The 221,531-nt window shown below is 69.5% G+C and carries 219 protein-coding genes, 4 tRNA genes, 3 rRNA genes and 4 pseudogenes (1 of these 230 only partly in view); 110 read left to right on the forward strand and 120 right to left on the reverse strand.

Translation table 11 applies throughout. The features are described from left to right. A protein-coding gene (locus K6T50_RS08730; protein WP_222606240.1) for a sulfurtransferase crosses the window boundary here: on the forward strand, window positions 1-78 show its end. The gene continues 705 nt to the left of window position 1, outside the view; 78 of the gene's 783 nt are visible here — the last part of the coding sequence; the start codon falls outside the window, past its left edge; it ends in the stop codon at window positions 76-78. Window positions 79-158: 80 nt separating this feature from the next. On the opposite strand, the gene K6T50_RS08735 is transcribed toward K6T50_RS08730, so the two are convergent. Continuing rightward, a complete protein-coding gene (locus tag K6T50_RS08735) occupies window positions 159-1,232 on the reverse strand; it encodes an AI-2E family transporter (RefSeq protein WP_222606241.1) in 1,074 nt (357 codons plus the stop codon). Window positions 1,233-1,350: 118 nt separating this feature from the next. Here K6T50_RS08735 and K6T50_RS08740 point away from each other — a divergent pair, with 118 nt between their 5' ends. From K6T50_RS08740 to K6T50_RS08755, 4 genes are all read left to right on the forward strand, one after another. Continuing rightward, window positions 1,351-2,529: a thiamine ABC transporter substrate-binding protein gene (locus K6T50_RS08740; RefSeq protein ID WP_222606242.1), complete on the forward strand. Its 1,179-nt coding sequence runs from the start codon at window positions 1,351-1,353 to the stop codon at window positions 2,527-2,529. Continuing rightward, window positions 2,490-4,235, forward strand: coding sequence for an ABC transporter permease (locus tag K6T50_RS08745; RefSeq protein ID WP_222606243.1), 1,746 nt, complete (start codon window positions 2,490-2,492; stop codon window positions 4,233-4,235). The genes K6T50_RS08740 and K6T50_RS08745 overlap by 40 nt, the downstream gene beginning before the upstream one ends. Then, window positions 4,228-5,508 carry an ABC transporter ATP-binding protein gene (locus K6T50_RS08750; RefSeq protein ID WP_425601378.1) on the forward strand — a complete coding sequence of 427 codons (1,281 nt, stop codon included), beginning with the start codon at window positions 4,228-4,230 and terminating at the stop codon, window positions 5,506-5,508. Before K6T50_RS08745 ends, K6T50_RS08750 begins: the two co-directional genes overlap by 8 nt. An 86-nt stretch (window positions 5,509-5,594) precedes the next feature. After that, window positions 5,595-5,873, forward strand: coding sequence for a hypothetical protein (locus K6T50_RS08755; protein ID WP_222606245.1), 279 nt, complete (start codon window positions 5,595-5,597; stop codon window positions 5,871-5,873). An 18-nt stretch (window positions 5,874-5,891) separates the two neighbouring features. Here the strand turns inward: K6T50_RS08755 and K6T50_RS08760 are convergent, their stop codons facing one another. Next, window positions 5,892-6,584 (reverse strand): class I SAM-dependent methyltransferase, encoded by a 693-nt coding sequence (locus K6T50_RS08760; protein ID WP_222606246.1) that lies wholly within the window; start codon window positions 6,582-6,584, stop codon window positions 5,892-5,894. A 156-nt stretch (window positions 6,585-6,740) separates the two neighbouring features. Here K6T50_RS08760 and K6T50_RS08765 point away from each other — a divergent pair, with 156 nt between their 5' ends. Continuing rightward, entirely contained in the window at window positions 6,741-7,169 is a 429-nt protein-coding gene (locus K6T50_RS08765; RefSeq protein WP_222606247.1) for a hypothetical protein, read from the forward strand. A gap of 135 nt (window positions 7,170-7,304) precedes the next feature. Here the strand turns inward: K6T50_RS08765 and K6T50_RS08770 are convergent, their stop codons facing one another. Beyond that, window positions 7,305-8,918 carry a DNA-directed DNA polymerase II small subunit gene (locus K6T50_RS08770; RefSeq protein WP_222606248.1) on the reverse strand — a complete coding sequence of 538 codons (1,614 nt, stop codon included), beginning with the start codon at window positions 8,916-8,918 and terminating at the stop codon, window positions 7,305-7,307. Window positions 8,919-9,045: 127 nt separating this feature from the next. Here K6T50_RS08770 and K6T50_RS08775 point away from each other — a divergent pair, with 127 nt between their 5' ends. After that, complete coding sequence (locus tag K6T50_RS08775) at window positions 9,046-9,888, forward strand: S24/S26 family peptidase (RefSeq protein ID WP_222606249.1); 843 nt, start codon at window positions 9,046-9,048, stop codon at window positions 9,886-9,888. Between the two features lie 245 nt (window positions 9,889-10,133). Here the strand turns inward: K6T50_RS08775 and K6T50_RS08780 are convergent, their stop codons facing one another. Further along, window positions 10,134-11,849, reverse strand: a complete 1,716-nt coding sequence (locus tag K6T50_RS08780; protein ID WP_425601379.1) for a Cdc6/Cdc18 family protein — start codon at window positions 11,847-11,849, stop codon at window positions 10,134-10,136. A gap of 1,658 nt (window positions 11,850-13,507) precedes the next feature. On the opposite strand from K6T50_RS08780, the gene K6T50_RS08785 reads away from it, so the two are divergent. The 6 genes from K6T50_RS08785 (at window position 13,508) to K6T50_RS08805 (ending at window position 18,218) form a co-directional block, all read left to right on the forward strand. Further along, a complete protein-coding gene (locus K6T50_RS08785) occupies window positions 13,508-14,149 on the forward strand; it encodes an Era-like GTP-binding protein (protein WP_222606251.1) in 642 nt (213 codons plus the stop codon). Then, entirely contained in the window at window positions 14,149-14,544 is a 396-nt protein-coding gene (locus K6T50_RS08790) for a DUF2073 domain-containing protein (RefSeq protein ID WP_222606252.1), read from the forward strand. Before K6T50_RS08785 ends, K6T50_RS08790 begins: the two co-directional genes overlap by 1 nt. A gap of 3 nt (window positions 14,545-14,547) precedes the next feature. Next, complete coding sequence (locus tag K6T50_RS08795) at window positions 14,548-15,204, forward strand: Zn-ribbon domain-containing protein (RefSeq protein WP_222606253.1); 657 nt, start codon at window positions 14,548-14,550, stop codon at window positions 15,202-15,204. Between the two features lie 366 nt (window positions 15,205-15,570). Then, window positions 15,571-17,082, forward strand: a complete 1,512-nt coding sequence (locus K6T50_RS08800) for an MATE family efflux transporter (RefSeq protein ID WP_222606254.1) — start codon at window positions 15,571-15,573, stop codon at window positions 17,080-17,082. Between the two features lie 181 nt (window positions 17,083-17,263). Further along, window positions 17,264-17,353: a hypothetical protein gene (locus K6T50_RS19285; RefSeq protein ID WP_425600880.1), complete on the forward strand. Its 90-nt coding sequence runs from the start codon at window positions 17,264-17,266 to the stop codon at window positions 17,351-17,353. 1 nt (window position 17,354) lies between these two features. Next, complete coding sequence (locus K6T50_RS08805; RefSeq protein WP_222606255.1) at window positions 17,355-18,218, forward strand: DUF7089 family protein; 864 nt, start codon at window positions 17,355-17,357, stop codon at window positions 18,216-18,218. A 48-nt stretch (window positions 18,219-18,266) separates the two neighbouring features. Here K6T50_RS08805 and K6T50_RS08810 read toward each other — a convergent pair whose 3' ends face one another. Then, window positions 18,267-18,854 (reverse strand): DUF7090 family protein, encoded by a 588-nt coding sequence (locus K6T50_RS08810; RefSeq protein ID WP_222606256.1) that lies wholly within the window; start codon window positions 18,852-18,854, stop codon window positions 18,267-18,269. Between the two features lie 100 nt (window positions 18,855-18,954). Continuing rightward, complete coding sequence (locus K6T50_RS08815) at window positions 18,955-20,136, reverse strand: aspartate kinase (protein WP_222606257.1); 1,182 nt, start codon at window positions 20,134-20,136, stop codon at window positions 18,955-18,957. Between the two features lie 179 nt (window positions 20,137-20,315). Here K6T50_RS08815 and K6T50_RS08820 point away from each other — a divergent pair, with 179 nt between their 5' ends. Together K6T50_RS08820 and K6T50_RS08825 are read left to right on the forward strand one after the other, a co-directional pair. Then, entirely contained in the window at window positions 20,316-20,756 is a 441-nt protein-coding gene (locus K6T50_RS08820; protein WP_222606258.1) for a DUF2391 domain-containing protein, read from the forward strand. Window positions 20,757-20,930: 174 nt separating this feature from the next. Then, entirely contained in the window at window positions 20,931-22,154 is a 1,224-nt protein-coding gene (locus K6T50_RS08825) for an MFS transporter (RefSeq protein WP_222606259.1), read from the forward strand. Between the two features lie 106 nt (window positions 22,155-22,260). Here the strand turns inward: K6T50_RS08825 and K6T50_RS08830 are convergent, their stop codons facing one another. From K6T50_RS08830 to K6T50_RS08845, 4 genes are all read right to left on the reverse strand, one after another. Beyond that, entirely contained in the window at window positions 22,261-23,649 is a 1,389-nt protein-coding gene (locus K6T50_RS08830) for an NINE protein (RefSeq protein WP_222606260.1), read from the reverse strand. Between the two features lie 111 nt (window positions 23,650-23,760). Next, complete coding sequence (locus K6T50_RS08835) at window positions 23,761-24,453, reverse strand: metallophosphoesterase family protein (protein ID WP_222606261.1); 693 nt, start codon at window positions 24,451-24,453, stop codon at window positions 23,761-23,763. A gap of 96 nt (window positions 24,454-24,549) precedes the next feature. Next, window positions 24,550-25,605 carry a DUF7504 family protein gene (locus K6T50_RS08840; protein ID WP_222606262.1) on the reverse strand — a complete coding sequence of 352 codons (1,056 nt, stop codon included), beginning with the start codon at window positions 25,603-25,605 and terminating at the stop codon, window positions 24,550-24,552. A 247-nt stretch (window positions 25,606-25,852) separates the two neighbouring features. Beyond that, window positions 25,853-26,437, reverse strand: coding sequence for an IMP cyclohydrolase (locus K6T50_RS08845; RefSeq protein WP_222606263.1), 585 nt, complete (start codon window positions 26,435-26,437; stop codon window positions 25,853-25,855). 229 nt (window positions 26,438-26,666) lie between these two features. Here K6T50_RS08845 and K6T50_RS08850 point away from each other — a divergent pair, with 229 nt between their 5' ends. The 6 genes from K6T50_RS08850 (at window position 26,667) to K6T50_RS08875 (ending at window position 31,605) form a co-directional block, all read left to right on the forward strand. After that, window positions 26,667-27,860, forward strand: coding sequence for a COG1361 family protein (locus K6T50_RS08850; RefSeq protein WP_222606264.1), 1,194 nt, complete (start codon window positions 26,667-26,669; stop codon window positions 27,858-27,860). Continuing rightward, the gene (locus tag K6T50_RS08855) at window positions 27,860-28,654 is read left to right on the forward strand and encodes an ABC transporter ATP-binding protein (RefSeq protein ID WP_222606265.1); all 795 of its coding nucleotides are present in this window, start codon (window positions 27,860-27,862) and stop codon (window positions 28,652-28,654) included. The genes K6T50_RS08850 and K6T50_RS08855 overlap by 1 nt, the downstream gene beginning before the upstream one ends. Next, a complete protein-coding gene (locus K6T50_RS08860; RefSeq protein ID WP_222606266.1) occupies window positions 28,651-29,832 on the forward strand; it encodes an ABC transporter permease in 1,182 nt (393 codons plus the stop codon). The genes K6T50_RS08855 and K6T50_RS08860 overlap by 4 nt, the downstream gene beginning before the upstream one ends. A gap of 128 nt (window positions 29,833-29,960) precedes the next feature. Beyond that, window positions 29,961-30,608: a TetR/AcrR family transcriptional regulator gene (locus K6T50_RS08865; protein WP_222606267.1), complete on the forward strand. Its 648-nt coding sequence runs from the start codon at window positions 29,961-29,963 to the stop codon at window positions 30,606-30,608. 45 nt (window positions 30,609-30,653) lie between these two features. After that, window positions 30,654-31,061 carry a DoxX family protein gene (locus K6T50_RS08870; protein WP_222606268.1) on the forward strand — a complete coding sequence of 136 codons (408 nt, stop codon included), beginning with the start codon at window positions 30,654-30,656 and terminating at the stop codon, window positions 31,059-31,061. A 127-nt stretch (window positions 31,062-31,188) separates the two neighbouring features. After that, window positions 31,189-31,605: a DUF8059 family membrane protein gene (locus tag K6T50_RS08875; RefSeq protein WP_222606269.1), complete on the forward strand. Its 417-nt coding sequence runs from the start codon at window positions 31,189-31,191 to the stop codon at window positions 31,603-31,605. Window positions 31,606-31,666: 61 nt separating this feature from the next. Here the strand turns inward: K6T50_RS08875 and K6T50_RS08880 are convergent, their stop codons facing one another. Genes K6T50_RS08880 through K6T50_RS08890 form a run of 3 tightly spaced genes read right to left on the reverse strand, consistent with a single transcriptional unit; the run spans window position 31,667 to window position 34,441 of the window. Further along, a complete protein-coding gene (locus K6T50_RS08880) occupies window positions 31,667-32,608 on the reverse strand; it encodes an ABC transporter permease (RefSeq protein ID WP_222606270.1) in 942 nt (313 codons plus the stop codon). Then, the gene (locus K6T50_RS08885; RefSeq protein WP_222606271.1) at window positions 32,605-33,390 is read right to left on the reverse strand and encodes an ABC transporter permease subunit; all 786 of its coding nucleotides are present in this window, start codon (window positions 33,388-33,390) and stop codon (window positions 32,605-32,607) included. Before K6T50_RS08885 ends, K6T50_RS08880 begins: the two co-directional genes overlap by 4 nt. Continuing rightward, on the reverse strand, window positions 33,383-34,441 hold the full coding sequence (locus K6T50_RS08890; RefSeq protein ID WP_222606272.1) for an ABC transporter ATP-binding protein: 1,059 nt from the start codon (window positions 34,439-34,441) through the stop codon (window positions 33,383-33,385). Before K6T50_RS08890 ends, K6T50_RS08885 begins: the two co-directional genes overlap by 8 nt. Window positions 34,442-34,640: 199 nt before the next feature. On the opposite strand from K6T50_RS08890, the gene K6T50_RS08895 reads away from it, so the two are divergent. Beyond that, a tRNA-Gln gene (locus K6T50_RS08895) sits at window positions 34,641-34,714 on the forward strand. Window positions 34,715-34,891: 177 nt separating this feature from the next. Further along, a complete protein-coding gene (locus tag K6T50_RS08900; RefSeq protein ID WP_222606273.1) occupies window positions 34,892-36,196 on the forward strand; it encodes a hemolysin family protein in 1,305 nt (434 codons plus the stop codon). A gap of 22 nt (window positions 36,197-36,218) precedes the next feature. Here K6T50_RS08900 and cgi121 read toward each other — a convergent pair whose 3' ends face one another. The 3 genes from cgi121 to K6T50_RS08915 form a co-directional block, all read right to left on the reverse strand. Beyond that, window positions 36,219-36,746 (reverse strand): KEOPS complex subunit Cgi121, encoded by a 528-nt coding sequence (cgi121, locus tag K6T50_RS08905; protein WP_222606274.1) that lies wholly within the window; start codon window positions 36,744-36,746, stop codon window positions 36,219-36,221. Then, window positions 36,743-39,238: an ATP-dependent DNA helicase gene (locus K6T50_RS08910; RefSeq protein WP_222606275.1), complete on the reverse strand. Its 2,496-nt coding sequence runs from the start codon at window positions 39,236-39,238 to the stop codon at window positions 36,743-36,745. Before K6T50_RS08910 ends, cgi121 begins: the two co-directional genes overlap by 4 nt. A 63-nt stretch (window positions 39,239-39,301) precedes the next feature. After that, on the reverse strand, window positions 39,302-40,084 hold the full coding sequence (locus K6T50_RS08915) for a topoisomerase DNA-binding C4 zinc finger domain-containing protein (RefSeq protein ID WP_222606276.1): 783 nt from the start codon (window positions 40,082-40,084) through the stop codon (window positions 39,302-39,304). Window positions 40,085-40,232: 148 nt separating this feature from the next. Here K6T50_RS08915 and K6T50_RS08920 point away from each other — a divergent pair, with 148 nt between their 5' ends. Next, a complete protein-coding gene (locus tag K6T50_RS08920) occupies window positions 40,233-41,084 on the forward strand; it encodes an HAD family hydrolase (protein WP_275673098.1) in 852 nt (283 codons plus the stop codon). Here K6T50_RS08920 and K6T50_RS08925 read toward each other — a convergent pair. After that, window positions 41,027-43,369 (reverse strand): DEAD/DEAH box helicase, encoded by a 2,343-nt coding sequence (locus K6T50_RS08925; RefSeq protein ID WP_222606277.1) that lies wholly within the window; start codon window positions 43,367-43,369, stop codon window positions 41,027-41,029. The two genes, K6T50_RS08920 and K6T50_RS08925, sit on opposite strands and share 58 nt — an antisense overlap. Window positions 43,370-43,854: 485 nt before the next feature. Further along, window positions 43,855-44,559: an SDR family NAD(P)-dependent oxidoreductase gene (locus K6T50_RS08930; protein ID WP_222606278.1), complete on the reverse strand. Its 705-nt coding sequence runs from the start codon at window positions 44,557-44,559 to the stop codon at window positions 43,855-43,857. A gap of 139 nt (window positions 44,560-44,698) precedes the next feature. Between K6T50_RS08930 and K6T50_RS08935 the strand changes: the two genes are divergently transcribed. From K6T50_RS08935 to K6T50_RS08945, 3 genes are read left to right on the forward strand one after another with little or no spacing between them, the layout of a single operon-like run. Then, on the forward strand, window positions 44,699-47,356 hold the full coding sequence (locus tag K6T50_RS08935; protein WP_222606279.1) for a valine--tRNA ligase: 2,658 nt from the start codon (window positions 44,699-44,701) through the stop codon (window positions 47,354-47,356). A 57-nt stretch (window positions 47,357-47,413) separates the two neighbouring features. Then, on the forward strand, window positions 47,414-47,683 hold the full coding sequence (locus K6T50_RS08940) for a hypothetical protein (protein WP_222606280.1): 270 nt from the start codon (window positions 47,414-47,416) through the stop codon (window positions 47,681-47,683). Continuing rightward, window positions 47,680-47,952 (forward strand): hypothetical protein, encoded by a 273-nt coding sequence (locus tag K6T50_RS08945; protein ID WP_222606281.1) that lies wholly within the window; start codon window positions 47,680-47,682, stop codon window positions 47,950-47,952. Before K6T50_RS08940 ends, K6T50_RS08945 begins: the two co-directional genes overlap by 4 nt. 32 nt (window positions 47,953-47,984) lie before the next feature. Here the strand turns inward: K6T50_RS08945 and K6T50_RS08950 are convergent, their stop codons facing one another. Together K6T50_RS08950 and K6T50_RS08955 are read right to left on the reverse strand one after the other, a co-directional pair. Further along, window positions 47,985-49,040: a quinone-dependent dihydroorotate dehydrogenase gene (locus K6T50_RS08950; protein ID WP_222606282.1), complete on the reverse strand. Its 1,056-nt coding sequence runs from the start codon at window positions 49,038-49,040 to the stop codon at window positions 47,985-47,987. Between the two features lie 60 nt (window positions 49,041-49,100). Next, complete coding sequence (locus K6T50_RS08955; protein ID WP_073310087.1) at window positions 49,101-49,298, reverse strand: hypothetical protein; 198 nt, start codon at window positions 49,296-49,298, stop codon at window positions 49,101-49,103. 288 nt (window positions 49,299-49,586) lie between these two features. On the opposite strand from K6T50_RS08955, the gene K6T50_RS08960 reads away from it, so the two are divergent. The 7 genes from K6T50_RS08960 to K6T50_RS08990 all read left to right on the forward strand — a co-directional run bounded on the left by K6T50_RS08960 (window position 49,587) and on the right by K6T50_RS08990 (window position 56,689). Then, a complete protein-coding gene (locus tag K6T50_RS08960; protein WP_222606283.1) occupies window positions 49,587-49,895 on the forward strand; it encodes a non-histone chromosomal MC1 family protein in 309 nt (102 codons plus the stop codon). Between the two features lie 582 nt (window positions 49,896-50,477). Then, a 16S ribosomal RNA gene (locus K6T50_RS08965) occupies window positions 50,478-51,949 on the forward strand. Between the two features lie 105 nt (window positions 51,950-52,054). Further along, window positions 52,055-52,126 (forward strand) — tRNA-Ala (locus K6T50_RS08970). A 213-nt stretch (window positions 52,127-52,339) separates the two neighbouring features. Continuing rightward, window positions 52,340-55,257: ribosomal RNA gene (locus tag K6T50_RS08975) — 23S ribosomal RNA — on the forward strand. 111 nt (window positions 55,258-55,368) lie between these two features. After that, a 5S ribosomal RNA gene (gene rrf / locus K6T50_RS08980) occupies window positions 55,369-55,490 on the forward strand. Together the 16S, 23S and 5S rRNA genes with 2 tRNA genes alongside form the textbook arrangement of a ribosomal RNA operon. A 159-nt stretch (window positions 55,491-55,649) precedes the next feature. After that, window positions 55,650-55,725: transfer RNA gene (locus tag K6T50_RS08985), tRNA-Cys, on the forward strand. 88 nt (window positions 55,726-55,813) lie between these two features. Next, window positions 55,814-56,689: a hypothetical protein gene (locus K6T50_RS08990; protein ID WP_222606284.1), complete on the forward strand. Its 876-nt coding sequence runs from the start codon at window positions 55,814-55,816 to the stop codon at window positions 56,687-56,689. 54 nt (window positions 56,690-56,743) lie between these two features. Here K6T50_RS08990 and K6T50_RS08995 read toward each other — a convergent pair whose 3' ends face one another. Both K6T50_RS08995 and K6T50_RS09000 read right to left on the reverse strand, forming a co-directional pair. Continuing rightward, entirely contained in the window at window positions 56,744-57,121 is a 378-nt protein-coding gene (locus K6T50_RS08995; RefSeq protein WP_222606285.1) for a YccF domain-containing protein, read from the reverse strand. A gap of 334 nt (window positions 57,122-57,455) precedes the next feature. Then, window positions 57,456-57,562, reverse strand: a tRNA-Arg gene (locus K6T50_RS09000). Between the two features lie 102 nt (window positions 57,563-57,664). Between K6T50_RS09000 and K6T50_RS09005 the strand changes: the two genes are divergently transcribed. Further along, window positions 57,665-58,258, forward strand: a complete 594-nt coding sequence (locus tag K6T50_RS09005; RefSeq protein ID WP_222606286.1) for an AAA family ATPase — start codon at window positions 57,665-57,667, stop codon at window positions 58,256-58,258. Next, entirely contained in the window at window positions 58,255-58,677 is a 423-nt protein-coding gene (locus K6T50_RS09010; RefSeq protein WP_222606287.1) for an RNA-binding domain-containing protein, read from the forward strand. The genes K6T50_RS09005 and K6T50_RS09010 overlap by 4 nt, the downstream gene beginning before the upstream one ends. 128 nt (window positions 58,678-58,805) lie before the next feature. Here the strand turns inward: K6T50_RS09010 and K6T50_RS09015 are convergent, their stop codons facing one another. The 3 genes from K6T50_RS09015 to K6T50_RS09025 form a co-directional block, all read right to left on the reverse strand. Beyond that, window positions 58,806-59,258 (reverse strand): DUF7347 domain-containing protein, encoded by a 453-nt coding sequence (locus K6T50_RS09015; protein WP_222606288.1) that lies wholly within the window; start codon window positions 59,256-59,258, stop codon window positions 58,806-58,808. Between the two features lie 92 nt (window positions 59,259-59,350). Further along, window positions 59,351-59,908, reverse strand: a complete 558-nt coding sequence (locus K6T50_RS09020) for a magnesium transporter (protein ID WP_222606289.1) — start codon at window positions 59,906-59,908, stop codon at window positions 59,351-59,353. Beyond that, window positions 59,909-60,502: a magnesium transporter gene (locus tag K6T50_RS09025; RefSeq protein WP_222606290.1), complete on the reverse strand. Its 594-nt coding sequence runs from the start codon at window positions 60,500-60,502 to the stop codon at window positions 59,909-59,911. Between the two features lie 184 nt (window positions 60,503-60,686). Here K6T50_RS09025 and surE point away from each other — a divergent pair, with 184 nt between their 5' ends. Further along, entirely contained in the window at window positions 60,687-61,595 is a 909-nt protein-coding gene (surE, locus tag K6T50_RS09030) for a 5'/3'-nucleotidase SurE (RefSeq protein WP_222606291.1), read from the forward strand. A 33-nt stretch (window positions 61,596-61,628) separates the two neighbouring features. On the opposite strand, the gene K6T50_RS09035 is transcribed toward surE, so the two are convergent. From K6T50_RS09035 to K6T50_RS09050, 4 genes are all read right to left on the reverse strand, one after another. Beyond that, window positions 61,629-62,462 carry an MBL fold metallo-hydrolase gene (locus K6T50_RS09035; RefSeq protein WP_222606292.1) on the reverse strand — a complete coding sequence of 278 codons (834 nt, stop codon included), beginning with the start codon at window positions 62,460-62,462 and terminating at the stop codon, window positions 61,629-61,631. Window positions 62,463-62,539: 77 nt separating this feature from the next. Next, a complete protein-coding gene (locus tag K6T50_RS09040) occupies window positions 62,540-63,850 on the reverse strand; it encodes an MFS transporter (RefSeq protein WP_222606293.1) in 1,311 nt (436 codons plus the stop codon). Between the two features lie 105 nt (window positions 63,851-63,955). Next, window positions 63,956-64,276 (reverse strand): cupin domain-containing protein, encoded by a 321-nt coding sequence (locus K6T50_RS09045; RefSeq protein ID WP_222606294.1) that lies wholly within the window; start codon window positions 64,274-64,276, stop codon window positions 63,956-63,958. A 93-nt stretch (window positions 64,277-64,369) separates the two neighbouring features. Beyond that, window positions 64,370-65,761 carry a signal recognition particle protein Srp54 gene (locus tag K6T50_RS09050; protein ID WP_222606295.1) on the reverse strand — a complete coding sequence of 464 codons (1,392 nt, stop codon included), beginning with the start codon at window positions 65,759-65,761 and terminating at the stop codon, window positions 64,370-64,372. Window positions 65,762-66,187: 426 nt separating this feature from the next. On the opposite strand from K6T50_RS09050, the gene K6T50_RS09055 reads away from it, so the two are divergent. Continuing rightward, the gene (locus tag K6T50_RS09055) at window positions 66,188-66,844 is read left to right on the forward strand and encodes a LysE family translocator (protein ID WP_225935292.1); all 657 of its coding nucleotides are present in this window, start codon (window positions 66,188-66,190) and stop codon (window positions 66,842-66,844) included. Window positions 66,845-66,872: 28 nt separating this feature from the next. Here the strand turns inward: K6T50_RS09055 and K6T50_RS09060 are convergent, their stop codons facing one another. Continuing rightward, window positions 66,873-68,051 (reverse strand): M48 family metalloprotease, encoded by a 1,179-nt coding sequence (locus K6T50_RS09060; protein ID WP_222606297.1) that lies wholly within the window; start codon window positions 68,049-68,051, stop codon window positions 66,873-66,875. 123 nt (window positions 68,052-68,174) lie between these two features. Between K6T50_RS09060 and hisG the strand changes: the two genes are divergently transcribed. Next, the gene (gene hisG, locus K6T50_RS09065) at window positions 68,175-69,026 is read left to right on the forward strand and encodes an ATP phosphoribosyltransferase (protein WP_222606298.1); all 852 of its coding nucleotides are present in this window, start codon (window positions 68,175-68,177) and stop codon (window positions 69,024-69,026) included. Between the two features lie 92 nt (window positions 69,027-69,118). Here hisG and K6T50_RS09070 read toward each other — a convergent pair whose 3' ends face one another. From K6T50_RS09070 to K6T50_RS09085, 4 genes are all read right to left on the reverse strand, one after another. Further along, window positions 69,119-69,526: a nuclear transport factor 2 family protein gene (locus tag K6T50_RS09070; RefSeq protein WP_222606299.1), complete on the reverse strand. Its 408-nt coding sequence runs from the start codon at window positions 69,524-69,526 to the stop codon at window positions 69,119-69,121. A 117-nt stretch (window positions 69,527-69,643) separates the two neighbouring features. Further along, complete coding sequence (locus K6T50_RS09075) at window positions 69,644-70,609, reverse strand: CPBP family intramembrane glutamic endopeptidase (RefSeq protein WP_222606300.1); 966 nt, start codon at window positions 70,607-70,609, stop codon at window positions 69,644-69,646. Continuing rightward, on the reverse strand, window positions 70,606-70,959 hold the full coding sequence (locus K6T50_RS09080) for a DUF7473 family protein (protein ID WP_222606301.1): 354 nt from the start codon (window positions 70,957-70,959) through the stop codon (window positions 70,606-70,608). Before K6T50_RS09080 ends, K6T50_RS09075 begins: the two co-directional genes overlap by 4 nt. Before the next feature lies 1 nt (window position 70,960). Then, a complete protein-coding gene (locus tag K6T50_RS09085) occupies window positions 70,961-71,521 on the reverse strand; it encodes a TATA-box-binding protein (RefSeq protein ID WP_222606302.1) in 561 nt (186 codons plus the stop codon). Between the two features lie 148 nt (window positions 71,522-71,669). Here K6T50_RS09085 and K6T50_RS09090 point away from each other — a divergent pair, with 148 nt between their 5' ends. Continuing rightward, window positions 71,670-72,680: a THUMP domain-containing protein gene (locus K6T50_RS09090; protein ID WP_222608871.1), complete on the forward strand. Its 1,011-nt coding sequence runs from the start codon at window positions 71,670-71,672 to the stop codon at window positions 72,678-72,680. A gap of 105 nt (window positions 72,681-72,785) precedes the next feature. Here the strand turns inward: K6T50_RS09090 and ftsY are convergent, their stop codons facing one another. The 6 genes from ftsY to K6T50_RS09120 form a co-directional block, all read right to left on the reverse strand. Then, the gene (ftsY, locus tag K6T50_RS09095; RefSeq protein ID WP_222606303.1) at window positions 72,786-73,883 is read right to left on the reverse strand and encodes a signal recognition particle-docking protein FtsY; all 1,098 of its coding nucleotides are present in this window, start codon (window positions 73,881-73,883) and stop codon (window positions 72,786-72,788) included. A 3-nt stretch (window positions 73,884-73,886) separates the two neighbouring features. Further along, window positions 73,887-74,369, reverse strand: a complete 483-nt coding sequence (gene pfdA / locus K6T50_RS09100; RefSeq protein ID WP_222606304.1) for a prefoldin subunit alpha — start codon at window positions 74,367-74,369, stop codon at window positions 73,887-73,889. Continuing rightward, window positions 74,366-74,542, reverse strand: coding sequence for a 50S ribosomal protein L18Ae (gene rpl18a, locus K6T50_RS09105; protein ID WP_222606305.1), 177 nt, complete (start codon window positions 74,540-74,542; stop codon window positions 74,366-74,368). The genes pfdA and rpl18a overlap by 4 nt, the downstream gene beginning before the upstream one ends. Window positions 74,543-74,871: 329 nt before the next feature. Beyond that, window positions 74,872-75,537 carry a translation initiation factor IF-6 gene (locus K6T50_RS09110; RefSeq protein ID WP_222606306.1) on the reverse strand — a complete coding sequence of 222 codons (666 nt, stop codon included), beginning with the start codon at window positions 75,535-75,537 and terminating at the stop codon, window positions 74,872-74,874. A gap of 4 nt (window positions 75,538-75,541) precedes the next feature. Beyond that, window positions 75,542-75,817 (reverse strand): 50S ribosomal protein L31e, encoded by a 276-nt coding sequence (locus K6T50_RS09115; RefSeq protein ID WP_222606307.1) that lies wholly within the window; start codon window positions 75,815-75,817, stop codon window positions 75,542-75,544. Next, window positions 75,818-75,970, reverse strand: coding sequence for a 50S ribosomal protein L39e (locus K6T50_RS09120; RefSeq protein WP_073308560.1), 153 nt, complete (start codon window positions 75,968-75,970; stop codon window positions 75,818-75,820). A 104-nt stretch (window positions 75,971-76,074) separates the two neighbouring features. On the opposite strand from K6T50_RS09120, the gene K6T50_RS09125 reads away from it, so the two are divergent. Then, entirely contained in the window at window positions 76,075-76,713 is a 639-nt protein-coding gene (locus K6T50_RS09125) for a hypothetical protein (RefSeq protein ID WP_222606308.1), read from the forward strand. A 59-nt stretch (window positions 76,714-76,772) separates the two neighbouring features. Here the strand turns inward: K6T50_RS09125 and K6T50_RS09130 are convergent, their stop codons facing one another. Further along, window positions 76,773-77,261, reverse strand: coding sequence for a hypothetical protein (locus K6T50_RS09130; RefSeq protein WP_222606309.1), 489 nt, complete (start codon window positions 77,259-77,261; stop codon window positions 76,773-76,775). 131 nt (window positions 77,262-77,392) lie between these two features. Here K6T50_RS09130 and K6T50_RS09135 point away from each other — a divergent pair, with 131 nt between their 5' ends. The 3 genes from K6T50_RS09135 to K6T50_RS09145 all read left to right on the forward strand — a co-directional run bounded on the left by K6T50_RS09135 (window position 77,393) and on the right by K6T50_RS09145 (window position 81,589). Next, the gene (locus K6T50_RS09135; protein ID WP_225935293.1) at window positions 77,393-78,550 is read left to right on the forward strand and encodes a nucleoside recognition protein; all 1,158 of its coding nucleotides are present in this window, start codon (window positions 77,393-77,395) and stop codon (window positions 78,548-78,550) included. Window positions 78,551-78,622: 72 nt separating this feature from the next. Beyond that, a complete protein-coding gene (locus tag K6T50_RS09140; protein WP_222606310.1) occupies window positions 78,623-79,924 on the forward strand; it encodes an amidohydrolase in 1,302 nt (433 codons plus the stop codon). 375 nt (window positions 79,925-80,299) lie between these two features. Continuing rightward, on the forward strand, window positions 80,300-81,589 hold the full coding sequence (locus tag K6T50_RS09145; protein ID WP_222606311.1) for an adenosylhomocysteinase: 1,290 nt from the start codon (window positions 80,300-80,302) through the stop codon (window positions 81,587-81,589). Between the two features lie 33 nt (window positions 81,590-81,622). On the opposite strand, the gene K6T50_RS09150 is transcribed toward K6T50_RS09145, so the two are convergent. Both K6T50_RS09150 and thpR read right to left on the reverse strand, forming a co-directional pair. Then, on the reverse strand, window positions 81,623-82,474 hold the full coding sequence (locus K6T50_RS09150; protein ID WP_321170102.1) for a formate/nitrite transporter family protein: 852 nt from the start codon (window positions 82,472-82,474) through the stop codon (window positions 81,623-81,625). 73 nt (window positions 82,475-82,547) lie between these two features. Beyond that, window positions 82,548-83,108 (reverse strand): RNA 2',3'-cyclic phosphodiesterase, encoded by a 561-nt coding sequence (gene thpR, locus K6T50_RS09155; RefSeq protein ID WP_222606312.1) that lies wholly within the window; start codon window positions 83,106-83,108, stop codon window positions 82,548-82,550. 143 nt (window positions 83,109-83,251) lie between these two features. Between thpR and K6T50_RS09160 the strand changes: the two genes are divergently transcribed. The 4 genes from K6T50_RS09160 to sufU all read left to right on the forward strand — a co-directional run bounded on the left by K6T50_RS09160 (window position 83,252) and on the right by sufU (window position 86,838). Further along, window positions 83,252-84,160: a tetratricopeptide repeat protein gene (locus tag K6T50_RS09160; protein ID WP_222606313.1), complete on the forward strand. Its 909-nt coding sequence runs from the start codon at window positions 83,252-83,254 to the stop codon at window positions 84,158-84,160. Between the two features lie 117 nt (window positions 84,161-84,277). Continuing rightward, on the forward strand, window positions 84,278-84,574 hold the full coding sequence (locus K6T50_RS09165; protein ID WP_321170123.1) for a DUF424 domain-containing protein: 297 nt from the start codon (window positions 84,278-84,280) through the stop codon (window positions 84,572-84,574). 115 nt (window positions 84,575-84,689) lie between these two features. Beyond that, window positions 84,690-85,973, forward strand: a complete 1,284-nt coding sequence (locus tag K6T50_RS09170; RefSeq protein ID WP_222606315.1) for an aminotransferase class V-fold PLP-dependent enzyme — start codon at window positions 84,690-84,692, stop codon at window positions 85,971-85,973. A 442-nt stretch (window positions 85,974-86,415) separates the two neighbouring features. Then, window positions 86,416-86,838, forward strand: a complete 423-nt coding sequence (sufU, locus tag K6T50_RS09175; RefSeq protein WP_222608874.1) for a Fe-S cluster assembly sulfur transfer protein SufU — start codon at window positions 86,416-86,418, stop codon at window positions 86,836-86,838. A gap of 57 nt (window positions 86,839-86,895) precedes the next feature. On the opposite strand, the gene K6T50_RS09180 is transcribed toward sufU, so the two are convergent. The 9 genes from K6T50_RS09180 to htpX form a co-directional block, all read right to left on the reverse strand. Then, entirely contained in the window at window positions 86,896-87,840 is a 945-nt protein-coding gene (locus K6T50_RS09180; protein WP_222606316.1) for a class I SAM-dependent methyltransferase, read from the reverse strand. Continuing rightward, window positions 87,830-88,936, reverse strand: a complete 1,107-nt coding sequence (locus tag K6T50_RS09185; RefSeq protein ID WP_222606317.1) for a glycosyltransferase family 4 protein — start codon at window positions 88,934-88,936, stop codon at window positions 87,830-87,832. The genes K6T50_RS09180 and K6T50_RS09185 overlap by 11 nt, the downstream gene beginning before the upstream one ends. Continuing rightward, entirely contained in the window at window positions 88,929-89,342 is a 414-nt protein-coding gene (locus tag K6T50_RS09190) for a 6-pyruvoyl trahydropterin synthase family protein (RefSeq protein ID WP_222606318.1), read from the reverse strand. Before K6T50_RS09190 ends, K6T50_RS09185 begins: the two co-directional genes overlap by 8 nt. 181 nt (window positions 89,343-89,523) lie before the next feature. Beyond that, window positions 89,524-90,078, reverse strand: a complete 555-nt coding sequence (locus tag K6T50_RS09195) for a metal-dependent hydrolase (RefSeq protein ID WP_225935294.1) — start codon at window positions 90,076-90,078, stop codon at window positions 89,524-89,526. A 6-nt stretch (window positions 90,079-90,084) separates the two neighbouring features. Then, entirely contained in the window at window positions 90,085-90,462 is a 378-nt protein-coding gene (locus tag K6T50_RS09200; RefSeq protein WP_222606320.1) for a DUF7475 family protein, read from the reverse strand. Window positions 90,463-90,779: 317 nt separating this feature from the next. Next, window positions 90,780-91,811, reverse strand: a complete 1,032-nt coding sequence (gene radA, locus K6T50_RS09205) for a DNA repair and recombination protein RadA (protein WP_222606321.1) — start codon at window positions 91,809-91,811, stop codon at window positions 90,780-90,782. Window positions 91,812-92,083: 272 nt separating this feature from the next. After that, a complete protein-coding gene (pspAB, locus tag K6T50_RS09210) occupies window positions 92,084-92,698 on the reverse strand; it encodes a PspA-associated protein PspAB (RefSeq protein ID WP_222606322.1) in 615 nt (204 codons plus the stop codon). A gap of 97 nt (window positions 92,699-92,795) precedes the next feature. Continuing rightward, entirely contained in the window at window positions 92,796-93,374 is a 579-nt protein-coding gene (locus K6T50_RS09215; RefSeq protein WP_222606323.1) for an LURP-one-related/scramblase family protein, read from the reverse strand. 88 nt (window positions 93,375-93,462) lie between these two features. Further along, window positions 93,463-94,338: a zinc metalloprotease HtpX gene (htpX, locus tag K6T50_RS09220; protein WP_222606324.1), complete on the reverse strand. Its 876-nt coding sequence runs from the start codon at window positions 94,336-94,338 to the stop codon at window positions 93,463-93,465. An 89-nt stretch (window positions 94,339-94,427) separates the two neighbouring features. On the opposite strand from htpX, the gene K6T50_RS09225 reads away from it, so the two are divergent. The 5 genes from K6T50_RS09225 to K6T50_RS09245 all read left to right on the forward strand — a co-directional run bounded on the left by K6T50_RS09225 (window position 94,428) and on the right by K6T50_RS09245 (window position 99,149). Beyond that, window positions 94,428-95,627, forward strand: a complete 1,200-nt coding sequence (locus K6T50_RS09225) for an inorganic phosphate transporter (protein ID WP_222606325.1) — start codon at window positions 94,428-94,430, stop codon at window positions 95,625-95,627. Between the two features lie 162 nt (window positions 95,628-95,789). Next, a complete protein-coding gene (fer, locus tag K6T50_RS09230; RefSeq protein ID WP_222606326.1) occupies window positions 95,790-96,179 on the forward strand; it encodes a ferredoxin Fer in 390 nt (129 codons plus the stop codon). Between the two features lie 143 nt (window positions 96,180-96,322). Beyond that, the gene (locus K6T50_RS09235) at window positions 96,323-97,423 is read left to right on the forward strand and encodes an A24 family peptidase (RefSeq protein ID WP_222608875.1); all 1,101 of its coding nucleotides are present in this window, start codon (window positions 96,323-96,325) and stop codon (window positions 97,421-97,423) included. Window positions 97,424-97,529: 106 nt separating this feature from the next. Further along, window positions 97,530-97,925, forward strand: coding sequence for a phosphoribosyl-AMP cyclohydrolase (hisI, locus tag K6T50_RS09240; protein WP_222606327.1), 396 nt, complete (start codon window positions 97,530-97,532; stop codon window positions 97,923-97,925). Window positions 97,926-97,928: 3 nt separating this feature from the next. Beyond that, a complete protein-coding gene (locus K6T50_RS09245; RefSeq protein WP_225935295.1) occupies window positions 97,929-99,149 on the forward strand; it encodes a DUF7118 family protein in 1,221 nt (406 codons plus the stop codon). 43 nt (window positions 99,150-99,192) lie between these two features. On the opposite strand, the gene K6T50_RS09250 is transcribed toward K6T50_RS09245, so the two are convergent. Next, complete coding sequence (locus K6T50_RS09250) at window positions 99,193-99,717, reverse strand: GNAT family N-acetyltransferase (RefSeq protein ID WP_222606328.1); 525 nt, start codon at window positions 99,715-99,717, stop codon at window positions 99,193-99,195. A gap of 151 nt (window positions 99,718-99,868) precedes the next feature. Then, window positions 99,869-101,245 carry a phosphoglucosamine mutase gene (gene glmM, locus K6T50_RS09255; protein WP_222606329.1) on the reverse strand — a complete coding sequence of 459 codons (1,377 nt, stop codon included), beginning with the start codon at window positions 101,243-101,245 and terminating at the stop codon, window positions 99,869-99,871. 154 nt (window positions 101,246-101,399) lie between these two features. On the opposite strand from glmM, the gene K6T50_RS09260 reads away from it, so the two are divergent. The 4 genes from K6T50_RS09260 (at window position 101,400) to K6T50_RS09275 (ending at window position 107,507) form a co-directional block, all read left to right on the forward strand. Continuing rightward, entirely contained in the window at window positions 101,400-103,094 is a 1,695-nt protein-coding gene (locus K6T50_RS09260; protein ID WP_222606330.1) for an aldehyde ferredoxin oxidoreductase family protein, read from the forward strand. A 6-nt stretch (window positions 103,095-103,100) separates the two neighbouring features. Further along, window positions 103,101-104,387 carry an FAD-dependent monooxygenase gene (locus tag K6T50_RS09265; protein WP_225935296.1) on the forward strand — a complete coding sequence of 429 codons (1,287 nt, stop codon included), beginning with the start codon at window positions 103,101-103,103 and terminating at the stop codon, window positions 104,385-104,387. A 299-nt stretch (window positions 104,388-104,686) separates the two neighbouring features. Then, entirely contained in the window at window positions 104,687-105,925 is a 1,239-nt protein-coding gene (locus K6T50_RS09270) for an MBL fold metallo-hydrolase (protein ID WP_222606331.1), read from the forward strand. 124 nt (window positions 105,926-106,049) lie between these two features. Continuing rightward, window positions 106,050-107,507, forward strand: a complete 1,458-nt coding sequence (locus K6T50_RS09275) for a PQQ-dependent sugar dehydrogenase (protein ID WP_222606332.1) — start codon at window positions 106,050-106,052, stop codon at window positions 107,505-107,507. Window positions 107,508-107,559: 52 nt separating this feature from the next. On the opposite strand, the gene corA is transcribed toward K6T50_RS09275, so the two are convergent. Together corA and K6T50_RS09285 are read right to left on the reverse strand one after the other, a co-directional pair. Next, a complete protein-coding gene (gene corA, locus K6T50_RS09280) occupies window positions 107,560-108,582 on the reverse strand; it encodes a magnesium/cobalt transporter CorA (protein WP_222606333.1) in 1,023 nt (340 codons plus the stop codon). Beyond that, entirely contained in the window at window positions 108,579-108,809 is a 231-nt protein-coding gene (locus K6T50_RS09285) for a hypothetical protein (RefSeq protein ID WP_222606334.1), read from the reverse strand. The genes corA and K6T50_RS09285 overlap by 4 nt, the downstream gene beginning before the upstream one ends. 77 nt (window positions 108,810-108,886) lie before the next feature. Between K6T50_RS09285 and K6T50_RS09290 the strand changes: the two genes are divergently transcribed. Then, the gene (locus K6T50_RS09290) at window positions 108,887-109,306 is read left to right on the forward strand and encodes a hypothetical protein (RefSeq protein WP_222606335.1); all 420 of its coding nucleotides are present in this window, start codon (window positions 108,887-108,889) and stop codon (window positions 109,304-109,306) included. A gap of 9 nt (window positions 109,307-109,315) precedes the next feature. On the opposite strand, the gene K6T50_RS09295 is transcribed toward K6T50_RS09290, so the two are convergent. The 8 genes from K6T50_RS09295 to K6T50_RS09330 all read right to left on the reverse strand — a co-directional run bounded on the left by K6T50_RS09295 (window position 109,316) and on the right by K6T50_RS09330 (window position 114,956). Next, window positions 109,316-109,597 (reverse strand): DUF5808 domain-containing protein, encoded by a 282-nt coding sequence (locus tag K6T50_RS09295; RefSeq protein ID WP_222606336.1) that lies wholly within the window; start codon window positions 109,595-109,597, stop codon window positions 109,316-109,318. A gap of 309 nt (window positions 109,598-109,906) precedes the next feature. Further along, complete coding sequence (locus K6T50_RS09300; RefSeq protein ID WP_222606337.1) at window positions 109,907-111,577, reverse strand: bifunctional N(6)-L-threonylcarbamoyladenine synthase/serine/threonine protein kinase; 1,671 nt, start codon at window positions 111,575-111,577, stop codon at window positions 109,907-109,909. Between the two features lie 6 nt (window positions 111,578-111,583). Then, window positions 111,584-111,892, reverse strand: a complete 309-nt coding sequence (locus tag K6T50_RS09305) for a 30S ribosomal protein S24e (RefSeq protein WP_222606338.1) — start codon at window positions 111,890-111,892, stop codon at window positions 111,584-111,586. A 100-nt stretch (window positions 111,893-111,992) separates the two neighbouring features. Further along, on the reverse strand, window positions 111,993-112,532 hold the full coding sequence (locus tag K6T50_RS09310; RefSeq protein WP_222606339.1) for a GTP-dependent dephospho-CoA kinase family protein: 540 nt from the start codon (window positions 112,530-112,532) through the stop codon (window positions 111,993-111,995). Between the two features lie 25 nt (window positions 112,533-112,557). Beyond that, a complete protein-coding gene (gene spt4, locus K6T50_RS09315) occupies window positions 112,558-112,755 on the reverse strand; it encodes a transcription elongation factor subunit Spt4 (protein ID WP_222606340.1) in 198 nt (65 codons plus the stop codon). After that, window positions 112,755-113,333 carry a DNA-directed RNA polymerase gene (locus tag K6T50_RS09320; RefSeq protein WP_222606341.1) on the reverse strand — a complete coding sequence of 193 codons (579 nt, stop codon included), beginning with the start codon at window positions 113,331-113,333 and terminating at the stop codon, window positions 112,755-112,757. Before K6T50_RS09320 ends, spt4 begins: the two co-directional genes overlap by 1 nt. Window position 113,334: 1 nt before the next feature. Further along, the gene (locus tag K6T50_RS09325) at window positions 113,335-113,712 is read right to left on the reverse strand and encodes a type II toxin-antitoxin system VapC family toxin (protein ID WP_222606342.1); all 378 of its coding nucleotides are present in this window, start codon (window positions 113,710-113,712) and stop codon (window positions 113,335-113,337) included. Between the two features lie 14 nt (window positions 113,713-113,726). Further along, the gene (locus tag K6T50_RS09330; protein WP_222606343.1) at window positions 113,727-114,956 is read right to left on the reverse strand and encodes a translation initiation factor IF-2 subunit gamma; all 1,230 of its coding nucleotides are present in this window, start codon (window positions 114,954-114,956) and stop codon (window positions 113,727-113,729) included. Window positions 114,957-115,726: 770 nt separating this feature from the next. Here K6T50_RS09330 and K6T50_RS09335 point away from each other — a divergent pair. Then, window positions 115,727-116,695 carry an NOG1 family protein gene (locus tag K6T50_RS09335; RefSeq protein WP_222606344.1) on the forward strand — a complete coding sequence of 323 codons (969 nt, stop codon included), beginning with the start codon at window positions 115,727-115,729 and terminating at the stop codon, window positions 116,693-116,695. A gap of 5 nt (window positions 116,696-116,700) precedes the next feature. Here the strand turns inward: K6T50_RS09335 and K6T50_RS09340 are convergent, their stop codons facing one another. The 6 genes from K6T50_RS09340 to K6T50_RS09365 form a co-directional block, all read right to left on the reverse strand. Continuing rightward, window positions 116,701-117,114 carry an SHOCT domain-containing protein gene (locus tag K6T50_RS09340; protein WP_225935297.1) on the reverse strand — a complete coding sequence of 138 codons (414 nt, stop codon included), beginning with the start codon at window positions 117,112-117,114 and terminating at the stop codon, window positions 116,701-116,703. Window positions 117,115-117,182: 68 nt separating this feature from the next. Next, complete coding sequence (locus tag K6T50_RS09345) at window positions 117,183-117,917, reverse strand: SIMPL domain-containing protein (RefSeq protein WP_225935298.1); 735 nt, start codon at window positions 117,915-117,917, stop codon at window positions 117,183-117,185. Window positions 117,918-118,027: 110 nt separating this feature from the next. After that, window positions 118,028-119,356, reverse strand: coding sequence for a TIGR00341 family protein (locus K6T50_RS09350; protein ID WP_222606345.1), 1,329 nt, complete (start codon window positions 119,354-119,356; stop codon window positions 118,028-118,030). A gap of 84 nt (window positions 119,357-119,440) precedes the next feature. Next, window positions 119,441-119,941 (reverse strand): hypothetical protein, encoded by a 501-nt coding sequence (locus K6T50_RS09355; RefSeq protein ID WP_222606346.1) that lies wholly within the window; start codon window positions 119,939-119,941, stop codon window positions 119,441-119,443. 4 nt (window positions 119,942-119,945) lie between these two features. Next, window positions 119,946-120,236 carry a hypothetical protein gene (locus tag K6T50_RS09360; protein ID WP_222606347.1) on the reverse strand — a complete coding sequence of 97 codons (291 nt, stop codon included), beginning with the start codon at window positions 120,234-120,236 and terminating at the stop codon, window positions 119,946-119,948. A 75-nt stretch (window positions 120,237-120,311) separates the two neighbouring features. After that, complete coding sequence (locus K6T50_RS09365) at window positions 120,312-121,037, reverse strand: 5-formyltetrahydrofolate cyclo-ligase (protein WP_222606348.1); 726 nt, start codon at window positions 121,035-121,037, stop codon at window positions 120,312-120,314. A gap of 208 nt (window positions 121,038-121,245) precedes the next feature. On the opposite strand from K6T50_RS09365, the gene K6T50_RS09370 reads away from it, so the two are divergent. From K6T50_RS09370 to recJ, 6 genes are all read left to right on the forward strand, one after another. Then, complete coding sequence (locus K6T50_RS09370) at window positions 121,246-122,472, forward strand: BMP family lipoprotein (RefSeq protein WP_225935299.1); 1,227 nt, start codon at window positions 121,246-121,248, stop codon at window positions 122,470-122,472. A 78-nt stretch (window positions 122,473-122,550) separates the two neighbouring features. Then, a complete protein-coding gene (locus K6T50_RS09375; protein ID WP_222606349.1) occupies window positions 122,551-124,227 on the forward strand; it encodes an ABC transporter ATP-binding protein in 1,677 nt (558 codons plus the stop codon). A 53-nt stretch (window positions 124,228-124,280) separates the two neighbouring features. After that, window positions 124,281-125,357: an ABC transporter permease gene (locus tag K6T50_RS09380; RefSeq protein WP_321170124.1), complete on the forward strand. Its 1,077-nt coding sequence runs from the start codon at window positions 124,281-124,283 to the stop codon at window positions 125,355-125,357. Next, entirely contained in the window at window positions 125,354-126,403 is a 1,050-nt protein-coding gene (locus tag K6T50_RS09385; protein WP_222606350.1) for an ABC transporter permease, read from the forward strand. The genes K6T50_RS09380 and K6T50_RS09385 overlap by 4 nt, the downstream gene beginning before the upstream one ends. Before the next feature lie 60 nt (window positions 126,404-126,463). Further along, window positions 126,464-127,096 (forward strand): GTP-binding protein EngB, encoded by a 633-nt coding sequence (gene engB / locus K6T50_RS09390; RefSeq protein WP_222606351.1) that lies wholly within the window; start codon window positions 126,464-126,466, stop codon window positions 127,094-127,096. Between the two features lie 480 nt (window positions 127,097-127,576). Then, complete coding sequence (recJ, locus tag K6T50_RS09395) at window positions 127,577-129,052, forward strand: RecJ family nuclease (RefSeq protein WP_222606352.1); 1,476 nt, start codon at window positions 127,577-127,579, stop codon at window positions 129,050-129,052. 39 nt (window positions 129,053-129,091) lie between these two features. Here the strand turns inward: recJ and K6T50_RS09400 are convergent, their stop codons facing one another. Next, complete coding sequence (locus K6T50_RS09400) at window positions 129,092-129,670, reverse strand: HalX domain-containing protein (RefSeq protein WP_222606353.1); 579 nt, start codon at window positions 129,668-129,670, stop codon at window positions 129,092-129,094. Between the two features lie 215 nt (window positions 129,671-129,885). On the opposite strand from K6T50_RS09400, the gene K6T50_RS09405 reads away from it, so the two are divergent. After that, on the forward strand, window positions 129,886-130,617 hold the full coding sequence (locus K6T50_RS09405; RefSeq protein ID WP_222606354.1) for an RAD55 family ATPase: 732 nt from the start codon (window positions 129,886-129,888) through the stop codon (window positions 130,615-130,617). Window positions 130,618-130,677: 60 nt separating this feature from the next. On the opposite strand, the gene K6T50_RS09410 is transcribed toward K6T50_RS09405, so the two are convergent. Continuing rightward, window positions 130,678-131,019, reverse strand: a complete 342-nt coding sequence (locus K6T50_RS09410; RefSeq protein WP_222606355.1) for a helix-turn-helix domain-containing protein — start codon at window positions 131,017-131,019, stop codon at window positions 130,678-130,680. Window positions 131,020-131,234: 215 nt separating this feature from the next. Between K6T50_RS09410 and K6T50_RS09415 the strand changes: the two genes are divergently transcribed. The 12 genes from K6T50_RS09415 (at window position 131,235) to flaJ (ending at window position 142,732) form a co-directional block, all read left to right on the forward strand. After that, on the forward strand, window positions 131,235-131,822 hold the full coding sequence (locus K6T50_RS09415; RefSeq protein WP_222606356.1) for an archaellin/type IV pilin N-terminal domain-containing protein: 588 nt from the start codon (window positions 131,235-131,237) through the stop codon (window positions 131,820-131,822). A gap of 2 nt (window positions 131,823-131,824) precedes the next feature. Beyond that, on the forward strand, window positions 131,825-132,424 hold the full coding sequence (locus K6T50_RS09420; RefSeq protein WP_222606357.1) for an archaellin/type IV pilin N-terminal domain-containing protein: 600 nt from the start codon (window positions 131,825-131,827) through the stop codon (window positions 132,422-132,424). A 56-nt stretch (window positions 132,425-132,480) separates the two neighbouring features. Continuing rightward, on the forward strand, window positions 132,481-133,428 hold the full coding sequence (locus K6T50_RS09425; RefSeq protein WP_222606358.1) for a DUF7500 family protein: 948 nt from the start codon (window positions 132,481-132,483) through the stop codon (window positions 133,426-133,428). A gap of 125 nt (window positions 133,429-133,553) precedes the next feature. After that, complete coding sequence (gene cheY / locus K6T50_RS09430) at window positions 133,554-133,916, forward strand: chemotaxis protein CheY (protein ID WP_159670067.1); 363 nt, start codon at window positions 133,554-133,556, stop codon at window positions 133,914-133,916. A 2-nt stretch (window positions 133,917-133,918) separates the two neighbouring features. Then, window positions 133,919-135,118, forward strand: a complete 1,200-nt coding sequence (locus K6T50_RS09435; protein WP_222606359.1) for a chemotaxis protein CheC — start codon at window positions 133,919-133,921, stop codon at window positions 135,116-135,118. 7 nt (window positions 135,119-135,125) lie between these two features. After that, entirely contained in the window at window positions 135,126-135,665 is a 540-nt protein-coding gene (locus tag K6T50_RS09440; RefSeq protein ID WP_222606360.1) for a chemotaxis protein CheD, read from the forward strand. A 153-nt stretch (window positions 135,666-135,818) separates the two neighbouring features. Further along, window positions 135,819-137,291: a FlaD/FlaE family flagellar protein gene (locus K6T50_RS09445; protein ID WP_222606361.1), complete on the forward strand. Its 1,473-nt coding sequence runs from the start codon at window positions 135,819-135,821 to the stop codon at window positions 137,289-137,291. Next, window positions 137,275-137,715 (forward strand): archaellum stator protein ArlF, encoded by a 441-nt coding sequence (gene arlF / locus K6T50_RS09450; RefSeq protein ID WP_222606362.1) that lies wholly within the window; start codon window positions 137,275-137,277, stop codon window positions 137,713-137,715. The genes K6T50_RS09445 and arlF overlap by 17 nt, the downstream gene beginning before the upstream one ends. A gap of 1 nt (window position 137,716) precedes the next feature. Then, entirely contained in the window at window positions 137,717-138,169 is a 453-nt protein-coding gene (gene arlG / locus K6T50_RS09455; protein ID WP_222606363.1) for an archaellum stator protein ArlG, read from the forward strand. A gap of 62 nt (window positions 138,170-138,231) precedes the next feature. Then, entirely contained in the window at window positions 138,232-138,990 is a 759-nt protein-coding gene (arlH, locus tag K6T50_RS09460; protein ID WP_222606364.1) for an archaellum protein ArlH, read from the forward strand. Between the two features lie 316 nt (window positions 138,991-139,306). After that, window positions 139,307-140,974, forward strand: coding sequence for a type II/IV secretion system ATPase subunit (locus K6T50_RS09465; protein WP_222606365.1), 1,668 nt, complete (start codon window positions 139,307-139,309; stop codon window positions 140,972-140,974). Between the two features lie 9 nt (window positions 140,975-140,983). Next, window positions 140,984-142,732 (forward strand): archaellar assembly protein FlaJ, encoded by a 1,749-nt coding sequence (gene flaJ / locus K6T50_RS09470; RefSeq protein ID WP_222606366.1) that lies wholly within the window; start codon window positions 140,984-140,986, stop codon window positions 142,730-142,732. A 462-nt stretch (window positions 142,733-143,194) separates the two neighbouring features. Here flaJ and K6T50_RS09475 read toward each other — a convergent pair whose 3' ends face one another. From K6T50_RS09475 to K6T50_RS09485, 3 genes are all read right to left on the reverse strand, one after another. Continuing rightward, window positions 143,195-145,036 carry a carbon starvation CstA family protein gene (locus tag K6T50_RS09475; RefSeq protein WP_222606367.1) on the reverse strand — a complete coding sequence of 614 codons (1,842 nt, stop codon included), beginning with the start codon at window positions 145,034-145,036 and terminating at the stop codon, window positions 143,195-143,197. A gap of 246 nt (window positions 145,037-145,282) precedes the next feature. Continuing rightward, window positions 145,283-146,266: an ArsA family ATPase gene (locus K6T50_RS09480; RefSeq protein WP_222608882.1), complete on the reverse strand. Its 984-nt coding sequence runs from the start codon at window positions 146,264-146,266 to the stop codon at window positions 145,283-145,285. 17 nt (window positions 146,267-146,283) lie between these two features. Then, window positions 146,284-146,607, reverse strand: coding sequence for a DUF7990 family protein (locus tag K6T50_RS09485; RefSeq protein ID WP_222606368.1), 324 nt, complete (start codon window positions 146,605-146,607; stop codon window positions 146,284-146,286). A 111-nt stretch (window positions 146,608-146,718) separates the two neighbouring features. On the opposite strand from K6T50_RS09485, the gene K6T50_RS09490 reads away from it, so the two are divergent. Then, complete coding sequence (locus K6T50_RS09490) at window positions 146,719-148,137, forward strand: CobW family GTP-binding protein (protein WP_222606369.1); 1,419 nt, start codon at window positions 146,719-146,721, stop codon at window positions 148,135-148,137. A 3-nt stretch (window positions 148,138-148,140) separates the two neighbouring features. Here the strand turns inward: K6T50_RS09490 and K6T50_RS09495 are convergent, their stop codons facing one another. The 3 genes from K6T50_RS09495 to K6T50_RS09505 form a co-directional block, all read right to left on the reverse strand. Continuing rightward, complete coding sequence (locus K6T50_RS09495) at window positions 148,141-148,362, reverse strand: zinc-ribbon domain-containing protein (protein ID WP_222606370.1); 222 nt, start codon at window positions 148,360-148,362, stop codon at window positions 148,141-148,143. Between the two features lie 86 nt (window positions 148,363-148,448). Beyond that, window positions 148,449-148,853 carry an SRPBCC family protein gene (locus K6T50_RS09500; protein WP_222606371.1) on the reverse strand — a complete coding sequence of 135 codons (405 nt, stop codon included), beginning with the start codon at window positions 148,851-148,853 and terminating at the stop codon, window positions 148,449-148,451. A gap of 57 nt (window positions 148,854-148,910) precedes the next feature. Continuing rightward, window positions 148,911-149,234, reverse strand: coding sequence for a hypothetical protein (locus K6T50_RS09505; protein WP_222606372.1), 324 nt, complete (start codon window positions 149,232-149,234; stop codon window positions 148,911-148,913). Window positions 149,235-149,285: 51 nt separating this feature from the next. Between K6T50_RS09505 and K6T50_RS09510 the strand changes: the two genes are divergently transcribed. Further along, entirely contained in the window at window positions 149,286-149,465 is a 180-nt protein-coding gene (locus K6T50_RS09510) for a DUF8107 family protein (RefSeq protein ID WP_222606373.1), read from the forward strand. A 56-nt stretch (window positions 149,466-149,521) separates the two neighbouring features. Here the strand turns inward: K6T50_RS09510 and K6T50_RS09515 are convergent, their stop codons facing one another. From K6T50_RS09515 to K6T50_RS09525, 3 genes are read right to left on the reverse strand one after another with little or no spacing between them, the layout of a single operon-like run. After that, window positions 149,522-150,154: a diacylglycerol/polyprenol kinase family protein gene (locus K6T50_RS09515; RefSeq protein WP_222606374.1), complete on the reverse strand. Its 633-nt coding sequence runs from the start codon at window positions 150,152-150,154 to the stop codon at window positions 149,522-149,524. 7 nt (window positions 150,155-150,161) lie between these two features. After that, window positions 150,162-152,015 carry a glycine--tRNA ligase gene (glyS, locus tag K6T50_RS09520; protein ID WP_222606375.1) on the reverse strand — a complete coding sequence of 618 codons (1,854 nt, stop codon included), beginning with the start codon at window positions 152,013-152,015 and terminating at the stop codon, window positions 150,162-150,164. After that, window positions 152,016-152,870: a CBS domain-containing protein gene (locus tag K6T50_RS09525; protein ID WP_222606376.1), complete on the reverse strand. Its 855-nt coding sequence runs from the start codon at window positions 152,868-152,870 to the stop codon at window positions 152,016-152,018. It lies immediately after the preceding gene. Window positions 152,871-153,032: 162 nt separating this feature from the next. Between K6T50_RS09525 and K6T50_RS09530 the strand changes: the two genes are divergently transcribed. Further along, window positions 153,033-153,185, forward strand: coding sequence for a DUF7556 family protein (locus K6T50_RS09530; protein ID WP_222606377.1), 153 nt, complete (start codon window positions 153,033-153,035; stop codon window positions 153,183-153,185). A gap of 114 nt (window positions 153,186-153,299) precedes the next feature. Here K6T50_RS09530 and K6T50_RS09535 read toward each other — a convergent pair whose 3' ends face one another. Further along, complete coding sequence (locus K6T50_RS09535) at window positions 153,300-153,551, reverse strand: DUF7967 family protein (RefSeq protein ID WP_222606378.1); 252 nt, start codon at window positions 153,549-153,551, stop codon at window positions 153,300-153,302. 139 nt (window positions 153,552-153,690) lie between these two features. After that, entirely contained in the window at window positions 153,691-155,493 is a 1,803-nt protein-coding gene (locus K6T50_RS09540; RefSeq protein ID WP_222606379.1) for a methyl-accepting chemotaxis protein, read from the reverse strand. Window positions 155,494-155,644: 151 nt separating this feature from the next. Between K6T50_RS09540 and K6T50_RS09545 the strand changes: the two genes are divergently transcribed. Beyond that, complete coding sequence (locus K6T50_RS09545; protein ID WP_222606380.1) at window positions 155,645-157,378, forward strand: excinuclease ABC subunit C; 1,734 nt, start codon at window positions 155,645-155,647, stop codon at window positions 157,376-157,378. A 177-nt stretch (window positions 157,379-157,555) separates the two neighbouring features. On the opposite strand, the gene upp is transcribed toward K6T50_RS09545, so the two are convergent. Then, window positions 157,556-158,233, reverse strand: a complete 678-nt coding sequence (gene upp / locus K6T50_RS09550; protein ID WP_222606381.1) for a uracil phosphoribosyltransferase — start codon at window positions 158,231-158,233, stop codon at window positions 157,556-157,558. 223 nt (window positions 158,234-158,456) lie between these two features. Between upp and mdh the strand changes: the two genes are divergently transcribed. Together mdh and K6T50_RS09560 are read left to right on the forward strand one after the other, a co-directional pair. Next, complete coding sequence (mdh, locus tag K6T50_RS09555; RefSeq protein WP_222606382.1) at window positions 158,457-159,371, forward strand: malate dehydrogenase; 915 nt, start codon at window positions 158,457-158,459, stop codon at window positions 159,369-159,371. Between the two features lie 326 nt (window positions 159,372-159,697). Then, window positions 159,698-159,901, forward strand: a complete 204-nt coding sequence (locus K6T50_RS09560) for a DUF7569 family protein (RefSeq protein WP_222606383.1) — start codon at window positions 159,698-159,700, stop codon at window positions 159,899-159,901. 9 nt (window positions 159,902-159,910) lie between these two features. Here K6T50_RS09560 and K6T50_RS09565 read toward each other — a convergent pair whose 3' ends face one another. From K6T50_RS09565 to trpY, 7 genes and pseudogenes are all read right to left on the reverse strand, one after another. Next, window positions 159,911-160,087: a hypothetical protein gene (locus K6T50_RS09565; protein ID WP_222606384.1), complete on the reverse strand. Its 177-nt coding sequence runs from the start codon at window positions 160,085-160,087 to the stop codon at window positions 159,911-159,913. A gap of 82 nt (window positions 160,088-160,169) precedes the next feature. Next, complete coding sequence (locus K6T50_RS09570) at window positions 160,170-162,221, reverse strand: S9 family peptidase (RefSeq protein WP_222606385.1); 2,052 nt, start codon at window positions 162,219-162,221, stop codon at window positions 160,170-160,172. A 137-nt stretch (window positions 162,222-162,358) separates the two neighbouring features. Next, complete coding sequence (locus K6T50_RS18925) at window positions 162,359-162,502, reverse strand: hypothetical protein (protein ID WP_225935430.1); 144 nt, start codon at window positions 162,500-162,502, stop codon at window positions 162,359-162,361. Between the two features lie 62 nt (window positions 162,503-162,564). Next, window positions 162,565-163,518, reverse strand: a pseudogene (locus tag K6T50_RS09575) (NAD(P)/FAD-dependent oxidoreductase); the annotation flags it as partial. A 63-nt stretch (window positions 163,519-163,581) separates the two neighbouring features. Continuing rightward, entirely contained in the window at window positions 163,582-164,214 is a 633-nt protein-coding gene (locus K6T50_RS09580; protein WP_222606386.1) for an IMPACT family protein, read from the reverse strand. Between the two features lie 30 nt (window positions 164,215-164,244). Further along, window positions 164,245-164,739, reverse strand: a complete 495-nt coding sequence (locus K6T50_RS09585; protein ID WP_222606387.1) for a hypothetical protein — start codon at window positions 164,737-164,739, stop codon at window positions 164,245-164,247. Between the two features lie 84 nt (window positions 164,740-164,823). After that, window positions 164,824-165,324: a TrpY family transcription regulator gene (gene trpY / locus K6T50_RS09590; RefSeq protein ID WP_222606388.1), complete on the reverse strand. Its 501-nt coding sequence runs from the start codon at window positions 165,322-165,324 to the stop codon at window positions 164,824-164,826. 169 nt (window positions 165,325-165,493) lie between these two features. Between trpY and K6T50_RS09595 the strand changes: the two genes are divergently transcribed. After that, a complete protein-coding gene (locus K6T50_RS09595) occupies window positions 165,494-166,180 on the forward strand; it encodes a hypothetical protein (protein ID WP_222606389.1) in 687 nt (228 codons plus the stop codon). Window positions 166,181-166,211: 31 nt separating this feature from the next. Here K6T50_RS09595 and hisB read toward each other — a convergent pair whose 3' ends face one another. Continuing rightward, complete coding sequence (gene hisB, locus K6T50_RS09600; RefSeq protein ID WP_222606390.1) at window positions 166,212-166,802, reverse strand: imidazoleglycerol-phosphate dehydratase HisB; 591 nt, start codon at window positions 166,800-166,802, stop codon at window positions 166,212-166,214. 246 nt (window positions 166,803-167,048) lie between these two features. Between hisB and K6T50_RS09605 the strand changes: the two genes are divergently transcribed. Beyond that, window positions 167,049-167,201, forward strand: coding sequence for a hypothetical protein (locus K6T50_RS09605; RefSeq protein WP_222606391.1), 153 nt, complete (start codon window positions 167,049-167,051; stop codon window positions 167,199-167,201). Window positions 167,202-167,216: 15 nt separating this feature from the next. On the opposite strand, the gene hisA is transcribed toward K6T50_RS09605, so the two are convergent. After that, a complete protein-coding gene (gene hisA, locus K6T50_RS09610) occupies window positions 167,217-167,939 on the reverse strand; it encodes a 1-(5-phosphoribosyl)-5-[(5-phosphoribosylamino)methylideneamino]imidazole-4-carboxamide isomerase (RefSeq protein ID WP_222606392.1) in 723 nt (240 codons plus the stop codon). 161 nt (window positions 167,940-168,100) lie between these two features. Between hisA and K6T50_RS09615 the strand changes: the two genes are divergently transcribed. The 3 genes from K6T50_RS09615 to K6T50_RS09625 all read left to right on the forward strand — a co-directional run bounded on the left by K6T50_RS09615 (window position 168,101) and on the right by K6T50_RS09625 (window position 170,820). After that, window positions 168,101-168,649, forward strand: coding sequence for a cation:proton antiporter regulatory subunit (locus K6T50_RS09615; protein WP_222606393.1), 549 nt, complete (start codon window positions 168,101-168,103; stop codon window positions 168,647-168,649). Beyond that, window positions 168,649-169,851: a cation:proton antiporter gene (locus tag K6T50_RS09620; protein ID WP_222606394.1), complete on the forward strand. Its 1,203-nt coding sequence runs from the start codon at window positions 168,649-168,651 to the stop codon at window positions 169,849-169,851. Before K6T50_RS09615 ends, K6T50_RS09620 begins: the two co-directional genes overlap by 1 nt. Window positions 169,852-169,953: 102 nt before the next feature. Further along, window positions 169,954-170,820 (forward strand): CheF family chemotaxis protein, encoded by an 867-nt coding sequence (locus K6T50_RS09625; protein WP_222606395.1) that lies wholly within the window; start codon window positions 169,954-169,956, stop codon window positions 170,818-170,820. 35 nt (window positions 170,821-170,855) lie between these two features. On the opposite strand, the gene K6T50_RS09630 is transcribed toward K6T50_RS09625, so the two are convergent. From K6T50_RS09630 to cheB, 5 genes are read right to left on the reverse strand one after another with little or no spacing between them, the layout of a single operon-like run. Then, window positions 170,856-171,767: a CheF family chemotaxis protein gene (locus tag K6T50_RS09630; protein ID WP_225935087.1), complete on the reverse strand. Its 912-nt coding sequence runs from the start codon at window positions 171,765-171,767 to the stop codon at window positions 170,856-170,858. Then, a complete protein-coding gene (locus K6T50_RS09635; RefSeq protein WP_222606396.1) occupies window positions 171,764-172,990 on the reverse strand; it encodes a HEAT repeat domain-containing protein in 1,227 nt (408 codons plus the stop codon). Before K6T50_RS09635 ends, K6T50_RS09630 begins: the two co-directional genes overlap by 4 nt. Next, window positions 172,990-173,823, reverse strand: a complete 834-nt coding sequence (locus K6T50_RS09640) for a CheR family methyltransferase (protein WP_222606397.1) — start codon at window positions 173,821-173,823, stop codon at window positions 172,990-172,992. Before K6T50_RS09640 ends, K6T50_RS09635 begins: the two co-directional genes overlap by 1 nt. Further along, window positions 173,820-176,129: a chemotaxis protein CheA gene (locus tag K6T50_RS09645; protein ID WP_222606398.1), complete on the reverse strand. Its 2,310-nt coding sequence runs from the start codon at window positions 176,127-176,129 to the stop codon at window positions 173,820-173,822. The genes K6T50_RS09640 and K6T50_RS09645 overlap by 4 nt, the downstream gene beginning before the upstream one ends. Then, a complete protein-coding gene (gene cheB / locus K6T50_RS09650) occupies window positions 176,126-177,190 on the reverse strand; it encodes a chemotaxis-specific protein-glutamate methyltransferase CheB (RefSeq protein ID WP_321170103.1) in 1,065 nt (354 codons plus the stop codon). The genes K6T50_RS09645 and cheB overlap by 4 nt, the downstream gene beginning before the upstream one ends. A 170-nt stretch (window positions 177,191-177,360) precedes the next feature. On the opposite strand from cheB, the gene K6T50_RS09655 reads away from it, so the two are divergent. The 4 genes from K6T50_RS09655 (at window position 177,361) to K6T50_RS09670 (ending at window position 179,901) form a co-directional block, all read left to right on the forward strand. Beyond that, window positions 177,361-177,813 carry a chemotaxis protein CheW gene (locus tag K6T50_RS09655; RefSeq protein WP_222606400.1) on the forward strand — a complete coding sequence of 151 codons (453 nt, stop codon included), beginning with the start codon at window positions 177,361-177,363 and terminating at the stop codon, window positions 177,811-177,813. A gap of 75 nt (window positions 177,814-177,888) precedes the next feature. Then, window positions 177,889-178,584, forward strand: coding sequence for an RAD55 family ATPase (locus tag K6T50_RS09660; RefSeq protein WP_222606401.1), 696 nt, complete (start codon window positions 177,889-177,891; stop codon window positions 178,582-178,584). Then, on the forward strand, window positions 178,584-179,048 hold the full coding sequence (locus K6T50_RS09665) for a DUF8057 family protein (protein ID WP_222606402.1): 465 nt from the start codon (window positions 178,584-178,586) through the stop codon (window positions 179,046-179,048). Before K6T50_RS09660 ends, K6T50_RS09665 begins: the two co-directional genes overlap by 1 nt. Before the next feature lie 226 nt (window positions 179,049-179,274). Continuing rightward, a complete protein-coding gene (locus K6T50_RS09670; protein WP_222606403.1) occupies window positions 179,275-179,901 on the forward strand; it encodes an RAD55 family ATPase in 627 nt (208 codons plus the stop codon). 507 nt (window positions 179,902-180,408) lie between these two features. On the opposite strand, the pseudogene K6T50_RS09675 reads toward K6T50_RS09670, so the two are convergent. Continuing rightward, window positions 180,409-180,636 (reverse strand): annotated as a pseudogene (locus K6T50_RS09675) (ISNCY family transposase); the annotation flags it as partial. A gap of 34 nt (window positions 180,637-180,670) precedes the next feature. On the opposite strand from K6T50_RS09675, the gene K6T50_RS09680 reads away from it, so the two are divergent. After that, window positions 180,671-181,303 (forward strand): IS6 family transposase, encoded by a 633-nt coding sequence (locus K6T50_RS09680; protein ID WP_222606404.1) that lies wholly within the window; start codon window positions 180,671-180,673, stop codon window positions 181,301-181,303. Between the two features lie 9 nt (window positions 181,304-181,312). On the opposite strand, the pseudogene K6T50_RS09685 reads toward K6T50_RS09680, so the two are convergent. After that, a pseudogene (locus K6T50_RS09685) lies at window positions 181,313-182,836 on the reverse strand (transposase); the annotation flags it as partial. A gap of 114 nt (window positions 182,837-182,950) precedes the next feature. Between K6T50_RS09685 and K6T50_RS09690 the strand changes: the two are divergent. Next, window positions 182,951-183,412: a hypothetical protein gene (locus K6T50_RS09690; protein WP_222606406.1), complete on the forward strand. Its 462-nt coding sequence runs from the start codon at window positions 182,951-182,953 to the stop codon at window positions 183,410-183,412. 74 nt (window positions 183,413-183,486) lie between these two features. Here the strand turns inward: K6T50_RS09690 and K6T50_RS09695 are convergent, their stop codons facing one another. After that, on the reverse strand, window positions 183,487-183,789 hold the full coding sequence (locus K6T50_RS09695) for a hypothetical protein (RefSeq protein ID WP_222606407.1): 303 nt from the start codon (window positions 183,787-183,789) through the stop codon (window positions 183,487-183,489). Window positions 183,790-184,155: 366 nt separating this feature from the next. Between K6T50_RS09695 and K6T50_RS09700 the strand changes: the two genes are divergently transcribed. Continuing rightward, entirely contained in the window at window positions 184,156-185,028 is an 873-nt protein-coding gene (locus K6T50_RS09700; RefSeq protein WP_222606408.1) for a hypothetical protein, read from the forward strand. Window positions 185,029-185,185: 157 nt separating this feature from the next. On the opposite strand, the gene K6T50_RS09705 is transcribed toward K6T50_RS09700, so the two are convergent. Beyond that, entirely contained in the window at window positions 185,186-185,689 is a 504-nt protein-coding gene (locus K6T50_RS09705) for a hypothetical protein (RefSeq protein WP_222606409.1), read from the reverse strand. A 548-nt stretch (window positions 185,690-186,237) separates the two neighbouring features. Here K6T50_RS09705 and K6T50_RS09710 point away from each other — a divergent pair. The 4 genes from K6T50_RS09710 to K6T50_RS09725 all read left to right on the forward strand — a co-directional run bounded on the left by K6T50_RS09710 (window position 186,238) and on the right by K6T50_RS09725 (window position 190,314). Further along, window positions 186,238-186,573, forward strand: coding sequence for a DUF5783 family protein (locus tag K6T50_RS09710; protein WP_222606410.1), 336 nt, complete (start codon window positions 186,238-186,240; stop codon window positions 186,571-186,573). A gap of 64 nt (window positions 186,574-186,637) precedes the next feature. Beyond that, the gene (locus K6T50_RS09715; protein ID WP_222606411.1) at window positions 186,638-187,024 is read left to right on the forward strand and encodes a NifU family protein; all 387 of its coding nucleotides are present in this window, start codon (window positions 186,638-186,640) and stop codon (window positions 187,022-187,024) included. A 353-nt stretch (window positions 187,025-187,377) separates the two neighbouring features. Continuing rightward, on the forward strand, window positions 187,378-188,625 hold the full coding sequence (locus K6T50_RS09720) for an ABC transporter substrate-binding protein (RefSeq protein WP_222606412.1): 1,248 nt from the start codon (window positions 187,378-187,380) through the stop codon (window positions 188,623-188,625). A gap of 108 nt (window positions 188,626-188,733) precedes the next feature. Further along, window positions 188,734-190,314 (forward strand): sulfatase, encoded by a 1,581-nt coding sequence (locus tag K6T50_RS09725; RefSeq protein ID WP_222606413.1) that lies wholly within the window; start codon window positions 188,734-188,736, stop codon window positions 190,312-190,314. A gap of 110 nt (window positions 190,315-190,424) precedes the next feature. Here the strand turns inward: K6T50_RS09725 and K6T50_RS09730 are convergent, their stop codons facing one another. The 8 genes from K6T50_RS09730 to K6T50_RS09765 all read right to left on the reverse strand — a co-directional run bounded on the left by K6T50_RS09730 (window position 190,425) and on the right by K6T50_RS09765 (window position 200,756). Further along, window positions 190,425-191,354 (reverse strand): ketopantoate reductase family protein, encoded by a 930-nt coding sequence (locus K6T50_RS09730; RefSeq protein WP_222606414.1) that lies wholly within the window; start codon window positions 191,352-191,354, stop codon window positions 190,425-190,427. Window positions 191,355-191,423: 69 nt separating this feature from the next. Continuing rightward, window positions 191,424-191,717 (reverse strand): DUF7130 family rubredoxin-like protein, encoded by a 294-nt coding sequence (locus K6T50_RS09735; RefSeq protein WP_222606415.1) that lies wholly within the window; start codon window positions 191,715-191,717, stop codon window positions 191,424-191,426. A gap of 133 nt (window positions 191,718-191,850) precedes the next feature. Further along, window positions 191,851-192,159: a DUF7130 family rubredoxin-like protein gene (locus K6T50_RS09740; RefSeq protein ID WP_222606416.1), complete on the reverse strand. Its 309-nt coding sequence runs from the start codon at window positions 192,157-192,159 to the stop codon at window positions 191,851-191,853. 175 nt (window positions 192,160-192,334) lie between these two features. After that, window positions 192,335-195,883: a DNA polymerase II large subunit gene (locus K6T50_RS09745; protein ID WP_222606417.1), complete on the reverse strand. Its 3,549-nt coding sequence runs from the start codon at window positions 195,881-195,883 to the stop codon at window positions 192,335-192,337. A gap of 221 nt (window positions 195,884-196,104) precedes the next feature. Continuing rightward, a complete protein-coding gene (locus K6T50_RS09750; RefSeq protein ID WP_222606418.1) occupies window positions 196,105-196,524 on the reverse strand; it encodes a PPC domain-containing DNA-binding protein in 420 nt (139 codons plus the stop codon). A gap of 247 nt (window positions 196,525-196,771) precedes the next feature. Further along, entirely contained in the window at window positions 196,772-198,070 is a 1,299-nt protein-coding gene (locus K6T50_RS09755; RefSeq protein WP_222606419.1) for an O-acetylhomoserine aminocarboxypropyltransferase/cysteine synthase family protein, read from the reverse strand. Window positions 198,071-198,165: 95 nt separating this feature from the next. Next, window positions 198,166-199,455, reverse strand: coding sequence for a homoserine O-acetyltransferase MetX (metX, locus tag K6T50_RS09760; protein ID WP_222606420.1), 1,290 nt, complete (start codon window positions 199,453-199,455; stop codon window positions 198,166-198,168). Then, window positions 199,452-200,756, reverse strand: a complete 1,305-nt coding sequence (locus K6T50_RS09765) for an O-acetylhomoserine aminocarboxypropyltransferase/cysteine synthase family protein (RefSeq protein ID WP_222606421.1) — start codon at window positions 200,754-200,756, stop codon at window positions 199,452-199,454. The genes metX and K6T50_RS09765 overlap by 4 nt, the downstream gene beginning before the upstream one ends. A 113-nt stretch (window positions 200,757-200,869) precedes the next feature. Between K6T50_RS09765 and K6T50_RS09770 the strand changes: the two genes are divergently transcribed. Together K6T50_RS09770 and K6T50_RS09775 are read left to right on the forward strand one after the other, a co-directional pair. After that, window positions 200,870-201,832, forward strand: a complete 963-nt coding sequence (locus K6T50_RS09770) for an ABC transporter ATP-binding protein (protein ID WP_222606422.1) — start codon at window positions 200,870-200,872, stop codon at window positions 201,830-201,832. Next, on the forward strand, window positions 201,829-202,680 hold the full coding sequence (locus tag K6T50_RS09775) for an ABC transporter permease (protein WP_222606423.1): 852 nt from the start codon (window positions 201,829-201,831) through the stop codon (window positions 202,678-202,680). The genes K6T50_RS09770 and K6T50_RS09775 overlap by 4 nt, the downstream gene beginning before the upstream one ends. A gap of 368 nt (window positions 202,681-203,048) precedes the next feature. On the opposite strand, the gene ligA is transcribed toward K6T50_RS09775, so the two are convergent. Then, on the reverse strand, window positions 203,049-205,193 hold the full coding sequence (gene ligA, locus K6T50_RS09780; RefSeq protein ID WP_222606424.1) for an NAD-dependent DNA ligase LigA: 2,145 nt from the start codon (window positions 205,191-205,193) through the stop codon (window positions 203,049-203,051). Between the two features lie 80 nt (window positions 205,194-205,273). After that, complete coding sequence (gene serB / locus K6T50_RS09785; RefSeq protein WP_222606425.1) at window positions 205,274-205,930, reverse strand: phosphoserine phosphatase SerB; 657 nt, start codon at window positions 205,928-205,930, stop codon at window positions 205,274-205,276. Between the two features lie 201 nt (window positions 205,931-206,131). Here serB and serA point away from each other — a divergent pair, with 201 nt between their 5' ends. After that, complete coding sequence (gene serA / locus K6T50_RS09790) at window positions 206,132-207,730, forward strand: phosphoglycerate dehydrogenase (protein WP_222606426.1); 1,599 nt, start codon at window positions 206,132-206,134, stop codon at window positions 207,728-207,730. A 51-nt stretch (window positions 207,731-207,781) separates the two neighbouring features. On the opposite strand, the gene K6T50_RS09795 is transcribed toward serA, so the two are convergent. Both K6T50_RS09795 and thrC read right to left on the reverse strand, forming a co-directional pair. Beyond that, a complete protein-coding gene (locus K6T50_RS09795) occupies window positions 207,782-208,054 on the reverse strand; it encodes a hypothetical protein (protein WP_222606427.1) in 273 nt (90 codons plus the stop codon). A gap of 78 nt (window positions 208,055-208,132) precedes the next feature. Beyond that, the gene (gene thrC / locus K6T50_RS09800; protein ID WP_222606428.1) at window positions 208,133-209,395 is read right to left on the reverse strand and encodes a threonine synthase; all 1,263 of its coding nucleotides are present in this window, start codon (window positions 209,393-209,395) and stop codon (window positions 208,133-208,135) included. Between the two features lie 164 nt (window positions 209,396-209,559). On the opposite strand from thrC, the gene K6T50_RS09805 reads away from it, so the two are divergent. Then, window positions 209,560-210,615: a mannose-1-phosphate guanylyltransferase gene (locus K6T50_RS09805; RefSeq protein ID WP_222606429.1), complete on the forward strand. Its 1,056-nt coding sequence runs from the start codon at window positions 209,560-209,562 to the stop codon at window positions 210,613-210,615. A gap of 30 nt (window positions 210,616-210,645) precedes the next feature. On the opposite strand, the gene K6T50_RS09810 is transcribed toward K6T50_RS09805, so the two are convergent. From K6T50_RS09810 to K6T50_RS09820, 3 genes are all read right to left on the reverse strand, one after another. Next, window positions 210,646-211,428, reverse strand: coding sequence for an SDR family oxidoreductase (locus tag K6T50_RS09810; RefSeq protein ID WP_222606430.1), 783 nt, complete (start codon window positions 211,426-211,428; stop codon window positions 210,646-210,648). A 56-nt stretch (window positions 211,429-211,484) separates the two neighbouring features. Continuing rightward, window positions 211,485-211,979 (reverse strand): Tfx family DNA-binding protein, encoded by a 495-nt coding sequence (locus tag K6T50_RS09815; RefSeq protein ID WP_222606431.1) that lies wholly within the window; start codon window positions 211,977-211,979, stop codon window positions 211,485-211,487. A gap of 75 nt (window positions 211,980-212,054) precedes the next feature. Further along, window positions 212,055-212,510 carry a TRAM domain-containing protein gene (locus tag K6T50_RS09820; RefSeq protein ID WP_222606432.1) on the reverse strand — a complete coding sequence of 152 codons (456 nt, stop codon included), beginning with the start codon at window positions 212,508-212,510 and terminating at the stop codon, window positions 212,055-212,057. 136 nt (window positions 212,511-212,646) lie between these two features. Between K6T50_RS09820 and K6T50_RS09825 the strand changes: the two genes are divergently transcribed. Continuing rightward, the gene (locus K6T50_RS09825) at window positions 212,647-213,333 is read left to right on the forward strand and encodes a hypothetical protein (protein ID WP_222606433.1); all 687 of its coding nucleotides are present in this window, start codon (window positions 212,647-212,649) and stop codon (window positions 213,331-213,333) included. A 304-nt stretch (window positions 213,334-213,637) separates the two neighbouring features. Here the strand turns inward: K6T50_RS09825 and K6T50_RS09830 are convergent, their stop codons facing one another. Further along, complete coding sequence (locus K6T50_RS09830; protein WP_222608884.1) at window positions 213,638-213,955, reverse strand: hypothetical protein; 318 nt, start codon at window positions 213,953-213,955, stop codon at window positions 213,638-213,640. A gap of 317 nt (window positions 213,956-214,272) precedes the next feature. Between K6T50_RS09830 and K6T50_RS09835 the strand changes: the two genes are divergently transcribed. The 4 genes and pseudogenes from K6T50_RS09835 (at window position 214,273) to K6T50_RS09850 (ending at window position 218,788) form a co-directional block, all read left to right on the forward strand. Then, window positions 214,273-215,388 carry a tRNA (guanine(26)-N(2))-dimethyltransferase gene (locus K6T50_RS09835; protein ID WP_222606434.1) on the forward strand — a complete coding sequence of 372 codons (1,116 nt, stop codon included), beginning with the start codon at window positions 214,273-214,275 and terminating at the stop codon, window positions 215,386-215,388. Window positions 215,389-215,524: 136 nt separating this feature from the next. Beyond that, entirely contained in the window at window positions 215,525-216,352 is an 828-nt protein-coding gene (locus K6T50_RS09840) for a YihY/virulence factor BrkB family protein (protein ID WP_222606435.1), read from the forward strand. Window positions 216,353-216,421: 69 nt separating this feature from the next. Beyond that, window positions 216,422-217,744, forward strand: a pseudogene (locus K6T50_RS09845) (YihY/virulence factor BrkB family protein). Between the two features lie 9 nt (window positions 217,745-217,753). Beyond that, complete coding sequence (locus K6T50_RS09850) at window positions 217,754-218,788, forward strand: phosphatase PAP2 family protein (RefSeq protein ID WP_222606436.1); 1,035 nt, start codon at window positions 217,754-217,756, stop codon at window positions 218,786-218,788. Between the two features lie 201 nt (window positions 218,789-218,989). Here the strand turns inward: K6T50_RS09850 and glnA are convergent, their stop codons facing one another. Then, window positions 218,990-220,369 (reverse strand): type I glutamate--ammonia ligase, encoded by a 1,380-nt coding sequence (gene glnA / locus K6T50_RS09855; RefSeq protein WP_222606437.1) that lies wholly within the window; start codon window positions 220,367-220,369, stop codon window positions 218,990-218,992. Between the two features lie 125 nt (window positions 220,370-220,494). Between glnA and lrp the strand changes: the two genes are divergently transcribed. Beyond that, window positions 220,495-220,953 (forward strand): HTH-type transcriptional regulator Lrp, encoded by a 459-nt coding sequence (lrp, locus tag K6T50_RS09860; protein WP_222606438.1) that lies wholly within the window; start codon window positions 220,495-220,497, stop codon window positions 220,951-220,953. A gap of 69 nt (window positions 220,954-221,022) precedes the next feature. On the opposite strand, the gene K6T50_RS09865 is transcribed toward lrp, so the two are convergent. Then, window positions 221,023-221,175 (reverse strand): hypothetical protein, encoded by a 153-nt coding sequence (locus tag K6T50_RS09865; protein WP_222606439.1) that lies wholly within the window; start codon window positions 221,173-221,175, stop codon window positions 221,023-221,025. Between the last annotated feature and the right edge of the window lie 356 nt (window positions 221,176-221,531).

Genomic DNA, 221,531 nt, shown 5'->3' on the forward strand with positions numbered 1-221,531 from the left:
GGCTACGAGGACGTGCTGTTCTACGAGGGGAGCCTCACCGAGTGGGAGGCGCGCGACGGCGAGGTCGTCACCGAGTAGGCGCGCGAGTCGGGGAGACGGCGGACGGGCAGATCAGGGGGATAGCGACCGCGACGATCTGAGAACGGCGCCCGCGACGATCAGGGGGACGGCTCGTCGTCGGTGTCCGGCGGCGGCGTCCCGTCTGCGGTCGGGTCCGGATCCGCGCCGAGCCCCGGGAGCTGCTGTTGAGTTGGGGCGCCGTTGTTCGAGAGCAGCCGCACCGTCTCCGCCAGCAGCGCGACGACGAGCGGCCCGACGACGAACCCGACCGCCCCGAGCGTGAGCAGGCCGCCGACGAAGCCGACGAAGTACACGGAGACGGGGAGGTCGGTGGCGCCGCCGGCGAGCCGCGGCCGGATCACCGCGTCGGGGACGAAGCCGACGAACACCAGCCCGACGACGAGGACGATCGCCGCGCGAAAGGCGTTGCCGGCGACGAGATCGACGACCGCCAGCGCGATGACGACGACGCTCGGTCCCAGCACCGGGACGAACTGGAGCACGGCGGCGACGACCGCGAGCGCGAACGGCGACTCGTATCCCAGCGCCGCGAACGTCACGAGCGCGACCACGAACGTCGCGATGGCCGTCGCCCCCTGCAGCACGTAGATGGCCCGCAGCGTCGACGCCGTGCGGCGGTGGAGCGCGAAGAGCACGTCGTGGTACTCGCCGGGACACAGCCGCAGCGCGGCCACGCGCGGCGCGTTCGGCTTCAGGAGGAGGCCGTACACGAGGATGACGAACACGACGAGCTTCAGCGCGATGACGGGGGCGGCCGCCGCCAGCGCGATCGCGAGCCCGCGGAGGGCCTCCTGGGCCGTCTGCAACAGCGGCGCGGTCTCCAGCACGTACACGAACGTCCCGAGGTCGACGACGATCCGCTCGGGGATCGCCCCGAGGAACGCGAGCAGGTCCAGGCGACGGCGGTACAACACGTACGCGAGCGGCAGAGCCAGCGCCACGACGCCGAGAAAGCCCGCGGCCGTGGCGGCGCCGGCGGCGACCCGGCCTGAGTAGCCGTAGCCGCTCACCGTCTCCCGGAAGGGATACAACACGTACGCGACGGTGACCGCGAACACGACCGTCGAGAGGACGCTCTCGAGCACCAACGCCGCGAGGACCAGGAGCCCGGCCAGCAGCGCCGCGAGCGCGGTCCGCCGACTGGGCTGCATACGCCTACCCCACACGGCTCGGTACAAAACGGTTGCCCGTGACCGACCGCCGTCGGTGCCTCCGGTTTCCAGCCGTGAACCGCGGGGGTTAATTATCTCCGGGTGTGACCACCGAGTAATGACAGACGAGACCGGACGCAGCAGGCGGCGGTTCCTCGGGGCGGTCGGCGCCGTCGGCGTCGCCGGGTTGGCCGGCTGTTCGGCCCAGCCCGTCGCCGACGAGGCGACGAGCGAGCCGCCGGCCACGACCGACGACCAGGTCACGACCGAGGGGACGACGACCGGCGAGCCGACCGAGTCGATGGCGGACACGCTCGTCGTGGCGACGTACCCGCCGTTCGTGGACGCGCCGTCGACGAGCCCCGGCGCGTGGCTGAAGCGGGAGTTCGAGTCCGAGTACGACGCGACGCTCGTGTTTCAGACGCCCGACTCCGAGCTCAACTACTACATCGAGCGCGCGGTGCAGGGGGTCGACTTCGAGGCGGACGTGTACGTCGGGCTCGACACCGGCCAGCTGATCGACGTGGACAGCCAGCGCGGCGAGGGGCAGTTCACGGGGTCGCTGTTCGCGGAGGCGAGCGATCTCGCCGGCGGCGACGCGATCAAGGACGGCCTCCGGTTCGACCCGCAGGGCAGGGCGGTGCCGTTCGACACCGGGTACATCTCGCTGGTGTGGAACGCGACGATGGACGGCGGCGAGTTCGTCGCCCCCGAGACGTTCGAGGAGCTGACACAGCCCGAGTTCGAGGGCGACCTCATCGCGCAGAACCCGACCACCTCCACGACCGGCGAGGCGTTCATGCTCCACACGATCGACGCCTTCGGCGAGGACGGCTACCTCGACTACTGGGACCGCCTGCAGGACAACGGCGTCACCGTGCTCGGCAACTGGTCGGACTCCTACTCCGCGTACCTCAACGAGGAGGCGCCGATGGTCGTCTCGTACTCCACCGACCAGGTGTTCGCCTCCGCCGAGGGCCAGGACCTCGACAAGCACCGGATCCGCTTCCTGAACGACCAGGGGTACGCCAACCCCGAGGGGATGGCCCGGTTCGCCGACAGCGACGCCCCCCGCCTTGCCAGACGGTTCATGGAGTTCATGCTCCGCCCCGAGATACAGGCCGGGATCGCCCAGCGCAACGTCGCGTTCCCGGCGATCACGGACGCGCCGCTGCCCGAGGACTACGCGCAGTACGCCAAGGAGCCGCCGGAGTCGGTCACCTTCACGTACGACGAACTCGAAGCCAACCTCGGGACATGGACCGACCAGTGGGCGCGGCGCTTCGCCGGCGGGTGAACGGCGTTCGGACGGCCGGTCCGACGAGCCTCGCCGAGCGGTTCGCGCTGCCCCTGTTGGCGGCCGTCACGGCCCTCCTGCTGACGCTGCTGTTCTACTACCCGGTCGCGACCGTGTTCGTCGACGCCGTCGTCGAGGACGGCCGGCTCACCTTCGCCCCCCTCGTCGAGGTGGTCACCGACGAGTTCTACCTCGGCCGCGTACTGGGGTTCACCGCCTACCAGGCGCTGCTGTCGACCCTGCTGAGCGTCCTGCTCGGGCTGCCGGGCGCGTGGGTGCTCGCGCGCTTCGAGTTCCGCGGACGCGACACGCTCCGGTCGGTGACGATGGTGCCGTTCGTCGTCCCGTCGGTGCTCGTCGCCGCGGCCTTCTACGCCACCTTCGGGGCGAGCGGAACGCTCAACGCCGCGCTGTCGGCGCTCGGCCTCCCGCCAGTGGACCTGCTCCCGTCGCTGGGGGCGATCCTCGTCGCGCACGCGTTCTACAACGCGCCGCTGGTGACGCGGGTCGTCGCCGCCGCGTGGGAGTCCGTCGACGCCGGAGCCGTCGAGACCGCCCGCTCGCTGGGTGCCTCGCGGCGGCGGGCGTTCCGCGACGTGGTGCTCCCGCAGTTGCTCCCGGCGATCTTGACGGGCGCGACGCTGACGTTCGTGTTCACGTTCGCGACGTTCGCCATCCCGCTGGCGCTCGGCGGCTCGCGGTACGCCACCATCGAGGTGTTCATCTACTCGGCCCGCCAGCAGCTGGAGTACGGCCGGGCCGCGTCGCTGGCGGCGCTCGAAACCGCCGTCTCGCTGTCGCTGATGATGCTGTACCTCCGATACGAGCGCGCGCAGGCGGCAGAGCGCCGCGGGATCCGGACGCTGGTTCGCCGGCCGCTGTGGCCCGATTCGTGGACCCGCGATCGAGCCCTCCGCCGGCTCGCGATCGGCGGCTACGCCGTCGTCGTCGCGCTCGTGTTCCTCGCGCCGCTCGCGAGCATGCTCTACGCCAGCGTCAGCGTCGACGGGCGGTTCACGCTCGACGCCTACCGGTTCCTCGTCGAGCGTCAGACCACCGGCGCCGCCTTCCAGGTGAAGCCGCTCCCGGCGATCGTCAACTCGCTCGTCTTCGGGGCGGCGACGCTCCTGGTCGCGGTCCCGCTGGGCGTCGTGATGGGGGTGCTCACGACCCGTCGGTTCCGCGGGCGCTGGCTCGTCGACGCGCTGTCGATGGCGCCGCTCGTGGTGTCGGGGATCGTCGTCGGCCTCGGGCTGCTCCGCGGGCTCGTGTTCGGGTTCGAGGCGTTCGGCTACCGGTTCACCGTCACCGGCGCCGTCGCCATCGTCGCCGCCCACGCCGTCGCCGCCTACCCGTTCGTCGTGCGGACGGTCGCGCCGCCGCTGGACTCGCTGGACCGGGCGCTCGTCGACTCGGCGCGGGCGCTGGGCGCCTCCCGGGCGCGGGCCGTCCTCGACGTGGAGCTGCCGCTCGTGTGGCCGGGCGTCGTCGCCGGCGCCGCCTTCGCGTTCGCCATCTCCATCGGCGAGTTCGACGCCACCGTCATCCTCGCGGAGGGCGGCGGCACCTACACCATGCCCGTCGCCGTCGAGCGCTTCATCGGCCGGCGGCTCGGCCCCGCGACGGCGATGGGCACCGTGTTGCTGGCGGTGACGGCCGCCTCCTTCGTCGTCATCGAGCGCGTCGGGGGTGAGTTCCGTGGGTGAAGCGCCCGAGCCGTCCGAGCGGTCCGAGCCGGCGGACCCGTCAGAGCCGCGCGAGCGGTCCGATCCGGCGGTTCGACTGGAGAACCTCCGGGTCGAATACGGGTCGACCACCGCGCTCGACGGCATCGATCTGGCGGTCGACGAGGGGGAGTTCTTCACGCTCGTCGGCCCCTCGGGATGCGGCAAAACCACCACACTGCGGTGTCTCGCGGGGTTCGAGGAGCCGACCGCCGGGTCGGTTCACATCGGCGGCGAGTCGATGGCGGGGGTTCCACCCGAAGCGAGGGGGGTCGGCGTCGTGTTCCAGAGCTACGCGCTGTTCCCCCACATGACCGTCGGCGAGAACGTCGCCTACGGCCTCCGCTTCTCGGGGGCGCCGGAGGGGACGACGACGGACGAGCGCGTGACGGAGCTGCTGGAGCTAGTCGATCTGTCGGGGTTCGCCGACCGCGACCCCGACACCCTCTCGGGGGGACAACAGCAGCGCGTGGCGCTGGCGCGGGCGCTGGCGCCCGAGCCGCGGCTGCTCCTGCTCGACGAGCCGATGTCGGCGCTGGACGCCCGCCTGCGCGAGCGGCTCCGGGTGCAGGTGCGGGCGATCCAGCGCGAACTCGACATCACGACGGTGTACGTCACCCACGACCAGGAGGAGGCGCTGTCGGTCTCCGACCGCGTCGCCGTGATCGACGACGGCGGGATCGAACAGATCGGCCCGCCCCGCGAGCTGTACGACGCGCCGGCGACGCGGTTCGTCGCGGAGTTCCTCGGCGACAACAACGTGTTCGCGGGGTCGGTCGGCGCGGCCGGCGGCGACCGCGCCCGCGACGCGGCGGCCGCCCGGGGGGACGGCGGCGACGGCTCCCTCCGCCTCCGCGTCGACGAGGGCGGGACGCTTCCGCTCCCGGCCGACGCCGTGGACGATGCCCGCGACGGCGACCGCCTCGTCGTCTGCGTACGTCCCGAACGGATCCGGGTCCGTGGCCAGCGCAACGACGACGACCGCGCCCGTGACGACGACCGCGGCCACGACAGCGACCGCAACGACCCCGAACCGGCGGCCGGCGGGGCACCGGACGGGGCGACCGATGCCGACACATGGCTGTCGGCGACCGTCGACGGGACCGAGTTCCTCGGGGACGCGACGCGGCTCCACTGCGACTGGGACGGGGGCGACGTGACCGCCCGGACCGACGGCCGGCGGTCGTTCGGGGTCGGCGAGGCGGTGACGCTGGGTGTCGACCCCGAGGACGTGCGCGTGGTCGAGCGGGAGTGACCGGACGGGCATCGGCCGATCAGTCCGCCCGTCACGACGGCAGCGACTCACGTGGTTTTTCGGGGGTCCCGGAGTCACGGGTTCCCATGAGCGAGACCCACGCGAGCGACGACGGGTGGGACAGGTCGATACGGGACCTGCTGCTCGTCTGGTTGGTCACGGTCGTCTCGGCGGGCTTCCTGTTGCTCGCCGGCGTGCTCGAACCGCTCATGGTGCTGATCGTCGGCGGGAGCCTCCTCGGCGGGGTGTCGATCCTGCTGGGCCGCGGGCCGCTCACCGTCGACGAGTCGACCCTGGTAGCCGACGAGGACGGTCCCGATACTGGGAGCGGTAACGACGAGGGGAACGGTTCGTCCGACAAGTGAGTCGGCTGCGACGGCCGGTTACGGCGCCACGCCGACGGTGAGCAGCGTCCCGAGCTCGCGGTAGCGCTCGACCATCGCCTCGCGCGTGTCCCACGAGTCGGTGGGGAACTCCTCGGCCGGCGGGATGTCGGTCTCGCGGTCGGCGACGTTGTCCTGTTCGGCGACGTGGAGGCCGGCCTCCCGGAATGCGTCGCGGTACTGGGCGGCGTCCCAGCGGGTCATGTCGACGGAGATGGTGTCCTGCCAGCCGTGGCTGTGGACGTTCTCCTCGTAGTAGTTGACCGCGCAGTAGAACGTCCCGCCGGGCTTCAGCACGCGCGCGACCTCCCGCAGCGTCTCGTCGGGGTCGTCGCTGTAGTAGAACGCCTCCATCGTGACCGCGTGATCCAGCGAGTCGTCCGCGAAGGGGAGGTGGCCGAAGTCGCCGACGACGAACCCCAGGTCGGCGGCCGGCGCCGCGTCGAGGGCGTACTCGCGGGCGTTGCGGGCCATCTCGGGGGCGCCGTCGAGCCCGTAGCCGCGGGTCATCCCCGTGGACTCGGCGAGCGCGCGCAGCGCGTAGCCGCTGCCGGTGCCCAGATCGAGCACGCGGTCGCCGTCCTCGACGGGCATCCGCGCGAGCACGTGTTTGGCGGTGTGCCAGTGACGCTCCTCCATCCCCCTGTCGCGGCCGTCCGCGGCCCAGGCGTCGAACTCGTCGCGAACGCTCATGCCCGCGGGTTCGCTCCCCGGACCTAATATCCCGCCGGTGTCGCTCGCGGCGGGACCGGGCAAGGCGGTCGAGGCAGGCGGGGCGGGTGGGGCGGGCGGGGTGAGGCTGTCGACGCGGGGTGAGGCTTTAGGGTGGACGCGGGCCAATCGGGGGGTATGCACGTCCGGGACGCGGTGGAGGCGGACGCCGAGGCGCTGGCGGCGATCGCCGACGCTCCGTCGGATGCGATGCGGGGACTCGTCCACGACCGGACGGTTCGCGTCGCCGTCGAGGAGGAGGCTGCGACCGACCCGAACGAGGACGTCGACGCCGACCCGGCCGACCTCCTGGGGTTCGTCAGCTTCGACGTCCGCGCCGACACCGTCCACGTCACGCAGTTCGGGGGGACGCGCGAGGCGGCCGAGCGGCTGCTCGCCGAGCCCCTGCGATTCGCCGCCGGCGAGGGGATGGCCGTCGAACTGCTCGTGGTCGAGGGCGAGGACGACCTCCGCACGGCCGCCGAGCGGGCCGGGTTCGAGGCGGACGGCCCGGGACCCCGCTTCGAGGGGAAGGCGACGACGCGATACCGCGTGGAGGAGGCATAGCGGGGCGACGCGTCGCCGTCCGTGCCTGAGTCGGGCGTCAGCGCGTGCACGTCACCCCGACGGCAAGTGTGACGCCCCATGGCTTCGGGTGGAACCGATGGCCCGGGAGAGACGTGAGTCGGGCGCCGGTGCGCCTCAAACGAACTTCCGGACCATCATGTCCAGCGTGTCCAGATCGAGGATCGGCGCGTGGGCCACGTCGGGGTCGATGTTGACGGACTTCTGGAAGTCGGTCTGGGCCTGCCAGCAGCCGGAGTTGACCGCGAGGACGTTGTGGTACTTGCCCCACCCGAGCTTGTGGACGTGGCCGGTGTGGAACACGTCCGGCACCTCGTCGATGACGAGGTAGTCGCGCTCCTCGGGTGCGACGCGGGTCTTCCCGCCGAACTGCGGGGCGACGTGGCGTTTCTTGAGGAGCTGGTACATCGCCTTGTGCGGCTCGTCGTAGCTGGCTTTCTCCTCGGGCAACTCGGCGATCACCTCGTCGAGGGAGACGCCGTGATACATCAGGACCGAGACGCCCTCCACGTCGACCACCGCGGGGTTGCTCACGATCTGGGGGTCGTGCGCGCTCATGATCCCGCGAAGCTCCTCGTCGAACCCCGGCTGCGGCTCGGCGAGGCGAACCGCGTCGTGGTTCCCGGGGATCATCACGATCTCCATGTCGCCGGGGACCTCCTTCAGGTGCTCCGAGAACGTCTCGTACTGGTCGTAGATGTCGACGATGTCGAGCTCCTCGTCCTGGTTCGGGTAGACGCCGACGCCCTCGACCATGTCGCCGGCGATGAGCAGGTACTCGACGGTCTCGGCCTCCTCGGTGTGGAGCCAGTCGGCGAACCGGCCCCACGCGTCCGCGAGGAACTCCTGGGAGCCGACGTGCACGTCCGAGATGAGCGCCGCCTGCACGTGACGGTCGGCGGTGCTCGGCCGGTACGTCCGGGGAACGTCTGGGAAGTGGATCGCGTCGACGAAGACGATGCCCGCGTCGTCCGCGAGCGTTCCCGAGACCGCGATACACTCGTCCATGAGCAGTTCGTCCACCAGGTCCGCGATGTCGCGGTCCTTCATCACGAGACACGGGAACGTCCCGGTGGTGTCCTCCAACTCGACGAGCCAGTGGCCCGACGCGGTCGATCTGATGTCGTTGACGAGACCGATCAGCTCCACGTCGGCGCCGCCGCCCATCGCCTCGATGGAGTCGGCGGGGCGGTGATTGACGCGGCCCCGAAGCTGTCCCGAGAGCCGCTCGTAGCGGTCGCGGAACACGCCGACGAACTCGTCGTACGCGCCCGTCCCGGTCGACGCCCCGGTCATGTCGTTCGCGACGACGGGCGGGTTCGGGGAGCGAGCGCCGGCTCCGGTCCCCTTCGTTTCGTCTGGATCCGTCTCGGCGTCCTGGTGCGGTTCTCTGGCGGGGGTTCCACTCGAAACGGAGGGGTCTTCTCGTGCGGGGTCGTCCGTCGTCGCCGAGGAGGCAGTGTCGGTCGCAGTTGAGCCGGTGTCGGTCGACGGGGGCGACCGATTCGCGCCGTCGACCTGTTTGGGATCCGGAACCGGCTCGGCTTCGAGCGCCTCCCGGACGTGGTCCGTGGTGAGGACGAGCGCGTCCTCGGGTGCGGCCTCGATGGCCGACTCGAGGGCGAGCTCGGGCGACGACGACTCGGCGATGAGGGTGACGGCCTCCCGCTCGGCGTTGTACCCGCGGCGGGCGAGCGCCTGCACGACTCGGGAGGACGTCTCCAGCGGCACGACCGACGGTCCGCCGGGCGCGGGCAAAAGGATAGCGGAGGGCGACCGCGGCCGACCGTACCGATGCGCTCCGGCGTGCGAGAACCTAACAGAAGCTTCAACACCGGTCGCCGGGTTCGGTTGAGTAATGAGCGACGAGGGGCGGTCGCCCGACGACCCGCTGTCACGGTTCCTCCACGCGGAGACGGGCGCGGCGGTGTTCGTCCGCGAGGTGCTCACGTCGGTGCTCGCAGTCGCGCTGATCGGACTCCTGTTGTTCGCCGTCTCGGGCGTCTGGCCCCCGATGGTCGCCGTCGAGTCCGGGAGCATGGAACCGCACATGGAGCGCGGCGACCTCGTGTTCATCACGGAACCCGACCGGTTCTCTCCCGAGTTCGCACACGGCGACACCGGGATCGTCACCTACGAGACCGGCGCCTCGGAGGGCTACGGTACCTTCGGCGAGCCGGGATCCGTGATCGTGTATCACCCGCCCGGGTCCGGCGGCTCGCCGATCATTCACCGGGCGCGGCTGCACGTCGAGGAGGGGGAAAACTGGGTCGACCGCGCGAACCCCGACTACCTCCCCGCGACCTCGTGTGAGGGAATTTCCGCCTGTCCGGCCCCGTACGACGGGTTCATCACGAAAGGCGACGCCAACGCCGAGTACGACCAGGTGAGCGGCATCGCCCCCGTCGTGAAATCCGAGTGGATCCACGGCGTCGCGCGCGTTCGCGTCCCGTATCTCGGGTACGTTCGGCTCGTCTTCTCCGAGGCGATACTCGTGCAGTCGAACGGGGCGGGAGACGGACTGGTGAGCGCATCCGACTCCGGTGGCGACGCTTCCGAACCCAGTGGCGAGGGTGCCGGCGCGGTCGAGCCGCCGACGGCCGAGTCGAACACGACGCCGACGGCCGAACCGACCATGACCGTGCAGGCGACTCCGGTCACCGGTTCGACCGGGGGGACGCCGACCGCCATGCCCGCATAGGGAGCGGCACCATCGCTCGCCAGCGACGGTCCGTGGATCGAAACCGGATCCTGACCGGGACCAACCCAGGAACCCGGAAGAAGAGTAGTGTTTCGTGTGGAGTCGATACTGGATCCGGAATACCGTACTGGAGACAGATATCGGAGTCGAAATGAAGGGGTGTCAACCGAGGGATCGATTCCAGGTCGGGTCGAGTCGGGTTGGGTCGACCGGCGGGCGTGCGGGGGTGGTGAGCCGGGAACCGCTCAGTTGTCGAATCGGGCCTGAACGAACGGCTGGACGTCCTCGATGTCGCCGAGGCGGGAGTCCGACAGCAGGACCGCCTCGGTCTCGTCGATGGGGACCGACAGGGAGATCTCCTTGGTCCGGCCGTAGCGACCCTTCGAGACGACGACGGCGTTGACGATCCCCAGCATGTCGAGTTCGGAGATGAGGTCGGTGACGCGACGCTGGGTGAGCACGTCGGCGTCGATCTCCTCACAGAGCCGCTTGTAGATGTTGAACACCTCGCCGGTGTTGACATTGTGGACGCCGTTCTGCTCCAGCAGGATGATCGAAAAGAGGACGATCTTGCTTTGGGTCGGGAGCGTCCGAACGACCTCGACGACGCGGTCCAACTCGATCTTGTCCTGCGCCTGCCGGACGTGCGCCTCCTCGACGAGGTCGGCCTGCGAGCGCTCGGCGAGTTCGCCCGCGGTGCGCAGCAGGTCGAGCGCCCGCCGAGCGTCGCCGTGTTCCTGCGCGGCGAAGGCGGCACACAGCGGGATCACGTCCTCGGTGAGCGCGTCGCCCTTGAACGCGATGTCGGAACGGTGCTGGAGAATGTCCCGTAGCTGGTTCGCGTCGTACGGCGGGAAGACGATCTCCTCCTCGCCGAGGCTCGACTTGACGCGGGGGTCGAGGAAGTCGGTGAACTTCAGGTCGTTCGAGATCCCCATGATGGAGATCCGGGAGTTCTCCAGTTCGGAGTTCATCCGCGAGAGGTTGTACAGCGTGTCGTCGCCGGACTTCTCGACGAGTTTGTCGATCTCGTCGAGCATGATGACGACGACGCGCTCGTGATAGTCGACGGCGTCGAAGAACGTCGAGTAGACGCGGTCGGTCGGCCATCCGGTCATCGGCACCTCCTCCATCTCCTCGCGGTCGGACTCGAGGTCGGCGATGCGGTCGTCGACATCGGAGACCGAGGCGAACTCGGTCCCGTCGAGCGCGCTGTCGTCGTCGGTAGCCGCGGAGCGAAGGTCGCGAAGGTCGTCGAGCTGGTCGTCGATGACCGTCTCGTTCTTCTCGATGAACTTGTTCGCGAGCTGCGCGAGCACGCGGTACTGGGTGTCGGTCACCTCGCAGTTGATGTACTCGACCTCGCAGGGAACGTCGTACTTCTGACTGGTCGATTCGAGTTCCTGTGAGACGAACTTCGCCGAGGCCGTCTTTCCCGTCCCCGTTTTCCCGTAGATGAGGATGTTCGACGGCGTCTCCCCGCGCAACGCGGACACGAGGATCGTCGCCATCTTGTTGATCTGGTCCTTCCGGTGAGGGAGCTCGTGGGGCGTGTAGGAGGGGCGAAGCACCTCCTTGTTCTCGAAGATCGGCTCGCCCGAGAGGAGGTCGTCGAACAGCCCGGTGCTGGCTTCGTCGTCCTCGTCCGACAGCACCTCGTCGACGTCGAGATCCACGTCCGTTCGCGACCGCGACCCGGACCCGAAGTTGAACGACGTTCCGTCCGCGCCGACATCCGCGTCGCCGTCGGTGTCCCGGCCGGTGTTGTAGTCGCCGTGGTCGGCGTCATCGCCGTCGTCGTGGTCGGCCGCGTCGCCGTCGGCCGCGTCGCGGGCGTCGTCGGTATGGTCGGTTTCGTCGCTACGGTCGTAGCCGGCGTCGTTGTCCCCGTTGTGGCCTCCCTTCCCGTTCTCGCCATCGTCCGCGACGGACGTTCCGGTCGGCGTGGAATCCGGTTCCACCCCGGATCCTCGTTCTGTCTCGCGGACAGATTCTGATTCGACTTCCGGTTCGGATTCGGATTCGGGTTCGGAACGAGGCTTCGGATCGGAGCCGGCGCTACCGCTCTCCGTGTCGGACGGCCGCCCGTCACTTCGGGTGGAGTCGTCGTTCTCGTCGGAGTGCGTCGTCGCATCCGACCGGTCGTCGGTACCGTCGTCGTTCGGGCTGTGTTCCGGCTCTTCGTCCCGTGTCATCCGTTCGTTGAACCCCTTTGTTTCGACTGGAACATTCATCGGGCACCTGCCGGATCGGGGGCTCTCACCCGGTATTTCGGGGATATTGAGCCCGGACAGGTGACCGACCGCGTCCAGATGATGCAACCGAAGAGGATGGACAGCCTGTTAAAAAACGTTACTGTTTGGTCGAAGCCCCGCCGAACGTGTGAGATCGGAACTCGTCGTTCCTCGTTGTTCCTCGTCGTTCGACGGGAAGGGAGGGTCTCTCGGGCCGGAAGATATCACGGTGGGATCCCCAATTCGGGAACTGATTCGATCTCGGTCGCCCGACGATCGGAACGGGAATCGGTTGCTGAAGTGACGGGTCGTCGGTAATCAGGGTTGTAGCATTGAGTCTATCGTCGGATCCCAGTTCGGCCCGGCCGAACGACTGACACGGGCTCGGGCGACGAGGTGGTCTAGTGACCCATCGTGAGGAGTCACCCGTATCGTGGCCCATGTCACCGAGAACCGCGGTCCGTATCGCCGGGCGACCGGATCCGTAACTGGATTCGACTAGAAACCTTCCCGCATGAGTCGAACGGGTAGCCGTTCCAGGACCCGGAGACGGTCCCCGTTCGACGGCCCCCCACCCCTTCGTTTCTGGTGGAACGACCTACCGGAGGGGTGGGGGAGGGTGTCGCTAGATGCCGGCATCTTTATTACAAATCCCATCTAACAATATCCGCACGACTAGCAGATATATTTTGTTTGGGTCGGTATGGGTTCTAGAAAACTCGCCGCGGACATCCCTACCCACCTCGTCCGACGAGTTCCACACGAAATGGAGGGGTGGGGGTGGTCGGAAATCCGTCCTCTGCTGCCCGTCACCCGAGCCGCACAAGTGACATCCGACCTCGACTCGTGTCGTTTGAACGTCTTGTAAGTGAATACTGTGACAGTGTATCGACGATTCGGCGAACGGACCTGATCTCCGCCTGCTAGCGGTTCTTCCTAGCATCCACTTCGGAAGTGATTCGTCCCGTCTCGTCCCAACCACTACTCTCTCCCCTACTTCACTTCCACTCTCATTCCGGTCTTCTCTTTATCCGGGTTCTATCCTATTCCCGGCCTTTCCTACTCCCGGTTCTATCCTACTCTCGATCTACTCCCGAACTCCGATCGTACTCCTACCCTACTGGACACGCGCACGCGACGATGCATCGCGGTCCACCGGCGAGTATCCCCTTCTGTAGCCTCCTGTTTCCACACGCGACAAGACACGCGACAAGTCCACTTCGCAGTGGTTCACTCGCGGCCAGTTACATACCGGTTGGCTGTTCGTACTACCCGTTCGTCGGCAGGAAACCCTGGCGTAACCCGTCTGACGTAGTGCTTAAGTGGCGCGGATGGTTTGGGGCGATAACGCCCTCCACGCGGGACGGAGGGAAACGGAGGCCAGGATGGGTCTGCTCACCAATCTCAGGGACAGTATTACACGGGTCACCGATCGGCTCTTCGCCGACGACGAGCCCAAACGGATCGGGATATACGGCCCGCCGAACGCGGGCAAGACGACGCTGGCGAACCGGATCGCCCGCGACTGGACCGGCGACGCCGTCGGTCCCGAGAGTCACATCCCACACGAGACGCGTCGCGCGCGAAGGAAGGAGAACGTCGAGATCGAACGGAACGGCAAGACGGTCACCATCGACATCGTGGACACACCCGGCGTGACGACGAAGGTCGACTACAAGGAGTTCCTCGACCACGACATGGAGAAGGAGGACGCCGTCAAGCGGTCGCGGGAGGCGACCGAGGGCGTCGCGGAGGCGATGCACTGGCTCCGCGAGGACGTCGACGGCGTCATATACGTGCTCGACTCCACGACCGACCCGTTCACGCAGGTCAACACGATGCTCATCGGGATCATCGAGAGCCAGGACCTCCCGGTGCTCATCTTCGCGAACAAGGTCGACCTCGACGAGGCGGACGTGAAGCGTATCGACGACGCGTTCCCGCAACACGAGACGGTGCCGCTGTCGGCGCTGGAGGGGGACAACATGGACGAAGTGTACGAGAAGATCGCGGAGTACTTCGGATAATGCCCGAGGCGACCACACCGGAAGACGGGGAGGACGGCGTCCGCATCGACCTGATCAGCGGCGCCCGGATGGAGGGGCTCACCTCGATGGAGAAGATCCGGCTCATCCTCGACTCCGTCCGCGACGGCGACATCGTCGTCCTCGAGGCCGGGCTCTCTCCGGAGGAGGAGTCGAAGCTCATCGAGGTCACGATGACCGAGATCAGCCCCGACGACTTCTCGGGCATCGAGATCGAGACGTACCCGACGAGCGGGCAGCCCAACCAGGGGCTCGTCGGTCGCCTCCTCGGCAAGGAGGAGACCGCCAACAAGCTGACCGTGATCGGGCCGGCGAACCAGATCGAGACGCTGCACAAGGACGAGGACCTCATCAGCGCGCTCGTCTCCCGGAAGTAACCGATGCCCCACCAGTGTACCAACTGCGGCCGCACGTTCGCCGACGGCTCCAAGGAGATGCTCTCCGGGTGTCCCGACTGCGGCGGCAACAAGTTCCAGTTCCGCCCTGCGGGAGCGACGGACTCGGGTCCACCCGAAACGACGGAGTCCGGAAACCGGGGCGCTTCGACGCCATCGCGTGACGACGCCGACCGTGACACCTTCGCAGGTTCCGACCCTTCGACGAGTCCCGATCCGTCCACGGGCTCCGATCCCTCGTCGAGCGCGGTCGACGCCGGCTCGGCGTCGCCGTCGACGGGAACGGACGACTCCTCTCGGACGGCGCCGGACACCGAGGACGGCGCCCAGGCGAGCGCACGGTCGGACGTGGTCTCGCCGGACGAACTCGCGGCGGCGGCCGAACCGACCGAGCCCGCGTCGGAGCCCCCCGAGTCTCGGCAGGCCGACGACGAGCCCGCTCAGGGGGAGGAACCGGCCGACCCGAACCTCGACGCGCTCCGCCAGAAGCTCAACGACCAGTTCGAGTCCATCCGGATCGTCAGCCCGGGGCAGTACGAACTGAACCTGATGGAGCTGTACGACCGCGAGGAGTACATCATCTCGCTGCGCGAGGACGGGCGATACGTCATCGAGATGCCCGAGGGCTGGGACGACCGCTGAACGCGAAGTCCGAACGCCCCGTTCCACTCGAAACGACTCCCTTTCGGAACCGGACGACGCGGTCGATTTTCCCCGAATTACGTCGCTTCATCGGATGTTTCACGTTCCACCCGAAGTATCTTCCTCCACTCGAACTACACCCCCTCCCCCCGAACCCTACCCCTTCACTCGAACTGTTCCTCTCTCGCGAACCGTTCCCCCGTACTCGAACTGCATCCTCTCTCACGAATCCCACCTCCCCACTCGAACCGCACCGCTTCACCTCGCCACCCGAACTACATCGCTCCACCCGAACCGCACGGGTCCGCCGGAGCAGGATTCTGGTTCCGATAGTGCCTTGCCACCGGCACCTCCGATCGAACACGGATGCTCTCCGCGCTTCGCGAGCGTCTCCGATCGGCGCTGTTCGCCTTCCCCTCGCTGTTGGCTACGCTCGGGCTGGTCGACCGGCGGAAGGGGGAGGAGGCGTTCGACCTCGCGGTTCCGGTGATGGTGACCGGCGGCCTGCGGACGCTCCTTCGGGTCGCGGACTTCCTGATGGTCGGGATGTACGCCGGCGGCGCGGCGATCGCGGCGCTGGAGTTCGGCTTCCAGTACTACTTCATCCCGTTCGGCCTGGCGCTGGCGCTCACCTCGGGAACCATCAGCGTCGTCTCCCGGTTTCAAGGCGCCGACCAGCCCGCGGAGGCGAATTTCGCGATCAAACAGTCGCTGTGGCTCGCGCTCCTCCTCGCGGTTCCGATCACCGTCTTCACGCACTTCTTCGCGGAGGAGCTGATCGGCGTCCTCACCAACGACTCGCGGACGATCGCCCTCGGCGGCGACTACCTCCGGGTGGTGATGTACTCCGTCGGCTTCCGCTTCTGGTCGATGATCGCAGCCCGCGCGCTCGCCGGCTCGGGCGACACCCGCACGCCCATGTACGTCCGGCTGCTCACGCTCCCGACGAACGTCGGCCTCAACGCCGCGCTCATCTTCGGGCTCGGGCCGTTCCCGGAACTGGGCGTCGTCGGCGCCGCGTGGGGCACCGTCGCCGCGACGACGCTGGCGGGGGTCGTGTTCGGGTGGGCGCTGCTGTCGGGGCGCTACACCGTCCGGCTCCCGGTCGGCGGCAAGCAGTGGGACACCGGGATCGCGCGCGAACTCGTCCGCGTGAGCCTTCCCCTGGCCGGCACCCGGCTCTCCCGGACGTTCGGTCGCTTCCCGTTCCTGTTCCTGCTGGGCGTCCTCGGCACCGAGGTCGTCGCCGGCTACGCCATCGGCCGGCGGGTGATGCTCCTCGCGCTGATGCCCGCGTGGGGCTACTCCACGGCCGCCTCGACGCTGGTCGGCCAGGCGATCGGCGCCGGCGACGACGAGGAGGCCGACGAGTACGGCTGGCAGACCCTCCGGCTCGCGCTCGTCACCCAACTGCTCATCGGCGCGCTCATCGCGCTGGCCGCCCGGCCGATCGCTGCCGCGTTCGGCTCGGAGAACCTCGAACTCACCGTCACCTTCGTCCGGGTGTTCGGGCTCGGCGTCGCCGGCTTCGCCGTCTCGCGGACGATGCGGGGCGGCCTCCGCGGCGCCGGCGACACTCGCTGGCCCTTCTACGGCGGGATCATCAGCACCTACTTCGTCCGGCTCCCGATCGCGGTGCTCGCGCTCCCGGCCGGGTACGCGGCGACGCTGTTCACCGGCCCGCTCGCGGCGACCGTCGGACTCGCCCCCCTGATCGTCCCGCTCCCGGGGATGGGACTCGGGCTCCTGGCGGTGTTCGCGGCCATCCTCGGCGACATGTACGCCCGCGCGGCCGTCAACCTCGTTCGTTACCACAGCGACGCGTGGAAAGCCGTCGCCCGCGAGTCCGGCGTCGGCGCGTCGGCGGACGCGGACTGACGGCCCGTTCGCCGATGCGGATTGACGTCCCGTTCGCCGATGGCGACCGACGACGCGATGGCGAACGCGGAGTGAACGACCTGCCGGCGGGACCGTCGCTTCGTGTCCGTCCGCGCGGCTCGCCGTCGGCTGACGGCGACGGAATGAAGCCTTTATGCACCACGCCTTGCCACGTCGAGGCATGAGCAAGGCGACGAAGATCGTGCTCGGTACCGTCGGCGTGTCGGCCGTCCTCGCGGTCGGCATCATCCTCGTTCTCGCGTTCGGGTAAGATGGCCGGCTTCGAGCGACGAACGCTCACCCCGCCCGTCGAGGCCGTCCGCGAGGCGTACGCACCCGACAGCGTCGTCCTCGACGCCGGGGCGGACTTCGAGACGCTTCCGCCGGAAGCCGCCGAGGAGCTCGGCCTGCTGGTCGACGCGCTCGATCCCGCCGCGTACCCGAGGGAATGGCTGCCCGACGACGCGCCGGCACAGCTCCGCCGATATGCGGGGTCGGACTTCACCATCGGGATGCCCGGCGACGGCACCGTCGTGTGGACGCGGCAGACGACGCCGCCGACGGTCATCGCGAAGAAGCGCGCGGAGGGAACGCCCGAGGACTTCCTCGCGTTCCTGCTGTCCGAGGCGTTCGTCGAGCTGTCGCTTGAGGTTCCCGAGCACTTCCTCCCCTTCTTCGGCGAGTCGTACCGAGACCTCGCGGCGGCGACGCCGCTGGGCCCCAACGAGACGTACCAACTGGCAGCCGCGCTGTTCGACGCCTGGGTCGGCATCCAGTCGCGCGAGGAGTTCTCCGGCTGGGCCGCGGACGCCGGCGGCAATGGCGATACGGGCACCGACGGCAACGCGGACGCCGCCGCCGACGCGGATGCCGGGGCTACCGCCCACCCCGAGATCCACGCCGCGTGGGCCGACGCCGGCGACCGCCTCGTCGACCGTCTGGAGAACCTTCCGGCGGAGGTCGCCCACGGCGACCTCTCGTTTACCGCGGCGACGGAGTACGCCTGCGCGGCGGTGAAACACGACCTCGACCTTCCGGCGCCGTTCTCGGCGCTCGACACCGCCGCCTACCGCGACCACGGCGCCGACTACGCGGTCCGATGGGCCGAGAAAACGTTCGAGAAGCTCGGCGAGTAGTCCTCCTTCCAGACGAACGTTCAGTTCGCGCCGGTACTCCGTTGGCTGCTACTCCCCCGGCAGCTCGACCGCCACGCCGCCGTCGTCGGTGAGATCGATCACCACGTCGAACAGCTCGCGGAAGCGCCGGATCTCGTCGTCGTCGTGGACCTCCCGCGAGAGGTGGAACAGCCCGACCGCGTCGTACTCGGCGAGCAGATCGAGCATTCGGCTCGTGGCGTCGTGGACGCCGTCGACGTCGGCGTAGTAGGCGAGCTCCGTGAGCGAGTCGACGCTGATCCGGCGTTTGCCGGCGTGGGCCGCGAGAAAGCCCTCGACCTGTTCGACGATCCCGTCGAGGTCGTCGGGCGCGGAGACGTACCGGAAGTGGTCGGCGGTGCGTCGCGAGTACCCGCGTTCGACCGAGATCGTGTCGAGGATCTCCGCGCGCGACTCGTCCACGTCGTAGTGTTCGAGCTTCTGTTCGACCTCCCGGGCGGTGGTTCGCGTGGAGACGACGAGGAAGTTGTCGGTGTCGGCCTTCAGGAAGTCGGTGTCGATGCGGTCCGTCTCGCCGATGCTCGGGTGGAGCAGAAGGACTCCAGTCCCGCCGGGAACGGTCGTGTCTACGTCGCCGACGGCGAGCGTGTAATCCATGCCCGAGACTCCGGCCGCGTAAACTTAAATTTCGTTGGGCGGACCGGCCCCATCCGGCCCTACCCGGTCCCGATCGGAATCGGCTCGAACGAGTAGCCGCTCAGAACTCGCCTTGAACGATCTCGAGGACCTCCTCGCGGTCGTTCCAGGAGACGAAGATCGCGACGGAGGTGGCGGAGGTGATGATGTCGTGGACGTTGATCCCCGCCTCGGCGATGGGGCCGACGATGTCCGAGACGACGCCGGATCGGTTCGGGAGCTCCCCGCCCATGACGCGGATGACGGCGTAGTCGCCCTCGGTGCTGACCGACGACAGCGAGCCGTCGCCGACGACGACTTCGTCGTGCAGGGCCGCCTCCGCGCGGTCGGAGACCTCGGTGTCGACGTAGAACGTCACGGAGTCCATCCCCGAGGCGACGGCGTCGATGTTGATCTCCTCGTCGCGCAGCGCCTCCGAGAGGTCCGCGAGGATCCCCGGACGGTTCCGGATGGCGCGTCCGGCGACCGTGATGCACGCGAGGGGATCCTCGCGCATGTCGATGAGGTTCTCGAAGCTCCCCTCGATCCGGGTGCCGCCGCCGAGGAGGTCGCCGTGCTGGTAGTGGACGACGCGGACGCCGAGGTCCTCGTCCTTGTACACGAGCGCCGAGGGGGCGATCACCTCGGCGCCGCGGAACGAGAGGTTGCGCAGCTCGTCGACGGTGATGCTCGCGACGTTGCGCGCGCCCTCGACGACGTGCGGGTCGCCGGTCATGACGCCCTCCACGTCGGTGACGATGACGACCTCGTCGGCGTCCATGTACTTGCCGAGCATGACGGCGGTCGTGTCCGAGCCGCCGCGGCCGAGGGTGGTCACGTCGCCGTCGATCGTCTGCGCGAGAAAGCCGGTGATGACCGGCACGACGCCGTCCATCTGGGCGGCCAGCGCGGCCGCGCGTTCCTTCGTCGCCTCCACGTCGACCTCGCCGACCTCGTTGGTGATGACCGGCCAGTCGTCGCGGCCGGGTTCGAGGAAGACGGCGTTGACGCCGCGGGCGCTCAGCGCGGCCTTCAGCATGCGCACGGAGGTGCGCTCGCCCATGGAGACGATCTGCGCGCGGTCCTCGTCGCCGACCTCGAAGGTGATCTCGTCGAGGAGGTCGTCGGTCGTCGACCCCATCGCGCTCGCGACGACGGCGATCTCGTGGCCGGACTCCACGGCCGCGGCGATCGAGTCGGCGGCCCGCTCGACCCGGTCGCCCGAGCCGAGGGAGGTGCCGCCGAACTTCGCGACGACCCGCATTACGACCGCACCTCGTGTCCGCCCGGTGAACGTACGTCGGATTCTCCGCGATTCATGCCGCCGGATAACACCGGTTCGCGTTTAACGCTGTCCTCTGTCGCAAGGGTCGCCGGTCGCGCGGCGTTCGCCGCCCCCACGCTCGCGGGGAGTTTTTCCCTCCCGGCCGCGACGGGGCGGACATGGTCGGACGCAGCCGGCGGTTCGCCCTCGCGGACACCGCCCAACAGATCGTCGGCGGCTTCCTGCTCGCGGGGCCGTTCGTCGTCACCGACGAGGTGTGGGGGCTCGCCGTCGGGATGTCGTGGTATCAGGCGGCCGTGACCGTCGGGATCGTCCTCGCGGTCGGCTACGGGGCGTTGTACAAGGCCGACGACGACCGCGACCCCGACCGCGAGGCGGAGGTCGGCGGGGTGCCGCTGCGGTTCGTCTCGCTCATCGCCGTCTCGTATCTCTCGGTCGGGATCCTCGCGCTGTCGTTCGACGCGCCCGCGACGCTCATCCCGAACCACGTCGAGCCACCCGTGCCGATGCGCGATCAGGTGTACATCACGCTGAAGGCGATGAGCGTCGGCTCCGTCTTCTCGGTGATCGGCGCGGCGACGGCCGACTCCGTGTTCTGAGTCGCGCCGACACTGCGTCCTCCGTCCCGACTCTGCGCCCTCCGCCCCGACTTTGCGTTCACCGACCTGACTCCGCGTCCTCCCTTCGACGGCCGCTGAAGCGGCTTTCAGTAATCCCAACTACGTAACTCAGCTTCCGAGAACGCCTTTCTCGGCGCTTCGAGTAGTTCCGATATGGTCTCGCTGGTCCGCCGCTACTACCTCTACCGCGCGTCGCTGTCGTCGGGCTTCTACATCCCCGTCTCGGTCATCTACATGGAGTCGAGGGGGCTCGGGCTCCCCGAGATCGGCCTCGTGCAGGGGACGTTCCTGTTCTCGATGGTCGTCTGGGAGCTGCCGACCGGCTACCTGGGCGACCGACTGGGCCGTCGGGCGTCGCTCGCGCTCGGGAGCGTCGTCACCGTCGCCGTGATGGCGGGGTTCGCGCTCGCGAACTCGACGCTCGGGTTCGCCGTCGTCTACGGGCTGTGGGCGGTCGCGTGGACGCTCAAGACCGGGACCGCGGACGCGTGGCTGTACGAACTGCTCGCGACCCGCGGCGGCGAGGACGAGTTCTCCCGCGTTACCGGCCGGGCCGATTCGGCGCTCCGGCTGGTCTCGGCCGCCGCGGCGCTGTCGGCCAGCCTCCTGTACACCGTCGACCCGACGTTTCCGTTCTTCGCAAACGCGGGGCTTGCCGCCCTCGGGCTCCCGGTGTTGTTCACGCTTCCGCGGACGCGAGGGGTCGACGCCGATCAGGTGGGGCGACCCGACGAGCCCGCCGATACTGGCCCGGACTCGTCGCCGATCGGGGTCCGCGAGGCAGCACGCGTCCTCCGCGAGCAGCTCTCGCGTCCGTCGATCCGCTGGGTCGTCGCGTACGCGGCGCTGTTCAACCTCGTGTTCTCGGTGACTCGCGTGTTCGAACAGCCGGCGATGCGGTCGGTCGGCGTCCCGGTCGCGGGGCTGGGGGCGCTGTACGCCGGATTCAAGCTCGTCTCGGCGGTCGCGTCGAGCCTGACCGGCGCCGTCCACGACCGGCTCGGAACCCGCGGGGTGTTGTTCCTCCTCGTCCCCGTCGTCGCGGTCGCCTACGGGGCCTTCGCCGTCGTTCCGGCGCTGCTCGTTCCGGCGCTGTTCCTCCGACGGGGCCTCCAGCGGATCACCCGCCCGGTTCGCACCGAGTACATCAACGACCGGGTGGAGGACGTGGGACGGGCGACGGTGCTGTCGGGCGTCTCGATGGTGCTCACGCTGATCTCGGGCACCGCGAACGTGCTCGGCGGACGGATCGCGGAGACGGTCGGCCCGCTGACGTTCCTCTCCGCGACCGGCGTCGTCGTCTCGCTGGCGGCCGGACTCCTCTGGATCGGCGTGCGCCCGGTCAGAACCGTGTCGCCCGACGCGGCGGCGTCGTGAGTCGGCGCGGTTCCGGGGTGGCCGCTCCGCGCGCTTCGGATCGGGTCCACGGGAGATCGATCGCTGTGGGACACTGACACCGCGCCACCTGCAGCGAACGCCGTCATCAGCCGTACTTCCGTTGGAACTCCTCCTCGGACTTCGTGAGGTAGATAACCGCCTCGATGAGGGCGATCGTTCCGGGGATGAGCGTCCACGACAGCAGCAGGTAGAGGATCCCGCGACCGGTGTTCCCGAGGTAGAAGTGGTGAGCACCGATGAACCCGAGGAAGATGGCGAGCAGCGCCGCGCTGGTCTTGTCCTTCGATCCGGACGTGGACGCCGACGTGTCCGACTGGCGAACCCCACACTCGGGGCAGAGCTCCGCCTGCTCCTTGATCACGGAGCCGCAACTGGAGCAGTACATCTCGCCGGCGCCGGCGGTCGGACTCGACCCTCCGCCGGTATCGTCGGCCCGACCGCTGGCGCCCGCTGCGGTCGCCTCGGTGGTCCGGTTCTCTCCGTCATTCCGGGCAGGTTCGGCCCCTCCGGAGTCCGCCGTCGCGTCCGCCGAACCGGACGATCCGCCGCTGTCGACCCCGCGGTCGCCGGAACCGCGTTCCGGATCGGCTTCGGACGGCTCCCCGTCTGGTTGACGATCGCCGGTTTCGGACCCTCGGGTGCCGGTACGCCGGTCGGCGGCAGTATCCGCGCCGGCGTCGGACTCCCGTCGGGAGTCCCCGCGTTCGCCGTCGGTACTCGTCGCGGCGTCGGCCGTCTCCGACGGGCCGGTATCGGTGTCCGCGTCCGCAGTCGCCGATCGCTCTGCGGTGTCGCCGCCAGTGTTCGACTCGTCGCCCTCGTCAGGTTCGTCGTCGCCGAAGCCCCAGCCGCTGTCGGTGGCGGCTCCCGAATCCGCTCCCGACCGCGATGTCGACGTGGACGTGTCGACGCCGTCGACGTCGCCGGACTCGGCGACGCTATCGTCCGCTCCGCCCGCACGTTCCCCGGTCGTCGCGTCGTCGAAGCCCCACGAGTCGCCGGCGTCGGGTCCGTCGTCGCCGAACCCCCAGCCGTCGTCGCGGTCGTCGCCGACGGTGCCGCCGTCGCCCCCGCTCCCGCCGCCGAAGTCACCGCCGCTCGTCTCGGCGGCCGCGAACGAGTCGACGCTGCCGCCGGTTCCGGCCGTACCGGTCCCCCCCGCCGCGCCCCGACCGCCGGCGGTCGAAAACGAGATCGAGCCCGCGGCGATCGTCGCCGACACGCGGCCGGACCCGCCGGCCGGATCGAACCGCTCGGTCGCCTCCGGGCCGCCCCTGACCTGGACGCCGATCTCGACGGGGCCGGCGACCGACTCCGACCACTCGCGCCGGGCTCCGGGATCGAGCGTCACCCGATCGACGAACAGGACGTCCCCGTCCGCCCGACAGCCCACGTTCGCCGTCGTCCGCGATCCCGTCTCGTTGACGACGGCGATCGCGAGGTCGTCGGGGAGGTTCTGGTCCATCCAGTCCATTCGTGGTTGCCGATCCCGTCGGACGGTCTTAATTCCCCGACACGAACGGCCCCCGCGACGAGCTGACACGGATGACCAGTCGCCGTCCCCGGCACGTCGAGGGCCGACCGCTCACCGTCCCTCGGCGAGGCGGCTCCCGATCCGCTCGGGAAGTCCGGCGTCCGCGACCGCCGACGCGACGGCGTCGACGTCGTACTCGACGCGGCACTCCTCGACCGTCCGGTCGTCGAGATCGAGGACCGCGTAGGCGGCCCGGGGATCGCCGTCGCGCGGCTGGCCGACGCTCCCGGGGTTCACGACCACCCCCTCGTGGAAGACGCCGTGGTGTTGCACGTGGGTGTGCCCGAGAACGAGCGCGTCGAGGTCGTCCCCCTCGACGCCGAGGCGGTCGGCGGCGCTGCCGATCAGGCCGCCGGCGAACTCCCCCGGTCGAGTGTAGTGATCCGGGTCGTCGGGGTGCCCGTGGGCGACGGCGACGCGGCCGTCGGCGACCGTCCGCCGCGCGGGCAGGTCGGCGAGCCACGCGAGCGCCTCGCCATCTAGTTCCTCGCGCGCGTGAGCGACCCCAGCGCGGGCCATGGCGTTGAACCCCGGCGCCGACCCGGCGGCGACCGCCCGGTCGTGGTTCCCCTGTACCGTCGGGATCGCCCGCTCGCGCACCGCCGCGACGCACTCGGCGGGCCAGGGGTTGTACCCGACCACGTCGCCCGCACAGACGAGCCCGTCGACGGGCGGCATGTCGTCGAGCACCGCCTCCAGCGCGATCCGGTTGCCGTGAACGTCCGAGAGGAGCCCGAGTCGCACGTCATGGAACACGGACTCGGGCGTAGTAGTTCCGGCGGCGGACGCGTCACCCGCCCGCGAACCGGCTCACGCGATCGCACGGATCCGGATGCGCGTTCAGCCGCGACAGGGGTCCCGTCCCAGTTCGAGCGTCTTCAAACACTCGAGGTGCGCCTCCAGCGCGGGGTTCGACCGATAGGAGACCGTCCCGGTGTGCCGATCGAACCGGACCACGTTCCGCTCCTGCAGCTTCGGAAGGTGCGTGTGCCGGAGCTGAAGCGCGAGCCGTTCGGTGCCGTCCGGCTTCCCCGCGTGGACCGAGCCCGATCGCTTGCCGACCGCGTCGACCAACTCGTCGAACGAGATCTCGTCGCCGGACCGACACTTCAGTTCGTACAGCACGATCCGCCGGATCGGGTTGTTGACCAACTCCAGCACCGTGTCGAACGAGTACGGCAGCGGAACGATGTCCTGGGGATCGGAGTCGCGAGACGAGCCTCCCGATCGGCCGTCGACGGTCCGCCGGAACGACGGGCCGGCGGACGGATCCGCGGACGAATCGGCCGTCGAGACGGTCCACCCGTCCCCGTCGCGTTCGACGACGGCGTCGTACAGCGGCCGGAGCATCGCGAGCATCGACTCCGGACAGTCGTCCGGGTTCACGTGGTGGTGCGCGGACACGTCCAGATCCGCACACAGGGTGTTCAGTCCTCGCACGAGGTCGACGACGTCCTGAGCGGCGTACCGGTCCACCAGAACGTTCAACGAGTCCAGACACAGCTGCGTCCGGTGGTCGGTGTCGCTCCACGCGCCGACCTGTGCCGCGATGGTGGCGGTGAGATCCAACAGCTCGGCGTCCTCGGGGAGCGTTTCGAGCTTGATCGACGGAACCGACGAGACGGCCGTCGCGCCCTCCCCGCTCCCCTCGCGCCGGGCGTCGAGGATCGCGGCCCGGTCCGGCAGCTCCTCCCCGACGTACCGGTGCCACACGTCGAGCCTGTCGTCCGGCCCCTTGTTCAGCGTCACGCAGATGACGTTCGGGTGCGGCGGGCTGTGGCGCGTGAGCAACTCCGTGCACGCCGTCTCGTCCGTACACGAGTCCGCCGGGGCGACGAGCAACACCGTCGACGCGTCGCCGATGGATTCGGCGACCGAGCCGTTAATTCCAGTCATAGGGACGGAGTACAACACGCTGTCGGATAAATATACGCGAAAAAACACGTCCGCCGACGAGCGGGCGTGCGTGGCGCCTCGGATCGGTCGCTCGCTGTCGCTCGCTCACGGGCGACTTCGCTCCCCGTTCTCTACGAGGCATTCACTTCGTTCGTGCCTCGCCTCACTCGTCCTCGCCCGATTCTGGGCGGAGCGGCACGGGACTGCTCCGCCGTTCTTCCGAGGAGTTCGTTTCACTTCGGTCAACTCACTCCTCTCCCGTATTCTGTACGGCGAAGGAACTCCCCCCGTCGCCGACGTGAACGCCCGCCGCACACACCGCGTGCTCGTAGTCGAGTCCGTACGCATTCCGTGCGGCCGCCACCGCCGTCCGCGGTTCGAACTCGAACGCCCGGGGCTCGTCCTCCTCGTACGTCGCCACGAGATGCGGCTCGTCGACCTCCCGAACCACCAGCGCGTCGCGGCGGACGATCCCGACGTAGCCGGCGTCCTCCTCGACGACCCCCGCGACGCGCGGGGTGTCGTAGTCGTCCTTCTCGTAGTCCAGCGCGTGCAACGCCTCGACGAGCGCGTCGCGGGCGGGGTACCCCCGGTTGTACTTCTCGGCGACTGGGTCGACGTGCGAGCCGTTGCCGATCACGGCTCCCTCGCCCGCCGCCCGCGCGCAGTTGTAGGAGACGTACGGGTTGTCCGTCTCCTCGGCGTCGGCCGTCGGCACCACCGTGAGCGTGTCCTCGCCCCGCCGCGTCACCTTCCGGTTCGGGAACGAGCGCGAGGAGACACGGTACGCGCCGACCTTCGGCCCGACGACGACGAATCGTCCGATGTACATACACGACTGTGCACCACGAGCCGATAAGTAGGTGGTGATATATACACGTGTGAGGGGGTACCCGCGGCAGCGCGAAGGGGACCCCTCGCCTTCGTCCGGGGCTTCCCGGCTCCACTCGGGAACTTCTCGTCCCCTCCTGTGAACGTCCCGCCTCCGCCCGCGACCCCTCCGCACTGAACGAACGTTCAGAACGTTTATCGGGGCGGGCGACGTGCACCGATCGAAACCCGTGCGAACCCCTTCAGTATCCGTCGTCGCCGGTTGTCTGCTTCTCGTCGTCGCCGGGGTCGCGGGTGTCTCCGCGCCCGCCGCCGCCGACGCGTTCGTCACGATGACCTCCGACGTGTCCACCGAGGACCCGGTCCCCGACGAGGCGTTCACCGTCACGACGACGCTGGCGAACGACGACGACAGCGACGACACGTACCGCATCACCGACCTCTCGGTCGCCGAGGTCCCGGACCGCAACTACGACGAGGACGACGAGGAGTTGGCCGTCCTCGACGTCTCCGACTCGCTCGGACCGGACACCGAGCGGACGTACGACTTCTCGGTCACGCTCGAGGACTCCGGCGAACAGACGGTCTACGTCCACGCCACGTTGCTCGGCCCCCGCGCCGAACGCAAGCACATCGTCCAGCCGGTGACCGTCGACGTCGACCGCCCGAACCCGCAGCTCGAACTCGACGTCAGCGACGCGGTCGTCGGCGCCGAGCGGACGATGAACGTCACCGTCGCCAACGGCCTCAACGCGTCCGTCAGTCAGATCGACGTGCGGGTCGACTCGCCCGCGGACGCGCTGACGTTCCGGACGAGCAGCCGCGTTCGCGCGACGCTGGCCGGCGGCGACACCGCCGGGTTCACCTTCCCGGTGAAGGCGACCGAGGCCGGCCAGTTCCCGGTCGAGGTGACGCTCACGTACACGCTCGACGAGGACCGCCGAACCGTCACGCGGACGTTCGACGCCGACTTCACCGAGCCGCAGAACCCCGGCGAGATCCGCCTCACCGGCGTCAGCGTGACGCGCGGCCCGGGCGGCGTGCTCCAGGTCGCCGGCACCGCGGCCAACGTCGGCAGCACCGACGTGGACAGCGTCATCGTCAGCGTCGTCGACGGCGACGGGGTCCGGGGGGCCGACCCACAGCCCGACTACTTCGTCGGCGGCGTGGAGGGGAGCGACTTCGCCTCCTTCGACCTCAACGCCGAGCTGACCGGCGATCGGACCACGGTGCCCGTCCGCGTCGAGTACGTCGTCGACGACGTCCGGCGCTCGTACACGACCGACGTGCGCGTGAGCCAGTCCATGCTCGCGACCCCGACGCCCGCTCCGCAGGGCGGCCCGCTCGGCGGGCTCCCGCTGCTCCCGGCCGCCGTCGCCGCGCTCGTGGTCGTGCTCGGGGGCGCGCTCGTGCTCCGCCGCTGATGGCGGGACGCGACGGCACACCGGGGTCCAACGGCGAACCGGGACGCGACGACGCGGCTCCCGACGGGGTGGCCCCTGACGACGTGAATCCCGACGAGGGATCGACCCGCCCGGTCATCGCGGGCCGCGACGTGGTGAAGGAGTACGTCACCGGCGGCGAGACGGTGCGCGCGCTGCGCGGCATCGACTTCCGGGTCGACCCCGGCGAGTTCGTCGCTATCGTCGGCCCGTCGGGGTCGGGGAAGTCCACCCTCCTGAACATGCTCGGCCTGCTCGACGTGCCGACGAGCGGGCTCGTCGAGCTCGACGGTGTCGACGTGGAGACGTTCGGCGACGCCGAGCGCACCCGACGGCGCAAGGAGACCATCGGCTTCGTCTTCCAGAGCTTCCACCTCATCCCGACGCTGACGGCCGTCGAGAACGTCGAGGTGCCGCGGCTGCTCGATCGCACCCCGACGCGGACGCGCGAGGCCGCCACCGACCTCCTCGAACGAGTGGGGCTCGGCGACCGCCTCGAACACTACCCCGACGAGCTGTCGGGCGGGCAGAAACAGCGCGTCGCAATCGCCCGCGCGCTCGTGAACGACCCGCGGCTCCTGCTGGCCGACGAGCCGACCGGGAACCTCGACCGCGACACGGGCGACCAGATCCTCGCGGAGTTCGACGCGATCACCGACGAGGGCGTCGCCGTGGTCACCGTCACCCACGACGATTACGTCGCGCAGTCCGCCGACCGCGTCGTCAACCTCATCGACGGCACCGTCCGCGAGGACGAGGAGGCGGTCACCGGATGAACCTCCTCGACCGGCTGTGGGGGGCGTTCCCGGCGTTCCTCATGGCCCGCCGGAACGTGGCGCGCGCGAAGACGCGCTCGGCGCTGGCGGTCGCGGTCATCCTCATCGGCGTCGTCGCCATCGGCGCCATCGGCGCCGGCGGCGTCGCCTTCCAGGAGTCGCAGTTCGAGACGCTCGGCTCCATCGGCGCCGACCTCCAGGTGTTCGCCGGCGAGGACAACGAGAACGGCTACCTCACCGCCGCCGACGTGGGGCGGATCGACCGCGTCAGCGGCCAGGCCGAGATCGTCCCCCTGAAACAGGGGAACGCCGACGTGATCGAGGGCGGCTCGACCGCCGGGAGTGCGACCGTATACGGCGTCGGCGAGCCGTCGACGCTGTATGAGGTGCGCGAGGGGTCGATCCCGCCGAACTGGCGCAACGGCGTGCTCGTCGGGTCGACGCTCGCCGACCGGTACGACCTGCGCCCCGGCTCGAAGGTGACGCTCCGCCGCACGGTCACCGAGGACGGCGAGACCGTCCGCCGGACCGAGGAGTACCGGGTGACCGCCGTGCTCGCGCAGGCCGGACAGGCGGACATCGCCAACCCCAACGAGGCGTTCGTGCTCCCGCCAGACGAGTTCGACGACGACGCCTTCGCGCAGGTGATCGTCCGCGCGGAGGACGCCACCGCGGCCAACGAGACCGCGATGCAGATCAAGCGGACGTTCAACGGCCGTCGCCAGCTGGTCTCCGTCTTCGAGCGCGGCGACGTCGCCGAGCAGATCGACGAGGCGTTCCGGCTGATCAACCTCTTTCTCGTCGGCATCGGCGCCATCTCGCTGGTCGTCGCGGGCGTCTCCATCGCCAATGTGATGCTCATGTCGGCGATCGAGCGCCGCGAGGAGATCGGCGTGTTGCGCGCGGTCGGCTACCAGAAGCTCGACATCGTCCGGATCATGCTCGCGGAGGCGACCGTGCTCGGCGTCGTCGGGTCGCTGCTGGGCGGCGCGGTCACGCTCGGGGTCGTCGCGGTGATCAACGACGCCCTGCTGGGCGACCCGTTCGCCTTCCCGCCCGGATCGCTGGGGTACGTCGCCGCGGGGATGGTGTTCGGCGTGATCGCGAGTCTCCTCGCTGGGATCTACCCCGCGTGGACGGCCGCCCGCGAGCGGCCCGTGGAGGCCCTGCGTGGGTGACCACGGTCGGCCGGCGGTGCGGTCCGGCGGCGTCGCGTCCGCGGTGCGGTCCGGCCGCGTCACGCCCCTCGCCGGCTCCGCCGGCTTCGGGGGGTTCATTACCGCGCGTCCGCGAGGGGAGGCGAGGGATGAGTGACGGTTCGAACGGGGGCGTCGACGCGCCAGACGGCGAGGGAGCGCCGGACGTGAACACCCTGATCATGGAAGCGACCTACCGCGCGCTGTGTGAGCACGGCTACGCCGAGTTGAGCGTCTCGCACATCGCCGCGGAGTTCGAGAAGAGCAAGTCGCTGTTGTACTACCACTACGACTCCAAGGACGATCTCCTCGCGGGGTTCCTTCGGTTCGCCGGCGACCACTTCCTCGCGATGCTCGACGAGGCCGAGCGCGAGGCCGACTCGCCGGTCGACCGCGTCCGCTCGTTCGTGGACATCTACCTCGGGGCGGAGCTGGACGAGGAGATGGCCGAGGCGCAGCGGGCGATGATCGACCTCCGCGCGCAGGCGGTGGCCGAGCCCCGGTTCCGCGAGGAGTTCACGCGCATCGACCGTCACCTCCGCGAGCGACTCGCGACCGCGCTCGCCGACGGCGTCGAGGCGGGCGTCGTCGACGACGCGGTCGACCCGGAGCCGACGGCGACGTGGCTGCTGTCGGCGCTCTCCGGGGCGATGCTCCAGCGCCACACCGCCGACTACGACGTTGTCACGCCCGTCAGGACGCTGCTTCACGGCTACGTCGACCACTACGCCGTCAACGCCGACAGCGACGGAGAGTAACTCGACGAGCACAGCCTTTTCACGCCGCCCGAAGTGTCACCGTGTATGGGAGACGACGAACGACCCGCCCGTACCGATCGCGACGACCGCCGCTCGCTTTCCCGGCTCGGACGCGTGCTGTTCGGGCTCGGACTCGCGCTACAGGCCTCGGAGGACTTCCGCGACATCGACGACTCGATCGAGTACGCCGAGTCCGCGGGCGTGCCGATGCCCGAACTCGCCGCGCCGTTCGCGTCGGGGATGATGCTCGTCGGCGGGCTCGGCCTCGCGTTTTGGCGGCTCCCCCGCATCGCGACCGGCGCGGTCGTCACCTTCCTCGCGGTGGTGACGCCGACGATGCACGACTTCTGGAACGAGGAGGACGACGCCAGCGGCGAGCGCCTCGCCTTCTTCGGCAACCTCGCGATGTTCGGCGCCGCCTTGGCGTTCCTGCGCGAGGCGTATCGGTCGTAACGCCGCTCGGCGAACCGACCGGCAACCACCTCGACGGTCGTCTCGACCGCCGTCCGTTGATTCCGAATCACGTATCGAATAAAAATCAATAACGACTAAGATGTTTCTCAGTCACTCACCGGTGACGATGACAAAGGCACTCAAGGCGTCCGGATTCCTCGGATTGGCGGTGATGATGGCGGTCGGACTACATCAGTTCGTTATCCTGTCGGGCGGGTCGGCGGTCCCGCCGTGGATGATCGGCGGCCACGCCCACCTCGGCGTGTTGTCGATCCTCGCGATCGTGATGGGGTTCGCGGTGCCCGCGCTGGGCGTGGTCGGGCAGCTCAGAACCGCTGTCACCGGGCTGTTCATCGCCGGGCAGTGGGGGATCCCGGGGATCGTCTGGCTCGGCGAGGGGTTCGGCCTCACGTTCCTCATGCCGACCGGGTTCCTCTGGGGCGGCGCGCTCATCGCCTCGATGCTCATCATGCTGTACAAGACGGTGACGACGGAGGAGGCGGGCGGCGGCGGGCGCGCGGGCGTCGCCCCGGCGGACGACTGAGTCGCGTTCTCCCTTTCCAGGCGGCAGTTCTCACCTGGCACCTGGTACGCCCGGGCGGTTGCTACACGTCGCGTCGGCCGAACAGCGCGACCGCCGCGAGCGCGAACAGCGCCGTCACGCCCGCCAGCACCGCGACGGAATCGAGCGCGTACTCCCCGCGGACGAGCACCCCGGTCGGGTCGAGGTACCGCGCCGGCGCGAACGCGCCCACCCACTCGTAGTCGCTGCCGGTGACGACCGCCTCGACGATCCACGTGGCGAAGACGACGCCGAGGGCGACCCGTCCCGCGGTGCGGCCGCCGTCGACGGCGACGCCGAGGAACAGGCCGACGGCGCCCCACGCGAGCAGGTACGGCACCGACAGCGCGTGCAGCGCGAACAGGTCGACCGGCGAGAGCGGCTCCCCGACGACGACCGAGACGCCGTACAGCGCCAGCGGGACGACGACGTTCACGACGAGGATCGGGACCAGCAACGCGAGGAGGACCCCGCCGAGCACGCTCGCGCACGGCGCCGGCGCAGACAGCGTCGCGTCCAGCCTGCCGGTGGCGACGCCGCCGGCGACGCGCCCGGCCGCGACGTACGCGACGTACGCCGCGAGGCCGACGATCCACCCCAGCGTGTAGAACTCGGAGGCGAGGAGGCCGGCGACGCTCCCGAGCGACTCCAACCCGAACAGCGCGCGCATCGCCGGCGGCAACGCCTCGGTCATCGCCTCGATGTCGATCCCGGCGGTGACCTGCGGTCCGATCCAGACGTACAACGAGCCGAACAGCGACAGCGCGACGGCGGCGACGACCGCCGGCACGACCAGCCGTTCGGCCTCGTAGCGGGCGACCGTGAGCGTGGCTTTCGACTGACCCGCCGGGTTCGCCGTGCCCGCGACAGCCCGCGACCCGGCCGAGTCGCGGCTGTCGCGGCCGCTGCGGCTGTCGCCACGATCGCGGCCGTCACGGCCGCCGCGACCGTCCCGGCCCGACCGCGTCGACTCCGCGTCGGTCACACGTCCACCTCCCGGAACCGGAGGGCCGCCGCCGCGAGCAGGAGGACGGTCGCGCCCAGCAGCACCGCGGCCCCGCCCAGATCGTACTCGCCGGCGGTGAGCACCGCGACCGGATCGTAGTAGCGCGCGGGCGCGACCGCCCCCAGCCAGTCGATATCGGAGCCGGTCACGGCGACGCTCACGACGTACGTCGCCGCGATCGCGCCCGCGCCAGCGCCCTCCGCCACCCGACGGCTCGGCGCGAGCACCGAACACAGCGTCCCGATCGCGGCACAACACAGGAGATACGGCACCGACAGCGCGTGGACGGCGACCACGTCCGCCAGCGGCAGCGGGTCGTCGATCAGCACCGACCCACCGTAGACGACGCCGGCGACGACGACGTTCGCGAGCGCCACCGGGAGGAGGCTCGCGGCGTACGTCTCCGCGAGCAGCCGGGATCGCGAGATCGGCGCCGCGAGCACAAGCTCGACGGTGCCGTCGTCGATCCGACCCGCGAGGCTCCCGGCCGCCAGGTACGCGACGTACGTTCCGAGGCCGAACACCCAGCCGAACACGTACAGCTCCGCCGCCATGAACCCCGCGAGCGTCCCGATCTGCTCCAGGCCGAACGACTCGACGAGCGACGGCGGCAACTGCTCGGCGTACGCCGTCAGGTCGACCTGTTCGAGCAGTCCGGGCGCGACGAGCAGCATCATCCCGCCGAAGGCCGCGAGCGACACCGAGACGACCACCGACCCGACGACCCGCCGCTCGGCCTCGTAGCGGGCGACCTCAAGCATCGGTGGACTCCGCGGGGCGTCCCCCGCGCTCGGATCCGTCGCCGTGGTCGTCGCGCTCCGGACCGTCACCGTCGGCGTCGCGCTCGCGGTCGTCGGATTCACCGGCTTCGGCCCCGGTCGGCCCGCGGACCGTCGCGCCGTCGTCCGGGCCGTCGTCGTAAAAGCGCATGAACACGGCCTCCAGCGGCGCCTCCTCGATGGTCAGGTCGCGCAGGTCGAACCCGCCGAGCCAGTCGAGCAGCGGGTCGTACGCGCCGGTGTAGGTGAACGACACCGTCGAAGCGCCGTCGTCGGCCTCCGCGGCGGCCTCGGTCACCTCGATGTCGTGGGCGTCCGCCAGCGTCACGTCCTCGGGCGCGAGCGGGCTCGCGGCGTGGACGCGGACGGTCTTCCCGCTGCGTTCGAGCAGCGCCTCGACGTCCTCCAGGGCCGCCAGGCGTCCGTCGCGGACGATCCCGACTCGGTCGCACACCTTCCGGACCTCGCTCAACACGTGCGAGGAGAAGAACAGCGTCTTCCCGCGCTCGCGCTCGTCGCGGACGAACCGGTGGAACTGCTCCTGTTTCAGCGGGTCGAGCCCGGTGGTCGGCTCGTCCATGATCACGAGCTCGGGGTCGTGCATGAACGCGATCACGATCGCGAGCATCTGCCGGTTGCCGCGCGAGTACTCCCCCACGTCGCGGTCGAGCGGCGGGTCGAACAGCTCCAGCAGCTCGTCGCTTCGAACGTCGCCGCGGAGCCCGGCGTGGTACTCGAGGATCCGCCGGCCGCTGACGCGGTCGTCGAACGACGGCTCGCTCGGGAGGAAGCCGACGTTCGCGCGTGCCCGCCGGAGCGCGCCGGCGTCGGTGACGTCGGCGCCGAGCACCCGCGCGGTGCCCGCGGTCGGCGACTGAAAGCCCATGAGCGTCCTGATGGTGGTCGTCTTCCCCGCGCCGTTGGGACCGAGGAAGCCGAACACCTCGCCGGACTCGACGGCGAAGGAGAGGTCCTCGACGCCGCGGACGTCCCCGTAGTACTTCGTCAGCCCGTCGAGTTCGAGTGGCGGCATCTCTCCGTCCAACTGGACCACGACGGGGTATCAGTATACCGCCACTAGGTACTCCGTGTGAACTGTCATCGAACGGAATGCTCGCCATCTATCGAGTCCTAACGGTAACGGGAATCCGGCTTCGCCGTTTCGCAACACTCATAACTTCCGCCGGGCTACGATCGCCCGTAGTCGGCGAAGAAGCGTCGGCGAACATGTCAGTCCATTGGGGTAGCTGGCCAATCCTGTTGCCTTCTGGGGGCAACGACCCTGGTTCGAATCCAGGATGGACTACTTCTCTTCACACGTTTCCCGTAGAACGAACAGGAACCGGTGTGTGGCGATTTCCACACGAAACAGAGGGGTCTCGTTCCGGTTGCCGTCCCCGTCCCATCCTCATCCCAGTCCCCGTCGCCATCGCGCCACCGCCGGCACCCGACTGATTTACGCACGGGGCAGTTTCCTCCGGACATGGTCACGTTCAGTACGCTTTCTCTTCCGGCGGTCGGCGGGGGGATCATCCTCGTGTTGCTCGCGTGTTCGGCGTTCTTCTCCAGCAGCGAGATCGCGATATTCAGCGTGGACCGCCACCGGGTTGGCCCGCTGGCGGAGACCAGCGGGCGTGCGGGGACCATCCTGGAGGCGTTGCGCTCGGACCCTCACCGGCTGTTGGTGACGATCCTCGTCGGCAACAACGTCGTCAACATCGCGATGTCGTCGATCGCGACGGCGATCCTGGTCGACGCGCTCCCGGCGGGGATCGCCGTGACGGTCGCGACGGTCGTGTTGACGGTGGTGGTGCTCGTGTTCGGCGAGATCGTCCCCAAGTCCTACGGCGTCGCCAACGCCGAGTCGTGGGCGCTCCGGACGGCGCCGACGCTCCGGCGGTTCCAGCGCGCCGCGGGGCCGGTCGTGACCGCCTTCGACGCCGTGACACGCCGGTTGAGCGCGGCCATCGGCGGGGAGTCGGCGATCGAGGCGCCGTACGTCACCCGGGACGAACTGGCGGCTTTGGCGCGGACGGCCGAACGCGGCGGCGGGATCGACGCCGGCGAGCGCGAGATGGTGGAGTCGGTGCTACGCCTCCACGAGATCACCGCGGAGGACGTGATGGTCCCCCGTGAGAACGTCGTCGCCGTCGACGCGAGCACGTCGATCCGCGACACGGCGACGCTGGCGGCCGACCAGCGGGTGACCCGGCTTCCGGTGTTCGACGGCACGCTGGACCGCGTCCGGGGGATCGTCGACCTCCGCGACCTGGAGCGGACGCTCGCGCTCGACGAGTCGGTGTCCGTGGAGCGGCTCGCGACGCCGACGCTGTCGGTCTCGACCGGCGAGCCGATCGACACGCTGTTGACCCGGATGCAGGACGAGCGCGTCCGGATGGCGATGGTGGTCGCCGACGACGGCGCGGTCGTGGGGCTCGTGACGGTGCAGGACGTGTTGGAGGAGGTGGTCGGCGACCTGTTCGACGTGGGCAGCGAGGCGAGCGTCCGCGCGGTCGCCGACGGCGTGATGGTCCGCGGCGACGTGTTCCTCGACCGCCTCGACGCGGTCTTCGGCACCGCGCTCGCGGCCGACGCCCCGGCGGACGCCGGAACGCTCGCCGGCTACGTGTACCACCGGCTCGGACGCGTCCCTCGCTCCGGCGAACGGGTGGAACTGGACGGGATGGCCGTGACCGTCGAGCAGATCGACGGCGAGCGCATCCGTCGGATGTTCGTCGAGCCCGGGCGCCCGTCCGACGCCGCGAGCGCGGACGATCCGGCCCGCTGAGTCGCCGCGGGCGTCCTCGGCCCTACTTTCGCACGTCCAGAAGCGCGACGCGCTCGTGGACCACGTCCGCGAGCGACCCCGCCGTCGCTCCCAACTCGGTCTCGTCGATGCCGAAGTACTCGCGAACGAGGTCCTCGTCGTAGTCGCCGAGGCTGTCGGCCGGCGCCAAGAAGTCGCCGACGGCCGCCGCGGCCGCGGCCTCGTTACCCCTCGCCTCGTCCGCGCCGTCGTCTCCGTCCTCCCCTTCGGCGGCGACGAGCACCACGACGGGTCCCTCGCCCTCGGACACGCCGAGGGTCAGCGCGCGGTCGATCTGCCGGCGGCCGGCGGCGTACAGCATGACCTCGACGCCGCGGTCGCGGGCGACGTTCTCCCCGCGCTCGATGGCCCGGTCGGCCAGTTCGAGCGCGCGTTCGAGGTGCGCGCGGTCGACGACGTATCGGGCGTCGAACGCCTGGACCGTACAGCCGGTCTCCTCGCCGATCCGGGTCAACTCGCCGAGGAACGCGTCGAGGTCGTCGATGGCCGTGACGCCGTCGACGAGCTTCACGAGAAATCACCGAACGTTGCCTGTCCGCTTCCGTCCTCGTCGGTGTCGCTCCCGGCGGTCGCCGCCGCCGACGCGCTCGCGTCCTTCCGGACGCCCTCCATCGAGGGGTCCTGTCGGCCGACCGCCTGGAGGACGTTCTCGGCGGTCTTCTCACGTCCGCGCAGCGCGCCGAGCACGACCGACTTGTCGGCCTCGCGCAGCTCCGCGCGGGTTTCGATGCCGGCCTCGAACAGCCGACGGGCGCGCTTGCGGCCGACGCCCCGAACCCCCGTCAGGTCGAGCAGCTCCTCGCGGACGCCGTCCTCGACGCGTTTCTTCGCCTCGCGGACGTCGAGCACCACGTCGAGGTCGAGCTCGTTCGCCAACTGCTCGGCCGCCCCGAGCAGCCACTCGGCGGTGTCGACCTTCCCGCGGATGTCGCCCGGGCCGACGCCGTAGCGCTCGGTGATGGTGTCCTCGTCCAGCTCGCTGGCCCAGTCCTCCAGCAGGCGGGCTGTCTTGAGCGCCGCCAGCCAGTCCTCGAACGCCACGTCCTCGAACTCCGAGGGGGCGTGCCCGAGGAACTCCTCCTCGCGCTCGTAGAACTGCTCCTCGTACGTCTCGCGGTCGCCCGATTTCAGGTACAGCTGGTACATGTCGGGCGTCCGCGCGACGAGGTGGTACAGCCCGAGCGGGGTGATCGTCGGGCCGTCGTCTCTCCCTTCCTCGCCGTCTCCCTCGCCTCCCTCGTCGCTCTCGCCCTCGCCCGCATTGGCGTCGCCCGCGCTGTCGTCCGCATCGCCGCCGTCGGCGTCGCCGGCGACGAGGTCGTTTCCGGTGACGAACCCGGCGTCCGCGGCGTCCTCGGGAACCTCGGCGTCACCGTCGGGACGGCTCCGGCGACCCGCGGCGACCGCGTCGGCGTCGGCCGACTCGACGCCCTCGCGGAGCCCGTCGACGATTTCGGCGGCCGACATCGGATCGAGGTAGAGCCGCGAGACGGTGTGGCCGATGCCCGTCGCGGTGAGGGTGCCGTCCTCGCGTTCGAGGAACTCGTTGGCCGCCAGGTACTCGAGCACGCGGTCGGTGACCTCGGCGAGCCGGGCGTCGTCGCCCGTCTGGCTCGCGTACAGGGTGCGGTCGAGGAACTCCAGCAAGCCGTCGCGCGTCGTCGCGAACCCGGAGGCGACGGTCGCGAGGACGTGGGTCCGGAGCGCGGGCTCGGCGGCCAGCTTCGAGCGGACGTCCTCCGGCTCGGCCCACACGTAGCGCTCGAACAACTCGTCCATCGTGTCGCGGTCCTTCGCCAGCAGGACCGCCTCGCCGTAGGGGTCGAGGCCGGGCCGGCCCGCGCGACCCATCATCTGGTGCACTTCGAGCGTGTCCAGCGGCTGCATCCCGCCGAACTCGCCGTCGTAGCGCTTCCAGTCGCGGACGATCACGCGGCGGGCGGGCGTGTTCACCCCCGCCGCGAGGGTGGGCGTCGCGCAGATGCACTTGACGAGGCGGTCGCGGAAGGCGTCCTCCACGAGGCTCCGGTGTTCGGCGGCGAGGCCGGCGTGGTGGAACGCCGCCCCCTTCCGGACGCAGTCGGCGAGGTCGTCGGACGTGTCCGTGTCGGACACGTCGCGGATGTCCCCCGCCAACCCCTCCAACTCGGCCTGTTCCTCGGGGTCGAGCCTGCTCGCGGTCACGTCAGCGAGGCGCTTTGCCGCGCCCTCGGCGTTGCGGCGGGAGTTGACGAACACGAGCGAGGAGCCGCCCTGGCCGTCGACCTCCTCGTCGAGCGCGTCGGCGACGAGCGCGGCCGTCTGCTTTTGCCCCTTGCCGACGGGAACCTCGCGCTGGCTCCCGTCGTCGAAGTTGACGGCGTTGCCGTAGTGGACGCCCATCTTCAACTCGATGGGTCGCCAGTCGGACTCGACGAGCGCGGCGTCGAGCCACTCGGCCACCTGGTCGGCGTTGCCGACGGTCGCCGAGAGCGCCACGACCTGGAGATCGCGGTTGATCTTGCGGAGCTTCGCGAGCGTCACCTCGAGGGTCGGGCCGCGGCCGGAGTCGTCGACGAGGTGGACCTCGTCGGCGACGACGCAGGTGAGGTCGTTCACCCACGGCGCGCCGTTGCGGACGAGCGAGTCGACCTTCTCGCTGGTGGCGACGATGACGTCGCGGCTCGCGAGCCACTCGCCGTCGGACTGGTAGTTGCCGGTGGAGACGCCCACGTCGACGCCGAACTCTTCCCAGCGTTCGAACTCCGTTTTCTTCTCGCTGGCGAGCGCCCGGAGCGGGACGATGTAGAGCGCCTTCCCGCCGCGCGCGACCGCCGAGAGCATCGCTAACTCGGCGATGAGCGTCTTCCCCGATGCGGTCGGCACCGAGGCGACGACGCTCTCGCCGTCGGCGACGCCCGCCTCGACGGCGGCCGTCTGCGGCGGGTAGAACTCCTCGATCCCCTCCGCCTCCAGCGCCTCGGGGACGCCGTCGGGCAGGGTCGAGAGCTCGGAGGGTCTCATTGCCCGTGGTAGCGGGGTTCTCGGATTTAAACTGTCGGAGCGAGCCGCGCCGGCGGTCGGGCGTCAGGGGCCGTGCTCGGCGTCGGGGTCGGCCGGCCGGTCCGACTCGCAGGCGCCGTCGAGACAGCGCACGCCGGTCGCGGTCTCGAACCGGGGGAGGCCGCAGGCGCACTCGCCCGCGAACACGCCCGCGGGCACCGAGAACGCCGTCTCGCAGTCGGGGTAGCCGTCACAGCCGAGGAACGCCCGGCCGCGGTGCTCGCGGACCCGGAGGTCGCGCCCGCAGTCGGGGCAGTCGAAGCGGCGGTCGAGGACGCCGTGGACGGCCTCGGTCAGCGAGTCGCACGCGTAGTCGACGCACAGGTCCAGGGAGTCGCCGCGCTCGACGGTCATCGTCGGGAGCCCGCAGTCGTCGCAGGTCGCGTCGTCGCGGACCGTCGCGCCCGACGGAAGGCCGTAGGAGTCGCCGCAGCCGAGACAGACCACGTCGCCGCCGGCGCGCACCATCGCCGCGCCGCAGTCGGGCTCGGGGCACTCGCCGACGGGAACGCCGGCGGCGCCGACCGGCAGCTCAACCACCTCGCCCGCGTCGTGCGATCGGACCGAGAGGGTCCGACCCGAGTCGTGGGCCGTGACGGCGAAGCCGTCGTCGTCGGCCTCGACGGTCAGCGTGTCCGGGCGGGTCAGCCACGTGACCGGCTGGTACCCCGAGCGGTCGTGAACGAGGACGGTGCGGTCGGGCTTGGCGAGGACGACCACGCGCCCGCGTTGGGTGCGCTCGTCGCCGGTCGTCGTCTCGAAACTGGTCGTGCAGTCGCCCGCGAGGACGGTTGCGGTCTCCGGCATGGGGCCGGTGGTGCCGTCTCCCTATTTGGACCCTCGCAGCGAGGTGTGGGGGCGCGGACGGGGCGGGACGGAGACGACACGAGTCGGGGGCGGGCCGGCGGCGACGCGGGCCGGAACGCCCATCCCCCAGCCCGAGCATCGTAGGGGTATGTCCGAATCGTCCGACAGCGACGCTCCGGAAGCGGCTGACGGGACCGACTCCCCCCAGGCCACCGACTCGGCGAACACGAGCGACTCCTCGACGGCCGACCGCCCCGACTCCGCGCCGGGAACCGTCCAGACGGAGGCGGGAACCGCCGCGTCCGTCGTCGTCTGCTTCGACATGGACGGCGTCCTCGTCGACTCCGAGGACTACTGGCACGACGCCGAGCGCGAGGAGATCCTCCCGCGCGTGCTCGCCGACGGCTCTCGGACTCCCGACCTCGACGAGGTGACGGGGATGTACTACGGCGAGATCTACGACTACCTCGCCGAGCACTACGAGGTGGCCGTCGACAAGGACGAGTTCATGTCGCTGTACGAGGAGACCGCGGAATCGATCTACGGCGAGCGCGTCGAACTGCTGGACGGCGCCGGGGAGTTCGTCGCCGACCTCCGGGCGGCGGGGGTGCCGGTCGCGCTCGTCTCGTCGTCGCCGCGCGACTGGATCGAGACGGTCCTCGACCGCTTCGACCTCGCGTTCGACCTGGTCGCGCCCGCCGAGGAGTTCGACGGTCCGGGCAAACCCGAGCCAGGGCTGTACGAGGCTGCGATCCGGGATCTGGGCGGAACGGTCGACCGCGCGGTCGCGATCGAGGACTCCGCGAACGGGGTGCTCGCGGCCGCCCGATCGGGCGCGTACACGATCGCCGTCCGCGACGACCACAACCGCGACAGCGACCTCTCGCCCGCGGACGAGGTCGTCGACCGCGACGACCCGGCGGCGCTGTACGAGGCCGTGCGTCAGTCGACGCGGACGATCCGCGAGTCAGTCTCGGGCAACAGCGGCAACTCGGGGTAGACGACCTCCACCTCGTAGCGCAGCTCCGTCTCGCCGCGCGCGCCGAACACGCCCACCGGGACGGTCGTCTCGTCGCTGAGGTACAGCGTCTTCTCGGTCATCTCGACCCCGTTGGCGGTGACGCGGATCCCGGCGCGGGCGGCCCCGCCGACGTTGCGCACGGTTACCTCCAGCACTTCGTTCTCGCCGACGCCGATCGAGTCGGGGATCGTCCCCCACTCGACGACGGCGTTCGGGAGGTCCTCGGCCTGCCGGAGCACGCGCTCGGCGACGCCCTCCGAGAGCCCCGCGCGGACGAGCCGGTCGGCGCCGGCGGCAACGACGTCGGCGGGCGCGGTGAGGCCCCCCGCCGACAGCGACTCCGCGCGCCCCTCGCCGACGCCCTCGATGGCGGTGAGGCCGACGGCCTCGCGCTTGACCCCGTGTTCGACCCTGGCTTCGACCCGGCGCACGAGGTTGGCGGCCCGGGGGCCGGCGACGGCGTCGGCGAACTCCCGCAGCGCCGCGAGCAGGCGCAGCGCGTTCTGCTTGATGATCCACGCGTCCGAGCGCAGGTCCGAGGGGACCGAGCCGCGGACGGCCCCGTGGAGGATCGCGAGCACCTTCCGGTTGCCGCCCTCCAGGTCCGTCTCCACGTCCGAGAGCACGCGGTCGACGGCGTCGGCCTCCGACGAGCGCGAGGAGGCGGAGTCGAACTCGGCCGCCGAGGCGACGACTCGCAGGACGGCGTCCTCGTCGATCGTCTCGCGGTCGGCCAGATCGGCGAACCGCTCGGCCGTCTCCATCCGGAGGTAGTACTTCGAGGCGAGCCGGCCGATCGTGGTCGCCTCGATCCCCAGTCGCTCGTCGGTCTCGACGAAGCCGCGGTCGACCAGCGAGTTCAGCGTGTCGCGGACGCGGTCGCGGATCCCCTCGAAGTCGTACGCGTCGGGCTTCGTCCCCGCCCGGACGTAGTAGAAGGTGGTCTCCAGCCAGTCCATCACGTCGTCGAGCCCCGAGATCGTGCCGAGGGCGATCTCGGCGTTCAGGTGCGAATCGAGATCCTCGGCGAGCCGGGACTCGATCTCCTTGCCCTCGCGCAGCAGTGTCCGGTACTTGTCGGCGTCCGAGCGGTCGCAGACGACCCAGCCGTACCCCACGTCGTCGTACCCCGGCCGGCCGGCGCGCCCGAGCATCTGGAGCACGTCGAGCGGACTGATGTCGACTTCGCCCTCCAGCGGGTCGTGATACTTCGTGTCCCGGATAACGACACAGCGGGCGGGGAGGTTCACGCCCCACGCGAGTGTCGAGGTCGAGAAGAGGAGCTGGATCTTCCCCTCCTTGAACCACCGCTCGACGCGATCCTTGTCGTTCTTCGAGAGCCCGGCGTGGTGGAACGCGACGCCGTCGACGACCGAGTGGCGCAGCGTGTCGTTGTCGAGTTCCTTCGCGGCGTTGTGGAAGTCGTAGTCGCCGCAGGCGCCCATCTCGAGGTCGCGCTCGCCGACCTCGTCGCGGGCCTTCTTCGCGGCCATGACGGTGTCCTGCCGCGAGGAGACGAACACGAGCGACTGCCCCTCCTCGCGGATGTGCGGCTCCGCGAGGTCGAGCGCCCGGTACAGGCGGCGGTACTTGTCCGCGAAGGAGTTGTCGCCGTGAGTGTACGTCTTCACGCCGGTTTCCAGGTCGACGGGGCGGTACTCGTCGCCGAACTCGAAGGTCGTCTCGGGCGGCGCGTCGAGCCACTCGGCCACGTCGCCGACGTTCGGCATCGTCGCCGACAGCGCGACGACGCGGGGGTTGCAGATGCGGCGCAGGCGCGAGACGGTCACCTCGAGGACGGCGCCGCGCTTGTCGGAGTCGAGCAGGTGGACCTCGTCGATGACACAGCAGTCCACGTCGTTGATGAAGTCGTAGCGGGCGGACTCGTGTTTGCGCGTCGCCGAGTCGGTCTTCTCGGGCGTCATCACGAGGATGTCGGCGCGCTCGGCGCGGCGGGGGTTGAGGTCGCGCTCGCCGGTGACGACGTACACGGAGTAGCCCAGCTCCTCGAAGCGATCCCACTCGGCCTCCTTCTCGTTGGTGAGCGCACGGAGTGGGGCGATGAAGAGGGCGGTGCCGTCGTTCTCGAGCGTCTCACAGATCGCGAGTTCCGCGAGCGCGGTCTTGCCGGAGGCGGTGGGCGCGGCCGCGACGACGTTCTCGTCGCGTTCGAGGATGGCCGGCAGCGCCTCCCGCTGCATGCGGTTGAACTCCTCGAACCCGAACGCGTCGGCGAACTTCGGGACGGCGTCTGCGACTTTCATCTGTTGGATCTCATGGGTTCGGTCGGGGATACGGGGTGGCGCGGTCCGCGTGATCGACTGGCCTCGTGGCCGGACCGGACCGCGCCGGCAACTACGAGTAGGTCGGGGCGCTTCGGCGGATGAACCTTTCCCTCTGCGGTTGATCGGGCGTGAGAGTGTTCGTGTGAATATCCGTCGTGTCCGAGTAGAGGCGGCGGACCGCGAAAGCCCCACCCGACTGCACCGCTGCCACACTTACGTCGGAGCAAGCTCCGACGAACTCACACTCGCTCCGCTCGCGTGAGCCTCCCAAGCCGATTCGCCTCGCTACCGCTCGGCTCATCCCTCGCGCGCGGCCGGTCGCGCGCCACAGCGGGGTCACTACGTCTTGTACCGCGAGCGAGGGCCGGAGGCCCGAGCGAGCGGCCCTTTTGGCATCGACGGGTTTTGGCGGGGTTCGACGAACGAGCGAAGCGAGTGAGGAGGACCCCGTGAAAAGAGGTCGGTTAGAAGTCCTCCACGTGCGGCCGCAGGTCCAGTTCCAGCGTCCACGCGCTGCGGTCCTGCTGGACGAGGTGCCAGTAGCTGTCGGAGATCGCGTCCGGATCGAGATACTCCTCGGGGGTGTCGGTCTCCACCTCGGGGCCGAGGATGCCGCCGTCGATCACGACGTGGGCGACGTGGACGCCCTCGGGCCCGAGTTCCCGCGCCATCGACTCCGCGAGCCCCCGGGAGCCGAACTTCGCCATCGAGAACCCGGCCGCGCCTTCGCGCCCGCGCACGGACGTGGTCGCGCCCGTGAAGATGACTGTGCCGCCGCGCTCGTCGGCCGGTCGGTCACCGTCGAGCATGTCGCGGACGGCCGCCTGCGAGCACAGGAAGTCCGCGCGGGGGCCGACCTCGTAGGCGCGGTCGAACGCGTCCAGCGAGGTGTCCCGCAGCCCGGTCCACGACGCGGCGCTGGCGTGGTTCACGAGCACGTCAACCGGCCCGAGCTCGTCGCGGACGCGGTCGAAAGCGGCCGCGATGTCGGCCGGGTCACACAGGTCGGTCGCGACGCCGACCGCGTCGGTCGGGAGCGCCGCCGCCAGATCGTCGAGGTAGTCGCCGCTGCGGGCGAGCAATCCGATCTCACACCCCTCGGCGGCGAAGCGGCGCGCGACGGACTCGCCGAGTCCCGGTCCCACGCCGGCGATGACTGCCGTGGTCATGGGTCACGCGTCGGGCGGCCGGAGTATAACCGTTGGCGGGGCCGTCGGCGTCGCCGCCGCGCTCGCGCCCCGCTGGTCGTGGCACGGGCTCTCTGACAACCGAGGCGCTTAACAGGCGTTCCGGGGAAGTACGGGTGTAATGCCCAGTGGGGACTACGACCCGGAGACCACAGAGCCCGAGTGGCAGCGGCGCTGGGTCGACCAGGAGACGTACGCGTACGACGAGGAGGCCGCGACCGATCCGAACACCGTCTTCTCCATCGACTCCCCGCCGCCGACGGTATCCGGCGACCTCCACATGGGCCACCTGTACGGGTTCACCCTGCAGGACTTCGTCGCCCGATTCGAGCGCATGAACGGGGAGACGACGTTCTTCCCGTTCGGCTACGACGACAACGGCATCGCCTCCGAGCGGCTCACCGAGGACGAACTCGACATCCGCCATCAGGACTTCGAGCGCCGGGAGTTCCAGCGCAAGTGCCGCGAGGTGTGTGCCAAATACGAGGAGCAGTTTACCGAGAACATCCAGGGACTCGGCGTCTCGGTCGACTGGAACCACACCTACCAGACGATCGAGCCGCGCACCCAGCGCATCTCCCAGCTCTCCTTCGTCGACCTGTACGAACAGGGCCGCGAGTACCGCGAGAAGGCGCCCGCGATCTGGTGTCCCGAGTGCGAGACGGCCATCTCGCAGGTCGAGACCGAGGACGACGAGCAGGACAGCCACTTCCACGACATCGCCTTCAGCGTGTCCGGGAACGACGAGGAGTTCACCATCTCGACGACGCGTCCCGAACTCCTCCCGGCGTGTGTCGCCGTCTTCGTTCACCCCGAGGACGACGAGAACCAGCACCTCGTCGGCGAGTCCGCCGAGATCCCGCTGTTCGGCCACGAGGTCCCGATCCTCGCCGACGAGAGCGTCGACATGGAGACCGGATCGGGGATCGTCATGTGCTGTACGTTCGGCGACCAGAACGACATCGAGTGGTACCAGATCCACGACCTGGATCTGCGCGTTGCCATCGACGAGTCGGGCCACATGACCGCGGTCGCCGACGAGTACGAGGGGATGCACTCCGCGGCGGCCGGCGAGGCCATCGTCGAGGACCTCGACGACGCCGGCGCCCTGCTCGACCGCCGTCCGATCACCCACACCGTCAACGTCCACGAGCGCTGCGGCACCAGCGTCGAGTTCCTCGTCACCGAGCAGTGGTACATCGAACTGCTCGACAAGACCGACGAGTACCTGGAGGCGGGCCGCGAGATGGAGTGGTTCCCGGAGAAGATGTTCACCCGGTACGAACACTGGGTCGAGGGCCTCCAGTGGGACTGGCTCATCTCCCGGCAGCGCTCCTCGGGCATCCCGTTCCCCGTCTGGTACTGCGCCGATTGCGACGAGGAGGTCATCGCCGACAAGGCCGACCTCCCGGTCGATCCGCTGTCCGACGACCCGCCGGTCGACGCATGCCCGGCCTGCGGGCACGACGGGTTCGAACCCGAGGACGACGTGCTCGACACGTGGGCCACCTCCAGCCTGACGCCGCTGATCAACGCCGGCTGGGACTGGGACGAGGAGGCCGAGGAGTTCACCATGGAGCACCCGGAGCTGTACCAGTTCGACATGCGCCCGCAGGGCCACGACATCATCAGCTTCTGGCTGTTCCACACCGTCGTCAAGTGCTACGAGCACACGGGCGAGGTGCCGTTCGACGAGACGCTCATTAACGGGATGGTGCTCGACGAGAACCGCGAGGCGATGTCGAAATCGAAGGGGAACGTCGTCCTTCCCAAGGAGGTGCTCGCTGAGTACCCCGTCGACGCCGCGCGCTTCTGGGCCGCCGGCTCCGCCATCGGCGACGACCTCCCGTACAACGAGAAGGGGCTCCGGGCCGGCGAGAAGCTGCTCCAGAAGCTGTGGAACGCCTCCAAGCTCGTCGAGTCGCTCGTCGGCGACGCGCGCGAGGAGCGTCCCGACCTCGACCGCGACGGCCTGCGGGAACTCGACCGCTGGCTGCTCGCGGAACTGGACGACCTGACGGGGACGCTCACCGAACAGCTCGAAACCCGCGAGTTCTCGAAGGCCCGCGACGGGCTTCGCGGGTTCTTCTGGCACACCTTCTGTGACGACTACCTCGAAGTCGCGAAGACGCGCGTTCGGGAGGCCGAGGACGACGACCCCGCCGCGCGGTACACGCTTTCGGTCGCCCACGAGCGCTTCCTGAAGCTGTTCGCGCCGATGCTCGCGCACGTCACCGAGGAGCTGTGGCAGGACATGTACGCCGAGGAGCGCGCGGGAGAGGACTTCGACTCGATCCACCTGCGCGAGTGGCCCGAGCCGCTGGGCGTCGAGGCCGACCACGAGGCCGGCGTCGCCGCGATGTCCGTCGTCGGCGCGCTCCGCCGCTACAAGAGTGAGCGCGGGCTCCCGCTCAACGCCGAGCTGGACCGCGTCGAGGTGTACGGCGAGGGCGACCTCGCGGCGTTCGCCGACGACGTGCGCGGCGTGATGAACGTCGCGGAGCTCACCGTCCTCGACGAGGAGCCGGAGGTCGAGTCCGTCGTCACGGGTATCGACCTCGACTACGCGCAGGTCGGCCCGCAGTTCGGGGAGACGGTGGGCGACATCGAGGCCGCGCTCGCGAGCGAGGACTACGAGATCGTCGACGGCGAACTCCGCGTCGCCGGCGAGACGCTCGGCGCGGACCTGTTCGAGGTCGAGCGCGAGCGGCGTTACTCCGGCGAGGGAGAGCTGCTCCAGCCGGAGGACGCGGTCGTCATCGTCCACGACGACGAGTAGGCGTCGCACCCTGCCGTCGACCCCAACCGTCTTTTCGTCGTAGCCGGACTCCCATCCGTGAACAGACGTGCCCTCTCGCTCGGCGGCTTCGTCGTCGCCGGCGTCTCGCAGGTACTCCTCGGCGCCGCCATGTACGCGAGCGGCGACACCCCCGCGAACCCGCTGTTCTCGGTGCTCGGCGGGCTGTTGGTCGCGGGCGTGTTCGCGCGTGCGCTCGTCCGCGGGGACGACCTGAACGGGCTCGCGACCCGACCGCTGTTCGTCGCCGTCGGCGTCGCCTCCGGCGTCATCTCGGCCGTGCTCACCGCCGGGGTGCTGGTCGTGTGAGCGCGGACGTGCGCGTCCTCTCGCTGGGCGGGTTCGCGCTCTCGGGCGTCTGTCAGGTCGCGCTCGCCGCGCTCAAGTACGCCGACGGCGCCCTCGCCGACGCCGGACTCTCCGCCCTCGTCGGCCTCGGCGTCCTGTGGGTCTTCGGCCGGCCGCTGGTCCGCGGGGACGACCTGAACGGCGTCGCCTCCCGTCCCGTCTTCGGGGTCGTCGGGGTCGCGATCGGGGTGGCATCTGCGGCGATTCTGCTGTACACGCTCGGTGGCTGACCGGGCGTGCTTGTCGTCTAACCGGGCGACAGCTATAGATCCGCGCCGACCGCGTCGTCGACGGAGTCGAAGCCGTCGCGCTCCAGCAGGTCGAGCAGCCCCTCGTTGATGTCGCGGGCGACGCTCGGCCCCTCGTAGACGAGGCCGGTGTACAACTGAACGAGGCTCGCACCGTTTCTGATCTTCGCGTACGCGCCCGCGGCGTCGGAGACGCCGCCGACGCCGACGACCGGCACGTCGGTGCGTTCGGCGATGAACCGCACCATGTTCGTCGCACGCTCCTCGATCGGCTTGCCCGAGAGGCCGCCCCGCTCGGCCCGTTGGGGGCTCCGCAGCGAGTCGGGTCGATCGGTGGTGGTGTTCGTCGCGATGACGCCGTCGAGATCGAGGTCGTCGACGACCGCGAGTGCCTCCTCGACGGCGGGTTCGGGGAGGTCCGGGGAGAACTTCACGAGCAGCGGGTCGGCGCCGGCGTCCGAGAGCGTTCCGAGGATCCGTTCGAGGGAGTCCCGGTTCTGTAGCGATCGCAGGCCGGGCGTGTTCGGCGAGGAGACGTTGACGGCGACGTAGTCGGCGTGGTCGCCGACGCGCTCGAACGTGTAGCGGTAATCGTCCGCCGCCTCCTCCAGCGGGGTCGACTTCGACTTGCCGACGTTAACGCCGAGCGGCACGTCGGGGGCGGGTTCGCGGTCGAGACGGTCGCCGACGATGTCGGCGCCGTCGTTGTTGAACCCCATGCGGTTGACGACGGCCTCGTCCTCGCGCAGGCGGAACATCCGTGGTTTCGGGTTCCCGGGCTGGCGTTCGGCGGTGACGCCGCCGACCTCGACGTGCCCGAAGCCGAGGGATGCGAGCGCACGCGGGACACGGGCGTTCTTGTCGAAGCCGGCGGCGACGCCGACGGGCGTCGGGAACTCGAGGCCGAACGCCTCCGTCTCCAGTCGCTCGTCGCCGACGGCGTACCGATCGCGGAGGAACGACTGGATCGGCGTTCCCTGTACGGCGCGCAACAGTCGTTGGGTGGTCTCGTGGGCGGTTTCGGCGGGGAGTGCGTACAGCGCCGGCTTCGCCAGGTCGTAGGCCCTCATTGCGATGCGTGTCCGAGTCTCAGACCGGGCACGCTCTTGAACTGCGGGGATCACCCGGTGTCAGAAGTCGTGTTCTACCTCGTCGGGGTCCGCCTTCTGGATGATAATCTTGCCGTCGCGGACGCGAACGAACACTTCGTCGCCGATATCCATGCCGGCGACGGCGAGCTCGTCCTCGTGCAGGTTCACGTGGACGTTGTGGTACTCGCCGTTCTCGTCCTTGGCGCCACTCGGACTGAGCGTCTTCTTCCGGACCATCGCCTTCGGTACTCCGTGAGTCCCCCGACGAGACACATAAGTGTTGTTTACGGCCGTCCGCGTGCGGTCGGCCGGACACGCACCCGGACGGGGTACCGCTTGTGGGATCGATGTGGTCGCGGAACCGATGTGATCACGTCCGCTGCGGCGGTCGGACGCCGCCGATCTCACCCTCGCGGAATCGACAGCCCCCGGACCGGACATATGAATCTTTTCCCGAAGACGGGGTAATTTCCCCGATACGTTTATCATACAGTGTGTGTTCGCTTCACACGGAGGCGAAAAACCATGGTACGTGAGGACGGTAAGCGGAACTTCGCGCTGCGCGAGGGCGACGGCACCGAGGAGAGCGTCTTCTCCGGCAACACGCCGCGACAGGCGGCCCTGAAAGCCGCTCGTCGGCTCGAGCCGGCCAGCTCCGAGGACGCCGCCGACCGCGTCGAACTCCGGCTCCGAGAGAAGGGGACGGACAAGGTCCACATCTACGAGGGATGGTCCTGGCGGGAGTCCGCGCCCGACAACAAACCCGACTGGATGCCCGATGAGATCACCGAGGCTAACGTGGCGAAGAAGGGCATCGAACACCTCGAGAGCTGATCCGCGCACTGCACGTTCTTTGGGAACCGATCCGCCAGTCGCAACGCCGCCGATCGTCGATGGCGCGTTCGACGGCCTCGTCTCGTCGTTCGCGAACCGAACCACGAGCTGAGTGTCGTTCACGGTCGTTCACGATGACGGGCCGTGAAACCGCATGACGTAGCGGTGGCGAGACGACGGCCTTTTATGTTCCCCTGCCATCCGAAGAAATGCGAAGGTCGCACGGGACGCCCCGGCGACACGGCACACCCTTCCGGGGTGTGTCGTAGTTCGTTCCGATGTCCTTATCAACGGCAAAGACATCGGATGGAATGCGAAGACACGACGCGAGTCGAGGTGGTTCAACTCCGCCGCGGTTCGCTTCGGTAACGGGCTTCGAAGGGGTTAAGTCCCCTCGCGAAGTACGTTAATATCCGCAAGAGATGAGGATTCCGCCCCTGCGGTCCGCCGCAAGACGGTATCTGATGTGAGCCTCGATAGTTCGGTGTCACCCGATCGGTGTCGCCGAACATGGACCACGCAATGGTGAGGTCACGCTTCGCGCGTGACTTCCCGCCACCCCCTCCCCTCGCGGGGAGGAACATTCCGGTTGATCCTGCCGGAGGTCATTGCTATCGGAGTCCGATTTAGCCATGCTAGTCGCACGGGTTCAGACCCGTGGCGAATAGCTCCGTAACACGTGGCCAATCTACCCTACGGACCGGTATAACCTCGGGAAACTGAGGCTAATCCCGGTTACGGCTCTCATGCTGGAACGCCGAGAGCTGGAAACGTTCCGACGCCGTAGGATGAGGCTGCGGCCGATTAGGTAGACGGTGGGGTAACGGCCCACCGTGCCGATAATCGGTACGGGTTGTGAGAGCAAGAACCCGGAGACGGAATCTGAGACAAGATTCCGGGCCCTACGGGGCGCAGCAGGCGCGAAACCTTTACACTGCACGACAGTGCGATAGGGGGACTCCGAGTGCGGAGGCATAGTGCCTTCGCTTTTGTGCACCCTAAGGCGGTGCACGAATAAGAGCTGGGCAAGACCGGTGCCAGCCGCCGCGGTAATACCGGCAGCTCGAGTGATGACCGATCTTATTGGGCCTAAAGCGTCCGTAGCCGGCCGGGCAAGTCCGTCGGGAAATCTACCAGCTCAACTGGTAGGCGTCCGGCGGAAACTGCTCGGCTTGGGACAGGGAGACTCGAAGGGTACGTCCGGGGTAGGAGTGAAATCCCGTAATCCTGGACGGACCACCGATGGCGAAAGCACTTCGAGAGAACTGATCCGACGGTCAGGGACGAAAGCTGGGGTCTCGAACCGGATTAGATACCCGGGTAGTCCCAGCTGTAAACGATGTTCGCTAGGTGCGACGCAGACTACGAGTCTGTGTTGTGCCGTAGGGAAGCCGAGAAGCGAACCGCCTGGGAAGTACGTCCGCAAGGATGAAACTTAAAGGAATTGGCGGGGGAGCACTACAACCGGAGGAGCCTGCGGTTTAATTGGACTCAACGCCGGACATCTCACCAGCCCCGACTGTAGGAATGAATCCCAGTGTGATGAGCTTGGAAGACCTACAGAGAGGAGGTGCATGGCCGCCGTCAGCTCGTACCGTGAGGCGTCCTGTTAAGTCAGGCAACGAGCGAGACCCGCGTCCCTAATTGCCAGCAAGACCCTTGAGGTCGTTGGGTACATTAGGGAGACTGCCGCCGCCAAGGCGGAGGAAGGAACGGGCAACGGTAGGTCAGTATGCCCCGAATGGGCTGGGCTACACGCGGGCTACAATGGTCAGGACAATGGGTTCCTACCCCGAGAGGGGACGGTAATCTCAGAAACCTGGTCGTAGTTCGGATTGTGGGCTGAAACTCGCCCACATGAAGCTGGATTCGGTAGTAATCGCGTGTCACAAGCGCGCGGTGAATACGTCCCTGCTCCTTGCACACACCGCCCGTCAAAGCACCCGAGTGAGGTCCGGATGAGGCCTGGGTTGCCAGGTCGAATCTGGGCTTCGCAAGGGGGCTTAAGTCGTAACAAGGTAGCCGTAGGGGAATCTGCGGCTGGATCACCTCCACAGATCGAGACCAGGGCGACGCCCTGGCTCACCTTTCGGTCCGTTCCCGACGCCGATCGGGCACCTTCGAACTATCGAGGCTCGCTCACGCCCCCTGACGGGGGTGGGCCCATAGCTCAGTGGTAGAGTGCCTCCTTTGCAAGGAGGATGCCCTGGGTTCGAATCCCAGTGGGTCCATGTATTCGGGGTCCATCGTGAACCGTGCGCCTTATATGGCGGACGGCGATACGATGAATCCCGACGCAAGACCGATGCACCATTCCGCGAGAGCGGGAATGGGAAGGGTCGATGTACGCTCGCATGCCACCCATGCGACGTGCGATGACGACCGTATGTACGTGCAATCCAGACGTCCACTGGACCCGTTCACCGGGTCACAGTGTACCATCAGTCAACTGGCTACTGTGCCAGCTGGTGAATGGCTCGGCTCGAGAGCCGACGACGGACGTGCCAAGCTGCGATAAGCCGTAGGGAGCCGCATGGAGGCGAAGAACTACGGATCTCCGAATGGGAATCCCTCTACAATTGCTTCGCGCAATGGGGAACGCTCCGAATTGAAACATCTCAGTAGGAGCAGGAAGAGAAATCAAACCGAGATGTCGTTACTAACGGCGAGTGAACGCGACACAGTCCAAACCGAAGCCCTCACGGGCAATGTGGTGTTCGGGCTGATAGCAAGCAGTTCGAGTTCGTGAGAAGTCTCCTGGAACGGAGCACGATACAGGGCGACAGTCCCGTATCACGAACGCGGCCTGCGGATCAGTTCCCAGAGTAGCGGGGGTTGGATATCCCTCGTGAATATCTCAGGCATCGACTGAGAAGACTAAACACTCCTCGAGACCGATAGCGAACAAGTAGCGTGAGCGAACGCTGAAAAGCACCCCGAGAAGGGCGGTGCAATAGGGCCTGAAATCAGCTGGCGATTGAGCGACGGGGCTTGAAAGGCCCCTCACAGAATGACCGTGGGGCGACCCACCAGTAAGACGTGAGGGGAGCCGAAGTCGCGTCGTGCGTTTTGAAAAACGAACCAGGGAGTGTACTTCTCCGGCGAGTCTAACACGCGCATCGTGGAAGGCGCAGGGAAACCGATATGGCCGCAGTCTTACGACGAGGGCCACCGTGTTCAAGCGCGGGGAGTCGAAGAGGTACGACCCGAAACCGAGTGATCTACTCCGAGGCAGGATGAAGCGTGCCGAAAGGCACGTGGAGGTCCGTTAGCGTTGGTGTCCTACAATACCCTCGCGTGATCTTGGAGTAGGGGTGAAAGGCCCATCGAACTCGGCAACAGCTGGTTCCGACCGAAACATGTCGAAGCATGACCTCTCCCGAGGTAGTTCGTGCGGTAGAGCCACCGATTGAGAGACCCGCCTCCGAGAGGAGTCGGCCTCTCTGTCGAACTCCGAACGTACGAACGCTGTCGACGGAGGGAGTCCGGTGTCCCGGGGTAAGCTTGGGCACCGTGAGGGGAACAACCCAGAGTTAGGTTAATGACCCAAAATGTGGATTAAGTGTAATCCTCTGAAGGTAGTCTTGAGCCCTAAACAGCCGGGAGGTGAGCTTAGAAGCAGCTACCCGCTAAGAAAAGCGTAACAGCTTACCGGCCGAGGTTCAAGGCGCCCAAAATGATCGGGACTCAAATCCACTTCTGATACCTAACCGTCCCTGTAAGAAGGGAACCGTGTAGGTCGGCGTACTGTACGGATGGAAGCTCGGGCGAGAGCTCGCGTGGACCGTTCAGTAACGACAATCCTGGTCACAGTAGCAGCGATATTCGGGTGCGAACCCCGAAGGTCTGAAGGGTAAGAGTTCCTCGGCACTGCCAATCAGCCGAGGGTTAGCCGATCCTAAGTCCGGCCGTAAGTCGAACCGGACAAACGGGGAACTGGTTAATATTCCAGTGCCACCACGCACTGAAAGTCGACGCTTTGGGAACTGGTGAGCCGGGCGTTCGCCCGGTCGAATCAGGGAATCCCGTGGAAGCCGTAACGGCACGAAGCGAGAGAAGCCTGAGACAGCGCAAGTCACCACTACCTAGAGCCCGTGAAAAGACGAGCGTGGTGTTCGTATCGAGATCCGACACAGGTACCCTGGCAGAGCAAGCCAAGACCGACGGGAACAACCGACGTTAGGGAATTCGGCAAGTTAGTCCCGTACGTTCGCAATAAGGGATGCCTGCCTTTCGCGAGGCAGGTCGCAGTGACTCGGTGGCTCCGACTGTCTAGTAACAACACAGGTGACCGCAAATCCGCAAGGACTCGTACGGTCACTGAATCCTGCCCAGTGCAGGTATCTGAACACCTCGTACAAGAGGACGAAGGACCTGTCAACGGCGGGGGTAACTATGACCCTCTTAAGGTAGCGTAGTACCTTGTCGCTTCAGTAGCGACTCGCATGAATGGATCAACGAGAGCCACACTGTCCCAACGTGGGGCCCCGGTGAACTGTACGTTCCAGTGCGGAGTCTGGACCCCCAAGGGGAAGCGAAGACCCTATAGAGCTTTACTGCAGGCTGTCGCTGAGACGTGGCCGCTGACGTGCAGGATAGGTAGGAGTCAGTACACAGGTACCCGCGCTAGCGGGCCACCGAGACATCACTGAAATACTACCCGTCAGTGGCTGCGACTCTCACTCCGGGAGGAGAACACCGGTAGCCGGGCAGTTTGACTGGGGCGGTACGCGCTCGAAAAGATATCGAGCGCGCCCCAAGATTTCCTCACGCGGGACAGGAACCCGCGGAAGAGCGCAAGAGCACAAGGAAGTCTGACAGTGTCATTCCAAGCGAGTGACGCTGACGCGAAAGCGTGGTCTAGCGAACGGATCACGGGCCTCAATGGCCCGGATTTACGACAGAAAAGCTACCTTAGGGATAACAGAGTCGTCACGCGCAAGAGCACATATCGACCGCGTGGCTTGCTACCTCGATGTCGGTTCCCTCCATCCTGCCCGTGCAGAAGCGGGCAAGGGTGAGGTTGTTCGCCTATTAAAGGAGGTCGTGAGCTGGGTTTAGACCGTCGTGAGACAGGTCGGCTGCTATCTATTGGGGGTGTTACGGTACTTGACGGGAACGGTCGTATAGTACGAGAGGAACTACGACTGGTTGCCACTGGTGTATCGGTTGTCCGAAAGGGCAGCTGCCGAGAAGCTACGCAACACGGGGTAAGAGCTGAACGCATCTAAGCTCGAAACCCACCTGAAAAAGAAGTACCACCGAGACCACTCGTAGAAGACGAGTTCGATAGACTCGGGATGTACGCGCCGAGGCAACGAGGCGTTCAGTCCACGAGCACTAACAGGTCAAGCCACACTCATATGCACTGGGACCCATCGTGAACGGGTCCAGGCGTTACCTGGATTGCACGTACATACTGGTCGACAGACCGACGCAGGCATTACATCGGATCGTTCCCGATGGTCGGCCTTCGGGCGGCCACAGCGGCGGGGCACCACCCGTACCCATCCCGAACACGGAAGTTAAGCCCGCCAGCGTTCCGGCAAGTCCTGGAGTGCGAGAGCCTCTGGAAACACCGGTTCGCCGCCCACCACTCATACGCAACACACAACGGCTCACCAGCACCGCGCTGGTGGGCCGTTCTGCATTTATAGACACACGCACGTACACGCCGCCAGCGACGGCTTCGTCGATCGGCTCGAACGGCGGATCCGCTAGGCTTAAACGCCTTACACGCCTCCGTTCAGGTGCGCCAAGGTGGCAGAGTCCGGCCATACGCATCTCCCTGCAGAGGAGAACCACGCCGGTTCAAATCCGGCCCTTGGCTTTCTCGTGCGCGCGGACGATCGCGGAGCCGCGGTACTGCGTTCCCCCGAAAGAAAACGGTTAAACTCCGGGCGACCCGTGGCTCACGTATGCAACGACGCGCCGCGGTCATTTACGTCGCGTTCTTCCTCGTCGTGGGGGCGGCCTCGTTCTCGCTTATCGCGACAGCGAGCGCGCCGCAGCTCTCCTTCGAGAATCCGGACCACGAGTTGAGCGAGGGCGATCCGCTCACGGTCGATGGGACGGAGTACGTCGTACAGGGTATCTCCGCCGAAATGGAGGGCGGTGGCGGCGGCGGTCACGGTGGCGGCGGTCAGGCCGAGCTGGTTCGCTCCGGGACGCTGAACACGACCAACGAGTCGGCCCGCTACACCGTCGAGTGGGCGAACGACTCGACCGTCACGTACGACGGGCAGGACTGGACCGTCGCCACCGACAACGAGTCCGAATCGGTCACGCTGACGGAGGTCATCGACCGCACGGCGATCCTCGAGAACGACTCCGACGTCGAGAACGAGACGACGACCGTCGACGGGGAGGAGTACGTGGTCGAGCGCGCCGACGGTAACGAGAGCCGAGAGCTGATCCCCGTCGACGACTACTTCCCCGAGCCCGAGACGCGCGAGTACGCAGTCGGAGACGAACTCGAGGACATCGAGAACAACACCGCGACGGTCGCGTCGGTGAGTTCGGACGCCGCGACGCTGGAGTACTTCGCGCCGCGGACAACCGAGATCTCGGTGTCGGACGCGGCGAACGTGACGGTCGGTTCGACGACGTACTTCGCGCACTTCCCGAACAACGAGACGATGGTGCTCACCCAGGAGTTCGACACGTACGCCCAATACGAGGAGGAGACCGCGATGCAGACCACGATGACGAACGGACTGTGGGGCGTCACGATCGTCAGCGGGCTGTCGGCGTTCCTCCTGATGGGAATGGCGTATCTCCCGAACCGGTACTGAGCCGTCCGCGCGACATCCCTCGACTTCTCCGCTCGTCCGCTTCCCGAGCGACGGCTATCCGTCGAACCGGTACAGCGACGTGACGAACGGGAGGCGGTTGAACATCCAGTAGGCGACCGGCAGCCCGACGATCGTGATCGCGAGGAACGCGGCGACGTTCGCCCACAGGAGGCTGAGCCACCAGCCGACGAGCACGAAGTAGACGCCGCGGACGAGCAGCGACCGCTGGCCGCGGGCGTCATCGGGCGCCGACAGCGACCGCGGTTCCTTGAGCGTCAACACCGTCGGCACGAGGTTGATCAGTTTGATCCCCAGCGGGAGCCCGATCACGGTGGCGTTGAGGAACCACGCGAGGTTGACGACCGCGGGCGTGGCCCACCAGCCGACGGCGACGAACCACAGCGCGCGAGTGAACAGCGAGCGTTGTGCCATGTCGGGAAGACGCGCTCGGAGGGTGAATCCCTTGTGTCGCTCCGCTCACGGCTCACTATCGAGACCTCACTGCGTTCGGCCTCGCAACGGGCGCGACGGGAGTATGAACTACGCCGAGACGTGCTCGCTTCGCTGTGCGCGTCTCGTCTAGTTCAAAATCGCTGTGTGTCGCCCTCCGGGTCTCGCTATCGCTCGACCACTACGGGCGCGACGGGATTATGAACCACGGTCGGGCGTACTCGGCTCGCTTCGCTCGCCTGCGTGCGACCTCCCTGCTTCAAATCCCGTCTTCCGAGCGGTTCCGGTCGCTCGCTGTCGCTCGCGACACGGAACACGGGCGCGACGGGATTTGAACCCGCGACCGTCGGATGGCTCCCCCCGCCGGAAACACCGACGCGGATAGAAGTCCGACGCTCTGAATCCGGACTGAGCTACGCGCCCTCGGGTGAGAACACACGCGGGGAAGTCAAAAGCGGCGCGGTCGCGTCCGGCGGGGTCGTCCGTCTCGCAGGCTTTAATCCGGCCAGCGGCGAACGGACGGTGATGCGAGTCATCGGAACGGTCGGCCTGCCCGGCAGCGGGAAGGGCGAGGCCGCCGCGGTCGCCGAGGAGGAGGGCGTTCCCGTCGTCACCATGGGGGATGTCATCCGCGCGGAGTGTCGCGACCGCGGGCTCGACCCCGCAGAGCACCACGGCGCGATCGCCCGCGCACTCCGCGAGGAGAACGGCCCCGCCGCGATCGCCGATCGCTCGATCCCGCTGATCGAGGAGGCCGCCGCCGCGGGCGACACGGACGCCGTGCTCGTCGACGGCCTGCGCGCGCCCGTCGAGCTGGAGCGCTTCCGCGAACGGTTCGGCGACGACTTCACGCTCGTCGCCATCACCGCGCCGTTCGATCTACGCGCCGAACGGCTCGGCGACCGCGGACGCGACGACTCCGACGTTGACCGGGAGGCGTTGCGCGACCGCGAGGAGCGCGAACTCGGCTTCGGCATGGGCGAGGTCATCGACGCCGCAGACGTGACCATCGAGAACACCGACACGCTCGCGGCGTTCCGCGACCGCGTCCGGGCCGTGCTGCGGGGGAACGCCGACGCCCCCGATCCCGCCGTCGACGCGACGGAGGTGGAGAAGTGACGACCGTCTACAGCGTCGACGCGCGGATCGAGGCGCCGGTGCGCGACACCGAGGTGACCGACCGCGTCCGCGACGCCGTCGAGGCGCTGTTTCCCAACGCGGAGTTCGTCTCCGAGCCGGGCACCCTCGTCGCCGAGACGCACACGCTCGATGACTTCTCCGACAAGCTCCACGAACAGGAGATCCTCGACACCGCACGCCGCGAGTTCGAGCGCAACCGTACCGACGACGGCTTCACGTTCAACCTGAAGAAGCAGGCCGCCTTCCAGGGCGTCGTCAACTTCGCCGTCGGCGACCCCGACGAGCTGGGCGACATCTCCGTGGAGGTGACCGTCCGCTCGCCGTCGGTCGAGGAGTACATCGACCACCTCGCGCCGCCCACCGAGGACGGCGCGCCCGTCGACCCCGACAGCCGCTGACCGCGAACGCCGCCGGGTTCGACGGCCCGCGGACGGGACAGGCAATCGCCGAGCGAAGGGGTAGGCGGTCGACGAGCGAGAAGGCAGGTGATCGCCGAGCGACGGGCTCGGCGGTCGGCGGGACCCTGTTATCGCCCCGAGAGGTGGACGTGGATCACGCGGTCGCAGTCGACCTCGCCGCACACCGGGCACGCGTCGTCGCCCCCGCCCTCAGTCGTCCGCCCGTCCGCCAACATCGCGGCGCCCTCGGGATCGAGGTCGGCGGCCGCGAGCACGACCCGTTCGCCCGCGTGGCCGAGGACGTACCCGCCGTCGCGCTCGCGAACGAACCGGCCGCGCAGCTCCCCGAGGTGGTAGTTGAACCGGCCGGTGTCGCGCATCCCGACCCGCTCGCGCAGCGTCGAGAACGACAGCGGCCCGTCGGCCGCCGCCAACTCGCGGAGGATCGCGATCCGGTGCTCGGAGGCGAGCGCGGAGAGGGCGTCGGCGGCGTCGCGGGCGGCGTCGTCGCCCTGGGGGTCGGCGTCCCCGGCGCGCGCGTCGTCGCGCGAGGCGGACGGCCCCGTCGGTGTGAACTCCATGTCGGGGCGGGCGGCCGCCTCCGTGACATACTTTTCGTGTAGGCGATCGGACAGAATCGCCGTTCACGGAACGCGTATCGCGTTCCCGGGACTCACGTGAACGCCACTACGGCCGCGAACAGCACGACGATGCCGAGCACGTCGCAGACGTTGGTGACCACGGGGATGACCACGTCGTCGGGGTCGAGCGAGAGCCGGTAGGCCGTGTACGTCGCCGCGAGCGTCACCGCGACCGCGAGGACGGCGAGGGCGACGCCGGCCGACAGCGCGACCACGAGCACCGTCCCCGGCCCGAGCGTCGTCTCGCCGACGAGCGCCGCGAGGGCCCACGCGCCGAGGCCGATGACCGGGAACAGGGTCACCGCGAGCGCGACCGTGGCGACGGCGTTGCCCGCGAGCTCGTCGTCCGCGGGGTCGAAGGAGAGCGTCCCGAGGTGGAACGCCGTCGAGAGCCGCGCCGCGAGGATCGACCCGAGGTTGCCCGCGGTGCCGATCGTGACCGGAACGAGCACGAGCAGCGACGGCGACCGGAGCAGCCGGTCCTCCAGCGCGCCGAGCACCAGCCCCGACCCCAGCTCGACGAGCGCGAGCGCGAGCAACACGGGCAACATCGCGCGGGTGATCGCGCGGACGGACCACTCGGTCGGCACCTACGCCCCACCTCCCGCCGCGGCCACCAGCGCGAGGACGGCCCGCGCCGCGACCAACAGGAAGAACACGCCGGCAACGTCGCCGGTGGTCGTCACCACCGGGCCGACGAACGTGTCGGGGTTGTACCCCCGACGGTAGCCCGCGAACACGACCAACAGCACGACGGCCGTCAGCGCCGCCCCCGAGAGGACGCTCGCGATCAGCGCGACGCCGAGCATGACCGACAGCGGCGCGACCGGACTCGCGAGCAGCGTGAGCGCCGTCACGGTGAGCACGGCGGCGACGAGCGACACGAGCACGCCGTTTGCGAGTGCCGCCGTCGCCGCCGCGCGCAGCCGGTCGTCGCCGAGGTCGACCCGCGGTTCGACGATCCCCTGGTGGAGTCCGGTGGAGATGCGCGCGCCGAAGCTCCCGAACACGCTTCCGCGGGTCGCGAGCAGCGCGGGCACGAGCACGAGCAGCCCCTCGATCGCCCGGAGTTCGGCGCGCATGCCCCCGAGTACGACGCCCGCGAGCAACCCCCCGACCGCGCTCGTCGCGAGCGCCGGCAGCGCCTCGCGGTACGCCTCCCCGGCCGTCTCGCGGATCCCCATCGCGCGTACCGACGACCCCCGAGGACAAAAGTCGGGTGCCGTCGTCGCCGTCGCGGTCGCCCGGAGATTCGTCGCCGGCGGATACGTCGTTGCGGTCGCGGTCGCTGTCGCGGTCACCCCACCGCCGGCGACGCCGGCCTGCGGGACCGACGGGCACTTCACGGCGAGCGACGAGACCCCACCAATGACCGACTCGCAGGCGCAGGTGTTGCTGACGAACGACGACGGCGTCGACGCCGGCGGCCTCGCGGCGCTGTACGAGGAGCTGCGCGCCGTCGCCGACGTGACCGTCGTCGCGCCCGCCGAGAACCAGTCGGGCGTGGGGCGGGCGCGCTCGCGCGCCGTCGACGTGGACGACCACGAGTGGGGCCACGCGGTCCACGGCACGCCCGCCGACTGCGTCGCCTACGCGCTCCGGGCGCTGGACGAGGAGTTCGATCTGGTCGTCTCCGGGTGCAACCACGGCCCCAACTGCGGCGAGTACATCATGGGCCACTCGGGCACCGTCGGCGCGGCCGTCGAGGCGGCGTACCTCGGGGTTCCCGCGGTCGCCGTCTCCGCGTACCACCGCGAGGAGTTCTTCCCGCCGGCTGAGTTCACCTTCGAGACGCCCGCGCGGCTGACCCGCCTGCTCGCCGAACACGTGCTCGACCGCGGCGACGGGAGTGGGAGCGGGAGCGGAAGCACGGACGGCGGCGCCGACCTCGCGGACGCGGATCTGCTCTCGGTGAACGCTCCCGTCGACGCGGCCGACTGCGACCTCCGGCTCACCGAGCCGCTGGCCGACTACGGCGTCGACGTGCGCGAGGCCTCCCCGGAGGAGCGCGAGACCCACGACGGCGACTGGCGGCTCGAATCCGACTTCTGGGCGCGCCTCGATCAGCCGGGGCGACACCCGACGCTGGAGCAGGTGGGCGACTCCTACCCCGCGTGGTCCGACCGCGCGGCCGTCGTCGACGGCGACGCGAGCGTCTCGGCGCTGCGCGTACCCCAGGTGCCGATTCACTCCGAACGGCTGGACGACCTCGTCGCCGCGGTGAACCGCGACTGGCGGGCCGAGCGCGAGGCCGCGCCGGCGGCGGACGACGACTGAACGGCAGTCACCTCCCGAGACGGGTCCTCGGCGCTACAGCGTCGCCGCGTCGCCGTCGGCCCACACCTCGTAGCCGTGTTCCCGTCCGCGTTCCTCGACCGCCCCGGTGTGCAGCCGGAGCATGTGCTCGGAGACGTTCGTGGCGACGCGCCGGTCGGCGTCGAGGCGGTCGAGGCCGGCCCGAAGCGCCGCGGCCTCGGCGTGGAGTTCCGCCCCCAGCACCGACCCCTCCACGAACAGGAGGTCGAGTCCGTCGGCGGGGACGCTCCCGGGATCGGGTGCGGCGTTCAGATCCGGCGCGTAGCCGACGACCGCCTCGTCCGGGTCGGCGTCCCCACGGGGCCCCTCCGACCGCGGGCCGCGGACGACGTACCCGAGCGTCGGAAACAGCGGTTCGCCGTGTTCCACCTCGAACGCCGTGACCGAGAGTGCCCCGACCGACACCGGGTCGCCGGGCGAGACGACCGCCATCCCGACGCGGTCGACGAGCCCCGGCCGTTCGGTGGCGTACTTCTGCAGGACGCTACGGGGGACGTACGTCTCGAAGGGGTCGGCGACCGGATGATCGTGGCCGAGGTCGTCGCCGTTCAGGAGGTGCCGTTCGTACCGGGTGTGGTTCAGCTCGGAGACGCCGGCGGCGTGGTCGTAGTGGCCGTGCGTGAGGAACACGGCGTCGAGGTCGGTCACGCTCGCCTCGCGAAGTGCGGGAGTCACGTCCGGAGGCGCGTCGATGAGAAGCGTCGTTCCCGCCGCCTCGACGAGGAGGCCGGGCCGCCGTCGCGGGTCGCTCGCCGCACAGAACGCACAGTCGCACAGGGGCACGGGGACGCCGAGGGCGTCGCCGGTGCCGAGGAGGGTACAGCGCACGGTGACGGATCGAGTAGGGGGCACTCGACTGTTCGGGTGGTGTGGGAACACCCGAACCCGCCCGGCCGTGATACTGTCTACGACCCATCGACGACCGCGACGACGCCCGTCAGCGCCAGCGACGCCACCAGCGCGACCGCGAGCACGCCGAAGGCGGCGCCGAAGCCGGTCGCGTCGGCGACGCCGCCGACGACGGCGGGCGCGAGCGCGCCGGCGCTCATCAACAGCGTCCGGACGACGCCGAGTCCGCCGCCGGCAGCCGATTCGGGGAGGACGGCGGCGAGGTACGCGCCCCGGACGGGGCGGAAGCCGTGACTGCCCAGCCCGAACGCGACCACCGCCCCGGCGACGGCGACGACGCCCGAGACCGACAGCAGCGCGAGGAGCCCGCCGGTCGCGAGCGCGAGCGTCGCGGCGATCACCGGGAGCTGTCCGACGCGGTCCGAGAGGTCGCCGGTTCCCAACTGGACGAGCGAGACGACGAACAGCCCCGAGTACAGCAGCGAGGCGGTCGTCTCGGGCAGCCCCGCGGCGTCGGTCAGATAGAGGGGGAGGAAGGCGACGGCGCCGTTGTACGCGAACGAGAAGCAGACCGTCGCGAGGACGAAGAACGCGAAGGCGGGCTCGCGAAACAGCGCCGCGTAGCGACGGAGGGCGCCGCCCGTGTCGTCGACGCCGTCCGTCTCGGCGTGGTCGCTCGTGTCGTCGCCGGCGGCCGTGTCGGCGTCGTCGGACCCGTCGGTGGCGGCACCGCCGAGGTCGGCCGCACCCGGATCCGGAGCGCTGCGGGCGAACAGGAGCGCGAGCCCGCCGGCGGCGACCGCGCCCGCGAGGAACAGCGCGTGCCAGTCGAGCCACGGGAGCGCGACGCCGGCGACCGTCGCGCCGGTGACCGCCACGACGGCGGCGGGGGCGGCGACGCCGCCGAAGGCGCCGAGCGTGTCGAGCACCCCGAGCGCGCGGCCGGTCCGCCCGGGGTACAGCCGCGAGAGCAGCCGGACGGCGACGGTCTTGTGGACGCCGGTGCCGAGGCCGACGAGCAGCATGCCGCCGCCGAGGACGCCGAGCGCGAGGGCGTCGGGGACGGGCACCGCGAGCACGAGCGCGCCGAGGCCGGTGACGACCGCGCCGGCGACGATCACCCGCCGCGCGCCGACCCGGTCGGCGAGCGCGCCGCTGGGGAACTGCATCGCCGCGTAGACGGTCAACATCGCGGTGAACGCGACCCCGAGGACCGCGCTGGAGACGCCGAGCGCGTCACGGAACGCGGGAAACAGCGGCGGGAACGCGTACCGGAGGAACTTCGCGAGAAACCAGATCAGCGCCGTGAGCGCGAGCACGTCGTAATCGGCGAGCGCGCGCAGCCGCGATCCGACGCCGGTTCCCATTCGGTTCGGAGGACGGCTGTCGGGGTCAAAAGGCGCGCGGAAGCGGCCGTTCGGGACGGTTCGCCGGAGGCTGCGTCCGCGCCCCCGCTCGCGTTCGCGTTCGCTCTACGGTGCGCCGGCGAGTACCAGCGTACTCTCGGCGTCGCCGTTGCGGATCTGCCGGGTCGCGTCCGGGGAGATCCGGACGGCGTCGCCGGGCTCCAGCTCGACCTCTTCCCCGTCGACGGCGACCGTCGCGGCGCCCTCGACGAGGAGGTACACCTCCTCGTGGTCGCGCTCGGCGTGGTCGTGTTCCTTCCCGGTCCACCCGGGGTCACAGTCGACGACGGTGACGCCGAGGTGCTCACACTCCAGCGGGTCGCGCAGGAAGTGCATCGCGCCCGCGGCCGGCTCGACATCGCGGTAGTTGACGGTGGCGTAGCTCACGATCGGTCGAACCGGCGAAACGCCCATCTAGCTGTCGGCGGTTCCAGCCGCGCACGAATCGCGGCGCCGGTGGCGCCCGCCGGTTGCGTCGGTTCACCCGAACGGACCCATCCCGCCCATGCCGCCGCCGCCACCGCCGCCGCCCTGCTGTTGCAGCTTCTTCATCATGCGCTGCATGTCGCCGTCGCCCATGTTGCCGAACTGGTCCATCGTGCGCTTCATCATGCTGTGCTGTTCGAGCAGCTCCTCGATGCGCTCCTTCGGAACGCCGGAGCCGCGGGCGATCCGCTCCAGCCGGTCGCTCTTGATGACCGCGGGGTTCTCCAGCTCCTCCTCGGTCATCGAGTCCATCGCGATCTCGAACGAGCGCATGCGCTCCTGGGTCACGTCCATCGCGTCGTCGGGGAGCTGGTCCATGATCCCGCCGCCCATGCCGGGGATCATGTCGAGCACCTGGTCGAGGGGCCCCATGCGGTCCATCGCCTTCATCTGGTTGCGCATGTCCTTGAGGGTGAATTCCCCCTCCATCATGTCCTCGGGGTCCCAGTCGTCCTCCTCCTGCGTCTCCTCCATCGCGCGCTCGACGCGCTCGGAGAGCTGCTTGAGGTCGCCCATCCCGAGCAGCCGCGAGATGAAGCCGTTGGGCTCGAAGCGCTCGATGTCCTGCACCGTTTCCCCGGCGCCGAGGAACGCGATGGAGGAACCGGTCTCGTTGACGGCCGTCAGCGCCCCGCCGCCCTTCGCGGTCCCGTCGAGCTTCGTGATCACGACGCCGTCGATGCCGATCGACTCCTCGAACTGCCGGGCCTGCTCTTTGGCGCCCTGGCCGATCGCGGCGTCGAGCACGAGCAGCGAGCGGTCCGGGTCGACCGCGTCGTCGATCTGCTCGATCTCCTCGATGAGATCGTCCTCCAGCGCGTGGCGACCGGCGGTGTCGACGATGCGCACGTCGGCGTCCGCCGTGGCCTCCAGCCCCTCCCGGGCGATGTCGACGGGGTCGTCGTTGTCCGGGTCGCCGTAGAACTCCACCTCGGCGTTCTCGGACATCTGCTTGGCCTGGTCGTAGGCGCCGGGGCGGAACGTGTCGGTCTGGATGACCGCCGGGCGCAGCCCCTTCTTCGAGAACCACCACGCCATCTTGGCGGCCGTCGTCGTCTTCCCGGAGCCCTGGAGACCGGCGAGCATGATCGTCTGCTCCTCCAGCGGGATCTCGGTCGACTCGCCGATGAGGTCGACCATCTCCTCGTAGACGATCTTGAGGACGTGGTCGCGGGCGGTCGTGCCGCCTGGGGGTTCCTCCTCCAGCGCGCGGGTCTTGATGCTGTCCGACAGCTCCATCACGAGGTCGACGTCCACGTCGGCCGACAGCAGCGAGCGCTGGATCTGCTTGACGACCTCCTGCACGTCGTCCTCGTCGATACGGGACTTCCCGCGGAGCGAGTCCATCGTGCCCCGGAGGGAGCTCCCCAGATCGTCGAGTACCATCTTGTTGGTCGTGGTAGTCGGTCCGTGCGGTAAAGGCTTCCCTACACGGTTCCGGTACTGTTTGCGTTCGCGGTTCGACCGAGTTCGAGGCGGCTATCGGTGTACCGACGACCTCGAAAGCCCCCGTGGGTGTGCGGTCGCGCGGCCCACGCTGCGCTCCTCGGTCGTTCGCCGGGCTCACTCCCTCCGGTACTTGCGGGACCGGGCTTCCCGCAACCCACGGCCCCTTTCAGTCCCACCCGCTGCGACCGCACCGCACCTCATCCTCCCCAGCCGACTGCGATGCTCGCTCGGCCTCCGGCCTCGCTGTGCTTCTCGCCCCTCGCGCGCTCCCGGCGCGGACGGAGCCGCGCCGGCGCGCGCCATGGCTGTCGTCGGATCGGATCGCACCGAAACCACTTCACCCGACACCGCGAACCCGGTGACGTGTTCGGGCTCGACGCCGCAACCCTCGCCGCCTACGTCGCCGCCGCGGGCGCGCTGATCCTCGTCCCCGGACAGGACACCCTCGTCGTCCTCACCCGCGGGTTCGCCTCGCGCGCGGCCGGCGTCGGCGCGGCCGTCGGGGTCGCCGTCGGCGTCCTGATCCACGCCACCGCGGCGGCGCTGGGACTGGCGGCCGTCTACCGCGCGGTCCCGGCCGCGGCGACGCTCGTCACGCTCGCGGGCGCTGCGTACCTCCTGTGGCTCGCGATCGACACGGCGAAAGGGCACGGTTTCGGGTCGAGACCGCGAGACGGTCGACCGTCTGACGCTCGACCCGACGGCGGCCCCGCGGAGCCCGGAACCGGGACCGTCAGCGACGGGTTCCGTCGCGGCCTCCTGACCAACGTCGCGAACCCGAAGGTCGCGCTCTTTTTCCTCGCGTTCCTCCCCGGATTCGCCGGCGACGGCGAACCGACGACGATGGTCGCGCTCGGGGCCGTGTACGCCCTGCTCACCGTCGCGTACCTCGGTGCCGTCGGCGCGCTCGCGGGCCGGATCGGCGCGGTGGCGACCGGCCGGACCGCGCGGGCGATCCGGCTCGGCTCTGCGGCGGTGCTGGTCGCGCTGGCGGCGGCGCTGATCGTGCGGGTCGTGTGAGTCGTCGCCTCCGGGGACGCGACCCCGACTACGCGTTCGGGGCGTCCGCTGCCTCCCCGCCCTCCCGGGCACGCTCGCGGAGGCGGTCGATCCGGTCTCCCAGCGCGACGTTCGCCGAGAGCGGGTTCGGTACCCGCCGACGCGACGGCTCCATGGCGTGCACCTCGGCGTACCGCTCCAGCGCGTCGGCGACGGCGTCGGCGCCGACCGATTCGGCCGCGCGGTCGTCGGCCGCGACGATTCCCCGGCGCGCGTACCACAGCCCCCCGGCGAGCGCGACGCCGGCGACGGCGACGAGCGGGCCGTTCGGACCGCTGGAACCGGAGAACGCGGCCAGAAGCGGGACGGCCGCGCCGATCACCGCGCCCATTCGACGCGACAGCGCCCGCGAGCGGACGCGTCCGGCCTGCACCGCGAGCAGCGCCGCGGCGGTCTCGTCGTCGAGGGCGTCGAGGAACGTGCTCGTCACGAACAGCCGCCGGGTCGGGCCGATCCCGCGGACGAACGCGTTCGCGGTCTCCTCGTCGTCGGTGTCGAGCACGCGAACCTCGTCGACGAGCCCCGAACCGACCCCGGCGCGCTCGCGGAGGCGGTCGATCCGGGCGGCGTCGTCGTCGGTCGGCTTTCGCGTCGACCGGAGCGCGCCGACGATCCAGGGCGACGCCGCGAGCACCCCGACCACGAGCGCGACGAGCCCGGCCGCGACGGCGACTATCGAGGCGCCTGACCCGACACCGACCCGGAACGGCGTGAACGCGAGCGCGAACACGCCGCTCGCGCCCAGCAACCACCGGGCCATCAGTGCGACCGCGCGGCCCGTCCCGAGGTCGATGTCGCGGACGGCGCGGACCCCGCGCACCGTCGGCGCGTACGCGACGAGCGCGACGGTGCCGGCCGCAGACATCGTCAGGAACTCCGAGAGGAACACGTCGACGGCGACGGTGCCGGTCGATCCGCCGACGAGCGCCGCACGGACGGCCGCGCCCAGATCGAGGATCGACAGGAGGCCGTACGCCAGCACCCCGAGCGGAAGGACGGCGCCGACGTACAGCAAGCGGTACTTCCCGACGGGGTTCGAGAGTCGACGCGCGAGGGCGCTGCCGACGGCGCCGACGACCGCCCCGAGCAGACAGAGGAGCACCCAGAAGACGACCGGCGGGCCGAGATCGGGCGTGGAGGACGCGACTGCGGACTGAAGCGGGACCATGCGCGGCGATCCCGTCGCGCGGGTGAAAACCGTGCCGAACCGCCGGGATCCCGGGAGCAGTCTCGGCGACGGTCGCGCACCGCCCCCGACGGACTCAAGGACGGCGGCGCCGTCACCACGGCCATGCGCATCGCCGTGCCCAACAAGGGCCGCCTGCACGAGCCGACGATCGACCTGCTCGAACGCGCCGGCCTGCACATCGAGAACACCGCCGACCGGCAGCTGTACGCCGACACGGTCGACCCGGACGTGTCCGTGCTGTTCGCGCGCGCCGCCGACATCCCGGAGTACGTCGCCGACGGCGCCGCCGACGTGGGGATCACCGGACTCGATCAGGCCAGGGAGTCGGGTCACGACCTCGTCGACCTGCTCGATCTGGGCTACGGCCGCTGCCGGCTCGTGCTCGCGGCGCCCGAGGACGGCGACATCGCCGACCCCGAGGACGTTTCCGGCTTGACCGTCGCCACCGAGTTCCCGCGGATCACCCGGGAGTACTTCGACCGGAAGGGGATCGACTGCGAGGTCGTCGAGGTGACGGGCGCGACCGAGCTCACCCCGCACGTCGACATGGCCGACGCCATCGTCGACATCACCTCCACGGGCACCACCCTCCAGGTGAACCGCCTCGCGGTCGTCGACGAGGTGCTCGCCTCCTCGGTCCGGCTGTTCGCCCGTCCCGACGTGGCCGACGACGACAAGGTCGGGCAGGTGCGGACGGCCTTCGAGTCGGTGACCGCCGCCGAGGACAAGCGCTACCTGATGATGAACGCGCCGCGCGAGGCGCTCGCGGACGTGAAGGAGGTGCTCCCCGGCATGGGCGGCCCGACGGTGATGGACGTGGCCGACGGCGAGACCGAACACGTCGCCGTCCACGCGGTCGTCGACGAGCGCGCGGTGTTCGAGGTCATCGACGAGCTGAAGCGCGTCGGCGCCAGCGACATCCTCGTCACCGAGATCGAGCGACTCGTCGAGTAGCGCTCCGCCCGAAAATCAGTCACCGTCTCGCCGCAGCAGTCACCGTCTCTCCGCTGTAGTCACCGACCGCCGCAGCGACCGGACCGGCGACACTACGCGCCGATCGCCTGTTGCCAGGCGGCGGTGTCGGTGTAGTCGACGAACTTGACCAGCCGCCCGTCCCGGAAGTCACACACGTGTGCGAACGGCGCTTCGAGCGACTCGCCCGACGAGCGGACCGTCCCGCGGTCGGTGCCGAGGACGACGATCGTGTCGCCGCCGTCGACGTACCGCTCCGGGACGGCCGCGAACGGTTCCATGTCCTCCATTACCGGCGCGAACACGTGCTCCGTGATCGCGTCGGGGCCGCGATAGGTGCCGGCGTACCGCGAGCCTTCGGGTTCGGTCCACTCGATGTCCGGGTCCATGTGCCCGAGCACCGTCTCCACGTCGCCGTCGTTGAACGCGCTGTACATCTCCTGGACGATCTCCAGGTTGGTTCTGGCCGCTGTGCTCGCCATTTCTTTCACCAACGATCGTGTACGTCTCGTGAGGGTAAATAGAGGAGTTGCCAGATGCGCACACGATGCGGCCGGATCGTCGAGTCACGGACGGAAACGGCGGAAAAGTCCGGGTTTTCACTTCGAGCCTTCCTCCCGATTCCTCTCCGTTCGCCACCGCAGCGTCGGCGACCCGATCCGCGGGTCTAGGCCGACGCCGATCCCGCGCCCGTCGCCCTCGCGGTAGCGCACCCACGCGACCGTCGCGGCGATCCCGAGCACGATCGCGCCCACCCCGAGCAGTCCCGCCTCGGGGCCGAACGACCCCCCGGTCACGAGCGCCGGCCCGGTCGATTCGAGGTCGACGACGGCGGCGTCGATGCCGAGCCCGCTGACGGGGAAGCCGTACAGCAACCCCTGCGCGGCGTTCCAGGAGACGTGGACGCCCACCGGGAACGACAGCCGCCCGGTGAGCACGAACCCGACGCCGAGGAACGCCCCCGCGAGGGTGATCCCGACGGTCGAGGCGAGTGAGGCGCCCGGGTTGGCCGCGTGCAGCAGGCCGAAGACGGCCGCCGAGACGGCCAACGCGCCCCCGACGGCCACGCGCTCGCCCGCGAAGCGGAGTCCCTCGGCGACGTTGACCAGCAGGAGCCCGCGGGAGACGAGCTCCTCGTAGAAGCCCACGACGAGGAACACCAGGAGGACGGAGCCGAAGCCGGCCGCGGTGCCGACGAGCGTGTCGGCGACGCGGAACCACCCGGCGGCGAGACCGACGCCGGCGACGACCGTCTGGAGTGCGACCCCGAGCGCGAGCCCGGCGCCCAGGTCCGCGAGCCAGCCGGGCTCGCGGCGCAGTCCCAGATCGGCGACCGTGCGGATATCGACGTACCGAGCCGCCAGCAGCGTCGCCCCTGCCACCGCGAGCATCGGAAGGACGGTCGACAGCGGGACCGGAAGGCCGAGGACGCCGGCGGCGACCCCGCCGGCGACGAGCGCGACGACGATCACGACGAGGGCGGCCGCGAGTCGGATCGGCGCGCGCGGGCGGCGCTCGGCGGCGTTCCAGACGGCCGACCGGACGGCGTCGACGACCCCGGTCATCCGGGAGCAGTCTGGTAGATCGCGAGGATCTGTTGGATCCCGATGGCCGCCAGGACGGTCAACGCGTAGTGCATCGCGGTGATCATCGCGGTGCCGCGACGGTCCAGCCCGTACGCGAGGCGCACGACGACGAAGTCGACGACGAGCGCGATGGCGATGACGCCGGCCGTCGGCAACACGGCCGCCGACAGGCCGACGAGCGCCATCGCGACGCCCGGCGGGACCGCCTGCCTGAGCTCGGCCTCGTCGCCGAGGACGAAGTAGGCGGCCGTGTTCGCCAACAGCGTCGACAGCACCGCGATGAGGAGGAACCCGGCGAGGACGCCGAGCGAGGACTGTTGCAGCAGCACGCTACCCGAGCAGCCCCAGCTCCGAGAGCCGGTCGGAAATGACCCGAACGGCCGCCTCGGCGTCGGCGGGCTCCGTCCCGCCGGTGATGACGAGCTTGCCGGAGCCGAACAACAGGGCCACGACGTCGGGCTCGTCGATGCGGTAGACGAGGCCGGGGAACTGCTCGGGCTCGTACTCGATGTTCTCCAGGCCGAGCCCGATCGCGATCGCGTTCAGGTTCAGATCCTTCCCCAGATCTGCGGAGGTGACGATGTTCTGGACGGTGATCTCGGGGTCCTCCTCGATCGGGATATCCAGCGCGCGCAGCTCGTCGAACACCATGTGGAGCGCCTCGTGGACGGCGTCGGTGCTCTTGGCGCCAGTGCAGACGATCTTGCCCGAGCGGAAGATGAGCGCGGCGCTCTTCGGGTCGGTCGTCCGGTACACCAGCCCGGGAAACTGCTCGGGGTCGTAGTCAGCCCCCTCGAGATCCATGGCGACCGTCTGGAGGTCCAACTCCTGCTCGATCCCCGTCGACGCGACGACGTTCTCGATGTTGATCGACTTCGTGGGATCAGGCATTCTCGTTGGAACCGACGGTTTAAATGAATAAAGTACTACCGCCGTGCCCCCATGCGGATTCACTCCGCGGGAGTCGGCGCCGCCCTCGGCGCCGGCCCGAACCCGTGCGTTCAAGCGCCGCGCCGCCGCACGTCCGTCCGTGTACGGGTTGGAGTTCGTCGGCGACGAGGACCGGTTCGCGGCGCTGGAGGCGGGGGTCGCCGCCGCGACCGGGATCGAACGCGTCGCCCCGGGACTGGCGGTCGCCGACGCGGTCGACCCCGAGCGCGTGCGCGGGCTGGCGTACACCAGACGTGCGCTCGACCTGCTCGGGCGGACGGACGCCGACCCGCGAAGCGCCCGCGCGGTCGTCGAGGCCGCGAGCATCGGGCGGGAGGGCACGGTCGCCGTTCGCGCGCGCGCGCTCCGCGACAGCCCCGCCGTCTCGACGAGCGAGGTCGAACGCGAGTGCGGGAGCGCGCTCGTCGTGCGCGGCTTCGACGTTGACCTCGACGATCCCGACCACACCCTCCGCGTGCTGTTCGCCGACGATACCTGTCTGGTCGGGTGGGTCGTCGCCGAGTCCGTCCGCGACTTCTCCGCACGCCGGCCCACGGATCGGCCGTTCTTCCAGCCGGGAAGCATGGCGCCGATGGACGCCCGCGCGTACGCGAACCTCGCGGGGGCGGGCCCCGGAACCCGGCTCGTCGACCCGATGTGCGGGACCGGCGGCGTGCTCATCGAGGCGGGGCTCGTCGGCAGCGACGTCGTCGGCAACGACGCCCAGGCGAAGATGGTCCGCGGCGCCCGCGAGAACCTCGCGCACTACCTCGACGGGGCAGGGTCGCCCGCGGCGCCCGCGACGCTCGGCCCTTCGCCCGGCGGGTTCGACGTGATCCGAGGCGACGCCACCGCGCTCGCACTTCGCGACGACGCCGCCGACGGGGTCGTGTTCGACGCGCCCTACGGTCGCCAGTCGAAGATCGCGCGCCACAGCCTCGACGACCTCGTCGGCGACGCGCTCGCGGAGGCGGCACGGGTCGCGCCGCGGGGCGTGCTGGTCGCGGACCGGTCATGGCGCGATGCCGCAGTCGACGCCGGCTGGCGCGTCACCGACTCCTTCCGGCGGCGGGTCCACCGCAGTCTCGTCCGACACGTGCACGTGCTGGACCGGGCGTAGCGGGCGGGCCTGCCGCCGGGGACGGCGTTCCCGTGACAGCGGTGATCGCTCTCTTGAACTGAACGAAGGCGACCGGAAAACGACGCGCTACTTCGCGGCGAGCGACTACTCCTCGGCGAGCAGTTCGTCGACCAGTTCTTCGGGGTCGAACCGCCGCAGGTCGTCGTACCCCTGCCCGACGCCGAGGAAGAGGATCGGCTTGCCCGTGACGTACGCGATGGAGATGGCGGCGCCGCCGGAGGAGTCGGCGTCGGCCTTCGTGAGGACCGAGCCGTCGATCGCCGCGGCGTCGTCGAACTCCTGGGCGCGCTTGACGGCGTCCTGGCCGGCGACCGCCTCGTCGACGAACAGCGTCATGTCGGGGTCCACGACGCGGTCGATCTTCTCCAGTTGCGCCATCAGGTCGTTGCTGGTGTGGAGGCGGCCGGCGGTGTCGCCGAGCACCACGTCGATGTCGTTGGCCTCGGCGTACTCGACGCCGTCGTAGATGACGGCCGCCGGGTCGCCGCCCTGCTCGTGGGCGATGAGCTTCCGGTCGAGCGCCTCGGCGTGCTCGCGGATCTGCTCGTTCGCGCCCGCGCGGTAGGTGTCGCCGTTCGCCAGCACCGACGAGTAGCCGCGCTCGTCGAGCCACTCGGAGAGCTTCGCGATGGTCGTGGTCTTCCCGACGCCGTTGACGCCGGTGAACACGACCGTGACGGGCTTGTCCGCCTCGGCGATCCGCTCCTCGAAGTCGAACTGCCCGACGCTGATCACGTCCAGCAGCGCGTCGTGGAGCGCCTCGGTGACGAGCTGGTCGGTCGTCTGCACCTGCGCGCGCGTCTCGCCGAGCATCTTCTCGCGGACGGTCTCGAGGATGCGGTCGGCGACGCTCATCTCCACGTCGCTGGACAACAGCGCGAGTTCCAGGTCCTGAAGGGGCTCCTCGAGGTCCTCCTCCTCGATGATGACCTTCCCGGTCGCGAACGCCGCCGCGCGCTTGAGGCGCCCGGGGCCGGCGGACTCGTCGTCGGCCGGCTCGCCCTCGGCGGGGTCGGTCGAGGCTGCCTCGTCGGGGGCCGCCTCGGCGGTCGCGTCCGCGTCGATGTCCGCCGCGGCGTCGACCTCGGCGGCTTCGGCGTCGGCCTCCTCGGCCTTCTCCTCGACTTCCTCGGCGGCGTCCTCGCGGAACGAGGAGAGCTTGTCCTTCAGGCCGTCGAACATTCCTTACTCGTCCCCGTCGTCCTCGTCGGCCATCTGCTGCATCTGCTGCATCTGCTGTTGCTGCATCTGCTGTTGCATCTGCTGGGCCTGCTGTTCGAGCTGCTGGCTCTCGGCCTCGAGGTCGGCCTTCTCGTCGCTGACGGTGTCGATCTGGTCGTCGAGTGCGTCCTTGCGCCCCTCGAGGGCCTCCACGGCGTCGCCCTCCTCCAGTTCGGCGGCGTAGTCGCCGCCGAGGCTCACGACGATCTCGTCGAGGTCCTGGACCTCGGCGCGGACGTACGCGCCGCCGCCCAGCGGCACCTGAACCGTCGAGCCGGTTTCGATCTGGCCGACGGCGTCGATGGCGTCGTCGATGTCGCGCTGCTCCTGCCGGAGGTCGTCGATCTCCTCCTCCAGCTCCTCGATCTCCGCCTCGATCGCCTGGATCTCCTGGGAGATCTGCTGCATCTGCTGCTGGCCGGGACCGCCGCCACCACCGAGGCTCATTCGGCGACCACCTCGCCGATCTCGATCTGGGTGCGGTTCAGGTTGTGCTCGGCGCCGAACTTCGAGAGGACGTGCTCGCGCGCCACGTTCTCGTTGACCGCGTCGAGCGAGCGGGTGAACGCCTGCATCCCGTCTCGGGTCTGGAACTCGCCGCTAACAGTGAACTGGCTCATGTGCCCGAAAAACCGCTCGGGAGCGGGAAGTACCTTCCGACTCGGACCCCTTAGCCAGGTCGACGGCCGCGGCGACGGCGAACGTCGGATCGGCCGGTCGTCCGGGCCTCGCTTCGTTGATGGGCGGCTCGCTCACAAGCTCGCCGTTCACGAGACCGGCGGTCTCGTGAGCTCACAAATCGCGGAGCGATTTGTGAACGCCGTTGTCCGAGGCCCCCTTCGGTCAGCCTCGCTTCCTTCATGGGCGGCTCGGGCCTCGCGACCTCGCTCCGCTCGGTCGCGAACACCTCTCCGCCGTTTGTCGTCGCCTCACTCCGTTCGGCGACGCTCTACTCGATGAACCCGAGCGTGTCGTCGATCCGACCCAACTCGGGCCCCGTCGTGTCCTCGCCGACGGCGTACCCGTCGTCGTTGGCGAGCAGCCCCGAGCCGACCAGCGGGGCGCCGTAGTTGACGGTGCCCAGGTCGGCGTACACGTCGAGGTGCTCCTCCAGCGCCTCCAGCTCCGGCTCCTCGCTGTGCGGGTGACAGAGGACGCCGGTGTTGTTGGCGACCGCGGCGGTGCCGACGGTGTTGACGCCGCCGAGCGAGCCGCGCTTCGTCGGCACGTCGAGCACGTCGGCGACCACGTCGACCGCCTCGTCTGTGAGATCGGGGTGGACGTACGCGCCGTAGTCGTTCGCGAGCACGACGTTGCCTGCGGCGTTCAGCTTCCCGGGGAGGCGTTCGACTGGGTCGCCGGTCGCCTCGCGGATCGCGTCGATCTCGCGGTCGGTCGCCTGTCGGGACACGAGCGTTCCGTTCTCGTTGCCCGCGACCAGCGAGCCCACCGTGCCGGAACCGCCGACCGTCGTGGTCAGGACCTCGACGCCGAACTCGCTTTCGAGCCGGTCGGCGAGGTCGTCCTCGACGTCGGGCCGCACGACGAGGCAGTCGCTGGCGGCGTGCGCGTAGACTCCGACGTACGACGACCCGGCGAACGAAACCCGAAGCACGCCCTTAGGCCGGCTCCGCCTCGACGACGATGTCGCCGTCCTCGTCGAAGCGGGCCGCGCGCAGGCGTACCGAACTCGGCGGCTTCTGGCGCCCGCGCTCCCAGACGGTCTCGTTGACCGCGGGGTCGAGGCGGACGTCGCCCTCGTCGACCGAGAAGTGTTTCGCCAGGTGCTCGCGGACGAGCGACATCGCCCGGTCGCCGCGCTCCTGGGCCGGCGCCTGCTTCGCCTCGCGGAGCGGGACCGTGACGACGCGCTCCTCGAAGTCGTTGGCGCTCATTTACTCGTCGGTGTCCGAGCGCCGCCAGTGGCGTCGCTTCGGGTTGCGGGTCACTTCCATGTCGGTCTTCATCATCACCCACGCCGGAACGCGGCTGTTCTGCCGCTCCAGCTTGGCAAGGCGCTTCTTCTTGGCCTTGGATTTCTTGGTCATGGTATCCGGCAGTTTTGCTTCGGGAAGGGAAAACCCTGTCCATCCGGGTCGCTCCCGTCCCGGAGGCCGGCGAGTTTTTGTCCTCAACCAGACACGACGTGAGCGTGCACAGACGCGATGCGCTCCGCGCGGCCGGCGGTCTCGCCGCCACGGGACTGGGAACGCTCGCCGGCTGCGTCGTCGGCCGTCGTCCCTCGCCCCCGCTTTCCGACTCCTTCGAGGACGGGATCGACGCGTGGACCACCGACGCCGCGATCGGGCCGGAGGTGCCCCTCGACGAGTTCGAGTGGTCGATCTCGCCGTCGACGGAGCGGGCGAACGGCGGCGCCCGCAGCGTCGAGGTGTTCACCGAGGGCGACTACGACGACGGGATCGCATGGCTGACCCGCCCGATCGACACCAGCGAGGTGGACGCCGACGTGCTCCGGGTGTCGGTGCACGCCTGGAGCGAGTCGGAGAGCTTCAACGTCCTCCGGAACCTCGCCGTCCGGATCGGCCCCGAGCCGCCCGAGACCGAGGAGGACTTCCCGCCGCCGGAGACGGTCACGACGCCCGAGTCGCCGACCGCGGTGGGGGGACTGAGGCAGCCGCTCCACCGCGTCGAGGGGTGGGACGAGTACCGGTTCGAGTGGCAACCGAGCGAGGTTCCGGACGAGCTACACCTCTCGGTGGGCGTCGCGGTCGTCTGGGAGGCGGACGCCACCCACTACATCGACGACGTGCGCGTGGAGGAAGTTCGGTAGGCGGGGGAGCCGGCGGGAGAGCCGTCGGTAGCGGAGCGACCCGGCGGGGAAGCCGTCAGTCACAGCCCCGCGAGCGACCCCACCCCGGCGCCCACGGCGGCCGCGAGCGCGCCGCCGAGCGCGACACGCACGGCCGTCTCCAGCACGTCGCCGCCGACCAACTGGACACGGAGGCCCCCGACGACCGCCAACTCGGCGGCGACGATCCCGACCGCGAGCGGGAACCCCCAGCGCGTCTCCGCGAGCACCACCAGCGACGGGAGCGCGCCGGCGAGGAACGCCCCGCCGCCGGCCAGGCCCGCCCGCCGGACCGGGTCGCCGTCGGCGGAGAGTCCGCCGTCGTCGTCCCCCGCGGCCGCGAGGGCCGCATACAGCCCGACGCCGATCGTCGCCGCGAGCCCGACGAGCCCGGCGGTCCAGCCGTCGACCGCGACGGCGGCGGCGAACAGCGGCGCGGGAACGACGACGGCGCCGACGGTGAGTCCCGTCAGCGCCGGCTCGCTCACCCGGTAGCGAACCGTCGTCCTCGTTCGCCCTCGACCGCGCATTCGCACCCGATTTTTCGGCCGACAAGATAAATCCGCCGCCCGGTTCGGTGGAACGCCGGCGTCGAGGGGACAAGTGAGGGAACGAAACGGAACGGCGAAACCGGCTTACCGACCGCGCCCGGAGTGCGACCATGGGCTCCGTCGGCGTCGTGCTCCTCGCGGATTCCGTCACGGTTCTCGCGGATCCCGTCCCGGTCCTCGCGGATCTCCTCCCGCTCGTCGCCGACGCGCTGGCCCGCGTCGCCCGCATCGCGGTCCTCATCGCCGTCGGCGTGTTCCTCGCGAACGTCGCCGTCGAGTTCGGCCTCGTCGAGCGGATCGCCGGCTTCTCGCGATATCTCACCGGACCGGCGAACCTCCCGGACGAGGCCGGCACCGCGATCGTCACGACCGCGGCGTCGACGACGGCGGGGTACGGCATGCTCGCGGACTTCCGCGAGTCCGGTCGGCTGTCGGACCGGGCGACGATGGTCGCCGTCGTCATCAACACGTTCTTCGGCTTCGTGCAGCACCTGTTCACGTTCTACGTCCCCGTCGTCATCCCGATCCTCGGCCGCGAGACGGGCGTGCTGTACGTCGGCACGCGCGGCGCCATCGCGCTCGGGATCACCCTGACGGGCGTGCTCGCCGGCGCGCTCCTCCTGCGCGGGGAGGCGGGGAGCCGACCGGAATCGGACCCGGAGCCGGACACCGAGACGCTCCGGGAGGCGACCGACGGCGGGACGGCAGAGGGCGGGGCGGACGACGGCGAGGCGGCAGACGGCGGGGCGTCCGGCGAGGCGGCGGATGGGGAAGCGGACCGACCGGCGGACGCGACGCCCGGCGAAACGGACGAGGGGGCGTCGATGCGCGAGCGGGCCGAGTCGGCGGCCGACTCGACGTGGTCGACGCTCCGGCGGATCGTCCCGCGGCTCGCGTTCGTGTACGTGCTCGTCACGGTGCTGGTCGCCCGCGTCGACCTCCGGGCGCTCTCGGAGGTCGCGGGGCCGCTGGCGGAGGTGGCCGGGCTCCCGGCGGCGGTCGTCCCCGCGATCCTCGTGTTCGTCTTCGACACGACCGCGGGCGTGGCGGCGTTCGCGCCGCTGATCGGGTCGACGCTGACGCCCGAGCAGGCCGTCGCCGGGATGTTGATCGGCGGGATCGTCTCCTTCGCGTTCTCGACGTTCAAGCGGTCGATCCCGTTCCAGTACGGGATCTGGGGCCCCGAGTTCGGCTCGAAGGTGATCGCGGTGAACACCGGGCTGAAGATCGCGTTCATCTCGGTCGCGCTGGCGGTGTTCCTGCTGTGAGCGGGGCGGGGGGAGGGGTCGCGCGAGGACGAACCCGACGGATTGAGTAGCCGCCGAGCGCCACCCACGGGCATGACCGACACACTCGCCGTCACCGACGGGCGCGTCCTCACGCCCGAGTTCGACGTGGTCCGCGCGGACGTGCTCATCGACGCCGACGCGGGCGAGATCCTCGAGGTGGCCCCCGACCTCGCGGGCGACGCCGACCGGACGCTCGACGCGACGGACTCGCTCGTGATGCCCGGGCTCGTGAACGCCCACGGCCACGCGACGATGACGCTCCTGCGCGGCTACGCCGACGACAAGAACCTCGAGGACTGGCTGCAGGAGGACATCTGGCCCGCGGAGGCGGAGTTGACGCCCGCGGACGTAGGCGTGGGTACCCGGCTGGCGGCCGTCGAGCTGATCCGGAGCGGCACCACCGCGTTCGCGGACATGTACTTCCACGTCGGCGAGGTCGTCGAGGCGGTCCGCGAGGCCGGCCTCCGCGCCCGCGTCGGCCACGGCGTCGTCACCGTCGGTAAGGACGAGCCGGCCGCGCGCGAGGACTTCGCCGAGTCGGTCGCCGTCGCCGAGGAGTACGACGGCGCCGCCGACGGCCGGGTCCGGACGGCGGTGATGCCCCACGCGCCCCACACCGTCGGCACCGAGTACTTCGAGGAGTTCGTCCCGAGGGTCCGCGAGGCGGGCGTCCCGCTGCATTTCCACCTGAACGAGACCGAAACGTACATCGAGGAGATCGATGCCGAGGCGGGCGTCCGGCCGACCGAGTACGCCGCCGATCTCGGCCTGCTCGCCGAGGACACCTTCGTCGCCCACGGCGTCCACCTCGACGACGACGAGATCGAGACGCTCGCCGAGCGCGACACCAGCGTCGTCCACTGCCCGGCCTCGAACATGAAGCTCGCCTCCGGGATGGCGCCCGTCCAGGACATGCTCGACGCGGGCGTGACCGTCGCGCTCGGCACCGACGGCGCGGCCTCGAACAACGACCTCGACCTCTTCGACGAGCTGCGCGACGCCGCGATGATCGGCAAGCTCGCCGCGGACGACGCCGCCGCGGTCGACGCCGAGACCGCCGTGCGGATGGCGACCGCGGGCGGCGCCGAGGCGCTCGGGTTCGACTCCGGGCGGATCGAGGCGGGCGCGAACGCCGACCTCGCGGTGGTCGACCTCGAATCGGTCCACCTCACGCCCGAACACGACCTCGTCTCGCACCTCGCGTACGCCACCCGCGGCAGCGACGTTCGGCACACGGTGTGTGACGGCGAGGTGTTGATGCGCGACCGCGAGGTGCTCGCCTTCGACGAGAACGACGTGCGCGAGCGGGCTCAGGAGCACGCGGAGGCGCTCGTCGCGCGCGCCGAGGAGTAAGAGCGACCTGCCTTGCGGTGGCGCGTGCCGGCGGGCCTTTGTGCCCGCCGGACGCGCGCGAGGGATGAGTGAGGAGCGAACGGAGTGAGCGACGAGCGAATCGGATGGGGAGGAGGTGGCGGCGGTGCTGTGCGGTCGGGTGGGACTGAAAGGGGCCGCGGGTGTGCGGGAAGACGCGAACCGACAAGCACCGCAGCGAGGCAGAAGGCCGAGCGAGGAGCGCAGCGGTCGCACCGACCGCACACCCGCGGGGGCTTTCGAGCACTCCTTCCCCGAGGCGTGCTCACCCTCGGCTCCTCCGACGTTCACAACCGACCGATCGAACCAACCCGCATCCGGCGGGATTAAACCGCACGCACGCCACCACCGATCATAATGAGTACACAGTCGTACGCACCCGTCACGGACCACCTCGACGACCCCGACTCCGCACGCGAGGAGGGCCGCCGCAAGATGGACTGGGCGCTCCAGCACATGCCCATCCTGAACCACCTCCGCGAGGAGTTCACCGACACGAACCCCTTCGCCGGCCAGACGATCGGCATGGCGATGCACGTCGAGGCGAAGACCGCGAACCTCGTCGAGCTGCTCGCCGACGGCGGCGCGGAGGTCGCCATCACCGGCTGCAACCCGCTCTCCACCCACGACGACGTGAGCGCGGCGCTGGACGCCCACGAGAACATCACCTCCTACGCCGTCCGCGGCGTCGGCGACGAGGACTACTACGCCGCCATCGAGTCCGTCATCGCCCACGAGCCGACGATCACGGTGGACGACGGGATGGACATGGTCGCGGCCATCCACGAGGACTACCCCGAGCTCATCGACTCCATCGTCGGCGGCGCCGAGGAGACCACCACCGGCGTCCACCGCCTGCGCGCGATGGACGCAGACGGCGAGCTTCACTACCCCGTCTTCGCCGTCAACGACACGCCGATGAAGCGCCTGTTCGACAACGTCCACGGCACCGGCGAGTCGTCGCTCGCGACCATCGCGATGACGACGAACCTCTCCTTTGCCGGCAAGGACGTCGTCGTCGCCGGCTTCGGGTACTGCGGCAAGGGCGTCGCGAAGAAGGCCGCCGGCCAGAACGCGAACGTCATCGTCTGCGAGGTCGACTCCCGGAAGGCCCTCGAAGCCCACATGGAGGGCTACGACGTGCTGCCGATGGCGGAGGCCGCCAAGGAGGGCGACGTGTTCGTCACGACGACGGGCAACCGCGACGTGATCACCGAGGAGCACTTCCGGGTCATGCAGGACGGCGTCCTCCTCGCCAACGCCGGCCACTTCGACGTGGAGATCAACCTAGACGAGCTCGACGACCTCGCGGTCGACCGCTACGAGGCCCGCGACGGCGTCGAGGCCTACGAGATGGCCGACGGCCGCCGGCTGAACGTGCTCGCGGAGGGCCGCCTCGTCAACCTCGCGGCGCCCCTCGCGCTCGGCCACCCGGTCGAGGTCATGGACCAGTCGTTCGGCGTGCAGGCCGTCTGCGTGCGCGAACTCGTCGAGAACGGCGACGCCTACGACGCCGGCGTCCACGAGGTGCCCGACGACCTCGACCGCGAGGTCGCCGAGGTGAAGCTCGCGGCCGAGGGCGTCGCGTTCGACGACCTCAGCGACGAGCAGCGCGAGTACATGGGCTCGTGGCAGCACGGGACCTGAGCACGCGGATCGACCTCCAGTCCCCGCGGGCGGTCACGGCTCGCCCTCGACGGTTCCGAGGACGAAGCCGTACTTGAGCAGGGCGACGAAGACCGCGCCGCCGACGGCGTTGCCGAGGGTCGAAAGCGCAATGAACCGGAGGTACTCGGGGACCCCGATAGCCGGGTCGACCAGCGTCGCCGCCAGCACCTCGACGTTGCCGGCGATCGAGTGCGGGAGGTGCGCGAAGCCGATGCCCCCGGTGACGAGCACGACGAACACGACGCGGGCGATGGTGGAGTCGGCGGCCGCCACCAGCCACGCGAGCAGTCCCATCAGCCACCCCGTGAGCACGGCCCCCGCGAACAGGACCGCCGTCGGCTGGTCGAGGAAGGGCTCGGCGAGTTCGGCGAACGAATCGGTGCTCGCGAGGCCGTAGGCGGGCGCGAACCAGACGACGAAGACGGCGAAGGCGACCCCGCCGACGACGTTGCCGGCGTACACGAGCGACCAGAGCCGCCCGAGGTCGCCGAGGCCGGCGCGGTCGTCGAGCACGGGAACGACGGCGAGGGAGGTGTGTTCGGTGAACAGTTCCGAGCCGCCGAGGACGACGAACACGAACCCCACCGAGTACGCCGCGCCGACGTACAGGCGGTGGACCACCGGGTCGCCCCCCGCCACCGTCAGCGTCGTCACGACCGCGACCAACAGCGGCCCGAAGCCGATGTCGAGTCCGGCGGAGACGGCCGAGAGGAACAGCGCCGGCGCCGGACGCTCCATCTCGTCGGTGGCCGACTGCATCAGCCGCTCGATGACGGTGACGTTCGAGGCCTGGTCGTCGCCCTCGCTGCGCGTTCCGCGGGTGGACCCGGTCTCGTCGTCGGGGACTCGCGTCTCCTCTGACACGCCCCACGGTTCGGCGTCCGTGCGGATTAATATCCGCACGTGGACCAGTATCCGGACGCTCGGGCCGCGGCCGCTACAGCGACACCAGCGCCCGCGTCTCGTACTCCGGTCCCTCCTCGGTCAGCGTCGACTCCGTGAGCCGGATCTCGTCCACCTCGAACCGGCCCACCGTGGGGTCCCCGTCGAGGTAGTCGAGTACCTCCCGTTTCCCGCGGGCGTCGTCCATCCGCGCGAGGGTGAAATGCGGCGTGAACTCGTGGTCGGCCTCATCGAACCCTCGGTCGACCGTCTCGCGCTCGACGGCCTCCGCGAGCCGCGTCAGCTCGTCGGCGCCGTGACCCTCGCGGACGCCGACCCAGATCACGCTGATGTACTCCCGCGAGGGGAAGACGCCGAGGCTGCCGACCTCGACCTCGAACGGGTCGACGGCGGCCGAGTCCACCGCCGACTCCAGCGCCTCGACCACGTCGCCGACGCGGGACTCGTCGGTGTCGCCGAGGAACTTTACCGTGCAGTGCGCCTGCTCGGGGTCGGTGAAGCGCAGGCTCTCGATGTCCCGAAGCGGGTCCTGGACGGCGGCGAACTCGTCCGCGAGCCGGTCCGGCAGGTCGACGGAGACGAACAGTCGCGGCATACGCCGACTTCGCGGTCGACTCCCAAAATCGCGGCGGCGAGCGTGAACGACGACGACGGGACGCGCCGGTCGTGACGGGGCGGATCGACCCGCGCGGGACGCACGCGCAACATACATCCGTCCACGCGGTCGAGACACCGGTAATGAGCGACGACGAGCCCGAACGCCGACCGCACAAGTTCTCCGAGGGGCAGGGCCTCGACGAGGACTACGAGGAGTTCACGCTCGACCCCGAGGAGCTGAACGCCGACCCCTCGCAGGTCGACCCCGTCGACACGCGCGTCATCACCGACCTGCTCGACGAGCGCAACATCCCGAAAGACCGCGTCGACGTGGAGAGCCTCATGGACGTGGGGCTGTCGTACATGGGGATCAACCGCTTCGAGGAGGCGACCGAGACGTTCGAGCGCGCCGCCCAGTTCGCCGACGAGGACTCCCTCGCCGAGCAGGAGGCGTGGGTGAACAAGGGCGCCGCCCACGCCCAACTGGAGGAGTGGGACGAGGCGATCGGCGCGTATCAGGAGGCGCTGCGCATCGACGACGACTCCGAGCACGCCGCCAGCGCCGAGACGAACCTCGCGTACGCGCTCCACGAGAACGGCCAGGGCGAGCAGGCGCTCGAACACGCCGAGAAGGCCGTCGAGATCGACCCGCGCTTCCCGCAGGCGTGGTACAACCGCGGCTTCTTCCTCGTCGAGCGCGGCCTGCTTGAGGACGCGGTGAACGCCTTCGACAACGCGATCCGGCTGGGGATGCGCAACGCCGAGGTGCTCGAGGAGAAGGCGCGCGCGCTCGACGAGCTCGGCCGCGAGGACGAGGCCGAGGAGGCCGCCGAGCGCGCCGAGGAGATCCGCGAGGAGGCCGAACAGCGGATGGTCGAGGAACACGCGGAGGGGGGCGGGGGAGCGGCCGGCGCGGGAGCGCCCGGCGGGATGGACGGCGAGCGGGGCGGCAGAGGAGGCGGCGACGCCGGCGGAGCGGGCGGCGCCCCGGGCGGGCTCGGGGACCGCTCCGGCGACGGCGACGACGATCTCGACCTCGGGGGCCTGTAGATGCCCGAGGACGGCGCGGGCGAGGGGACGGACCTCGGCGCGACCGACGGCGCCGCGGCGGACGGGACGGGAGACGACGCGACCCCCGCCGAGTCCGACCCGTCCGACGCCGAATTCCTGCTCACGCGCCGCGAGACGCCCGAAGGAACGCTCGTCGCCGTCTGCGACGCGGACGTGCTCGGCGAGACCTTCGAGGACGACGACGTTTCGCTTGAGGTGACCGAGGAGTTCTACGGGGGCGACGAGGCCGAGCCGGCCGACGCCGATGCCGTCGTCGAGGGCCTGTACGACGCCGACACCGCGAACCTCGTCGGCGAGGGCTGCGTCGGCGTCGCCGTCGACGCCGGCGTCATCGACGCCGACCGGGTGCTGGCGGTCGGCGACACCCTGCACGCGCAGTTGCTCTGGCTGTGAGCGCCCGGCCCCCGACCGCGACGGGACACGTCTCCGGCGGCGCGTGCCCGGTTTCGGTTACGGTTCTCCCGATTGACCGAAGGGATGTTACCCCTCCGACTCCTCGTACCCGGTAATGGAAGCGCCTGAGCAGGAACCGTACCCGCTCGACGTCGAGGCCGTCCGCGCCGACTTCCCTATCCTCGACCGGAAGGTCGGCGGCGACGTGACCGTCCCCGGCGAGAGCGAGGGGGACACGAAGCCGCTCGTGTACCTCGACAACGCGGCCACGAGCCACACGCCCGATCGGGTGGTCGACACGATCGCGGACTACTACCGCTCGTACAACTCCAACGTCCACCGCGGGATCCACCAGTTGAGCCAGGAGGCCAGCACCGCCTACGAGGACGCTCACGACCGCGTCGCCGAGTTCATCGGCGCCGAGGGTCGCGAGGAGGTCGTCTTCACGAAGAACACCACCGAGGCGGAAAACCTCGTCGCGTACGCGTGGGGGCTGAACGAGCTCGGCCCCGAGGACAACGTCGTCCTCACCGAGATGGAACACCACGCGTCGCTGGTCACGTGGCAACAGATCGGAAAGAAGACCGGCGCCGACGTGCGGTTCATCCGCGTCGACGAGGACGGCCGCCTCGACATGGACCACGCCCGCGACTTGGTCGACGACGACACCGCGATGGCGAACGTCGTCCACGTCTCCAACACTCTCGGGACGGTGAACCCCGTGGCCGAACTCGCGGATCTGGTCCACGACCACGACGGGCTGATCTTCGTCGACGGCGCACAGTCGGTGCCGCACATGCCCGTCGACGTGGGCGACATCGACGCGGACTTCTTCGCGTTCTCGGGCCACAAGATGTGCGGCCCCACCGGGATCGGTGTGCTGTACGGCAAGGAGCACCTCCTGGAGGAGATGCAGCCGTACCTCTACGGCGGCGAGATGATCCGGAAGGTCACCTTCGAGGACAGCGAGTGGGAGGACCTCCCGTGGAAGTTCGAGGCCGGCACGCCCGTCATCGAGCAGGGGATCGCCCTGCACGCGGCCATCGACTACCTGGAGGACCTGGGTATGGAGAACGTCCACGCCCACGAGGGGCTGCTCGCGGAGTACGCGTACGACCGGCTGACGGAGTACGACGACGTGGAGGTCTACGGCCCGCCGGGCGACGACCGGGCGGGACTGGTCGCGTTCAACGTCGACGGCGTCCACGCCCACGACCTCTCCAGCATCCTCAACGACCACGGCGTCGCGGTCCGCGCCGGCGACCACTGCACCCAGCCGCTGCACGACAAGCTCGGGATCGCCGCCAGCGCCCGCGCGTCCTTCTACGTCTACAACACGCGCGAGGAGATCGACACGCTGGTCGAGGCGGTCGACGACGCGCGACAGCTGTTCGCGTAGCGGCGGCTGTTCGCGCAACGGCAGCTGTTCGCGTACGGCCAGTCCGCCGCACACTGTAGCGCCGCACGCCGCAGCGCCGAACACCGGAGCGCCGATCCGGCGTACATACCCCCGATACGGGTGTCGCGGCTTCTCGACGAATCCTCTCGAAAGAACTCGACCGACGGTGCGGCGGCGGCGTGTGGTTCGTGGTGAATGTCAGTCCAGGTCGGAACCGGAATCCTGGCCGCCGGCGCACCTCGACACCTACATGTGAGGTATGAAAGTTAACTTTTCTGCATTCTTCCCTGAATATGTAATCGTATTTCGTAACTTCTCCGCGAGGGAAACTGCCGTCGAACTCGGGAGGTCGGTCGCCGTCCCCTCCCGAACGCCCCCGGCGGCCGTCGCGCTCCCCAGAACCCTTAACCGCCGCACTCGCCAATCCCCGCCAACAATGGGTATTGGCGGCGGCTCCGACATGTATCGCCAGCAGATCCTGGATCACTACAAGAACCCGCGCAACTACGGCGAACTCGACGACGCCACGTTCTCCCACACCGGCGAGAACCCCTCCTGCGGCGACACGATCACCGTCGACGTGCGCCTGGAGGACGACGGCGAGACGATCGAGTACGTCGCGTTCTCGGGCGACGGCTGCGCCATCTCGCAGGCGTCCGCCTCGATGCTCTCCGAGCGCCTGCGGGGGATGACCCTCGACGAGCTGGAGGCGATGGACACCGACGACATCACCGAGATGCTCGGCGTCGACATCTCCCCGATGCGGATCAAGTGCGCCGTGCTCGCCCGGCAGGTCGCCCAGGACGGCGCGAAGCTCCACGAGGGCGAGATCGACGACCTCGACGTGACGAAGACCGAGGACTGAGCGGCCGGTCGGCCGCCTCGGATACCCCCCGGGCAACCGAACACCTCCGGTCCGGCGCTACGGCACTCGCCCGAACAGGTCCCTGTTCCCCGCGACGTACCGTAACTCGCCGCGCGCCAGCTGCGCCTCGCGCGTCTCCCGCCAGTCGGCCAGCGTCCCGTCCGGCACCGCCCCCAATTCCTCGACGGACGCGACCACCGTGTCGAGGACGACCCGCAGGAACGTCGCCTCGTCGGCCGGGTAGCCGCCGGTTCCGTCCCCCTGCACCACCCAGTCGGCGCGGGCGTCGACCGCCGGCGGCGACCCCGCCTCCCGGAACCGCTCGGAAAGCAGCGTCGCCGCCCGGCCGCGGTTGCGCATCGTCCCGTGGAACGCCTCGACCACGGCGTCGTCGACCGGGTGTGACGGCGAGAACCGCGTCTCCCCGTCGAAGGTGAGCGGCAGGTGATACCAGCCGTCCGGCGCGGCCGCACGGAGCAGCGCGAGCACCTCGGCGGGCGCCAACAGGTCCGCGAACGACCGCGCGACGACACCGTCGAAGTCGCCGTCGTGGTCGGCGGCGACCTCCCGGACGTCGCCGCGCTCGAACCGGACGCGGAGCGTCGCGTCGCCGTCGGGGGCATCGAGCAGGATCGTCGATCCCTCGGGTTCGACTCCGTATCCGGCCTCGGTCGCCTCCGCGCGCAAGCGGTCGCGACCCGCGGTCAGCACTCGCCCGTCGGTGTCGACGGCGACCCACTCGCCCGTCGGGAGCGCGCCGTCGGCCAACAACCGGCGGAGCAGGCCGCAAGTGCCGGCGCCGGCTTCGAGGACGCGGACTCCGTCGCTGTCGTCGTCGTCGCCGCCGGCATCGTCCCCGTTGGCACCGTCGCTGCCGCCGCCACCGGCGTCGCGATCCGCCCCCCGCAACGCCGCTCTGAAGGCCGCGGTCGCGGCGTCGCTGTGGGCGCGGTCGTCGACGGTGCGCGCCGCCTCCAGGTACGCCACGTCGTCACCCTCCATCGGCCACCTCCCGCGTCTCCGCGAGGAAGTCGCGGACCCCGGCGACGGTGTCGCTCCACTCGGGGTGGCGCTCGAACCGCCGGAGCGCGGCCCGTCCCATCCGGGCCAACCGGTCGCGGTCGTCCGCGAGCGCGCGAAGCGCGCGCTCGACCCCCGCAACGTCGCGGGGGTCGACGAGGAAGCCGTTCTCGCCGTCGGCGACGACCGAGGACGCTCCGCCGGCCGCGGAGGCGACCGCCGGGAGGCCGAAGCCCATCCCCTCCAGGTACGCCATCCCGAAGCCCTCGTACGCCGAGGGGACCGCGAGGACGTGCGACTCGCGGAGGACGCCGGCGAGGTCGGCCGTCGACAGCTCCCCGTGAAACGACACGCGGTCGGCGATCGAGAGGTCGTCTGCCAGCGTCCGCACCGCGCGGGCGTGGTCCGGGTCGGGCTCGGGGCCGACGACCGCGACCTCCCAGTCGGCGTCGACGCCGACGACCGCCCGCAACAGTGTCGGGTGTCCCTTCCGGGGAACGAGCGACCCGAGCGAGACGACCCGCAGCGGCGACTCCCCGGCGCGCCGGTCCACGTCCGCCGGCGTCACCGCCGGATCGAACTGGTCCGCGGGCGGCGGGGCGACGTGCGTGGTGATCCCCCCGACCAGGTCGAGCACGTCGCGTTCGGTCGTCCCGCTCACGCAGACCGCGGCCGAGCAGCTCCGAAGGAATCGCCGCTCCAGCAGCGTCGCGACCGGCGCGAGCCGGCCGCCCTCGGCGCGCCGGAGGTGGTGCACCAGCGCGACGACCGGCGTGCCGCCGCGGCGGAGCCGACTGGCGAGTCCCGCCGTGCCGGGATGAGCGAGCTCGTCGACGACGACCACGTCGGCCTCACGCAGTCCCGCCGGGATCCCGGTTGCGAGCCCGGGGGTGTCGACGACGCCGAGCGGGTACCGGCGCCACGGCACCGAGAACACCCGTACCGACGCGCCGGTCGCCCGCAGCTCGGCGACGAGTCGGCGGTCGTAGCGGAATCCTCCCGAGGTGGTTCCGGGGTCGCCCGCGACGACGAGCGCCACCGCGAGTCCGTGGCCCCGGGCGGACGCGTCCTCACCCATCGCCGCGGGTCGCTCCCACCGGCTCCTCGATCGGCCCCTCGTAGCCGGCGGCGGCCTCGTCGTCCTCCCACACGGTCACGCGGAGCGTCTCGGCCGGGTCGCCGGCGGCGGCCGGGGCGAGACGCTCGTGGACGACGCGCGCGAACCGCTCGACGCTGGGGTTGTACCCCTCGAACTCGGGCAGGTCGTTCAGCGTCGCGTCGCGGTAGCGGTCCTCGACGCCGTCCAGCGCCGCGCGCACGTCGTCGATGTCGACGAGGTAGTCGTACTCGTTCAGCGACGGGCCGGCGAAGGTCGCCTCGACCGAGAACACGTGCGAGTGGAGGTCCCCCTCGGCACCCGGGTCGGGAACGGTGAGAAAGTGCTGTGCGACGAACCGGCGCGTGACGGTCGTTCGGTATGTCATCGGAGTCGTGTGGGCGTGCCGACCGCGGCTCGATCCGCTCGGACCCGCCCGCCTCGACGCGGCGGGACGGGTCGTCCGGGTCGAGGCGGCCGATCTGATGGCCGATCCCAACGGCTCCGGCACACTAAACGTGTCGTAGGCCCCCGACGGCGCGTACGATCCCGACGACGACGTGCGGCGCTCATCCGACCAACTCCTCGACGACTGGGGGGAGCCGGCGGCGGACGGCGGCGTACGCGACGCCGAGGCCGACGCAGGCGGCCGCGACCGCCGGGAGCGGCGCGGGGTAGAACGCGACGACCGGGATCGCGAGCGCCGCGGTCGCGACGGCGTCCTCCGGGGCGCCGTCGTAGCGGATCCAGTAGCGCGGCCGGATCCACCGGCCGTGAAGGTGGTCGTAGACGGCCTCCGGGGAGGTGCGTTCCCACGGACGGATCTCGTCGCCGGCGCCGAGGGCGTCGGTGCCGGCGTGGACGGCGAACGAGACGCACCCCACCGCCGCCGCGACGGTGGCGGCCGTCGGCGCCAGCGTCGCGAGCGCGGTCGCCGGGAGCGCCAGCGCCCACCCCAGCACCGGAAAGTGCAGCGTCCGCCGGTGGCGACCGACGAACAGGTCGACATCGGGGACGAGCCCGCCGACGATCCCCGCGAGGGCTGCCGGAACCGCCAACTCGGGCGCGAACGCGACCACGGGCGCCGCCAGCACCGCGCCGGCGAGGGCGTGGGTGAACGCCATCACGGCCTACGACTCGCGTCGGTAGAGGACCGCGAGGACGACGATGAGGACCACCTGCACCACCTTGTCCGCGATGCCGGTCGCGCCGAAGTTCGGGGCGTTCACGACGTACCAGATCGGTATCTGGCCGGCCGTGAACGGGATGCCGAGCGCGTACAACAGGCGCCGTCGGTAGTCGAGCAACACCGCCGCGACACCCCCGAAGAAGCCGAGCGCGGCGATCAGGAAGGCGACGGCCAGCGCGGTCTCGTCCGCGCGGAAGGCGTACGCGAGCCACAGATGGATCACGCCGGTGATCGCCGCGAGCGCGACCCCGAGCCAGTGCAGTCCGGTCATCGACTCCGTGTGGAGGGCGAACCCTCCGGACGCCGTTTCGGTGCTCATAGCCGTACGCAGGGCGCGAACTGTGTTAAAAACTCTCACGAATTCGCCAGGCACTCGTCGCCGACCCGGTCGCTGTCACGGGCCGGACGGCGGGTGGTCTACTCCGGCTTGAGACCGCCGTCCTGCACGCGCATCACGGCCTCGCCGTCCGCCAGGTTCGGCGCCACGTTTTGCGCTGCGCTCCCTCGCGGTGCTCGGTCGCTCGGCAAAACGTGGATCAAACGCACAGCGTCGCTCCCGTGGCGGTCGCCGACCGCCGTGGTCGCTCCTCGGCCGCTCGGTCGCGGTGCTCCCTCGCGAACGCCGTATCTGGCGACCTATTCCGGCTTGAGACCGCCGTCCTGGACGCGCATCACGGCCTCGCCGTCCGCCAGGTTCGGCGCGTCGACGAGCCGCACGATCCGCTTGTCGCCCTTCGACTTGCGGAGGTAGATGCGGAACGTCGAGGTGTGACCCAGGATGTTGCCGCCGATCGGCTGGGTCGGGTCGCCGAAGTAGGAGTCGGGGTTGGAGGCGACCTGGTTCGTCACGAGCACGACGCAGTTGTAGAGGTCGCCGATGCGCATCAGGTCGTGGAGGTGCTTGTTGAGCTTCTGCTGGCGCTCGGCGAGCTCGCCGCGGCCGACGTACTCGGCGCGAAAGTGGGCCGTCAGCGAGTCGACGGTGAGCATCCGGACGGGCCAGTCGGTGTCCTCGTGCTCGCTCGCGAGCTCCTTCGCCTTCTCCGCCAGGAGGATCTGGTGGTTGGAGTTGAACGCCTTCGCGACGTGGATGTGGTCGAGGAAGTCCTCGACGAGCGTCCGCATGTCGTCGTCGTCGTCGGGCGACCCCTCGATCTCGCGGCGCTCGAACTCGCGCTCGAGGATCTCGTCGTCCAGTCCGTGGACCATGTCGTCGATCCGCTCGGGGCGGAACGTGTCCTCGGAGTCGACGAAGATGGCCGATCCCTCGAGCCCGCCGTCGTCGCGGGAGAGCTGGACGTTCACGGCCATCTGGTGGGTCACCTGCGACTTGCCGGCGCCGAACTCTCCGTACACCTCGGTGATCGACTGCGTCTCCATCCCGCCGCCCAGGAGGTCGTCGACCTCGTCGATCTGCCACGAGAGCTTGCCGATCTCCTCGCGTCGTTCGAGTACCTGCGCGCCGGACTCGAAGCCGCCAACGTCGGCCGCCTCGCGGGCGCCCTGGATGATGTCGTTCGCCGTCGAGTCGCCGATGTCGGCCGTGTTGCCCAGCTCGGCGGGGCTCGCGACCGCGATGCTCTGGTAGCTGTCGAAGCCGGCCTCGACGAGCTTGTCTGCGGTCGCGGGGCCGACGCCGGGGAGTTCCTGAAGGTCGTCTTCTGCCATCGTACCCCGTCCTTGCCCGGCTCCCCTCATAAACCCTCGTTAACAGTAGGGTGAAAGTGAAACTGCGGTACGTCGCCGGGTCGATCACGAACGGTGTCCGAGGGTTCAGAAGCGATGGGGAGGCGTTCGGGGTGCGACCGTGAGTCGGGCTGTCGTGATCGACGGTCGAGGCGGCCGGGCGGCCGGAGTGTGCGGGGTGTATGAAGTGAACGGGGTGTAGGAGGTGAACGGGGTGTAGGGGGTGGACGGGGCGGGCGGTGAGCCGACCGGAGCTACTCCCAGGGGTGGCCGTTCGGGGTGCTCGGCCACAGCGGGTACCAGTACTCCTTGTCCGACTCGATGCCGAGTTCGCCGTCGAGCACCGATTCGAGCTTGAACTCCAGCTTGGAGTCGCGCTCGCTGGTCGACTCGGGGGCGAACGGGTAGTACGACCCCCGGCGGAACGAGTAGACCCAGTAGGCGTGCCGGTCGGCGTCACCGCCGTCCACGAAGCCGAACACCGCCGCCAGCAGCCGCGAACCGTACCCTCGCTCGACGAACTCGTCGGCCGCGAAGTGGACCGACGTGACGAGGTCCTCCGGGTCGTCGTCGGCGAGGACGACCCAGTGGTAGCCGTGGTCGTCCTCGTGGCGGCGGAACGTCGTCCCCGTCTCCTCGCTGCCCGCATCGAGGATCGACTCCACGGCGTCGACCGTGTCGGCGAAGTCGGTCGAGTCGACCGACGAGAAACACAGCGCGGCCTCGCCGACGGGGTCGAACCCCAGGTCCGCCTCCATCGTGACGTAGGCGGTGCTCATGCCGAACAGGTCCTCGGGGTCGGCGTCGCTGACGGCGTCGGCCTCCGCGCGCGAGCCGAGCACGGATCTGAGTGTGTCGAGAATCCCCATTGGCGCTGTCGGTACTCCGAGGGGAGCCGTGTTCAAGCCGTCGCTCGCGCGAGCGGTCGCGCTCGCCTCGGGTCGACGCGTCGGCTTCTCGGCGCCGTCAGTTCCCCTGGATCGCGTCGATCACCATCGCGGCGGCGACGACCGCCTCCTTCGGCACCCCCGTCGCGTCGTCGATGGTGATCTCGTAGGTGTCCGCCAGCGAGAACTTCCCGGCGATCGTGCCGACGTGGCCTCCGTTCGCGTCGGTTATCTCGTACCGGTGGGGGATCAGATAGCCGAACGGGAGGGCGTTCCGTGCGATCGTCGTCACGGCGCCGCGGGAGTCGATCCGCGCGATCGCCGCCTCCGTCTCGGCGTCGCGGATCGTCCACGTGTCCTGCAGGATCGAGTAGTCGTTGTCGAGGATCACGAGCTCCTCGCCCGTTCGCGAGTCGGCGAGGACGTAGTTGCCGGCGACGTCGAGCATCCCCGCCGCCTTCACGGTGAACACCTCGTTCCCGTCGGCGTCGACGAACGGGAACTCCTCCTTCAGCTTGAACATCTTCTGTTTGCCCCGGAGGACGACGTCGCCGGCGGCGTCGACCGCGCGGTACTTGTTGCGCACGAGGCTCTGGACGACGGTGTAGGTGTCGTCGGTGAGCTCGATCCCGGAGATGTCGTACGTGCGGTCGCTCATACGCGTCCGTTCCGCGGGTTCGTATTTCAACCTTCACACTGAACGGGAGAATCCGTCCCGATCCGCGGAACGCGAACTTCAGGCCCGCTCAGGCCGTCTCGAACTGCCGTTCGAGTTCCTGCAGCCGCTCGACGCGCTTCTCGGTGCTCGGGTGCGTCGAGAACAGCTTCCCGACGAACCCGGACTTGATCGGGATGACGAAGAAGGCGTTCATCTCGGCGGTGTCGCGCAGGTCCTCCTTGGGGACCCGTTCCATCCCGCTGTCGATGGTCATCAGCGCCGAGGCGAGCGCGCCCGGCTTGCCGGTGATGGCCGCGCCGCCGCGGTCGGCCGCGAACTCGCGGTAGCGCGACAGCAGGCGGATGAGCAGGAACGAGATCACCCACACGACCAGCGAGACGAGGATGGCGACCAGCACCGGCGCCTGGTTGCCGCCGCGGCCCTCGCCGCCGCCGAACAGCCAGCCCCAGCGCACGACGATGAACGCCAGCGTCGACAGGAACGACGCGATGGTCATCACCATCACGTCGCGGTTCTTGATGTGCGCCAGCTCGTGGGCGAGCACGCCCTCGAGCTCGTCGTCGTCGAGCGTCCGAAGCAGCCCGGTCGTCACGCAGACGGCGGACTTCTTCTGTGAGCGCCCGGTCGCGAACGCGTTGGGCACCCGGGAGTCGGCGACGGCCACCGTCGGCTTCGGGAGGTCCGCCTGTTGGGAGAGGCGGGTGATCTTCCGGTGGAGCTCCGGATACTCCTGTTCGGACACCTCCTTCGCGCCCATCGAGTACAGCGCGAGCTTGTCGCTGAAGAAGAACTGTCCCACCGAGAACAGCCCCATCACGACGACCATCCAGAACAGGCCGGCGAATTCCGACAACACCGCGATGAACACGATGTAGAGGGCGAACAGCAGGAACCCGGTCAGGACCATCCGGCCCCGCAGGCCCCAGTCTGTCTTCCATTCCATACCCCACAGTACCGGACCCACGGCTTAAACGCTGTCGCGGATCGGCGAAAATCGACCGGACTTATACGCCGACGGCGAGGAGTGTGCGTGTGGTCGAGGCACTCCTGGTGATCGGCGTGGTCGTCGCGGTCTTCGTCGGGTTCAACATCGGGGGGTCGTCGACGGGGGTCTCGTTCGGCCCCGCGGTCGGCAGCGGCACCCTCTCGAAGACGGGCGCGGCGGCGCTCATGTCCGCGTTCGCGCTCGCGGGCGGGTGGACGGTCGGTCGCAACGTCATCGAGACGATGGGCGGGGAGATCGTCCCGTCGTCGGCGTTCACGCTCGCCGCGAGCGTCGGCGTGCTCTTCTTCGTCGGGGTGGCGCTGTTGATCTCCAACACGTTCGGCGTCCCCGCCTCCACGTCGATGACGGCCGTCGGCGCGATCGCGGGCCTCGGCGCGGCGACGGGGACGCTCAACGCCGACGTGATGCTCCGGATCGTCGGCTGGTGGCTCGTCGCGCCCGTCGTCGCGTTCTGGATCTGTGCGGTCGTCGGCCGGTACTTCTACCCGTACCTCGACGCCGCCTTCGCGATCGACCGCTCGGCCGGCGGGGTCGTCGAGTTCGACGGCGTGCGACCCCGGATCGCGCCCGGAGCCACCGCCCGCGAGGTCGTCGGCACGGCCGCCGTGCTCGTCATCGCCTGTTACATGGCGTTCTCGGCGGGCGCCTCCAACGTCGCCAACGCGGTCGCGCCGCTGGTGGGCAACGGCTCGGTGACCGCGGGCCAGGGCGTGCTGCTGGCGGGCGCGGCGATCGCCGTCGGCGCGTTCACCATCGCCCGTCGGACGCTCGACACCGTCGGCAACGACCTCACCGACCTCCCGCTGTTGGCGGCGCTCATCGTCGAGGTGGTCTCGGCGAGCCTGATCACCTTCCTCTCGGCGATCGGGATCCCGGCCTCGTTGGCCGTCTCGGCGACGATGTCCATCGTCGGGCTCGGGTGGGGCCGCGCGACCCGGACGACGACGCTCGGCGACGCCGTCAGCGGCGCCGTCGGCGGCGCGCTCGGCGGCGACGGGGACCGGACCGACCGGCAGCGTCCCGAGGTGTCCGTCGACGCGCTCGCGGCCGAGCGCCCCGACGCCGACGACGGCGTCCCCCGAATGGGCGAGGAGCACAGGGAGGAACTGCTCGCGGAGGACCTGTTCGACGCCGGAACGACCGGCCGCGTCGTCTCCTTCTGGATCTTCACTCCCACGGTCTCGTTCGTCTGCTCGTACGCGCTGTTCGCACTCACGCCGGTGTAACCGGCTCCCGATGCTCGCGGCCCGGACCCTGCCAAACACGCGATCGGCCGCGATCGCGGGACCCCGGATCGTCGGTTTTGGCGCCCCTAAAGCCGTCTGGGCCTCGATATCTCCTACGAGATAGCAACAACTAATGGTGCGGCCGGCGAAACGCGGGACGAAATGCCCACGGTCGAATACCTTAACTACGAAGTGCTGGACGACAACGGCTGGGACCTCGACGACGACGACCTCTTCGACACCGCCGCCGACGCGGGGCTGGACGCCGAAGACTACGGCGAGCTCGACGTCAACGAGGGCGAGTACATCCTCGAGGCCGCCGAGGCCCAGGGCTACGACTGGCCGTTCTCGTGTCGCGCCGGCGCCTGCGCCAACTGCGCGGCCATCGTGAAGGAGGGCGAGATCGAGATGGACATGCAGCAGATCCTCTCCGACGAGGAGGTCGAGGACAAGAACGTCCGCCTGACGTGCATCGGTTCGCCGCAGGCCGACGAGATCAAGATCGTCTACAACGCGAAGCACCTCGACTACCTCCAGAACCGCGTCATCTGAGCGCGGCGACCGCCCCGATGTTCTCCGTTTATCCTGCCGTCAGCGACGCGTCCGCCGCCGACACTCCGATGACCGCGCGTTTTCACGTCCGAGACGCGGACGGCAACGCCTAACTCGCCGGGCGCGCGCGACGGGGTATGGACGTGCTCGGCGTCGCCACCGCGGCCGACCTCCTCCGGCTGCTCGTGCTCCCGGGGTTCGCGTGGGCCGCCTATCGCGACATCCGCACCCGCCGCGTCGCGAGTTCCCTCTGGCTCCCGTTGCTCGCGATCGGCGCGCTGGCGCTCGTCATCGACGCGACGGCGGCGTTCCCGTTCGACGGCTACGCCGGGCGGCTGTTCCTCGTCCGGGTCGGGTTCTCGATCGTCTTTCTGGTCCCCTTCTCGGTGCTCGCCTACCGGATGGCCGCCTTCGGCGGCGCCGACATGAAGGCGCTCGTCGTGCTCGCGGTCGCGTTCCCGACGACGCCGGCGTACGTCGTTCCGCTGTGGATCCTGCCGGACGTGACGTGGCTGCACACCGTCGGCTTTCCCGTACACCCCTCGACGCTCGGCGTCACGGCGATGTCGGCGCTGACGAACGCGGTGCTGTTCGGCGCCGGCTACGTCGCCCTGCTGTTCGCGTCGAACGTCGCCGCCGGGCGGTTCTCGCCGGCGATGGTCGTCGGTCGGTGGACCGGCGTCGAGGACCTCCCGGAGGTGCACGGGCAACTCATCCGCGTCGGCGGGTTGCGCCCCGAGCGCGGCCTCGACCTCGACGCCCTCCGGATGTACCTCCGCTGGCGGGGCACCACCCTCGCGACCGTCCGGGACGACCCGGACCGCCACCGCGACCCGGCCTCGGTCGGCGAGACGCGGCCGCCGACCGACGGCGCGGTCCACGACGGTCCGCGGACGGACGGGGGCGTCGACGACGGCGGGTTCGAGTTTCCCGAGTCGGACGCGGGTCCGTCCGGCATCGACGACGCCGGCGACCGGACCACCGACGCGGGAGCCGAGGCGGACGCCGCCGGCGACACGGACGACCCGTGGGCCGCCGAGCGGTTCCTCGACGAGATCGAGGGAACCGCCTACGGCACGACGCCCGAGACGCTGCGCGAGGGGCTCGACCGCGTCGTCGCCGAGGACGCGCTGTGGGTGTCGCCGGGGCTCCCGTTCCTCGTGCCGCTGTTCGGCGGGCTCGTGCTCGCGCTCACCTACGGCGACGTGCTCACGGTCGCGCTCGGGGCGCTTGGGTTGGTGTGAGCCGCGGGGGAACATGCACACACGTGGCCCGCGATGGAACGCGCACACGCGGTCCGCGACGGACCACGCACAAGACCTATCCGCGACTGCACCGACCTCACGGGCGATGAGTGATTCCCAGACCGCCGCCGGGAGCGACGACGGCGTCGCGGTCGACTTCGGCGACGACGGGCTCGTTCCCGCGGTCGCACAGGACGCCGACTCCGGCGAGGTGTTGATGCTCGCGTACGTGAACGAGGAGGCGCTCGACCGGACGCGCGAGACGGGCCGGGCGCACTACTACTCGCGCTCGCGCGAGGAGCTGTGGGAGAAGGGCGCCACCAGCGGACACACCCAGGCGGTCCGCGAGGTCCGCGTCGACTGCGACGCCGACGCCCTGCTGTACCTCGTCAAGCAGACCGGCGGTGCCTGCCACACCGGGCACCGGTCGTGTTTCCACCGTACCGTCGACGGCGAGCACGTCGGCGAGCGTGTGTTCGACCCCGACGCGGTGTACGAGTGAGGGATGGCACGGAACACAGCCGGCGACGCCGGTAACTCCGGGGTTTCGGGAGGCTCCGGCGCTTCCGGCGACACCCCGGATCGCCCCGACCCGCTGCCCGAGGCCGAGCGCGACGCCGCCGACATCGCGGCCGAGCTCCGGGAGGCCCGCGAGCGCCGCGACGACGCGGTCGCCGCCGTCGAGGAGCACGGCGAGTCGACGCTCGCGACCGTCCGCGACGCCCTCCGGCGCGCCGACCGCCTGCTGGACCGCTACGTCGACTCGGCGACCGGCACCGGCGACTTCCAGGCGTACGTCGAGTTCCAGGGCGAGTTCGCGGCCGTCGTCGAGGACCTCGACGAGGACGCCCCCGGCCACGACGCCTTCGAGCGGGCCAACGAGGCCGTCGACGGCCGGCGGCTCTCGGAGTCCGACTTCGAGCGCGCCCGCGAGGCGCTCTCCCCCGCCCGCGAGCTCGCCGACCGGCTGGCCGAGCGCGAGGACGCCGCGGACGCGGTCCACGAGGCGACACGGGAGGCGAACCGGCGCCTCGGCGCGCTCGACGACCGCATCGACGAGCTGGAGCGGCTGGTCGAGCTGGGCGAGGCGGACCTGACCGCCCCGACCGAGGAGCTCCGCCAGCCGATCGCGGCCTACAACGACGCCGTCCGCGACGCGTTTGACGACTTCAGACGGGAGGCGCCGGCCCGCGAGCTGCTGGCGTTCGTCGCCGACGCCGCCGAGTCGCCGTTCGTCGACTACGCCGCGCCGCCCTCGGATCTGCTCGCCTTCCTCGACTCGTCGCCGGCAGAGGGGGCGTCGCTGCCGGACCTGCTCGACTACGCCGACTACTCCGCCTCGAAACTGGATCACTACGTCGAGGACCCGGGGACGTTCACGGCGCGGGTGCGACCCCACCGCACGTACCTCGAACGGCTGTCCGCGGAGCCGCTGACGGTCGACTGGCCGCCGCCGTCGGCCGAGACCCTGCGGTTCCGGCGCGAGGAGCTCGTCTCGGTCGTCGCCAAGTTCGCGCCCGAGGGGACCGTCGCCCGCGCCCGCGAGCTGCGCGAGGTCGCCGACCACCCCGACTACACGCGGCTCCGCCGCGCCGCCGAGGCCGAGGCGGAGCTGTCGGACGCGGAGGTCGAGCGCGTCGCCTCGGGCGAGGCGGCCGCCGAGCTGGCCGAGGCGCGCGAGCGACGCGAGTTGCTGGCGGACACGCTCGACGGATCGGACGCGTGAGGGCGATCGGACGCGTCCCCGCGGCAGTCGCAGTCGGTTCAGTTCACAGCGGCCGCGCGTACACCGCCGTCGGGTACGACTCCCCGCCCACCTCGAACGCCGACGCGCCGATCCGCTCGAACCCGCGCGCCTCGTAGAACTCGCGTGCGGCGCGGTTCTCCGTGAACGTCTCCAGCACCAGCCGCGAGCACGCGTCCGGGACGCGGTCGACCGCGGCCTCCAGCAGCGCCGAGCCGACGCCCGCGCCCTGCGCGTCGGGGTCGACGTAGATCGCCCGTAGCTCCGCGTCGTCGCGCTCGCAGAACGCCTTGCGCCCGTCGCCGACCACCGCGTCGGCGAAGCCGACGACCGCCCCCGGCTTTCGGTCGACGGCGACGAGGAACGTCCGGCCGTCGCCGGTCGCGCGGTCGTACCGGTCCTGTAGCTCGACGCCCTCGGGGACCGTCATCGCCTCCAGCCGCTCGGCGGGGAGGATGTCGGCGTAGGCGTCGCGCCAGGCGGCGCGGTTGACGACCAGCGCCGCCCGGAACTCCGTCGGCGAGGCGACCGGCCGAACCTCGATGTCCATACGCGAGACTCGGGGTCGGCGGGAGGAAAGGGTTCGGGGGGTGTGTCGGGGGTCCTCGCCGGGGGCGCTCGGGGCACGGCGTCGCCGGCGACGCGGTCGTCCGTCGGCTACTCCGGGGTTGTCGGTCGGCTACTCCGGGGTCGTCAGTCGGCTACGTCGCGGCGTCGGCCTTCGCCGCTTCGAGGGTCTCCCGGACGTCCCGCGCCAGCGACGTGGCGCGCTCGGGGTCGGCGGACTCGGCGTACACGCGCACCTTCGGCTCCGTCCCGGAGGGTCGCACGAGCACCCACGCGTCGCCGTAGTCGAGGCGGTAGCCGTCCTTCGTGTCCGGTTCGGCGTCGGCAGCGTCGGCGTACGCCTCGGCGGCCTCCAGCATCGCGTCCAGTTGGTCGTCGGAGTCGTACGAGAGGTTCTCGCGGACGTTCGTGTAGTCCTCGTACGGGGCCACGATCTCGCTCACGGTCGCCCCACGCTCGGCCAGCAGTTCGAGGAACTTCGCGGCGATGAACGCGCCGTCGCGCACGAGCCGGTAGTCGGGGAAGAACACCCCGCCGTTGCCCTCGCCGGCGACGGGGACGGACTCGCCCTCGCGCCACAGCTCCTTGATCCGGGTGATGATGTTCGTCGAGCCGATGGGCGTGAGTTCGAGGTTCGCGCCGGCGGCCTCGCACACGTCGACGAGGCGCTGGGAGACGTTGACGGCGGCGACGGTGGTGTCGCCCTCGCCCAGATCGCGGGCGGCAAGCGCCGCCAGCGAGGCGTCGCCCTCGACGTACTCGCCGGCCTCGTCGAAGAAGATGGCGCGGTCGGCGTCGCCGTCGTGGGCGATCCCCACGTCGGCGTCCGCGGCGCGCACGAGCCGCCCGAGGTCGTCGAGGTTCGCCTCGACGGGCTCGGGGTCCCGGCCGGGGAAGTGGCCGTCCGGCTGGGCGTTGACCGTCACCACGTCACAGCCGAGTTCGCGGAAGAACTCCGGCGAGGTGAGCGCGCCGGCGCCGTGGCCGGGGTCGAGCGCGACCGTGAGGTCGGCGGCGGCGACGGCGTCGCGGTCGATCGCCTCGAGCATCTCCGCGACGTACTCGTCGTTGGCGTCGGGTACGCGGCGGGAGTCGCCCATCCGGTCCCACGACACCGTCGTCGGCTCCTCCGCGAGAAGGCGGTCCTCGACGACCTCGAGTCGGTTCACCGGGAGCTCGATCCCGTCGTCGCCGACGAGCTTGACGCCGTTGAACTCCGGGGGGTTGTGCGACGCGGTGATCATCACGCCGGGCACCGCCTCGACCTCGCAGTAGCGGACGAGGCTCGGCGTGGGGACGACGCCGAGCCGCTCCACGTCGACGCCGGCGGCGGTGACGCCGGCGGCGGCGGCGTCGGCGAACGTCCGCCCGGAGGTGCGGGTGTCGCGGCCGAGGGCGACGCGCTCGGCGTCCCACGTCGCGGCCGCGGCCGCGGCGACCCGGGAGACGAACTCCGGGGTGAACTCCTCGCCGACGACCCCGCGGGTGCCGCTCGATCCGAAGACCTTCATTCGGTTCGTGGGTCCGACGGCCGGCGGGATAGTGGTTCCGAACCGACGCGTGGCGGGCTGGCCCGCGAATACCACCGATGACGGCGACACACGGCGGTCTGTGACACGCCAACCGACAGCGGGATTTACCACCTCCGCGGGACAACCCGTGGGCATGATCCACGCGACCGGTCCGCTGCTGTCGGTCGACCTCGACGCCCGCGAGACGACCACGGAGGAGATCGACGACGTCCTCGGCGAGTTCGTCGGCGGCCGCGGCGTCGCGACGAAGCTGGCGTTCGACCGCGTTCCGTTCGACGCCGACCCGCTCGGCCCGGAGAACCGCCTCTATCTCTCGACCGGGCCGCTCCAGCACTCGCGGATGAGCTTCACCGGCCGGATGAACATGACGAGCGTCTCGCCGCTGACCGACGGGCTCGCCTCCTCGAACGCCGGCGGCTTCCTCTCGCGAAACTTCACCGCGACCGGCTACGCCGCCGTCGAGCTCCGCGGCGCCGCCGACACGCCGCTTGCGGTCCACATCCGCGACGACGGGGTGACCTTCGAGGAGGTGCCCGATCTCGCGGGCGCGGAGGTGCCCGCGGTGTCCGAGTGGGCCGAGGAAACGCACGGCTTGGAGGCCGAGCACCTCGCGTGCATCGGCCCCGCCGGCGAGAACCTCGTCCGCTACGCGTGTGTGATGACCAGCGAGACGCGCGCGTTCGGCCGCACCGGACTCGGCGCTGTCCTCGGCAGCAAGAACGTGAAGGTGCTCACGTTCGACGGCGACAGCGAAGCCGACGTGGAGATCGATCCGATCCAGACGGACGTACACCGCGAGGCGGCCACCTCGGACCACGTGATGAAGCGGCAGGGCACCACCAGCGTCACCGAGTACGCCAACGCCGTGGAGGCGCTGCCGACGGAGTACTTCGCCCGCACCTCCTTCGAGGGGGCGGAGGGCATCTCGGGCGACGCCGTGGAGTCGAAGAAGTACCGGAAGGGCACCTGTTCGCAGTGTGCGTTCGCGTGTAAGCTCCCCACCCGCGACGAGGCGGCCGGCGTCGAGACGGAGGGGCCGGAGTTCGAGACGGTGATGGCGTGGGGGTCGAACCAGCTCGTCGACGACGTGGTCGAGGTGATGAAGGCCAACGACCTGTGTGACCGCCTCGGCGTCGACACCATCTCCGCGGGCGACACGATGGCCGCCTATCTGCAGAGCGAGGACGACCTCGCGAACCCCGAGCGCGCCCGCGAGCTGCTGCGGACGGCCGCCTACCGCGAGGGCGAGGTCGGCGACCTGCTCGCGGAGGGCGTCCACCGCGCCGCCCCCGAGCTGGGCGTCGAGGACTGGTCGGTGAAGGGGCTGGAGTTCGCGGCCCACGACGGCCGCACCCTCAACGGGCAGGGCCTCTCCTTTGCCACCTCGAACCGCGGCGCCGACCACATGTACGCCAGCTTCTACTCGAAGGAGTACCCCCTCGTCGACAAGGAGGAGGCCGTCGACAAGCGCGGGCTCGACGGCAAGGCTCCGATGGTCGCCGACGCGGAGGACCACAACGCCGTCCTCGACTCGGCGGTCGCCTGCAAGTTCAGCCGGGACTTCATGACCGAGGAGCGCCTCGGGAGCCTGCTCGACGCCGACTACGACGACCTGCTGGCGGTGGGCGCGCGCGTGGTCGAACTGGAGCGGGCGTTCAACAACCGCCGCGGCTTCGACCGCGCGGACGACGCGCTCCCGTACGACATCGAGGGGTTCGAGGAGGCGCTCGACGAGTACTACGACGCGCGCGGCTGGCGCGAGGACGGCGTCGTCCCCGGGCTGGGCGAGGCCGACGCGGGGGTCGACGCCGCGAGCGCCGACGACTGAGACGCGATGTCCGACGCTCCCGCGTCCGACTCGTCCGTGGCCGACCGAACCGGGCGCGCCGATATCGTCGTCGTCGGCTGCGGCCCCGGCGGCGCCGTCCTCTCGTACCTGCTGGCGCGCAGCGGCGTCGACGTGACGCTCGTGGAGCGGGCGGGCACCTTCGAGCGCGAGTACCGCGGGTTCGGCTGGAACCCCGGCGTCGTCCGCCTGTTCGACGGGATGGACGTGCTCGACGACGTGCTCGACCTGGCCCACGAGACGGTCACCGAGGGGGCGTTCTCGCTGTACGGCGAGCGGGTTCCCGTCCTGAACCTCGACCTGCTCGACACCGACTACCCGTACGTCCTGATGATGGAGCAGCCGGCGCTGCTGGAACGCCTCGTCGACCGCGCCGGCGCGTCCGACGGCTTCTCGTTTCGTCCGGCCACGACCGTCACCGGCCTCCTGACCGACGACGCCGGCGCCGTCCGCGGCGTGACCGCCCGCGACCGGACGGCCGACGAGACGGTCGCGATCGAGGCGCGCTGCGTCGTCGGCGCGGACGGCCGCTACTCGACGGTCCGCGAGGAGGCCGGGATCGACCCCGGCCTGTTCGACTCGCCGCTCGATCTGGTCTGGTTCAAGCTCCCGGCCGGCGCGGTCGAGACGGACGCGCAGGGGCAGATCGCCCGCGAGGGCATCCTCGTCCAGTTCGGCCTCGGCGGCGGCGAGCTCCAGGTCGGCTACCTCCTCCGGGACGGCGAGTGGCCGACGGTCCGGGAGGCCGGCTTCGACGCCTTCCGCGACCGCGTCGCCGCGGTCGACCACGAGGTCGCCGCGGCCGTCGGCGAGCACCTCGACGGCTTCGCCGACACGACGCTGCTGGACGTCTCGCCCGGGATCGCCGACACCTGGACCCGCGACGGCCTCCTGATCCTCGGCGACGCCGCCCACGTCGCGAGCCCCATCGGCGCGCAGGGCAACCCCCTCGCCGTCGAGGACGCGGTCGTCGCCCACGACCGGCTCGTCCGGGCGCTCGCGTACTCGGAGGGGACCGTTCCGCGGTCCCGGCTCCGCGCGTTCGAGCTGCGCCGGCGCCCGACGGTCGAGCGCGTGATCGCGCTCCAGCGGCGCGCCGCCGCGAACTTCGCATTCTGGATCGATCACGGGGGGCGCGTTCCCCCCTCGCTCGTCCGCGCGGCGGCGGTGGTCGGCCGCGGCGTGGCGCGCACCCGGCTCGCCCGCCGGGCGGTCGAGCCGTTCGCCCTCGGCGACCGCTCCGTCACGGTCGCGCGCTCGCACTTCACGGAGTGACGTGGTCGAACTTCGCGGAGTGACGCGCGGGTCCGCCCGCCCGCGACCTCGTTCGCCCGTCAGGTCGCACCACCGACTTTTCAGCCCTGATAGGCGGGAGCGAACGGTTATGAGTCGCCTGGGCCGGGTTCCCGACATGAACATGAAGCGGATGTCGACCCTCTCGGTCGGCATGCTGTGCGTGCTGGCGCTGGGGGCCGCGGCGTTGGTCGCCGTTCAGGTGATCTGAGGGCGTCCCGGCGCGCCGCCGCCGCGGCGAACCGACGGACCCAACCCCGCCGAGCCCCTGGCGTCTCCCGATGGAGATACGGTTCCTCGGCGGCGCCCGCGAGGTGGGCCGCTCGTCGGTCCTCGTCGACGACGCGCTCCTGCTCGATTACGGGACGCTGACCGGGGAACCGCCGCAGTACCCCGTCGGCCGACCCGAGCCGGACGCCGTCGTCGTCAGTCACGGCCACCTCGACCACGTCGGGCAGGTGCCGGCCCTGTTGCGGGGCGACCGCCGGCCGCCGATCCACTGGACGCCGCCGACCGGCGAGCTGGCGCGGGTGCTCGCGCGCGACACGCTCAAGCTGCGGGGGTACGACTGCACCTTCACCGAGAGCCACGTACAGCGACTCGGCGAGGTCGAGGAGCGCCACGGGTACGACGAGCCCTTCACGGTCCGCGCGGGCGACACGGAGTACGAGGTCACCTTCTCCGACGCGGGCCACATTCCGGGGAGCGCACACGTGCTCGTCGACGACGGCGACACGCGCCTGCTGTACACGGCGGACTTCCACACCGACGACACCCGCCTGCTGTCCGGGTCGACGGCGCGGCCCGACGCGGACGCGGTGATCTGCGAGAGCACCTACTCGGACGTGACCCACGAGGACCGGGCTCGCGTCGAGGAGCGCTTCGTCGAGACGGTCCGGACCACCCGCTACGAGGGCGGGACCGCGCTGATCCCGGCGTTCGCCATCGGGCGGACTCAGGAGGTGCTGACGGTGCTGGAGGACACCGAGATCAGACCCTACCTCGACGGGATGGGCCAGCGCGTCACCGACATCGTCCGGCGGTACCCCGAGTACGTCCGCGATCCCGAGGCGCTCCGTCGGGCGAAATCCGGCGCCAGATACGTCACCGGGAAGGACGGCCAGCGCGAGCGCATCGCCGCCGACAACGAGGCGATCGTCACCACCTCCGGGATGCTCTCGGGCGGCCCCGTGATGCGCTACCTCCCGATGTTGCGCTCGGACCCCACGAACCGCGTCTGTCTCACCGGCTACCAGGTCGAGGGCACGAACGGGCGGATGCTGCTCGACCACGGCCGCTGCGACCTCGACGGCGGCGTCGTCCCCGTCGCCGCCCGCGTCGAGCTGTTCGACTTCTCCGCGCACGCCGATCGCGACGGGCTCCGCTCGTTCCTCGACGACTACCGCGGCGCGACGGTGCTCGTCAACCACGGCGATCGGTGCCCGGCGTTCGCCGAGGAACTCCGGGCCGACGGCTACGACGCGAGCGCGCCGGAACTCGGCGAGACGGTCCAGCTCTGATCCCGGGACGGTCGAGGTCCGAACTGTGGTCCGGGGTCGCCAGTCCCTCGCGGGCGGGCGAAGCGTTTCACTCGCGTGCGAACCTACGACGGCTATTCCCCGTTGGGATGCCCGATCGTCTCGCATGAACGACACCGATCGGAACGACTCCGCCGATCGATCCACGGCCGACGGCCGCACGGCTGACCGCCGCGCGGTCGACGGCCCCACGGCTGACCGCCGCGCGTTCCTCGGCCGGGTCGGCGCCGCCGCCGCGCTCGCGACGACGTTCGCGGGCTGTGTCGGCGCGCCCGGCGGCGGGCAGGCGACCGGGTCGACCGACACAGCCGACACGACCGCCGGGACCGACACCGGGGACGCGACCGACACGACCGAGGAGACGGCCACCGACGAGGGGGCCGCCGGTCCCGACTCGCTGGCGACCGAACCCGTCGCCGAGGGGTTCGACTCGCCGCTTGGCCTGGAGGCGCCCGCCGGCGTCGACGGCCGCCTGTACGTCGTCGACCAGGGCGGCACGATCACCGTCGTCGCCGGCGAGGAGCGGTCGACGTTCCTCGACGTGACCGACCGCCTGGCCCGGGCGGGCGGCGAGATGGGACTGCTCGGACTCGCGTTCCATCCCGAGTTCCCCGAGGAGGATCGCGTGTACGTCCGCTACAGCGGATCGCTTCGCGACGACATGCCGAGCGAGTACAGCCACGCGTTCGTGCTCTCGGAGTTCCGTGCGACGCCCGACGCCGCCGAGGCGGACAGCGAGCGCGTCCTTCTGGAGATCCCGGAGCCCCAGCCCAACCACAACGCCGGATCGGTCGCGTTCGGCCCGGACGGACTGCTGTACGTCGGCGTCGGCGACGGCGGCGGCGGCGGCGATCAGGGGACCGGCCACGTCGAGGACTGGTACGACGCCGTCGCCGGCGGCAACGGACAGGACGTGACCGAGAACCTCCTCGGGAGCGTCCTCCGGATCGACCCGCTCGGCGGCGACGACGTGGGCGTCGGCGGCGACGGAGATCCCTACGGGATCCCCGACGACAATCCGCTCGTCGACGGCGAGGGACTTCCGGAGCAGTACGCGTGGGGTTTCCGAAACCCGTGGCGGTTCAGCTTCGACCGGGAGACGGGCGAGTTCCTCGTCGCCGACGTGGGCCAAAGCGCCTGGGAGGAGGTGAACCGCGTCGAGGCCGGCGGAAACTACGGCTGGAACGTCCGCGAGGGCTTCCATCCGTTCGACGCCGAGGAGGCGCCGACGGAGACGCCCGACGGCGACCCGCTGCTCGACCCGGTGTTGGAGTACCCCCACGGCGACGCAGAGGTGTCTGGCATCTCGGTCATCGGCGGCTACGTCTACCGCGGCGACGCCGTCGGGGACCTCGCGGGGACGTACGTGTTCGGCGACTACCGCCCCGGCGGCGACCTGTTCCTTGCCGAGCCGCGGGAGTCGGGCCGGTGGCCCACCCGCGCGGTCGCCACCGACGGGCTGGGCGAGGGGCTGCTCTCGTTCGGCGAGGGCCCCGACGGGGAGCTGTACGTCTGCACCGTCGGCGACGACGGCGGGTCGGTGCGGCGGATCGTGAGCGCCTGACGCGACTCGCCGTCGCCCGAGGCCGGATCTCGTCGATCCACGCTCCACCCGCTCACAGCCAGCCCTCACGGCGGAAGTACGCGACGAGCACGAGCGCGATGCCGGCCATCCCCAGCATCGTCGCGTGGTAGGCGTACGGCCACCCCAGCTCCGGCATCGACTCGAAGTTCATCCCGAACACGCCGGCGACGAACGTCAGCGGAAGGACGATCGTCGCGACGACGGTGAGCCGGCGCATCACCTCGTTGGTGGACTGCGAGAGCGTGTTGAGGTAGATGTCGCGCGCGCCCGCGGTGAGGTCGCGGTACGTCTCGGTCAGCTCGACCACCTGAACGAGGTGGTCGTACACGTCGCGGTAGTACTTCTCGGTCGCCTCGCCGACCTGGTCGGCGTCGCCCCGCGAGAGCGCGTTCACCGCGTCGCGCGTCGGCCACACGACCCGCCTGACCGACAGCAGCTCCCGCCGGAGCTCGTTGATCGCCGCGAGCGTGTCGGGGTCGGGCGCCTCGACGACGCGCTCCTCGACGGTCTCGATGTCGTTCTCCAGCTCGTCGAGCAGGTGGAAGTAGCCGTCGACGACGCGGTCGACGACGAGGTAGCCCGCGAAGTCGGGCCCCCGCGCGAGCGCCCGCCTGTCGGCCCCGGCGAGCCGGTCCCACACCGCCTCGACGGCGTCGTCGCCGTCGGTCGTCACGGTCACGAGCCAGTCGTCGCCGACGAACACGCCGACCGGGCGCGTGCGGATCTCCTCGAGGAACGTCGTCTCGCCGACCCGGAACCGGGCGGCCTTCACGAGCAGGAACGCGTACTCCTCCAGCAGCTCGGACTTGGGACGGGCGTCCCCGAGCACGTCCTCGACGTGCAGCGGGTGGATGTCGAACCGCTCGGTCACCGTCGCGAGCTCGCCCGTCGGCCGTGGGACCCGCCCCGCGGCGGCGTCCCCGTCGCGTTCGAGCATCGCCTCCCCGTCGGTCGCCTCGACCCAGATCCACGTCGTTCCGGGCGCCTCCGCGGCGGCGGGCACCTCCTCGAAGGTGGCGGCCTCGCCGCTTGTGTACGACATCGCGCGGATCATCGCGACTCGCCTCCGTCGCGCGGCACGTGCTCGGTCCCGGTCGACCCGACCTCGCCGTCGGCGGACCCTGCCCCGTTCCGACGGTACGTCACGGTCGCGAGCGTCACGCCGACGAGCAGCCCCGCGATGGCCGCCTCCCGACCGGGGTACGGCTCGATGGTTCCGACGATGTAGCCGGCCAGCGACAGCAGCGTCAGCGTCGCCGCCGCGAGGAACGGCCCGTTCATGCGACGCCCCTCGGCGTCGGGCACCCTAACCGTTCGGGCGCGCAAAGTCCTTGTGGCGTGGTACCGTATAGCAATACATGTCCGTCGACGAGCCGACCCCGTCCGTCCCCGACCTGACGGCCGACGAGCGAGCCGCGCTGCACTCGATCCAGCTCGGGATCGAGCACGCACACCGGGCGTACGCCGACCTGCTCGGCTGTCACCACCGTACCGGCCACGCGATGGATCGCTTCGCGGAGGCGGAGGAACTCCTCCGGGCGGCCGGCCACGACGCGTACGCCGACGAGCTCCGCGACCGGCTGCTCCCCGCCGGCGTCGTCGAGGATCGCTGGACGTACGAGCTGGTGACGGCCTACCGGAGCAACCTCCTGAACGAGCTGGACGCCTTCGAGACGGCCGTCCGCGAGGACGTCGCCGACGGCGTCGACCATGTCGCCGAGCGCGCACAGCAGCGCGCCTGGCGAGAGCGCGCGGAATCGGAGAAGTGGTCGGAGTAAGCGGCCGACTCAGTCGTCGTCGACGATGACCTCGACGGGCTCGGACGCCTCGTCGTCGTCGACGTCTCCGTCGCGGCCCGAACGCTCCTGGTACAGCAGCGCGCCCGCGACGACGAGCACCATCCACGAGCGCCAGTTCGCGAGGTTGAGCGTGTAGCCGATGCCGAACGGCTTCTCCACCAGCATGCCCTTGCCGGGCTTCCAGTACGAGGACAGGAGGCGACCGACGCTCGGCCGCTCGAAGTTGTACGGGATCCCGAAGAGCTCCCCGGTCTGGGGTTTGTCTGCCATGTCCCCGACAACGACGCCCCGCGATAAATCGTTTTGGCTCGCGTCCGACAGTTCGGCGGCGAACGTTCATCAGGGATGACGACCCAGCCACCCCGATGCGTTGAGCACCGACGCGCGCCGGGCAGCGGATGCGAGGCCGACCGAACGGAGGCCTCGATGCGAACGGCGTCAGCCGTGACCGCGTGCGGCCCGACGGCGCGTGAGCGGCGGCCGACCGACGATCGACGACGCTCGGTCGGCCGCCTTGTCCCGAACACGGCCGCCTGTTCGCCCCACCGTCACCGCCTGGTCACCCCGCCGGCGACGACGCTACTGATAGCGACCGCGCCCCTCGACGCCGCGGAGCCGCTCCAGCACCGCCGGCTCGCCGACCGCGCGGTAGCCGTCCTCGACGGCCGCCACGAGCGTGTCGGGGTCGCTCGCGGTGCCCTCGATCGACTGCTCGAACACGTGCAGGTCCATCGCGTAGTCCTCGACGTGGTCGGAACTGAAGCCGAGGCCGAAGTCGATGCAAAACAGCCGGCCGTCCTCGGGCGCGTCGCCTCGCCCGACCCGGACGTTGCGCGTCGTCGGGTCGCCGTGGACGATCCCGGCGTCGTGGAGCCGCGCGAGGTGCTCGCCGACCGTCCGGGCGCGGTCGGCCGTCAGCGCCGCCGCCAGGTCGCACTCGCCGACGAACTGCATCGCGAGCGTCGCCGCCGGCACGTCCACGTCGCGTACGAGCGGCGTCGGCACGCCGGCCTCGCGGGCGCCCGCGAGCAGCCGCGCCTCCGCAACCGTGCGGTCACGCCGTAGCGTCGCGTCCAACTCGGGATGGCGGTATCCCTTCGGGAGCCGCCGCTTCACGACCTCGTCGCCGCGGACCTCGACGGTCGCCTCCGCGCCGCGGAGGTCGGCGGCGTCGCGGTCGTCCGCTCCGTCGTCCCCCGGACCGGCCGCGCCCGCACCGGCCGCGGTCGGCACGCGCGCGACCGACTCGCCCGAGCGCCACGTCACGGGCACCTCGTCGGGACGGAAGTCGGGGTCGATCGCCGAGTCGGCCACGGCGACGGTGTCGCCGGCGGCGGCCATCTTCGCGCCGAGCACCGCGATCATCCCGGCGTTGTCCCGGAGGAACCGCGGCTCGGGCGCGTGAAAGTCGGCGCCGCGCTCGGCGCACATCTCCGCGAGCATCTCACGGAGCCGCGCGTTCTGGCCGACGCCGCCGCCCAGCACCAGCTCGTCGGTGCCCGTCAGCGACAGCGCCCGCTCGCTCACCTCGGTGAGCATGGCGAAGACGTGCTCCTGCAGCGAGAAACACACGTCCTCGACGGGGACGCCGTCGTCGTAGGCGGCCTTCGCGGCGGACATGATCCCAGAGAACGAGAAGTCCATCCCCTTGACGACGTAGGGGAGCTCGACGAACTCCCCGTCTCTCGCGTGGTCCTCGATCTTCGGGCCGCCGGGGTGGCTCCAGCCGACGTGGCGGGTGAACTTGTCGAGGGCGTTGCCGACGCCGGTGTCCATCGTCTCGCCGAGCACCCGGTAGCGGCCGTCGTGAAAGCCCAGCAGGTGGGCGTTCGCGCCCGAGGCGTTCAGGCAGACGGGGGAGTCGAAGCCCGCGCGGTGGCGGCCGATCTCCAGGTGCGCCACCATGTGGTTGACGCCGACCAGCGGCACGTCGAGCGTCCGCGCCAGCGATCTGGCCGCGGTGGCGACGATGCGTAGGCACGGGCCGAGCCCGGGGCCGCGGGAGAAGGCGACGGCGTCGACGGGCGGTTCGTCGCCCCCGCTGTCGTCGTACTCCTCGCGGGCGTGCTCCAGCGCCGTCCCGATCACGCGCGGGATCGCATCGCCCATGTGCTCGGCGGCCTCGCGCGGGTGAATGCCGCCGCTGTCGGGTTCGTAGGCGTCGGACTCGATGAAAACGGAGTCGGTCTCGGCGTCGAACACCGCGGCGCTGGCGCACCAGGCCGTGCCCTCGACGCCGAGGACGCGCATCCGGCGTTAGGCTTCCTCTGCCTCGGCGTCCTCGTCGCCGGCGATGGCGTTCCGCTCGAGGACGTAGTCCTGCTCCACGTCGGCGGCGTGCTCGGCCGACTCGTACACCTTCGCGTAGCCGACGGTCTTGCGCATGCCGAACTTGGTGTCGAGCTCCTGGATGACGACCTCGTCGGAGCCCTTGTCGATCTTGGCGGCCAGCGAGTCGCGGACCTGCAGTCGCGCGGGCGTTGCCTCGTCGTGTCGCACCTCGAACCGGACGTCCGTCCGGTGGAGCATGGGGTTCTCCTCCTCGGAGATGATGTCGATGTCCATGGTTCAGTTGTCAGTGAGTGCGCCCGAGAGGCGGAAAAGGATTTCGAAGGGGCTGTACCCCGATTCAGCGGCCGCGAACGGACCGTCGGTGCGTGATCGGCTAGCTGTCGAGACCCAGCGCCGCGAGCGCCGCCGCGGCGTCGCCGTCGAGTTTCCCCAGCAGGTCGCGCGCCTCACGCTTCGAATCCGGGGTCACGTCCACGAGCACCATCCCCTCGTCGGGCTGGCCGTAGACGACGCTCGCGCCCTCGGGGGCCGCGACGATCGCGGGCACCGTCGCGAGGTCCTCCTCGCCGGCGACGTGGATCACGACCGGGTCGTCGCTCGCGAGCGCCTCGACCAGCGCCGAGAGCAGGTCGCGCGAGAGCGTCGCCGGCGCGTTCTCCACCTCGATCCGGCGGTTCTCGCCGTCGAGGACGGCGGCGATCTCCTCGCCGACGGCCTCGCGCTTCGTCTTCCCGTCGATCACCGCCACGTCGGGGTCGCGGCCGGCGACGCGGAGGTGGTAGGTAACGACGTCGCCGACGGCGACGATCGGGTCGCCGGTGGCCGAAAGCAGTTGCTCGGTGTCGGTGTAGACGGGGCCCATGGGCTCTTTGAACGCGCCGCGGAGGTCGTCGGGGAGCGTGAGAAGGGTCATTCGGGTCGGCGGCCGAGTCGGGCGGTCACCGGACCTTCAGCGCGTAGCTGCCCGGCTCGCTCACGTTCATCTCCGGGGCGATCTCGGAGTCCTCGGGGTGAGTGATGATGACGTAGCCGGCCCAGTCCTCCGTCAGCGAGGAGGAGCCGCAGTTCTCGCACGTCTGGGCGTCGGGATTATTGACGAAGTGACACTCGCGACAGGCGAGGCGGTCCTCGGCCATCAGTTACCCTCCGCGGGCGCCCCCTCGGCGCGACGCCGAACGTCGGCCTCCAGCCACTCGTGTTTGCCGAGGCCGGGCTGTTTGGCGGTGAGGCCGATCTTCGAGTCGCGCGGGTTGCGCTCGTCGATCGACTTCGTGACGACGCGGACGCGCACGGAGTCGTCGACGCCGAGCGTCCGGTCGGACTCCGTCGAGGCGAGCTGCTGGTTCTCGCCGTCGTACGCGAGGTACTCGTCGGAGATCTGCGAGACGTGCAGCAGGCCGTCCACGGGGCCGATGCCGACGAAGGCGCCGAACTCGACGACCTCGACGACGTTGCCGTCGACGACCTCCTGCATGTCCGGATCGAAGGTCACGGCGTCGAACTCCGCCTGGTAGTAGACGCCCGGTCTGTTCGGGAGGACGGCGCCGTCGCCGATGTCGTGGACCTCGGTGACGCTGACAACGCTGCCGACGTCCTCGTCCATGCGTCCCTCCAACTTGTCCTGCAAGAGCTTGCGGACGCGGTCGCGGCTCACGTCCGCCAGGTGCTCCGGCGGGACCTCGACCGTGTCCTTGAGTCGTACCCGTTTGTACATGCTAAGGTTGTGTTATCGCGAGTGTGTTCGCGCCCCTTAAACCGATTACGCGTACGCCCCGAGCGAGGAGGCGCTCGCGCAGGGGGCGGTCGTTCGTGACGACGTAGCCGTCGAAGTCCTCGCCCGAGGCGAGTTCGACGACCGCGTCGTCGGCGTACTGCTGTGCCGTCTCGATCACTCGACACCGCTCGGCGAGGTCGCGGCCGACCGACGCGGCGGTGGCCTCCTCGCCGGCGCCCGCCGCGAGCGTTTCCAGCTCGGCGACGACCGCCTCCGGGGTGACGAGCTCGGGGTCGTCCACGAGCCGGTCGAGCTCCTCGAACACGCGAACGCCGCACTCGACCGGCATCATGAGCGCGTTCGTGTCGAGGACGACCATCGTCACCGGCCCCGTTACTCCGTGAGGGTCCCGACGCCGATGAGGCGCCAGCGGGCGCCCATCCGACGGTTGATCGCGATCTTCGCGCCCTCCTCGGCGCAGACGGGTCGCTTGAGGTTGACCTCGCACTCGCCCGTCCGGGCGCTGGTCACCGCGCCGACCGTGGTGGCGGTGCCGACGGTGAGCATCAGCGGCTCGCCGGTGGAGATCTCCTCGACGGCGCCCTCGCCCACGACGCGGTCGAGCAGCTCGACCTCCATCTCGAAGGCGTTGCGCGTCGGCGGGAGCGTTCCTGGCTCGCCGGCGACCTGGCCCGCGAGCGCGTCGCCCTTCGTCAGGCTGGGGTCCAGTCCGGTGCCGACGCCGAGCAGGCCGCCCGGGCCGACCGTCTCTTGGGACTGCCCGCCCGCCTGCAGCGAGCGAACGGAGGTCTCGATCGAGTGGTACTCCGAGGAGCCGCCCTCCTCGACCTCGCGGCCGGGACGGAGCTCGATCTCGTCGTCGACCTCCAGGGTGCCCTGCGCGAGCGACCCGCCGATGACGCCGCCCAGCAGGTCCTCGGCCTTCGTGCCGGGGCGGTTGATGTCGAACGAGCGGGCGGTGTACATCCGCGCCGAGAGCGACTCGTCGCGCTCGGGCGTCGGAATGTGCTCCTCCAGCGCCGAGATGACCAGGTCCACGTTGACGCCCTGCTGGGCGCTGACGGGGACGATCGGCGCGTCCTCGGCGACGGTGCCCTCGACGAACTCCACGATCTGTTCGTAGTTCTCGCGGGCGCGCTCGTCGTCGACGAGGTCGACCTTGTTCTGGGCGATGACGATGTTCTCGATGCCGATGATGTCCAGCGCCATCAGGTGCTCCTCGGTTTGCGCCTGCGGCACGTCCTCGGTGGCGCTCACCACCAGCACCGCGCCGTCCATGATCGACGCTCCGGAGAGCATCGTCGCCATCAGCGTCTCGTGGCCCGGGGCGTCGACGAACGAGACCGTCCGCAGGGTCTCGGTGTCGACGCCGTGCTCCGGGCACGTCTCCTCGACGGTGTAACACTCGGGCTCGGCACAGTCCGGGCATCGACGCAGCGTCGCGTCGGCGTAGCCCAGACGGATGGAGATCCCGCGCTTCATCTCCTCGCTGTGCTGGTCGGTCCAGTCGCCCGACAACGCTTGCACTAGCGTCGTCTTTCCGTGGTCGACGTGACCGACGAGTCCGATGTTCACCTCCGGTTGTGTTTGCTCCGTCACCATGGGCCTCCGAGAGTAATCTCGTTGGAACTTCGCCGCGTGCGACTGATAAAGGTGCTGTTACGGGGGCGGGTAGAATCGTGTGCGTGTCTCTGTGTTTCACGGTGATCTGGCCCGCGTCGTCGTCGTTGTGATCGGGTGGGTCCCGCGTGTGTTCGATCTGTCGTCTCTGTGGTTATCGGCGACGGATCGGTCGTTGTCGGTGAGAACCTGAAGCGACCGCGAAAGCCCCCGGTTCGCTCGCGGGCTGCGGCTCGCTGCGCGCTTCGCTCACGCCTTCGGCGTTCGCTCCAGTGCTTACTTCGCCTCGCTCCCCGAGCGAACCGGCCCCTTTCAGTCCCACCCACCGCGCCCGCACCGCGCCTCACTTACGTCGGAGCAAGCTCCGACGAACTCACGTTCACTCCGTTCACGTGAGCCTCCCCAACCGCCTCGCTCGCTGACGCTCGCTCGCCCCTCGCACGCTTCCGCCGCGGACGCAGCCGCGGCGGCGCGCGCCAACCGCTGGCGGTACATGCACACCGTATAACCGGGTCCGACGTTCGGCTCGTCCGAACCACGGGGTGGGACTTCCGGGAACTGTGTCCCCGCGGTGTCGTCGCGATGGCGGTAGCGGAACCGGGAGCGGGCGCCCCCCGAACCGCCCGTCCGCCCGTGACCGATCCCCGCCGGTAGACCCCCGTCCGAACCACCCACGATCACAGCCGAGAACACGTAGAAACCCGAACGAACGGGCTTATACGCCGTCACGGACAACGAGGAACCAACTGACTATGACATTCGAAGACCTCCCCACCACCCCCCGCGCGGAGGAACTCCTCGACAAGGCGTTCTCCCGCGCGTCCCGGACCGGCCGCGCGAAGGACGGGTGGGACGCCCAGGAGTCGATGCTGATCACCGCCGCGAACATCCTCTCGGACAACCTCGCCAACGTCTCCACCTCCTGGCCCGACTTCGAGTTCGAGGTCGACCCCTTCTACTACGAACTCGCGGACGCCGTCGTGGACGTCGACGAACTCCGGCAGGCGCTCTCGGAGGTGAACTGGGCCTCCCGGCAGATCGACGAGCTCCGCTCGGAGTACCAGGCGAAGATGCGCAAGTCCGGCGTCGAGACCGCCAGAAAGCACCGCAAGCAGGCGTTCGCCCGGATGGCCGACATCATGGACGAGATCGAGGACGACCTCCTCACGGTCGGGGAGGCCCGCGACGCGCTGAAGACGCTGCCGGACATCCGCCCCGACGAGCCAGCGATCGTCGTCGCCGGCTACCCCAACGTCGGCAAGTCGTCGTTCGTCAACCACGTCACCCGCGCCTCCAACGAGATCGCCTCCTACCCGTTCACCACCAAGGCCGTCCAGATCGGCCACTTCGAGCGCGATCGCATCCGCTATCAGATCATCGACACCCCCGGCCTGCTCGACCGCCCCGAGGAGGACCGCAACGGCATCGAGCGCCAGGCCGTCTCCGCGCTCACCCACCTCGCCGACGCCGTCGTCTTCGTCCTCGACGCCTCCGGCGACTGCGGCTACCCGCTGGAGTCGCAGCTGGAACTGCTCGCGGAGGTCGAGGATCGGTTCGACGCCCCGGTGCTCGTCGTCTGCAACAAGAGCGACCGCTCGACGGACGTGGAGGCGGACGCGTACATGAGCGTCGCCGAGAACGACAACGTCGACGCGGTCCTCGACATGGCCGTCGAGGCGGTCGGCTTCGAGCCGGACCTGCCCTCGCGCGGCGAGAACTGAACCCGTTACTCCGTCTCCCGCTGCCGGTCCCGTTCGCGGGGGTCGTCGTCGCCGAGTTCGCTCGCCTCGATCCGGCTGTCGGCGTCGAGCAGTCGGTCGATCCGGCGTTCGAACTCCTCGTCGGAGACCTCGCCGTCGGCGTAGCGGCGCTTCAGGCGCTCGACCGGGTCGTCCTCGGCGTCCGGCTCCGCCCCGTCGCTCGTGGTCGCGGCGGTCCCGCGCGTCCGGCGCAGCCGGTTCCACCGAACGGCGATCCACAGCAGGAACACCGACAGGACCGCGGCCGAGACCCCGGCGGCCGTCGCGGCGGGGACCGCGCCGACGTACCACAGCGCGGCGACGATCAGGATCGTGTCCGCGCCGAACGCGAGGAACATGCCCAGCATCGTCCCGGTGACGACGCGCTCGGAGTCGCTCACAGCGTGGTGTCGGCCGGTGAGTCACTTGGTCGTTCCGGGCGTGACGCCGGCCCGGGGTCGGGTCCGGCCTACTCCAGCTCGTACGTCACCGTCACCGACGCCGACACCGTCACCGGGCCGGGGTCGAACGAGGTGGACGCGCCGGCGTCGGCGGCGGTCTCGTAGACGACCCGGGAGTCGTACGGCGAGACGCCCGCGGAGCCGACCCGCATCGACAGCTCGGTTCCGACCGAGCGGTCGGCGGCGCCGGCGGCCGTCTCGGCGGTCGAGCGCGCGTCGGTCACGGCGGCCGCGAGCGCCTCCTCGCGTAGCTCCGCGCGGCGCTCGTCGCTCAGCGTGAAGCGGACGTCCTGCACCGCGGTGGCGCCGTTGTCGACGGCGAGGTCGACGGCGCTGCCGGCGTCGTCGGGTTCCGTCTCGAACGCGAGCGCGTGGTACGCGCGGTAGCCGACCAGCTCGCGCTCGTCGCTTCGGTGGTCGTACTCCGGCGACAGCCGGAAGTCGACCGTGCGCACCTCGTAGCCGGCGTCGGTCAGCGCCCCTCGGAGGCGTTCGACGTCCGCGGCGACCTGCGAGCGGGCCGCGCTGGCGTTGTCGGCGGTCGCCTCGACGGCGACGGTGATCTCGGCGAGGTCGGGCGAGGCGCTCACGGTCGCGGAGCCGTCGGCGGTGATGCTGTTCACGGCCGTCGCGGTCGCGCCCGTCGCGGCCGGGTCGGCGCTCGGTCCGGTCGTCCCGGCACAGCCCGCGAGCACGAGCATGGCCGCGACGAGCAACGCTGGGAGGGTTCTGGTTCGGTTCACGCCCGTGTGGACGCTCGCGCCGACCGTTAAGCTATCTTACACACAAACGTCCGTTTGTGTCACGCTTCGTGTCACGCGCCCTTCGTGTCACGCACGCGCTCGTGTCCGCTTCACGACGAACCCTCGCCGGCGTGCGATTCCTCGACGGGCACGTACCGCACCGACACGTCGACCGTCGCGGGCTCGCCGATCCCTAACGGCGCCTCGGCGTCGTCGGCCAGGCGCGTCGCGAGCGCCTCGCCGATCCGCGGGGGCGTCGTTCCCGGCTCGTGGCCGACCGTCACCGTCACCGCGGTCGGCTGTCGGAAGGGGAACCCGCCGTACGTCACCGCCACGTCGAGCACGCGCGCGTCGCCGTCGAGCAGGGCGTCGGCCTCCTCGTGGGCGGCCGTCTCGAACTGCGCGCTCTGGTAGGAGGCGACCGTTACCCCGGCGAGCACGGCCGTCGACAGCAGGATGGCGACGCCGAGCACGCCGACCCGGCGAAGCGTCGTCGTCCGCGTCTCGTCGAGTCGCCAGAACGACTCCGGGCGATACCCCTTGTACCACAGCGTCGCGATCGCGGCGAAGTTGATCGCGGCGAAGTTGACGACGACGAGCAGCGCCGCCCCGGCGACGGTGCCGGGCCGCCCCCACGCGATCCCGATGCCGACGACGGCCGTCGGCGGCACCAGCGCCGCCGCGATCATGACGCCCACGAGCGCCGAGGAGACGCCCGACGCCAGCGACAACGCGCCGGCGACCCCCGAACCGAGCGCGATCGGCAGCGAGAGCACGTCCGGCGCGAGCCGCTCGCGCACCTCCGCGATCGAGAACACCTCCTCGACGCCGAACGGGACGACCCGTCCGTATCTGAGCAGCGCCGCGAACGCGGCCGCGCTCGTCACCGCGAGGACGCCGCCGAACACCTGCAGCTTCACGCCCCGGACGAACAGCTCGTCGTCGTCGAGCACGGTGCCGACGCTGGCGGCCATCGCCGGCCCGATCAGCGGCGCGATAACCATCGAGCCGACGACGACCGCCGCCGAGTCGAGCAGCAGCCCCGCGGTGGCGACGACGGTGCTGATCACCGTCATCGTCACGAACGCGCCGAGCCGGGGTGACATCTCGGACGCCCGCGCGTCCAGCTCCTCGCGGGCGATCCGGTCGCCGTTGCCCTCCTCGTCCTCCGCGTACCGCTCCTCCAGCTCCTCGAAGCGCTTCGAGACGACCGTCTCGGCGTTGAGGACGACCGTGTAGGCGTCGCGTTCGAGCCCGGCCTCGCGAAGTTCCGCGAGCACCGGCTCGACGGCCTCCGTCGGCAGCGGGAACGAGACGACCGCCGTGTACTCCCGGCCGCTGGTCTCGTCGGAGAGGACGTAGTCGATGCCCTCGTCGTCGAGCACCGAGAGGACGGTCTCCCGCTTGCCCGCCGGCACCATCACCTGAACGAGTCGCACGCCGGTGCTACAGGAGGCGGTGAGTTAAGCGAAGGGGGATGGAAAGCCGATATGGTCCGGATCGGCGGGGGAATCGTCCGCGAACTATACCTCGGGTGTGGGTAGTTCCGGCTCGGTCCGGTACGCCGCGACGTGCCAACGGTCCCTGAGCGATCCGTACACCGATTCGGTCAGGGATTGAGCGTCTCCGACTAACGACCGAACGTTCTCCGCCGGGAGGTCGCCCCGGTCCCCGGAGACGGAGACGATGTGGAGCCTGTTAATGTAGTCGTAGAGCCCGTATAGATCCGACAGCTCTCGCTGTTCATCGTCGGTGAGATCGAACCGCAATTTCGGCGTTCGCGTCTCCAGTCTGTCCCGTGCCGTCGTTCGAAGTCCGTTGTGAATGACTCCGTCCCACGAGTCGCCACGGGTTCGGTCCGAGATCTTCTGTAGACTTCGGTAGTTCCGTCGTAGTTCGGTTAGGACCGAGTACTTGCTGCGCTGTCGTTCGATGGTGTTCGCGACGAGGTGATAGACGGCAGCGCCGGCCAGTGCGGACCCCGTGGATGATAGGAGTATCTGTGTGATACTGAACGTCGCCATTCGTTCACCCGATCTCCGATTCGATGTCGTCGAGGGTATCCCCGATCTCGTCGATATTGTCCCGTATCTCTCGGAGTACTTGCGTGATGGGTGACAGCGATCCACTTCCCCCGGAACCACCGGATCCAGATCCTCCCATACCCGTCGATCCATCGTCGTCATTTCCGGGGAACGGCACGACCTGATCTTGGTCAATTACGACGACGGGGTCCGCGTGGGCGAACAAACTGAGGATCTCCTCCTGCCGCTCTTCGATGCGATCGACTCTCTTCTCTAGTGGCTCGTCTGTCCCCATACACACAAATATAATAATTATTACACATAAATTTTTGCTCCGATCGTTCCGTGATCGGTGTTCCTGGTCGAATACTTAGTCCATCGGCGCGAGTCGACGCAACACCGGGATCGACTCCAGCTTCCCGGCCGGCAGCGCGTCCCAGTCGACGCCGTCGGGTCGCGCGGGCGGGTCGCCGTCGCGGGCGTCCGCCGTCCGGATCGTCCGCTCGGGGGTGCAGATCAGGTCCAGCGGCACGTCGTGGGCGTCCAGGTCGACCTCCTCGTCGACGACCTGCATCCCGTGGACGGTCGTCGCCACCGAGGTCGCGTCGTCGACGGCGCCCAGCTCCGACAGCACGGCGAACTCCAGGTCGGCGAACCCCTCGCCCTTCCCGACCCGGCCGCCGGCCTCCGTGACGGCGACGCTCCCGGAGACGATCAGGTCGACGTGGGGCACCTCGTCGGGGCCGACGGGGACGCCGTGGGTCGAGGAGCCCGAGACGGTCGTCGCCTCGTCGATGTCCGGCACCTCGTCGGGAGCGAGCCGGAGGAACGGCTCCTCCTCCCGGAGCCGCGGCACCGCCATGTAGACCGTCTTGCCCGCGCGCAGGGCCGCACGGCGGACCGGGAGCTGCGGCGCGTCCGGGTTCGCCTTGACCGCGTCGGCGTCGGCCCATTCCTCGGTCGCCGTGAGGCGATCGCGGGCGTCGTCGGCCCCCGCGAAGTTCGGGATCCGGCCGTGGGGCGGGAACGGGAACCGGGCCTCGCCCGACGCCTCCAAGTCGTCCCAGATCCGCTCGCGGAGGGGCTGTTTCTCCATGGTCGTGTGGGATGGTCCTCGACTGATAAAACGTCGCGCTCGACGCTGTGTGGCAAGGCTTGACCCGAGCCGACCCGTCCCGCCGTCGCTGTCGCCGTCGCTCCGTCCGTCCCGCATGGGAAGGTACCGACTGACCTCCCCGCGTAACCGGCAATTGATCCAACCTGTAGTAATGTTTTTGTGTAGGTTGCATGATCGTTCACCAGAGATGAGAAATCCCGACGGTGACACCACGGACGACGTATCGCGTTCCGAGCCCTCCCGCCGTTCGGTCGACCGCCGCACCCTCCTCTCGTCGGGCGCGGCAGTCCTCGGCGGGACGGTCCTCGCCGGCTGTACGGGCGGCGGCGGCGGGAACGGCGACGACGGAAACGGTGACGGCGGCGGGAACGGTGACGGCGGCGGGAACGGCGACGACGGCGGCAACGGCGGTGACGATGGGGGCGACGGCGGCGACAATGGAGGCGAGACGACGAACGTCGCCATCGTCTCCAGCCCGGCGGGGTTCGACGACAACGCGTTCAACGACCTCGCGCTGGAGGGACTCCAGTCGGCCGCCGAGGAGTACGACATCGAGATCAACGAGGTCGAGGAGACCGAACAGGCCCAGTACCAGTCCACGCAGTCGGAACTGGCCGCCAGCGGCGACTACGACCTCATCGTGCTGGTGTCGTACAACCACACCGAGGCGCTCACGCAGAACGCCGTCGACTACCCCGACCAGAACTGGATGCTGATCAACGACCACGTGGACGAGCCGAACGTGGCCGGCTACACGTGGGCCAACCACGAGATGTCGTACCTCGCGGGCGTCCTCGGCGGGACGATGACGACCCAGGAGCTCTCACATGACGGCAGCGAGACGGACCCCGGCTCCGCCCAGATCGGCTTCGTCGGCGGGGTCGACGGGTCGCTCATCAACGCCTTCGAGCGCTCGTACGTCGCCGGCGCCGAGTGGGTCAACTCCGACGTCGAGGTCAACGTCGGCTACATCGGCGACTACACCGACACCGACACCGCGGCCGACATCGCCAGCTCGCAGTACGACGACGGCGCCGACATCGTCTACCACGCCGCCGCCGCCGCGGGCCGGGGGGTCTTCGAGGCCGCCCAGAGCAACGGCCGCTTCGCCATCGGCGTCGACGCCGACCAGTCGGTGACGCTCCCGGACTTCCAGGACGTCATCCTCGGCTCGGCGGTGAAGTACATCAACGAGGGGACCCGCGAGGTCGCCGTCGCCGTCGCGGAGGGGAACTTCGGGTCGGTCACCGGCCCGAACACCCTCGGGCTGGAGGAGGGGGGCGTCGACTGCGTCATCGGGCAGGCGTTCGAGGGCGAGCTTCCCGACGCGGTCTCGCAGAACCTCGAGGAGGCCAAGCAGGGCATCGTCGACGGCGACATCGACGTTCCCTGTACCGCCTCCGGCTGCAACTGACCCGAGCGCGGTCGGGGTTCCCTACGATCGAGACTTCTCTATGACTTCCGTGTTCCATCATGACCGCCGTACTCCACCATGACTGACGCAGGACCGCCCGCCGTCCGGCTCGACGGCATCACGAAACGCTTCGGCGACGTCGTCGCCAACGACGGGGTCGACTTCACGCTCGACCGGGGATCGGTCCACGCCCTCCTCGGCGAGAACGGCTCGGGCAAGACGACGCTGATGAGCGTCCTCTACGGGCTGTACGACCAGGACGAGGGGACCATCGTCGTCGACGGCGAGGACCGAACGTTCGAGTCCCCGCGGGACGCGATGGACGCCGGCGTCGGCATGATCCACCAGCACTTCCAGCTCGTGGGGCCGATGACCGTCCTCCAGAACGTGATCCTCGGCCACGAGCCGACCGAGAACGGCCTCGTCGACGAGGCGGACGCGCGCGAGGACATCGAGGCGATCTGCGACCGGTACGGCTTCGACGTCGACGAGCACCTCGACGAGCGCGTCGTCGACCTCGACCTCGGCGTGCGCCAGCGCGTCGAGATCGTCAAGAGCCTCTACCGGGGCGCGGAGATCCTCGTCCTCGACGAGCCGACGGCGGTGCTCACGCCCCAGGAGGTCGAGGGCCTCGTCGACGTGATGACCGACCTCGCCGCCGACGGCCGGTCGCTCGTGTTCATCACGCACAAGCTCGACGAGGCGCTGTCGGTCGCCGACGAGGTCACGGTCCTGCGCGACGGCGAGGCCGTCGGCACCGTCGACGCGGCGACCACGACCGAGCAGGAGCTCGCCCGGATGATGGTCGGGCGCGAGGTGCTGTTCGACCGTCGCCCCCGCGAGACGGCGCCCGGCGACCCGATCCTCCGGACCGAGGGGCTCCGGGTCACGGGCGACCGCGGGCTCGAACAGGTGACAGACGTCGACCTCACGGTCCGCGAGGGGGAGGTCCTCGGGATCGCCGGCGTCCAGGGCAACGGCCAGACGGAACTGGTCGAGGCGATCACCGGGCTCCGGTCGGTCGACTCGGGGACGGTCAGCTTCGACGGCGAGGACATCACCGGGCTGAGTCGCCGGGAGCGTATCCGCTTGGGGATCGTCTACATCCCGGAGGACCGCCAGACGGAGGGGCTGGTACAGGACTACGACCTCGTTCGGAACGCGCTGCTGGGCAACCAGACCGTCGAGCCGTACGTCGAGCGAGGGTTCATCGACTGGCCGGCGGTCCGCGAGCACGCGGCCGACATCGTCGACGAGTACGACGTCCAGCCCCCGACCGTCGAGTCGGAGGCCGCGTCGCTGTCGGGCGGGAACCAGCAGAAGTTCATCGTCGGTCGCGAGATCGAACACGACCCCGACGTCATCGTCGCCTCGCACCCGACGCGCGGCGTCGACATCGGCTCGATCGAGTTCATCCACGACCGCCTGCTCGACCGCCGCGACGAGGGGCTCGCGGTGCTGCTCGTCTCCTCGAAACTGGAGGAGATACGGAAGCTGTCGGACCGCATCGCGGTGATGTACGAGGGCGAGTTCATCGACACCGTGGACCCCGAGACCGTGACCGAGGAGGAACTCGGCCTGCTGATGGCCGGGCGTCGCCTCGACGCCGCCGGCGACGCCGACGGCGTGGGCGACGAGAGCGCCGCGGATGACGCCGACGACACGAACGACGCCGGTCGCCCGGACGCGACGGCCGAGCCCGGGGACTCGGACGACGGCTCCGCGACCCCTCGGGACTCCGAGGTGGAACGGTGAGCGACGACGACCCGGGTCGGGCCCGCGCCCTGCTCGACGACGCCGCCGTCCGGATTCTGGAGGCGTCCGCGCTCCAGCGGCTCGGCATCGCGATGGCCTCGACCGCGCTCGCGCTGGCGATCGGGCTGGTCGTCGTCGCCGCCGCGGGCTACGACCCCGTGACGTTCCTCGCGGACGTGTTCGAGGGCGCCTTCGGCGACGAGAACTCGATCGGGCGGACGCTGAAGTTCACGACGATGTTCGTCCTCGTCGGCGTCGCCGTCGCGGTCGCGTTCCGCGCGGGCGTGTTCAACATCGGCGTCCAGGGGCAGTTCATCGTCGGCGGCTTCGCCACCGTCGTCGCCATCCTCTGGCTCGCGCCGCTGCTCCCCGCCGGCACCGTCGGCGGCCTCGCGCTGCTCGTGCTCGGGACGCTCGCGGGCGTCGTCGCCGGCGGACTCTACGCCGCGATCCCGGGCGCGCTGAAGGCGTACGGCGACGCCAACGAGATCATCACGACGATCATGTTGAACTTCATCGCGGTCGGCGTCGTCGGCTACCTCGTCGAGGGGCCGCTGCGCGGCGAGGGGAACCGCGCGCCCAACACCGCCCGCATCCCGGAGTACGTGTCGCTCCCGTCGGTCGTCTTCGACAGTCCCGACTTCTCGCTCGTGGGCCTCGCGGTCGCGCTCGTCGTCGTCGGGGTCGTCTCGGTCGTCATGATCCGCACGCGGGTCGGCTACGACATGGTGACGAGCGGCCACCAGGAGGCGGCCGCGACGTTCTCCGGCGTCGACGCCGGGCGGACCGTCGTCACGACGATGGCGTTCTCGGGGATGGTCGCCGGCGTCGCGGGCGCCGTCTTCGCGATCATGATCCAGGGCTACTACAGCGACCCGGGCGGCGTCGCGACGTACGGCTTCGACGCCATCGCGGTCAGCCTGCTCGCGGCGAACAACCCGCTGGGCGTCGTCCCCGCCGCCCTGCTGTTCGGCGGGCTCGACTCGGCGGGGACCCACATCGGCATCAACAGCGACGTACCCCCGCAGCTGATCGACGGGATCGTCGGGCTCGTCGTCCTGTTCGTGGCCGCCCCGGAGCTGTTCCGGATGGCCGCCCGGCGGACGGGCCTCGGGGGTGAGCGCCGATGAGCGTCGCCGGCTACGTCGAGCGGAACCGGCTCGGGATCGGCGGCGCCGTCGCGACGGTCCTGCTGGCGCTGGTGCTGGCGGTCGCGTTCGATCTCCCGGTCGAGAGCATCGTGACGGTCGGGTTCGTCGAGCGGTCGCTCCAGGCGGCCACGCCGATCGCGCTGGCGGCCATCGGCGGGCTGTACGCCGAGAAGAGCGGCGTGTTCAACATCGGCCTCGAAGGGTTCATGATCCTCGGGGCGGCCAACGCGGCGGCGTTCGTCTGGCTGATCGGCGGGGAGTCGCCGACGCAGGGCGACCTCTGGCTCGCCATCGTCGCCGCGGTCCTGGTGAGCCTGGTGTACACGCTGCTGTTCGCCGTGCTGCTCGTCCGGTACCGGGCCGACCAGATCGTCGCCGGCCTCGCCGTCTGGTTCATCGGGCTCGGGTTCGGGCCGTTCTCGGCGGTGCTGATCTGGGGCAACCGGAACAGTCCCGGGCTGGTGAGCGTGAACGACCTGACGGTGCCGGTGCTCGCGGACGTGCCCGTTCTCGGGCCGATCCTCTTCGACACCTCGCCGCTGGTGCTCGCCACGGCCGTCGTCGCCGTCGCCGCCTGGGTGTTCCTGTACCGGACCCGGTACGGCTACTGGATCCAGGCCGCCGGCGAGAACCCCGAGGCGCTGGACACCGCCGGGGTGAACGTCAGGCGCGTGCGCTACGCGTCGGTGCTGTTCTCCGGCGCGATGGCCGGCCTCGCCGGCGCGGTGCTGTTCGCCCACGCCGGGTCGTTCACCGGCACCGGCGACACGATGGTCAACGGCCGCGGCTGGATCGGCATCGTCGCGTACCTGTTCGGCAACTACAACCCCGTCGGCGCGGCCGCGGCCGCGCTGCTGTTCGGCGGGCTGGACATGCTGCAGATCCAGTTCCAGACGGCCGGGATCGAGCTGCCGAACCGGCTCGTGAACCTGTTCCCGTACGTCGCGGTCGTGATCGTGTTGACCGTCTGGGGCTCCACGCGGATGCCCTCGGCCGTCGGCGAGTCCTACGAGACGGAGGAGTGATCCCCGTCCGTCGGGGCTCCACCCGCGGCGCTTAACCCCCGCGGCGGTCCACCACCGGACATGACCTTCGAGGGGCGACCGAACCGGGACGCCGAGGTGGTGCTCGTCGGGCGCTCGAACGTCGGCAAGTCGACGCTGATGCGTGAGTTGACCGGCCACGACGTGTCCACGGGCAAGAAGCCGGGCGTCACACGTCGGCCGAACCACTTCGACTGGACCGGCCAGTCGTTCATGTTCACCGACCTGCCCGGCTTCGGGTTCATGTCCGGCGTCGAGGAGGAGCAACGGGAGGCGATCAAGACCGACGTGGTCCGCTACGTCGAGGAGAACGCGGACTCGATCATCGCGGGCGTGCTCGTCGTCGACGGGAAGTCGGTGATCGACATCATCGACCGCCACAGCGACGCGGGCGAGATCCCCCACGACGTGGAGCTGTTCGGGTTCCTGCAGGACGTGGACGTGGCGCCGGTCGTCGCGGTGAACAAGATGGACAAGGTGGACGACCGCGACGAGCGCCTGAACGAGCTGTGCGACCGGCTGGGGCTGTACCCGCCGTGGCAGCAGTGGTCGGGCGAGGGCGGCACGCTCGCGCCGATCACCGCCAAGAACGGGAGTATCGAGCCGCTGAAGGAGGCGCTGCGCGGGCACTTCCGGGAGGCGAAACGCGACGACCTGCTGCAGTTCGTGAAGTAGTTCGTATTCGGTCGGACTGGTTCGAGCTGTTCTACTTGCTCGGTGACGACGACGGCTTCGATGACTACGACCTCGAAAGCCCCCGGGTCCGTCGGCGGCTGCGGCTCGCTGCGCTCCTCGCTCGGCCTCCGACCTCGCTGCGGTGTCCGCGGGCGACCCGTGAGTCGCCCGCGGGCTAGCGAGACCTCCGGTCTCGCCGTGCTTACGTCGCCTCGCTCGCCGACGGACCCGGCCCCTTTCAGTCCCACCCACCCGCACAGCACCCCGCCTCGTCCTCCCCATCCGATTCGCTCGGCTCACTTCGTTCGCCTCGCTCATCCCTCGCGCGCTTCCGACCGGCACCGAGGCCGGTCGACGCGCGCCGACCGCCGGTGGTTCCCGCCCATCGACCCCGACCGAGTACGAGCGTTTATCCCGCAGAACGCCTCACTCTCCCACAGCAATGGCGAGCGCGGACAGCGAGGACGAACGGGGTGAGCCGTGAGCGAAGCGACCCGTGATGACAGCGAGGAGGCCGACCCGGCCCACGGCGACGAGTTCCCCGTCCCCGAACTCAGCGAGCGCGCCGAGGCGTGCGCCGCCAGACTGCGCGAGGCGGGCGAGTTCCTCCTGTGCTCGCACATCGACGCCGACGGGCTCACCAGCGCCGCGGTCGCGACGGCGGCGTTCGAGCGCGCCGGCTTCGACTTCGAGACGGCGTTCTTCAAACAGCTCGACGCCGACGCGGTCGCCTCCATCGCCGCCACCGACTACGACGTGGTCTGTTTCACCGACTTCGGCAGCGGGCAGCTCGACGTGATCGCTCCCCACGAGGCGGCGGGCGAGTTCGTCCCCGTCATCGCGGATCACCACCAGCCCGCGGACGCGGAGACCGAGTTCCACCTCAATCCCCTGTTGGAAGGGCTCGACGGCGCGAGCGAACTGTCGGGCGCCGGGGCATCATACCTTCTCGCGCGCGCGCTCGGCGACGCGACCGACACCGACAACCGCGACCTCGCCGCCCTCGCGGTCGTGGGTGCCGTCGGCGACATGCAGGACGGCGACGGCGGCCTCTCGGGGGCCAACGAGGGGCTCGTCGCCGACGCGGTCGCCGCCGGCGCGCTGGAGGAGGTGACCGACCTGGCGCTGTACGGCCGCCAGACCCGTCCGCTCCCCAAGCTGCTGGAGTACGCCAGTGACGCCCGGATCCCGGGCATCTCGAACGACCAGGCCGGCGCCGTCGAGTTCCTCTCGGATCTCGACGTGCCGATGAAGGACGCCGACGGCGAGTGGCGCCGGTGGGTCGACCTCGACGCCGACGAGCGCCGGACGGTCGCCAGCGCGCTCATCCGCCGTGCCGTCTCCTCGGGCGTCCCCAGCGAGCGCGTGGACTCGCTCGTCGCCACCACCTACGTCCTCGCCGACGAGGAGCCCGGAACCGAGCTGCGCGACGTGAGCGAGTTCTCCACGCTGCTCAACGCGACCGCGCGCTACGAGCGCGCCGACGTGGGACTCGCCGTCTGTCTCGGCGACCGCGGCGAGGCGCTCGACCGCGCGCGAACCCTGCTTCGGAACCACCGCCGGAACCTCTCGGAGGGGCTCCAGTGGGTGACCAACGAGGGCGTCGAGCGCGAGGAACACATTCAGTGGTTCGACGCCGGCACCCGGATCCGCGAGACGATCGTCGGCATCGTCGCGGGGATGGCCGTCGGCGCCGACGGCGTCTCCGCCCGCAAGCCGATCGTCGCGTTCGCCGACAAGGGCGACGACGAGACGAAGGTCTCCGCAAGAGGGAGCGGCTTCCTCGTCCGTCAGGGACTGGACCTGTCGGCGGTGATGCGCGAGGCCAGCCGCGCGGTCGGCGGCGACGGCGGCGGCCACGACGTGGCCGCGGGCGCGACCATCCCGGCCGACGAACGTGAGACGTTCATCGCGACGGTCGACGAGCTCGTCGGCGAGCAGACATCCGGCGAGTGAACGCGCGGTCGCCTCGAGAGGCCGAGGACGGGTCCGGCGTCAGGCCGACTCGGACGTGGACGACGTGCCGAGGTCGCGAAACAGCATCCGGTAGTCGTCCGGCGAGAACGCGGACGCGAGGTCCTCCATCTCCGACTGCAGCGACTCGATGCGGTCGAGCAGGTCCTCGTACTCCGGCGAGGAGCGGAGTTCGGCCGGGGTCCGCTCTGCCTCGAGTACCGCCCGTTTCGTGACAAGCGAGGCGGTCTGCTGGAGGGTGTCGTCGTACTGGGCGCGCGTCCCCAGGCGTTCGACGGCCGACTGAATGTCGTCCCGGGTGGCGGGTTTCACGAGGTACAGGTCGAACCCCATCTCGACGATGTCGACGTCCGGCTCGACGGCGGTCACCATCGCGACCCGACAGTCGAGGCCGCGATCGCGGATCGACGCGAGCACGTCGGCGCCGGAGGTGTCCGGAAGCCGTCGGTCGAGGAGTACCGCGTCGGTCGTGTCGTCGACGATGTCGAGTGCCTCAGCGCCCGTGTTCGCGACCGTGACGTCGTAGGTTCCCGAGAGGTATCCGCGATAGAGATCGGCCACCTCGGGTTCGTCTTCGACGATGAGCACGCGCCGTGTCACCGCGACCGACCCCCGACGTGCTCGACCCCGCCGTCAGTCATGTTCGTCAACCGGATGTGTTTGTGCTTAAAGCTATCGCACACTGATTCGGCCGCAGAAAGCTGTTATCGGGAATATGTGTGGGGATATACACTTTGTCCTCCCGGCTCCGATCGCGGTCGCGCCCTCGGCACACGGCGGAACCGTTTTCATTTGTGAGGACGGCGGATACCAATATGGTAGCCACTGTTCCGACCGGGATCGACGGGCTCGACTCCGTCCTCAACGGCGGTCTCGTCGAGAACGCGACGGTGCTCGTGAGCGGAAACCCCGGGACGGGGAAGTCCCTCTTCGGGATCCAGTACCTCTACAACGGCGTCATCGACCACGACGAACACGGGATCTACATCTCCTTCGAGGAGAACGCCGAGGACATCCGGCAGGCGGCCGAGTCGATCGGCTTCGACCGCTGGGGCGACCTCGTCGACGACGGGTCGATCAAGGTGTACGACAAACAGCACATGCTCCGGGAGGGCGACTTCTCGTCGGCGCTCGACACGCTGTTGGAGGACTTCGCGAACGCCTCCTACGACCGGCTGGTGCTCGACTCGCTGACGATGTTCTCGCTGTTCTTCGAGGACGAGAAGGAGAAGCGCACGTACCTCCTGAAGTTCTCGGACATCCTGAAGCAGAACGGCCTCACCTCGCTGCTCATCAACGAGCAGGGGGCGGTGTTCCCCGAGACGGAGATCGGCCTGGAGAACTTCCTCACCGACGGGAACATCTACTTCATCCAGACGCCGACCGACTCCGGCGTCAACCGCTACGTCTGGGTGGCGAAGATGCGCAAGCAGGACATCGACACCGACATCTTCCCGATGGAGATCGACGACGGCGGGATCAAGGTGTACGAGCGCGCGGGCGGCTTCTCGATGATGGGTCGCGACGGCCCGGACGCCGGGTTCTGAGCGCGGGCTCGCCGTATCCGACCTCGGCGATCGCCGCTCGCGGTCGCGGTTCGGGTCCGATCAGCCGTCGGTCATCGTCCGCCACACGTCGTCGAGCTTGTTCTTCACCTCGGATCGCTCCTCCAATTCGACGGTCAGCCCGTCCCGGAACGTCACGTTCACGCCGTCGACGCACCGGCGGTACACCTTGATCCGGCGGTGTTCGTCCGAGAGCGGACGGTCGTGCAGCTCCAACAGCTCGGTGTTCTCCAACTCGTTGATGCGGCGGTAACAGGTGGCGATCGGCACGTCGAGCTGATCCGAGAGCTCCTGTGCCGACTTCGGCTCGCCCGCCGCGTCGAGGATCTCGGGGTTGTACTTGTTCCCCAGCACCTCGATGATCTCCTCGTCGTCCGCAGGCATGGCTCTCAATACTGATTGTGTGCATGATAAGCGTACCGCCTTCATCCCGGCTCCCTCCCCTGAATTCGAGCCCACCCTCCCCGATACTATCGTCGGCGATACTCTCAAGTCAGATATCTTTTCTGATATGCGGCGCCGTAGGTTTAATAGTCGATTCCGAGTCGTCGGCGCCACTGCCCGGCCCACGGCGGGTCAGGGACCGAGAGAACCACACAATGTTCGAATTCATCACGGACGAGGAAGAGCGCGGGCAGGTCGGTATCGGGACACTCATCGTGTTCATCGCGATGGTGCTGGTGGCGGCGATCGCCGCCGGCGTCCTGATCAACACCGCGGGATTCCTCCAAAGTAAGTCACAGGAAACGGGTCAACAGAGCAGTAAACAGGTCAGCAATCGCCTTCAGGAGGTCGTGACCGTCGGGCAGGTGTCCGGTAGCGAGGTCACCGCGGTGAACGTGACGGTGACGCAGGCGCCCGGCGCCGGCGAGATCGACCTGGAGAACGCGACGATCAACTGGATCGGGCCGTCCGGGACGGAGACGCTGACGCACAACTCCTCCGGAGCGGACGGGTGGGAGTTCACCACCGTAGCGGTCAAGAACACCGACGACTCGAACACGGTCCTCAACGATGCAGACGACCGGTTCAACATCAACTTCGATCTCGGCGCCAGCAACGGCCCCGGTAACCTGCAGGAGGGACAGTCGGTGACGATCAAGATCAACACGATGGCCGGCGCGACCACGAGCATCCGCTTCACGGTGCCCGAGTCGCTCGGTCAAAAGACCGCGGTCGAACTGTAACCATGTTCGAGTTCATCACCGAGGAGGAAGAGCGCGGCCAGGTCGGTATCGGGACGCTCATCGTGTTCATCGCGATGGTGCTCGTGGCGGCGATCGCCGCGGGTGTCCTGATCAACACCGCGGGCTTCCTCCAGAGCAAGTCACAGGAGACCGGCCAGCAGTCCAGCAAGCAGGTCAGCAACCGCCTCCAGGAGGTCGTCACGACCGGAACCGTCAACCAATCTACCAACGTCATCGAGGCGGTGAACGTGACGGTGACGCAGGCGCCCGGCGCCGGCGAGATCGACCTGGAGAACGCGACGATCACCTGGATCGGTCCGGAGGGCACGTTCATCCTCAACCACGAGAACGCGAGCACGCAGGTGGACGACTCGTTCACCACGTCCGTCGTGAAGAACGCGGAGGGCTCGCCCACCGTGCTCAACGATCCGGACGACCGGTTCGACATCAACTTCGATCTCACCGCAAGCAGCGACGAGCCGAACCTCCTCGAGGAGGGCGACGAGGTGACGATCAAGATCAACACGATGTCCGGCGCGACGACGACGATCCGCTTCACCGTGCCCGAATCGCTCGGGCAGAAGGAAGGCGTCGAGCTGTAAGCCGGCCGCATCGAACGCGACTACACTTTTTACCGCACGCCACAGAACACCGAACCATGAGCGACGACGCGCCGCGCGGAAACCCCGGCGTCGACCCGGACGACCTCGACATCTCGAAAAGCGAGTACGTCCGCGAGCTGGGCGACGACCGGTATGTCGTCTCGCCCGGGCGTCGTCAGCCGCAGCAGCCGCCGGAGGAGGACCGAACGGAGGAGCCGTCGGACGACGCGGGCGGCGACGCCGATGCCGGTGCGGACGCGGCGGAGGACCCCGATGTCGCGTCGACGGCCGAATCGGTCCGCCGAGGGCTCTCGCGGACGGATGGTCCCGGCGCCGCCGACGCGCCGGCGGACACGGCGGAGTCGTCCCCGCCGTCCCCGTCCGGGTCGCCGCCCCCGGACTCGTCCCACGCTGTCGGGGACGCGACGCGGCGATCGGACGACCCGACCCGCGGCGACGACGGGCTTCCGGGCGATCCGACGACGGACGACCAGCCGACGACGGACGACCGACCGTCGGCCGACGACCGCGCCGAATCCGGTGGTGGGTCGGGTGGCGAGTCGGGTGTCGAATCCGGCCCCCGGGATCGCCCGGCCTCACACGCCCGTCGGGGGGCACCACGGGGGGAAACGCCCGCCTCGTCGGCCGACCTCGACGCCGGGGCGGTCGGGGAGTGGCTCGCCGCCTCGCTCGCTGACACCGAGTTCGCGTACGGCTTCGACGCGACGCTCTCGCTCGACGGCCGCACGGCGCGCCACCGGATGGCCTCCGACGACGTGGGCGAGACCTTCGAGACGCTCGTGACTTGGTTCGCGGACGCCGCCGGCGGCGACACGCCCACGGAGGACGCGCTCGGGATCCTCCTGGCCGGGATGGACACCGGCCCGCGACTCTCGCCCAACGCCGTCCGCTCGGCGCTGGCCGGACTGGGCGTCTCCCGCGGCGACTCGGTCGAGGACGTGCTCGCGGCGATCGAGGAGGCGGGCGGCCTCCGACTGGAGTGACGCCGGCGCGTCGCGCGAGCCGACCGCGGTCGGCCCGCGACGCCGCGTCGCCGCCGAACTCCCGTTTTCACGCCTGATACCCGCGGGGGAGCGTTTATCATCGCCGTCGGGTGGATGTTCACCATATGCCGACCAGCGTTCTGATCGCGGACGACTCGGAGTTCATGCGGAACCTCCTGCGGGAGATCCTCGAGGGGGAGTTCGAGATCGTCGGCGAGGCCGAGAACGGCGTGGAGGCGGTCGACCTCTACGGCGAGCACGCGCCCGACATCGTGATGATGGACATCGTCATGCCGATCCGCAACGGGATCGAGGCGACCACCGAGATCACGGAGGAGCACCCCGACGCGAGCGTCATCATGTGCACCAGCGTCGGGCAGGAGGAGAAGATGAAGGCCGCCATCAAGGCGGGCGCCGAGGGGTACATCACGAAACCGTTCCAGAAGCCGAACGTGCTCGAAGCCATCAACGACGTCGTCCCCGCGTAGGGATGTACGTCGACATCCAGTCGCTGGGGGAGTTCTCCGATCTCGCGAGCCAGGGCGCCGACCGGGCCGCCGACGCGCTCGGGCAGCTCGCCGGCGCGAACGTGTACGTCGACGTGACCGACGTGACGCTGATGGCAGCCGGCGACCTGCGGGAGTCGTTCGCCGGTCGGGAGTTCGTCGGCGTCGAGATCGGGCTGCAGGGCGGGATCAGCGGGCAGACCGTGATGGCGTTCGAGCTGGAGGCCGCGGAGAGCCTCGTCGAGCGGCTGATGCCCGGCGGCGGCGACGGCGAGTTCGTCAGGAGCGGCGTCACCGAGGCGGGCAACATCATGACCTCGGGGTTCATCGACGGCTGGGCCGACCACCTCGGCGTCGGCATCGACATGACGCCGCCCTCGTACGTCCGGGCGTCGGGGACCGACATCCTCCCGGACGGCGCGTTCGACGACGACAGACAGGGCGTGTTCATGTTCGAGTCGCAGGTCTCCTCGATGGACGAGGACCTCGAGTTCGCGATCTACATGCTGCCCGAGTACGCCGGCTTCACCGACATGCTCGGCCACGACGGCCCCGTCGGCGAGTCCGGCGACGCGGTTCCGGTGAACAAGCTGCCGACGTTCAACGAGATGACCCGGCAGGGCGCGTCGTCGGCCGCCGACAACATCACGATGATGACCGGCACCGAGACGGACGTGGACGTGTCGCGCCTGCGGTTCGTCCCGGTGCAGGACGTGCCCTCCGAACTCGGGAAGGAAACGGTCGCCGGGACGGTGTTCGAGCTTCACGGCGACCCGAGCGGCTACCTCGCCATCCTCTTCGACGAGGCCTCGGCCGAGGAGGTCGCCGGCGGGATGATCCCCACAGAGACCGAGCCCGGGATCGGCGACATGGAGAAGGGCGCGCTGCGGGAGCTGGGCAACATCATGACCTCGGGGTTCATCGACGGCTGGGCGAACGTGCTCGGCACGAGCATCGAGCACACCCCGCCGCAGTTCGTCCACGACATGGGCTCGGCGGTGATGAGCCCGCTCGTGAGCCGGCTCGGGAAGACGCAGGACCACGCGTTCATCATCGACTCGACGGTCCGAACCCCCGACGGCAACGTCCGGTGTGACATCTACGCCCTCCCCGACCAGCGCGAGCTGGCCGCGGCGCTGGACCGCATCGAACCCGCCGCGACCGACGGCGGCCTTCCCCGGTGAGCCCGCCGTGAGCCCGACCGGCTCGCCGAACGCGGGGACGCCGTCCGCGCAGCCGGCGCTCGATCGGTCCGCTCCGCGCCGGAAGGTCGGGCTCTCGGACGCGGCGGTGGCGACCGACGGCGCGGTGTTGGTCACCAGCGGGCTCGGGTCCTGCCTCGGGGTCGCGCTGCACGACCCGAACGTCGGCGTCGGCGGCCTCCTCCACGCGATGCTTCCGGCGTCCGACGGGCGCCCGGGCGCCCCCGAGAAGTTCGTCGTCGACGGCATCGACGCGACCGTCGCCGCGATGGTCGACGCCGGCGCCGACCCCGACGGACTCCGCGCGAAAACCGCCGGCGCGGCCGGGATGATCGAGTTCGAGACCGGCGGCGCCGACGGATCGGTCGGCGACCGAAACGTCGCGGCCGCGGAGGCGGCACTGCGCGACCGCGGGATCCCCGTCGTCGGGACGGACACCGGCGGCGCCCGCGGCCGGTCGCTCCGGTTCGACACGGCCACGGGCGCGCTGCACGTCTCCTACGCCGGCGGCGAGACGGTCGTGTTGTAACTCGGGTCCGCAGCCGACCTCAGATCGACTCGCTGTCACGTTATCCCGGCGCTCCAGAACCGAGATCGGGCACGAGACCCGCCGAACAAACCGTTATCGGGCACGATAATCCGCGGGATGGGTTTAAGTTTCGTTCGGGGGTGTTCAGGGGTAATGGGTCTCCTCACCGCGCTACCGGGAGCAGGGGTCGGCGGGATCCCAGGGGCCGACGCGACACTCCTCGTCTCGTTCGGGCTTCTGGGGGCCAGCCTGCTCGATCGCTTCCGCGACGGCGACGACGGGCCCGGGGACGTCGACGACGGCGGCGACGATCTGCTCGGCGGCGACGACGGCGCCTTCGGCGGCGACGGCGGCGGCGACGACGACGACCTCGGTGACCTCGGCGGCATGGACGACTGGGACGACGACGACCCCTTCGGGGGCGAGGACGGCGGCGGCGACGACGGCGTCGCCGAACTGGAGAAACGCGTCGACGACCTCGAAAACGAGGTCGCGAGCCTCTCCTCGACCGTCAACACGGTTCGCTCGGAGAACGAGGAGATCTCCGGGAAGGTCGAGGACATGGGGGAGGACGTCCGCAGCCTGCTCGACATCTACGAGATGGTGACGCGCGGGATCAACCCCTTCGTCGACGACGTGCAGGGCGGAGGAGACCTCGGCGGCGAGGGCGACTTCGGCCTGTTCGACGACGCGGGCGGCGACGGCGGCGACGACGAGGAGGACCTCGACGAGGACCTCGCCAGCGCCGACGCGGAGGGGTTCTTCGACGAGGACCTCGCCGGCGACGGGATGGACGACCTCGACGAGATGGACGAGGGCGACGACCTCGACGGGATGGACGACGAGGACGACCTCGGCGACATGGAGGGGATGGACGAGGCGGACGGCTTCGACGACGACCTCGACGGCTTCGGGGACGACGACGCGGATGACACCGATTCAGACACCATGGCGACCGACAACGGCGGCGGAAAGAGTTTCAGTGAACTGAAAGACGAGTACGAGTCGGGCGACGCCGACTGGGACGAGGGCGAGGCCCCGGACGACGGGGAGGGCGACGCGCTCGACGCCCTCGACGCCGAGCCGGAGTCCAACGGCCACGACGAGGCCGGCGACCTCGGAATGGGCGGCGAGGAGGAGCCGGAACCCGATCCGGATCCGGCCCCCGAATCGACGGCCGGCCCGACGGACCCGAGCCGACGCGGCGAGGGCGTCGACGAGAACGGCGGCTTCGAGTTCGTCGAGGAGGACGACCTCTCCGACGAGCCGGACAAGCCGTACCTCACGAGCCTGCCGGGCGACTACGTGGGCGACCTGATGGTGATGGAGTGGCTGGAGTTCCTCGTCGAGGAGTCGACCACGACCGACGCGGTGCGCGCGGTCAACTACTACGAGCGCGTCGAGTGGATCGACGAGGAGGTCGCCGACCAGCTCAAGGGATTCCTCTCGGGCTTCGGCGACATCGACCGCAACCTCATGGACCGTCCCGGCACCGACCACCTCGACCTGGACCACCACACGCGCTCGCTCAAGTACATCATGCAGTTGACCGACGCCACGGCCGAGTCCGTCGTCATCGACCGGTGGCCGCAGCTCTCGGGGGGCATGCATGGGCCTCAGCGTTAGTGCCTCTGCTGGTGTCGTCTTCCTCGGCGTGTTCCTCGCGGTCGGCATCGTCTACCCCGCCGCGGCCAACGGCTTCGAGCAGGTGAGCGACGCACGCCACGACGCCGCCGACCGCGCGCTCGAGCGCGCGAACACCGGCGTCGACGTGACGAACGCGACGTACTACTCGGGCAACGACACCGTGGTCGTGCTCGCCGACAACGACGGGACGACGACGGTCGGCGTGAACGACGCGACGCTGCTCGTCGACAACGAGATCCCGCCGGAGGCGAACGTCACCCGGTCGGTCGAGGGCGACGCCGCGACGGCCCTGTGGCTCCCCGGGGAGACGGCCCGGTTCGAGATCGAGGTCGGCGCGACCGCGCCGAACCGCACGCAGGTCGTCGTCGAGCACGGCGTCCGCGACGCGATCGAGGTGAACTGAGATGGCGGGTGGGAGCGCCGCCGAGCTCATCCTGTTCATCGCGGCCATCGTCATCGCGGCGTCGGTCGCCGGCACCCTGACGAACGAGGTCGACCGCGTCAGCGACGCCATCTCGGCGAAGTCGCTCGACGTGGCCGGCGAGATCCGCGCCGACGCCGAGATCGTCTCCGACGCCGGCGCGCAGGTGTACAACCGCTCCGGCGACGAGAACGTCACCATCCACGTCCGTAACACGGGTGCATCGGATCTCCCGGCGGAGCCGGGGACGTTCGACGTCCTCCTGGACGGCGAGTACCAGACGGGCGTGAACGTCTCCGTCGTCGGCGGCGGCGAGATCTGGCACCGCGGCGACGTGGTTCGCCTCGAGTTCTCGACGCCGGACCTCCCCGACGGCGACCACCGGCTGAAGCTGGTCGTCAGCGGCGACGAGGAAGTGTTCCGATTCAGATCCTAAGCTGCACCACACCACCCACTCCTCACAACCCACCACCCACCTCTCACAACCAACCTCTCACAATGTCACGAGCACAACAGAACACGCTGCTGTCGATCGGCCTGCCCGAGCGCGACCAACTGAACAAGGAACTCGGCGGGGGGATCCCCCGCGGGTCCATCGTCCTCATGGAGGGCGACTACGGCGCCGGGAAGTCGGCGCTGTCCCAGCGGTTCGCGTACGGCCTCGTCGACGAGGGCGCGTCCGTCACCCTGCTGTCGACGGAGCTGACCGTCTCGGGGTTCATCGACCAGATGTACTCGCTGCGCTACGACGTGACGAAGCCGCTGCTCAACGAGGAGCTGCTGTTTCTCGCGGCGGACTTCGACTCCGGCGGCAACTTCTCCGAGAGCGACGCCGACCGCAAGGAGCTGCTCAAGCGCCTGATGGAGGCGGAGACGATGTGGAACTCCGACGTGATCATCCTCGACACGTTCGACTCCATCCTCCGCAACGACCCCACCTTCGAGGCGCTCGTGCGCAACAACGACGAGCGGCAGGCCGCCCTGGAGATCATCTCGTTCTTCCGCGACATGATCTCCTCGGGCAAGGTGATCGTGCTCACCGTCGACCCCTCCGCCGTCGGCGACGACGCCATCGGCCCGTTCCGCTCGATCGCCGACGTGTTCTTCGAGCTGCAGATGGTCGAGGTCGGCTCCGACGTGCGCCGGAATATCTCCGTCAAGCGCTTCGCCGGGATGGGAAGCCAGGTCGGCGACTCGATCGGCTTCTCGGTGCGCTCGGGCACCGGGATCGTCATCGAATCGCGCAGCGTCGCCTGAGCGGCCGCCGTCCGAGCGGCCCTCGCGGGAGCGACGGCGGCGACCACGAGTGCGAGCGCCGGGAGGAGCGCGCGACCGCCCCTCCGAGTGGGTCGCCGCCGACGCTCATCGCTCGCCGCCGGGAGGTCACTGTCGTCCCCGGACGCGTCCTCCGGCGCCGTGTATTGTTATCGCCGGTGATAGCTCGCGGGGAGGGTTTAAGCCTCGTTCGCGGGTGTGTCGTCGTAATGAGCATCACCCTCGCCGGGAGCCGGGGGCGCGGTGCCGTCACGGCCGATGACGGGTGCCGGTCGTCGTCGGCGCGGAGGTGCATTCGATGACAGATCAAGGACAGGCGAACCCCTCGAGCGAGCTGAAGCAGCTGGCGATGAAGCGGCCGCATCTGCGCGAGCACCTGCAGAAGTTCAAGCAGATCACGGGGGAGTTCCCGATGTTCGTCGACGAGATCGAGGGCGAACACGAGGCCCGCCGCCCGAACGTGCTGTACCCGGTCGGCGGCCCGATCTTCTGTCACGTGTACGGCGACTTCGGACAGGACACGAAGTACTACACCGTCGAGCCGACGCTGTCGGGCGCCGAGGAGGAGGTGCTCGACACGGTGAAATCGAAGCTGCTGCGCCAGAGCGGCCACAAGCCCGCCCCCGAGGGGGAGTCGGGATACGACGACCTCATCGAGGAACTGCTGGAGGACGTCACCGCCGTCACCGAGGAACAGGGCCAGCGCAACGTCCTCTCGACGATCAAGAACTTCGGCCGCGTCGAGGTGTCGAAACAGACGTACGACAACATCCGCTACCGGCTCAACCGTGACATCGTCGGGTTCGGGCCGCTGGAGCCGGTCATGCGCGACCCGGAGAACGAGGACATCCACGTCATCGGCCCGAAGGAGTGCCACGTCGACCACGGCGTCTTCGGCATGCTGGAGACGACCGTCGACTTCGGGACGCCAACGGAGTTCGACAACTGGCTGCGCAACATGGGCGAGCGGATGGGCGACCCCGTCTCCGACTCCAACCCCATCATCGACTCGACGCTGCCGGACGGGTCGCGTATCAACATCATCTACTCCGACGACGTGTCGATCAAGGGCTCCTCGCTCACCATCCGCCAGGGCGAGGAGACGCCCCTCTCGATCAACCAGATCACGAAGTGGGGAACGCTCAGCCCCGAACTGGCGGCGTACCTCTGGCTGTGTCTGGAGAACGAGCAGACCGTCTTCGTCGTCGGGGAGACGGCGTCCGGGAAGACGACGACGCTCAACGCCGTCCTCTCGTACATCCCCCGGGACTCGAAGATCTACACCGCGGAGGACACCGCGGAGGTCGTCCCGCCCCACAGCACGTGGCAGCAGCTCCTGACGCGGGAGGGCGACGGCGGCGATTCCAACGACGTGGACATGTTCGACCTCGTCGCCGCCGCGCTGCGCTCGCGCCCCGACTACATCATCGTGGGTGAGGTCCGCGGCGCCGAGGGTCGCATGGCGTTCCAGGCGGCCCAGACGGGTCACCCGGTCATGCTGACGTTCCACGCCTCCGACATCGTCTCGATGATCCAGCGGTTCACCTCCGAGCCGATCAACGTCCCGGAGACGTTCATGGACGTGGCCGACGTGGCGCTGTTCCAGAACCGCGTCAAGCAGGGGGACGACGTGCTGCGTCGGGTCACCTCGGTGCAGGAGATCGAGGGGTACTCCAAGGAGATGGACGGCGTCGTCACCCGGCAGGTGTTCGACTGGGACCCCGTGGAAGACGAGATCGTCTTCCGCGGGCGCAACAACTCCTACGTGCTCGAAGAGCAGATCGCGACGCTGCTGGGCTACGCCGACACCCGCGACATCTACGACGACCTGAGCTTCCGCGCGGAGCTCATCGAGCGGATGATCCAGGAGGGCATCCTCGGCTACCACGAGGTGAACGAGGCGATCACCTCCTTCCAGCGCGACGGCGTCGACGGGCTCCCCTTCGACATGCACCGCACGACCTGAGCGCCGCGCATGAGCACGAACAGCGCGTCCGCGTCCGACTTCTTCCCCGACTCCGCAGCGGAGCTCGCCGCCGATCTGGTGGCGTCGTACGACGCGCTGGACATGTCCAAGCGGAAGTACGTCGGCTACATCCTGGCCCCTTCGGCGGCGTTCTTCCTGCTCACGATCGTCGGCGCGTTCCTGCTCCCGCTGCCGGTGACGGTCCGCCTGCCGATCCCCGCGCTCGGGACCCTGATACTCGTCGCGGCGGTGTTCTACCCGAAGCTGTACCTCAACGGCCGCCAGGTCGCCATCGAGAACCAGCTCCACCTGGTGATGACGCACATGACGGTGCTGTCGACGACGAACATCGACCGCATGGAGGTGTTCCGGACGCTCGCGACCGAGGAGGAGTACGGCGCCGCCGCAGACGAGCTCGCGCGCGTCGTCCACCTCGTCGACACGTGGAACCAGTCGCTCGACGACGCGCTGCGCCGGCGGGCGAAGGAGGTCCCCTCGGACGTGTTCTCGGACTTCTTCGACCGCCTCGGCTACACCATCGGCGCCGGGCAGACCCTCGACGACTTCCTGCTGTCCGAGCAGGACGCGGTCATCCAGAACTACATCACGGTGTACGAGGGGGCGCTGGCGAACCTGGAGGTCATGAAGGACCTCTACATGTCGATGATCCTCTCGATGACGTTCGCGCTGGTGTTCGCCATCGTCCTCCCGATCCTCACCGGCGACAACCCGACGCTCACCGTCTCGGCGGTCATCGTCCTGTTCATGCTGGTGCAGTTGGGCTTCTACGTCGTCATCCGGGCGATGGCCCCCCACGACCCCGTCTGGTTCCACTCCGAGGAGGGGGCGCCCTCGGACTTCCGGCTGTGGTCCAGCTTCGCGGTCGGCGTCTTCGGGACCGCCGCGCTCGTCGTCTTCGTCGGCGCCGGCCTGTTCAACGTCGGGCCGGGGCTGCGCGGGCTGCTCTTCTTCCTCGAGGACATCCCGCTCGCGCTGTACATCTGCGTCCCGATCACGCCGATGGCGATCACCGGGGTGATGCTCCGGTTCGAGGAGCGCAACATCGAGGAGCGGGACGGGGAGTTCCCGTCGTTCATCCGCGCGCTCGGTGCCGCCGAGTCGGCCAAACAGTCGACGACCGGCGACGTGCTCGCGACGCTCCACAAGAAGGACTTCGGCGCGCTCACGCCGGCGATCGTCCGCCTGTACCGCCGGCTCAACATCCGGATCAGCTCCGAGCAGGCGTGGTACACCTTCGCGACGGACACGCGCTCGTATCTCATCCAGAAGTTCTCGGACATGTACCTCGAGGGGCGCTCGATGGGCGGCCGGCCGAAGCTGCTCGGCGAGCTCATCTCCCAGAACATGAACACCGTCATGCAGCTGCGCGAGCAGCGCCGGCAGGCGACGGTGACGATGATCGGGCTGCTGTACGGGATCACCTCCGCGTCGGCGTTCGCGTTCTTCATCGGCCTGCAGGTCGTGAACATCCTCGCGGACCTGTCCCAGCAGTTCAACATCACCAACGCCGGCGGCGTCGGCAAGATCATCTACGCCGGGGTGTACGACATCGCGCTCATCGAGTTCCTGCTCCTGCTGGTCATCCTGTTCAACGCCGTGCTCTCGTCGGTGATGATCCGCACCATCGACGGCGGCAACAAGGCGAACGCCTACCTCCACTTCGTGCTCATGACGTGGCTCGGCTCCGGCGTCGCCATCTTCACGAAACACCTCGTCAGCGCGATCCTCACGATCTGAGTCCGAGCGTGCGGTGACGCCATCGATCGCGCGGGTGCCGAACGTGCGGATACGGAAGCGATCGCGGCCTGTCCCCGATCCCCGTCGCTCTCACGGCTGATACGTCACGGCGAACCCTTATACTCGCCCGACGCGGAGTCGTTGATAGCGGCGGTCGCAGGGACGCGGGAGCCGACCGCCGTCGGGTCGCGGCGAAGCCATGGGTAGGGACCTGGCGTTCGCGCGAACCCCGAGTCGGCCGCCCCGGTCGGGGCGGCCGGTGTTGTTCTCGTCGTGGCTGTCCGGTCCGTTCACAGCGAATGCGTCGTCGGCGACGCCGGGGCCAACGCCCGCGGTCGACGCCGGCAGGTCATGACCGACGTGCCGCCGGCGAGTCGTGACCGACGTGCGTACGACGCGGCGGCGCCGCTCGCCGTCGAGCGCGTCGAAAAAACGGAACCGAACGCAGCGGCGATTGCCCGCTCAGTCGTCGGCCTGGCCGCCGTCGGTGGCGACCGCGCCGCCCGTGCCCCTGCGGGCCTCCTGGATGTTGTCGTACCCCATCTTGACCAGCGACAGCGCCAGGTAGATCAGGGTGAACGCGATGGCGATCTGGACGACCGCCGACAGCATCGCGAAGGCCCCCGCCTCGGCCATCCACGCGTCGTTGAGGAACTTCGCGTAGATGTTGTCGTGGAGCGCGAGCCACAGCAGCCCGAGAACGGTGATCGTCACCATGACCACCATCGGGCCGCCGGTGGAGATGAGCTGCTTCGAGTCGCTCCAGTTGGCGAGCCACACCGTCGCGGTGAGCAGCGCCAGCGCAGCGAGCAGCTGGTTCGCGCCGCCGAACAGCTGCCACAGCGTCAGCCACGAGCCGCTCGTGATCATGACGTACGCGGGCACCGCCTGCACGACCGCGTTGCCGTAGCGGTCGGCCGCGAACGACTCGACCGGCGACTCGGGCGTGCCGACGATCTCCTCCATCATGTACCGACCCAGCCGGACGGCGGTGTCGGTCGACGTGAGCAGGAAGCTCACGAGCACCAGCGCCATGAACGGGCCGCCGAAGGAGGTCGGGATGCCGAAGCTCGTCAGGATGAGCCCGCCGCCGGTCGCGAACGTCGGCAGCGCGAGGCCGATGCCGCCGCCGACCTCGGGCGCGACGAGCGCGACCGTGATCAGCGCGACGGTGGCGAGCAGTCCCTCGCCGAGCATCCCGCCGTAGCCGATCGCGCGCGCGTCGGTCTCCTTGTTCAGCTGCTTCGAGGTCGTCCCCGACGACACCAGCGAGTGGAACCCGGAGATGGTCCCGCACGCGATGGTGATGAACAGCAGCGGGAACAGCGGCGCGCCGGAGCGGCCGATGAACCCGTAGAACGGTTCGAGTTGCGTGGTGAGCGGCTGGCTCGGCGTGATCGCGCCGATGCCCATCGCGCCGCCCAGCGTGCCGACGATGATCGCCAGCAGTGCCCCGCCGACCCCCGAGTACAGGAGGAACGACGAGAGGTAGTCACGCGGCTGCAGCAGCACCCACACCGGAAGCGCGCTCGCGAGCGCCCCGTACACGAGGATGATCGGGATCCACGCGGCGGTGTTGGCGCCGAGCGCGCCCGCGCCGGGGATCCACGACCCGCCGCTGCCCAGCAGAACGATCGTCTGTGCGGGCGCACGTGCGGCCGGCTCGAACAGCGCGACCGGGACCAGCGTCCCGACGTACACGCCCGCGAACATCGCGGCGACGAACGCGATCGTCCCCGGGATGAACGAGAGGTTCAGCTGGTACAGGTACACGCCGAACAGCACCGCCAACCCGATGTAGATCAGGCTCGCGGTCGCCGCCTCGGGGTACGCGTTGAACACGATCGCGACCACGAGTGCGAACACCGCGACGACGAGCACGATCGTGAGGAACGCGAACCACAGCAGCATGTTCTTGCCGCGCTCGCCCACGTACTCGCCGATGATGTACCCGATCGACTTCCCCTCGTGTCGGAGGCTCGCCGACAGCGAGACGAAGTCGTGGACCGACCCCATCAGCGGGTTGCCGATGGCGATCCACAAGATCGCGGGTACCCAGCCCCACACGACACCCGCGGTGATGGGACCCACGATGGGCGCGCCGCCAGCGATACTCGAATAGTGATGCCCCAAGAGTACCGGCTTCTTCGCCGGAACGTACTCCTGTCCGTCCTCGTATTTGTGTGCCGGCGTCTCCCGGTCCTCGTCCAGTTCGACGAACTGTGCGAGATACCGCGAGTACCCGAGATACCCCGCACTGAACAGTGCGAGTACCCCGATCACCAGCCACATTGCTGCCACCATGCTTGTTACCTCGTCACAGTCGTGTGCAGAATGAATATAAAAACATTAACCTTCGATGGTGGATCGACGGCGCTCAAACGGCAGTTTCGCCGGCCTGAACGATCGTTCTCCCTTCGTTACGTACCATTCGGTAGTGGATTTTGCGGAAAATCTGTCGTTGAATACTTTGTGGTTTGCCGCGCGCGCCTCGCGCGCACCCCACACACCCCACGCCGAACCGAACCGGGTCATCCCCGGCCGGGTGACTCACGCCGAGCCGTCCGGGGGGGTCGCGGGCGGGGCCGCCTCGATGTCGAGCTCGTCGGCGACCTCCGTGAGGAAGTCGCCCTTCACCTCCTCGACGCGGGTCTCGATCTCGGCGACGACGGGTTGCTCGAACTCCTCGCGAAGCGTCCGGAGGTGCGCGCGCTCGGTCGCGACGCGGTCGCGGAGGTAGCGCGCCCCGCGGCCGTTCTCGTCGTCGTCGGGCGAGGGAGTGAGCCGGTTCACCGCGAGCCCACGAACGGCGAGCCCGCGGTCGGCGAGTCCCTCGGCCGCGCGCCGCGTCTCACGCACCGACAGCTCGTCGGGGTTGACGACGAGGAAGAAGGCGGCGTGCTCGCGCAGCGTCTCGCCGGCGTACTCGAAGAACTCCTTGCGCTCCTGTAACCGCGCGAGGATCGGGTCGCCGTCCATCACTCTCCGGGGTTCGTTGTTGCCGATCGCGGCCTTCTCGTACAGGTCGATCGACTTCTCGCGCTTGCGCCGCAGCCGGTCGATCCACCCCTCCAGGAAGTCCGGCAGTCCGAGCAGCCGGAGCGTGCCGCCGGTGGGGGAGGTGTCGAAGACGACGCGGTCGAAGTCGTCGCTGGAGCGCATCACGTCGACGAACCGGTCGAACAGCGCGGCCTCGTAGGCGCCCGGGGTCTGATGTGCCATCTCGATCTGGCGGTCGATCTCGTTGACGAGCGCGGCGCTCACCTGGTCGCCGAGCGCGCGCTTCGTCTCCATCAGGTGGTGTTCGACCTCCTCGTCGGGGTCGATCTCCATCGCCCACAGCCCCTCGCGTCCCTCGACGGCCTGCGGCTCGTCGCCCAGTTCCTGGTCGAACACGTCCGACGTCGAGTGGGCCGGGTCCGTCGAGACGACGAGCGTGTCAAGCCCCGCGTCCGCGCACTTGACCGAGTACGCCGCCGACATCGTCGTCTTGCCGACGCCGCCCTTCCCGCCGAAGAACACGAACTTCTCCATGTGTGTGTCCCGGGCCATCAGAAGTGGTACTGCTGTCCCTTGCGTTCGAGCATCGAGCCGCGGTCCCACATCCGGCGCTCCCACGCCTCGAACTCGTCCTCGAGATACGGGAGCAGCTCGGCGGTGTAGTAGGAGACCGGCGAGGGGATGCCGAAGGCGTCCGGGAAGCACGCCAGCATGAACGTGTCCTCCAGGTCCTCGGCCTCCTTCTCGATCTTCTCGTACGCCGGGTGGGTCACCAGCCCGTGATACAGGCCGGCCGCCCACTCGCGCAGCGCGTCGAGGTACCGGTCGATCCGGTCCGCGAGGGCGCCCCCGCCGTCGTCCGTGGCGTCGCTCATCGCTCGTGTGTGTGGCGCTCCCGTGGTTAAGCATGTCGCGATAGTGCGCGGATCGTCCTCGGCCCGCCGCGACCAACGGGCACAAGTACCACACGCGCGGATCGTTCGTCGATGACGCCCGGACGCGGACTCGGCGGCGGTCCCGGACCGAGCGGCGACGACGCCGTCCCGGTGACGGTCCTCTCGGGGAGCCTCGGGGCCGGCAAGACGACGCTGGTGAACCACATCCTCTCGAACGCCGGCGACCGCGACATCGCGGTGCTGGTCAACGACGTGGGATCGGTGAACGTCGATTACGACCTGCTCTCCTCGGAGGACCTCCCCGCCGTCGGCGTCGCGGAGCTGTCCAACGGCTGTATCTGCTGTGAGCTGCGCGACGACCTCGAACGCGCGGTCGTCCAGCTCGCCGACGGCAAGGAGTTCGACCACCTCGTCGTCGAGCCGTCGGGGATCAGCGAGCCCGGTCCCGTCGCCCGGCAGTTCACCAACGGCCCGGCTGCGGCCCGATACCGGATGGACGCCGTCGTCACGGTGCTCGACACCCCGCAGTTCCTCGACGCCTTCTCGGGCGAGGGAACCCCGAAACGACGGGGGAGCACCACTCACGAGGGCGGCGGTGCCCGCGGGGGCGGCGAGGGCGCGGACGCCGGCGCGGCGGCGAACGGCGAGGACGCGGACCTCGGTGGCGACGACGCCGACCGCGAAGGCGACGGCGACGAGGCTCCCCGCCCGCTCTCGGATCTGCTCGTCGAACAGGTGGAGGGCGCGGACGTGGTCCTGCTCAACAAGGCCGACCTGTGCGACGAGGCCGAACTCGCGGAGGCCGAGGAGCTGGTGCGCGCGCTCCGTCCCCGCGCCGAGACCCTTCCCACCGAACACTCGGCGGCGCCGCTGGATCGGATCCTCGACGTGGACCTGTACGAGCATCGGGACGAGGAGCACGGCCACGATCAGCCCGACGACCGCGCCGACAGCGACGATCACGGGCACGCCGACGGCGACGATCACGGCCACGGACACGGCGGGGACGACCACGACCACGCCCACCCGGACGAGGTGTACGGCGTCACCTCCTTCGTCTACCGCGCGCGGCGACCGTTCCACCCCGAACGCCTCGCCGAGTACCTCTCGAACCTGCCCGAGTCGGTCGTGCGCTCGAAGGGAACGCTCCACGTCGCCGGCAACGATCAACGGCTGCACTACAGCCAGGCCGGCCCCTCGGTTCGGGTGGAGGCGGTCGGCCCGTGGGTGGCGGCGATGGCGGAGGCCGACCGGGAGCTGTACCGGGCGAACCGCCGCGGCGGCGCCGACTGGGACGACGAGTGGGGCGACCGCCACACCGAGGTGGTCGTCATCGGCGTCGACCTCGACGAGCCGGCGGTGCGCGCGCGGCTGGACGACTGTCTCCTCACGGACGCGGAGCTGGAGAACGGAACCGGCGTCGACCCCGCCGAGTGGTTCCCGACCGCCCCCGCCGAGGGCGACGGCGATGGCGACGGGAACGCCGACGCGGTCGTTTCGCTGTCGTAGCCGTCAGCAGGCGCAGCCGGTCGAGCCGGGCGAGCGCTCGAACTCCATCTCGTCGCCGCACTCCGGACACGACGGGGGACCCTCCCCCTCCACGTCGAGGTCGAGCAGGCGCTCGTCGCAGTCGTGACACCAGTACGCGCCCGTCGACTCCTCGGTGCCGCCCCCACGGTTCGGCGATTCCGTCGAGGCCTTCAGCGTCTCGGTGAGCGTGCCGATCAGTCCCATGGGTGTGATACTCACTGTCCTGCGCATAAACTGCGGCGCGGATCCGCGGTCGCGACACACAACCGTCGAGTCCGCGATCGAGCGCCTCAGGCGTCGTCGGCGATGGTATCGAGCAGGCGCCGCAGCTCGCCGCGGCGCTTCCACCCGGCGATCCGGTCGGCAAGCGGGACCGGCAGCCCCAGCGAAACGCGCGAGACGGCCCGCACCCGACTGCCCTCGTTGGCCGGCTCGACGGTCACCGCCGTCTCCATCGCGTCGAACGGTCCCCGTTCGCCGACCTGCTCGTAGCGCCAGCCGTCGTCGGTTTCGGTCACCCGGAGGTCGAACTCCAGACCGCCGCCGGCGACGGTGACGACGGTGGCGTCGTCCTCGGATCGGGTTCCCCGGACCACGAAGCTCCCCTCGTACTCGACGAGCGCCGCCGGCGAGAGCAGCCGGCGGAGCGTGTCGGGGGTCGCCGCGACGAACCGCTCGGCCTCGACTTCGCGCATGCCGCGGGGTGGGCGCCCCCCGCACAAAAGCCCGCGGGGAACCGCCGTCGGCCGCGCTCACCAGTCGACGAGCGGGAGCGTCAACAGTACGAGCAGCAGCCCGAAGGCGACGGCGGCGTACAACAGCCGCCGGAACCGCCACGACGCCGGGAGGTTCTCGCGGAGGTCCGGCCGAGCCGAACGCACGAGGCGATGGTACGCGGCGACCGCGGTCGCGACGAAGGCCGCGACCGACCCTGTGAGCGCGAGCGGCAGGTCGACGCCGAACAGCGCCATCAGGTAGATCGGTCCGAACGAAAGGGCGATCATGAACGCCATCCCCGCGACGACGAGGAAGGGGACGGCGTCGACGGCGTCGCCCTCGCGGTTCCGGAGGCGCATACCCGACCTACGACCGCGAGAGCCAAGTAGGTGGTACCCGCACGGCGAGGCATGGCAAGCGACGGCGACCCGCGCGTGCTGCTCGCGATGAACATCGTCCTCTCGTCGATCTTCGCGTCGGTCGTCGTGTGGGGGCTGTCGTACCTCGATCTCGCCGCGTTGACGCTCGAGAACGTCGCCGGGCTCGCGATCGTCGTCTTCGCGGCCACGTACCTCCTCGTGTTGCGGTAGCGTCGCGCGCCCGACCGAGGCCGAGTACCGTTTCAGGCCGGGAGCCGAGTGCCGATTCAGGCCGCCAGCAGGAACACCGCGGTCATCGCCGCCCCCGCGGCGGGCGGGATGGTGAGGTTGTCGTCGACCACGTAGCCGCGGACCACCGGCTTCACGCCGTCGGCGACGGTCGCCCCGAGCGCCCCCGCGGCCGCGGCGGCGACGCCGACGACCGTCCCCGCGTGGAGGACGGTGATCGGCACCGCGAGCGCGAAGCACACGAGGAACATCACCCCCAGCACGCCGACCTCCTTGGCCGTCGTCGCGTCGTTGCTGCCGAGGTACCCGGAGATCGGGTCGCCGATCGACAGCATCAGGATCGCCGACACCGCGATCGGCGGCTCGAAGGCGACGATCTCGGGCCCGTACGGCGGCGCGAACGCCAGCGCCGCGACGGTCGCGCCCACCATGAACAGGGCATAGCCGGCGACGTTGTCGGCCTCGTACTCCCGCGTCAGCTCGTCGTACACGCGGTCCAGCGGCGGCCACTCCACGCCGACGACGAGTCGGAGGAACTCCAACACAAACACGCCGGCCGTCGCGACCAGCAGGAGCGCCTGTAGCTGTCGCCAGGTGACGAGCCCGAGCAGGTAGATCGCCGGGAACCCGGTCCCGGAGGCGTGAACCGCCCGCCGCTTCAGCTCCCCCATCGGCGTCTCAGGCCGTCTCCACGTCCGTCTCGATCTCGTCGTGCGACGCCGCGAGCGCGTCGAACGCGCGGTCGTCCTCGGGATCGAGCAGGGCGGCGATCTCGTCGGCGACCTCGCTCACGGGCACGCGGACCTGCCGCGCGGAGTCGCGCTCGCGGACGGTGACGGTGTCGGGGCCGTCGCCCTCGATGCCGTCGCGGTCGACGGTGACACAGAAGGGCGTGCCGACCTCGTCCTGCCGGCGGTAGCGCCGGCCGATCGAGCCGGAGTCGTCGTACTCGACCGAGAGGCCCGCCGCGCGCAGGTCGTCGGTGACCTCGTCGGCCAGATCGAGCAGGCGGTCGTCGTTGGAGACCAGCGGGAAGACGGCGGCGTCGGTGGCGGCCATCTCCGGGTCGAGCGCGAGGTAGGTGCGCTCCTCGCCGTCGACCTCGTCGGTCCGGTAGGCGTGCTCGATGACGGTGTAGACGATGCGGTCGACGCCGAACGACGGCTCGACGACGTGGGGGGTGATGTGCTCGCCGTTCTCGGTCACCTCCTCGACCGAGAAGTTCGCCACGTCGCTGTCGACCGTGTGGGTTTCGCCGTCGACCTCGACCTCGACTTCGGCCTCGTCGAAGGCGTCCGGGTCGCGCTCGGCGAGCGTCTGCAGCGCCTCTGCGACCGCGCCGGCGTCGCCGCCGAACTCGGGGCCGAGGGTCGCCATGTCGGGGTCGACGGTCGCGCGCTCGACGGTCTTCGGCTCGTCGTACTGCTTGAACACGGTGAACGACTCGCCGGAGTGTTCGGCGTGTTTGCTCAGGTCGTAGTCCGAGCGGTAGGCGAAGCCGGTGATCTCGATCCAGTCGCCTTCGTCTCGCGGCTCCTCGTCGTCGCCGCTCGACGACCTCGCGGCGCTTCGCGCCGCGCCCACTTCCGATTCGGCGTCCCAGCAGTCGGCCGCGTAGTGGGCCAACTCGCCGGGGAGGTGCTGGCGGAACCGGAACCGGTCCATGTCGACGCCGACGCGTTCGTACCACTCCTGTGCGACACCGAGGTAGTAACCGACCCAGTCGGAGCCGATGACGCCCTCGTCGACGGCGTCGCCGACGGTCGTGGTGTAGGCCTCGCCGTCCTCGTCCTCCTGCTCGTCGGCAGGGTACAGTGTGACCTCAACGTCCTCGACCTCGTGGAGCGGCGGCTCGTCCTCCTCGGGGTCGATGAACGTCTCCAGCTCGGCTTGCGTGAACTCGCGCACGCGGATGATGCCCTTCCGGGGGCTGATCTCGTTGCGGTAGGCCGGGCCGATCTGGGTGACGCCGAACGGGAGGCGGTTCCTGGCGTACTCCTTGAGGCGCGGGAACTCGACGAAGATGCCCTGGGCGGTCTCGGGGCGCATGTAGCCGGGCTGGCCCGAGCCGGGGCCGATGCTCGTCTCGAACATGAGGTTGAAGTCCTCGACCGGCTCGCCCGAAAGCGCCGCGTCGCAGGTGGGACACCGCAGGTCGTGCTCGCGGATCAGCTCCTCGACCTCGGAGATCGGGAGCGACTCGGCCTCCTCGATGTGAGTGTTGTCCTCGATGAGGTGGTCGGCGCGGTGTGACTCGCCGCACTCGGGGCACTCGACGAGCATGTCGTCGAAGCCGTCGAGGTGGCCCGACGCCTCGAAGACGGCCTCGGGCATGATCGTCGGCGCCTCGATCTCCATGTTGCCCTGGCGGACGGTGAAGCGGTCGCGCCAGGCGGACTCGAGGTTGTCCTTCACCGCCGCGCCGTTGGGGCCGTACGTGTAGAAGCCGGCGACGCCGCCGTAGGCGCCGTTGGCGCCGAAGAAGAAGCCCCGACGCTTCGCCAGCTCGATCACGTCCTCCTGTTCGGCCATCTACAGCGCCTCCAACAGGTGCACGTCGCGCACGATGCCGACGAGCTCGCCGCCGGCCTGCAGGGGCACCTGTTCGATGTCCTCGGTGATCATCTCCTGGGCGGCCTCCTGCACCGACCGCGTCCGCGAGACCGTCCGCACGTCCTCGGTCATGAACTCCGTGACCGGCTCCGCGGGGATCTCGACGTTCCGCGTGGGCACGTACGCCGCGCCGACGGCCTTGATGCCCTCCCACTTCCAGTCGTCGTCCTGATCGGCGATGGAGTCGCCGGTGTTGTCCTCGCCCTCGACGACGCGGGCGACCTCGAGCACGTCGACCTCGGTGAGCATGCCGGCCATGTCGCCGTCCTCGCCCAGCGCGACCGCGTACGGGACGTTCGCGAAGAACAGCTGGCGCTCGGCGACCGTCAGCGGCGTGCCGGTGTACACGGTGTTCACGTCGGTGCCGGCCACGTCGCCGCAGACGGCGTCGGTGTCGACCTCGTCGCGGGCGATCGCGGCGACGATGTCGGTGACGGTGACGATCCCCGCCAGGGTGTCGCCGTTGCGCTCCTCGACGACGGGAACGCGACGGCTGCCGCCGATCATCACCTGCGCGGCGTCGCGGAGGTTCGTCTCGGGCGTGACCGTCGGCACGTCCCGCATCAACAGCGCCAGCTGGTCCTCGTCGGGCTTCTCGATGAGGTCGTCCCGGGAGACGAGGCCGCGGTACACCTCCTCGTCGCCCTCGCCCTTCACCACCGGAACCGACGAGAAGCGGTACTCCTGGAGGTACGTGAGGACGTCGTCGCGACTGCCGGGGAGCGACACCGTGACGAGATCCGCTCGCGGCGTCATCGCGTCTGCTACGTTCATACCCCGCAGTGCGCCCCGACGCCTCTTGTATCATGCGAAGGTGTGCTGGCGCCTATCCCGGGCGCTCACCCGACGAATCCGGGAGTATTCCCCCGAGGGGACGACCCTGTGAAGCGCTGTCAATCCGACGAGTTTATCAGTGCGTATGTGAGATGCATTCATATGACAACGAGGCACACGGGGTGCGAGCCCGGTGAGGTGATGGCGTCGGTGGACGAGAGCTCCGCGGAGTTCGTCATCGCGGACCTCGCATGCGACGACGCCTGGCTCTCCGTCGGCGAGGCCGACGCCCCGGTGCTCGAAAACTGGTGTTGAGGTCGGGGGACCGCTCCCCCAGTCGTTCCTTCGGTCCGTTCTTCGGTCGCCGCTGCCGGTTCCCGGAAGCCACGCGTCTCCCCGGCGAATGCGACTGACGGTCGCACTCCGCCGTCAGATCTCGTCGTCCGGGTCGTGGTCGGCGGCCATCCGCTCGGCTTCCGCGGCGTAGCGTTCGCGTCGCTCGTCGTCGTCGACGCGCTCGGTGTCGTCCTCGTCGCGGTCGATGGCGGCGGTGATCGGCTTCCGCTGGAGCAACTCGATCGACGCCTGCCGCGTGTACGACCGTCGACCGTCGACGCTCGCGTAGGTGAGCGTCACCGTCTGTCGGGTGTCGTACTCGCGGGAGACGAGCCAGAGGCGCATGCCCACCGGTTGGACGGCCGACGAGAAAGGCTGCGGGGTTCGCGGTCGGTTGCGGGGTTCGCGATTGGTACGGGGTTCGCCGTCGATTGTGGAGAACCGTTCGCGGACCCCGCGACGACGGCTCTCGGGGCGGTATCGTTCAGTTCTCGAACACGAAGCCGCCGTAGTCGCCGTCGGTGTCGGTATCGTCGTCGGCCGCCTCGCCGTTGGCCGCCTCCGCTTCGGCCGGTTCGATGGTGACGCCGTCGTCGCCCTCGTCGTCGTGACCGGCGTCCGCGGGCGCGTCGATCGTGATGCCGCCGTCGGTTCGGAACTCCGACTCTCCGCCCGCGAGTCGGCTCGTCCGTCCGCCGTCTGCACGGAACTCGGCGCTTTCGGCGTCCTTGCCACGGAGTTCCGTCACGCGCTGGGACAGCTCGGCGATTGCGTCGCTCTGGTCGTCGGTCGCGGCGACGATCCGGTCGGCTGCGTGTTCGGTCTCGGTCGAGCGCTCCCGGACCTCCTCGATGGTCGCGGTGAGCTCCTCGACGGTGGCCGCCTGGTCGTCGGTCGCGCGCGACACCTCGGCGATGCCGTCGGCGGCCTGGTCGATGGACGCCGCGATGTCCTCGAACGCTACCAACACGTCGTCGATCTGGTCGGCCGCGTGATCGATCTGCTGGTGGCTCTGCTCGGCGGCGACGACCGTCGAGTCGGTCCGGTTCTGTAGCTGCTCGATGTTGCCGGTGATCTGTTCGGTGTGCTGGCGGGTCTCGTCGGCGAGCGTCTTCACCTCCTCGGCGACGACGGCGAACCCGTCGCCGTCCTTGCCGGCGCGGGCGGCCTCGATGTTGGCGTTGAGCGCCAGCAGGTTCGTCTGCTCGGCCACGTCGGAGATGACCTCGACGACGGACTCGATGTCGTCCATCCGGTCGCCGAGATCGGTGACGGAGTCGACGAGCTCCTCGCCGATCTCGGTCACCTCCTCGGTCGCCTCGCGGGCGTCCTCGCTGGCGTCGAGCCCGTCGGTCGCGGCCTCGCGCGCCTGCTCGGCGGCGGTGTCGACCTCCTCGGCGGTCGCGGCGACCTCCTCCATCGACGCGGAGAACGTCTGCATCTCCGAGACGCCCTCCGAGAGCAGCTCGTTCTGCTCGCCGACGTTCTCAGCGATCTCCTCGGCGGCGTCGACCGCCTCCTCGACGGAGTCTTCCAGGCGCGCGGTACCCTCGTCGACGCCGGCGGCGGTCTCCTCGAACGCCTCGGCCATCTCGTTGAGGTCGCAGATGACGTCGAGCAGCCGGTCGTCGAGGCAGTCGTTCTCGTCCTCGAAGGACGCCCGTGCGTCGAGGTTGCCCTCCGTCAGTAACCCCATGGTCGCGCCGAGCTCGTCGACGAGGTCCTCGACCGCCTTCTGGCGCTGGACCTGGTCCGTCCGATCGCGGACCGTCTCGACGACGGCGACCAGCTCGTCGTCCTCGTACAGCGGCATGGCAGTGAAGTAGATGTCGCGGTCGACGCCGTGCTGGTCGGTCATCACGCTGGTGTCGGAGTACAGCCACATCGACTCGTCCTCCAGGTCGACGCCGAACTCCTCGTGGACCGACTTCGGGTGTTCGAGCACCTTGTCGGCGAGCGTCTGTGCCCGACGGCCGTCGGGGTAGAACATCTCGCTGGCGTGTTCGTGGCCGATCGCCTCCTCGGCGCTCGCGCCGGTCAGCTCCTCGATCGCCGAGTTCCACGCGACGATCTCGCCGTCCGCATCGACCATGAAGACGGGCGACCCCATCCCGTCGAGCAGCAGGTCGTCGTCGACGTTCAGTTCGTCGTCCTCGTCGGCGGCGGCGTCCGACTCGGGCATTCCGGCCGAGTCGGCGCCCGACTGGACGGTGACCCCGCCGTCCGCCAGCGGCTCGTTCGGATCCGTCCCCGTGACCCACGCACGGAGGCGAGCGAGTAATGGCATACATCTACGGCTCTGTGAATCCCGTTTAACGGTTGCCGTCCGGGAATCACGTGTGATACTCGACGAGTGCCGGATCCCGTTCCTCCGCCGGCCGTGCGTCGCCGCTCTCGACGCGTCACCCTCAAACGCGCGGAGCCCCCACTCTCCCGCGATGGACGCGAGCGCCGTTCGCGAGCGCGCGGCGGACCTTCCGCGCGAGCCGGGCGTCTACCAGTTCCTCGACGGCGACACCGTGTTGTACGTCGGGAAGGCGGTCGACCTCCGGGACCGCGTGCCGTCGTACGCGGACCCGCGGTCGGCCCGGGTCTCCCGGATGGTCGACCGCGCGGACGCGCTCGATTTCGCGGTCACGGACACCGAGACCCAGGCGCTGTTGCTGGAGGCGAACCTGATCAAGCGGCTCAACCCCCGCTTCAACGTCCGGCTCAAGGACGACAAGTCGTACCCGCTGGTCCAGATCACCGACCACCCGGTCCCGCGGATCGAGGCGACGCGCGACCCCGACGAGGCGGCGACCGTCTTCGGCCCGTTCACCGACAAGGGCCGGGTCGACACCGTGATCAAGGCGATCCGCGAGACGTACGGCCTGCGCGGCTGTTCGGACCACAAGTACCAGGGACGCGAGCGCCCCTGTCTCGACTACGAGATGGGGCTCTGCTCGGCCCCCTGTACCGGCGAGATCGACGAGGCGTCCTACCGCGAGGACGTCGCGTCCGCGGTCCGCTTCTTCGAGGGGGAAACCGGCGCGCTCGCGGACCCGTTGCGGCGGGAGATGGAGGCGGCCGCCCGGGCACGGGAGTTCGAACGCGCGGCGAACCTCCGCGACCGCCTCGACGCGGTCGAGGCGTTCCACGGCGAGGGCGAGGACGCCGTCTCCGACCGCTCCGACGAGCGCGCGGTCGACGTGCTCGGCGCGGCCGTCGAGGGCGACTCGGCCGTCGTCGCGCGCCTCCACAGCGAACGCGGTCAGCTCGTCGACCGGTCTCGCCACTCGCTGGACGCCCCCGACGCAGAGGACCGCGTCGCCGAGGTGCTCTCGGCGTTCCTCGTCCAGTACTACGCCGAGCGGGAGCTTCCCGACGCGATTCTGCTCTCGGAGCGGCCGGCCGACGACGACGTACTCGCGTGGCTGGAGGCTGAGGGCGTCGCCGTCCGCGTCCCCGGCGCGGGACGGGAGGCGAAGCTCGTGGACCTCGCGCTGAAGAACGCCCGCAGCGGTCCGACGCGTCGCGACGAGCTGTCGGCACTGGCCGATGTCCTCGGGATCGACCGCCCCGAGCGCATCGAGGGGTTCGACGTGAGCCACGCCCAGGGGAAGCAGGTTGTCGGCTCCGACGTGTGCTTCGTCGGCGGAAGCGCCGAGAAGGCGGACTACCGTCGAAAGAAGCTCACCGACCGCAACGACGACTACGCGAACATGCGCGAGCTAGTGAAGTGGCGCGCAGAGCGCGCGGTCGACGGGCGCGACGACCGGCCCGACCCGGACCTGCTGCTCATCGACGGCGGCGACGGCCAGCTCGGCGCCGCGCGCGACGCCCTCGCGGAAGTCGGCTGGGACGTGCCGGCGGTGGCGCTCGCCAAGGAGGAGGAACTGGTGATCACGGCCGACGGAGTGCACCGCTGGGAGGACGACGCGCCGCATCTCCACCTCCTCCAGCGCGTTCGCGACGAGGCGCATCGGTTCGCGGTGCAGTATCACCAGACGCTCCGCGACGACGTGTCGACGGTTCTCGACGAGGTGCCCGGCGTCGGTCACGAGACGCGCCGGCGACTCCTCCGGCGGTTCGGCTCAGTCGAGAACGTGCGCGCCGCCGGCGAGGACGACTTGCTGGACGTGCCCGGCGTCGGCGAGAAGACGGCGCGAGCGCTGAAGGCGCGGCTGTAGGCGTGGCCGATCGATCCGATGTAGCTGACAGGCGGTCCGACCGTCCCGCGACCGGCGAAGGGGGACCGCACAGCCGCCCGGACCCTCGCCGGCTGCCGTTACGTCACGCGACGGGGTGGCCCCGGCTTCGGGCAAGAACGTTCGGCTACACTGGGAGGGAACTTCGCGGGGCTGCGGTTACTGCGTCCGGAACGCGCGGTCGCCGGCGTCGCCGAGGCCGGGGACGATGAACCCCTCGTCGTTGAGTTCGTCGTCGATGGCGACGGTGAGGAGATCGGCCTGCGGCGCCTCCTCGGCGACGCGGGTGAGTCCGTCCGGGGCGGAGACGGCGGAGAGCACGAACAGGTCCTCGGGCTCTGGGTTGTCGGCGAGCACGTGATCGAGCACGGCACACATCGTCGATCCCGTCGCGAGCATGGGGTCGGCGACGATGACGGTGTCCTCGGCGGTGATGTCGGGAAGCTTCGTGTAGTCGATCTCGATCGGGAAGGTGCCGTCCTCCCCCATCCCGGCCTCCTCGTTGCGGCCGGCGGAGATGACGCCCTGCTTGGCGCGCGGGAACGCCTTCAACAGTCCCTCGACGAACGGCGTCGCGGCGCGCAGGACGTTGATGATGACGACGTTGTCGAGCCCCTTCACGCGCTCGCCGGTCGTCTCCGCCAGCGGCGTCTCGATCGAGACGAACTCCGTCTCCATCGCGCCGTCGATGATCTCGTAGCCGCAGATGCGGCCCAGCTTCACCAGCCCCTTTCGGAACGCGACCTGCTCCGTCTCCACGTCGCGCAGCCGTGAGAGCGTGTCCTTCGCCAGCGCGTGCGTGATGAGGTGTGCGTCCCCTCGCTCCTCGATAGCCATCGTTGTTCGGACGTTGCTGTGCGGGCGGTCATAATCCCGTTGGCTCGCGCGCAGTGTGCGCACCCGTAGCGCACGACCCGAGATCTGGCCGTGACCCGAGGTCGGGCCGTCCGGGCCGGACCGTCCGCAGTTCGACGATCGTCGACTCGATCTACGTCGTTCGGCACCCGAGATCGTCGGTTTCGAAACGTTTACCGGAGACTCGGTCGGCTAGGTACGTGATATGACGAAAGTCAGCGTGATCGGCGCGGCGGGAACGGTGGGTGCCGCGGCCGGCTACAACATCGCGCTTCGGGACATCGCGGACGAACTCGTGTTCGTCGACATCCCGGACATGGAGGAGACGACGATCGGCCAGGCGGCCGACACCAATCACGGGGTCGCGTACGATTCCAACACGCGGATCCGCCAGGGTGACTATTCGGCCACTGAGGGCTCGGACGTGGTCGTCATCACCGCGGGCATCCCGCGCAAGGAGGGGCAGACCCGGATCGACCTGGCGGGCGACAACGCGCCGATCATGGAGGACATCGGCGAGTCGCTGCGCGAGTACAACGACGACTTCGTGTCGATCACCACCTCGAACCCCGTGGACCTGCTCAACCGCCACCTGTACGAGAGCGGCGAGCGCGCCCGCGAGAAGGTGATCGGCTTCGGCGGCCGCCTCGACTCCGCGCGCTTCCGGTACGTGCTCTCCGAGCGCTTCGACGCGCCGGTGAAGAACGTCGAGGCGACGATCCTCGGCGAGCACGGCGACGCGCAGGTGCCCGTGTTCTCGAAGGTCCGCGTCGACGGCGCCGACCCCGAGTTCACTGCCGACGAGAAGGAGGAGATCCTCGGCGACCTCCAGGAGTCGGCGATGGACGTGATCTCGCGCAAGGGCGCGACCGAGTGGGGGCCGGCCACGGGCGTCGCCCACATGGTCGAGGCCGTGATCCGCGACACCGGCGAGGTGCTCCCCGGCTCCATCGCGCTGGAGGGCGAGTTCGGCCACGAGGACACCGCCTTCGGCGTCCCCGTGAAGCTCGGATCCGGCGGCGTCGAGGAGGTCGTCGAGTGGAACCTCGACGACTACGAGGCCGACCTCATGGACGAGGCGGCCGAGAAACTCTCGACCCAGTACGACAAGATCGCGTAGGGCAAGATCGCGTAGGGCAAGATCGCGTAGGGCAAGATCGCGTAGGGATCGACTCCAGCAACGAGCGTACGCGAACCGAGCGATCTCGATCTCACTTTTTGACGCCGGCGGCGGTTCGAGTCGCCACCGCGGCGTCGTTCGACGCGAGGGTTCAAATCCGATGCCGGGACCAGCCCCCGCGTGACCTGACGACGGCCGTGGCGGGTTCGCGGGTGCGCGGCACCCCCGCCACGGAGCGATCGCGCCGCCTGTCAGCCCCACTATAGCCGTCGCTCCGACGACAGATCGAGGCAACGACTAAATCGCTGGCTCGCACAGCCGAAGGTATGTCCGACTCTTGTGACGCGTGCGGGTCGTCGGTGGAGGACGCGCTCGCCCGGACGATCCGCCTGTCGGTCGATCGCTCGACGGTCGACGAGCAGCGCCTGTGCCCCGGCTGTTTCGCCGAGTGGATCGACCGCTACGAGCAACAGATGCGGACCGAACCGGACGTGACGATCGACGAGGAAAACGACATCATCGTCGACTGACCCGGATCGTTAGGTCCCGATCGAGCAGGTCGTCCCGACCGCGAGTCCCTCCTCCTCGACGTGTGCGGCCAGACACCCGTAGTTGCAAAACGGCGTCTCCTGGGTCGTGTCGCCCTCGCGGACGTACACCGGGTCGTGGACGGTCACGTCACAGCCGCAGTACGCGCAGTCGATAGCGTCGCTCATCGAACGTGTCTCCGTCGGCCGGCGGGAAAACGGACCGTCGGTCGTGCGATCCGTTCGCTATCGCGGTCGGCGCGTCGGTCGCCTACTCCTCGTCGCTGTCGCCGTTCCCGTCGTCCTCGTCCTCGCCGGCGCTCAGCCCCTCATCGTCCGGGCGATCGAGCGCCCGCTCGGCGTCGTGGTGCTCGGAATAGCCGTCGAACCAGCGAGCGATGCGTTCGATGCGGTCGACGATGTGCGCCGGCTCGCCCGAGCGGGACAGCTCGTGTCCCTCGCGCGGGTACCGCACGAGCCGCGTGTCGACGCCGTGCTTGCGGAGGATCCGGTGGAACAGCTCCGCGGTGTTGTCCGGCGTGCGGTAGTCGTCGTCGGAGTGGAGCACCAGCGTCGGCGTCTCCACCTCGTCGGCGTGCGCGACCGGCGAGTGCTCCCAGAGGAGCTCCGGCTCCTCCCACGGCGTCGTGTCGTAGTCGCCCTCGACCAGCTTGTACGCCCCGTCGGTCGAGCCGTAGAAGCCGGTGAAGTCGTAGACGCCGCGCTGGGAGACGGCCGCGCGGAAGTAGTCGGTCTGCCCGACCGTCCACGAGGTCATGTAGCCCCCGAAGGAGCCGCCGGTGAGGAAGGCGTTCGTCTCGTCGACGTAGTCGCGCGCGGCGACCTCCTCGACGCCGGCCAGCACGTCGGTGAGCGTCACGTCGCCCCAGTCGCGCTCGATGGCCTGCATGAACTCCTCGCCGAAGCCCGTGGAGCCGCGCGGGTTCGACCAGAACACGACGTAGCCGCGCGCCGCGAGCGTCTGGAACTCGTGCCACATCGTCCCGCTCGTGGTCCACATCGCGTGCGGGCCGCCGTGGACCTCCACGGCGAGCGGGTAGGTTTCGTTCTCATCGAAGCCGGGCGGCGTCAACACCCACCCCTCGACGGGCCCCTGCTCGGACTCGAAGGCGACGGGTTCGGGCTCGGAGACGGCGACGTCATCGAGGTACTCCCCGTTCAGGCGGGTGAGCCGACGCTCCTCGGACCCGTCCAAAACGAAGAGATCGCCCGGATGATCCCACTCGCTTTTCGTGATCGCCGTCACGCCGTCGGCGACGTGGGCGCCGTTGACGGCGCCCCCGCGGTACTCACGTTCGGGCGCGTCGCTCGCGTCGCCGGGCGCCGACCAGAGGCTCGTCGCGCCCTCGTCGGGCGTGGTGAAGAACACGCGCTCCTCGTCGGGACCCCACTGCGGGAAGGCCTCGTAGCCGAGACCGCGGTCGAGGTCGGCCGTGAGGTCGTAGGTCTCGTCGGCCGCGCGGTCGTACACGTGGAGCTCGGTCGGCTGGATGCTCGCCTGCTCGGCCTCGGTGTACGTGTAGGCGATCCGGTGGTCCTCCGTGACCGCGAGCGCCGCGCCCCAGCCCGTGGTGCGGAGCACGTCCTCGGCGTCGCCGGACTCGGTGTCGTAGGCGACGACATCGATATCGTAGTTGTCGTCGGGGTCGTCGCCGGCCTTCTGTGCCGTGAAGTACAGCGTCCCGTCGTCGCCCCACGTCGGCTCGGCGTGGTCGTGGTCGCCGTCGGTGACGCGCGTGAGGTCACCCGACTCGACATCGAGGACGTACACCTGCGGGCGTTTCCCGTCGAAGTAGTTGGTACCGGTCCGGTACACCGTCCGGTCGATGACGCGCGGATCCGGTTCCTCGGGATCGTACTCGTCGGGAACCTCCAGATCGCGCTCCTCCTCGCGGTCCCCCTCGGTCACGGACTGGAGGAACGCGATCCGGCTCCCGTCGGGGCTCCACGCGATCGAGGTGACGCCGCCGACAACGTCGGTGATCTGCTCGGCCTCGCCGCCGGGGCCGTCGAGCGGAAGGAGCCACAGCTGTTGGGTGTCGTCGTCCTTCCCGCGCGTCGAGGTGAACGCGAGGCGGTCGCCGCTCGGCGAGAAGCGCGGTTCGGCGTCGGTCCCCTCCTCGAGCGTCAGCCGCCGCGCGTCGTCGTCGCCGTCGGTCGGCGCGAGGTACACCGTCGACTCGTAGGACTCGTCGTCGCTCGGCTCGCTGCGTACGAACGCCACGTGCTCGCCGTCCGGCGCGACCCGCGGGTCGCTCGGCTTGGCGATGTCGTGGAAGTCGCTCGCCTGAATCGTGTCCATACCGCGGCGTCGGAGCCCCGGGGCAAGTACGTTCGGAACTCGGAACGGGAAGCCGCGGCCCCCTCGCCGTCCACCGTCGGCCGTCTACTGTCCGCCGTCCGCTATCCGCCGTTGCCGTCCGCCGTCGCCGTCCGCCGTCAGCGGAACCGCCCCGGGTCGAACGCGGACAGGTCCGCCTCCGGGTCGACGCCTCGAACGAGATCGGCGACGAGCGCGCCGCTGTAGGGACCGAGCGTGAGCCCCGTCGAACCGTGTCCGGTGGCGAGGTACGCGCCCGCCACGCGGGAGCCGCCCCGAGGACCGGCAGGCCGTCACGCGAGACCGGCCGGAGCCCGACCCTCGTCTCGACCGGCTCCGCGTCGGCGAGTCCGTCGGCGACGCGCAGCGCCTCCCCGTACACGTCGTGGAGCCCCGCGACGGTCGCCCGCGGGGCGAACCCCGTGGCGTCCTCCCGCGTCGCGCCGACGGCGACCCGGCCGCCGGGCCACGACACCATGTACTTGTGTCGGAACGGGCTGACGATCGGCCAGTCGGCCGTGTCGGCGTCGACCGCGAGGTGGACGATCTGCCCGCGCTGGGGCTCGACGGGGATCGCAACCCCGAGCGCGTCCGCGAACGTGCCCGACCACGCCCCGCCGGCGATCACGACCGCGTCGAACGCCCGGCGTTCGCCCTCGACGACGACCCCGGCGACCGTCGCGTCGTCCGCTCCCCCGGGTCGCCCCTCGACCGCGATGTCGGTCACGTCGGCGTGTTCGACCGAGAGCTCGTGTCTCTCCCCGGCGCTCCGCAGCGCGCTCGCGAACGTCCGCCCGTCGACCCGTCCCTGGTCGCGGTACACCATCGCGCGCTCGGCGTCCGACAGCGGCGGGAACAGCTCGCGTGCGCGCTCGATGGATATCTCCTCGAACGTGTCCGGCGCCGGCGTTCCGTACGTCTCGGATCGCCGCTGAGTCCGCCGTTTGGCCGCCTCGAACGCCTCGACCTCGTCGGGGTCGACGGCGACGCTGAGGAGGTCACACGAGTCGTAGCCGTGGTCGGTGACGCCGTCTGCTTCGAGGTCGTCGACGAGGGCCGGATAGTGCGCCGCCGCCTCGCGGGCGAGGGCGAACCACGCCGCCGAGTCCGTCCGGCTGCTCGTCGCCGGCGCGACGATCCCGGCGCCGGCGTCGGTCGCCCGCCCCTCGTCCCGCCGGTCGAACAGGACGGTGTCGACGCCCTCGCGCGCGAGTCGGTGTGCCGCCGCCGAGCCGACGATGCCGCCGCCGACGACCGCGACCGAGTCCGGGTCGCTCATGGGTCGAGATGTCGGTCGACCCTCCTGAAGCTACGTGCCGGAGCGACGGCTGCCGGATCCGCGTTATCCGATGTCGACCCGGCCGCTCGTCGCCGAGCGCAGCCGGTCGCGGAGGTCGGGCGCGTCGGCGACGGGAACGCGCGCCTCGAACGTCACCTCGGCGTCGTAGTCGGCGTCGAACTCGACGCCCGTCGATTCGAGGATCCCCCGAACCGTCCCGGAGTCGTCGTACGCGACCGTGAGCGCGACGTGTTCGTGGGGCTTCTCCTCGACGACGCCGGCGGCCTCGAGTCCGTCCTTCACCGCGCGGGAGTAGGCCCGGGCGAGGCCGCCGACGCCGAGGTTCGTCCCGCCGTAATAGCGCGTGACGACGGCGACGACGTTGCGGACCTCCCCCTGTTCGAGGACGTTCAGCGCCGGCTTCCCGGCGGAGCCGGTCGGCTCGCCGTCGTCGCTCGAATACTCCCGGAGCATCACCTCGCCCGGCGACTTCGACGGTCCGTCGCTCGCGGGGACGCGGTAGGCGGGGACGTTGTGCGTCGCGTCGTCGTACTCCGAGCGCGCCTCCTCAATAAACGCCTCCGCCGCCTCGACGGTGTCGGCGGGTGCCAGGTGGCCGATGAACCGCGACCCCTGCACCGTGAACTCCGCGGACGCGCGGCCGTCGACGGTACGGTACGGGTCGGGGGTCGCCATGGCGGTCGTTGCCGGCGGCGCGTGAAAGGGTTACTCGTCGCCCCTCGCGGCGACCGCGGAGCCGTCGGCGTCCTCGGCCGCGGCTCCCGAGCGGTCCGGGTCGGCGACGAACAGCGCGAGGAACGCCGCCGCGCCGACCGCCTGCGCGACGAACGACACCAGCGCCACCGGATCGGTCGCGAGATGCGCGAGGATCTCGCCGACCGGGTCGGTCACGTCGTGGCGCGGGACCAGGCCGCCGTGGTCGGTGAGGTGCCACCAGGCGTACCCGGCGGAGTAGGTGAGCAACACCCCGACCGTCAGCGAGTAGAGTCGGCGGTCGTGGGAGCCGCGAACGATGACGGCCGCGACCCCGACGAGCAGCAGCGCCGACGGGACGAACAGGTACGGGCGCGGGTCGCGAACCGACAGCAGCGGGAGGTACACGAGGAGGTCCGGAACCCCCTCGATCAGGTGGATCGCCGCCGAGACGAGCGCCGCCTGCACGCCGAGGACGCGCAGGACGCTCGCGGTTCGGTCGTCCATGCCACGGTCTCGGTGAGTCGCGCCCAAAGCGCCGTCGGTTCGCCTCGTCGGTCGCGTTCGCGGGGCGCGGCGCGCCCCCGCCGATCAGAACTCGACGCTGCGGACGTACGGCAGCTCGCGGATCGACACGAGCAGATCGCCCGGCAGCTCCTCGTCGGTGATGAGGTACAGTTTCGGCTCGTCGGCGAACTCGGGGTCGTCCGAGAGCACCTGTCGAAGCGAGAGCCCGGCGTCCGCGAGCATCCCGGTGATCTCGGCGACGATGCCGGCGGCGTCCGGGTCGCCGACCTCGACGGTGAGCACGGTGAGCCCGAGCACCGGTGCCAGGTCCATCAGGCTCGGCACCGACGTGATGTTGGCGAAGATCCGCCGCAGCTGCTCGTCCTCGCGGATCGCGGTCGTCGTCGCGTCGACGACGCGGCGGTCGACGCCCGCCTCGCGGGCGATCCCGGTGTCGGGGATCTCGATCCCGCCGGAGACGACCCGTCCCTCCTCGTTGACGGAGAACCCGCGCGCGAGCAGGAGCCGCACCACCGCCTGCTGTCCCGGCGACCCCTCGAACTTTCCCAGGATCTCGTCGAACATCCGTGCGCATCGTCGCCCACGTGCGGGCATAACTGTTCGGTGTCGAGCGATCCGCGTCTCGTACCTCGCCCTGCTTACGGTTCCCGTTGGTCGCCGTTCGCGTTTCGCGGTCTCACTCCGTTCGACCGCGCCCGCAACGCCCTTATCGCCCCCCACCCACGCCCGGAACATGCGCGAACTCGACTGCGACTTCTGTGGGGGGACAGCCGCGGGCGCATACGAGGTCATACCCGCTGAACTCGACCCCTCCCCCGACGAACAGGCGCGCGTCGTCCTCTGTGACTCCTGCCGGGAGACCCTCGACGACGTGCTGACACCGCTGCTCGCACGGCTCGGTCCCGACGACGCGGCCGCCGCCCCGTCGTTCGCGGCGGACGCTGCCGGCCACTCGTCGCCCGCGGCGGACCCGAACGCCGGCGACGACGACACCGACTCGTCCGACGAATCCGTCGAATTCGACGACGACTCGGGGATCGCGATCGACATCGCTGGGGGCACGGCGGCCGCCGATGAGTCGAACCCGGACCCGGGGGCGGCGGACGCCGGAGACGCCGAGGACGATACTGCGGACGCCGACGCGTCAGTCGACGGCGCCGACGTGGAGGACGTCGCGTCCGGCGACGCCGACCCGACCGAGGAGTCCGGTTCGACGAACCAGCCCCGCGAGGAACCGCCGAACTTCCGGAAGGTGATGCGCTTTCTCAACAACCGCGAGTTCCCCATCGCACGCGCCGAGGTGGCGGAGTTCGCGGCCGGCGCCTACGATCTGGAGGACGAGGAGGTCCGCGAGATCTTCGAGTACGCGATCGAACGCGGGATCCTCGCCGAGGAGAACGGCCAGTTGGTGAAGGGCTGACGGGCGTCGGCGGGGCGACCCGCCGCCCCGATTACAGGTCGCCCTTCGTGCTCGGCGTGTCGCTGCGGCGCTCGTCCAGCCGGGTCGCGTCGTCCAGCGCCCGCGCCAGCGCCTTGAACAGCGCCTCGACCTCGTGGTGGGCGTTGACGCCGCGCTCGACCTCGACGTGCAGCGTGAGGTCGGCGTTCATCGCCAGCGAGTACGCGAAGTGCCGGGCCATGTCGCTGGTCAGCTCGCCGACCTCGTCCTGGGAGAACTCGCCCGAGAATTCGAAGTACGGCCGGCCGCTCACGTCGACGACGACGCCGGCGACAGCCTCGTCCAGCGGGACCCGGCGGTCGGCGTAGCGGCGGATGCCGCGCTTGTCGCCCAGCGCCTCCGCGAACGCCTCGCCCAGCGCGATCCCCACGTCCTCGACGGTGTGGTGGTCGTCGATGTGCGTGTCGCCCTCGCAGCGGACGGTCAGGTCGAACAGCCCGTGCGTGGCGAACGCGGTCAGCATGTGGTCGAAGAAGCCGACGCCCGTGTCGACCTCGCCGTCGCCGTCGCCGTCGATCGCGAGCGTGAGGTCGATGTCCGTCTCGGCCGTCTCCCGACTCACGGCCGCCGTGCGATCGCTCATGGCCGAGGCGTCGGTACGCCCGGCCAAGACGGTTCCGGCTTCGGCGGCCACGTGGCGCGCCCGTCCACGCACTCGCACCCGTCCCCGAACTCGCACCCGTCCCCGCACTCGCACCGTACCCACACCGTCCCCGCACTCGCGGCCACCTCGACCTGTACCCACACCCGATGGCCGGCGGTCGTCGGCCGGTCGTCCGACGGCCGTTCGACGGGGATTCAAGTCGGTCCGGGTGTGATAATAACACGCATGGATGACGTCCTCCCGGCCGCGATCGCGTTCGCCGGCGGCTCCGTCTCGCTGTCGTCGGCGACGGACGCGGGGCTTGTGATCGGGCTGATTCTGATAGCGGTCGGGACGGTGCTGGCGGTCGCGTACGCGTCGCGGCGGCTCGGCGAGTGAGCCGTCGTCGCCGGCTCAGGCCGACTGCGCCTCCGCGAGCGTGAACCGGCCCTCGTACAGCGCGGTGCCGACGACGACGGCCGCGGCCCCGGCCTCGCGGAGCGCGCGCACGTCGTCGAGCGTCGTCACGCCGCCGGAGGCGACGACCGGGATGTCGACCGCGTCGACGACGCGCTCGACGCTCTCGCGGTTGATCCCCTCCAACTGCCCCTCCACGTCCACGTCGGTGAACAGGATCGCGCCCGCGCCCAACTCCTCGTAGCGCTCTGCGGCCTCCGCGGGGTCGAGGCCGGTCCCCTCGGTCCACCCGGAGACGACGACCTCCCCCTCCTTCGCGTCGAGGCTGACCGTCACGCTGCCCGGGTGCTCCTCGGAGATCTCGGCGACGATGTCGGGGTTCTCGACGGCCGCGGTGCCGAGGATGACGCGGTCGACGCCGCGATCGAGCAGGTCGAGGGCGTCCTCGGCGGTGCGGATGCCGCCGCCGAGTTGGACCGGCACGTCGACCGCGTCGAGGACGGCGTCGACTGCGGCGGCGTTGGCGCGCTCGCCCTCGAAGGCGCCGTCGAGATCGACGAGGTGGAGCGTCCGGGCGCCCTCGTCGACCCACCGACGGGCCGCCTCGACGGGGTCGCCGTAGCGCGTGGCGGTGCCGCGCTCGCCCTGAACGAGCTGGACGACCTCGCCGTCCTGCATGTCGACGGCCGGGATCACCTCGAACTCCGGGAAGTGGCTCATGTGGGGGCCTGCGTCGGGGCGGCTGGTAAGTCGTTCGTCACCGGCGACTCCGGACGCCGGGTTCCGGGTCGCCCCCGTCCGCCGGGCTCGGCCGACTCCGCCCGCCGCCCGACCCCGCGCCGTCGTCGTACTTATGTCTCGACCGTCCACACCACCCACGTATGACCGTCTACGAGTCGGACCTTCCCGGGGTCGGGAAGAAACACGAGATCGAACTCCACGGCGGCGAGCGGCTCGTCGTCGTCACCCACAACACCGGCAAGCGGGAGGTGTTCCGGCGGGCGGACGAGGACAGCGACGCCGAGAAGCTGTTCGAGCTGTCCGACGGCCTCGCGCGCACCGTCGGCACCGTGCTGGAGGGGGCGTACTTCCAGCCGGTCGCCACCGAGAACATCGACACCGTCCTCGGCGGCGACGCGCTCATCGAGTGGTACGAGGTGCCCGAGGGCTCCGAACTCGCGGGCGAGACGATCGAGGCGGCAGACGTACGCCAGCGCACCGGCGCCTCGATCATCGCGGTCGACACCGGCGACGACGTGACGCCCAACCCCGACCCCGGGGCGGGCGTCCACGCCGGCGACACGGTCGTCGTCATCGGCTCGCGCGAGGAGGTCGACGAGTTCCACGCGACGTTCATCGAGTCGACCGACGGCGACGACGGGGACGGGGAGGGTGACGGCGACGACGGGTCCGGGACCGTGCTCGACTGATGGCGGCGGGCTCACCCGTCGCCGGCGGCGACCTCCACGGCCTGCTCGCGCTCGGGACGCTGCTCGCGGTCGCGGCACTCGTCGCTGCCGCGGGGCGTCGCGTCGGGATCCCGACGGTGCCGCTGTACGTCCTCGGCGGCGTGCTGGCCGGCCCGCACGTCGCCGGCGCCGTCGGGCTCCCGTCGATCGCCCCCGCTGAGGTGCTCACGCTCGCGGAGGTCGGGGTCGTCCTCCTGCTGTTCTTCCTCGGGTTGGAGTTCAGTCTCGACCGGCTGATCGCCGCCCGACGGAAGCTCTCGGCGGCCGCCGCCGTCGACCTCCTCGTGAACTTCCCCGTCGGGGTCGTCCTCGGGCTGGCGTTCGGGCTCGGGCCGATCGGGGCGTTCCTCGTCGGCGGCATCGTCTACATCTCCTCGTCGGCGGTGATCACCAAGTCGCTCGTCGACCTGGGCTGGATCGCCGACCCCGAGGCCGAGCCGGTGCTCGGGACGCTCGTCGCCGAGGACCTCGTCATCGCCGTGTACCTCGCGCTGGCGGTCGCGCTCGTCGCCGGCGGCTCGCCCGTCGACGCGCTCCCGCGGATCGCCGTCGCGCTCGGCTTCCTCATCGCGGTCGCCGCCGCGGCCCAACTACTCGCGCCGCGGCTCGCGCCGTACCTCGGCACCAGCGACGAGGACCTGGTCGTCCGGACGCTGGCGGTCGCGCTGGTCGTCTCCGGGTTGGCGCTGGCGGTCGGCGCCAGCGAGGCGGTCGCGGGCTTCTTCGTCGGCGTCGGCGTCGGCGCGACGCCGCTGCACGACCGCGTCGCCGACCGGATCGCCCCGCTGCGGGACGCCTTCGCGGTCGTGTTCTTCGCCTGGGTCGGCCTCAACACCGACCCGGTCGCCGTCGCCGGCGTCGCCGCGTTCGTGCTCGCGGCGGCCGCGCTGTCGGGACCGGCGAAGGTGATCAGCGGCTCCGTCGGCGGGTGGCTGTACGACCTCTCGCCGCGGCGGTCGCTGCGGACCGGCCTCGCGCTGGTGCCCCGCGGGGAGTTCTCGCTCATCATCGCGGCGCTGGCGGCGGCGTCGCCGGACCCGACGATCGCCCGGGTGATCCCCGCGTTCGCGGTCGGCTACGTCCTCGTGATGTCGTTCGCGGGAACGATCGCGATGAGCGAAGCGTCCCGGATCGAGCGGCTGGTCGGCGTCGCCGAGGAGTGACCGACGGTCGCCTCGACGCCGCGTCCGGCGGCTCCTCCGTCAGTTTTCATCGTTGAACGCCGGTGCGAAACGGTCAAGTCGACCGCCTCGCTGTCGACTGGTATGAGCGAGACGGTCGTCGCCGACTTCGTCGGTCGGTTCTTCGCGCCCGGGATCGAGGGCGACCCGCCGACCGGCCGGATCATCCTGAGCCAGCGACGGCTCGTGCTCGCGGCCGACGGCTACAAGGAGACGATCCCGCTGTCGTCGGTGTTCGACGTGAAGGTCGGGCAGGTGCCCCCCGAGATGGCCGGCTACTTCAACGACACCGTCACCGTCGCCTACCGCACGGACGACCGCCGTGGGGTCGCCGCGATCGAGGGCAACGACACCAACATCGACCGCTTCGCGACGGTGCTGTTCAAGGTGCTGCTCAACGGGACGCCCGCGCTGGTGCGCCACCCCGCGAAGGTCGGCGGCCGCGTCGTCGACTCGGACACGCACCGGGCCGAACTCGACGTGACCCAGGGCGCGCTCTCGTTCGAGGGCTGCCCGGAGCCGTTCACGGTCGACCTACGGGCCGTCGTCTCCGTCGAGCGCGCCCAGCGCGACCTGGACAACGGCGACCGGCCGGTCATCTCCTTCCGGCACATCGAGGACGGCACGGCGGTCACCTCGCAGGTCGGGCTGAACTCCGGCCGGCTCACGAACGTGCTCGGCCGGTACATCCGGCTGCGCTACGCCGACGTGCAGGAGGAGTTGGCGGACGTGGAACTCGGCGAGGCGGAGACGGAGGTGTTGGTCGCGGCGTACTCGGCGGGGCCGGGCGTCTCGCTGTCGAAGGTGGTCGACATCGAGCCGCAGCGACTCACCATGCTGCTCAACGGCCTCATCGACGAGGGGCTGCTGGTCGACACCGACGAGGGGACGAAGCTCACCGCGAAGGGCCGGGTGATCGTCGGACAGCGGATCGAGGACGTGAACACCTGATCGGCGCCGGTCGCCGCCGGCGTCGCTCGCGACGCCTACTGCTCGTTCATCGCCTCGCTGGCGATGTTGCGGCCGCGCGGCTCCAGCGCCACCTCCCGGCGGGTGCGCACCTCCTCTAGCACCTCCGCCTCGATGAGCCGCTCGAAGATCTCCTCGACGCGGTCGACGCTCATCCCGAGGAAGTTCGGCACCTCGAACGAGGAGACGCCCGAGTACAGCGCCATCAACACCTCGCGCTCGGACTCGGACAGCTCGACGGCGCCGCGGTTGCGGTCGTGACCCTGCCCGAGATACGACTTGATCACCGCGACGAGCCACGGCTCCCCCGAGAGGTACGTCTGGACGCTCGTCCCCTCGTCGTCGGTGTGCTCGGCCTCGATGACGGCGGCCTTCTCGTCCATCACCGTGCGCTCGGTCTCCTCTAAGGTGCCGATGTCGTCGAGTTCGAGACGGACGAACGCGCCGCTTTGCTGTGCGATCGAGATCCCGTCCGCCTCGACCTTCACGCGCGCCTGCTCCCACTCGGTGTCTTGGACGACGCCGCCCTTGATCGCCGGGTGGCGAGCCTTGATCACCTTGCGGTCGAGGAACGCGCGGTAGAGGTCCGTGCGGAACTCCTCGTGCTCCTCGGCGGCGATGAGGAACGCGTCGTCGTCGATGCGGAGGCTGACGTAGTTGGAGACGCGCTGGATCTCCTGGTTGGCGTCGTAGCGGCCGCCGATGCCGTCGACCGACGACAGCGCGATCGTTCGCTTGCCGCCGTTGCCGACGAGGACGACCCGCTTGTTCGAGAGGACGATCCGCCCGTTCGTCCACCCCACGTCGTTGAGCTTCCGCCCGGCCTTCATCGCCTGGGCGAACTTGCCGCGGGTGTCCGCGACCTTGTACTCCTCGCCGCCGCCGGCCCCCTGTCCACCACCGCCGTTCCGCTGACTACTGTCGCTCACTGTCTAACACCTCCGAGCTTCGAGAGCGACGCGAACGCGCGCTTGCGCACCTGCTTGTCCACGTCGCTGTCGGTGATCGCGTCCAGCGTCTCCTTCGCGCGGTCGCCGCCCACGTCGCCGAGGGCGTACGCCGCCTTCGCCCGCGCGTCGGCGGACGCGTCGTCGTCCTTCACCAGTTCGATCAGCGTCGACTCCACCGCGAGCCCCTCCAGGTTTGTGATGCTCGTGGCCGCGAACTGGGCGGTCATCTTGTCGTCGTCGTCGAGCGCGTCGACCAGCGCGTCGAGCACGTGCTCGGGCGGCTCGGCGCTCGTCACCCGCCCGAGGAACCAGACGGCGTTGCGCCGCTGGCGCGCCTGCGTCGCGTCCTCTAAGATCTCCACGAGCGGGCCGGTCACCGTCTCGTCGTCGGCGTCCTTGAGTTCGGAGACGACCGCGTCGCGGACGGCGTGGCTCTGCTTGGTCGGCGCGTTCGCGAGCAGCTCGATGATCGAGAACACAGCCGCCCGCCGCACCGTGTCGTGTTCGTCCGCGAGCGCGCCGGCCAACTCCGGCACCGGCTTCGCCGAGCTGGCGTTGCCCAGCGCCGAGGCCGCGAGTCGCCGAAGGCTAACGTTCTCGTCGTCCAGCAGGTCCAACAGCGCCGCGAGCGCCTCGCCGCTGGCGATGGTGCCGAGCGCGTCCGCGGCGGCCGACTTCACCGCCGGGTGGTCGTCGTCCAGTAATGCCTTCAGGCGACTGACGACGCGCGGGTCGCCGATGCGGCCGAGCGCGAGGCAGGCGCGCTCGCGGACTCTGGGATCCGAGTCGTCCAGCCGCTTCGCCAGCGGGCCGACGGCGTCCTCGTCGCCCATCCGACCCAGCGCGTTCGCGGCGGCCATCCGGTACTCCGGGATGCTCGCGCCGCCGAGCACCTTCGCGAACGCGCGGACGGCCGCCCAGTCGGCGGCGTTCGGGTCGACGCCGGTCTCCTTGGCGATAAGCCGTTCGAGCCCGTTGCCGCCCAGTTCGTCGAGCCCGTCGACGGCGGCCGCCCGCACGGAATCGTCGTCGTCGTCGCGGGCGAGGTGGATGAGCACGTCCACCGTCCGGTCGTCCTCGGGGTCGCCCACGTCGCCGAGCATCTCCGCGGCCCGGCGCCGCACCGCGGCGCTGTCGCTGTTCTTCGCGGTGTCGGTGAGCTGTTCCATGTCCCCGTCGCGGGCGAGCGTGTACAGCGACATTATCCAGTGTATCGGTAGATCCGGCTCCGTTTCGCCACCGGCTCGAACGCCTCGCGCATGTCGGGGGGCACCGTCTCGGTCTTCCCGAGCACGAGGTACCCGCCCGGCCGCAGCGAGTCGCGCAGCGTCTCGAACAGCCGTCCCTTGTACTCGCTGTCGATGTAGATGAGGAGGTTGCGACAGAAGACGAGGTCCATGTCGTCCTTCGGTCCGTCGCGGATGAGGTCGTACGGCTCGAACGTCACCCGCGACTTCACCGACTCGCGCACCCGGAAGACGTTCTCCTCCTGGTCGACGTACGTCTCCGGGTCCGACAGCGGCGACAGCTCCTCCCCGATGTTCGTCGTCCGCGTCGTCTCGTACACGCCCGCGCGGGCGGCGTCGAGCGCCTCCTCGCTGATGTCGACGGCGACGATCCGGAGCCGGCGCTCGTCGACCTCGGCGTCGTCGGCCGCGAGCATCGACAGCGAGTACGGCTCGCGGCCGTCCGCGCAGGGCGCGCTCCACACGTCGACGCCGCCCCGGCCGTTCTCCTCGGAGAGGTCCCGCAACACCTGCCGGAGGTCGGCCCACATGTCCGGGTCCCGGAAGAACCCGGTCACGTTGATCGTGAGCGCGTCCAACAGCGCCTCTCGCTCGTCGTCGTCGTCCTCGAGGATCGCGCGGTACTCGGCGTGGTCGTCGGCGTCGCGACGCTGCATCCGCGCGGCGATCCGACGCCCGAGGTACGCCTCGTTGTAGTATCCCGGCTCGAACGGGACGCGGTCCTCGACGAACTCGATGACGCCCTGGAGGTCGCCGGCGTCGCCCCGGTCCGCGCTCGCGCGGCTCATCGGCGCCCCCCGAGCGTCTCCACGTCGAGGATGCTCACCACGTCGCCGTCGCCGAGGACGGCCGTCCCCGACAGCCCGGGGATGCCCGAGAGGATCCCCTCAAGCGGCTTCACGACGACCTCCTCCTGGTGGAGCACGTCGTCGCAGTGGAGCGCGACCGGGCGTTTCTCCTCGTGGATGCGAAGGAGCATGCCGTCGTCGCCCTCGTCGGTTCCGAGGCCCTCGGCGTCGGCGCTCCCGGCCGCGTCGCCGTCGCCGTTCGGATCGACCTCGCTCTCGCCGTGCTCGCGGCTCCCTCCGTTCGCCGCTCGCTTCGAGGTCTCACTGCGTTCGACCTCGCTTCCCCCGTCGGCGACGGCGGCGCCGGATCCGTTGCCGGCCGCCGCGCCGGCGGTGCCCAGCACCTCGTCGAGCCTGAGGACCGGGTAGATGTCGCCGTCGTGGCGCACGATCTCGTCGCCGTGGGCCACGTCGATGCCGTCGGCGCGGCTCACCTCCGCGATGTTCTTGATCGGGACGCCGTACTCGACGCCGTCGACCTCGACGAACATCACGCGGACGATGGCGACCGTGACGGGCAGCTTGATCTCGAAGCGCGTCCCCTCACCGGGCGTCGAGTCGAGCGTGACGCTCCCGTCGAGGTCCTTCACCGTCGTCCGAACCACGTCCATCCCGACGCCTCGCCCGGACACGTCCGTCACCTCGTCGTTGGTTGAGAAGCCGGGGTGGAAGACGAGCTCGCGCGCCTCGGCGTCGGACATCGACTCGACCTCGCCGCGGGACTTCACGCCCTTCTCGACGGCCTTCTCGCGCAGCGCGTCGGCCTCGATGCCGCCGCCGTCGTCCTCGACGACGATGGTGACGTGGTCGCGCTCGCGGTCGGCGCGAAGCTCGATGGTTCCGGTCGGGTCCTTCCCCGCGGCCTCCCGTTCCTCGGGCGACTCGATGCCGTGGTCGACGGCGTTGCGGAGGATGTGGACCAGCGGGTCGCGGATCTCCGTGAGGATGGTGCGGTCCAGCTCGATGTCGCGACCGTCGATGTCGAAGTTCACGTCCTTCGACTGGTCGCGCGCTAGGTCGCGCACGAGCCGCGGGAACGTGTCGACGACCGCCGACAGCGGGATGAGCCGCATGTCCATCACCGTGTCCTGGAGGTTCGTCGAGATCTTGTCCAGCTCGTCGAGGTTGTCCGAGTCGATGTCGGCCTCCTCCATCTCGCGCCGGAGCTTGATCCGGCTGGTCACCAGCTGCTCGACCAGCCCGTACAGGTCGTCCAACTGCTCCACGTCGACCCGGACCGACGAGATGTTGTCCGAGGACGACGTGCTCGACCCGCCGGAACCGCCGCCGCCGGAACCGCCGTCGGTATCGTCGTCGGCGTCGTCGTCCGCCGCCGTGTCGCCGTCCGCCGTCGGCTCCGCGGACTCCGACCCCTCGCCGTCGCTCGCGTCGCCCGCGGACGGGTCGGACCCGTCCGCGTCCGCTCCGACCGCGGCGTCGTCGGGTGCGGGTTCGACGGCGGCCACGTCGACCGCCTCGACCTGGCTCACCGCGTCGACGCCCGCCTCGACCGTCGCGCCGGCGTCGGCGACGACGTACAGGTCGAACGTCCCCTCGAACTCCCCCTCCTCGATCACGTCGCGGTCGGGGTCACAGGCCATCCCGGCGAAGGCGTCCTCGACCGCCTCCAGCACGAACATCGCGTCGATGCCGGGCATGTCGGCGTCGCCGAGGTCGACGCGGGCGCGGTAGACGCCCTCGTCGTCGCCGGGCGAGAGGCCGTGATCGAACGCTTCGTCGACGGCGTCGTCGTCGGTGTTGTCGGCACTGTCGGCCGACTCACCGCCTTCGGCGGCCGCGTCCGACCCGTCGTCGGACCCGGACGCGTCGTTCCCGTCCGCACCGTCTTCGTCGCCGAGGGCGTCCGCACCCTCCTCGGCGAGCGTCCGAAGGTCCTCCTCCACGTCGGTCGGGTCGATGCTCGTGTCGCCCGACTCGTCGATCTCCCCGAGCATCGCGTCGAGCAGGTCGACCGCCTCGAACAGCCGGTCCATCAGGTCGCCCGACACGTCCATGTCGCCGCCGCGGACCTCGTCGAGCAGGTCCTCCATCGCGTGCGCGAGCCCGGAGAAGTCGCCGAAGCCCATCGCCGCGGCGTTCCCCTTCAGGGTGTGAGCCGTCCGGAAGATGGCGTCCATCGCCTCCGGGTCGTCGGGGTCCGACTCCAGCGCGAGCAGGGAGTTGTTCAGCTCGGTGATCCCCTCCTCGGACTCGCGGACGAACGCGCGGATGTGCGCCTCGCTCATGCGCGCTCACCCGCGATTCCGGCGGCGATGTCGTCCAGCGGGAGCACCGAGTCGACCGCGCCCGTGGCGGCCGCGCGCTTCGGCATCCCGTACACGACACAGGAGTCCTCGTCCTGGGCGAGCACGCGGGCGCCGACCCGCGAGAGCGCCTGCACGCCGTCGCTGCCGTCGCCGCCCATGCCGGTGAGGATCACGCCGATCAGCGGGTCGTCCACCGCCTCGGCGGCCGACCGCATCGTCACGTTCACCGACGGACGCACGCCCTCCCCGCGCTCCTCGTCGATCACCGTCAGTCGGAGCCGGCCGTTTCGCGCGTTCGTGATCTCCAGGTGGTGGCCGCCCTTCGCGACCGCGAGTTCGCCGCGCCCGAGGCGCATCCCGTCCTCGGCCTCCCGCACCGACAGCTCGCAGGCCTCGTCGAGGCGGTTCGCGAACCGCCCGGTGAACGCCTCGGGCATGTGCTGGACGACGACGCCGCGGAGGTCGGCGTCGCCCGGGAGCGCCGAAACGACCCGCTCGACGGCGTCGGGACCGCCCGTCGACGAGCCGATGATCAGCGTGGTGTTCGGCTCGACGCCGGTTCCGGCCGGTCCGTCCGCGGTCGACGCGCTCGGCGACGCCGGCGTCGCCGAACCGGCGGCGGCGGTCGCGGCCTCGGTTCGCCGTTGTCGTCCCGCCCGCGAGAGGTCCGCCCCGGCGACCGACCGGACGGTCTCGACGAGCTGCTCTTCCATCCGGGAGACGCCCATCGACACCTCGCCGCCCGGCTTGGCGAAGAAGTCGACGGCGCCGGCGTCCAGCGCCGCGAACGTCTCCTCGGCGCCCTCGGCGGTGTAGGCCGACAGCATCAGCGTCGGCGTTGGGTGCTCGGCCATCAGCCGCTCGACCGCCTCGATCCCGTCCATCCCCGGCATCTCCACGTCCATCGTCACCACGTCAGGGTCCGCGTCGGCGACGACCGAGAGGGCCTCACGGCCGTCGGCGGCCTCGCCGACGACCTCCACGCCGCCGGACTCCAGGATGTCCGCGATGAGTCCCCGCATGAACCGCGAATCGTCCACTACGACCGTCCGCGGCGCCCGCGCGCTCACGGCGCACCCCCAGCCGGCCGTGCGGCGTCTCGAATCATGTCCTCGGCTACCGATACGCCGTTATTGAAGACACCGCCCCGAATTTCACGGCTGATAGCTCGTGCGCTACCGTTAAGCGACTCGATCGGGCGATCGGTGGTATGGCAAGCAGTGAGCGGGCGGCCGACGCGGACGCCGTCTCGACCGAGGAGACGACCCAGGTGCTGGAGTTCGGACTCGGCGACGAGACGTACTGTCTCGACATCGCCTACATCGACGAGATCGTCGACGCGGGCGACCTCACGGCGATCCCGAACTCGCCGCGCCACGTCGAGGGCGTCATGGACCTGCGCGGGAAGACGACGACGATCATCGACCCGAAGACGCTGCTGAGCGTCACCGGCTCGGGCGCCCGCGAGCGGATCATCGTGTTCGACCCGGAGGAGGTCGACGACGGCGGCACCGTCGGCTGGGTCGTCGACGAGGTGTTCCAGGTGCGCGACGTGCCCGCCGACCAGGTCGACGAGGCGACGACCGCCGGCGACGACTCCGTTCGCGGCATCGTCAAGGGCGACGACCGGTTCGTCGTCTGGGTCGAGCCCCGCACCGAGTGAGCAGGCTCCCGTAGCAGTATCACTGCTGAGTTTCGGGGAGCAGTCCTTATCTGACCCCTCGTTCCGTGGTGAGGTATGCGCGTTTCGAGCGGCGTTGCGGGATTCGACGACCTCGTCGGCGGGGGGCTCCCGGCCGAACGGCTGTACGTCGTCTGCGGTCCGCCCGGAAGCGGGAAGACGACGTTCTCAGCACAGTTCATCGCCGAGGGCGCCGCCAGCGGCGAGCGCTGTCTGTTCATCAGCATGCACGAGAGCCGGGCCGACCTCGAACGGGACATGGCCTCTTACGACTTCGGCTTCGAGGGGGCGCTCGACTCCGGGTCGGTGACGTTCCTCGACGCGTTCTCCTCGGAGGGGAAGCGCTTCTTCGGCATGCCGGGCGACCGGCGCGACGTCAACAGCGTCACCAACCGGATCAGCTCGTTCGTTGAGTCGCGCGACATCGACCGGGTCGTCATCGACTCGACGATGTTGCTGCGGTATCTCCTCGACGACGACGACGACACGACGATGCGCTTTCTCTCGGCGCTCAAGCGAACCGGCGCGACGACGTATCTCATCTCCGAGATGACGGACCCCTCGGCGTACGCCGACGAGCACTTCCTCGCACACGGGGTGGTGTTCTTCCACAACTACATGGAGGACGACGGGATGCGCCGCGGCGTCCAGGTGGTGAAGATGCGCGGCGCCGAGGTCGACACCGACATCCAGGACCTCCGATTCACCGACGACGGCATCGTCGTCGGCGACGGGAGGACGGTTTCCCACTGATGTACGAGGCACGACTGGGGACCGACTGGGAGGACATCTCGGGCACCGAGGCGATCCGCCGGGCGTACGCGCTCGGCGTCGCGGCCGCGTTCGGCTACGAGAACCGCGAGGAGTTCGACCGGCTCAGATCGGCGCCCGATACGTCCTACGACCGCAGCATCATCGACCTCGCCTACCAGGAGGGGAAACACGAGGCCGAGGTCGTCCACGCCGACAGCGACGCGATCGACGGCGACGACGTCTGGGACCAGTTGGTCGAGGGCACGGCGCCGAGCGACGCCGGGTTCGACGACACGGACGACCTGGTGTCGGGCTCGCCGGTCGCTCGTCCGATCACCGCCATCGACTTCCCGTCGGCGCTCGAGCGGGCTGGACTGCTCGACGGAGGGAAAATCGGCGCGCTCGGCTTCCCCGCGCTGCTCGGCTCGGCGCCGGACTCCGGGACGCCGGACGAGGACTCGTGACACCGCGCTGGGCGGGCCACCCGGCTCGCTCCGGTCCGGATCGGCCGTCGCGCCTCCCCTCGATCGACTCGATCGGGGACGCGTCGGATCCCGGATCCGACGGCGTCGACGGCCGCAACACGCCGATGGTCAGGAACGGGGTGAACCCGTGAGCCTCTACCGATCTGAACTGCCGTTTCCGTCGGTTTGGACAAAGGTTTTAGCTGTCCGACGCATGCTGACGCGTATGCTGGAGGACGCCCCGCTGTCGCTTGACGGCGGAGGGGGAGGCGAGAGTCTCCTCATCGCCGGTCCGCCGATGACCGGCAAGTACGCGCTCATGCTCCGTCTGATGGCGGAGGCCGGCGAGCGCGGCGTCCTCATCACCACCGGCGACCCAGCGGATCAGGTGCGCGCGGACTACGCGGACGTCGCCGACGTCGCGCCCGAATCGGTCGGCGTCGTCGACTGCGTCTCCAAGCAGCGGGGCGGCGATCTCATCGAGGACGACCTCATCAGGTACGCCTCCTCCCCCAAGAACGTCACGGACATCGGGATGAAGTTCACCGACCTGTACGAGGCGTTCCGCGAGACCGACGCCGCCGTCGCGGTCGGCATCAACTCGCTGTCGGAGCTGTTGATGTACCTCGATCCGCAGGACGTCTACCAGTTCGTCCGCGTGCTCACCCGGCAGACGCAAAGCGAGGGGTGGACCACCATCGCGGTGATCAACTCCACGATGCACGACGAGCAGACGCTGCACACGATGTACGAGCCGTTCGACACCGTGATCAACACGCGCGAGGAGAACGGCGCCCGCGAGCTCCGCGTCCGAAACCGGACGCAGGCGGCGACGGCGTGGACGACGTTCTGACCGAGGCTCGATCCTCTCCTACCCCGTTACTGGACTGACGCGCGTCTCACCGTCCATCCGTGCGGATCGACGACCGCCAGCCCGTCGCTTCTCAGCATCGTCCCTATCGGACTGACTGACTACGTCTCGGGCTGATTCGCTCCATTCCAGGCTATCTCGCTTCGTTCCGCTCCACCCCGGGCTGTCTTGAACGTCCCCGTCCGCGTTTGTCGGGTCAGTTGGGGCTCACGGCGTCGTTCTCCCTAGAATCGGGTGATTGGCCCTCACTGCCCGTGGCCTCGACCGCCGTCGTGGCCCCGCGACTGACGACACATTCCTCGCGCGTTTATATGGCTACAAACGAGGGAGGCCCGACTCCGTGTTGTTTGGAATGAGCTGGGGTGAATTTCACCACCAGACTTGGCTTAGTGATCGAACAACAGTTCACTCATTGACAGCTCCCTCGAAAACCAGCAAAAACAAACAGCGCAGCCGCTACCAACGGGCAGGCCTCACGGAGAGAACCGGTTACCCGAGTTCTCGCAAGAACTCGCCCAGCACTCGCACGAATGTCTTGGCTGTAATTACCGGGGCAGATCGTATCGGTCTGTCAAGTGCCACTTTGAGCAGGTAGTCGGTCAGACGCCAGAGATTGTAGATCAACGTCGCGAACGCGAAGTTGCACAGCCGAACCCGGTAGTCCGTCGACGACGTCTTCGGCATAAAGCTCTTGATAGACTTGTAGGCCGTGTTAAGTTAGGAATGAGGCGGTCGTTGGTTCGGGTGATCTATGACCGAATTCGACCGCCTCAGCGGAGATATCGAGTGGATCGACTTGGAGTTTGTGGAGCGAGAGCGGACACCCGAGCAGATCATTGAAGTCGGTATTCAACTCCATCTCGCGGGTCTATCACTTTCGAATACCAAACAGTATCTTGAGAGGTTGGGTGTCGAACGGAGTCGTACCGCGATTCATAACTGGGTACAGAAGGCAGATCTACAGCCGGCTGGCGACGGAGCTCCGAATCAGATCGCAGTCGACGAGACAGTGATTCGGATCAACAACGAACGACACTGGCTGTACGCTGCCGTCGATCCCGAAACGAACGAATTCCTCCATGTTAGGCTGTTTCAGACGAGAACCACGCAACTCACCGTGCTGTTCCTTCGTGAACTCCGCGAGAAACAGCAGATCGAGCAAACGACTTTTCTCGTCGATGGAGCGCACTATCTCAAAGCCGCGCTGGAGCGGCTCGGACTCCGATTTCAAATATCTCGCCACGGAAATCGGAATGCTGTCGAACGTGTCTTTCGTGAGGTAAAACGCAGAACCTCTTCGTTTTCAAATACGTTCAGCAACGTGGAGCCACCGACGGCAGAATCGTGGCTCCAAGCCTTCGCCGTCTGGTGGAATCGATGCTAAAGTTAACACGACGGACTTGTACTGGTTCTCGATGTCCCACCGCCGGCTGTATCCATTGACGACACTCGAGATCTCCTCCGGCTCAACCCGATTTTTGTTCGTCACGAACACAGCGTACTTTCCGCTGGCATCATCCCTCGTGCTCGGCGCGTACAGGAACTCAGCTCTGTGGTGGACTTCACCGTCCACTCCAAACGGAACGTTGTGTTCCACCGCTTGTTCGGCCGTCGGGTGCTCTTGAATCCCCTCAATCGCTTCCAAGTCGTCCTCATATTTCGGGACCGGAGAGAGATACGTAAGTCCCCGATCATCGACTTCTGCGTACACGTCGTGGACGTAGAAGCCGCGGTCAAACAGCACCGTGTCCAGATCAACGAACTGCTCCGCGCTGTCGAGTAACCGACTCACCAGCTCGGCCTTCGAAGTCGACGGTGCATCGCCAGACTCCCAGGAGGAATTCTCTTTGACCGGCTCGATCCCGAGCACGATCGGAGCTTGGTCGCCGACAAGTGTGATGGTCGCGAACTTGTACCCGCGCTTGTATTCTTCGTCCTTCTTGTAGCCGCTCACCATCGGTGGGTAGTCCGGCTTGGCAATGTCGGCCTCCCTGTCCTCCCAGGGCCAGACGTGGAACGGAACGTGAGTGATGTCGATAGCAGCGACGGTCTCCCGAGAATTAAACGGGTCTTCCCCGCGGATGGAGTTGATGACGTTCTCGGTTGCAGCATCGAAACAGCCCATCACCTGGTCTCGAATCAGCTCGATACCAGGCATGGTGTCGCTCCCGTGGAAATCGGAAAGCGTACTCTGTCTGGATCCGGATTTTGTGGTTCCGACTTTCTTGATCGCCCGAAGGAACGTAGAGTTGTGACAGGTCAGATCGTGTCCCATGAGCCATCCGTATTCGCTTTCGGAGTGGGCACTCCCGCGGGTTGCACACATGCGGGCGAACATTTCGAGAATCTCTTCATCAGAGTAGGTCTGGTGAGCTGCTCTGCCTGTCACGAACTCCGGAAGAACGTGTTTCCGAGCTAATCGCACAGTCTGGGTGGCCTTCTCCTTCTTGATCTCTTTCGAACTCTCGGGTGTCTCAGCTGACTCTGATGCCGAGTTTGTCGCGGTAAGTGCCTCCGAGATGATATCGTGCTCGACGGCGAGCGTTTGGATTGCACGTGCGGTGGCTCTGATCGTCTCCCGCGACTCGCCGAATCGAGACCACGCATAACTGAGCGTCTGCTGTTCCGGAGCGTGGTCTCGATCGTCGACTCCGAACCCAAATCGGTGGAGAAGAGTCGTCCGTTCTTGGAGACGTTCGGCGAGCTCGTTCTGTGAGAATCCCCGTACGTGCTGATAGAGAAATGCTCGCGTCAATTCCTCTGTTTTGAACTGAGTCTTTGATTGATCCCGGTCGTCGGTCAGCAGTTCAGACGGAACGGATAATTGGCCGATCACATCCCAGAGGTGGTCCTCCTGCTCGCAGAGCGCTTCTACGTGGACGACGAGTGCTTCAGCCGCAGCGGGAGGAGACGACATGAGATAGTGTTTAGTTCAGATAGTATACCGCAACGAGCGTATGTTTGATTCGAACACTCGTGCGTTATCTATCTTCACATATAAGGCTTCACGAACAAGAGTTCGAATCAAACAATGAGTGGGACCGATTCGGAGTTCGAAATCGACGGGACGACCGCGGAACTCCTCCAAAAGAAGGGAACGATAGAGATTCTCGTGAGAATCGGTGAGAGGCGGACGCAGCGCCATACCGACCTACGGAAGGAACTGTTGTTAAGTTCCAGCACAGTTCAGGAACGGCTCAAAGCAGGGAAGCAACAAGGGCTCTGGGTACAAGAATTGGAGGACAGAAAGGGGGTTTCAGCGAAGGTCTATCGGCTCACCGAACTGGGACAGTGGATCTACGACCATGCTGTTGATGAGGAACTGAACGCATTGTACCAGACTCGGCGAGAGGTAATTAGAGAAATTCAAGACCGGGAGCGGCGCTTGATTCTCAAGGCGTCCCCAAGCGGTGCTGAGTGGGTCTCTGATATCCAGATGGAAGAACACAGTCCCCACGATTTCCAGAAATTCCTCCAACAGTTTATTGAGTAACTCACTGACCGGCTCTGTTGAAATCCTCAGAGACTGATAGGTAAGATCTCTCACCGTTAGATACAGAGTGCGAATCAACCAACTCTCGCTCCTCGAATCACGCTGGATGCCGCGTAGTAGAGTGCACCGAGGAGTACGGACAGTAAATACGTATATATCAAGAATATGCCAGAGACCAGCGGGAGGCACGAAAGTGTCCTACAGCCCAAGGCCCGTCCCGATTCGAGCGCGAGCTTCCAGACAGGGTCAGCCAACCGATCGAACGGTACGTAGTCGCCGGGTAACATCGGAGGCACAAAATGCATTACGAAGATGAGCAGGAACGCCGCAAAGACAACTCGATTCAGGAAGACGGTGCGGATTCGCCTCCACTCCATACGCTCTCCCTTTAGCACGTTCTAGTAAGTGCTTTGTCTGAATTCTACGGACCCACTGGAATATTTGGTCTTACATCACAAGGAAGGAAGAGAAATCAACAAAATAATCAAATTCTAATTGTAGTAATAGTAGATGATGAGTGGAATTAGCAAAACTGGTAACAGAAAGAAGATAGTGGGATTCTCAATTGCGAAGACTCCTCCCACTACAACAATCAGCAATAATGTATTCACTCCAATATACAGTAGTATTAATGTTTTGGCATTCATATCAGCAAGTTGTTCTCGAAACATATAAATATTTGGGAATTACTGTTAACGTCCCGTGAGTAAATTATCAGTTAAATTTAGTTAATTATAGCTCAGATGGAGAGTATCTATGTTTTGCAGCCGAAAATGAACGAAAGAAATACTGGAAAAAAGTGCGGTCGACGTTCAGCTCTCAAGGTACTCGGCGGTCTTGGTGTCGCAGGACTTGTCCCAACGGCCGGGGCTGCAAAAAAGCCGAGCAAAGCAGATAAAAAATATCAGGCACTTCTTAAAGCGCGGCGAAAGGGGAACATGCCTGTAGAAGCGTGGAGAGAAGCCCTTCGACAGAATGGATTTTCTGTCGTTACTCGGGATAGTAGCAGAAAGGTATCGTTTAGCAATGAAAGCAGCAGATCGAACTGGGGAGATGGCTCTTGGAATGGAGAGTTCGAAACAACGAAGCTAGCGCTGTCCGAATCGGATTGCGACTTCTATATTACGTACACCTATGACGATATATATTCTCCCGATTATTATATTGATTTTGAATGGGAATTTACCACAAAGAGTGACCCCATCACGGATGCGCCGAACGATTTAGCAACTATTGAGTGGGATAGCGATGATTACCTTCTCGATAGTAGCTACAAGGGAGACCTTGTTTACGACAATAGCCGTGGGGATTCAGAAGGCCCGTCAGGAGTTGCCTTTGATTGGGATGATAATCAAGCAAGTTCATCTGAAGCGGCGGAGCATGCGAACGATGTAGATCCCACATATAAATTTGGAGACTACTGTGGAGCTTTCCTGACCGCAACGAGCGATGCCAGCCCTGAAGATGAGCGGTATTTTTTCTTTGATCTATATCACATTGAAACTGAATTCAACATTGACGTATCTATCGGCATAACAAACCTTAGTGTGAACCCCGGTTCGGACTCCTATTATGACTTCATTGTTGAGGATAACGGGGTTCAAACCGATTACTAGTTAATAATCTCGCGGCTCTGAAATCCTTCAGAGTTGATATTTTGGCCCTCTCTTCCCTTCAGATCCGCAGGACCGATGCTACACTCACGTCTCAGCAAATCGCTAGACCGCAAAAGAGGTTTCCACCGAGCCTTTTTTATAAAGTATTCTCCTGTAGTCAACAGTTGATTCTGTGTTCGTCAAGGTCTGCTTCGGTAAGGCGAGGGGGGGAGCGACAGTAATTCTCGCACACTGTCCTCCGTCTCAGGGCTGCTGACTGAGTCATCGTAGGTGGTGCTTCTGGTGTAAATGTTCGCTGTTCTGTGTCTGTACTCGCCGCAATTGCGTACCCATCAATGCCGATCGCTATCTGCCAACCCACACAAGCCAAACTCCGCGCGTTTCCTTCTGAGAATCGTTCCTCCGAATCCATCACCACGAACTTGTTGCGCTCGTCCGTCGACAGTCGTTGGACGCCACCAATAGTGTCGGCGGCGGAGGAACTCGCTACGCAGAACTCCTCCACCGAGTCGAACTCCGTGTAGCGACGGATGAACGACTCTGAGGCGACGTGCTCGTGGGAACTGGATACCCAGGTCTCCGGAGAAAGCCCCCGTTCGATTGCCGTTGTGAGATCCGTGTGCAGCCGATCGTGGGTCTTGACCCCGGAGTCAAGAACCATACAACGTGTCCGTGTCGCAAGTGGCGTAAATCTGGTGACCGCCAGTAACGATACGTCTCAGACAGTGTGGTAAATTCCATCGGGCACACAATTCAGACCGCTCCAAAATGACTGAGACAGGTGGTATACTAATCGCTAAGAACAATGCAGAGCTATCTACCGGCTATTCCACTACAGATACGTTTCACTAATAGGATTTCAACAGAGTCGAATTTCTCTAATGAACTGGCCCTTCTAGCTTGTTAGTTGCGTAGACTTCAACAAATCCTCTGGCTCTCAAGATTCTGTATTGAGCGCGTCCTTCGGACAGTTCCAGGGGTAGATTCGAGGTCTAAGGAGTACCCGACGAACGGGCTCGAAAACTGGCCGAGATCCTACGGATCCGATTGCATCCGCAGCACACAGGATCATCCTCTCAATCGAGTGGTGGTTTGTAGAAATGCAAATTCAAAAGCTGTGTGACGACCCCATTCCGATTCTATATCGCCTTATTCGGTTTACTACTGCCGACCGTCGCGCTTACACCGATCCCCGCGGATCGTCCGACAATGGCCGAGTTCGACCCCGAGCAGTTCGAGGACAAGTACGCGAACTACTTCCCGGAGCTCCAGCGCGCGTACAAGAACGCCTTCGAGACGATGAACGACCGGTTCGACTCGGAGGTGATCCACGCGATCGACCAACAGATCCTCAACGAGTCCGAGCCGTTCTACGACGAGGAGACGGGGACCTTCACCGTCGAACTACCCGAGAACCCGACCGATCGCCTGACGGCGATCGTCGTCGACGACGAGAAGCTGACCGAGACGCTCGACCGGTACGTCGCGGAGATCGAATCGGAGCTATACCGCGTCTTCGACCTCGAACCGCCCGAAGATCGGTGAACGGGCGACCGCGAGACCCCGCCGAGCACAAGGTTGAAACCCTCGTACCGCCAACCGAAGGGTAATGAGCGCCGACTCCCAGGACGACGGCGGCGAGGACGAACTGCGCGAGCGCATCACGAACTTCCTGCGCCGCAACTTCCCGCAGATCCAGATGCACGGCGGCAGCGCCGCCATCCAGCACCTGGACCGCGAGACGGGCGAGGTCCACATCTCGCTGGGCGGGGCCTGTTCCGGCTGCGGCATCTCGCCGATGACGATCCAGGCGATCAAATCGCGCATGACCAAGGAGATCCCCGAGATCAAGGAGGTCGTCGCCGACACCGGCATGGGATCGGGCGCCGACGGCGACCTCGGCGGCATGGGCACCTCCGACGACGGCATGTCCCCCTCCTTCCCCGGCGAGTCCTCGGACGGCGAGGACGACGAGGGCCCGCAGGCCCCCTTCTGACGGCGACGCTCCTCGGTTCTCTCCGCGCCGCGGTTCTCACGTGCGTACCCCGGTAGCCGCCGCTATTTCTCACATCTGTCCTTAGCGACCCGGCTCGCTCGATGCCGCGGCGCCCAACGGTGCCGTCCCAGCCGCGTTCCCGGGATTCGGGACCGACGGGCCCGCTTCGACCGTTCTACGGCCGGAAGGGGCGTTCGGGGAGAACCGGACGATAAACTATAGGCCGCGATAGCAAACTCCTCTGAGCATGCGTCGGCGACGGCCGAACGCCCCGACTCGGGAGAGCCTGACCGGTCGCGGGCGCCGAACGACCGAATCGAAGGGCCTTTGACTATTTAGGGGAGCCAAAAAGTATGGGAGACGACAGCGGCGAACTCGACGGGCCCACGCGGCGTGACTACGTAAAATACGGCGGGGCGCTCGTCGGCGGCAGCGGCCTGCTCGCGGGCTGTACCGGGCAGTCGAACGACGGCGCGACGACGACGCAGGAGCCGACCGAGCGGACCGAGACGGCGGCCGAGGAGACCGAGGGGACCGCCACCGCGAGTCCGGAGGCGAGCTACTCCGTCGAGCTGTCGCCCGTCGGCGAGGTCACGCTCGAGGAGCCGCCGACGAACGTGTTCACCCACTTCCCGTGGTTCCCGGACATGGCGAGCGCGCTCGGGCAGGGAGACACCGTCAACAACCTGTGGTGGGACGGCACCGTTGCCGGCTTGGAGTACTTCACCGCCGGGTTCGACGACTTCGAGATCGAGTGGACGGACGAGGCGGGGCAGTACGGTTTCTCGAAGGAACAGCTGTACGAACTCGACAGCGACCTCCACCTCGTGGATCCGGCGTGGGTGACCACACAGGACAACTGGAGCCGAGCCGACATCGACGAGATCGAGGACAACGTGGGTCCGTGGCTGGGCAACTACTACAGCAGCTTCCACGCGACGCCCCCCCAGGAGTGGGCAGACGGGTACGAGTACCACAGTCTCTGGGGGGTGTTCGACCGCGTCGCGACGCTGTACGGCGAACGGGAACGGTACGAGGCGCTTCGGTCCGTACGCGACGACCTGATCTCGACCGTCGAGGCGGGCCGCCCGCCGGAGTCCGACCGGCCGACAGCCGCGTACCTCTCGATATCGGCGGACCTGTCCAGCATCTACCAGCTCAGGCTGAACGCTCCGGGCTACTGGAACTCCCACACGCGGCCGCTCGGCGCCGTCGACGCCTTCGGTGACGACGAGTTCTCGGGGCCGTTCAAGCAGATCGACATGGAGGCGCTGCTGGAGGCCGACCCGGACGCGATACTCGCGCTGTGGACGGTCACGGACACCTTCGACTTCGGGGAGCTGAAGCGGAACCTCCGGGACGACCCCGTCGGGAGCGAGCTGTCAGCCGTCCAGAACGACCGGGTATACCCGCAGGGGACGCGCTGGCAGGGGCCGCTGATGAACCTGTTCCAGCTGGAGATGACGGCGAAACAGCTGTACCCCGAGCAGTTCGGGGCGTGGCCCGAGTACGAGAACGGCGACACGTACCCCGAGTTCGGCGCCGAGGAACGGCTGTTCGACCACCAGCGGGTCGCCGACGTCATCGCCGGCGACGCCTGAGATCGGGCGACGCTCGGCCGTTCCCGGGTTCGGCGACTCTCTGAGGACCGCTCCGGCCGCGTCGAGGAGACCAGAAGAGGGATTACCGGCGAGCGGAACTCGGGAGACATGAGCGACGACACGCCCGAGAACGTGCTGTTCGTCGTGCTCGACACGGTCCGGAAGGACCGGCTCGGGCCGTACGGCTACGACGGGGGAACGACGCCCGGCCTGGACGCGTTCGCCGAGGAGGCGACCGTCTTCGAGAACGCGGTCGCGCCCGCGCCGTGGACGCTCCCGGTGCACGCGTCGCTGTTCACCGGGATGTACCCCCACCGCCACGGCGCCGACCAGGAGAACCCGTACCTGGAGGGCGCGACGACGCTCGCCGAGACGCTCTCGGCCGAGGGCTACCGGACGGCGTGCTACTCCTCGAACGCCTGGATCACCCCGTACACCCACCTCACCGACGGGTTCGACGACCAGGACAACTTCTTCGAGGTGATGCCCGGCGACCTCCTGTCGGGGCCGCTCGCGCGGGCGTGGAAGGCGATGAACGACAACGAGGCGCTGCGGACGGTCGCGGACAAGCTCGTCTCGCTGGGCAACGTCGCCCACGAGTACCTCGCGTCGGGCGAGGGCGCCGACTCCAAGACGCCCGCGGTGATCGACCGCACGAAGTCGTTCGTCGACGAGGCGGAGTCCGACGGCGACGACTGGTTCGCGTTCATCAACCTGATGGACGCCCACCTGCCGTACCACCCGCCACAGGAGTACGTCGACGAGTACGCGCCGGGCGTCGACTCGACGGAGGTGTGCCAGAACTCCAAGGAGTACAACGCCGGCGCCCGCGACATCGACGACGAGGAGTGGGACGCGATCAGGGGGCTGTACGACGCCGAGATCGCCCACATCGACGACCAGCTCACGCGGCTGTTCGACTGGCTGAAGGAGACCGACCGCTGGGGCGACACCGCGGTCGTCGTCTGCGCGGACCACGGCGAACTCCACGGCGAACACGACCTCTACGGCCACGAGTTCTGCCTGTACGACCAGCTGATCAACGTCCCGCTCATGGTCAAACACCCCGCCCTCGACGACGACCGCCGCGAGGACACCGTCGAGCTCCTCGACACCTACCACACGGTGCTCGACACGCTCGGCGTCGACGGAGGGGAGCCGGCCGCCGACGGCGAGGAGGCGGTCGCGCTCGACCGGACCCGATCTCTTCTCTCGGCCGACTACCGCGAGTTCGCCGGCCTCGACGACGCCGACCGCGACCCCGGCCAGCGTGCGTCGCCCGACGGCGAGTTCGGGTTCGTCGAGTACTCCCGGCCCGTGGTGGAGCTGAAACAGCTGGAGGAGAAGGCCTCGAGCGCGGGCATCGAACTGCCCGAGGACTCCCGCTTTTACTCGCGGATGCGCGCGTCCCGAGCCACCGACGCGAAGTACGTCCGCATCGACCGGATCCCCGACGAGGCGTTCCGGCTCGACGAGGACCCCGCCGAGGAGCGGAACCTCGCCGACGCCGCAAGCGCCGACGGGGGCGACGAGCGTATCGCCGAGGCCGAATCCCGGCTCGGCGAGTTCGAGGCCGCCGCCGGCGGCGCGTGGACCGGCGCCGTCGACGGCGAGGTGACCGACGACTCGCTCGACGAGATGGACGACGAGGCGACCGAGCGCCTCCGCGACCTGGGATACGTCGAGTAGCCTCCGATTCCTACTGAAGTCTCTTGGTTTTTCAGAAGAAACACGCTACAAGCGAAACCGATAGCAGGAACGGCGAATCGGAGAATACCCCGAAACCCAAACTCATCGTTTCACTCTCCGATCCGGTTCCGTTCCCACGTCCGCAGGAGGTCCGCCATCGTCCGGTTCGTCGGGGTGTCGACGCCGCGGTCGCGGCCGCGGTCGACGACGGTGCCGGTGATCGCGTCGACCTCGGTCCGATTCCCCGACTCCACGTCCTGGCGCATCGACGAGCGGTTGGCCGCGGTCTCCGCGACGACGGTGTCGACCGCGTCGACGGCCCTCTCGTCGGGTAGATCGACACCCTCTGCGCGGGCGACGCGTGCGGTCTCGCGGGCGGCGCGGTGGGCGACGTCACGGCCCGGGCCGTCCGCGAGCGCGCCGTTGGGAACGCGCGCGAGCGCCGTCACGGCGTTGATCCCGGCGTTGACGGCGAGCTTCTCCCAGCGCCGGCGCGGCATCGCGGGGTCGGCGGTGCAGTCGAGACCGCACTCGCGGAACGCGGCGGCGACGCGATCGGCTCGGTCGCTCGCGGCGTCCCCCTCGTCGCTGTCGAGCCGGTCGGCGGCGAACTCGCCGACGTGAATACGCCCGACCCCGGTACAGCGCACCTCGCCCGGGCCGACCAGTTCGGCGCCGTAGGTCACGGATCCGGCGAGCACGCGGTCGCCGAGGTGTTCGGCGAGCGTCTCCTCGCACAGCCCGTTCGAGAGCGAACAGACGAGATCCGGGTCGCCGGCGGCGAGGGCTTCGGCGGCGACCTCGGTGTCGTACGCCTTCACGGTCACGAGCGCGAGGTCGCAGGTGAGGTCCTCGGGGGTCGGGTCAGTCGTCGCCCGCGGCCGGGTGTGGGCGTCGAGTTCGCCGACGACGCGCAGGCCCTGCCCCGCGACGCGACGGGCGTGGGGGTCGCGGGCGACGAGCGTGACCTGGTGTTCGCGCGCGAGCAGCCCGCCCACGAGGCTGCCGAGCGCGCCCGCACCGAACACGACGATATCCATGCTCACGGGTCGGCGGGCGGGTGAAAAGAGCGGTTCGGTCGCCCGCGGCGGCTGCCGGGGGTGGGTCCGTCAGTCCTCGATCCAGTAGTAGACGTGCTCGCGCGGGGCCTCGCAGTTCGGGCACGCCTCGGGCATCCCCTCGCCGAGGTCGCCCATCTCCCCGCAGTCCGAGCAGCGCCACATCAACTCCCCCTCGCCGAACTCGTGGCCGGCTCGCTCGTGTTCGACCGACAGCGAGACGATCCCCTCCCGCGTCGTCACGTACACGCCGTGCTCGTCGAAGCCGCGGACGGTCCCTATCTGCCGTCCGTCCTCGGTGAACACGCGCTGGCCGAGCCCGACGGACGGTACCCCGTCGCTCATGGACGGACGTTGCTCGCCTGACAGAATAAACCCGCCGGCGCTCCCACTCCATCGGGAACGGCCCGACGGGAGTTCCTTGCCCGGCCGCCCGATGCGGTGCCGCCGTGCGCGACACGCGTCGTCGCCCGCGCGGTCAGTCCTCGACCCAGTAGTACAGGTCCTCGCGTGGCGCCCCGCAGTCCGGGCACTGCGCCGGGAGATCGCCCTCGATCTGTCCCATCTCGCCGCACTCCCAGCAGCGCCACATCACGTACGACTCCCCGAAGGCGCTGCCGGCCTCCTCCAGTGTCACCCGGCCGGTGTCCTCCGACGAGAGGACGTAGAAGCCGGCGTCGTCGATGCCCCGCACCGTCCCCAGCTCGGTACCGTCGTCGTCGTACACGCTCTGTCCGACCGAGATGTCCGTCACCCTGGGTTCGTCCTCCTGTTGCTCGGTGGCCATATGCGTGTGTACGTCGGCTGATCTGTTAAACGATCTCATGGGTACTGTGACCACGGAACGCGATAGTCGGCCGACTCCGAACGAGCGACGGCTCACTACGGGGGAACCGTACCCTGTCACGATCAGCCGACGATCGCGTGACTGCGCGCCGAATCGGAGAAACAGATCGCGACGCTCACATGAAGTCCGCGATGGATCCCTGTTTGTTCTTGTCGTTTTCGAACACCGATTCCAGCGAGCGTTCGAGGATCTCCAGGCGCTGGATGGTGTACTCGCGGCAGCCGAACTCCTTGGCGACCCGCAGCGCCACGTCCATGTACTTGTTCACGGAGCCGCGGTGGACGGTGAGCGTCATGTCGCCGCCGCACTCGCGGCAGTCGCCGGTGAGCGGCATCCGGCGGTACTTCTCCCCGCAGTCGAGGCACCTGGTCTCCTGGCGGGAGAACGCCCGGAGGTTCCCGATCAGGTCGGGGAGGAAGTGGTACTCGATGACGCGCTCGGCCACGTCGGTCTCGTCGACGGCGCGGAGCTTGCGCGCCAGCTCCAGCTGCGCGTCCATCTTGTCCATCATCGACCCGAGCGTCTTGTACGCCGAGAGGTCGGGCCCGAGCGCGATGTCGCTCGTGTCGTGGGTGTGGTCGAACCCGCGGTACTCGTCGTCGGTGCCGAGGGTGTCCTCGCCCAGCTGGATCAGGTCCTCGACCTCCTCGGGATCGGCCATCTCGAGGCTCGCCTCGTAGAACTCGCGGGGGTACTGCCGGACGATGTCCATGTTGTGCGCCTCGTCGTCGATCTCCGAGGGGTCGATCCGCGAGGACATCACCAGCGGGGCGTCCATCTGCCCGCCGCGCTTGTCCGGGAGGAACGACTTGCTGAAGTTGAGCAGGCCGTCCATGAGGAGCATGACGCAGTCTTCGTCTCCATCACAGTTGCGGCGCTTAGCCGCGTGGAAGTACGGGTGCGCGTACCCAACCGCCGCGCTCGTGAACCCGATCACTCGGCCGACCACGGCGGCGCTGGTGTGGGGCGCCATCCCGAACACCAGCTCGCCGACGAGGTCGTCGCGCTCGTTCACCTCGTAGAACGGGTCCAGGCCGTAGAAGTCCTCCAGCAGCTCGTCGACGAAGTCCGCCGTCTTCATCATGTGCTCGGCGGCGCCGTCCGAGAGGACGACGTCCTGCACCTTCAGCTCGACGAGCTGGTCGTCGTGGATCAGCGGCTCGCCGTCGATGTCCGTCTCGTAGCCCAGCTCCCGGAAGTGGTCGACGGTCACGTCGAGCTCCTCGGGGCGGACCGACGTGACCGGGAGGTCGGTCATGTCGTAGCGGACGGTGCCGTCCTTGAACGACGTGACCCCGTGTTTCGCGCGGAAGACGCCCTTCTCGATGGGCTCGGGCGTCTTGTCCGAGGAGGACAGCCCCTTGACGCCCTTCAGGATCTCGAAGCTCGCCTCGCGCTCGTCGGTCCGCTCCAGCGCCGACCAGTACTCGTCGTTGAGGTCGATCGTGTGCCAGTCGGGACTCTCCACCTCGCGCTCGCAGCGCGGGCACTCGACGCGTCCGGACTCGTCCGGTTCACAGACCGTCCCGCACTCGTCGCACTCGTAGTACGGCTCCGTGTGGGCGGCACACGCCGGACACTGGGGTTTGAACGTGTGCTCCCCGCAGTCGGGACACTCGCGCTCGCCGACGAGCACGTCGTAGACGCCCTTCCCCTTGTCCGTGCGGTTGCGGGCGGCCTCGCCGATGGACCGCTGGCTGCCGCCCAGTTCCGTGATCGGAAAGAGGGTGTGGACCGCCGGCGAGAGGTCGCGGCTCTCGGACTTCTCCGGGCGCCCCATCCGGTTGCCGATCCGGGTCGGCGCGCGCTCGCGCACCTCGAAGTCGACGACCTCGTTGACCGCGCGGACGGCGTTGTCGCCGCCGTCCCACTCCTCGGCCTCCGCAGATAGGTCCGCCCGCTCCCACTCGCGACGCAGGCCGTCGGTGAGCCCGAGCTGCCGGAGCAGCGGGCGGAAGTCGGGGATCCGTAGCGCGTCCTCGGTCTGGGTGTGCTCGACGAGCAGTTTCTCCAGCGCGCGACGGACGGTGTCGGTGTGCTCGACGACGAGCAAATCGCCCGTCACCTCGCCGGCGGCCGCGGCGTCGGCGAGCGCGTCGTACTCGTCGACGGAGATGTCGTGCCAGCAGTACGTGTAGGCGGGGTGCAGCGGCGCGTCGAACTCCTCGACCCACGCGAGCGCCTGCTCGGCGTCCGGGTCGTCCAGATCCGTGGTGAGGTCGTCCTCCAGCGCCTGGAGATCGGCGCCCGCGGCCGCGAGGTCCTGCTCCCACCACTCGCGGACGTACGAGGCGGGCACGAGCGGGTGGTTGTTCTCGACGAACTCGCCGAAGTTGACGAGGTACTCGCCCAGGTCGAGCACCTCCTCGACGCCGTTGCGGACCTCCTTGGCCTCCGCGGGGTCGTCGATGCGTCGCACGTCGCCGTTCGCGAGCCTGACGGTCGGCCCGTCGATGGAGTCGACGGGGATGACGCCGCCGGCCTTCCCGGGCCGCTCGGTCTTGATCTGGGTGCCGGTGGCGAGGAAGTCGTCGACGATGTGCATCGTCGCGGGATGGACGCCCGCGGTCGCGAAGCCGTGGTTGCGCGCCCGGCCGTACCGCAGGCGGAAGCCGCCCGCCTCCGAGGGGTGGCCGAAGACCGGCCGGCCGGCGATGAGGTCGCGCAGGAACTTCTGTGAGGGGTCGGCCCGCGTCGGTCCTGTCGGGGCGTCCGGCTCCTCCTGCTCGGCCGATTCTTCCCCCTCGATCTCCGCGTCCTCGTGTGTCTCGTCCTCGGAGCCGTCGCCGCCGTCCTCGGCGTCCGCCTCCTCGTCGTCCGTGTCGTCGTAGGTGCCGTCGATGAGGTCCTGGAGCCACGGCCAGTCGACCTCGTCGAGCTGGCGGGTGTAGCGCTGGATCTTCGGAGCCTTGAGCGCGATCCCCTCCGCGAGCACGAGACACATCCCCCCGCGTGCGTTGTTGGTGTCGACGCGCTCCAGGTCCCGGAATCCGGAGACCTCCTCGTCGCCGGTGGCCTCCCCGTCGAGCATGATCGGCATGTGCTCTGCGATGAACTTCGTCTCCGTGTCCTTGGGCGTGTACTGGAGGCCCGTCTCCTTGTCGTAGAGGCCGATCTCCTCGGCGTAGCGCTCGATCTCGTCGTCGCGGGCGCGGTACTCCTCGATGCCCAGCAGCGCGCGGGCGTAATCGCCCACCAGCACCGACAGCGCCTGTGCCGTCCCGCCCGCCGAGCGGATCGGCCCGGCGTAGTAGACGTTGATGAACTCGGTGCCGTCGTCGTTCTCTAAGATCTCGACGCGGTCGATCCCCTCGATGGGCGCCGCGACGACCCCCTCGGTGAGCAGGGCGACCGCCGTCCGAACCGCCCCCTCGATCTTGCCCGCCCGCGAGTCGAAGTCGCCGACGGTGCCCTCGACGAAGTCAGTGACCAGCTCCAGGGCCGCCTCCTCGCGGGACATCTCCCCCTCCAGCTCGCGGACGCGCTCGGCGACGCCGGGGATTCCGAGGATGTTCTCCACGCGGTCGGCCATGTCGCGGGCGACGGGGATCTCGATCTCCGTTTCCGGGTCCTTCCCCTGCGCCTTCGCCGCCTCCGCGCGCTCGAACGCCTCGTCGAGCCTGTCCTCGATCCGTGTGAAGTAGCGCTCGTCGTCCGGTCTCATGTCGTCGCCTCCGTCGCTCGCCCGCTCGGCTCCTCGGTCGTCCTCTCGGCCGTCCCGCACCGCAGTCGCGCCGTCGGTGACGACCCCGGAGCCGGCGTCACGGCGCCCTCGAGGGCGCCGCCTCGGCTCGCGTGTCGGGGTCGTCGGTGCACGTCACCTTCCTGTGCGGGGGAGGGTCATAAGCGATTCGCGTCCCCCGCGGCCGCGTCGATCGAACCGCCTTACAGCCAGAGATCCAAGTCGGTAACCTCGTCGTGTTCGCGCTCCAGCGGCTCCTCGAACGCGCGGAGGTACACCTCGCCCGCGAACACGGTGCCGCCGTCGAGATGCCCCGCGAGCGCCTGCCCGCTGCGACGCGAGAGCACCGCGTGAGTGTGGGCGAAGCGCTCGCCCTCCAGCAGCGCGATGTTCCCCACGCAGGCGGCGACCTCCAGCGGCTCGTCGAACGTCACCGACTGGTACTCCGTGTCCTCCTGGTCGTAGAACCACACCTCGGCGTCCTGGACGGCGCCCATGGCGTTGAACCACGCCGCGTCCGCCCCGACCTCGTCGGCGAGGGATTCGATCTCCTCGCGCCAGTCGGCGCCGTTGTCCAAGCTCGCCATGTACTCGCCGGTGATCTCGACCTCGCGGTAGTTCATATCCGACGCGTCGGCCGACCGGGAGTAAAACGTTGCCGCCGCGGTAGGATGGGCGGCCGAGCGCGTCGCCGCCGCGAGCGAACCTTCACATACGAAGCCGGGACCAGCACCGCCGATGCGACGTTGAGAACTGCCGCCGACGGCGAGGCGGGTGCGCGGTCCGACCGTCGGCGCGCGGACGTGGCCCGATCGATCGCGGCGTCGATCGGGGTACACAGGCCGCCTGTCAGCTCCTTCCGAGCCGCGGCTATCGCGTCGCCGCCTCGATCGCGCGGTCGAGGTCGGCGACGATGTCCTCGGGGTTCTCGACGCCGACCGACAGCCGTACCATGTCACCGGTGACGCCCGCGGCCAGCTGCTCCTCCTCGGTGAGCTGCTGGTGGGTCGTCGAGGCCGGGTGGATCACCAGCGTCTTCGCGTCGCCGACGTTCGCCAACAGCGACGCGAGTTCGGTGTTCTCGACGGTGTCGCGGGCGGCGTCGTACCCGCCCGCGAGGCCGAAGGTGATCATCCCGCCGTAGCCGCCGTCGAGGTACTCCGACGCCTCAGCGTGCGTCTCGTGGTCCGGCAGCCCCGGGTACGTCACCCAGTCGACGGCGGGGTGGTCCGCGAGGTGCTCGGCGACGTGCTGGGCGTTCGCGCAGTGGCGCTCCATCCGCATGGGGAGCGACTCCAGCTTCCCCATCGTCGCCCACGCGTCGAACGGGGACTGTGCGCTCCCCAGATCCCGGAGTCCGCGCGCGATCGCGGCGTACGTGAGCGCCGCCTCTCCGAACCGCTCGGCGAAGTTGACGCCGTGATAGGCGGGGTTGTCCGCGCCCAGCTCGGGGAACCGGTCAGCGTGCTCGTCCCACGGGAACGAGCCGCCGTCGACGAGGGCGCCGCCGACGGTGGAGCCCGAGCCGTGGATCCACTTCGTCGTCGACTCCCACACGAGGTCGGCGCCGTGTTCGAGCGGCCGGCACAGGTACGGCGTCGCGAACGTGTTGTCCACGAACAGCGGCGTGTCGTGCTCGTGGGCGATGTCGGCGATCCGCTCGATGTCGGGCGTCACGAGCGCCGGGTTGCCGATCGTCTCCAGGTGGACGAACGCGGTGTCGTCGTCGATCGCCTCCGCGTAGGCGTCGTACTCGAGCGTGTCGACGAAGCGCGTCTCGATCCCGCGGCGCTCCACCGTGTGCGTGAGGTAGGTGTACGTCCCGCCGTACAGCGACGACGACGAGACGATGTTGTCCCCGGCCGACGCCAGCAGGAAGGTGGCGAGGTCGAAGGAGGCCATCCCGGAGCTGGTCGGCACCGCGCCGACGCCGCCCTCCAGCGACGCGAGCCGCTCGCCCAGCCGAGCGACCGTCGGGTTGAGCAGCCGGCTGTAGATGTACCCTTCCTCCTCCAGCGCGAACAGCCGCGCCGCGTGGTCGGCGTCGTCGAACACGTAGGAGGTGGTCTGGTGGATCGGCGGCGCTCGCGCGCCCGTCGCCGGATCGGGCGCTGCACCCTCGTGGACGCTCCGCGTCCAGAATCCGTGATTTGGGTCGTCTCCGGACATCCCGTGTACCATCGGAACCGACCGTGATAACGGCTCACACCGCCCGGAGTTTCGCCGGTGTCGCTGACGCCCCCGAACGTGTTCCCAGAGCGTCCTCACCCGGGGAACAGGCTCGCGTGGACCGGCGCACGGTCGGGGCCGCCGGAGTGGCTCCCCGAGCCGTCGCTCTCGTCGCGCGCGTCTCCCTCGTCACGGACGGCGCGCCCGTCGACGCCGTCGGCGAGGAAGTCGCGCAGCGGCGGTCCCACCGATTCCGGCTCGACGAGGAACGCGTCGTGCCCGTGGTCCGACTCCACGACGTGGTGTGCCGTCGGCACGTCCACGTCGCGGGCGGCATCCGCGAGCGCGCGCGCCTGCTCGACGGTGAAGTGCCAGTCGCCGGTGAACGACAGGGCGAGCATCTCGCCCTCGAACGCCGCCAGCGCCTCGGCGTCGGAGCCGTAGCCGGCGGAGAGGTCGTACTCGTCCATCGCCCGCGTGAGATAGAGGTAGCTGTTGGCGTCGAACCGCGAGGTGAACGAGTCGGCGTTGTAATCGAGGTACGACTCGACCTCGCGGTACGGGAAGAACCGATCCGTCGGGTCGGCGGGCGCGTCGCCGAAGGCGCCCCGGCCGGCGGCGCGGCGGCCGAACTTCCGGCCCATCGACGCCTTCGAGAGGTACATCACGTGGCCGATGCGGCGGGCCTGTGCGAGCCCGTCGTCCGGGTTCGGCCGGTCGGCGCCGTAATAGTCGCCGCCGTTCCAGTTCGGGTCCGTGGTGATGGCGCGGCGCGCGATGGCGTCCAGCGAGAGGCACTGGGTGTCCAGTCGGGCGGCCGTCGCGACGGCGGCGACGCGGCGCACGTCGTCGGGGAAGCGCTTCGCCCAGTCGAGGGCGTTCATCCCGCCGACGCTGCCGCCGACGACGGCGTGCAGGCGGCCGACGCCGAGGCGGTCGAGGAGCCGGCGCTGCGCGCGCGTCCAGTCGCCGACGGTGACGGGCGGGAAGTCGGTCCCCCAGGGCTCGCCGTCCGGCCCCCCCGCGGGCGGGCCCGAGGAGCCGTAACAGGAGCCGGGGACGTTCACGCAGACGACGTAGTACTCGGTCGTGTCGATGGCCTTGCCCGGCCCGACCACGTCGTCCCACCACGCGCGGGCCTGGCCGGCCGTCTGGACGCCGGTTCCCGTGTCCGCGTCGCCGGCGTCGCTCCCGTCGACCGCGTCGGCGTCGTGGTCCTCGCTGCGGGGCGCGTTCGAGACGTGTTGGCTCCCGGTGAGCGCGTGACACACCAGGACAGCGTTGTCCCCGTCGAACCCGCCGTACGTCTCGTACGCGAGCCGGAGGTCGTCGACGGACTCGCCGCACTCGAACCGGAACTCGCCGACGGACTCGACGGCCGTCATCGCGTCGCCTCCGCGATAGCCCGATCTAGGTCCGCGACGATGTCGTCGGGGTCCTCGATGCCGACGGAGAGCCGCAGGAGGTCCGGGCTCACACCCGCGGCCCGCTGTTCCTCCTCGGAGAGCTGCGCGTGGGTCGTGCTCGCCGGGTGGATGATCAGCGAACGCGCGTCGCCGATGTTCGCGAGGAACGAGACCAACTCCACCTCCTCGCAGACGCGCTTGCCGGCGGTGAAGCCGTCCTCCAGCCCGAACACGACCATTCCGCCGAAACCGTCGAGGTACTCGGCGGCGGCGGCGTGCGTCGGGTGACCCTCGAATCCGGGGTAGGTGACCCACGCCACCTCGGGGTGGTCGCGGAGGTGTTCGGCGACGATCCGGGCGTTCTCGCAGTGCTTCTCCATCCGGATCGGCAGGGTGGCGAGCCCCTGGAGCGTCTGCCACGCGTCGAAGGGCGACTGGGGGTTTCCGAGCGTGCGCACCCCGCGGTGGCGCGCCACCTGCGCGAACGCGCGCTCGCCGAACCGCTCGGCGAAGTCGACGTCGAAGGCGGGGTTCTCGCCGGACAGCTCGGGGTAGTCGGCGTCCGGGTGGTCCCACGGGAAGGTGCCGCCGTCGACGAGTACGCCCCCGACGGTGGTGCCCGACCCGTGGATCCACTTGGTCGTGGAGTTCCAGACGATGTCGGCGCCGTGGTCGATGGGGTTGCACAGCGCCGGCGTCCCGAACGTGTTGTCGACCACGAGCGGGACCGCGTGTTCGTGGGCGATGTCGGCGACGCGCTCGAAATCGGGCGTGACGAGCGACGGGTTCGCGAGCGTCTCGACGTGGACGAACGCGGTGTCCTCGTCGACGGCGTCCTCGTAGGCCGCGTAATCGGTGGTTTCGACCGTCCGGAGGTCGACGCCGCGGCGGGAAGCCATGTGCGCGAGGTAGGTGCTCGTGCCGCCGTACATGTCGGCGCTGGCGACGACGTTGTCGCCGGCACGCGCGAGGAGGCTCGTCGCGGTGTCGATGGCGGCCATCCCGGAGGCGGTGGCGACGGCGTCGACGCCGCCCTCCAGGTCGGCGAGGCGCTTCTCCAGCACCCGCGTCGTGGGGTTGGAGATGCGGGTGTACACGTCGCCCTCGCGGTCGAGGGCGTACAGATCGGCGGCGGTGTCGGCGTCAGGGAACGCGTAGGAGGTCGTCTGATAGATGGGCGGCGCTCGCGCGCCGGTCGCCGGGTCGCCCGTCCAGCCGGTGTGGAGCGCGCGCGTCCGCGCGGCCCACTCCCCCGTCGGCGCGTCGGCGTCGTCGGTCATGTACTACGGGCATATTCGCACAAACGGATATGCACGCGAGTTACGGCAACGTCTGCCGACTGACGGACGGACTCCCAAAGTCTAAAGCGGAGACCGGCGGAAGCGGGCGGTATATGGCCGCCATCGAGTTGGAGGGCGTCACGAAGCGGTACGGCGACGTAACGGCCGTCCGCGACCTCGACCTCACGGTCGAGGAGGGCGAAGTGTTCGGCTTCCTCGGCCCCAACGGGGCGGGCAAGTCGACGACGATCAACATGCTGCTGGACTTCGTGCGCCCCACGAGCGGCACCGTGCGGGTGCTCTCGCGGGACGCACAGGCGGAGTCGGTGGAGGTGCGCCGGAACACCGGCGTCCTGCCCGAGGGGTACGACGTGTACGAGCGCCTCACCGGCCGCCAGCACATCGAGTTCGCGATGCGCTCGAAGGAGCTCGACGGCGACGTGGACGCGGTGTTGGAGCGCGTGGGTATCGCCGACGCCGCCGACCGCCGCGCGGGCGGCTACTCCAAGGGGATGCGCCAGCGGCTCGTCCTCGGGATGGCACTCGTCGGCGAGCCCGACATCCTCATTCTCGACGAGCCGTCCTCCGGGCTGGACCCCGCGGGCGCCAAGGAGATGCGCGAGATCGTGCGCGACGAGGCCGAGCGCGGCGCGACGGTGTTCTTCTCCAGCCACGTGCTCGGGCAGGTCGAGGCGGTGTGTGACCGCGTCGGCATCATGCGCGAGGGCGAACTCGTCGCCGAGGACTCCATCGAGGGCCTCAGGGAGGCCGTCGGCGGCGAGGAACAGCTGGTCGTCACCGTCGACGCCGCAAGCGAGGAGGACGTCGAGGCGGTGCGGGCGCTGGCGGGGGTCTCCTCGGCCGCGACCGACGGCGGAACCGTCACGGTGTCGTGTTCCAGCGACGCGAAGACGGAGGTCATCGGGGCCCTGGAGGACGCCGGCGTCACGGTGAAGGACTTCACCACCGAGGAGGCGAGCCTGGAGGACCTCTTCCTCACCTACGCCGAGGGTGACGGCGCTGGGGCGGGGAACGGCGGCGACGCGACGGCGACGAACACGGAGGTGGCCGAATGAGCTTGGAGGCGGTCGCGCGCAAGGACTTCCAGGACGCCGTGCGCTCGCGGTGGCTGCTGGGGCTGACGGCGTTCTTCGTCCTGCTGGTCTCGGTGGTCGTCTACCTCGTCCGCCCGGGCGAGGGACAGACGCTCTCGACGAGCGCGCTGCTCGGCTCGGTGTTCATCCGGGACGCGCTCGTCACGACGCTCATCCCGCTCATCGCGCTGGTCGTCTCGTACAACGCGGTCGTCGGCGAGCGCGAGACGGGGTCGCTGAAGCTGCTGCTCGCGCTGCCGCACTCGCGGTCGGACGTGGTGTTCGGCAAGGTGGCCGGCCGCGCGGGCGCCATCGCGGTGCCCGTGTCGGTCGGGTTCCTGCTGCCCGCGCTGGTGGCGGCGATCGGGCCGCTGTCGCTGCGGCCGTTCACGTTCCTCGGGTACATCCTGCTGACGCTGCTGCTGTCGGCGGCGTTCGTCGCCATCGCGGTCGGGTTCTCGTCGGCGGTGTCGTCGAACCGCCTCGCGATCGGCGGCGCGGTCGGGCTGTACTTCCTGTTCGTCCCGCTGTGGGGCGCGATCCAGTTCCCGCTGCGGCTGTACCTGGGGATGGGTGGCGGCCCGAGCTGGCTCCCGATCTCGGGGTCGTCGCTGCTGGAGCTGCTCCGGTTGGTCAACCCCACCGGCTCGTTCAAGATCGTCTCCGGCGAGTTCGTGACCGGAACCCTGTTCGCCGCCGGGCAGGCGGGGTCGCAGGCGGCCGGACAGTACGCGACTTCAACCGAACTACTCGCATTTGGAATGCTCATGCTTTGGTTGCTCGTTCCGCCCCTACTCGGATTGCTTCGGTTCGAAGGCGCCGATCTGTAGCCGAGCTCGATCGATCTGGATTCGTTCTCGCTGTTTTCGTGAGTCCGGCCATTTTCGTCGTTCTCCCGGTCGACGAGGTGACCGCACTGTCGACCACGAAAGCCCCCGGCGCTCTCGACTCGCGCGGCTCGTTGCGCTCCTCGCTCCGGTCGCTATCGCTCCCTCCGCTGCGGTGCTTCCGTCGCCGTGCTTCGTCGGGAGCGCCGGCCCCTTTCAGTCCCACCCGACAGCACCGCACAGCGACCACGACCTCCCCAGCCGACTGCGCTCCTCGGCGTCGCTCCCGTCGGTCGCTCCGCCTTCAGTGCTCATCCCTCGCGCGCGTCCGGCGGGCACAGAGGCCCGCCGGCACGCGCCACCGCAGGTGATCAGCCCTCGTCCTCGGGGGGCCATTCGATCCCGTGCTCTGCGAGCAGATCGGCGAACCCCTCCTCGTCCAGTTCGGGCACGTCGTTCGCCTCGGCGTCCTCGCGCTTGCTCGTCCCCGGCGAGTCGCCGACGACGAGGTAGTCGGTGTTGCCCGAGACCGACGAGGTCGCGTTCGCGCCGTGGGCCGCCACGAGGTCCTGCGCGACGCTGCGCGCGGTCGACAGCGACCCGGTGAACACGAACGTCAGCCCGTCGAGCGCGTCACCCGTCTCGGTGTCGTCGCGCTGCGGGTCGACGTAGTTCAGGAGGTCGTCGATGACGCGCGCGTTCTGCTCGGCCTCGAAGAAGTCCCGGACGGTGTGCGCGACCGTCTCGCCGATGTCGTCCACCTCCGTCAACTCCGCCTCGCTCGCGGCTCGGACCGCCTCGAAGGTGCCGAAGTGGCGGGCGAGGTTGCGGGCCGTCGCGGCGCCGACCTCGTGGATCCCGAGCGCGGCGAGGAAGTCCGCCAGCTCCGGCTCGGTGCTCGCCTCGACCTCCGCGATGAGGTTGTCCGCGCTCGTCTCGCCCCACCCCTCCAACTCGGCGAGTTCCTCACGGCGGTCGGGCAGGCGGTACAGATCGGGGAGCGTCTCCACGAGGCCGGTCTCGCGAAGCTGCTCGACGGACTCCTCGCCGAGCCCCTCGATGTCGAGCCCGCCCCGGCTGGCGTAGTGGACGACCGCGCGCTCGGCCTGCGCGGGACACGCCAGCCCGTTCGGACAGAACGCCAGGGGACCGTCGCGCTCGACCTCGCTGCCGCAGACGGGACACTCCTCGGGGAACTCGTAGGGGCGGTCGCTGTGGGACTCCACGACCTCCGCGACCTGCGGGATCACGTCGCCGGCGCGCTTCACGCGCACCTCGTCGCCGACGCCGACGCCGAGCGATTCGATCTCGTCGGGGTTGTGCAGCGTCGCCCGCGACACCGTCACCCCGCCTACGTCGACCGGGTCCAGCAGGGCGACGGGCGTCAGGCGGCCGGTCCGACCCACCTGCACGACGACGTCCTCCACCGTCGTCACCTCGTGGCGCGCGGGGAACTTGTAGGCGAACGCCCAGCGATACGAGCGCGACTTGGTCCCCAACTCCTCGCGGGCCGCGCGGTCGTTCACCTTGATCACGACGCCGTCGATCTCGTAGTTCAGGTCCTCGCGCTCCTCGGCGAGGCGGTCGCGGTAGTCGATGGCCGCCTCGATGTCCGCGGCGACCTCGGCCCGATCGTTCACGTGCAGGCCGAACGAGCGCAGGGCGTCGAGCTCCGCGAGGTGGTCGTCCGGTCGTTCGGGAGCGTCTGAGCCGGCGGCCGTCTCCCACCCGAGTACGTCGTAGAAGAAGCAGTCGAGCGGGCGTTCGGCGACCGCGTCGATGTCGAGCTGCCGGAGGGTACCGGCGGCGGCGTTCCGGGGGTTCGCGAACGGCTCCTTCCCCGCCTCGATGCGCTCGCGGTTGTGCGCCTGGAAGGCGTCGCGGGGGATGAACACCTCCCCGCGCACGGCCAGCGTCTCGGGGGGGTCGCCCGCCAGCCGCTCGGGCACCGAGCGGATCGTCCGCACCTGTTCGGTCACGTCGTCGCCGACGCGGCCGTCCCCCCGCGTCGCGGCCTGCACGTAGCGGCCGTCCTCGTACACCACCTCCACCGAGAGGCCGTCGAACTTCGGCTCACACGAGTAGGACACGTCCGCGTCCTCGCCCAGTTCCCGGCGGACGCGCTCGTCGAACTCGCGCACGTCCGCGGCGTCGCCCGACTGGTCGATCGACAGCATCGGCGCGGCGTGCTCGACCTCGCCGAGCTCGTCGAGGGTGCCGCCGGCGACGCGGCGCGTGGGGGAGACCGCGGCGTCGAGATCGAAGGCGTCCTCCAGCTCCTCCAGGCGCGCGAACAGGGCGTCGTACGTCCGGTCGGCGATCAGCGGGTCGTTCCGGGCGTAGTAGCGGTGGTCGTGCTCGCGGATCGCCGCGCGCAGCAGGTCGGCCTGCTCGGCTGCCGCGTCGGCGTCGAGGTCCTCGACGGGCGCGAAGTCCGCGTCCGGCTCCGTGAGGTACGGGTTGTCCGGGTCGGCATAGCGGAGGTCGTCGGCGTCGACCTCGGCTGGCTGGCTCATTGGCGGCGGTTGGAACGCGGCTCGCGTCAATCCATCGGAGGGCGACGCGTCTCCGCGACGGGGTCGGTTCCCGGCCGAGTCTACGCGTCCCCGTCGCCGACGAGGAACCCCTCGTCCTCGAACAGGTCGGCCAACTCGAACATCGACTCGACGACCACGTCGCAGGACGGCTCGACGGCGGGCTTCGGCTCGTAGCCGACCGCCAGCCCCGCGACCTCCAGCATCGGGAGGTCGTTGGCGCCGTCGCCGACGGCGACCGTTCGGGTCATCGGTACGCCCTGCTCGCCGGCGACGCGCTCCAGTTGCTCGTCCTTCGTCCCCTCGATGAGCGGCCCCTCGACCTCGCCGGTGAGGCGCCCGCCCTCGATCGGCAGGCGGTTGGCGACGATCTCGTCGACCTCGGCGCCGGCTCTCTCCAGCGCGGCTGCGACGCCGCGCTCGAAGCCGCCGGTGAAGATGGCGACGTAGTGGCCGCGCTCGCGCAGGCGCCGGATCACGTCCCCGGCGCCCTCACGGAGTTCGACCCGGTCCCACGCCCGCTGGGCCTCCTCCTCCTCCAGATGCTCCAGCAGCGCCGCGCGCTTGCGCAGGCTCTCGGCGTAGCTGAGTTCGTCGTTCATCGCCCGCGCGGTGATGTCGGCCATCTCGTCGGCGACGCCGCATCGTTCGCCCAGCAGCACGGTCATCTCCGAGTCCGAGAGCGTCCCGTCGAAGTCGAACGCAACGAGTCGAGTCATGCGCGGCCGTTCGCGCGCCCGGGCTTCAACTCCTGCGGTTCCCGCATCGCCGCGGCGACCCGTTCCCGGGTCGAATGACACACGGACGTGACAATTCCACCCGAAACGGAGGGGTCGTATAGCCAGCTATATGGATCGATCTGGCGGGCGAGTTCCGCCGAGGTGGAAAGCCTTTACCACGCGCCGCAACTCCGGTCGCGCATGAAGGTACTCGTCACGGACCCCATCGCGGACGCTGGGCTCGAGACGCTCCGAGACGCCGGCCACGAGGTCGTCACGGGCTACGAACTCGCGGGGCAGGACCTGCTGGACGCCGTCGCCGACGCGAACGCGCTGATCGTCCGCTCCGGGACGGAGGTGACCGCCGAGGTGTTCGAGGCGGCCCCCGACCTGCGCATCGTCGGCCGGGCGGGCATCGGCGTCGACAACATCGACATCGAGGCGGCGACCGACCACGGCGTCGTCGTCGCGAACGCGCCGGAGGGAAACGTCCGCGCCGCCGCCGAGCACACCGTCGCGATGACGTTCGCGGTCGCGCGCGACATCCCGCAGGCGCACAGCCGCCTCAAGGACGGCGAGTGGGCGAAGGGCGAGTACCTCGGCCGGGAGGTGAACAACAAGACGCTCGGCATCGTCGGGCTGGGCCGCGTCGGCCAGGAGGTCGCCAAGCGCCTCGACTCGCTGGGCATGGATCTGGTCGTCTACGACCCGTACATCAACGAGGAGCGCGCCGCCCAGTTCGGCGCCGAGCTCGTCGACGACCTGACCGACTGCCTCGCGCGCGCCGACTTCGTCACCGTCCACACGCCGCTGCTCCCCGAGACCGAGGGGATGATCGGCGCCGAGGAGCTGGAGACGATGGGCGACGCGTACCTGATCAACTGCGCGCGCGGCGGCATCGTCGACGAGGACGCGCTCGCTGAGGCCGTGGAGAACGGCCCCGTCGCCGGCGCCGCCCTCGACGTGTTCGCCGAGGAGCCGCTGCCCGCCGACTCGCCGCTGCTCGACGTGGACGACATCGTCCTCACGCCGCACCTCGGCGCGAGCACGGAGGCCGCCCAGGAGAACGTCGCCGTCGACACCGCGAAGCAGGTGCTCGCGGCGTTCGCCGACGAGCCGGTCGTCAACGCGCTCAACGCCCCCTCGGTCGACGAGTCGGCGTTCCCGCGCATCGAGCCGTACCTCGACGTGGCCGACACCGCCGGCAAGATCGCCGCCCAGCTACTGGGCGAGCGCATCTCGGGCGTCGAGGTCCACTACGAGGGCGAGATCGCCGACGAGGACGTGGACCTGGTCACCGCCAGCGCCCTCAAGGGCGTGTTCTCCCCGCTTGAGTACGAGGTGAACGCGGTCAACGCCCCACAGCTCGCGAAGGACCGCGGCATCGAGGTGACCGAGAGCAAGACCCGCCAGGCCGAGGACTTCCAGAGCCTCGTCACGGTGACGGTGAAGGACGGCGACACGGAACTGTCCGTCTGCGGCACCCTGTTCGCCGGCGACGACCCCCGGATCGTCCGCATCGACGGCTACCGCGTCGACGCCCGGCCGTACGGCCACATGCTCGTCGCGCGCAACCGCGACGAGCCGGGCGTCATCGGCCTCATCGGCACCGTGCTCGGCGACGCCGACATCAACATCGCCGGGATGTTCAACGCCCGCGAGACCATCGGCGGCGAGGCGCTGACGGTGTACAATCTCGACGACCGGCTCCCCGACGACGCCGTCGACCGGCTCCTCGGCGACGACCGGATCATCTCCGTGGACCGGATTGTCCTCGACGACGCCGACAACGGTCGCTGAGTACGGTCCCTCGCGTCGTCGACGACGCCGCCAGCGCCGGCCGCTGCCGACCTACGTTCTCCGCCGTAGCCTGTCGAGCAGCCGCGTGAGTATCGACCGCCGTGTGTCGTCCGCTTCGTCCCCGTCGTCCCCGCGCGCGGCGTCGAGCAGCACCTCGTAGCGGTCGACGATCCGCTTCCGCTCGCGTCGCTGCTCGGCCACGCGCTCGCGGAGCCGTTGGTTCTCCCGTCGTAGCTCCGTTACGACCATCGAACGCGGGCGTTCGCCGTCGCGTTCGTCCTCGCTGACGCCGTCGCTGCCGCGGTCCGTACGCTCATCCCCCATGTCACACGATACCGCGTGAACCCGCAAAAAGTTTCGTCGGACGGACAGGTGACGGGTGCTGCTCGCCGGCGCCACACCTCACTTCGCGCCGATGTGTTCCAGCACCGCCTCGGTAGCGTTCGCCACCGGTTCGGGGTCGCCGCCGGCCTCGTAGGCGGCGTCGGGGTCCTTCAGCAGGTGGCCGGTCGTGAGACACACCACGTCCTCGTCGGCGTCGACGACGCCCCGCTCGCGGAGCGTCCGGAGGCCGGCGACCGAGGCCGCGGAGGCGGGTTCGACGCCGACGCCCTCCTGCGCGAGGTCGCGCTGGGCCGCCGTGATCGCCTCGTCGTCGACGGCGACGGCGGTGCCGCCCGTCTCGCGGATCCCGGGGAGCGCCTTCGGCGCGTTCACCGGGTTGCCGATGCGGATGGCGGTCGCGCGGGTCTCCACCGACTCCCAGCGGCGGACCTCGTCGGCGCCGTTCTCGATCGCCTCGACCATCGGCGCGGCGCCGGCGGCCTGCACGCCCGTCAGCTTCGGCACCTCGTCGGCGTCCATCGCGCCGGCGGCGACGAGCTCCCGGAACGCCTTGAACAGCGCCGCGGTGTTGCCCGCGTTGCCGACGGGGAGGACGATCCGGTCGGGGAACGTGCCGTAGTCGTCGCGGAACTCCTCGAGGATCTCGAAGCCGATCGTCTTCTGGCCCTCCAGCCGGAACGGGTTGAGCGAGTTGAGGAGGTACACCTCGCCGCGGTTCGCGAGGTTCTGCACGATGTCGAGGCAGGCGTCGAAGTTGCCGTCGACCTCCAAGATCCGGGCGCCGTGGAGGCTCGCCTGCGCGACCTTGCCGGCGGCGACCTTTCCCGCGGGCAGAAGGACCAGCGTCTCCAGCCCCGCGCGGGCGCCGTAGGCTGCGAGGGCGGCGGAGGTGTTGCCCGTCGAGGCGCACGCGAGGCGGTCGACGCCCAGCTCCTCGGCGACGCGGACGCCGACGGTCATGCCACGGTCCTTGAACGAGCCCGTCGGGTTCATCCCCTCGTGTTTCACGCGCAGGCGGTTCACGCCGAGGTCCTCGCGGAGGCGGGGAACCTCGTGGAGGGGGGTGTGACCCTCGGGCAGCGAGACGCCCTCCTCGAAGGGTAGGCCGGCCGAATACCGCCAGACGCCCTCGCCGGAGAAGTCGTCCCACGTCGGCGGGTCGGCGTAGCGTACCTCCAGCAGGCCGTCGCAGTCGTCGCAGGTGAAGCGGATGTCGTCGAACGGGGCGAACTGCCCGCCGCAGGCGATGCACTCCAGCCAGGCGCCGTCGTCGGCGACCGACGGGGCGTCCTGCGTCGGCGAGTCGAGGGAGAGGCTCATGGAGGGGCGTCGGCCTCGCGGGCTAAAAGTCGGCCGTTCGTGGCGGGTAGTGCCAGCGCGATCCGAGCAGCGCGAGGGCGAACGAAGTGAGCCCCCGACACGAACGGGGACGGCCGACGGCGCCCCCGCCGTCCTTATGGGCGCCCCCCGCCGACACGACGACAATGGACCGACCCGTCGTCGCCGTGATCCTCGCCGGCGGCACCGGCTCCCGCCTCTACCCCGCCTCCCGCAGCGACCGCCCGAAGCAGTTCCTCGCGCTGGGCGACCCGGACGACGACCGCAGCCTCCTCGCCAGAACGTCCGCCCGCACCGGCTTCGCGGACGCGACGCTGGTCGCGACCCGCCCCGAGTTCGCCGACGAGGTGCCCGAACACGCCCCGGAGGCCGAGGTCGTCGTCGAGCCCGCGGGCAAGGACACCGGGCCCGCGATCCTGTACGCGACCCACCGCGCACGCGAGGCGGTCGACGGCGAGCGGGAGCCGGTCGTCGTCGTCCTCCCCGCGGACCACCACGTGCCCGACGGCGACGCCTTCGAGGCGACGATGGCCCGCGGCGCGCGCGTCGCCGGCGACACCGGCCGGCTGGTCGCCTTCGGCGTCGAGCCGACCCGGCCCGCCACCGGCTACGGGTACATCGAACCCGGCGCGGATCGCACCACCGAGCACGGCGCGATTGCCTACCGCGAGCTCGCGGCCTTCCACGAGAAACCGGACGCCGACAGGGCCGCCGAGTACGTCGATTCGGGCTACTACTGGAACGCCGGCATCTTCGCGTGGACGCCCGCGGCGCTGTTCGAGCAGGCGCGGGACACGCCGTTGGCCCCGCTCGTCGCCGAACTCGACGGCGACGACCCGGACCCGGCGGCCGGCTTCGAGGCGGTCGACCCGGTCAGCATCGACTACGCGGTGATGGAGCGTGCCGACCGGGCGGCGGTGATCCCCGCGGCGTTCGCGTGGGACGACCTCGGCGCGTGGGACGCGCTCGACCGGGTCATCGATCCGGACGCGGACGGCAACGTCGTCGCCGGCGACGCCGAGGCGCTCGCGGTCGACGCCGCCGACAACGTCGTCGCCGGCGACGACACGCACGTCTCGCTGGTCGGGGTGGACGGGCTGTGCGTCGTCGCCTACGACGACCGCGTGCTCGTCGTCCCGAAGGAGGACGCCCAGCGCGTCCGCGACGCCGTCGACCGGCTGAAAGAAACGGGAGAGTTCTGAGGCCGGCGAGCGTGCGACGACGGCGGGTAGCTAGGAGTGCAGGCGCCCGCCGTCGACGGGCAGCGCCGCGCCGTTGACGAAGGAGGCGCGCTCGGAGGAGAGGAACGCGACCACGTCGCCCAGCTCGCGCGGGTCGCCGATCCGGTCCAGCGGGATGTCGCTGGCCCAGTCCTCGAGTCCCTCCTCGTAGCTGTCGTACTCGCCGCGGTCGAGCGCGTCCTCGACGAGCTCCTCGATGCGGGCGGTCTCGTGGGCACCCGGGAGCACCGCGTTCGCGCGCACGTCGGGGGCCCACTCCCGCGAGACCGTCTTCACGAGCCCGATCACCGCCCGGCGGACGGCGTTCGAGAGCACGAGGCCGTCGATCGCCTCGCGGACCGAGGTGGACGTGATGCACGTGACCGTGCCCGCGTCGCTGTCGGCCAGGTGCGGGCGCGCCTCACGGAGCGTCCAGACGGCGCTCATCACGAGCGTGTCGAAGGCGCCGTACCACTGCTCGTCGGTCGTGTCGTCGAAGGTGCCCGGCGGGACGCCGCCCGCGCTCGTGACGACGTGGTCGAGGCCGCCGAACTCGTCGACGGTCGCCTCGACGAGCGCGGCAACGTCGTCGCGGTCGGTCACGTCGGCCTCGACCGCGAGCACGTCGCCAGGTTCCTCCGCCAACGCGCCTTCGGCCTCGTCGAGTCGCTCCGGCGTTCGCCCGCAGATCACCACGTTCGCGCCCTCGGCTGCCAGCGACGCCGCCGAGGCGAAGCCGAGCCCGCCCGAACTGGCCGTCACTAGCGCCGTGTTCCCGTCGAGTCGCAGATCCATGCCCGCGGGTTCGGCGGTAGCCTACAAAAAGCCGCCAGAGACGGCAGGACGTGCGCTTATTCGAGGTCGGCCTGCTCGGACCGCCGGACGCGGACGGTTCCGGCGCCGGTGATGCCGACGAGGATCGGGGAGACGACCTCCCGACCCCGGACCGCGTCGCCGGCGTCGTCGCTCACGAGCTTCATCAGGTCCGGCGCGGTGTGGTTCACCTTCACGTCGGCCTCGTCGCAGGCGTCGTACACCCGGTCGGGCACGTCGTAGAGGTCGGTGCCGGCGGCGATCTCGATCCGGACGGGCGCCGACAGCGCCTCGGCGAACGCGACGGTCTCGCGGGCCTTCTCGACGTTGTCGCGGGCGGACGACTCGACGCTCGACACGTTCGCGCGCGAGGTTCCCAGCAGGTCGGCGATGTCCGCCTGCCGGACGTTCCGCTCGCGCAACGCGAGCACCTCCGCCTGCCGGCGGGTGAGGACGCTCCGATCGGCGTCGAAGCCGGCGCGGTCGAGCAGCTCGTCGACGTCGACCGCGTCGAGGCTCCCCTCGTTACTCATGGTAAACGGTGGGTCCGCGGCATACAAAAAGCATAGTACGGACTGTCCAGCCGCGACCCCCGGGGAGAGTCGACGCTACGATCCCCAGAAGTTGTCGCGCGATCCGAGCCGCTCGCCCCGCTTGGCCTCGGTCTCCTCCTCGAACTCGGGGTTCTCGCTCTCGCCGTCGGCGCCCTCTTCGCCCTCCTCGGGCTCGTCGGGGAGCCGCTCGACGACGCGGTTCGCCTTCGCGTGGTTCTGCTTCACCCGGTCGATGCGGACGATCGCCCGCGCGGGCGGCAGCAGGCCGTCGACCATCACGATGAACCCGTCGTCGGTGCGGCCGACGCCCGCGCCGCTCTCGTGGATGTCGTCGACCTCGACGGTGACCTCCTCGCCGGGCTTGACCGGCTGCTGTTTCAGGTCCGAGATGGGCATGTTGTACTCGTTGCACCACTCGGCGCCGCCGCGGTCGCCGTAGTGCTGACAGCCCATACCCTGGATCCGTTCGGAGAACCGGGGGCAGTCATCCGCAAGTGGACAGTCCGCCATACGGAGTGATACCTTCGGCATCGTCTAAACGCTTCCGTCTGCCCGTGTCGCCCCCGTGTGAGCGACAGCGAACCCGACGACTACGGGCGGACAATGGCGACGAGGGGCTTTTGCTCGCCCCGCCCGTACCGCGACCGTGAACCGCCGCGCTCCAGAGCTCGCGCTGTTGACCGGGCTCCTCCTCGCCGCGCCCACCGGCGCGTTCGCGCTGTGGGCGACCGGGGACATCTCGCGGTCGCTGCTCACCGGGGTGGGGCTCCTGTACCCCTTCGCGCTGTACGCGATCTACCACGACGACGACCCGACGACCGTGCTTCCGCCGCGTGCCGTCGCGCTCGCCGGGACGGTGGTCGGGGCCGTGCTCGTCGCGGACGCGACCGTGACCGCGACCGGCGGCGTCGCCGACGCGACGCTGCGGGGAACCTTCCTGGGGCTGGTGGTCGCCGCGCCGGCGTGGGCGTACGCCGTCGGCTACGCCCCCGCCCGATCGCTCCCCGGCGGGCGGGCGATCCTCCTTACCGGTGCCGTCGGCGGCGCGGCGCTGCTGCTCGCGGGCCTCCTCCTCGGGACGCCGTTCGGCGCGGCGGCCGCGCTGCTGGTGTGGGTGTTCGGCGCGCTCGCCGCCCGATCCGCCGGCCTCGCGGTGACCCCGACCGCCCGGCTCGGCGCCGTCGCCGGCGGCGTCGTCCTCGGCGTCGCCGTCCTGTTCGCCGCGCTGATCGCCGGTTCGGTGTCCCTCGCGGCGGTCCTCTCGGCCCTGGCGCTGGCGCTCGCGCCGGCGGTGTTCTACGGGCTCACGGTCGAGACGGCGTCGTTCGAGTGACTGGTGGCCCGGTGTCGTCCGAGTGACCGACGGTCCGGTGTCGTTCGATCGATGCCGACAGTCGCGTCGCTGTCGAGAGTGGCTGACAGGCGGCCCCGCTCGCGGCGTGCCGGAGGACCCGGCGTGAACGCACCGTCGGGCCGCACGCGCTCACGGCTGGCGCCGTTCGCATCGAGGCCTCCCTTTGGTCGGCCTCGCACTCGCTGCCCGGTGCGCATCGGTCGTCAGCGCATCGGCGATGCTGGCCGCGTACTGGGATTTGAAGGTTCGGCCCGGACGGTCCCGGAGTCGGATCGGGGCGCGGTCAGAGGAACTCGGCAACGTCGGAGTACCACATGTCGTGGTGGTCGACGCGGCCGACGCGCTCGGCGATGTCGACCGCCAGCGCGTGCCAGCAGCGCTCGCTCGGGTCGGACGTATCGAGGTTGTAGGTGGCGTCCCGGCAGTCGCAGCCGCCGTCCTCGACGACGTGTTCCTCCCGGTAGCCGACGACGACGGTGAAGTCCCGGTAGCGTTTCACCCGGCCTTCGGCGACCGCCTCGATCGCCCGGCGGCCGCGGTCGCCGTGGAGGGTGATGATCTCGGCGACGACGGGCGGTCGGAGTTCGCCGGCGGTCGCCAACGCCGCGCGCCAGTCCTCGGCCGCGAGGTCGGCGAGCTCGCCCGGATCGAGGTCGGAGTCGTCCGATCCGGCGGACTCCGAGTCGGCGTCAGCAGCGGCTTCGGGCGTCGCGTCCGGGTCGGCGCCGCCGTCGCCCTGCGTCACGTCGCGCCGGTTGGCGTGGCCGGGGCAAAACGCTTCGGTCCCGTCGGGTGACGCGCCGGCCCCGCGGGTGCCCGCCCTCGGGCCGTCAGCACTCGGGTCGTTTCACTCGGGCCGTCCGCGCTCGGACCGATCCCACGTCAGTTAACCGCGCGGGCGGCGCACGTCCGCCAACGATGGAGGTCACGGAGGGCAGCGTCACCGTCGAGGTCGAGGGCGCGCGCGACGGCGCCAGCGAGGGCCGCGCCGACGAGGTGTTCTACAACCCCGAGATGGAGCTGAACCGCGACATCACGGTCGCCGTGTTGCGGGCGTACGCCGACCGCGAGCCGCGCGCGGAGACGTACCTCGACGCGATGGCCGCCTCCGGCGTCCGTGCGACCCGCGCGGCCGCCGAGGGGTGGGACGTGACCGCCGCAGACGTGGACGACGACGCCGTCGCGCTCGCGGAGCGGAACCTCGCGGAGTACGGCGGGGAGGCCGTCCAGCGCGACGCGAACGCGCTGCTGCACGAGGGCTTCTTCGACGTGGTCGACGTGGACCCGTACGGCTCGCCGATGCCGTTCGTCGACAGCGCGGTCGCGGGGACGCGGAACCTCCTGTGTGTCACCGCGACCGACACCGCGCCGTTGTGTGGCGCCCACTTCGAGTCGGGTGTCCGCCGCTACGACACCGTCCCGCGGAACACCGAGTACCACTCCGAGATGGGGCTTCGCGTGCTGATCGGCGCGCTCGTGCGCCGGGCGGCCAGCCGCGACAAGGCCGCGGTCCCGATCTGTTCGCACGTCTCCCGGCACTACGCGCGCACCTACCTCGAACTGGAGGCCAACGCCACCGACGCGACGGCGACGCTGGAGAAGTTGGGATTCGTCCACCACTGCGAGGACTGCCTCGAACGCGACCACGAGTTCGGCCGGCTGCCCGACGTGCCCGAGACGTGCCCGGACTGCGGGTCGAACAGGGTCCTCACCGCGGGGCCGATCTGGCTCGGGCCGGTCGCCGATTCCGAGTTCTCCGAGCGGGTCGCCGACGCGGTGACCGACGACATGGGGGAGGCCAAACGCGCGCGGAAGCTGCTCGACACCGTGGCCGACGAGTTGGACACGCCGACCCACTACGACCAGCACCGCCTGTGCAAGCAGTGGACGCGCCCGGCCGTCGGCATGGACGAGTTCGTCGACGCGCTGCGGGAGGCCGGCTTCGCGGCCTCGCACGCGCACTACTCGGGAACCGCGTTCAAGACCGACGCGACGGTCGCCGAGATGCGCGAGGCGACCGCGGATCTCGGGTAACGAACGACCTCGGCTAATCCGCCGTCTCGGGGAGAGAATCGACTTCGCGGAGGCCGCAACCGCGGGCGCGGCTCCCCCACAGCACCCCGCGACCCGGCCGCCGCTCTCTTTGACCTCGGCCGACAACGCGGTCGGTGTGTCCAACGACGCCCGCGATCCCCCGGCGGCCGGCGGCGACGGAGCCCGGACCGGTCTCGGCGGCCCGGTGGCGGTCGCGGGCGCCGTCGTCAGGGCCGTCCGCGCCGCCGACGCGACGTTCGTGGCGGGGAGCCTCGCGTACTACAGCGGCGTCGCGACCCTGCCGGTCGCGGTGTTGGCGGCCGCGCTCGTCACGCACGCCGGCGACGGCGTCGTCGCCTCGGGGGCCGTCACCGCGGGCGGGGAGCTGTTGACGCCCCGAGGTCGGACGTTCCTCCGGGGGTCGATCGGCGACGTGTCCCGGCGACGCGGGATCGTCGTCGTCGCGGGGGCGTTGGCGTGTTTCTCGGTCGTGCAGCTGTTTCGCGGCCTCGATCGCGCGTTCGCCGCCGTCTACGGGGTGGAGAAACGGGGGGTCCGGTCGCGCGTCCGCGACACGCTGTTCGCGCTCGCCGTCGGCGGCCTCGGCGTCCTCGCGGTGTTGCTCGCGGCGGGGGCGCTGTCGCTGTACACCAACGAGTCGCTCGTGCGCGCGGCTGTGCCCCTCGCCGTGCTCCTGTTGTCGACCGTGGGGCTGTTCCCGCTGTTTTACGCGCTCCCGGCGACGCCGGTGTCGCGCGCGGAGGTGCTCCCGGGGACGCTCGTCGCCGCCGTGGGATGGACGGTCACGGGCGCCGTGCTCGGGGCGTACGCCGACGCCGGCGTCGGCGTCGGGATCTACGGGTCCTTCGGGGGCCTGCTCGTGCTCGTCGCGTGGTTCTACGCTGCGAACCTGCTCGTGCTCGTCGGGGCGGCGACGAACGCGGTGCTGGCCGGCCACGTCTGACCCGCCGTGCGTTCCCGCCGTCCCGTGACGAACCGTGCGCTTTTCTCGCGGTCGCGCGAACACGACGGCGTGGACGCCGAACACGAGTCCGCGGGTGCGACGGGGTCGCTTCGGCGGGCAGCGACGTTCCTCCGCGAGGTCGCCGCGCACACGAGCGAGGAGAACGTCACGTTCCTGGCGGCGGGCGTGGCGTACTACGCGTTCGTCTCGCTGTTGCCGGCGGCGGTTCTGGCGCTCGTCGTCGCGGTGACGGTGGGCGGCCAGCGGCTCGCGGCCGCGGTCGTCGCCGCGAGCGCGGACGTGCTCACCGAGAGCGGCCAGGAACTGCTCGTCGCCGCGCTCGTCGACGGTCCCGGGCAGGGGTCGGTGACGCTCATCGGCCTCCCGCTGACGCTGTGGGGGGCGCTGAAGGTGCTCCGGGGCCTCGACATCGCCTTCTCGCAGGTGTACGGGACCGACAACGCCGTCGGCCTCGCGGACCAACTCCGCGACGCGCTGGTGGTCGCCGCGAGCGTCGGCGGGAGCCTCGCCGCGACGGTCCTGCTCGGGACGGCCGTCGCCGTCGTCGACGTCGGCGTCGTGACGCTCGTCGCGAGCTACCTCGCGCTTCCCGTGCTCCTCACGGCGGCGTTCCTCCCGATGTACTACGTGTTCCCCGACGCCGACGTGGCCGTCCGCGACGTGCTCCCCGGGGCCGTCTTCGCCGGCGTCGGCTGGACCCTCCTCCGGATCGCGTTTCAGGCGTACGTGGAGTTCACCGCCGCCGGCGACGGCGAGGGAGCCGTCTACGGCGTGCTCGGCGGCGTGTTGTTGCTCGTGTCGTTCCTCTACTTCGGCGCGACGCTGGTGCTGGTCGGCGCCGTCGTCAACGTCGTTCTCGCGGACGATCGCGGGGAGTCGCGGGCGGGACGCGCCGCCGGCGACGGCAGAGACCGGCAGGATAAAGGGACGGACACGCGTGCGAAGTGACGAATGAGCGGCGAGACGGCGAGCGCCGGACCGGCGGCCGACGGCGAGGAGGACGACGGCCGTCCGGCGCCCGACATCGGGGAGTTGGACGAGCGCGTCGCCGAGCTCCGCGCGGACCTCGACGCGATCGACGACAGGACAGTGGAGAAGCCGGCGATCGAGGCCGAACTGAAGCGGTACGTCCGCCGGCGGATGCGCCGCGGCCACGCCCGCGGGTGGGGACCGTACCTCGTGTTGCTGTACGGCACCGTGATGACCCTCGGCGCGTTCTACTTCCTCGAGGGGTGGGTCGCGATCGCCGCGATGCTCGTGTTGTTCCTCTCGACGCTGGGACTGTACACGCTGTTCGTCCTCGTCGGCGTCGGGCTGAATCTCGTGTCGGTGCCCGGACGCGCCGTCGACGCCGTCCGGGAGCGACGGTGAGGTGACCCCGTGTTCCGAACCGTCACCAGAAATCTGCTCGCGGTGCCCGACTGGCTCGTCCCGATCGCCGCGGTTCTCACCCAGCTGGGCGACCCGTGGTTCCTCTATCTCGGGCTCGCGCTCCTCTACTGGCTCGCAGACGACCGGCTGGCCGCCAACCCGCGTCGCGTCGGCGCGACTGTCGTCGCCGTCGGGCTCGGCGCCCTGGCGGTGACGGTCGGCCTCAAGAGCCTGTTCGCGTTCCCCCGGCCGCCCGGCGCCGGCGAGGCTGCCGTGCCGCTGTGGCTCCCCGACCTCCTCTCGGACGCGTACGTCAACGCCGCAACCGGCGACGGCTTCGGCTTCCCGTCGGGCCACGCGATCGGCGCGACGATGGTGTACGGCGGCCTCGCGACGTTCCTCGACGTGGGCGACAGACGGACGCGCCGGGGGGTCGCCGCCGGCGTGATCGTCGTCGTCGCGCTCAGCCGGGTCGCGCTCGGCGTCCACTACCTCGCCGACGTCGCGGTCGGGATCGCCGTCGGGCTCGCCGGCCTGTGGCTGTTCGGACGGATCGCCCGCACGGGGTTCCGGCCGAACCCCGACCGGGCGTTCTTCCTCGCGGCCGTCCTCGGCGCGGCGGCGACGGTCGTCGCGGCCGCCGGCGGCCACGGCGGCGAGGTGCTCGAGGCGGGGATCGTCGTGGGCGGCGGGCTCGGCGGCTACGCCGTCTGGCGGGTTCGCGGCACCGACCCCGCGCCGGTCGGCGCCGTCGGCACCGTCGCCGGCCTGGCGCTCATCGCCGCCGTGTTCGGCGGTGCCTACGTCGTCGCCTCCGCCGGGCTCCCGTACGTCTTCGGCGTCGTCCCCGACACGACCCCGTTCCGCCTGCTCGCGGTCGTCCCCCTGTCGTTCGCCGGCGTCGCGCTCGTCGTCGCGTGGCCGACGATCGTGGACCGGATTCGGACGGGCGACGCGGACGAGTCGGAAGGCGAGTCGGTCGCGGACCTGATCGCCGAGGCCGAGCCCAACGCGGACGGTCCGGAATCCGAGCGGTCGGAGTGAAGACGTCGGGGACGGGGTGAGGGCGCCGGCGACGGAGTAAAGACGCCGCCGAGGGGTCGGTCTTGTGAGTGGAGCGCGGTGGCGACCACGGAGAAACGCCGAGGCAGTGGCAAAGAACCGCAATAATCGGCACGGGGAGAACCGAGTCGGGTTCGGAGCCGGGACGGCGACCGGGTCGGGCCCGTCACCCGCCGTCGCGGCTCAGAACTTCTCGAGGTAGCGGTCGAGCTCCCAGTCGGAGACGTCGACGCGGTAGTCGTCGTACTCGGCGGTCTTCGCCTCGACGAACTTCTCGGCGACGTGGTCGCCCAGCGCCTCCTTCACGAGCTCGTCCTCCTCGAGCGCGTCGATGGCCTCGCCGAGGTTCGACGGCAGCGTGGTGATGCCGTACTCCTCGCGCTTGGCCTCGTCGAACTCGTAGATGTTCTCGCGGACCGGGTCGTCGCACTCGAGCCCCTGCTCGATGCCGTCGAGGCCGGCGTGGATGAGCACGGCGAACGCGAGGTACGGGTTACACGAGGGGTCGGGGAAGCGCGCCTCGATGCGCGAGGCCGCCGGCACGCGTGCGGCCGGCTTGCGGATGAGCGCCGAGCGGTTCCGGTCGGACCACGCGACGTAGACGGGCGCCTCGTAGCCGGGCACCAGCCGCTTGTAGGAGTTCACCGTCGGGTTCGTCACCGCCGCGAGCGCCTCGGCGTGTTCGAGGATCCCCGCGGTGAACTGCTTGGCCTCCTCGCTGAGGTCGAACTCGTCGTCGTCGTCGTGGAACGCGTTCTCGCCGTCCTCGGTGAACAGCGAGATGTGCGTGTGCATGCCCGAGCCGTTGATCCGCGGGATCGGCTTGGGCATGAACGTCGCGTGGAGGTCGTGCTGGGCGGCGATGGCGCGCACGACGGTGCGGAAGGTGCCGACGTTGTCGGCGGTCGTGAGGGCGTCGTCGTACTCGAAGTTGATCTCGTGTTGGCCCTCGGCGACCTCGTGGTGGGACGCCTCGATCTCGAAGCCCATGTCCTCCAGGCCGTAGATGATGTCGCGGCGCACGTCGCTGGCGAGGTCCTTCGGCGCGAGGTCGAAGTAGCCGCCGGCGTCGTTCGTCTTCGTCGTCGCGCGGCCGTCCTCGTCCTCCTCGAACAGGAAGAACTCCGGCTCGGGCGCGGCGTTGACCTCGTACCCCATCTCGGCGGCGCGATCCAGCGCGTCCTTGAGGATGCCGCGGGGGTCGCCCTCGAACGGCTCGCCCGTCGAGGTGTTGATCACGTCGCAGATGAGGCGCGCCGCGCCGCCGTCCTCGCCCTCGCGGGTCCGCCACGGGAGCACCGAGAACGTCTCGGGGTCCGGTTTGAGACGCATGTCCGACTCCTGGATGCGTACGAAGCCGTCGATCGAGGACCCGTCGAAGTAGATGCCCTCGGTGAACGCCTTCTCCGCCTGCGTCGCGGGGACGGAGACGTTCTTCACCGTCCCCAGGATGTCCGTGAACTGAAGGCGGAGGAAGTCGATGCCCTTCTCGTCGATCTCGTCGATGACGTCCTGCTCGACGGCGCTGAGCCCGCCGTCCGGCTTGGTGTTACCGTCCGTCATGTTGTGACGTTTGACTCCATACACTCCCGGTATATAGGAGTTGACGGTCAGTGCAATTTCCCCTTCCGCTCTCTCGTAGTGGACATCCGTCAAATTCTAATGGGGGGAACCCGTGGTCGAGTGTAATGACGTACGAAAACCTCGATGCCAAGCTCGTCAACGCGCTGTTAGGGAACGGTCGTGCCAGCCTCCGCTCGCTGGGCGAGGACCTCGACGTGTCGGTGACGACCGTCTCGAACCACCTCCGCGATCTCGAAGACGAGGGCGTGATCGAGGGGTACACCCCGCGGGTGAACTACGATCGGCTCGGCTACGACGTGACGGCGATCGTCCAGCTGAAGGTGGAGGGGAGCGCGCTGCCCGACATCGTCGACCGCCTCCGCGAGCAAAAGCAGATGGTCTCCGTCTACGAGGTCACCGGCGACTACGACGTCATCGCGATCGGGAAGTTCCGTGACACCGACGAGATGAACGAGGGGATCAAGGGGTTGCTCGCCGACCAGGACATCCGCGAGACGAACACCTCGGTCGTGCTCAACACCGTCGTGGAGAACGCGCAGTTCGACCTCGACGTCCAGGAGTGAACCGTCGCTCGCGGCGCTCGACGCGTCCGAGCGTGTGAGAAGCGGTAGCGAGCCGACCGACCGCCGAGTTTACACCATGAACTCGGTCACGTTGTCCATGTCCGTCCGACAGAACGGGCAGCGGTACCGGGTCGAGAATCCGCCGGACTGGGCCGTCGTCTTCGCCTCGAGTTCGTGCATTCCGATCTGACGGCCGCAGTCGGGACAGTTCACCTTTGGCACGTCCGAGTGACACGGTCACATACGCATAAATCCCGGTACCGTACCGCAGAGAGAAATCTATTAGTACATGCACTTCCGTGAAGGTTGTCGGCTCGATGCCGCACGGCGCCGAGGGCGCTACCGTGCCGGTCGTGTGAGACAGATCCCCACACGAGCGGTCCAGACGGCTCCTGATCGGACCCCATGACTTCGGGTGGAGCGGCGGGGCGGTCCACGTTCGTTATCGCGGTCGGTTGGGGCGTTCCTCGTGCTCTCTGGGCGGCGCGCCCGCGAGCGCGCCGTCTTTCTGCCGAGGCGCGTTTCGTGGGCGGCGCGGCACAAGGACCGCGCCGCCGTTCTACCGAGGCGTTCGGTCG

The sequence above is a fragment of the Halobaculum magnesiiphilum genome (assembly GCF_019823105.1).
Lineage (GTDB): Archaea > Halobacteriota > Halobacteria > Halobacteriales > Haloferacaceae > Halobaculum > Halobaculum magnesiiphilum.

What these genes read in the sequence shown, in the direction of transcription:
- K6T50_RS08735 (WP_222606241.1), bottom strand. Translation starts at nt 1,232, where the DNA reads ATGCAGCCCAGTCGGCGGACCGCGCTCGCGGCGCTGCTGGCCGGGCTC.
- K6T50_RS08740 (WP_222606242.1), top strand. Translation starts at nt 1,351, where the DNA reads ATGACAGACGAGACCGGACGCAGCAGGCGGCGGTTCCTCGGGGCGGTC.
- K6T50_RS08745 (WP_222606243.1), top strand. Translation starts at nt 2,490, where the DNA reads ATGGACCGACCAGTGGGCGCGGCGCTTCGCCGGCGGGTGAACGGCGTT.
- K6T50_RS08755 (WP_222606245.1), top strand. Translation starts at nt 5,595, where the DNA reads ATGAGCGAGACCCACGCGAGCGACGACGGGTGGGACAGGTCGATACGG.
- K6T50_RS08760 (WP_222606246.1), bottom strand. Translation starts at nt 6,584, where the DNA reads ATGAGCGTTCGCGACGAGTTCGACGCCTGGGCCGCGGACGGCCGCGAC.
- K6T50_RS08765 (WP_222606247.1), top strand. Translation starts at nt 6,741, where the DNA reads ATGCACGTCCGGGACGCGGTGGAGGCGGACGCCGAGGCGCTGGCGGCG.
- K6T50_RS08775 (WP_222606249.1), top strand. Translation starts at nt 9,046, where the DNA reads ATGAGCGACGAGGGGCGGTCGCCCGACGACCCGCTGTCACGGTTCCTC.
- K6T50_RS08785 (WP_222606251.1), top strand. Translation starts at nt 13,508, where the DNA reads ATGGGTCTGCTCACCAATCTCAGGGACAGTATTACACGGGTCACCGAT.
- K6T50_RS08790 (WP_222606252.1), top strand. Translation starts at nt 14,149, where the DNA reads ATGCCCGAGGCGACCACACCGGAAGACGGGGAGGACGGCGTCCGCATC.
- K6T50_RS08795 (WP_222606253.1), top strand. Translation starts at nt 14,548, where the DNA reads ATGCCCCACCAGTGTACCAACTGCGGCCGCACGTTCGCCGACGGCTCC.
- K6T50_RS08800 (WP_222606254.1), top strand. Translation starts at nt 15,571, where the DNA reads ATGCTCTCCGCGCTTCGCGAGCGTCTCCGATCGGCGCTGTTCGCCTTC.
- K6T50_RS19285 (WP_425600880.1), top strand. Translation starts at nt 17,264, where the DNA reads ATGAGCAAGGCGACGAAGATCGTGCTCGGTACCGTCGGCGTGTCGGCC.
- K6T50_RS08805 (WP_222606255.1), top strand. Translation starts at nt 17,355, where the DNA reads ATGGCCGGCTTCGAGCGACGAACGCTCACCCCGCCCGTCGAGGCCGTC.
- K6T50_RS08810 (WP_222606256.1), bottom strand. Translation starts at nt 18,854, where the DNA reads ATGGATTACACGCTCGCCGTCGGCGACGTAGACACGACCGTTCCCGGC.
- K6T50_RS08815 (WP_222606257.1), bottom strand. Translation starts at nt 20,136, where the DNA reads ATGCGGGTCGTCGCGAAGTTCGGCGGCACCTCCCTCGGCTCGGGCGAC.
- K6T50_RS08820 (WP_222606258.1), top strand. Translation starts at nt 20,316, where the DNA reads ATGGTCGGACGCAGCCGGCGGTTCGCCCTCGCGGACACCGCCCAACAG.
- K6T50_RS08825 (WP_222606259.1), top strand. Translation starts at nt 20,931, where the DNA reads ATGGTCTCGCTGGTCCGCCGCTACTACCTCTACCGCGCGTCGCTGTCG.
- K6T50_RS08830 (WP_222606260.1), bottom strand. Translation starts at nt 23,649, where the DNA reads ATGGACTGGATGGACCAGAACCTCCCCGACGACCTCGCGATCGCCGTC.
- K6T50_RS08840 (WP_222606262.1), bottom strand. Translation starts at nt 25,605, where the DNA reads ATGACTGGAATTAACGGCTCGGTCGCCGAATCCATCGGCGACGCGTCG.
- K6T50_RS08845 (WP_222606263.1), bottom strand. Translation starts at nt 26,437, where the DNA reads ATGTACATCGGACGATTCGTCGTCGTCGGGCCGAAGGTCGGCGCGTAC.
- K6T50_RS08855 (WP_222606265.1), top strand. Translation starts at nt 27,860, where the DNA reads ATGGCGGGACGCGACGGCACACCGGGGTCCAACGGCGAACCGGGACGC.
- K6T50_RS08860 (WP_222606266.1), top strand. Translation starts at nt 28,651, where the DNA reads ATGAACCTCCTCGACCGGCTGTGGGGGGCGTTCCCGGCGTTCCTCATG.
- K6T50_RS08865 (WP_222606267.1), top strand. Translation starts at nt 29,961, where the DNA reads ATGAGTGACGGTTCGAACGGGGGCGTCGACGCGCCAGACGGCGAGGGA.
- K6T50_RS08870 (WP_222606268.1), top strand. Translation starts at nt 30,654, where the DNA reads ATGGGAGACGACGAACGACCCGCCCGTACCGATCGCGACGACCGCCGC.
- K6T50_RS08875 (WP_222606269.1), top strand. Translation starts at nt 31,189, where the DNA reads ATGACAAAGGCACTCAAGGCGTCCGGATTCCTCGGATTGGCGGTGATG.
- K6T50_RS08885 (WP_222606271.1), bottom strand. Translation starts at nt 33,390, where the DNA reads ATGCTTGAGGTCGCCCGCTACGAGGCCGAGCGGCGGGTCGTCGGGTCG.
- K6T50_RS08890 (WP_222606272.1), bottom strand. Translation starts at nt 34,441, where the DNA reads ATGCCGCCACTCGAACTCGACGGGCTGACGAAGTACTACGGGGACGTC.
- K6T50_RS08900 (WP_222606273.1), top strand. Translation starts at nt 34,892, where the DNA reads ATGGTCACGTTCAGTACGCTTTCTCTTCCGGCGGTCGGCGGGGGGATC.
- K6T50_RS08910 (WP_222606275.1), bottom strand. Translation starts at nt 39,238, where the DNA reads ATGAGACCCTCCGAGCTCTCGACCCTGCCCGACGGCGTCCCCGAGGCG.
- K6T50_RS08915 (WP_222606276.1), bottom strand. Translation starts at nt 40,084, where the DNA reads ATGCCGGAGACCGCAACCGTCCTCGCGGGCGACTGCACGACCAGTTTC.
- K6T50_RS08920 (WP_275673098.1), top strand. Translation starts at nt 40,233, where the DNA reads ATGTCCGAATCGTCCGACAGCGACGCTCCGGAAGCGGCTGACGGGACC.
- K6T50_RS08925 (WP_222606277.1), bottom strand. Translation starts at nt 43,369, where the DNA reads ATGAAAGTCGCAGACGCCGTCCCGAAGTTCGCCGACGCGTTCGGGTTC.
- K6T50_RS08930 (WP_222606278.1), bottom strand. Translation starts at nt 44,559, where the DNA reads ATGACCACGGCAGTCATCGCCGGCGTGGGACCGGGACTCGGCGAGTCC.
- K6T50_RS08935 (WP_222606279.1), top strand. Translation starts at nt 44,699, where the DNA reads ATGCCCAGTGGGGACTACGACCCGGAGACCACAGAGCCCGAGTGGCAG.
- K6T50_RS08950 (WP_222606282.1), bottom strand. Translation starts at nt 49,040, where the DNA reads ATGAGGGCCTACGACCTGGCGAAGCCGGCGCTGTACGCACTCCCCGCC.
- K6T50_RS08955 (WP_073310087.1), bottom strand. Translation starts at nt 49,298, where the DNA reads ATGGTCCGGAAGAAGACGCTCAGTCCGAGTGGCGCCAAGGACGAGAAC.
- K6T50_RS08960 (WP_222606283.1), top strand. Translation starts at nt 49,587, where the DNA reads ATGGTACGTGAGGACGGTAAGCGGAACTTCGCGCTGCGCGAGGGCGAC.
- K6T50_RS08990 (WP_222606284.1), top strand. Translation starts at nt 55,814, where the DNA reads ATGCAACGACGCGCCGCGGTCATTTACGTCGCGTTCTTCCTCGTCGTG.
- K6T50_RS08995 (WP_222606285.1), bottom strand. Translation starts at nt 57,121, where the DNA reads ATGGCACAACGCTCGCTGTTCACTCGCGCGCTGTGGTTCGTCGCCGTC.
- K6T50_RS09005 (WP_222606286.1), top strand. Translation starts at nt 57,665, where the DNA reads ATGCGAGTCATCGGAACGGTCGGCCTGCCCGGCAGCGGGAAGGGCGAG.
- K6T50_RS09015 (WP_222606288.1), bottom strand. Translation starts at nt 59,258, where the DNA reads ATGGAGTTCACACCGACGGGGCCGTCCGCCTCGCGCGACGACGCGCGC.
- K6T50_RS09025 (WP_222606290.1), bottom strand. Translation starts at nt 60,502, where the DNA reads ATGGGGATCCGCGAGACGGCCGGGGAGGCGTACCGCGAGGCGCTGCCG.
- surE (WP_222606291.1), top strand. Translation starts at nt 60,687, where the DNA reads ATGACCGACTCGCAGGCGCAGGTGTTGCTGACGAACGACGACGGCGTC.
- K6T50_RS09040 (WP_222606293.1), bottom strand. Translation starts at nt 63,850, where the DNA reads ATGGGAACCGGCGTCGGATCGCGGCTGCGCGCGCTCGCCGATTACGAC.
- K6T50_RS09050 (WP_222606295.1), bottom strand. Translation starts at nt 65,761, where the DNA reads ATGGTACTCGACGATCTGGGGAGCTCCCTCCGGGGCACGATGGACTCG.
- K6T50_RS09060 (WP_222606297.1), bottom strand. Translation starts at nt 68,051, where the DNA reads ATGGTCCCGCTTCAGTCCGCAGTCGCGTCCTCCACGCCCGATCTCGGC.
- hisG (WP_222606298.1), top strand. Translation starts at nt 68,175, where the DNA reads ATGCGCATCGCCGTGCCCAACAAGGGCCGCCTGCACGAGCCGACGATC.
- K6T50_RS09070 (WP_222606299.1), bottom strand. Translation starts at nt 69,526, where the DNA reads ATGGCGAGCACAGCGGCCAGAACCAACCTGGAGATCGTCCAGGAGATG.
- K6T50_RS09075 (WP_222606300.1), bottom strand. Translation starts at nt 70,609, where the DNA reads ATGACCGGGGTCGTCGACGCCGTCCGGTCGGCCGTCTGGAACGCCGCC.
- K6T50_RS09085 (WP_222606302.1), bottom strand. Translation starts at nt 71,521, where the DNA reads ATGCCTGATCCCACGAAGTCGATCAACATCGAGAACGTCGTCGCGTCG.
- ftsY (WP_222606303.1), bottom strand. Translation starts at nt 73,883, where the DNA reads ATGTTCGACGGCCTGAAGGACAAGCTCTCCTCGTTCCGCGAGGACGCC.
- pfdA (WP_222606304.1), bottom strand. Translation starts at nt 74,369, where the DNA reads ATGAGCCTCGGTGGTGGCGGCGGTCCCGGCCAGCAGCAGATGCAGCAG.
- rpl18a (WP_222606305.1), bottom strand. Translation starts at nt 74,542, where the DNA reads ATGAGCCAGTTCACTGTTAGCGGCGAGTTCCAGACCCGAGACGGGATG.
- K6T50_RS09115 (WP_222606307.1), bottom strand. Translation starts at nt 75,817, where the DNA reads ATGAGCGCCAACGACTTCGAGGAGCGCGTCGTCACGGTCCCGCTCCGC.
- K6T50_RS09120 (WP_073308560.1), bottom strand. Translation starts at nt 75,970, where the DNA reads ATGACCAAGAAATCCAAGGCCAAGAAGAAGCGCCTTGCCAAGCTGGAG.
- K6T50_RS09130 (WP_222606309.1), bottom strand. Translation starts at nt 77,261, where the DNA reads ATGCGCGGTCGAGGGCGAACGAGGACGACGGTTCGCTACCGGGTGAGC.
- K6T50_RS09135 (WP_225935293.1), top strand. Translation starts at nt 77,393, where the DNA reads ATGGGCTCCGTCGGCGTCGTGCTCCTCGCGGATTCCGTCACGGTTCTC.
- K6T50_RS09140 (WP_222606310.1), top strand. Translation starts at nt 78,623, where the DNA reads ATGACCGACACACTCGCCGTCACCGACGGGCGCGTCCTCACGCCCGAG.
- K6T50_RS09145 (WP_222606311.1), top strand. Translation starts at nt 80,300, where the DNA reads ATGAGTACACAGTCGTACGCACCCGTCACGGACCACCTCGACGACCCC.
- thpR (WP_222606312.1), bottom strand. Translation starts at nt 83,108, where the DNA reads ATGCCGCGACTGTTCGTCTCCGTCGACCTGCCGGACCGGCTCGCGGAC.
- K6T50_RS09160 (WP_222606313.1), top strand. Translation starts at nt 83,252, where the DNA reads ATGAGCGACGACGAGCCCGAACGCCGACCGCACAAGTTCTCCGAGGGG.
- K6T50_RS09170 (WP_222606315.1), top strand. Translation starts at nt 84,690, where the DNA reads ATGGAAGCGCCTGAGCAGGAACCGTACCCGCTCGACGTCGAGGCCGTC.
- K6T50_RS09180 (WP_222606316.1), bottom strand. Translation starts at nt 87,840, where the DNA reads ATGGAGGGTGACGACGTGGCGTACCTGGAGGCGGCGCGCACCGTCGAC.
- K6T50_RS09185 (WP_222606317.1), bottom strand. Translation starts at nt 88,936, where the DNA reads ATGGGTGAGGACGCGTCCGCCCGGGGCCACGGACTCGCGGTGGCGCTC.
- K6T50_RS09190 (WP_222606318.1), bottom strand. Translation starts at nt 89,342, where the DNA reads ATGACATACCGAACGACCGTCACGCGCCGGTTCGTCGCACAGCACTTT.
- K6T50_RS09195 (WP_225935294.1), bottom strand. Translation starts at nt 90,078, where the DNA reads ATGGCGTTCACCCACGCCCTCGCCGGCGCGGTGCTGGCGGCGCCCGTG.
- K6T50_RS09200 (WP_222606320.1), bottom strand. Translation starts at nt 90,462, where the DNA reads ATGAGCACCGAAACGGCGTCCGGAGGGTTCGCCCTCCACACGGAGTCG.
- radA (WP_222606321.1), bottom strand. Translation starts at nt 91,811, where the DNA reads ATGGCAGAAGACGACCTTCAGGAACTCCCCGGCGTCGGCCCCGCGACC.
- pspAB (WP_222606322.1), bottom strand. Translation starts at nt 92,698, where the DNA reads ATGGGGATTCTCGACACACTCAGATCCGTGCTCGGCTCGCGCGCGGAG.
- K6T50_RS09215 (WP_222606323.1), bottom strand. Translation starts at nt 93,374, where the DNA reads ATGAGCGACCGCACGTACGACATCTCCGGGATCGAGCTCACCGACGAC.
- htpX (WP_222606324.1), bottom strand. Translation starts at nt 94,338, where the DNA reads ATGGAATGGAAGACAGACTGGGGCCTGCGGGGCCGGATGGTCCTGACC.
- fer (WP_222606326.1), top strand. Translation starts at nt 95,790, where the DNA reads ATGCCCACGGTCGAATACCTTAACTACGAAGTGCTGGACGACAACGGC.
- hisI (WP_222606327.1), top strand. Translation starts at nt 97,530, where the DNA reads ATGAGTGATTCCCAGACCGCCGCCGGGAGCGACGACGGCGTCGCGGTC.
- K6T50_RS09245 (WP_225935295.1), top strand. Translation starts at nt 97,929, where the DNA reads ATGGCACGGAACACAGCCGGCGACGCCGGTAACTCCGGGGTTTCGGGA.
- K6T50_RS09250 (WP_222606328.1), bottom strand. Translation starts at nt 99,717, where the DNA reads ATGGACATCGAGGTTCGGCCGGTCGCCTCGCCGACGGAGTTCCGGGCG.
- glmM (WP_222606329.1), bottom strand. Translation starts at nt 101,245, where the DNA reads ATGAAGGTCTTCGGATCGAGCGGCACCCGCGGGGTCGTCGGCGAGGAG.
- K6T50_RS09260 (WP_222606330.1), top strand. Translation starts at nt 101,400, where the DNA reads ATGATCCACGCGACCGGTCCGCTGCTGTCGGTCGACCTCGACGCCCGC.
- K6T50_RS09265 (WP_225935296.1), top strand. Translation starts at nt 103,101, where the DNA reads ATGTCCGACGCTCCCGCGTCCGACTCGTCCGTGGCCGACCGAACCGGG.
- K6T50_RS09270 (WP_222606331.1), top strand. Translation starts at nt 104,687, where the DNA reads ATGGAGATACGGTTCCTCGGCGGCGCCCGCGAGGTGGGCCGCTCGTCG.
- K6T50_RS09275 (WP_222606332.1), top strand. Translation starts at nt 106,050, where the DNA reads ATGAACGACACCGATCGGAACGACTCCGCCGATCGATCCACGGCCGAC.
- corA (WP_222606333.1), bottom strand. Translation starts at nt 108,582, where the DNA reads ATGATCCGCGCGATGTCGTACACAAGCGGCGAGGCCGCCACCTTCGAG.
- K6T50_RS09285 (WP_222606334.1), bottom strand. Translation starts at nt 108,809, where the DNA reads ATGAACGGGCCGTTCCTCGCGGCGGCGACGCTGACGCTGCTGTCGCTG.
- K6T50_RS09290 (WP_222606335.1), top strand. Translation starts at nt 108,887, where the DNA reads ATGTCCGTCGACGAGCCGACCCCGTCCGTCCCCGACCTGACGGCCGAC.
- K6T50_RS09295 (WP_222606336.1), bottom strand. Translation starts at nt 109,597, where the DNA reads ATGGCAGACAAACCCCAGACCGGGGAGCTCTTCGGGATCCCGTACAAC.
- K6T50_RS09300 (WP_222606337.1), bottom strand. Translation starts at nt 111,577, where the DNA reads ATGCGCGTCCTCGGCGTCGAGGGCACGGCCTGGTGCGCCAGCGCCGCG.
- K6T50_RS09305 (WP_222606338.1), bottom strand. Translation starts at nt 111,892, where the DNA reads ATGGACATCGACATCATCTCCGAGGAGGAGAACCCCATGCTCCACCGG.
- K6T50_RS09310 (WP_222606339.1), bottom strand. Translation starts at nt 112,532, where the DNA reads ATGACCCTTCTCACGCTCCCCGACGACCTCCGCGGCGCGTTCAAAGAG.
- spt4 (WP_222606340.1), bottom strand. Translation starts at nt 112,755, where the DNA reads ATGGCCGAGGACCGCCTCGCCTGTCGCGAGTGTCACTTCGTCAATAAT.
- K6T50_RS09320 (WP_222606341.1), bottom strand. Translation starts at nt 113,333, where the DNA reads ATGTACAAACGGGTACGACTCAAGGACACGGTCGAGGTCCCGCCGGAG.
- K6T50_RS09325 (WP_222606342.1), bottom strand. Translation starts at nt 113,712, where the DNA reads ATGGTCGTCCTCGACACGAACGCGCTCATGATGCCGGTCGAGTGCGGC.
- K6T50_RS09330 (WP_222606343.1), bottom strand. Translation starts at nt 114,956, where the DNA reads ATGGTGACGGAGCAAACACAACCGGAGGTGAACATCGGACTCGTCGGT.
- K6T50_RS09335 (WP_222606344.1), top strand. Translation starts at nt 115,727, where the DNA reads ATGACATTCGAAGACCTCCCCACCACCCCCCGCGCGGAGGAACTCCTC.
- K6T50_RS09355 (WP_222606346.1), bottom strand. Translation starts at nt 119,941, where the DNA reads ATGGCGACGTTCAGTATCACACAGATACTCCTATCATCCACGGGGTCC.
- K6T50_RS09360 (WP_222606347.1), bottom strand. Translation starts at nt 120,236, where the DNA reads ATGGGGACAGACGAGCCACTAGAGAAGAGAGTCGATCGCATCGAAGAG.
- K6T50_RS09365 (WP_222606348.1), bottom strand. Translation starts at nt 121,037, where the DNA reads ATGGAGAAACAGCCCCTCCGCGAGCGGATCTGGGACGACTTGGAGGCG.
- K6T50_RS09370 (WP_225935299.1), top strand. Translation starts at nt 121,246, where the DNA reads ATGAGAAATCCCGACGGTGACACCACGGACGACGTATCGCGTTCCGAG.
- K6T50_RS09375 (WP_222606349.1), top strand. Translation starts at nt 122,551, where the DNA reads ATGACTGACGCAGGACCGCCCGCCGTCCGGCTCGACGGCATCACGAAA.
- K6T50_RS09385 (WP_222606350.1), top strand. Translation starts at nt 125,354, where the DNA reads ATGAGCGTCGCCGGCTACGTCGAGCGGAACCGGCTCGGGATCGGCGGC.
- engB (WP_222606351.1), top strand. Translation starts at nt 126,464, where the DNA reads ATGACCTTCGAGGGGCGACCGAACCGGGACGCCGAGGTGGTGCTCGTC.
- K6T50_RS09405 (WP_222606354.1), top strand. Translation starts at nt 129,886, where the DNA reads ATGGTAGCCACTGTTCCGACCGGGATCGACGGGCTCGACTCCGTCCTC.
- K6T50_RS09410 (WP_222606355.1), bottom strand. Translation starts at nt 131,019, where the DNA reads ATGCCTGCGGACGACGAGGAGATCATCGAGGTGCTGGGGAACAAGTAC.
- K6T50_RS09415 (WP_222606356.1), top strand. Translation starts at nt 131,235, where the DNA reads ATGTTCGAATTCATCACGGACGAGGAAGAGCGCGGGCAGGTCGGTATC.
- K6T50_RS09420 (WP_222606357.1), top strand. Translation starts at nt 131,825, where the DNA reads ATGTTCGAGTTCATCACCGAGGAGGAAGAGCGCGGCCAGGTCGGTATC.
- K6T50_RS09425 (WP_222606358.1), top strand. Translation starts at nt 132,481, where the DNA reads ATGAGCGACGACGCGCCGCGCGGAAACCCCGGCGTCGACCCGGACGAC.
- cheY (WP_159670067.1), top strand. Translation starts at nt 133,554, where the DNA reads ATGCCGACCAGCGTTCTGATCGCGGACGACTCGGAGTTCATGCGGAAC.
- K6T50_RS09435 (WP_222606359.1), top strand. Translation starts at nt 133,919, where the DNA reads ATGTACGTCGACATCCAGTCGCTGGGGGAGTTCTCCGATCTCGCGAGC.
- K6T50_RS09445 (WP_222606361.1), top strand. Translation starts at nt 135,819, where the DNA reads ATGGGTCTCCTCACCGCGCTACCGGGAGCAGGGGTCGGCGGGATCCCA.
- arlF (WP_222606362.1), top strand. Translation starts at nt 137,275, where the DNA reads ATGGGCCTCAGCGTTAGTGCCTCTGCTGGTGTCGTCTTCCTCGGCGTG.
- arlG (WP_222606363.1), top strand. Translation starts at nt 137,717, where the DNA reads ATGGCGGGTGGGAGCGCCGCCGAGCTCATCCTGTTCATCGCGGCCATC.
- arlH (WP_222606364.1), top strand. Translation starts at nt 138,232, where the DNA reads ATGTCACGAGCACAACAGAACACGCTGCTGTCGATCGGCCTGCCCGAG.
- K6T50_RS09465 (WP_222606365.1), top strand. Translation starts at nt 139,307, where the DNA reads ATGACAGATCAAGGACAGGCGAACCCCTCGAGCGAGCTGAAGCAGCTG.
- flaJ (WP_222606366.1), top strand. Translation starts at nt 140,984, where the DNA reads ATGAGCACGAACAGCGCGTCCGCGTCCGACTTCTTCCCCGACTCCGCA.
- K6T50_RS09475 (WP_222606367.1), bottom strand. Translation starts at nt 145,036, where the DNA reads ATGGTGGCAGCAATGTGGCTGGTGATCGGGGTACTCGCACTGTTCAGT.
- K6T50_RS09480 (WP_222608882.1), bottom strand. Translation starts at nt 146,266, where the DNA reads ATGGAGAAGTTCGTGTTCTTCGGCGGGAAGGGCGGCGTCGGCAAGACG.
- K6T50_RS09485 (WP_222606368.1), bottom strand. Translation starts at nt 146,607, where the DNA reads ATGAGCGACGCCACGGACGACGGCGGGGGCGCCCTCGCGGACCGGATC.
- K6T50_RS09490 (WP_222606369.1), top strand. Translation starts at nt 146,719, where the DNA reads ATGACGCCCGGACGCGGACTCGGCGGCGGTCCCGGACCGAGCGGCGAC.
- K6T50_RS09495 (WP_222606370.1), bottom strand. Translation starts at nt 148,362, where the DNA reads ATGGGACTGATCGGCACGCTCACCGAGACGCTGAAGGCCTCGACGGAA.
- K6T50_RS09500 (WP_222606371.1), bottom strand. Translation starts at nt 148,853, where the DNA reads ATGCGCGAAGTCGAGGCCGAGCGGTTCGTCGCGGCGACCCCCGACACG.
- K6T50_RS09505 (WP_222606372.1), bottom strand. Translation starts at nt 149,234, where the DNA reads ATGCGCCTCCGGAACCGCGAGGGCGACGCCGTCGACGCCGTCCCCTTC.
- K6T50_RS09510 (WP_222606373.1), top strand. Translation starts at nt 149,286, where the DNA reads ATGGCAAGCGACGGCGACCCGCGCGTGCTGCTCGCGATGAACATCGTC.
- K6T50_RS09515 (WP_222606374.1), bottom strand. Translation starts at nt 150,154, where the DNA reads ATGGGGGAGCTGAAGCGGCGGGCGGTTCACGCCTCCGGGACCGGGTTC.
- glyS (WP_222606375.1), bottom strand. Translation starts at nt 152,015, where the DNA reads ATGGCCGAACAGGAGGACGTGATCGAGCTGGCGAAGCGTCGGGGCTTC.
- K6T50_RS09525 (WP_222606376.1), bottom strand. Translation starts at nt 152,870, where the DNA reads ATGAACGTAGCAGACGCGATGACGCCGCGAGCGGATCTCGTCACGGTG.
- K6T50_RS09530 (WP_222606377.1), top strand. Translation starts at nt 153,033, where the DNA reads ATGACAACGAGGCACACGGGGTGCGAGCCCGGTGAGGTGATGGCGTCG.
- K6T50_RS09535 (WP_222606378.1), bottom strand. Translation starts at nt 153,551, where the DNA reads ATGCGCCTCTGGCTCGTCTCCCGCGAGTACGACACCCGACAGACGGTG.
- K6T50_RS09540 (WP_222606379.1), bottom strand. Translation starts at nt 155,493, where the DNA reads ATGCCATTACTCGCTCGCCTCCGTGCGTGGGTCACGGGGACGGATCCG.
- K6T50_RS09545 (WP_222606380.1), top strand. Translation starts at nt 155,645, where the DNA reads ATGGACGCGAGCGCCGTTCGCGAGCGCGCGGCGGACCTTCCGCGCGAG.
- upp (WP_222606381.1), bottom strand. Translation starts at nt 158,233, where the DNA reads ATGGCTATCGAGGAGCGAGGGGACGCACACCTCATCACGCACGCGCTG.
- mdh (WP_222606382.1), top strand. Translation starts at nt 158,457, where the DNA reads ATGACGAAAGTCAGCGTGATCGGCGCGGCGGGAACGGTGGGTGCCGCG.
- K6T50_RS09560 (WP_222606383.1), top strand. Translation starts at nt 159,698, where the DNA reads ATGTCCGACTCTTGTGACGCGTGCGGGTCGTCGGTGGAGGACGCGCTC.
- K6T50_RS09565 (WP_222606384.1), bottom strand. Translation starts at nt 160,087, where the DNA reads ATGAGCGACGCTATCGACTGCGCGTACTGCGGCTGTGACGTGACCGTC.
- K6T50_RS09570 (WP_222606385.1), bottom strand. Translation starts at nt 162,221, where the DNA reads ATGGACACGATTCAGGCGAGCGACTTCCACGACATCGCCAAGCCGAGC.
- K6T50_RS09580 (WP_222606386.1), bottom strand. Translation starts at nt 164,214, where the DNA reads ATGGCGACCCCCGACCCGTACCGTACCGTCGACGGCCGCGCGTCCGCG.
- K6T50_RS09585 (WP_222606387.1), bottom strand. Translation starts at nt 164,739, where the DNA reads ATGGACGACCGAACCGCGAGCGTCCTGCGCGTCCTCGGCGTGCAGGCG.
- trpY (WP_222606388.1), bottom strand. Translation starts at nt 165,324, where the DNA reads ATGTTCGACGAGATCCTGGGAAAGTTCGAGGGGTCGCCGGGACAGCAG.
- K6T50_RS09595 (WP_222606389.1), top strand. Translation starts at nt 165,494, where the DNA reads ATGCGCGAACTCGACTGCGACTTCTGTGGGGGGACAGCCGCGGGCGCA.
- hisB (WP_222606390.1), bottom strand. Translation starts at nt 166,802, where the DNA reads ATGAGCGATCGCACGGCGGCCGTGAGTCGGGAGACGGCCGAGACGGAC.
- K6T50_RS09605 (WP_222606391.1), top strand. Translation starts at nt 167,049, where the DNA reads ATGGATGACGTCCTCCCGGCCGCGATCGCGTTCGCCGGCGGCTCCGTC.
- hisA (WP_222606392.1), bottom strand. Translation starts at nt 167,939, where the DNA reads ATGAGCCACTTCCCGGAGTTCGAGGTGATCCCGGCCGTCGACATGCAG.
- K6T50_RS09615 (WP_222606393.1), top strand. Translation starts at nt 168,101, where the DNA reads ATGACCGTCTACGAGTCGGACCTTCCCGGGGTCGGGAAGAAACACGAG.
- K6T50_RS09620 (WP_222606394.1), top strand. Translation starts at nt 168,649, where the DNA reads ATGGCGGCGGGCTCACCCGTCGCCGGCGGCGACCTCCACGGCCTGCTC.
- K6T50_RS09625 (WP_222606395.1), top strand. Translation starts at nt 169,954, where the DNA reads ATGAGCGAGACGGTCGTCGCCGACTTCGTCGGTCGGTTCTTCGCGCCC.
- K6T50_RS09635 (WP_222606396.1), bottom strand. Translation starts at nt 172,990, where the DNA reads ATGTCGCTGTACACGCTCGCCCGCGACGGGGACATGGAACAGCTCACC.
- K6T50_RS09640 (WP_222606397.1), bottom strand. Translation starts at nt 173,823, where the DNA reads ATGAGCCGCGCGAGCGCGGACCGGGGCGACGCCGGCGACCTCCAGGGC.
- K6T50_RS09645 (WP_222606398.1), bottom strand. Translation starts at nt 176,129, where the DNA reads ATGAGCGAGGCGCACATCCGCGCGTTCGTCCGCGAGTCCGAGGAGGGG.
- K6T50_RS09655 (WP_222606400.1), top strand. Translation starts at nt 177,361, where the DNA reads ATGGCAAGCAGTGAGCGGGCGGCCGACGCGGACGCCGTCTCGACCGAG.
- K6T50_RS09660 (WP_222606401.1), top strand. Translation starts at nt 177,889, where the DNA reads ATGCGCGTTTCGAGCGGCGTTGCGGGATTCGACGACCTCGTCGGCGGG.
- K6T50_RS09665 (WP_222606402.1), top strand. Translation starts at nt 178,584, where the DNA reads ATGTACGAGGCACGACTGGGGACCGACTGGGAGGACATCTCGGGCACC.
- K6T50_RS09670 (WP_222606403.1), top strand. Translation starts at nt 179,275, where the DNA reads ATGCTGGAGGACGCCCCGCTGTCGCTTGACGGCGGAGGGGGAGGCGAG.
- K6T50_RS09680 (WP_222606404.1), top strand. Translation starts at nt 180,671, where the DNA reads ATGACCGAATTCGACCGCCTCAGCGGAGATATCGAGTGGATCGACTTG.
- K6T50_RS09690 (WP_222606406.1), top strand. Translation starts at nt 182,951, where the DNA reads ATGAGTGGGACCGATTCGGAGTTCGAAATCGACGGGACGACCGCGGAA.
- K6T50_RS09695 (WP_222606407.1), bottom strand. Translation starts at nt 183,789, where the DNA reads ATGGAGTGGAGGCGAATCCGCACCGTCTTCCTGAATCGAGTTGTCTTT.
- K6T50_RS09700 (WP_222606408.1), top strand. Translation starts at nt 184,156, where the DNA reads ATGGAGAGTATCTATGTTTTGCAGCCGAAAATGAACGAAAGAAATACT.
- K6T50_RS09705 (WP_222606409.1), bottom strand. Translation starts at nt 185,689, where the DNA reads ATGGTTCTTGACTCCGGGGTCAAGACCCACGATCGGCTGCACACGGAT.
- K6T50_RS09710 (WP_222606410.1), top strand. Translation starts at nt 186,238, where the DNA reads ATGGCCGAGTTCGACCCCGAGCAGTTCGAGGACAAGTACGCGAACTAC.
- K6T50_RS09715 (WP_222606411.1), top strand. Translation starts at nt 186,638, where the DNA reads ATGAGCGCCGACTCCCAGGACGACGGCGGCGAGGACGAACTGCGCGAG.
- K6T50_RS09720 (WP_222606412.1), top strand. Translation starts at nt 187,378, where the DNA reads ATGGGAGACGACAGCGGCGAACTCGACGGGCCCACGCGGCGTGACTAC.
- K6T50_RS09725 (WP_222606413.1), top strand. Translation starts at nt 188,734, where the DNA reads ATGAGCGACGACACGCCCGAGAACGTGCTGTTCGTCGTGCTCGACACG.
- K6T50_RS09730 (WP_222606414.1), bottom strand. Translation starts at nt 191,354, where the DNA reads ATGGATATCGTCGTGTTCGGTGCGGGCGCGCTCGGCAGCCTCGTGGGC.
- K6T50_RS09735 (WP_222606415.1), bottom strand. Translation starts at nt 191,717, where the DNA reads ATGAGCGACGGGGTACCGTCCGTCGGGCTCGGCCAGCGCGTGTTCACC.
- K6T50_RS09740 (WP_222606416.1), bottom strand. Translation starts at nt 192,159, where the DNA reads ATGGCCACCGAGCAACAGGAGGACGAACCCAGGGTGACGGACATCTCG.
- K6T50_RS09745 (WP_222606417.1), bottom strand. Translation starts at nt 195,883, where the DNA reads ATGAGACCGGACGACGAGCGCTACTTCACACGGATCGAGGACAGGCTC.
- K6T50_RS09750 (WP_222606418.1), bottom strand. Translation starts at nt 196,524, where the DNA reads ATGAACTACCGCGAGGTCGAGATCACCGGCGAGTACATGGCGAGCTTG.
- K6T50_RS09755 (WP_222606419.1), bottom strand. Translation starts at nt 198,070, where the DNA reads ATGTCCGGAGACGACCCAAATCACGGATTCTGGACGCGGAGCGTCCAC.
- metX (WP_222606420.1), bottom strand. Translation starts at nt 199,455, where the DNA reads ATGACGGCCGTCGAGTCCGTCGGCGAGTTCCGGTTCGAGTGCGGCGAG.
- K6T50_RS09765 (WP_222606421.1), bottom strand. Translation starts at nt 200,756, where the DNA reads ATGACCGACGACGCCGACGCGCCGACGGGGGAGTGGGCCGCGCGGACG.
- K6T50_RS09770 (WP_222606422.1), top strand. Translation starts at nt 200,870, where the DNA reads ATGGCCGCCATCGAGTTGGAGGGCGTCACGAAGCGGTACGGCGACGTA.
- K6T50_RS09775 (WP_222606423.1), top strand. Translation starts at nt 201,829, where the DNA reads ATGAGCTTGGAGGCGGTCGCGCGCAAGGACTTCCAGGACGCCGTGCGC.
- ligA (WP_222606424.1), bottom strand. Translation starts at nt 205,193, where the DNA reads ATGAGCCAGCCAGCCGAGGTCGACGCCGACGACCTCCGCTATGCCGAC.
- serB (WP_222606425.1), bottom strand. Translation starts at nt 205,930, where the DNA reads ATGACTCGACTCGTTGCGTTCGACTTCGACGGGACGCTCTCGGACTCG.
- serA (WP_222606426.1), top strand. Translation starts at nt 206,132, where the DNA reads ATGAAGGTACTCGTCACGGACCCCATCGCGGACGCTGGGCTCGAGACG.
- K6T50_RS09795 (WP_222606427.1), bottom strand. Translation starts at nt 208,054, where the DNA reads ATGGGGGATGAGCGTACGGACCGCGGCAGCGACGGCGTCAGCGAGGAC.
- thrC (WP_222606428.1), bottom strand. Translation starts at nt 209,395, where the DNA reads ATGAGCCTCTCCCTCGACTCGCCGACGCAGGACGCCCCGTCGGTCGCC.
- K6T50_RS09805 (WP_222606429.1), top strand. Translation starts at nt 209,560, where the DNA reads ATGGACCGACCCGTCGTCGCCGTGATCCTCGCCGGCGGCACCGGCTCC.
- K6T50_RS09810 (WP_222606430.1), bottom strand. Translation starts at nt 211,428, where the DNA reads ATGGATCTGCGACTCGACGGGAACACGGCGCTAGTGACGGCCAGTTCG.
- K6T50_RS09815 (WP_222606431.1), bottom strand. Translation starts at nt 211,979, where the DNA reads ATGAGTAACGAGGGGAGCCTCGACGCGGTCGACGTCGACGAGCTGCTC.
- K6T50_RS09820 (WP_222606432.1), bottom strand. Translation starts at nt 212,510, where the DNA reads ATGGCGGACTGTCCACTTGCGGATGACTGCCCCCGGTTCTCCGAACGG.
- K6T50_RS09835 (WP_222606434.1), top strand. Translation starts at nt 214,273, where the DNA reads ATGGAGGTCACGGAGGGCAGCGTCACCGTCGAGGTCGAGGGCGCGCGC.
- glnA (WP_222606437.1), bottom strand. Translation starts at nt 220,369, where the DNA reads ATGACGGACGGTAACACCAAGCCGGACGGCGGGCTCAGCGCCGTCGAG.
- lrp (WP_222606438.1), top strand. Translation starts at nt 220,495, where the DNA reads ATGACGTACGAAAACCTCGATGCCAAGCTCGTCAACGCGCTGTTAGGG.